This window comes from Streptomyces sp. NPDC048639 (assembly GCF_043199075.1).
In the GTDB taxonomy this organism is placed as follows: domain Bacteria; phylum Actinomycetota; class Actinomycetes; order Streptomycetales; family Streptomycetaceae; genus Streptomyces.
This window is the reverse complement of the sequence record NZ_JBICVP010000002.1, coordinates 566765-797450: the sequence shown is the minus strand read 5'-3', so window position 1 is coordinate 797450 and position 230686 is coordinate 566765. Positions and strand designations below refer to the sequence as shown.

Here is a 230686-nt window from a genome sequence, read left to right as displayed (position 1 = left end):
CGATGGGGCCCGACGTGGAGAGCCCGCTGACGTCGTGCAGGAGCGGGCCCGCGCTGACCCGGCCGCGGCTCGGCTTGATGCCGAAGAGGCCGCACACCGAGGACGGGATGCGGATCGAGCCGCCGCCGTCGCTGCCGTGCGCGAGCGGTGCCAGGCCGCCCGCGACCGCGGCGGCCGCGCCGCCGCTCGACCCTCCGGCCGACCGGTCGAGGTCCCAGGGTGTACGGGCCGGGGGCGCGAGCCGGCCCTCGGTGTAGCAAGGGAGCCCGAATTCGGGGGTGTTGGTCTTGCCGAGCATGATCGTGCCCTCGGCACGCAGCTTGGTGACCACATGGTCGTCGGTGTCCGGGATGTGGTCCGAGTACGCCTCGGAGCCGTAGGTGCAGCGCACGCCCGCCACCGGATTGAGGTCCTTCACCGGCACCGGTACGCCGTGCAGCGGCGGCAGTTCCCGGCCCTGCTCGCGAGCGGTGCGCGCCTGGGCCTCGGCCTCGGCGGCCTGCTTACGGGCGATCTCGGGCGTGACAGTGATGAACGCACCCAGTTTCGCATCCAGTCGGTCGATCCGCCGGAGGTAGTGCTCGGTGAGTTCGACCGGCGAGAGTTCCCCTTGCCGGATCATCTCCGCCTGTTGAAGCGCTGTCAGGTCGTGCAGCTCGGCCATGCCCGTCCGTCCTCTCCGCGACGTGGATGCATCGTCCCACCACCGCCGCGCAGCGGACCGGACCGCGCCTGTCGGGGTGGTGTCGCGGGGGGTGCGGCGCGGCGGCTCGTCCGCTGCCGCAAGCCGGCCGAGGCCCTCGCCTCAGCCTGTGAGTGTCGGCGTCAGCCGGTGAAGGCCCGCGCATGAGCCGGTCAAGGCCCGCGCGTCATGCGGTGAGTGTCGGCCTCAGACGGTGAATGCCCGCGCGTCAGCCGGTGAAGAGTTGCCGCAGCTTGAGCGCCAACTCGTACACGCCGTACGCGAACGGGCCGCCGACCCACAGCCAGGCGAGCACCATCAGCGGCCGGCGCTCTCCGGCCTCCGGCGCGGTCGTGTCCGTCATGGCGACGCCTCCTCGGCCGGGGTGGAGGAGCGGCGCGCCTCCTGCGCGGGCTCCGGTTCGTGATGGCGGGGATCGACCGGCCGGACCAGTTCATTGGCGACGAAGCCGATCACCAGCAGGCTGATCATGACGTAGAAGGACGTGGTGTAGAGGTCCGGTCCGGAGTGGCCGGCGGACTCCTGTGCGTCCGCGATGGCGTTGACGATCAGTGGGCCGAGCACCCCGGCCGTGGACCAGGCGGTGAGCAGCCGGCCGTGGATGGCACCGACCTGGAACGTGCCGAACAGGTCCTTGAGATACGCGGGAACGGTCGCGAACCCGCCGCCGTAGAAGGACAGGATGACCGCCGCGCAGATGATGAAGAGCGGCTTGGAGGAGTCGCCCATCAGCGCGATGGCCAGATACATCAGGGTCCCGGCGCCGAGGTAGAGCCGGTAGATGTTCTTGCGCCCGACCAGGTCGGAGGTGGAGGACCAGACGATCCGCCCCAGCATGTTGGCCAGGGACAGCAGGCCGACGAACCCTGCCGCGGCGGTGACCGTGACGGAGGTACCGGTACCGGAGAAGAAGTCGGTGATCATCGGAGCGGCCTTCTCCAGGATCCCGATCCCCGCCGTGACGTTGGTGCACAGGATCACCCACAGACACCAGAACTGCGGTGTCCGCAGGGCGTTGCGGGCGGACACCTGCCCGGTGGTGACCAGAGGGCGGGCGGCTTCCGCGGCGGGTTCCCAGCCCTCGGGCCGCCAGCCGTCCGCGGGCACCCGCACCAGCAGCACCCCCATCGTCATGAACACCGCGTACACCAGGCCCATGACCAGGAAGGTCTGCGCGATGCCGGAGGTGTCCGTGCCGAAGGCGGAGAGCAGTTCCGTGGACCAGGGCGAGGCGATGAGTGCCCCGCCCCCGAAACCCATGATGGCGATGCCTGTCGCCATGCCGGGGCGGTCGGGGAACCACTTGATGAGCGTGGAGACCGGCGAGATGTAGCCGATGCCGAGCCCGATGCCGCCGACGAAGCCGTAGCCGAGCACAACGAGCCAGTACTGGCCGGTGCCCGCGCCCAGGGCGGAGATGAGGAAGCCGGAGGAGAAGCAGAGGGCGGACACGGACATCGCCCAGCGCGGCCCGTTCCGCTCGACCAGCGTGCCGCCGAAAGCCGCGGAGAGGCCGAGCATCACGATGGCGAGTTGGAACGGCAGCGCCGAGGCCGTTCCGGACAGCTCCATCGAGCTCTCCAGGGGTGGCTTGAAGACGCTCCAGGCGTAGGCCTGTCCGATGGCGAGATGGATGGACAGCGCGGCCGGAGGGACGAGCCAGCGGCTCCAACCGGGCGGGGCGACGGTACGGGAGCGGTCGAGGATGTCCGGAACGAGGCGTGGGGACATGCGGTCACCTCCAACGCGGTCGGGACGAGGGCGGCGTTGGCGAGGAGTTCGAACCGCGTCGCCCGGGGACCGTACAACGTTCACCCATCTCCGGGAAGGCCTGCCGCAAGGGCTTTCCTCCGGGGCCCTTCCACTGCGTGGGGGCTTTCCGCGGTGCTCCGGACATCGGCCGCAGCATGACGGCACCGGCCCTTCGCCGCCGGCGGAGGCGTGCGATGAGCCGGTGTCCGGTGCCTCGTCGGGCCCTCGCGACGTCAGGTCCTCGGGACGTCAGGTCCTCGGGACGTCAGGTCCTCGCGACATCAGGCCTTCGCGACATCAGGCCTTCGCGACATCAGGTCCTCACGGCGCAAGGGACCGGCATTCACGCAGCCGGCGATTGCGCAACCGGCGGTCACGGCGCGGCTCCCACGGTGATACGGGCGGGGGCCAGGGGTTCAGGAGACCAGTGCGGCTCTCCGGGATCTTCTGGCCGCCATCAACGCGTCCGGCGTCAGCACCGCTTCGGGTACGACGATGCCGCACGTGGTGCAGACGGGTGCCGAGCCCGGGTGGTGGCCCAGGCCCCAGAACCAGTCGATGCCGTCCTCCGCGCAGACCGGGCACACGGACCGCGGTTCCGACTCCAGCGCGGACACCAGACGGCGGACGACAACGGGGAGGGGGGAGGTGGGGTGGCGCAGGGGGTCGTCGCACCAGGCGACGCCGTAGCCGCCCCAGGTGCGTCGATGCCAGTCGTCCAGCGCACCGGGCTGGCGCATTCCGGCGTGCTTCTCGCGCCTGCGTCGTTCCGCGAACCTCACGTCGTAGGCGAGCCATTCGGTGCGTGCCTCTTCCAGCTCGGCCAGGGCGGCGACGAGCCGCTCCGGGTCGGGCCGCCGATCACTTGTGCCGACCCCGACCCTGGTGCACAGGTGATGCCAGGTCGCCCGGTGACCGTACGGGGCGAACTTCTCCAGGCACTTGCGCAGGGCGGTGCGCCGCTGCTGGGTCGCAACCCTCGGGTCGCGCACGTGATCGGCGAGGCTTCTGAATCCGGCCATCTTCCTTGCCACCTCCGTGACTCGTCCTTCGGCGTTGAGGCGATAAGGGATGGACGAACGGGAGCCCGATATGGATCCAATCGAACATTCACACGAGCGACAAACCGGCCATGGAGGTCCGCTTTGCCATGATTCATGGCGAGTTGGGCGCGATGGTTGTGGAAGATCTCAGGGGAAGTTGACGGCTGCTCACCTTCTGTCTTCCGGTCTGTTTCTACCGGCGGTAACCTCCGGCCACCGTCTTGGGATCCGTCCTTGGAGGAGCAGGAATGCGATTGCGCACCCCACGCGTCACCGCCCTGCTCGCGCTGGTTGCCGGACTGGTGGCGCCCTTGCCGCCGACCACCGCGACCGCCGCAGAGCCGAGCAGCACATCCGCCGCCGCCACCGACTACTGCGGGAGTCAGTGCGCCGACATCCTCCCGCCGGGTGAGAACGGCAACGCCACGCTCGTCGAAATCCTGGCCCACCGTGTCTTCGGCACCCGGCCTGCCCACAGCTCCGATCAGCTCGGCCCGTACAACGCCCTTGTCGCCGGCCAGGACTCGCTGACCGACGAGAAGCTGACCGAATTCTTCAACGACGCCTCCTTCGGCGTCCCCCAGGACCAGGTCGCCTCGGTCACCAAACCGCGCGCGGATGTGACCATCACGCGCGACAAGAAGACCGGTGTCCCGCACATCCAGGGCACGACGCGCGAAGGCACCGAGTTCGGCGCCGGATACGCGGCCGGCCAGGACCGGCTCTGGATGATCGACCTCTTCCGGCACATCGGCCGCGGGCAGCTCACCCCCTTCGCGGGCGGCGCACCCGCCAACCAGGGCCTGGAGCAGCAGTTCTGGCCGCTCGCCCCGTACACCGAGAAGGACCTCCAGGCGCAGGTCGACCGGATCATCGCGACCGGAGGCGAGCGCGGCAAGCAGGCCATGGCGGACGCGCAGGCGTACATCGACGGCCTCAACGCCTACCGCGAGAAGTCCAAGAGCGGGCGCTACTTCCCCGGTGAATACGTCCTCACCGGCCATGTCGACGCCATCACCAACCAGGGCGAGATCGAGCCGTTCAAGCTCACCGACCTGATCTCCCTCGCCTCCGTGGTCGGCGGGCTCTTCGGCAACGGCGGCGGCGGGGAGGTCGAATCGGCGCTCTCCCTGCTCGCCGCCCAGCAGAAGTACGGCTTCGCCGAGGGCACCGAGGTGTGGGAGTCCTTCCGGATGCGCAACGACCCGGAGGCCGCGCTCACCGTCCACGACGGGCAGCGCTTCCCGTACGCCGGAAAGCCCGAGACGGCGCGCGGCACCGCCATGCCCGACTCCGGCTCGGTCACGCGTGAGCAGCTGGTGTTCGACCGCACCGGGGCGGCCACGAGCAGCGCGGCCAAGAGCGGCGGGGCGAAGAAGGCGAAGGCGCCCAAGGACCCGGTGAAGGCACCGAGGAAACTCCAGCCGCTCCAGGGCATGTTCAACGATGGCGTTCTGCCCGGCGATCTGTTCTCCAGCCCCCGGCGCGGCATGTCCAACGCCCTGCTCGTCTCCGGCAAGCACACCGCGAGCGGCAACCCGGTCGCCGTCTTCGGGCCGCAGACCGGCTACTTCGCGCCTCAGCTGCTGATGCTGCAGGAGCTCCAGGGCCCCGGCATCAGCGCCCGCGGCGCCTCCTTCGCGGGCATCGGGATGTACATCCAGCTCGGCCGCGGCCAGGACTACGCATGGAGCGCGACGTCCGCCTCGCAGGACATGTCCGACACCTACGCCGTCGAGCTGTGCGAACCCGACGGCTCCACCCCGGACAAGGACTCCACGCACTACCGCTACCGCGGGGCCTGCAAACCGATGGAGAAGCTGGAACTGCGCAACGCGTGGAAGCCGTCGCTGGCCGACTCCACCGCGGCCGGCTCGTACCGCATGCAGGTCCACCGCACCGAATACGGCACCGTGACGCACCGCGCCACGATCGACGGCAAGCCCGTCGCGTACTCCCTGCTGCGCTCCACCTACCGTCATGAGGCCGACTCGATCATCGGCTTCCAGATGCTCAACGACCCCGGCTACGTCAAGGACGCGAAGTCCTTCCAGCGCGCGACCGAGCATGTCGGCTATGCCTTCAACTGGTTCTACGCCGACTCCCGCGAAGCCGCGTACTACAACAGCGGCCTGAACCCCGTACGCGCCGCCGGCATCGATGCGTCGCTGCCCGTGCGAGGCGAGAAGGACTACGAGTGGCGGGACTTCGAACCGTCCGTCAACACCGCCGCGTACACCCCGCCCGAACAGCACCCGCAGTCCGTCGGGCAGGACTACTACATCTCCTGGAACAACAAACAGGCGCTGGACTACTCCTCCGCCGGCTTCGGCAACGGCTCGGTCCACCGCGGCGATCTGCTGGACGACCGCGTCGGGGCGCTGGTGCAGCGCGGAGGCGTGACGCGGGCCTCTCTCACACGCGCCATGGCGGACGCGGCCCTCGCCGACCTCCGCGGCGAGGACGTGCTGCCCGAACTGCTGAAGGTGCTGCGCAGCAAACCAGTCACCGACCCGCAACTGGCCGATGCGGTAAAGAAGTTGGAGTCGTGGCGGGATGCGGGCGCGGAACGGCGCGAAACCGCCGCCGGGTCGCACGCCTACACCCACCCGGACGCCGTACGCGTCATGGACGCCTGGTGGCCGCTGCTCGTCGAGGCCGAGTTCAAGCCGGGCCTCGGTGCAGGGCTGTACGACGCGCTGCGCGCCAATCTGCCGGTCGACGAGTCCCCCTCGGCGGGCCACGGGCCCACGGGGGCACATGCGGGCTCCTCGTTCCAGTTCGGCTGGTGGAGCTATGTCGACAAGGACCTCCGCCAGGTCCTCGGTGAGCCGGTGAAGGGACGGCTCACGAAGACGTACTGCGGCAACGGCGACCTGTCCGCCTGCCGCGACACCCTGCTGAGCAGTCTGCGGCAGGCCGTCACCACGCCGGCGAACGAGGTCTATCCCGGCGACGCCGCGTGCAAGGCGGGCGACCAGTGGTGCGCCGACTCGATCGTGCACCGCGCGGTCGGCGGTATCGCCCACGACGCGATCCACTGGCAGAACCGCCCGACCTTCCAGCAGGTCGTGGAGTTCCCGAAGCACCGCTGAGGGATGTGCGCTTCAGGCCGCCCGGGGTGACCGCCCCGGGCGGCCTGTCGCGTTCTCGCCTCCGTGAGGACCGAGGGGCAGGAGGCACGTCCCGGCGCCGCTGAGCCACCCCGTGAACCGGTACGGCCCGTCACCCGTACCTGCTCTCGGCGCACCTCGTCGCGCCTCCTCGCCGCGCCTCCGGCCCTCGTTCGGCCGCCCCGCGCCGACTGCCGCGACGCGCGAGCGGGTGCCGCGCACCAGGCCTTGTCGGGGACGGCAAGGCCGCGGCAAGAACTCACCAAGAGTCACTCCTGATCGTGGGGGGTGTCGTGTCTCTTCACGAGACCCGGCACCCCCCCCACAAGCGATCGATGGACGAGGACTCCTCCGCATGAGGCACCGAGTGGTCGAAGAGGCCAGGCCGAAGGGAAAGGACGCGCCCGCGCCCGCGCCGGACACGGCGGGACGCTCCCCGGCGCCACACGCGGACGAGGCCTTCATCAGAGCGCTCTACGCGAAGCACGGCGCCGTTCTGGTGCGCTTCGCCACGAGCCTGCTCGACGGTGACAGGCACCGCGCCGAGGACGTCGTACAGGAGGCGGTGCTCCGGGCATGGCGCCACTCCGATGTCCTGGATCCGACGGCCGAATCCGTCCGTCCCTGGATGTTCAGGGTCGTACGGAACCTGGTGATCGACGGCCACCGGTCCAAGCAGGCCCGCCCCATGGAAGCGGGCGACGCCGCGCTCGTCGAGGTCGCGATGCCGGACGACATGGAGCAGACGCTCACCGCGATGCTTGTCCTGGAGACGATGGAAAAGCTCGCTCCGCACCACCGCGAGGTCCTCCTCCACATGCACTACCTCGGCCGGAGCGTCGCCCAGACGGCGCAGGAGCTGAACGTACCGCCGGGGACGGTCAAGTCCCGTACGTACTACGCGGTCCGGGCCCTGCGCGAGGCGCTCGACGCCCGGGGGATCACCGCCTGAGCGGTCCTCCCCCTTGAGCCCTTCCGCCCCGGACGCCGGAGAGGGACACCAGCGGCGCGATGCGAGGCGAGCGAGGAACTGAACCGCCCGCCGTGCCCCACCGTTCCCTCCCTGGCTGCCCGAGCACGCGCCCGGCCGTTCGCCGGCATGCCCTGAGGAAGAAAGAAAGACAGAACGATGCGTAGATCCCTGGCCGTCACGATCCCGGCCCTCGCGATACCCGCCGTCGCGTGCGGCATGCTGTTCGCGGGATCGGAGCGGAACCCGCCACCGGGCCCCGGCGGGACCGGCGGACACCGGACCATCGAGGTCGGTCAGACCTGTGCCTCCCTGCGCGACCGCCTCGAACTCTCCTGCGGCACCGCCGCGTTCGGGGACACCCGCTTCAACTGCGCCGGTGTGGACATCGGAAGATGCCCGCCCACCACGTCGGTGTCCGTGCGCAATACGGGCCGGACCCCCGTCACCCTCATCGTGATCAGCGGCTCGCGGCAGGGAGAGCGCCATGAATCGGCCCGGCCGCCCCTCGCATCAGGGCAGGAGGCACGGCTGCGCCCGGGGGCGGGGGACGACCGCCTCTTCGACATCGTCGTACGGCCGGAAGGGCGCGGTCCCGGCACGATCCGGATCCTGCGCGTCGCGTGACAGGGCTGCGCGGTGACCCGGCGAACCCGGAGGGCGGCGCCCCGGCACACGAGCCGTACCGGCCGTGGTGAACCGAGCCCACCGGGCTTACGTCACCCCGGCAGCAGAGACTCGGCGCACGGGAGGGGCATCTGACATGACGACACCGGACGAGCTGAACCCATGATCCCGGCACCGGAGCACGAGCCCGAACACCTCGGATCGCTCGTCGCCCATGTCTGCGGAGCACTGGACGACGAGGACGGCCGGGCCCTGGAGGAGCATCTCTCGATCTGCGCTCCGTGCAGCTTCGAGTTGGTCGAACTCCACGGCCTGCGCGAGTTGCTGGACCTGGTGCCGCCCGACCTGGCTCTGGCCGGCGGGCCGCCGCCCCCGGCGAGCGAGTCGCTGGTGCGACGGACGGTACGCGTGGCGCGGGGCGGACCTCCCCGCCGCCCGTCCCGAGCCGCGGCCTCCCGGCTTGCCGCTGCCGGTGCCGTCACGGTCCTGGCACTGGGCGGCGGAGTCGTCATCGGTCAGAGCATCGCGCCCCACGCCCGACCGGCGGGGACCGTCCGGTCGACGGCGGAGGCAGGCACGTCCACGGACACGTCCCCTGATGCGGACACGGGCACGGGCACGGACAGGGACACGGGCACGGGCACGGACGTGGGCACGGACACGGACACGAGGACGTCATCGGTGCGGGGAGCATCGGGAACCGACGCGAAGACCGGCACCCGCATGGTGGTGCGGGTCACCATGGCCAGGGGATGGGTACGTCTCCGCGCCTCGGTGGCGGGCATCCCCGCGGGCGTGACGTGCCGCCTCGTGGTCGTCGGGCGCGAGGGAACCCGCGAGACCGCCGCGAGCTGGCTCGTCTCCCCGTCGGGCGAGAGGGACGGCAGCGAGATCGACGGAGGGGCCGCCGTGGCTCCGGAGGACGTCAGGGCCGTCGAGGTCCGCAGGCTGGACGGACGCACTCTCGTGAGCGTGCCCGTGACCGCGTAGCGGAGTTCGTGGTGGACGGCGTGCCCGCCATCCACCGAGAGAAGAGAAGGATCCGGGCCGAGGCATGAACGCCGGAAAGAGCCGCACACCGATCCCCGTCCCCGCAGGCGTCGAACCTCGCGGTCCCAGGCGATGAGCACCGCGAAATCACCCGGACCGGCGGCACGGCTCCGCAGTGAGAAGAGCCGGCCGGGTGACCGTCGAACTGATCGGCATCGCCTGGGGATTGCCGTCCTGGGCGATGTGCCGCCCACAGGTGTCGAGGTCCGCCGGCGGCGGGGAGCGGCGGTGGTGGCCGGCTGCGACCACGACCAGGACGCCGACATGGTGCAGGGGCACATCGGAACCGTGCCGCGCCGATGTGCCGCTCGGTCGCGGACTCGCTCACCTTGCTCCGGGGCTCCGGATGCCGTTCGACGGTGGCAGGCGGCCTGACCCCGGTCCCACCGCCGGGGTCAGGCCGCTTGCCACCGCCGGGGGTGCGACAGCCGACGCCGGTCCCGGCAGGCACCGCGCGCTTCCGCGGCCCCCGGCACCGCTCCCGTACGGTGCACGGCCTACGCTGCGAACAGGGAGGGTCCGCGCGGCAAGGAGGCACGATGAAGGTCGTACTGGCGGGCGGCTCGGGCGCTCTGGGGCGGCGCATCGCCGCCGATCTGACCGAGCACGGGCACGAGGCCGTCGTCCTCACCCGGTCCGCGCGCCCGGACCTCCCGTACCGTCAGGCGATCTGGGACGGGCAGTCGGCCGGGCCCTGGGCGGCCGAGCTGGAGGACGCCGCACTCGTCAACCTCGCCGGGGAACTCGTCGACCGCAGGCCCACCGCGGCGAACATCGAGCTGCTGACCCGCTCCCGCGTGGACCCCACCACCGCACTGGCCCGCGCCGCGGCCGGCCTGGCCACCCCGCCGCGCGTCTGGGTGCAGATGAGCACGCTGGCCATCTACGGCGACGGCGGCGAGGCCGTGCTGGACGAGCACGCGCCCCCGGCGGACGGCCCGCCGCAGATGGCCGGTGTGGCACGCGCGTGGGAGGCGGCCGCCGACGGCGCACCTGCCGGACGGCAGGTGGTGCTGCGCACCGCGGTGGTCCTGGACCGGAACACCCCGGCGCTGGACCGCATCGCCGGACTCGCCCGCTGGGGGCTGGGCGGACGCATCGCGGACGGCCGGCAGTGGATGAGCTGGCTGCACATCGACGATCTGCTCGCCATGATCCGGCTGGCCCTGACGGATCCGGCCCTCACCGGAGTCGTCCACGCCACCAGCCCCAACCCCGTCCGCAACGCCGAACTCATGGCCGCGCTGCGGGACGTACTGCACCGGCCGGCGGCCCCGCCCACCCCGGCCTGGCTGGTCCGGGCAGGAGCCGTGCTGATGCGGACCGACCCGGCGCTCGCGCTCACCGGCCGCCGCTGCGTCCCGGCCCGGCTGACCGGCCAGGGCTTCGCCTTCCGCCACCCCGACCTCCGGCCGGCCCTCGAAGACCTCCTCCTGCGAACCGGCTGACGCCCCGGCGCGCGGGGCAGAGATCGGGGGACCGTCCGTCCGCCTCCCGTCCGCCGCCGGACCGTCCGTCCGCCTCCTGTCCGCCGACTGCCGTACGCCGTCTGCCGTACGGTCCAACGCGGCGCGCTGCGCGATCCGGCCCCGTTCCATGCTCCGTACGGCGCAGTGCAGTTGCTCGATCGGACGACGCGGCATGCGACCCCCATGCCCGCCCGGTACGCATGGGTCATGGACTTCCACACCGGCCCTCAGCGGCCCCTCCGAGTTCGGCCGCGCCGTGGGTGCGGCAGAGGTGGAGCGCGGCTGCGGTTCGTCGTGCCCGCCGCGGTTCTGGCAGCGACCCTGGGACTGCCCGCGGGCAGCGCCTGGGCCGACACCGAGCCCCCGCCCGCCGCGGCGGGTGACGACGCGGGACTGCCCGGCGCTCCCGGTCAGCCCGGTCAGCCCGGTCAGCCCGGTCAGCCCGGTCAGCCCGGACACCCCGGATATCCCGGACAGCCGGACGGTTCCGGCGAGGCCGGGACGAACGGTGCCGCGCACGACGGCGCGGGCGACGACCGGCCGCCGGAGGATGGGGCGACCTCGCACGTGTGGACCTGGTCGCCGATGCCGGAGCGCGACCACGCGCACATGCCCTCGATGCCCCCCGAGCCGTCGCAGCAGGCTCAGCCCATGGAGCAGCACGCCCAGCCCACGGAGCAGCAGGCCCCGCCTCAGGCTCAGCCGGCCCAGCCCATGGAGCAGCACGCACCGCCTCAGAGTCAGCCGGCCCAGCAGTCGCAGCCTTTGGAGGCGCAGGCGCAGCCTTCGCAGCCCGCCGCGCCGGAGCCCGTTGCTCAGCAGCCGTCGCAGCCCGACTCCGAGCAGCCGTCCCAGGTCCCGTCCGCACGGCCCGAGGCCGAGGAGCGGCCCGCACAGCCGGAGTCCCGGCCCTCGCAGCCGGACGCCCAGCAGGCGCCGCCTTCCGCACCGGTCTCCCGGACCGATGCGCAGCACCGGATGCCGGATCAGGAGCCCGCCGTGGAGCCGTCCGCCCAGCCCCCGTCCGCCCACATCGAGCCGCCGCGAGAGCCCGAACGGCGCCCCTCCGTACGGCCCGGGACACCTCGGGAACATGAGCGCCGGCCGGCGGCCAAGCCCAAGAACCCGCGCAAGCATGAGCGTCACCCCTCCAGCAGGCCCAAGGCGCCCCGTGCCGCCCAGGACGGTGGGACCGCGTCCGCCGCCACGGGTGCCAAGACGCCGGCGAAGGCCGGGGCCGAGCAGGCGAAGCCGAAGACCGGTGTGCTGCGGGGTGCGGCACGTCAGGTGGTCCGGCTCATCAACGCCAAGCGGACCGCGGCGGGTTGCCGACCGCTGCGCGTCAGCCGCAAGCTCTCGCAGGCCGCGAACGGCCACGCCGACGACATGGCGAAGACCGGCAAGCTGTCCCACACCGCCCCCGACGGTTCGCGCCCGAGCACCCGCGCGATGCGTGCCGGGTACGGGGGCTGGTCCGCGATCGGGGAGAACATCGCGCGCGGCCAGGAGAGCCCTGCCCAGGTCACGCAGGACTGGATGAACAGCCCCGGGCACCGGGCCAACATCCTCAACTGCGGCTACCAGGAGATCGGCGTCGGCGTACGCGAGGGCGACAGCTCCAGCGGCCGCTGGTGGTCCCAGAGCTTCGGTACCCGGCGCCGCTGAACGGCCCGGTCGCCCGGTCGCCTGCGTCGCGTACGCGGCCGAAGAGAACCCCGACGCGCCCGAGGGAGCCCGGTCCCGGACCGAACTCCCTCGGGCGCGGCGCTCGTTGAGCGGGGTCCGCCGTGAGCTGGCCCGGCTCAGCGGTACCGGAGGTACTTCTTCCGTACGGCTCGGAAGGCCGTGAGCCGTTCCCGCCAGGCCCGCGTGACCTCGTCCGTGTCCGCCCCGTCGTCGATCATCGTCCGGACCGTCGCCGATCCCGTCAGCTTGTCGATCCACTTGTCCTCGCGCCACGCGAATCCGCTCCACACCCGCTTCGCGGTGACCAGCAGCCCGATGCCGGTGCGTACCGGGTCGTACGCCTCCCGGTCGTGGATGTGGAGCTGAACGCCGCCGACCGTCTTGCCCTGGAACTTCGAGAACGTGGGCGTGAAGTACGCCTCCCGGAAGCGGATGCCCGGCAGGTCGAGGTCGTTCGCGGCCTCGGCCCACCGGCGGTCGATGCCTTCCGCGCCGAGCAGCTCGAACGGGCGGGTGGTGCCGCGGCCCTCGGACAGGTTGGTGCCCTCGAACAGACAGGTGCCGGAGTAGACGAGGGCGGTCTCCGGCGTCGGCATGTTGGGGCTCGGCGGCACCCACGGCAGGCCCGTGGCGTCGAAGAAGTCCTCGCGCCGCCAGCCGGACATCTCCACGATCTCCAGGTCGGCCGCCCGGCCGGCCACCCCGGGCACGAACTCGGCGTTGAACAGCAGTGCCAGCTCGGCCACCGTCATGCCGTGTGCCTGGGCGATCGGCTCGCGCCCGACGAAGGTGGCGTACTCCTTGTCGAGCACCGGCCCGTACGCGTGGCGCCCGGTGACCGGATTCGGCCGGTCCAGGACGACGACGCGCCTGCCCGCGAGCACCGCGGCGACCATGCAGTCGTAGAGGGTCCAGATGTATGTGTAGAAGCGCGCGCCCGCGTCCTGGATGTCGAAGACGACGGTGTCGACTTCCGACTCGGTGAAGATGTCGGCCAGAGCCTGCCCGCTCTTCTGGTAGGTGTCGAAGACCGGAAGTCCCGTCGCGGGGTCGTCGTAGCGCCCCTCGGATCCGCCGGCCTGGGCCGTGCCGCGGAACCCGTGCTCGGGGCCGAAGACGGCGGTCAGATTCACCCGGTCGTCGGGGTGCATGACGTCCACGATGTGGCGGACGTCCGCGGTGACGCCGGTCGGGTTCGTCACCATGCCCACGCGCTGTCCGTCCAGCAGCCGGTAGCCCGACGCCGCAAGCCGGTCGAAACCCGTACGCACCCTTCCCCCGCCGACGCCCGGGGAGCCGGCGTCACCACCGCGCCCCCGCTCGGCCCCCGATGCCGGACCGACCCCGGCCGCGAGTGCCCCCGCGGCTCCGGTGGCGGCCAGCAGTCTCCGTCTGGACAGATTCGATTCCGCAGAAGTCGACATGTCCGCGCACGCTAGCGCCCCGAGGCGCCCGGCGGAACGACCCCCGCACACAGCGGGGCCCCTCTTTCGCCACAACATACCGACTGGTTAGTCTGCTCGCAGTCGAGCCGCGCTTGAGCCGAGTCGAAGGAGCCGCGACGTGAACGACGGAAAGACGCTGGAAGATGCCGGAGTCGTCGTCACCGGAGCCGGGGGAGGGATCGGGGCCGCACTCGCCCGCAGGTTCGCCGCGGAGGGCGCCCGGGTCGTCGTCAACGATCTGAACGCGGACAAGGCCAGGGCCGTCGCCGAGGAGATCGGCGGCACCGCCGTCCCCGGCGACGCCTCGGCCGTCGTCGCCGACGCGCGCGACGCGCTGGGCGGAACCGTCGACATCTACTGCGCCAACGCCGGGCTCGCGTCGGGCGGTGACGAGGACGCCGGCGAGGACGTGTGGGCCGACGCCTGGGACGTCAACGTGATGGCGCACGTCAGGGCGGCGCGGGAACTGCTGCCCGCATGGCTCGAACGCGGCCGCGGGCGCTTCGTGTCCACCGTCTCCGCGGCCGGGCTGCTCACCATGATCGGCGCTGCCCCGTACAGCGTCACCAAGCACGGCGCCCTCGCCTTCGCCGAATGGCTGTCCCTCACCTATCGCCATCGCGGCATCGAGGTGCACGCGATCTGCCCCCAGGGCGTTCGTACGGACATGCTGACCGCGTCCGGCAGCGCGGGCGAGATCGTGCTGGCACCGACCGCCATCGACCCCGAGGACGTCGCGGACGCCCTCTTCGACGCGATGGCCGAGGGCCGCTTCCTGGTCCTTCCGCACGCCGAGGTCGCCGGCTTCTACGCGGCACGCGCCACCGAGAACGACCGCTGGCTCGCAGGGATGAACCACATCCAGCAGAAGTGGGAGGCCGCCAGGTGACCACTTCCCCCTACGCCGCCCAGCCCTGGCTCTCCCTGCTCACCGACGCCCAGCGCGCCCCCGCCACCCCGCCCGAGACCGTGCTGCACGCCTTCCGCGACCGGGCGCACTCCCGTCCCGGATCGACCGCGCTCGCCTACTTCGACGGGCGGATCGGCTACGCGGAGGCCGACGCGCTCTCGGACGCCCTCGCCGGCCACCTCGCCGAACGCGGCTTCGCACGCGGCGACCGGCTGGCCGTCGTCCTCCAGAACGTGCCGCAGTTCGCGCTGGCGGTGCTCGCCGCGTGGAAGGCGGGCGGGACGGTCGTACCGGTCAACCCGATGTACAAGGAACGGGAGGTCGCGCACGTCCTCGCCGACGCCGAGGTGACCGCGCTGGTCTGCGCGGACCGGGCCTGGGAGTCGTATCTGCGCGCCACCGCGGAGGGCTCGCCGGTCCGCATCGTGCTGACGACCAGTGAGTTCGACCTGCAGACGCGCAACGACGAGCGCGTCCTGCGCGGTGCGCGGATACCGGTGCCCGACGGCGCCGAGGATCTGTTGGAGGCCGCGCGCCGCGGCGCCCCGGCCCCCGCGAACAGGGAGCCGTCCGCCGGCGACCTCGCGCTGATCAGCTACACCTCGGGCACCAGCGGCACCCCCAAGGGCGCCATGAACACCCACGGCAACATCGCGTACAACGCGGAACGCCAGCGCACCGGCCTCGATCTGCCCGAAGGATCCACCTACTTCGGCCTCGCCCCGCTCTTCCACATCACCGGCATGGTCTGCGAGCTGTGCGCCTGCCTCGCGAGCGGCGGCACGCTCGCCCTCGCCTACCGCTTCGAGCCCGGTGTCGTCCTCGACGCCTTCGCCGAGCACCGGCCCGCGTACACCGTCGGCCCGTCCACGGCCTTCATGGCCCTGGCCGCCCACCCCTCCTGCACCCCGGACCACTTCGGCTCCTTCTCGATGATCTCCTCGGGCGGGGCGCCGCTGCCGCCCGCGCTGGTGGAGAAGTTCCGGGCGGGCTTCGGCCCGTACATCCGCAACGGGTACGGGCTCACCGAGTGCACCGCCCCCTGTGCCAGCGTCCCGCCCCAGCGCGAGGCGCCCGTCGACCCGGCGTCGGGCACGCTGTCCGTCGGCGTACCGGGGCCCGACACGGTGGTGCGGATCGTGGACGAGAACGGCCGGGACGTGCCGTTCGGCGAACAGGGCGAGATCGTGGTCCGCGGTCCGATGGTCGTGCCCGGCTACTGGCGTCGGCCGGAGGCCAGCGCGGAAGCCCTCCCGGACGGTGAACTGCGCACCGGCGACATCGGCTTCATGGACGAGAGCGGCTGGCTGTACGTCGTCGACCGCAAGAAGGACATGATCAACGCGTCCGGCTTCAAGGTGTGGCCGCGCGAGGTCGAGGACGTCCTCTACACCCATCCGGCGGTGCGCGAGGCGGCGGTGGTCGGCGTGCCGGACCCCTACCGCGGCGAGACGGTGAAGGCGTACGTCAGCCTGCGTCCGGACGCGGAGGCGGAACCGCAGGAACTGGCCGCGTACTGCAAGGAACGTCTCGCGGCATTCAAGTATCCGCGCGATGTGGAGATCCTGCCGGAGCTGCCGAAGACGACAAGTGGGAAGATCCTCCGGCGGGAACTGCGATCCCGCGGATAACGCGCAAGGACCGGCCGGGAAGCGCCGGCAACGAACGAAAGGCGGGTGGCGGCAATGGCCAGAACGACGGACGGGGACGGCAGCCCCGTCCCGCAGCGACTGCTGGCCGCCGCCACCCGTCTCTTCGCGGAACGCGGCTACGACCGGACCTCCGTGCAGGACATCGTCGAAGCCGCGGGCGTCACCAAGGGCGCGCTGTACCACTACTTCGGCTCGAAGGACGATCTGCTGCACGAGATCTACGGTCGCGTGCTGCGGCTCCAGCAGGAGCGGCTGGACGCCTTCGCGGACGCGGACGCCCCGGTCGAGCAGCGGCTGCGCGACGCGGCGGCGGACGTCGTGGTGACCACGATCGACAACCTCGACGACGCGTCGATCTTCTGGCGCTCCATGCACCACCTGAGCCCGGAGAAGCACAAGCAGGTCCGCGCGGAGCGGCGCCGCTACCACGAGCGCTTCCGGGCCCTGATCGAGGAGGGCCAGGAGAACGGCGTCTTCAGCACGGCGACACCGGCGGACCTGGTGGTGGACTACCACTTCGGGTCGGTCCACCACCTGTCGACGTGGTATCGCCCGGCGGGCCCGATGACACCCCACCAGGTGGCGGACCACCTGGCGGACCTCCTGCTCCGGGCGTTGCGTCCGTAGTCTCTGCGCTCCGGCGGCGCCCCTCCGCCGCTGCCGGAGCGGCGAGCCCTGGCCTTCCCGCGCGGCTGAGGGGGCGGCCTTCCGCCTGCGCGGGGGCCGCTTCGTGCTTCCGCTCAGTGCTTCCGCTCAGTGCTCCCGCTTCGTGCTTCCGCGGGGGCCGAGCCGGCCTCCTTGCCGCGGAGCTGATCGAGCGGTGGGTCGATCCTGATCCCGCCGCGGTGGCGTTTCCGCCACAGCCCTCGTGATCGGCGGTACCGGCTTCGCTGCGGCCGATGGTCGGGCGGGGCGGGTTCACGGTCGTTGACGCCGTTCGGCTCCGGCCGCACGCGGGTCCCGCCGTCGCGATACGGCGGGAGGTCGGCGCTTCACCGCCTTCCTCCCGCCTCCAGAGGCTCCGCGTCCGCGGACGGGAAGAAGTCCCGCCCGCCGGGGCGACTACGCGTACCGCTTCAACTCGCGGCGCGCCAGCGACCGTTGGTGGACCTCGTCCGGGCCGTCGGCCAGGCGGAGCGTGCGGGCGCCCGACCACAGTTCCGCGAGGGGGAAGTCCTGGCTGACTCCGCCCGCGCCGTGGAGCTGGACCGCCTGGTCCAGGATGTCGACGACCGTACGCGGCGTCGCGATCTTGATGGCCTGGATCTCCGTGTGCGCGCCCTTGTTGCCGACGGTGTCCATCAGCCAGGCCGTCTTCAGCACCAGCAGGCGCAGCTGTTCCACCGCCACCCGCGCGTCCGCGATCCACTCCATCACCTGGCCCTGCCGGGCCAGCGGCTTGCCGAACGCCGTACGGGAGACCGCCCGGCGGCACATCAGCTCGATCGCCCGCTCCGCCATGCCGATCAGCCGCATGCAGTGGTGGATGCGGCCCGGCCCCAGGCGGGCCTGGGCGATGGCGAAGCCGCCGCCCTCCTCGCCGATCAGGTTGGTGGCCGGTACGCGGACGCGGTCGAAGACGACCTCGGCGTGCCCGCCGTGGAAGTGGTCCTCGTAGCCGTAGACCCGCATGGCGCGCCGGACTTCGAGCCCCGGGGCGTCGCGCGGGACGAGGATCATCGACTGCTGGCGGCGGATGTCCTCGCCGCCCGGGTCGGTCTTGCCCATGACGATGAAGATCTGGCAGTTGGGGTTCATCGCGCCGGAGATGTACCACTTGCGTCCGGTGATGACGTAGTCGTCGCCGTCCCGCTCGATCCGCGTCTCGATGTTCGTCGCGTCCGAGGAGGCCACCTCGGGCTCGGTCATCGCGAACGCCGACCGGATCTCGCCGGCGAGCAGCGGCTCCAGCCACTGCTTGCGCTGCTGTTCGTTGCCGAACTGGGCGAGCACCTCCATGTTTCCGGTGTCCGGCGCCGCGCAGTTGAGGGCCGTCGGGGCCAGGTGCGGGCTGTGGCCGGTGATCTCGGCCAGCGGGGCGTACTGGAGATTGGTCAGCCCGGCGCCGTACTCCGTGTCCGGGAGGAAGAGGTTCCACAGGCCCTGCGCGCGGGCCTCGGCCTTCAGCTCCTCGAAGACGGGCGGAGTCAGCCAGGGGGAGGAGAGCTGGGCGTGCTGCTCCTTCGCCACCTCCTCGGCGGGGTGCACGTGCTCGTCCATGAAGGCGAGGAGCTTCGCACGGAGCTCCTCCGTGCGGGCGTCGAATGCGAAGTCCATGGCTGCTCAGCTCTCCTGAAGGGTGGTGAGGCCGTTGTCGATGAAGACGGGGACGAGGTCGCCGATGCGGTCGAAACCCGCGCCGACGGTCTGCCCGAGCGTGAAGCGGTAGTGGATGCCTTCGAGGATGACCGCGAGCTTGAACCAGGCGAACGCCTCGTACCAGGAGACGGCCGAGACATCGCGGCCGGAGCCCGTCGCGTACCGCTCGATGAGCTCCGCCGGCTCCGGGTGCCCCGGCGCGCCCGCCGTCGTCGGGACGGGGGAGTCGCGTACGTCGACGCGACGGCTGTACATCACCAGCAGGCCGAGGTCGGTCAGCGGATCGCCGAGCGTGGACATCTCCCAGTCGAGAATCGCCCGGATCCGGTCGTCTCCGTCCACCAGCACGTTGTCGAGGCGGTAGTCGCCGTGGACGACGGTGGGGGAGGGGGAGCCGGGCAGGGCGCGGCCGAGGGCGGCGTGCAGCTCGTCGATGCCCGGCAGTTCACGGTTGCGCGAGGCGTCGAGCTGCTTGCCCCAGCGGCGGAGCTGCCGGTCGAGGAAGCCCTCGGGGCGCCCGAAATCCCCGAGCCCCGCTGCCTCAGGGTCGACCGCGTGCAGGTCCACCAGGGTGTCGACCAGGCCGAGCACCACCCCGCGCGTCCGCTCGGGCCCGAGCGCGGACAGCTGCGGGGTGGTCCGGTACGGCGTTCCCTCCACGAACTCCATGACATAGAACGGCGACCCGATGACGGTCTCGTCCTCGCACAGCAGCAGAGGCTCGGGCACCGGCACGGCGGTGGAGTGCAGGGCGCTGATGACGCGGTGCTCGCGGCGCATGTCGTGCGCGGTGGCGAGGACATGCCCCAGCGGCGGACGGCGGACGACCCAGCGGGACGTGCCGTCGGTGACCCGGTACGTGAGGTTCGACCGGCCGCCCTCGATCAGCTCGGCGTCGAGCGGCCCCCGGACCAGCCCGGGGCGTTCGCGGTCCAGATGGCCGCGCAGCCGCTCCAGGTCGAGTCCGGGCGGGTGATCGTTGCTCATCGGGCACTCTCCTCCGTGGGGAGCCGGTCATCGGTTGTCTCACATCATGCCGACCAGTCGGTATGGAGTCCAGTGAGCATCGGCGCCGGGTGGTGGCCGCTGGCGGCCTTCATCGCGTGTCCGCCGAGCCCTCCCGCGGAGGAATGCCCTGATCGGACGGGGGTGAGCCCTCGGTTCCGCCCGTGCTCGGTCAGATCGGCGGCGATGCGCCGCCCCCGCTCGAAACGGCCCGCCCGGGTGTCAGGACGGGAGGGCGTCCAGCGCCAGGGCCACGGTCTCCCCGACAGTGCCGTCGATCGGAATCGCCGCCCCGCTCTCGTCCTCGCCCAGCGGCTCCAGGTCGGCGAACTGCGACCGCAGCAGCCGTGCGGGCATGAAGTGGTCCCTGCGGTCGGCCAGGCGATGGGCGATGAGTTCGAACGAGCCGTTGAGATGGACGAAGTACGCGGACGGTGCGGCCTCCGCCAGCCGGTCGCGATACGACCGCTTGAGCGCCGAGCAGCTCACCACCCCGCCCGTGGTGGCGTGACCGGCGAGCCAGTCGCCGATGCCGTCGAGCCAGGGGATCCGGTCGGCGTCGTCCAGCGGTGCGCCGTCCGCCATCTTGTCGACGTTCTCCGGCGGGTGGAAGACGTCGGCCTCCGCGTACGGGACGCGCAGCTCCTCGGCGAGCCGCTCGCCGATCGTCGTCTTGCCCGAGCCGGAGACGCCCATGACGACGACCAGGGGCGCGGCGCGTTGCGTACGGCGGCGTTGCGTGGCCATGGGCACCTCTGGCGCTGTCGTCGTCGTCCGGATCCGGCGGCATCGTCGTCCGGAAGCGATCAGTTTGTCGCGACATATTCCGTCCGGCCCAGGCTAGTCCGCGACTCCCGGCTCCGCGCCGCCGCCACCCCGACTCCCCGCGCCTGCCCTCCCGGGCGCCCGCGGGGCCTCCGGACCCCGGCCGCGGGCCCTTGCAGCGGGGCGCCGGGGGGTCCAACTCCGGCCGGACGCAGACCGCCTGGCCGATGCGGATTCACGCGGTGACGGTGTGCGCAGCCGCGCCCAGGACCGCCAGCGCGACGACGCACGAGGCGGCCGCGGCGGCCGTGCGGGGGGACAACGCGGGCGGCCGCTGCGCGTCCAGTGCCCGCATCCGGCGATGCGCCACCGCCAGGAAGGCCGCCAGCAGCGGCAGGCCGACGGCCATCGCCACGGCCGCCCGCAGCGGGCCCGCGTCGTGCAGCAGCCCGCGCGCGGCGAGCAGCGCGGCCGCCACGTACGTCAGGGTCGTACGCCGCCAGGCCAGGCGGGTGCGCTCCGGCTGCAGGCCGGGATCGCGCCCGGCCCGCGCGCTGCGTGCCGACCGCCCGCGGTGCGCGGCACGTCCGCTGCTCCCGGCCTGCTCGTCGCGGGCAGCCCGCCCGCCGCTCCCGTCCCGTCCGCCGGGCGCAGCGGGTGCCATCAGCCGGCCCAGCCCGCGGCCACGGCGACGACCATCACCACCGCCACCGCGCCGATCGCCAGCGCCAGGAGGGAGGGGAAGCGCGAGACCGGCAGGTCCTCGCCGCGTCGCATCGCGCGCTCGCAGCGCACCCAGTGGTTGACGGCGCGTACGGCGCACAGCGCGCCGACAGCGAGCAGCACCAGGGCGAGCGCGACACGGAGGGACCGGTGGAGATCCGGAAGGAACTGGGCGACGGCGAAGCCCCCGGCCAGCAGCGCGAGGGAAGTACGCAGCCAGGCCAGAAACGTGCGTTCGTTCGCCAGCGAGAACCGGTAGTCGGGTGTCTCGCCCTCCTCGGCGATCCGCTCGGGCGCGAACCACAGGCGCGCCGCGGCGGCAGCCGCCCGCGCCCGCGCGGGCAGGGCCTTCACGGACATGATCACGGTCGGCAGACTACCGGCCGGGCGGACGCCACCGGCCGGACCGGCTTGCTGATCCTCGTCATCCCTCGGCCCGCTCGGCTTCGCCGACGCGACCGCCCCGCCCACAGTCCCGGCCACGTCCATCAGCCGGCAGCGCCTGTCGGCCCCGCTCTATCTGCCCGGCCCGCCGCGCCACTCCTGGAGCCTCCGGTACGCCTCCAGCCCGTCCGGCACCCAGGTCCACTCCGTCAGCCGCTCCGCCAGCTCCTCGTCCGTGAGGAAGGTGTGCCAGGCCACCTCTTCGACCTGGGGGGCGACCGGCCGAGAGCAGCGCACCTCGTGGACGTAGGACCACCATGTCTGCCCGGGAGCCTCGTAGAGGAACTTGAACAGCGGTACGGGCCGGGGGAGTCCCGGGACGCCCAGCTCCTCCTCCGCCTCCCGCAGCGCCGCCTCCTCGTACGACTCGCCCGCGCCGACCACACCGCCGACGAACATGTCGTGGAGAGAGGGGAAGACGAGCTTCTCCGCGGTCCTGCGATGCACGAAGATCCGGTCGGCCGCGTCCCGTGCCAGGACGAAGACGCAGCGGTGGCGGAGATTCCTCGCGTACGCCTCGCCGCGGAGTGCCTGCCCGACGACCCGGTCCGTCTCGTCCACGATGTCCAGCAGTTCCCCTGCGGAGCGCGGCTCCTGCTGCTCAGCCATGTCCGCCATCCAAGCAGACGGCGCCGAGGTCCCTCCGCCGCTGCCGCCGGGCCGGTCCGTGGCTGCCGCGGGTCCGCCGCTCCGCCGCTGCCGCGCGGAGAACGCCGTCGCCCGCGTCCGGGAGGTTGACGCGGTGTACGACTGTCCAGAAGATCGTACGCAGCAGTAACTCCAGTGGCCGACCACCCACCTGCCACGCTCCGACGAGGATGGAATCGATGGCGTACGACGCTGATGTGATCGTGATCGGAGCGGGGCTGGCGGGTCTGGCCGCCACCGCCGAACTTGCCGACGCAGGCCGCCGCGTCATCCTGCTCGACCAGGAGCCCGAGACGTCGATCGGAGGGCAGGCGCACTGGTCCTTCGGCGGGTTGTTCTTCGTCGACTCGCCCGAGCAGCGCCGGGTGCGCATCCGCGACAGCCACGACCTGGCCCGTCAGGACTGGATGGGCACGGCCGGGTTCGATCGCGTCGAGGACCACTGGCCCCGCCGCTGGGCCGACGCGTACGTGGACTTCGCGGCGGGGGAGAAGCGGTCGTGGCTGCACGCGCAGGGCGTCCGGTTCTTCCCCGTCGTCGGCTGGGCCGAGCGGGGCGGCTACGACGCGACCGGGCACGGCAACTCCGTGCCCCGCTTCCACATCACCTGGGGCACCGGTCCCGGTCTGGTCGAGCCGTTCGAACGGCGGGTGCGTGCCGGGGCCTCGCGCGGCCTGGTCGATCTGCGCTTCCGCCACCGGGTCACCGGGCTGTCGCGTACGGCCGGAGCGGTGGACACCGTGAGCGGTGAGGTGCTGGCGCCGAGCGATGCGGGCCGAGGCGAGGCGAGCAACCGCGAGGTCACCGGATCCTTCGAACTGCGGGCCCAGGCCGTCATCGTGACCTCGGGCGGCATCGGCGGCAACCACGACCTCGTACGGAAGAACTGGCCCGAGCGCCTCGGGACTCCACCGCGGCACATGCTCTCCGGCGTGCCCGCGCACGTGGACGGGGAGATGCTCGGCCTGGTCGAGGGCGCGGGCGGACGCATGATCAACCGCGACCGGATGTGGCACTACACCGAGGGCATCGCGAACTGGAACCCGATCTGGGACCGGCACGGCATCCGCATCCTGCCCGGCCCGTCCTCGATGTGGTTCGACGCCCGCGGGCGCCGGCTGCCGGTGCCGCTCTTCCCCGGCTTCGACACCCTCGGCACGCTCGAGCACATCATGACGACCGGCTACGACTACACGTGGTTCGTGCTCGATCAGCGCATCATCGGCAAGGAGTTCGCGCTCTCCGGTTCCGAGCAGAACCCCGATCTGACGGGCCGCAGCATCCGCGGGGTGATCGACCGGGCGCGTGCCGACGTCCCGGGACCGGTCAGGGCGTTCATGGATCACGGAGCCGACTTCGTCGTCGAGAAGGACCTCTCGGCACTCGTCCGCGGGATGAACGCGATCACCGAGGAGGCGCTGATCGACGAGGCGGAGCTGCGCCGCGAAATCGTCGCGCGCGACCGGGAGATCACCAATCCGTTCACCAAGGACCTTCAGGTCATGGCCATGCGAGGGACCCGTAACTACCTGGGCGACAAGCTCATCAGGACCGCGGCCCCGCACCGCATTCTGGACCCCAAGGCCGGCCCGCTGATCGCCGTACGGCTGCACATCCTCACGCGCAAGACCCTGGGCGGCCTGGAGACCGATCTCTCCTCCCGTGTCCTGGAAGGCGATTCGGCCCCGGGCTCGGTCGGGGAGTCGGTGCTGCCGGGTGTGTACGCGGCGGGTGAGGCGGCCGGGTTCGGCGGCGGGGGTGTGCACGGCTACCGCGCGCTCGAGGGCACGTTCCTCGGGGGCTGCCTCTTCTCCGGGCGTACGGCGGGCCGGGCCGCGGCGAAGGCGGTCGGCTAGCGGGAGGGGGCGCCCGCGAGGCTCCGCGAGCCCCGGCCGCCGCCAGATGTCCAGACCAGGCAACGGTGAGGTGCCGCCGGGGAGTACGCCCTGGTCGCAGCCTTCGGCGGTGTCAACACTCCGGATATCGGCGCGTGTTGAGGGGATCGGGCAGTTCGGTCCGGCCTTGACGTGGAGCAGTGACTACCGGTTTGCTGTGCGTGATCATTGGGACCATGGGTGGGGCGCGACCAACCCCGCCGGACCGCAATCGTCGTGACTGCGAGGACGCCCCAAAGGGGGCAGAAAGTGGCGTGCGCCGTGGAGGAAGCTGGCGGATGACTCCCCCTCCTCCACCCCTCGGCCGGGCCCGGCAGAGGGACGGGTTGAGCTTCGACCCCGCATACGACGACACCGAACTCGCCAAGGCGCGCGACTCCCTCGCCCACGGCAGATGGGGCGAGGCCCGCTCCCTGCTCACCAGGACCGGTGACGACTGGGAGCGCCGCGGGCACCGGCTCGTCGTCCTCGGCGAGATGCCCACGAGCGGGGCCTGGGCAGAGGACTGGCTCCTCGCGGAGCCCGACAGCGCCTGTGCCTCCGCCCTGTTCGCCTGCGCCACCGTCTCCCGGGCGCTGCGCGGCAAGGCGCACCCGGACCAGGCGCGCGACGCGTGCCGGCGCGCGGCGCGTGTGGCGCCCGCCGACCCGACGCCTTGGCTCGCCCTGCTGATCCTGGTCCGCCGCACCGGCACGGACGAGGAGCGCCTCCAGGTCTTCGACCAGGTGCGCGGCCGCCACCGCGACCACCACCACGCCCACCATCTGATGACCGCCTGCCTGGCGGAGCGTCAACAGGGCGACCGGGACGACCCGTTCCACGAGGTGTACGACTTCGCCTCCTGGGCCGCCGAGCAGGCGCCCGCCGACTCCCCGCTCGCCGTCCTGCCCGTCGTCGCGCACACCGAGCGGTACCGCGTCCTCGCCGAAGCCGGTATCGAGCCCTCCGACCCGGCGCGCTCCGCGCACTGGACCACCCGCAGGGCCCGGCAGGCGATGAAGGCCGCCTTCGACTGGTGGCTGGAATGGGAGGCGGAGGACCACCCCCGAAAGACGGTGGACCTCAACTACCTCGCCCAGGCCAAGGTGTACGAGGGGCGGCTGGCCGAAGCGGCCGCGCTGTTCAACCGGATCGGGCCGTACGCCACGGCCGTTCCCTGGTCGTATCCCGACCGCGACCCGAAAAAAGCATTCCGCGCCGCGCGCCGTGCCGCACTCGGCTCGGCGTAGCGCACTCCGCCCGGCTCCGCAGGAACCCACCACGCCCAGCCACCCCCCACGGAAGGACGCCCCGCATGCTGACGGGCAACAGCTCCGAGATCAGCACGTTCAAAGGCCAGGAGAGAGCGCTGCGCGCCGACCGCATCGGGATGGCGGGGCTGCTGCTGTCGGTCCTGGCGGCCAGCGCACCCCTCATGGTCGTCGCCGGTGTCATGCCCACCACGTACTCGGTGATGGGCATCGTCGGACAGCCGCTCCTGTTCGTCATCCTCGGGGTCGTCCTGGCGCTCTTCGCCTTCGGTTACGCGGAGATGGGCCGCCACGTCCACAACGCCGGTGCGTTCACCGCGTACATCGCCCGTGGGCTCGGCGGCACCGCGGGCGCCGGCGCGTCGGTCGTGGCCCTGGTCGCCTACAGCGCCATGCAGGTCGGCGTCTACGGCATCTTCGGCTTCGAGATCTCCGTGCTGCTCGCCGACCACTTCGATGTCACGGTCGCCTGGTGGATCCCGGCCCTCGTGGGGGTGGCGCTGATCGCCGCCCTCGGCGGACTGAAGATCGACCTCAATGCCCGGGTGCTCGGCGTGCTGCTGCTCATCGAGGTCCTCATGGTCCTCGTCTTCGACATCTCCGCCGTCGCCGACCCGGCCACCGAGGGCCTGTCCCTGCATGCGTTCAACCCCGAGACCCTGACCGGTGCGGGGCTCGGCACGGCGCTGGTCTTCTGCATCGCCGCCTTCGTCGGCTTCGAGCAGTCGCCGGTCTACGCCGAGGAGACCAGCCGTCCCCAAGTCGTCGTCGCCCGGGTCGTCTTCCTCGTCGTCGCCTTCGTCGCCGTCTTCTTCGCCCTCAGTTCCTGGGCCCTCTCCGTCGCCGCCGGCCCGTCGCGGATCGTGGGCTCCGCGCAGGACGCGGGTCCGGGGCTGCTGTTCGCGCTGACCGAGGCGCGGCTCGGTGCCGGCTTCACCGACGCGCTGCACCTCTTCTTCGTCACCGGCATGTTCGCCTGCCTCCTCAGCTTCCACAACGTTGTCGCCCGGTACGCCTTCGCCATGGGCCGTGAGGGGCTGCTGCCCTCGGCGTTCGGCCGGACCAGCCGGGCCACCGGTGCCCCCGCCTACGGCTCCCTGCTGCAGACGGCCGTCTCCCTCGTCGTCGTCACCGCCTTCGCGATCGGCGACGACAAGCCGGCGGGCGATCCCACCGCTCCCGTCCTGCAGTTGTTCACCTGGATGGGCAACGTCGGGGCGCTCGGCATCATCGTCCTTCTGGTGGCCGCCTCCGCCGCCGTCATCGCCTTCTTCGTCCGGCGCGGCGCGGCGCGCGTGCAGGCCTGGCGCATCGCCTGCTCGGCCGTCTCCGGCGCTGCCCTCGTGGTGATCATGGTGTACGCGGTGAAGGACTTCGACGTCCTGCTCGGCGCGGATCCCGACTCCTCGCTGCGCTGGATCCTGCCCGGCATCATCGGGGCGGCGGTGGTCGCCGGCGTCGGCTTCGGCCTCGTCCTGCGCACCGTCAGGCCGCAGGTGCACGCGCGGATCGGGCTGGGCAACGAGGCGTTCCAGCTCCAGAAGGCGGCGGAGTCCGCCTCGTTGCGAAGGGAGCCGGAGACCGCGGGGTGACGGGCGGGGAGACGCGGGGCCGGTGGCGCGCGGTGCGGATACGGCACGGCAGGGCCGTCCGCGGGAGATGACGGAAGTCTGACGGCCGCCGGGAAACGCTGGCCCTCAGCGCCCCGCAGTGCTCGAATCGAGGGGTGACCACCGAAGACACCCCCGCACAGGGCGCGGCGGACGCGAGGAGCGGCAGAAGCGCCGAGCGTGCGGATCCCGCCGGGACCGGTTCCGACGGCCACGGCACGCCCGTCGGACGCCGCGTCGTCCTCGGCATGCTCGGCCTCGGTGCGGCCGGAATCGCCGCAGGACCGTCCCTCCAGTCCGGGTTCGACTCCGCCCTCGGCGCGGCCGCCGACAAGGACCCCACGGGGCTGACCGGTCTGCTCCCCGGCAGCGGCGGCTTCCGCTACTACTCCGTCGCCGCTTCCGTCCCGCACCGCGGCGAACGCGACTACCGCCTGACCGTCGGCGGTCTCGTCGACCGCCCCGCCGACTACGGCCTCGCCGACCTGCGCGCCCTGCCGCAGGACCGGCTGGTGCGCGATGTCCAGTGCGTGACCGGCTGGCGCGTACCCGGTACCCCCTTCACGGGCGTACGGCTCTCCCGGCTCCTCGACGCGGCGGGCGTACGTCCTGAGGCGAATGCCGTCCGCTTCACCTGCTTCGACGGCACGTACAGCGAGAGCCTCACGCTCCAACAGGCCCGCCGCGCCGATGTGCTGGTCGCCCTCACCATGCAGGACAAGCCGCTCTCGCACGGGCACGGCGGCCCGGTGCGCCTCTATGTCGCCCCGATGTACTTCTACAAGTCGGCGAAATGGCTCTCCGGTATCGCCCTCACGCGCGAGGTGCGGCCGGGCTACTGGGAAGAGCGGGGCTACGACGTCGATGCCTGGGTCGGACGCTCGAACGGACGCGACGATGCCCCGACTGCCTGACCGGCCCGACTCGGCAGCCTCTGCCGAGCGCGCCTCCGCCGTGCCCGCGTCCGCCGTCTCCGCCGTACCGGACAGGTCCGGCTCCGCGGACCTCGCCCCGCCCGGCTCGATGATCGCGCGCACCGCCGTACGCGTCCGCCGCTTCACCCGCGCCGAGCGCTGGGTCCACCGGTCCACCGCGGCTCTCATGGGCGTCTGCCTCGTCACCGCGGGCTGCCTCTACCTGCCCCCGCTCGCCGAACTCGTGGGCCGCCGCGCCCTGGTGGTGACCGTTCACGAGTGGTCGGGCCTGCTCCTGCCGGTGCCCTTCCTCCTGGGTCTCGCCTCCCGCGCCTTCCGCGGCGACGTTCGGGTGCTGGGCCGTTTCGGTCCGCACGACCGCCGCTGGCTGCGCGCCGCGCTCCGCCGCGACCACCGCCATTCGTCGCGCCCCGCGGGGAAGTTCAACGCCGGGCAGAAGCTCTACGCGTCGTACGCGGCCGGTGCCGTGCTCGTCATGCTCGGCACCGGCCTCCTCATGTGGTTCACCCGCCTCGCCCCGCTCTCCTGGCGCACGGGCGCCACGTTCGTGCACGACTGGCTCGCGCTCGCCCTCGGCATCGTGGTCGCCGGGCACATCGGAAAGGCCCTCGCGGACCCGGAGGCCCGGCGCGGCCTGCGCACCGGAACCGTGGACGGCCGCTGGGCCCGCCGGGAGCACCCGCTCTGGCGTCCCGACGACGAGCCCGTCGCCTCCCCGCCGGAACCGGTCCCCGCACCACTGCCGGAACCGGCACCCGCACCACCACCGGAACCGGTCCCCGCACCACCACCGGAACCGGTCCCCGAACCGCAGCCGGTACCCGAACCCACGTCCGGGCCGACACCCGAACCGGGTTCCGCCCACCGTCCGCAAGGTGGCAAACCCACATAGTTCCCTCGCGGGTGGTGGACCGCCTCTATGCAGCCGGGTGACCAGCGGGTAGCTTTCCTCCGCCACCAGTTGGTGGAGCACGACGGCACGCCACGTGCCCGGGCAAGGAGGCGCTGTGCGCGAACTCGGCCTTCCTCCCCTGGTGGAGTCACTCAAGGTGGGCGGCCTGGCCGACGCTCTGTTCGAGAATGCGGAACGGACCCCGGACCTGCCGCAGTTCTCCCGCCGTGCGGACCTCGGCTCCACGGAGTGGTCGCCGGTCACGGCCGCCGACTTCCGGCAGGAAGTGATGGCCGTCGCCAAGGGCCTGATGGCCGACGGCATCCGCTTCGGCGACCGGGTCGCGCTGATGTCCCGTACCCGGTACGAGTGGACGCTCTTCAGCTTCGCCGTGTGGTCCATCGGAGCCCAGCTCGTGCCCGTGTACCCCACCGCGTCCTCGGAGCAGGTCCACTGGATCCTCTACGACTCGAAGGCGACCGCCATCGTCGTCGAGCACGAGGACCAGGTCATGACCGTCGGCGCGGTCTGCGACGGCCTCCCGCTGCGCCGTATCTGGCAGTTGGACGCCGGATGCGTGGGCGAGCTGACCGAGCGCGGCCGCGCCGTCGCGGACACGCTGGTGCACCACCGCCGCACGATGGTGCAGCCCGAACTGGCCGCGGCCATCACGTACACCTCGGGCACCACAGGCCGGCCCAAGGGCTGCGTGATCACCCACGCCAACCTCGCGGTGGACTGCGACACCCTGCTCACCGGCTGGGGCTCGCTGCTGGCCGACCCCGGCGTCCAGCCCTCCGTCCTGGCCTTCCTGCCCCTGTCGCACATCTACGGCCTGATGATGCAGGTCGCCTGCGTACGCGGCGGCGTCCGGCTCGGCCACCAGCCGGAGGTCGCCACCCGTACGCTCGTGCCAGCCCTCCGGTCGTTCCGGCCGACCTTCATCTACGGCGTGCCGTATGTCTTCGAGAAGATCTACCACCGGGCGCGCAGGACCTCCGAAGAGCTGGGCCGGGTCGAGCTGTTCGACAAGGCGGTCGAGGTCGCCGTCCGGTACGCGGAGGCCATCGAGCGCCGCGCCCTGGGCACCGGAACCGGGCCGAGCCCCTCGCTCCGCGTCCAGCACGCCCTCTACGACCGCACCATCTACGAGCGGATGCGGGCCGCGCTCGGAGGCCGCGCCCGTTACGCGATGTGCGCCGGGTCCGCGCTCGACCGGAACCTGGCCCTGCTGTTCGCCGGAGTCGGCATCACCATCTACGACGGGTACGGGCTCACCGAGACCTCGGGAGGCGTGACCGCCCAGCCGCTGGGACGCGTACGGTTCGGCACGGTCGGGCGCCCGCTCCCCGGCTGCGCCGTCCGCATCGCCTGGGACGGGGAGATCCTCGTCCGCGGCGACCAGGTCTTCGCCGGCTACCTCGACGACCGGCCGGCCACCGAGGCCGTGCTGCGGGACGGCTGGCTCCACACCGGTGACGTCGGAACACTCGACGACGAGGGCTACTTGACGATCACCGGGCGCAAGAAGGACATCATCATCACCAGCGGCGGCAAGAGCGTGGCGCCCGCGATCCTGGAGGAGCGGATGCGCGCCAGCCCACTCGTCTCCCAGTGCCTCGTGGTCGGCGACAACAGGCCGTACATCAGCGCCCTGATCACCCTGGATCCCGAAGCCGTCGACCACTGGCGGCGGTTGCAGCGCAAGCAGCACCTGGACGCCCGCGCGCTGGCGGCCGACGAGGAACTGCGCGAGGAGATCCAGCGGGCGGTGCTGACGGCCAACTCCGCCGTCTCCAGGGCCGAGTCGATCCGGGCGTTCGACATCCTGCCCGCCGAGTTCAGCGCCGAGGACGGGCTGATGACTCCCTCCCTGAAGCTGCGGCGGGCCGCCATCGTCAAGGCGTACGCGGCCGAGATCAACCGGATGTACGCGGCCCGGCCGTCCGGCTGACGTCCCGTGTGCCTCAGCCCGGCCAGGTCCAGTCCGCGACCTCGGGCAGGTCCGTGCCGTGCTCCCGCACCCAGGCATGGTGGCGCGCCCGGGCGTCCGCCATGGCCTGGCGTACGCCGACGGCGCGTACGCCGAGGCCCGGCACGCGGTCGATGACGTCCATCACGAGCCGGTAGCGGTCCAGGTTGTTGCGGACCACCATGTCGAACGGCGTGGTCGTGGTGCCCGACTCCTGGTAGCCCCGCACATGGAGCTGGGCGTGCCCGCCCCGGCGGTAGGTCAGACGGTGGATCAGCCACGGATAGCCGTGGTAGGCGAAGATCACCGGCCGGTCGCGGGTGAACAGCGCGTCGTACTCCGCGTCCGCCATCCCGTGCGGATGCTGGTCCGGCTGCATCAGGGTCGCCATGTCGACGACGTTGACCACGCGGACGCCGAGATCGGGCAGGTGGTGGCGGAGCAGCCCGGTGGCGGCCATGACCTCCTGGGTCGGCACATCCCCGGCCGCCGCGAGCACCACATCGGGCTCCCGGCCGGTGTGCTCGCTGCCCGCCCACTCCCAGACGCCCGCGCCGCGCGCGCAGTGGGAGCGGGCGTCGTCGAGGGAGAGCCAGTCGAAGCAGGGCTGCTTTCCGGCCACGACCACGTTCACACGGTCGCGGGTGTGCAGGATGTGCTCGGTGACCGCGAGCAGGGTGTTGGCGTCCGGCGGCAGGTAGATCCGTACGACGTCGGGACTCTTGTTGAGCACGTGATCGACGAAGCCGGGGTCCTGGTGCGAGAAGCCGTTGTGGTCCTGGCGCCAGACGTGCGAGGTGAGCAGGTAGTTGAGCGAGGCGATCGGCCGCCGCCAGGGCAGCTTCCCGGAGGTCTCCAGCCACTTGGCGTGCTGGTTGACCATCGAGTCGACGATGTGCACGAACGCCTCGTAACTGGCGAACACGCCGTGACGTCCGGTCAGCAGATAGCCCTCCAGCCAGCCCTGGCAGAGGTGCTCGGAGAGGACCTCCATCACCCGCCCGTCGCGTCTCAGGTGCTCGTCGGTGTCCAGGGTGGCGGCCTGCCAGGCGTTGCCGGTCGTGTCGTACACCGCGCCCAGCCGGTTGGAGGCGGTCTCGTCCGGGCCGAACAGCCGGAAGTCCCGGCGTCCTGCGGTGTCGCCCATGATGCGGGCCAGAAGGGAGCCCAGGACCTTGGTGGGTTCGTGCGAGGCCGTCCCCGGCTTGCCGACGTGGACCGCGAACTCCTCCAGGCCGGGCGTCGGCAGATCCCGCAGCAGCATCCCGCCGTTGGCCCGCGGGTTGGCGCCGAGCCGGGCCGCGCCCTCGGGGATGCAGGCGAGCACCTGGGGCCGGGGCCGGCCCTCGTCGTCGAAGAGCTCCTCGGGGCGGTACGAGCGCAGCCAGCGCTCCAGTTGCCGCAGGTGCTCCGGGTTCTCACGGACGCCTGCCAGCGGCACCTGATGCGAGCGCCATGTCCCTTCGACCGGCTGGCCGTCCACCTCCGCCGGTCCGGTCCAGCCCTTCGGCGTACGGAGCACGATCACCGGCCAGCGCGGCCGCTCCGTGGCACCCTCCTCCCGGGCCGCCCGCTGGGCCCCGGCGATCCGGTCGAGGGCGTCGTCCATGGCGCGGGCCATGGCCCGGTGCACGCGCAGCGGGTCGTCGCCCTCGACATGGAGGGGCTCGTGGCCGTAGCCGCGCAGGAGTTCGTCGAGTTCGCGCTGGGGGAGGCGGGCGAGCACGGCGGGGTTTGCGATCTTGTAGCCGTTGAGGTGCAGGACCGGCAGCACGGCTCCGTCGTGCACCGGGTCGAGGAACTTGTTGGAGTGCCAGGACGCCGCCAGCGGCCCGGTCTCCGCCTCGCCGTCACCGATGACGCAGGCGACCAGCAGGCCGGGGTTGTCCAGTGCCGCCCCGTAGGCGTGCGCGAGCGAGTAGCCCAACTCGCCGCCCTCGTGGATGGAGCCGGGGACCTCGGGCGCCACATGGCTGGGCATACCGCCCGGGAAGGAGAACCGGTGGAACAGACGCGCCATGCCGTCCGCATCCCGCCCGACGTCCGGGTAGGTCTCCGAAAAGCTGCCGTCCAGCCAGGAGTTGGCCATCACCGCGGGGCCGCCGTGCCCGGGGCCCCAGACGCAGATCGCGTCGAGGTCGCGGTTCTTGATCACCCGGTTGAGATGGGTGTGCACCAGGTTCAGCCCCGGCGCCGTTCCCCAATGGCCCAGCAGGCGGGGCTTGATGTGCTGGACGCTCAGAGGCTCCCGCAGCAAGGGGTTGCCCAGCAGATAGATCTGCCCGGCGGAGAGATAGTTCGCGGCCCGCCAGTGCGCGTGCAGGGCGTCGAGTTCTTCCTCGGACGGTTGGGCACGGTCGCCGGCCATCAGTCCTCCACACAAAGGAACCGCGGGACCCGGTACGTGTTCCACGGCCGCTCCACAACATGCGGGCGGGGCCGCCGGATTGCTCCGGCGGCCCCGATGCGCTCGACGGCTCGAAGCGTCAGCCGTTGGCGCAGACGTTGCCGATCGCCGGGTTCAGACCGCCCAGCCCCAGGTTGATCGCGTTGCCGCACGCGTTGATCGGAATGTTGATCGGGAACTGTACGACATTGCCACTCAGAAAGCCGGGGGAACCGATGGCGACGGCCTCGGCGATGGCATTGTTGCCGCCGTCCTCGTCGTCGTCCTTCCACTCTTGGTGCTTGCTGTGGCCCTTGGAGCCGCTGTCCTGAGCCATCGCGGCGCCCGCACCGCCCACGACGAGAGCGCAGCTCGCGACGGTCAGCGTGGCAGCCCTGGCGATTCGCTTCATCACCATATTCCTTTCGGGTTGGGATGGTGTTTTTCCCCGTACGGTCCGATCCGAGCATCGATTCACCACATGGTCACCCGATGAGATCATTCGGGGCGCAGTGCCCATCATGAGCATGAAACTATCCATACGGCGCATGATGTTCTGCCGATCGGGTTGCGAGGGCCTGATTCAGCCAGGGGAGGCTGGTGCCGGAGCCGGTGAACGGGTTGCGCGCGGCGGGCGTGTCGCGGTCGATGAGGAAGGCGGCGTCGCATGGCGCCGGTTCCGGCCTTCCGTGTTTCCGGCGCCCGGCGGCAACCCTTTCGGACCAATTCGGCTTCATCATTCCGGTGGTCGATGCGGCCCCATCGGGCCCGCCGTGCGCCGCAGTTCGGATATTTCGCGGGTGTAGCCGCCGAGTCCGAATGGATGACTACACGCTCGGCCTATTAGCGCGCGTCTGGCGTGATTTGGGGCATATTGATCTGCGATTGTCTGCGCCGGATCTATCGTGCTCAAATCAGAGGAGCAGTCATGCGGGTTAATCTGGTCCGTGGCGGCCGTTACGCATTTTGTGCGTTGTCGGCAGTGGCCGTGGCGGTCGTGCTGCCGCAGTCCGTGGCTGTTCCAGCCGGGAAAGAGGCAACGCAGGTCCCCTTTGTCGAGCGCTACCGCGCGGTCGAGCACGGCGGAATCGTGAGAGCCGCGAACGTGTCGGCCACCTGCGAGTCCGCGGTCACCAAGGCGGCCGTCTCCTGCGCGCAGGTCCAGAAGGGCGGCGCCGGGCGCAACAACAACTACGAGATGACGTACGTCGACGTCGACAAGGACGCCAACACCTACAACTCCAGCCGCGCGGACCTGCGTCTTCCCAAGAACGCGACCGTGACGTACGCCCGCCTCTACTGGGGCGGGAACCTGCTGGCGGGCGAGCACAAGCCGGCGAAGGACAACGGCCGGGTCCTGTTCGCCGAGCCGGGCGGCGAGTACAAGGAAGTCATCGCCGACACCACGATGGGGCACCGCAACGCCGAGGGCGCCGACGCGTACGCCGCCTCTGCCGACGTCACCGACATCGTGCGGTACAGCAACCCCGGAGCCTTCACCGTCGGCCAGATCAACATCGCCAAGGGCCACTCCAAGCCGGGTACCTACGGCGGCTGGACCCTGGTCGTCGCCTACTCCGACCCCGGCGCCCCGCTGCGCACGCTCTCCATCCTCGACGGCTTCCAGACCGTGAACGCCGCCCGCCCCGACCTCTTCCTGGACCTGGAAGACCTGAACATCCCCAAGAACGGCAAGGGCGTCCTCGGTGTCGTCTCCTACGACGGCGACCGGGGGCTGGGCAAGAACGCACTCGCCGTCGCCCGCGACGCGGCCGCCCCCGTGGCCCTGCGCGACGCCGCCAACCCGGCCGACGACGCCATGAACTCGACGATCACCAACAACGGGAAGCCCGCTCCCGGACGGCAGCCCGCCCACGTCAACACGCTGGGCTTCGACTCCGACGTCTTCGACCTCAAGTCCGCCCTCAAGCCCGGTGCCGACGAGCTCACCGTCGGCTTCGGCACCAAGGACGAGGGCTACCACCTCGGCGCCCTCTTCCTCCAGGCGGACACCCGTCGCTGAGCGGCGGGCCCGGCACACACCCCCGGCGGCGGATCGCTGCCGCCGGGGGCACATCTCCCCGGCGGCCGCCCGTCGCCGGGGCTTTCGGTTCCATCCGGTCCGTGTACGGGGAGCGACGCGTGCCGCAACACAAGCGTGAAGGACGCCGGTTGACGGTGCTGCACATCTCCCAGCCCGTCGACGGAGGCGTCGCCAGAGTCGTCACGGACCTGGTGCGCAACCAGATCCGGGCCGGCCTGCACTCCCTCGTCGCCTGTCCGACCGGTGGCGTGCTGGGCGAGGCGGCCGCCGCGGCCGGGGCAGGCGTACTGCACTGGCCCGCCCGCCGCGCACCGGGGCCGCACCTTCCGCTGGAGACCCTGCGCCTGTCCCGCCTCATCCGGCAGACCTCCCCGGACGTCGTGCACGCGCACAGCGCCAAGGCGGGGCTCGCCGCCCGGCTCGCCGTACGCGGCCGCATCCCCACCGTCTTCCAGCCGCACGCCTGGTCCTTCGAGGCCGTCGACGGGACCGCTTCCGAACTCGCCCTGTACTGGGAGCGATTCGCCGCCCGCTGGGCCACCCGTGTTCTCTGCGTCAGCGAGGACGAACGACGGCGCGGCCACGCCGCGGGCGTGACCGGCCGGTGGGCCGTGATCCGCAACGGCGTGGACACCGAGCACTTCCGCCCCGCGGACCGGGCCGCCCGGGAACGGGCCCGGGCCGGACTCGCCGCGCTGAGCGGGCTGCCGCCGCGGACGCCGCTGGTGGTCTGCGTCGGCCGGATCTGCCGCCAGAAGGGCCAGGACGTGCTGCTACGTGCCTGGCCCGGCGTCCTCGACCAGGTCCCCGGGGCCGTACTCGCCCTCGTGGGGGACGGGCCGGCGCGGGAGGAACTCCGCCAAGGGGCGCCTGCGCAGGTCCTGTTCGCCGGCCCGACCACCGACCCCGCCGCCTGGTACGCGGCCGCCGACCTGGTCGTCCTGCCCTCCCGCTGGGAAGGCATGGCGCTCGCCCCGCTGGAGGCCATGGCCTGCGGGCGGCCCGTGGTCATGACCGAGGTGACGGGCGCGCGCGAGAGCCTGCCGTCGCGCCACGCGGCCCGCTGCCTCGTCCCCCCGGAGAATCCCGATGCCCTGGCCCGGGCCGTGGCGGCCCTCCTGCTCCACCCGCGGCTGCGCGACACCCTCGGCATGCAGGCGCAGGAGCACGCGCACGGCGCCCACGACGTACGGGGAACGGCCGCCGCGGTGGACCGCCTGTACCGCGAACTGCTCCGCCCCGCCCCGGCCGTTCACCGTGTGCCGGGCGAATCTCCACCTTCCGGAGGCCGCGGCCCTCTCGATCGATCCGGCCCGTCCCCCGAGAGCAGGGAGCACAGCAGGCGATGACCACGGAGAACGCAGGGGTGTCCCATCCCGGGCGGGTCGTGTCCCTGCTCGGAGAGACAACCCGCCAGGCCCCGCCGGTCTTCGCACCGCTCCGCCCCTTCCGTGGCCCGGCATCGTCCGGGCAGCGGAACGCACCTCTGGTCGGGCGCCTCGCCGCGGTGCTCGCGACCGTCGACTTCCTCGCGGTGGCCGCTGCCGCGCTCCCGCTCGCCGGGCCCGGCCGGATGGCGGCCGCAGGCGGCCTCGCGCTCGCGGTGCAGATGCAGCTGGGCGTACGCGGCGGTCTCTACCGTCCTGGCCTGATGACGACCGCGGTCGACGAACTGCCCCGGCTCATGGGGTACTCCGCGATCGCGTGGTGCATGGCGACGGCCGTTCTGGCGGGCGTACGGCCCGGACAGGCACCGGGCTGGCCCCTGCTGCTGTCGATCGTGGCACTCGACGTCGCGGTGGCGGGCCTGGGCCGGGGCGCGCTGCTCGCGGTGCGGCGCCGGGGACGGCGGACGCGCCCGCACTCCGCGCTGGTCGTGGGCACCGACTCGGCGGGGCGCCGGGTGGCCGGGGCGCTGCACGAGCACCCCGAGTACGGCATGCGCCCGGTCGGCCTGGTCTCCCGCGTCCCGGCTCCCGTCACGGACCGCGTCGTCCCCGCCCGTGACGAGCTACCGAGCCCGGACGGCGGGCCGGTCCGCGAACTCGACCGGGAGCCGGACCGGGAGCTCGTCTCCACTCCGTACCCCGCCCCCGAACTCCCCGTCCCCGTCCTCGCCGCCCACCAGGACATCGTCCGCGCCGTCATCCAGAACACCGTGCAGGACGCGATCTTCACCCGGAACCCCTGGGACGATCCCCACGACGCCGCCCTCGTCCGGTTCTTCGCCGAACTCGGCTGCACCGTATGGCTGGTGCACGGGGAGGCCGCCGCCGATGCCGGCCCCCGGCGCCCCGGCGGGCCCGAACACATCTGGGGCTTCGCCTGTCTGCGCCTGGAGTCGCCGCCCCGTCACCGTCTCGGCATCCTCGGCAAGCGCATGCTCGACCTCGTCATCGCCGCCGTCGCGCTGGTGGTCGCCGCACCCGTGATGCTGGCCTGCGCCCTGGCCGTACGCTGGTCCGACGGCCCCGGGGTGATCTTCCGTCAGGAGCGGATCGGCATGGCGGGCCGGCTGTTCACGGTGCTGAAGTTCCGCACCCTGCGTCCCGCCAGCGAGCAGGAGTCCGCAACCCGGTGGAACGTCGCCGGTGACGCGCGCATGAGCCGCGTCGGCAATCTGCTGCGCCGCACCTCGCTCGATGAGCTGCCGCAGCTCTGGAATGTGCTGCGCGGCGATATGAGCCTCGTCGGACCCCGGCCCGAACGGCCGTACTTCGTCGGGAAGTTCAGCGCGACCCACCCCGGGTACGCGGCGCGTCACCGGATGCCCGCGGGCATCACCGGCCTCGCCCAGATCCACGGACTGCGCGGGGACACCTCGATCGAGGACCGCGCCCGGTTCGACAACCACTACATCGAGACATGGTCGCTCTGGCAGGACATCCGCATCCTGCTGCGCACCGCCGGCTCCCTCTTCCGGCTCGGAGGGAACTGACCATGACGACAGCGCCGATCGCTCTCCAGCCCGCCCGCGAGCGGATCCGGCTCACCTGGCGTGCCCTGCCCGCCGCGGCCACCGTGCTGCTCCTGTGCGTCCCGGTGGGGCCGGACGACGGTACGGTCACGCTCGCCGACGAGGCCTCCGCCGTCCTGGTGGCGGTCTGTGCGATCGCCCTTCTCTGCGACCGGCGGCGCACGCTGACCAGGGCGGGTGTCGCGATCCTGGCCGCACCCATGGTCGGCTTCGCCGTGGCGACCGCCGCCTCCCGCGACCCGATGGCGAGCCTGCCGGGATTCGTGCGCTACGCCCAGGTGTTCGTCCTCGTACCCGCCGCGGTGGTCCTGCTCCTGCGATCCCGCCGCGACTTCCGGTGGGTGGCGGGCGCGGCCGTCGTGACCGCGCTGGGCCAGGGCGCGATCGGTGTCCACCAGTACCTCACCGGCACCGGCGCCTCGTACGCGGGACAGGACATCCGTGCCGTCGGCACCTTCGGTCCGGTGGACGTGATGGGCATGGCCACCGTCGTCGCCTTCGGCACCGTTCTCGCACTGGCCCTCGGCCTCGGCGCCCCCGCGGACACGCCGCGCCGCTTCCGGGTCGCCGCCCTGTCCTGCGCCGGGGCTCTCCTGGTGCCGCTCGTCTTCTCCTTCAGCCGCGGCTCCTGGCTCTCCACGGCCGTCGCCGCGGCCGTGGTGCTGCTGCTCGCCGGGCTGCGGATCGCGATGAGCGCCCTGGCCGTGTTCTTCGCCTCGCTCGTGGTGCTGGTCGGCGGAGTGGGCGTGGGCTCCGCCCTCCTCGACGAACGACTCACCAGCATGACCGAGGTGACCGGCGCGCCCGACCGTTCCGTCACCGACCGGTACGCCCTCTGGGACGCCGCCGTCTCCATCTGGAAGGACGACCCGCTGACCGGCGTGGGCATCAAGGGCTTCCCGGTCCACCGCGACGGCAACGCGTCGCTGGGACTGTCGTCCGGCAGTGACACGGCGGGCGCCGGCCACGCCTTCCGGCGCGAGCCGCTGCTCTCGCCGCACAACATGTATCTGCTCGTCCTCAGCGAGCAGGGCCTCATCGGCCTCACAGCCGTGGCCGGAAGCTGGTCCGCGCTGCTCGTCCTCGGCTACCGCAGGATCCGCCGCGCCCGTCGGGCCGGTCTGCCCTGGGAGTGCGGACTGGCCTCAGTGGCCTTGCTGGTCTATCTGCTCTCCGACTTCGTCTACGGCGACATCGGCGGGCCGACGACCGTCCTGACCGCCGTCATGCTCGGGCTCGCGGCCTGGTGGGCACTCTCGCCCACGGCTGTGGCCCCGCTCCCGGCCGGGCCCGCGCGGGCGACGCCGGTGCTGCTGCCCGCACCGTACGCGCCGGAACCGGCGGCCGCGGCCGCAGTGGCGTCGGCGGCTCCGCCCGAGACGGTTCCTGGGCCTCCCGCCGCGGAGACTTCGGCAAGTCCGGCCGCAGAGGTACCGGCGGCTCCCACCCCAGAGGCACCGGCCGGTCCGGCCGTGGAAGCCGTACGCGCACCGTCCGTTGCTCCCGCTCCGCCGGCCCGCGGCGGTGCCCGCACGCGGGTGTCGCGGGGGACGCGGAAGTCCGGTGCGGCCTCCAGCACCGTGCCCGTGATGAAGGCCGCACCGGCGACGCCGGACGGCCCCCGCCCCGACGCCCCGGCGGGCCGCCGATGACCGACGCCCCCGCCCTGCCGCAGTCGACATCCGGCCGGCCGCCGCGGACGGTGGCCGGTCCGGTGACGCCCGCGCGTCCGTCGAGCGGTGCCTCATCCGGCGGTGCCCCGTCCAATGGCGCCCCGCCGGGCGGCGCGCTTCCCCCGAGCGGCGGCCCCGAGCAGTTCATCGTCAAGGCCGCTGCTGTCACGGCCGCCCTCACTGCCGCCGGGGCTCTTCTCGGCCTGGGGCGCGACCAGTTGGTGGCGGGCCTGTTCGGTGCGGACCGGGAGACGGACGCGTTCCTGGTGGCGTGGACCGTGCCCGAGATCGCGGCGACCCTGCTGATCGAGGACGCGATGGCGCTGGTGATGATCCCGGCGTTCAGCCTGGCGCTCTCGCGGCGGGCCGCTCGCGTGGCCGCTGCCCGGTCCCTGGAAGCCGAAGGAGTCCCGGCAGGAACAGGAGTCCCGGCAGGAACAGGAGCCCCGGCAGCAAGTGGGGCCGGTACGGGAGACGGTGCCGCGGGCGGCCCCGCACGCGACCGCGACGCGGGCCCGGACCCCGTCGGCCGGCTCGTGGCGTCCACCGCGCCCCGGCTGTGCCTCGTGCTGGCCTGTGTCGCCGGTCTTCTCGCCCTCGCCGCGCCCCAGTTCGTACGGTTCTTCGCGCCCGGGCTGCCCGATCCGGCGCTCGCGGTGGACTGCACCCGGCTCACCGCCGTCACTGTCCTGACCTTCGGCATCGCCGGGTACTTCAGCGCCGCCCTCCGCGCACACCGATGCTTCCTGCCCCCCGCCGCGATCTACGTCGCCTACAACGTCGGCATCATCGCGACCGTGCTCCTGATGCACGCCCTGTGGGGCGTGCGGGCCGCCGCGGTCGGGGTCGCCGTCGGCAGTGTTCTCATGGTGCTCATCCAGGTGCCCGCGTTCCTCCGCCAGGTGCCCCTGCGCGTGCGGCGCCGGCGCGCCGCACGGGCCGCCCTCGCCGAGGGGAGCCGGTCATCCGGCAGCACCCCGGACACCAACTCCCGTACGCGGCACGGTGACCGGGCGGGCGATGGCCCCCGGGCAACTGGGCGGCGGGTGGTGCCCCCCGTCCTCGCCGTACTGGCGCCCGTCGCCCTCTTCGCCCTCGGCCGCCAGTCCCAGGTGCTGGTCGAGCGCTACCTCGGCTCCTCGCTGCCCTCCGGCGCCATCTCGCATCTGAACTATGCGCAGAAGGTCGCCCAAGTCCCCATGACCCTCTCGCTGATGGTCGTCACCGTCACCTTCCCCCTGGTCGCGCGCGCCATGGCCGACGGGCAGAAGGAACGGGCCCGGCGGCGTGTAGAACGCGACATCACCCTCGCCGCACTACTGGTGCTCCTCGGCGCCGCGTACGTCATCGCGTACGCCCCCCAGCTCATCGAACTCCTCTTCCAGCGCGGTGCCTTCGACGCCCAGGACACCGACGCCACCGCCTCGGTCATGCGGGTCTACGCGCTCGGGCTGCTCGGTCACAGCCTCACCGGTGCCCTCATCCGGCCGTTCTTCTCCGTGGCCAGGCCCACCTGGGACCCGGCGGCGGCCATGGCCGTCGGCCTGCTCGTGACCATCGCCTGCGCCCGTGCGGCCATCGTCCCCTGGGGCGTCCACGGCATCGCCGCGGCCAACGCCGCCGGCATCACGGTCACCATGCTGCTCCTGCTCTTCGGCCTCGGCCGCCAGGGCATCGCCATCGACATCCGGCGGGTGACCGGCGGCCTGGCCCGGCTCGCCCTCGCCGCCGCGGCGGCCGTGGCCGCGGGCTGGGGCGCCGCACCCCTCTTCCCCACCGCCCTCGGCACGGCAGCGGCCGGCGCTCTGGTCGTACCGGCCGCCTTCGCCGCCGCGGCGCTCGCCGTACGGGCGCCCGAAGTCCCCCTGCTGATCTCGTCCGCGAAACGGAAGCTGCGCCGACATGCCCGCTGAACCCTGGCTGCTGATGTACCACTCCGTGACCGGCTGCACGGAGGACCCCTACCGGATCACCGTCACCCCGGACCGGCTGCGCCGCCAGCTCCGCTGGCTCGCGGGGCGCGGCCTGCGCGGAGTCGGTGTAGCCGAGCTGCTGCGCGAGCGCGCCGCGGGGCGCGGATCCCGTCTGGTCGGCCTCACCTTCGACGACGGCTACACCGACTTCACCGAGAACGCCGTCCCGCTGCTGCGGGAACACGGCTTCCGCGCAACGGTGTTCGTCCTCCCGGGGCGGCTCGGCGGCGACAACGCGTGGGACCCGCTCGGCCCCCGCAAGCCCCTGCTGACCGAGGCGGGCATCCGCGCCGCGGCCGGCGCCGGCATGGAGGTCGGCTCCCACGGCATGCTGCACGTCTCCCTCCCCGAAGCCGACGACAGCACCCTCCTGGAGGAGATCGCCCGCAGCCGTGAGCTGCTCGGCGGGATCACCGGCCGTCCGGTGGAGGGCTACTGCTATGCGTACGGGCACGTCGACGCCCGCGCTGCGGCCGCCGTGCGCTCAGCCGGTTACGACTATGCCTGCGCCATCGACCCCGGCCCGCTCACCGGCCCGTACGCCCTGCCCCGCATCCACGTCGGTGACCGCGACACTTCGCTGCGGCTGACCGTCAAGCGGCTGCTGCACCCCGTACGGCGGCGGGCGATGCCCGTGGCGACCGCCGACGCGCAGGTCGCCGGGGCCGGCCGATGAGAGTGCCGGGCAGAGCGCCGCTGCGGGTGCTGCACATCATCACCGGTCTGGGGGCCGGCGGAGCGGAACAACAGCTCCGTCTGATGCTGCGTCATCTCCCTGTGGCCTGCGACGTCATCACACTCACCAACCCCGGCGCCGTGGCCCGGGGCATCATCAGCGACGGCACCCGCGTCCTGCACCTCGGCATGGAAGGCAACCGCGACCTGTCCGCGCTGCCCCGGCTCGTCACCGCCATCCGCGCCGGGCGCTACGACCTGGTGCACACGCACCTCTACCGCGCCTGCGTCTTCGGCCGGGTCGCCGCCCGGACAGCCGGGATCGAGGCCGTGCTCGCCACCGAGCACTCCCTGGGCGCGAGCTGCATCGAGGGCCGCCCGCTCACCCCCGGCACCCGCGCCCTCTATCTCGCCACCGAGCGTCTCGGCTCCTCCACGGTCGCGGTCTCGGCCACTGTGGCGGACCGGCTGCGCGCCTGGGGTGTGCCCCGCCACCGCATCGACCTGATCCCCAACGGCATCGACGCCCGGCACTTCCGGTACGACCCGGCGGCCCGCGCCATCGCCCGCGCCCGCCTCGACTTCCCCGAACACGCCTTCGTGGCCGGGGGAGTCGGCCGGCTCGTACCCGGCAAGCGTTTCGACATCCTGCTGCGGTCCGTCGCCGAACTGCCCGGAGCCCGGCTGCTGCTCGTCGGCGACGGACCCGAGCGGGCCTCCCTGGAACGGCTTGCCGTACAACTCGGCGTCGAGCGGCGCGTACGGATGCTGGGCGAGCGCGATGGTGCCGTCGAGTGGAGCGCGGACCGGTCCGCCGACATTCCCGGACTCCTCGCCGCCATGGACGTGTTCGTCTCCCCGTCCTCCGAGGAGTCCTTCGGGCTCGCCGTCATCGAGGCGCTCGCCGCGGGGCTGCGCGTCCTGCACGTCATCTGCCCGGCCATCGACGAACTCCAGGCGGACGAGGCACCGGGGGCCCGGCGCATCGCGCTCGGCGTACCGCCCCTGGTCGCCGCGCTCGCCGAGGCCATGCACGAGCACGAACGCGCGGGCGCCGGCGCTCGCCGCCTGCCCGCCCCGCCGGCCGTCGCGCGCTACGACATCGCCCGCAGCGCCGAGTTGCTCGCCGATCTCTACGAACGCACCGCCGCCACCCGTCACCAGGGCGGCCGGGGCGCGTTCCCCAGCCCGTACCACCACGCCCTCGCCGTCTCCCGACCGAAAAGGTGACCGCCGCCATGACCACCGACACCGCAGTGGCCGCAGCCCCGGCAGCAGCAGAGCGCCCGCAAACGAGCCCGTTCGACCGGCTCCTCGCCCTGAGCAGGCGCCTTCCTCCCTGGTGGCCGCTGGCAGTGTGCGTGCTGCTCGGCACGCTGGCGGGCCTGGGCTACGGGGCAATCAGGACACCGAACTACGCGGCCACCAGCTACGTGGTCGTCAACCCCGAACGCGGCGCCGACACCGCGACCGCCCTGGGATTCGCCCACGCCTACGGCCGGGTCGTCACCAACGCCGCCGTTCTCGCCGACGCCCAGGCGGCCACCGGCATCCCCGCCAACGACCTCCGCAACCGCGTCCAGGCCGTGACCTCCCCCGACGCGCCCATGATCGAGATCGTCGGCAGCGACGCACGGGCCGACAAGGCGGCGTCCAACGCCAACGAGGTGGCCCGCGCCCTCACCGCGTACGCCAACGCCTCCGCCACCAGCACCGGCGTACGGCTCTCCGTGCTCTCCAAGGCGCCCACCCCCACCGCCCCCGCCTCGCCCTCGATCTGGATCGCCGGTGCGGTCGGCGCCTGCGCCGGCGGGCTCCTCGGCTGTCTGCTCCTGCTCGTCAAGCCCTCCGGACGCCGCGGTTCCGCCGCGGTGGCTCCCGCGCCGGCACCCCTCACGGCCGCGCAGCCGGCGCGGGAGGCCACACGGTGACGGCGGATACGGAAGCGGCGTATAAGGAAGCGGCTCCGGCCCGGACCGCCCCGGCCGTCACCGGACTGACGGTGCGGCTCTGCCGTGACCCGGACCGCTTCGCCTCCCTGGAGCCGGAGTGGGACCGGTTGTACCGGCGGTGCCGCACCGCGACCCCGTTCCAGACGCACGCCTGGCTCCACTCCTGGTGGCTGTCCTACGGCGCCTCGGCGCGGCTGCGCCTGCTGCTGGCGTACCGGGGGAACCGGCTCGTGGGCGCGGCGCCGCTGATGATGACGTACCGTCCGCTGCCCGCTCTGGTCTTCCTCGGCGGCGGTATCTCGGACTACCAGGACGTGCTGATCGACGACAGTTGCGCGGGCGCCGCGGCGGCCGGGCTGGCCGGCGGGCTGCGCCGGGCCGCGCGCAGGGCTGTGGTCGATCTGCGCGAGGTACGGCCGGGAGCCGCCGCCGAGCGCGTCGTACAGCTCTGGCGCGGACCGGAGCAGCGGCTCGGGGACTCGGTCTGCCTCGAGCTTCCCGCTCTGCCCTTCGACGCCTTGTTGCGCCGGCTGCCCGGCCCCGCGGCCCGCAGGTCGCGGGCCAAGGTGCGCAAGCTCGACGCGCTCGGGGTCGAGTATCGCGGCGTGCCCGACCCGGAGGTGCCCGAGGCGGTCCTCGCCATGCTCCGGTTGCACTGTCTCCAGTGGCAGGGCCGCGGAGTCACCCCGGAGCACCGCAGGCCGCGCTTCGCCGAGCATCTGGTGCGAGCCGTCGGGCGGATGGCCATGACCGGCGACGCCGTGGTCACCGAGTACCGGCGGGGGAGCCGGGTGCTCGCCCTCGATGTGACACTGACGTCCCCGGAACTCGCGGGCGGCTATCTCTACGGCGCACATCCCGAACTGCGTGCGGCCAAGGCCGACATCACCACCATGCTGCTGCGCCACGACTCCGATCTGGCCGTCGAGTCCGGCCGCGGCACGTTGAGCCTGCTGCGCGGCAACGAGGATTACAAGCACCACTGGCGGCCGGTCACCGTCGTCAACCAGCGTTTCCTGCTGGCCCGGGAGGAGTTGGCCCCCGCCCTGCGGCTGTACGCCGGGCAGATCGCGGGCCGCGCCCGGCTCGCCGAGGCGGCCCGCAGCCGCTTCCCGGCCCTGCTGCTGTGGCGGAGCAGACTGAACAACGTGCGTGCCGTCGCCGGGCGTACGGCCGGCGCGGGCCGCGCCGCACGCTGAGATCGCGTGGATTCGCGGGGGATTCGCAGGGATTCGCACAGACGGTGGTCGGTGCCCGACGCAGGGCTCTCCCGGTACCGGCGGTCGGCGCCGACGCAGGCGTTCCCCGTACCCGGTGGGCGGGCCCCTGGCACCCGCCCGCGCTCCCGGCCCGCCCCCATGGCCGGCACAAAGCCAACCGCCAGGATCCCTGAGTCCTTGGCCCTTAGCCCTTAGCCCTTCGGCCAGTTGAAGCGAATGCACATGTCGTCTCTGCCCAGGAGCGACTCGCCCCACGAACCCAGATGCAGATTCATGCAGTCGGCCTCCTGCTCCCGTGCGTCCCGCCCGGTGAACTGCTGGCGCCTAAAGACCTGGGACGCCCTCGGGTTCGTCCCGCACCTCCAGATGCCGTGCGGGCAGTAGTCCGTAATGGTGTGGTAGGCGGGCGGATGCTCGGCGATCCAGTCCAGCATCCGCCGCATGTACTCGGGGTTGTCCCCGTTGCGGAAGAGACCCCATTCCGGGTACGAGATGGGCTTGTTGTGCTCCCGCGCGAATTCCACCTGGTCCCGCAGGCCCATGCGCTGGTTGATGTGGTCGTCGAAACCCCGCCCGGGCGGCTGGTCGTAGGAATCCATTCCGATGATGTCGACCACATCGTCGCCCGGATAGCACTCGGTCCAGGGAATGGCGTCCTCGCCGCGGCTGGGCGCGTAATCGAAACGGAAACGCTGGCCCGGAACGGAACGCATCGTGGTGACGATGCGCCGCCAGTACGCCTGCCATCCTCGAGGATTCGGCGCACACCGGCTGGTGTACGTGGTCCCGTTCATCTCCCAGCCCAGCACGATCACCGTGTCCGGCACACCGTGCCCCACGAGCCGGTCCGCCAGCGTACGGAAGACCCGGTCGAACTCGCCCCCCGCGCCACGCTCCAAAAGCTCGGCGACCTCCTCGTCCGGAACACCCTCCTCGTTGCGCTCGAGCATCGGGACGTTCAGCACGAACAGACGGTCCGGCTCCGAGCGGCGCCACCGCGACCAGGGCTCCAGCAGGGACGGGCTTCCCTCGATGTCCGCCCAGCGTTGGCCGGGAAGATAGGTGTGCCCCACTCGCATCTCGGAACCGCCCAGCCATTGCTGCATCGCCGTCATATGGGCGACGCCCTCGGGCCCGGACCCCAGAAAGGCCCCCCACGGCACACCCGGCACCGGGTTCGTCATCGGCACGTTCTCGTCGAAGGGGACACTGCCGGCGGTCTCCGGGATCACCGGTTCGGCGGCCGGATCCCCCATGGCAGAACCGGCGAGAAGGACCCCCACGGCGACTGCACCGAGGCACGATACGGCCAGCCTCCGAGGATGGCGCAACATTTACTACTCCTTCCGGCGTGCAACCCGCGCGGCATGCATACCCGACGAATGCAATTGGGACGTATTTCGAAGATTCCATCGCCCGCACGGCCTATTGATCCCGAAGGGGAGCAGTGCACCACCGAACCCTCACGCGTCCAGCCCCGCGTCCCGATCTCGACACCGACGTGCCGGCACTGCTGATCCGCCTTGATCAGAACCCCTTTCACCACGGAACGCTGGGGGCCGTCCGATCTCTCGGCCGCGCGGGAATCGAGGTGCACACGCTCGTCGAATCGGCAGCGAGCCCGGTGAACCGCTCCCGTTACGTCCACCGTGCGCACCGCTGGCCCTCCGGTGGCCCCTCCACCGCACGGCTCTATATGACTCTGTGTCAGATCGCCGAACGGATCGGCCGGCGGGCCGTGCTGATCCCTATGGACGACGTCAGCGCCATCGTCGTAGCCGCGCTCGAAGAGCGGCTGACCGACTCGTATCTGATGGCAGGTCAGCCTGTCGGCCTGCCCGAGCGCGTCGCCGACAAGGCCGAGCTCGCCCGGGTGTGCCGGGCCACGGGCGTACCTCATCCGACCACCGTCATCCCGGAGAGCGCCGCCGAGGCCGCCGCTGCCGCCGCCGAACTCGGAGCACCCGTCGTGGCCAAGTGGAGCCGGCCCTGGCTGCTGCCCCGTGCCGCCGGACTGCGCAGCACCACGCTGATCCACACCCCCGACGAGGCCCGCGCGCTCTACGAGCAGAGCGGCCGGGCCGGCAGCCGGCTGCTGCTGCAGCGACACCTGGCGGGCGGCCGGGACACGGACTGGTTCTTCCACGGCTGCTTCGGCGAGGGGTCCGCCTGCCTCATCGGCGGGGCGGGCCGCAAGGAGCTGTCCTGGCCGGTGGGGACGGGCCTCACCGCCGTCGGTACCTGGCTCCCCAACGAGGAAGTGGAAGCCACATCCCGGAAGTTGGCCGAGCAACTCGGCTACCGGGGGATCCTCGATCTCGACTTCCGCCGTGACCACACCACCGGCACCTACCACCTCCTCGACTTCAACCCGCGCCCCGGCGCCCAGTTCCGGCTGTTCACCGACGGTGCCGGCCTGGACGTCGTACGGGCCCTGCACCTCGATCTGACGGGGCGACAGGTCGAGGTCCCCCTGCCACGGCCGGGGCGGGTCTTCGTCGCGGAGAACTACGCCCTGCTGTCCGGCATGGCCACGGCCGCCGCGGCCGGTAGGCGGAACCGAACCCGCCAGGGACGGGCCAAGCGCCTCTACCGGAACCCGGAGACGGCCTGGTTCGCCTCCGACGACCCCGCCCCGTTCGCCGCCATGGCCGCCGCCTGGCTGGGGCGGGGCGGCATGAAGGGCCTGCGCCGGCTGCGGCCGAGGCCCACCGCTGTCGCGGCCCTGTGAGACGGGCGTACGTCCGCCTCGCGTACCGACCCCGGGGCCGCAAGCCCTCACGACGATCGCTTCATGACAAGAGAGCGGGAACCATCCATGTACGACCTGGTAGTCGTCGGCGCAGGCCCCTACGGACTGTCGGTCGCTGCCCACGCGGCCGCGACCGGACTGCGGCTTCGCGTGCTCGGCCGTCCGATGGCCTCATGGCGGGACCACATGCCGCCGGGCATGTTCCTCAAGTCGGAACCCTGGTCCTCGAATCTGTCCGACCCGACCGGTGACCGCACGTTGTCCGCGTACTGCGCCTCCCGCAACCTGCCCGCCCAACACGGCACACCGGTCCCCATCACCACCTACAGCGACTACGGGATGTGGTTCGCCCGGACCGCCGTCGAGCGCATCGACGAACAGACCGTCACCTCCGTACGCCCCAGCGGCAGCGGCTTCGTGATCACCACCGACGACGGCGAGGCCATCCCCACCAGGACGGTCGCACTCGCCGCCGGAGTCATGCCCTTCGTCAACCACCCGCGGCCGCTCACCGTGCTCCCCGAGGGGCTCGCCTCGCACAGCAGCCACCACAGCGACCTCTCCCGCTTCAAGGGCAAGGACGTCACGGTCATCGGCGCCGGACAGGCGGCCCTGGAGACCGCGGCCCTGCTGGCGGAGGAGGGCGCCATCGCCCGGGTCGTCGCCCGAGCCGGCCGGCTCAACTGGAACACCCCGCCGCAGCCGCTGAACCGCAGCCTGCTGCGCTCGCTCCGCGACCCGCACTGCGGCCTCGGCACCGGCTGGCCGAGCTGGGTCTGGTCCGAGATCCCGTGGGCCGTCCGCCACCTCCCCGGCCCCACGCGCGTACGCATCGCGGACACGGCCCTCGGCCCCGCCGGCGCGTGGTGGCTGCGCGACCGCTTCGAGAGCGCCGTCCCCGTCCTGCTGGGGCACCGGCTTCGCGCGGCCTCCCCGTCGTCGGGCGGGGTGCGGCTGGACCTGACCACCCCTGCGGGTGCGCGGACCGCGCTCGAGACCGAGCACGTCATCGCCGCCACCGGCTTCACCCCGGACCTCGCCCGTCTGGAGCTGCTCGACCAGGAGGTGCGGGACGGTCTGCGCCGCGTGAGCGGTGGACTCGCTCCGGATCTGAACGGCCGGTTCGAGTCCTCGCACCCGGGCCTCTTCTTCGCGGGCCTGCTCACCGCGCCGTCGTTCGGACCGGCCATGCGCTTCGTCCACGGCGCGACGTTCACCGCCCAGCGGCTGGTGAACGGGGTGCGGCGCAGGCTCGGTAACTGATAGGCAGTCAGGGCCGCGGGCCGAGGGTCGCACCCTCGCCCCGCGGCCCCCGTGCGTCAGCGGTGAACCGCGTCCCCCGCGTCACGCCGCCCGCCCGGCCGAATTCGCCGTCCCCGAGGAGGAGTTCATGATCACGCCCGACGCCAAGCTGGAGGAGATCGCCGACGGTGTGTTCGCGTATCTCCAGCTCCCCGGGAGCTGGTGCCTCAACAACGCCGGATTCCTGGTGGGTTCGCCGGACGCGGAGACCGTCCTCATCGACACCGCGGCCACCGAGATGCGTGCGCGGGCCCTGCGCGAAACCGTCGTCGCGGCCGCCGGCCGCATGCCGGGCGTGCTCGTCAACACCCACCACCACGGCGATCACACCTTCGGCAACCACCTCTTCACGCCGCCCGCCCGCGTGATCTCCCACCCGCGCTGCCGCGACGAGATCCTGAGCAACGGCGTGGATCTCCCCGCGATCTGGCCCGATGTCGAGTGGGGCGACATCGTCGTCACCCCACCCACGACGACGTTCAGCGACCGCATGACCCTCCACACACCGGCGTATGACATCGAGCTGATCCACCCCGGTGTCGCGCACACCGCGGGTGACACGGCCGTATGGCTGCCCGCGCAGAAGGTGCTCTTCGCGGGAGACCTGATCTTCTCCGAGGGCACCCCTTTCGTCTTCATGGGCTCGGTGAAGGGCTCGATCGCCGCCCTCGCCCTTCTGCGCGAACTCGGCGCGGAGACCGTCGTCCCGGGGCACGGCCCGATCTGCGGCCCCGAGGTCTACGACACCGTGGAGCGCTATCTGGGGTGGGTCCTGCGCCTGGCGGAGGACGGCAGGGCGGCGGGGATCGGTCCGCGTGAGGTGGCGCTGGAGGCGGATCTCGGGGAGTTCGCCACGCTGGGCGAGTCCGAGCGGCTGGTGATGAACCTGCACCGCGCGTACGCGGAACTCGACGGCGTACCGGGTGGCGACCCCCTCCCGCTCCCCGACGCTCTGGTCGATGCGATCGCGTGCAACGGGGGCCTTCCGCCGGTGTGCAACGCTTGACCGGACGGACGGACCACGGCCGCGCCGGTGCCCGTCCGATCGCCGTTCACCGGCCCCCCGAAGGAGCGCGTCATCGAGCCGTACCGGGGCACGCTGCCCGAAGAACTGCTGCTGCTCGCCCACGATCCGGTCACCGGGCGGACGCTGGCCCGGTCCCCGTACATCGGATACGGGGTGGCCGGCGCGGTCCTCGCCGAACTGGACCGGGCCGGACGGATCGGTGAGGACGGCGGACGCTTCCGCGTGCTGGAACCCGCCCCCGTCGGCGTTCCGAAACTCGACTGGGTGCTGGACGTACTCGGCCGCACCGGCGCCGGGTCCGGGCGGGGCATCGGTGCACGCGGCTGGATACGCGACTCCGGGCGCCATCTCGTGGAGTTGTACGTGCGCGGGCTGGTGGACTGCGAGGCGCTGCGCGCCGAGAAGCGGCGGATGCTCGGCGTCTTCCCTTACCTCCGCTACCCGGTGGGGACGGTCGACCGGACGACCCCGGTGCGCGAGCGCGTGGACGCGGCCGCCCGCTCCGGGCAGGCCGACGCCGGAACCCGCCTGCTCGGCGCGCTCGCCGCGGCGACCGGCATCGACGAGGAGCTGTACCCCGGGTTCTCGGCCCGTCATCTCCGGCGCGCGCTGGACGGGTTCGCTCACGCGGAATGGACCGCGGGCACCGTGCAACGGCTGGTGGAGAAGGACGAGTCGGCGCACCGCTCGAAGCCGGCGGGGATCGGCGGCAGCCGTGGCGGCAGGAGCATGGGCGGGGACGACTGAGAAGCGGGCCGAGCGGCGGCGCCCGTCCCGGCCGCGGGGGCGGGACGGGTCAACCGCGCAACCGCGTCAACGAAGAAGGACCCCAGCGACTGCTGGGGTCCCATCTGTGGTGTCCGAGGGGGGACTTGAACCCCCACGCCCGATAAAGGGCACTAGCACCTCAAGCTAGCGCGTCTGCCATTCCGCCACCCGGACAAGGTGCTCGGCGTCCGGCCCGTGGCCGTTCCGACGGGGAAAACCATAGCAAACATCGGGGGGTGCCCGATCACCCGGTCAGGCGGCCGATGCCCGGACCGCGCCTCCGCAGGACGCGCCGGCGCGGAGCATGCGTTCGCGGGCAGTGACGGGCGCGTGACGACGGTATTGCGGCCTTGGGCTGCGGCGTCGGGCGGGGGAGTATGGCTGTGGACCCCGTCGTGGGTGCCGGTCCTTCGGGCCCGGGCCGCCCGCGGCAGCGAACCACGAGGAGGCAGCGTGAGCGAGTCGAGGCCGGCCCCCGCCGGTGAGGACGAGGTCGTCGACCTGTGCCGGGACCTGATCCGGATCGACACCAGCAACTACGGCGACCACTCGGGCCCCGGCGAGCGCGCCGCCGCTGAATACGTCGCCGAGAAGCTCGCCGAGGTGGGCCTCGAGCCGAAGATCTACGAGTCGCACCAGGGCCGCGCTTCGACGGTCGCGCGGATCGCGGGTGAGGACCCGTCCCGGCCGGCACTGCTCATCCACGGTCACACCGATGTCGTCCCGGCCAACGCCGACGACTGGACCCACCACCCGTTCTCGGGCGAGATCGCGGACGGCTGCATCTGGGGCCGCGGCGCGGTCGACATGAAGGACATGGACGCGATGACCCTCGCGGTCGTGCGCGACCGGCTGCGCAGCGGCCGCCGCCCCCCGCGCGACATCGTCCTTGCCTTCCTCGCCGACGAGGAGGCGGGCGGTGTCTACGGGGCACGGCATCTGGTCAACGAGCACGCGGATCTCTTCGAGGGCGTGACCGAAGCCATCGGCGAGGTCGGCGGCTTCTCCTTCACGGTCAACGAGAACCTGCGGCTCTATCTGATCGAGACCGCCCAGAAGGGCATGCACTGGATGCGGCTGACGGTGGACGGCACCGCAGGCCACGGCTCCATGACCAACAGCGACAACGCCATCACCGAACTGTGCGAGGCCGTGGGCCGCCTCGGCCGCCACACGTTCCCGGTCCGGGTGACCAAGACCGTACGGTCCTTCCTCGACGAGCTGTCCGACGCGCTCGGCACGCCGCTCGACCCGGAGGACATGGACGCGACGCTCGCCAAGCTCGGCGGCATCGCCAAGATCATCGGGGCGACGCTGCGGAACACCGCGGCCCCGACCATGCTCGGCGCCGGCTACAAGGTCAATGTGATTCCCGGGCAGGCGACCGCCCACGTCGACGGCCGCTTCCTTCCCGGGCACGAGGAGGAGTTCCTCGCCGATCTCGACCGGATCCTGGGCCCGCGGGTCAAGCGTGAGGACGTGCACGCCGACAAGGCGCTGGAGACGAGCTTCGACGGCGGGCTCGTCGACGCCATGCAGTCGGCGCTGCGCGCCGAGGACCCGGTCGCCCGGGCCGTGCCGTACATGCTCTCCGGTGGTACGGACGCCAAGTCGTTCGACGACCTCGGCATCCGCTGCTTCGGCTTCGCTCCGCTGAAGCTGCCGCCCGAGCTGGACTTCGCGGGCATGTTCCACGGCGTGGACGAGCGGGTGCCGGTGGACGGTCTGAAGTTCGGCGTCCGCGTTCTGGACCGCTTCCTCGACGCCTGCTGAGCGGGGATCGGATCGGAATCGGATCGTACGCAGATCGGACCGGGAAGGACCGAACTGCGGGCAAGTGTGCGAATTCTTGTCCGCTGAAACGATAATCCGTCGATCTCAGGTTCGTACGGTTCTCGCTGGAAAGAGTGAACGCCCACACGGCCCCGTGGCCGAGTTCCCCCGTCCTCGTTACAGGCAGTGCGGTCCCGGCTGGGACTGCGTTTGCCAACAAGGAGGAAGAATGATCAAGAAGGTCGTCGCTGTCGCGGCTGCCACCGGCGGTCTCGTGCTGGCCGGCGCTGGAATGGCGATTGCCGACTCGGGTGCTCAGGGTGCTGCGCTGCAGTCCCCGGGCTTCGTGTCCGGCAACACCGTCCAGGTGCCCGTGCACGTGCCGGTGAACGCCTGCGGCAACACGGTCTCCGCGATCGGGCTGCTGAACCCCACCTTCGGCAACGCGTGTGTCAATGCGTGAAGTTGTGCCGCACCCGTGAGGGTGTGATCCCAGGCCCCGGAGTGCACTCCATGTACTCCGGGGCCTGGGAATTGGCGAGCGGGCATTCGCCCGTGAGCATTTCCGAATGGCGATAGGCAGCAGGGGAGCGAACCTATGCGAAAGGTCGCGAGAAAGAGTCTGATCACCGTTGCGGCAGCGAGCAGTGTGCTGGCCGTGACCGGTGGATACGCGTACGCGGATGCGGACGCGAATGGAGTTGCGAAGAACTCTCCGGGTGTCGGGTCCGGTAACTCGGTCCAGGTTCCGGTGCACGTTCCGCTCAACGTCTGCGGCAACACGGTCAACGTCGTGGGGCTGCTGAACCCGGCCGCAGGCAACAGCTGCGCCAACGTCTCCCGCGGCAACGGCGGGGGCGGCAGCGGTTCGTCGGCCCAGGGCGGAGCGAGCAACTCGCCGGGCGTCATCGCCGGCAACTCGGTGCAGGTGCCGGTCGAGGTTCCCGTCAACGCCTGTGGCAACAGCATCGGCGCCGGGGCCGGCAACGCCGTGACCGGCAACAAGTGCGCCAATGCCTCCGACGACAATCCGGACGAGCCCGGGAACCCGGAGGAGCCGAGCAACCCGTCCGAGCCGGACGACGAGGACAAGCCCAACCCCGGCAAGCCGGGTGACGAGGGCGGATCCGAGGTGAAGCCCTCGACGGAGCACAAGCCGCAGGGCAGCGCCGTCAAGGGCACGGAGGAGCTGGCCGAGACCGGTGCCGGCACGCTCGCCGCCACCGGTGCCGCGAGCGCCGCGATGCTGCTCGGTGGCGTCGTGCTCTACCGCCGTGCGCGGGCCGCGTCCCGGTCGTAAGGCTCAGGGCCGGTAGAGATCGGTACGTGACGGAGCGGGTCCCGCTGGTGCGGGACCCGTTTCGTTTTCACTGTGCGTCACGGGGCGGGTTCACCAGGTGGCGCGCGGCTGCCGGATGATACGGCGGCGCAGACGCGCGCGACGGCTGCCGTCCGGATTCAGCCGTAGCCGGTCCAACTCCCAGTGCCCGTACTCGGCGTGGTCCGTCAACAGGCGCGTGGCAGCCTTGCGAGAGACCCCGCGCGGCACGTACACATCGCGAAATTCATATTCCGGCATCGAATCTATTGTGCGGGTAGTGCCCGAGTACGGATAGCGTCTGCACTATGTCTGATGCTGCGCAGCCGACCGCTGCCGAGGTACGCGCCGCCGCCGAGGCGGTCAAATCCGCGCTGGACCGTCACCTCGACGCGGTCGAGAGGCGATCGGGTGACGACGATCCCGCCGTGTACACGGCCTTCAACGAGCTGGCCGCGGCGGCCGAGACGTACGACGAGCTGCTGTACGAGGCGTACGACGAGGTCACACCCTTCGAGATCCCGGGTGACGGTTCGATGCCCGCCTACACCGGGCCGGAAGAGCCGAACGCCATCAGCGTGCTGATCCGCCGGGACTATACGGTCACCGAGCCGCAGCGGCTGCTGTCCCAGGCGCAGCGGGTGGCCGACCTCGACCCGGATATCGAGCTGGACGGCTCCGGCAAGAGCGGCTCCGAGGGCGGCGCGGGAGCGGGCGTTCACGCGGCGCTCGGCGTGCTCTTCGGGGAGTTCGAAGCGGACGAGATCGCTTCCCGGCACAAGGAGTTCGGTCTCGAGGAGGGCGACTCCACCCTGTGGGTGGCCGCGGCCGACGAAGCGGCGGAACCGGGGGAGTGGCTGAACGCGCCCTTCGACCAGGCGGATCCGGAGCGGGTCGTCTGCCGCTTCGACGTCAGCGCGGTCTTCGACGACGAACTCGACGACGACGAGGAGGATGAGGAGGACGAGGACGAGCTGGAGCCACTCGACTCCGAGCGGTAGGCACCCGTCCTCTTCTCACCCTCTCCGGCACGTCGGCGGGCCGACCCGTGGTCAACACCGTCCTGATGCGGGCCGCTTCTCGCGCCGCCGCTCGCACCGGTGATCACTCGTCTCGCACCGGTGATCACTCGTCGGGGCGGTAGCGCCCGTCGCACGGACGGCGACTCCACGGCGACGAGTGATCACCGCGCAGGGGTGACGACGCGCCTTCACCGCCGTCGGCCGGGGCTCACCCGGCCGACGGCGCGCTGCTGCGCAGCAGGGCCCGCAGCCGGGTCGTGCGCTCCTTCACCGGCACCTCCGCGACGGCCCTGGGCAGCGCCCCTTCTGCACCCTGCACCACCGACAGATGCCGCTCGCCCCGGCTGAACGCTGTGTAGACCCAGGACCGGGTCAGGGACGGGACCGCGTCGCCAGGCAGGACGACCACGGCGGCCGGCCAGCGCATGCCCGCCGCCTGGTGCGCGGTGAGCGCCCAGCCGTGCCGTACGGTCTCGCTCACCCGCTCGCGCTCCACGAGGACGGGCGACCCGTCGCAGTCCAGCCGGAGCCCTTGGGCGTCGGCCGAGACCACGGTGCAGGGCAGTGTCCGGCCGGGCGTCGGCGAGTAGGCCACGCGGTCGCCGGGGTCGAAGCCACCGAACCGGCCGGGGCCGGGGTTGAGCCGCTCCTTCAGGGCGGCGTTCAGAGCCCGTGTGCCTGCGGCGCCACCGTGCCCCGGCGTGATCACCTGGGTGCGGTCGGGGGGCACGCCGATGGCACGCGGCACCGAGTCGGCAACCAGTTGCACCGTGCGGTGCACCGCCTCGGCGGCGTCCCGGACCGGGACGATCACCACTTCCTTCCCGGGAGCCTCCACCTGGGTGAGCTCACCGATCCCGATGCCGGACACCAATTCGCCGATAGGGCCCGGGTCGGGCGTACGGGAGGCGATCTGGGGGCAGGCGCGGGCCGCGAGGACGTCGGCGAACACCCTTCCGGGACCGGCCGACCAGAGCACTCCGGGGTCCCCGCCGAGGATCAGCCGCGCACCGTCCGGGAGGGACTCGACGAGCATGGCGGCGGACTCCACATCGAGCTGCGGCGCGTCCAGCACGGCCAATACGTCGAGGGCGAGGGCGCCGTCGGCGTCCCGGCCCGGCCCTTCCGTACCGGTGAGCAGCCCGGCCACGGTGACGGCCGCGAGGCCGGGTGCCTTCCCCGGCGTTCCTTCCAACTCCCCCTCGTCAGCGGAGTCCTGGCCGGCGGTGGAGGCGGCAGCGGGTGCGGCGTCCAGGAGTTCCTGTACGCGCCTGCGGCCGTTCTCGCTGTGAGCCGCGGCATAGGCCCGGAGCCCCAGCGCACGGGCTGCCGCCACCACCGCGGCAGGCTCGGCGCGGGCCTCTTCCCCGCCGGTGTGGGCGACGAGGCCGTGGCCCGCGACCGCACGCAGCAACTCCGCGGCGGAGGCGGACGGTGCGGTCCCAGCGGCGGCCTGCCAGGCGTCGGCGGAGAGCGCGCCCGACGCCGACGGGTCGCTCGCCTCCTCCGCGCCGGACGCCGAACCGGCTTCCGGGGCAAAGGTGTTGACGAGCCTCGCGAGGCCGTCGGCGAGGCTCTCCTCGGCCAGGGCGAAGCGGTCGAGCCCGACCAGGACCCGTACGGGCTGTCCTTCGCCCTCCTCGTCCGATGCTGCCTGTGCCGGTGCGGAGCCGGCGGTGTCCAGGGCGTCCTGGAACACCAGCACGCCGCCGTCCGCGATGGCCGTCCGCAGCACGTCCTCCGGGTCCGGTACGGACCGCTGGGCAAGAGCCGTGGTCAGAGCCGAGGGCTCCAGCGCCGTATGGCCTTCGAGGGCGGCACGCTCCAGCAGCCACTGGACGAGCGCCTGGCCCCGTCGTTCGTCGGCTGGGCCGCAGTCCGCGCCGAGCAGGGCCCGGGCGAATCCGTCGGCCTGCTCGGGCCGCACCCCGGGGACCGCGAGAAGCTGCCACGGGTCCTCGCGCAGCACCTGGGCCGCGCGCTCGCCGAGTACATCGAGGACCTTGTCGGCCAGCGCGTCGGGAGCGCCGCCCGCGTTGAGCACCTCGCGGACCGTCGCGCTCCGGGCCAGCCGCTCCGCGGGTGGCAGTCCGGCAGCCGAGAGCGGTGCCGCGGCGGCCGGGCTCCCGCTCGTGTCCCCGGAGAGACCGCCGCTTACCTGGGCAGGTGCGGGTCCCCCCGGTCCGCCCGGCCCCGACGCGGTGGCGCCCGGTCCGGAAGCAGCCGGGCCGCTCGCTGCGCTCGTGGGTGCACGCCCGGGCCTCGCGCCTCCTCCGGCCGGGCGGCTCTGCTCGGTGAAGAACGACGCGGCGGCCCGTTCGCCGCTCTCCACCGCCCGCACGGCAGCGGCCAGTGCGTCCACGGCGGCGGGCCGCTCGGCAGCGCTCCCGTCGGCCGTGCCCTTCCCCTCAGGCGCACCGCCCGCCTCGGAGGCGCCACTTGCCTCGGAGACGTCGCTCGCCTCGTTGCCGCTCACAGGATCTGCGCCCGTGTCCGGGCGGGGCTCCGTCCGCTCGCCGGTGGGGACGGCCGCGTCCGCGGTCGCGTCCTGCTGATCATCGGCCGGGCGGTCGGGCGTCCGCGCGGATTCGTCCTCGCGGCGGTCCGTGGTCACAGCGTGCTCCAGTCCTGGTCGGGATAGCGGTGCAGGGGCGCCGATACGTCGTCGAGCGCCTCGCAGATCTCGTCCGGAAGCGTAAGCGCCTCCACTGACAACGCCGCTATGAGCTGCTGTGCGTTCCGCGCGCCGACGATCGGGGCCGTCACCCCGGGCCGGTCGCGGACCCACGCGAGTGCCACCTCCAGCGGGCTGGTGGCCAGACCGTCCGCCGCCGTGGCGACCGCGTCGACGATGCGGCTCGCCGTGTCGTCCAGATACGGGGCGACGAACGCGCCGAGCTCCGGCGAGGCACCCCGCGAGTCGGTCGGCGTCCCGTGCCGGTACTTGCCCGTCAGCACACCCCGTCCCAGAGGGGAGGACGGCAGCAGACCCACGCCCAGGTCCAGCGCCGCGGGCAGCACCTCCCGCTCCACGCCCCGCTGCAGCAGGCTGTATTCCATCTGCGTGCTCGCGAGCCGGGTGTGCGCTCCGGGCGCGGCCAACTGCCAGGTGGCGGCCTTGGCGAGCTGCCAGCCGCAGAAGTTGGACACCCCGACGTAGCGCGCACGGCCGCTGCTGACCGCGATGTCGAGCGCCTGCAGCGTCTCGTCAAGCGGCGTCCGGCGGTCGAAGGCGTGGACCTGCCAGAGGTCCACATGGTCCGTGCCGAGGCGATCGAGGGACGCGTCGAGCGCGGAGAGCAGATGGCCGCGCGAGCCGTCGAAGCGGCGGTCGGGGTCCGGGACGCTGCCGGCCTTCGTCGCGATCACGAGATCGCGGCGCGGCACCAGGCCCTCGAGGAGCTGTCCCAGCAGATACTCGGCGCCCCCGTCCGCGTACACATCCGCCGTGTCCACGAGCGTCCCGCCGGCCTCCCAGAAGGCCTTGAGCTGGTCCGCGGCGTCGTGCTCTCCGGTGTCCCGTCCCCAGGTCAGGGTGCCGAGCCCGATCCGCGATACGCGCAGACCCGTACGGCCTAGGTGCCTCTGCTCCATGGGCCCTGACACTACTGGCCCGGCCATGGCCCTAGGCGGCCTGTGGACAACCCCGGACCGAACCCGGCACTGACGGATCCGGGGGTCGCGCGCTAGAGTCCGCGGAGCAGGTACGTTACTGATCGGTAAGGGGAGCGGCATGCGGCTCGGGATCAACCTCGGCTACTGGGGCGCCGGAATGGACGCCGACAACCTCGCGGTCGCCCGCGAGGCGGACAAGCTCGGCTATTCCGTCTGCTGGGCGGCGGAGGCGTACGGCTCCGACGCGCCCACCGTGCTCGCCTGGGTCGCCGCCCAGACCGAGCGCATCGACGTCGGCTCCGCCATCTTCCAGATCCCCGCCCGCGCCCCCGCCATGACGGCCATGACGGCCGCCACCCTGGACTCCCTCTCCGGCGGGCGGTTCCGGCTCGGCCTCGGTGTGTCCGGGCCGCAGGTCTCCGAGGGCTGGTACGGCGTCAAGTTCGACAAGCCGCTCGCCCGCACCCGCGAGTACGTGGAGATCGTCCGCAAGGCCATGACCCGTGAGCGCCTGACGCACGAGGGCGAGCACTGGACCCTGCCGCTGCCCGGCGGCCCCGGCAAGCCGATCAAGCTCACCGTCCACCCGGAGCGCGAGCACATCCCGCTCTACATCGCCGCCATCGGCCCCAAGAACCTCGAGCTGACCGGTGAGATCGCGGACGGCGCTCTCATCCTCTTCTGCGCGCCCGAGCACGCCGAGGAGACCGCGATCACCCACATCCGCGCGGGCCGTGAGAAGGCGGGCAAGACGCTCGAGGGCTTCGATGTCGTCCCGACGGTGCCCATGGCGGTGGGCGACGACGTGGACGCCCTGGCCGACCTCTTCCGCCCGTACACCGCCCTCTACGTCGGCGGCATGGGCAGCGCCAAGCAGAACTTCTACAACAAGCTGGCGCAGCGCATGGGTTATGAGAAGGAGGCCGCCGAGATCCAGGAGAAGTACCTCGGTGGCGACAAGGAGGGCGCTGCCGCGGCGGTGCCGAAACAGCTCATCGACTCCACCACGCTGCTCGGCCCGGTCGAGCGCATCGCCGACCGGATGCAGGCCTACGCCGAGGCGGGCGTCACCACCCTGTCCCTCGCCCCGGCGGGCTTCACGCGCGACGAGCGTCTGACGTCGCTGCGCGCCGGTGTGGAGGCGCTGGAGCGCGCGGGGCTGGCGGAGTAGCGGCCCGCGCCGAGCTGTGGATACGGCCCGGTGGCCGGGGCTGACCCCCGGCCACCGGGCCGTATGCGTACGGCAGTCGGATCCGTATCGCGACCGCAAGTCCCGCGCACCACAGGGGACTTGGACCTCCAGGGACTTGCACCTCAAGGGACTTGAACTTCCAGGCACCCGGTGCCGATGGGTCGTCAGCCCGGGACCAGACGCCCCATCAGCCGTCCGAACGCGATCAGCCTGGCTATCTGCCCCGCCCCTCCGTCGTCGAGCGACTTGCTGAAGCGGAAGGCTTCCGGCCTGAACCGGGCGGTCGACAGCGGGGTTTCGGGATCGGGGCCGGGCACGGTGTTCATCTCGTGGGGCGTGCCGGTCGCCAGCACCACGTGGACGCCGCGGTCGATCCGCCGGCCCGACGCGTCGCGCCCGACCAGGGTCCGCATCCCCACATGACGGATCGAGGCCAGCGGCAGCACCTGCACCGAGGAGTCGAGGATCGTGCCGTTCGGGGCGTCCTCGTCCGCCAGTTCCTCGCTGTGCCACAGGATCAGCCGCCGCCCGTCGCAGACCGCGGCCTCCTGCCACACCGAGGTGCCCGCCTCGGACAGGTCCACCACCCGCTCGAGGGTGAATCCGCGGACGCGGTGCCTCCCCAGGACTCCGGCAATCGCATCGAGCGCGATGTCCGCGTGCAGGAAGTAGGCACGCGCCGCCTCGTCCAGACGGTCGTACGGCGACCAGTCCGAGCTCGCGGGTCCCAGGCGACGTGGTGCGGGGCGGCTCTTCGCTGCTCTGCTGAACTTGCCCACCGCTGTCACAACCCCCTCCAGGCTCGGGAATCACCCTACCCAGAGGTGGCGGGGGAGAGGCTGAGAGGTTTCCGCGGCCGTGGTGGGGGCTCGGGGGTCTTCCCCGCCACGGCCGTCACAGAACACAACGCGGGGCCACCCCGGGGGTTACGCGCCGCGGGCGGACTTCTCACTCCTCTTCGGCTCACTCCTCTATTCGGCCGAGCACGCCGGCTCTGCTGTTGCCGGACGGCCCGCATCCCATTTGACTTTTTCACTGCGGACGCCCGTACGGAGGTGGCAGTGATGCTCTCGGCCCGAAGCCTGTTCCAGGAGATCCTCGACGACGACGACTCCTTCCGGCTGTTCTGCTCCATCGCCGCCAGTGGCGAGTCCCAGGGCGGCTGGGAGAACGCGCGGATCGCCGCACTCGTCCCGGAGTCCCAGCGGGGCCTGAGGCCCAAGATCGTCCGGCACGGCGCGGACGAGGACAAGCACGGGCGCATCTTCAACGCCCTGCTGCGCAAGCGCGGTCTGGAGCCGGTCGACGTCCCGGTCGAGGCCGACTACACCATGCTCCTGGAGAAGCAGGGCATCGGGCTGGCCCACGACAAGCTCCGCGCCGACGAGCCGCTGACCGAGTACGACATCGTCGCCTACCTGGCACACAGCAGGGTCACAGAACAGCGCGCCTCCGAGCAGATGCGGCTGCTGCGCAAGCACTTCGCCGACGACCCCGACCTCGGCCGGGCGGTCAAGATGATCTCGAACGACGAGGACAACCACCTCGCGTACTGCCACGAGGAACTGCTGCGCCTCGCCGCAGCGGGCCACGGCCGGAGGATCCATCGGATCCTGCGGCAGAGCGCGATGGCCGAGATCCGGGTCTACCGCGATGTGAGCCTCGCCTTCATGACGGACATGGGCCGCATCCTGGGCTGGCCAGGACCGAAGGTCGCGCTGCTCACGGCAGGGATCCGCCTCGTGTACCTCTACGAGCGGTTCCACGGCTGGCGGCGGATGGTGACGCTGTCCATGCCGGAGCGGCGGGACGCGCTGGGCGGCCCGGCCACGCCGGCCCCCGAGTACGCCTGAAAGGGCCTCCGTTCGCGGGGCGGTGCCGGGTCGGTCCGCTCTCCGTACGGTCCCGAGCCACGCGCACGGCGCCGCTCCCCGTACGGCCCCACGGTCCCCGCTACGCCCGCCCCACGGTCCCCGCTAGAGCCAGCCGCGCCGCTTGAACAGCCGGTACAGGCCGATCACCACCACCGCCATGAGCCCCACCGCGGCCGGATAGCCCCACACCGTGCGCAGCTCCGGCATGTGCTCGAAGTTCATGCCGTAGATCCCGGCGATCGCCGTCGGGACCGCGATCATCGCCGCCCAGGCCGAGATCTTCCGCATGTCGTTGTTCTGCCGTACGCCCATCTGCGCCAGATGCGCCGAGAGGATGTCGGAGAGCAGCCGGTCGAAACCCTCGATGTACTCGGCCGCGCGCATCAAGTGGTCGGAGACGTCCCGGAAGAACGGCCGGGCGTCATCATGGACGAACGGCACACCGGTCCCGGAGAGCCGTGCCATCGGCTCCGCGAGCGGTCCCACGGCCCGGCGGAACTCGACCACCTGCCGCTTGAAGTGGTAGATCCGCGCCGCCGTCGTGCCCGTGTCCCCGCCGCCCGTCGGCGCGAACACATCGGCCTCCAGCGCCTCCAGGTCGAGCTGCAGCTCCGACGCCACGTCGATGTAGTCGTCCACGACGGCGTCGCTCACGGCGTACATCACCGCGGTCGGGCCGTGCTTGAGGACCTCCCGGTCCGCCTCCAGACGCTGCCGCACATCCGCGAGCGGGGAGCCTTCACCGTGCCGGACGGTGACCACGAAGGAGTCACCGACGAACACCATGAGCTCGCCGGTGGTGACGTCGTCGGTGTCGTCGTCGTACATGACCGGTTTGAGCACCAGGAAGAGGGAGTCGTCGTAGACCTCCAGCTTCGGCCGCTGATGTGCCTTGAGCGCGTCCTCCACGGCCAGCGGATGCAGCCCGAACTCGCTCATCACAAGGTCGAACTCCTTCTCCGTAGGCTCATGCAGGCCGATCCAGAGGAAGGCGTCGCCCTCGGCACGGGCCTGCGCGAGGGCATCGGAGAAGTCGGCCGGCCCCTCGGTGCGGCGCCCGTTGCGGTAGATGGCACAGTCCACGATCACGCAGCGCATTCTCCCCCGGAGTCAGGCGAAGTGCACGGGGCCCCGCGATGAACCGCGGACCGGGTTGCGCGAGCCCGTAGGGTGGCAGACATGCCCACGCTGATCCTCGTACGGCACGGCCGTTCCACCGCCAACACCGCGGGGGTGCTCGCGGGCTGGACTCCCGGCGTCGCCCTCGACGAGCGCGGTGCCGCACAGGCCGCGGCGCTGCCCGGGCGGCTGGCAGGTCTGCCGCTGGCGGCCGCCGTCACCAGCCCGTTGCAGCGCTGCGAGGAGACGCTGCGGCCGCTGCTGGACGCCCGCCCGGAGCTTCCGCTGCACACCGAGGAGCGGATCGGCGAGTGCCACTACGGCTCCTGGACGGGCCGCAAGCTGGGTGAACTGGCGGAGGAGCCGCTGTGGACGACGGTCCAGCGGTACCCGTCGGCCGCCCAGTTCCCGGGGCCGGAAGGCGAATCCGTACGGGCGATGCAGGCACGCGCGGTGGACGCCGTACGGGAGTGGAACGCGCGGATCGAAGCGGAGCACGGCGCCGACGCCGTCTACCTGATGTGCTCGCACGGCGACATCATCAAGTCCCTCGTCGCCGACGCCCTCGGCCTCCACCTCGACCTCTTCCAGCGGATCTCCGTCGAGCCCTGCTCGGTCACCGCCATCCGCTTCACCCCGGTCCGGTCCTTCCTGCTCCGGCTGGGCGACACCGGGGACTTCCGCGCGCTGGCGCCGGACGGCGGCGCCGCCCCGGGTGCCGAGGGCGATGCGGCGGTGGGCGGTGCCACGGGCGCACCGTGATCGTCACGAGCAGTAGGGTGGACGGGCTGCGGGACGGGTACGCGGGACCTGCGGGCATGCCGTTTCCCGGGTCCCGTCGACCGATTCAGACCGTTCAGACAGTGCATACCGCAGACGCCGGACAGACTCCGCAGCGATGACAAAGAGGAGAGCAGGACGTGGCCCGTCAGGTGTACCTGTACGACCCGCCGGACCGCTTCGTCGCCGGTACGGTCGGGCTGCCTGGCCGCCGGACCTTCTTCCTCCAGGCCAGCGCAGCGGGCCGGACCACCACCGTCGCCCTTGAGAAGACCCAGGTCGCCGCACTCGCCGAGCGGATCGACGAGCTGCTGGACGAAGTGGTGCGCCGCACCGGGGGGAACGCGCCCGTGCCCGCAGTCGCCCCCGCGGAACTCGCCGACAGCGAGCCGCTCGAGGTGCCCGTGGAGGAGGAGTTCCGGGTCGGCACCATGGCGCTCGCGTGGGACGGCGAGGAACAGCGCATGATCGTCGAGGCCCAGGCGCTCGTCGAGCTCGAGGCCGAGACCGAGGAGGACCTCGCCGAGGCCGAGGAGCGGCTGCTGCAGGACGAGGAGAACGGCCCGCCGATGCTGCGCGTCCGGCTCAGCGGGCCCCAGGCCAGAGCGTTCGCCAAGCGGGCGCTGGAAGTGGTCAACGCCGGCCGCCCGCCGTGCCCGCTGTGCAGCCTGCCGCTCGACCCGGAAGGACACGTATGTCCGCGCCAGAACGGATACCGCCGCGGGGAAGCCTGACCGACGACTCCGCGGTGTGCGAACTGCTCGCCGAGGGCGAACTGACCGTGCGCGGACGGATCCGGGAGGCGTCGAACGCGGTGCTCTACTGCGCCGTCGAGCTGGATGGTCGCAGCGCCGCCTGTGTCTACAAGCCCGTCGCGGGGGAGCGGCCGTTGTGGGACTTCCCCGACGGGAACCTGGCGCGGCGCGAGGTGGCGGCGTACGAGATCTCCCGCGCCACGGGCTGGGACCTGGTGCCGCCGACGGTGCTGCGCGACGGCCCGTACGGCGAGGGCATGTGCCAGCTCTGGATCGAGGCGGATCCTGCCCAGGAGCTGCTCGCGCTCGTCGAGGGCGAGGAGCCGGGGGAGGGGTGGAAGGCCATCGGCTTCGCCGAGGTGGCCGGGGGCGGGGCGGCGCTGCTGGTGCACGCGGACGACCAGCGGCTGCGGCGGCTCGCGGTCCTCGACGCCATGATCAACAACGCGGACCGCAAGGGCGGGCATCTGCTGCCGACGGTGGACGGGCGGCTGTACGCGATCGACCACGGTGTGACGTTCAACGCCGAGGACAAGCTGCGCACGCTGCTGTGGGGATGGGCCGCCGAACCGCTCACCGAGGAGGCCCTCGCGGTGCTCAGCCGGCTCGTGGAGGACCTCGGCGGGGGCGGCGCTCTCGCCGCCCGCCTTGCCGACCTGATCACCGCTGAGGAGCTCGACGCCCTCCGGGAGCGCGTCGGCGCCCTCGTCCGTACGGGCCGTCATCCGGAGCCCAGCGGCGCGTGGCCCGCCATTCCCTGGCCGCCGGTCTGACCTCGGCGCTGCCCTCCCCGCCACACCGGCCCCACGATCCGTCCCCGGACCAGCACATCGCAGCCGGTGGGTGCAAGAGCGCCCATCCGGCCAACCCTGCTGGTCCGGTTCGTGTGAGGATCGGGCATCCGGTTACGCTCAAGGCATGCATGCCTGGCCCGCTTCTGAGGTTCCCGCCCTGCCCGGCAGAGGCCGCGACCTCCGGATCCACGACTCCGCGACCGGGGGCCCGATCACCCTCGACCCCGGTCCCGTCGCCCGCATCTACGTCTGCGGCATCACTCCGTACGACGCCACCCATCTGGGGCACGCGGCGACCTACACCGCGTTCGACCTCGTACAGCGCGTGTGGCTCGACAACAAGCGGCAGGTTCACTACGTCCAGAACGTGACGGACGTCGACGACCCCCTCCTGGAGCGCGCCCAGCGGGACGGGGAGGACTGGACCGAGCTCGCCGAACGCGAGACGACCCTCTTCCGCGAGGACATGACCGCGCTGCGGATGCTGCCGCCCCGTCACTACATCGGCGCGGTCGAGGCCATACCGGGCATCGTTCCGCTCGTCGAACGGCTCCGTGACTCCGGAGCCGCCTACGAACTCGACGGTGACATCTACTTCTCCGTCGAGTCCGACCCCGCCTTCGGCGCGGTCTCCGGGCTCGATGCGGAAACGATGCGGCAGCTCTCCGCCGAGCGCGGCGGCGACCCGGAGCGCCCCGGCAAGAAGAGCCCGCTCGACCCGATGCTGTGGATGGCCGCCCGCGACGGCGAGCCGAGCTGGGACGGCGGCTCCCTCGGCCGCGGCCGCCCCGGCTGGCACATCGAGTGCGTCGCCATCGCGCTGGACCACCTCGGCATGGGCTTCGACGTCCAGGGCGGCGGCACCGATCTGGCCTTCCCGCACCACGAGATGGGCGCCTCGCACGCCCAGGTCGTCACCGGCGAGCACCCGTTCGCCAAGGCGTACGTCCACGCCGGGATGGTCGCCCTCGACGGCGAGAAGATGTCCAAGTCCAAGGGCAATCTGGTCTTCGTCTCCACGCTGCGCCGCGACGGCGTCGACCCGGCGGCGATCCGTCTGGCGCTGCTGGCCCACCACTACCGCGACAACTGGGAGTGGACGGACGCCGGGCTCGACACGGCGGTCGAGCGGCTGGCCCGCTGGCGCTCCGCCGTCTCACGGCCCGACGGGCCGCCGGCAGAGACCCTCCTGGAGGAGATCCGCGAGGCCCTCGCGAACGACCTCGACGCGCCCGCCGCGCTCGCGGCCGTCGACCGCTGGGCCGCCCTCCAGGAGTCCGAGGGCGGTACGGACGAGGGCGCGCCGGGACTCGTGTCGCGCGCCGTCGACGCACTGCTGGGCGTGGCTCTCTGACGCACTGACACCCTCCTCACCGGAATACGACTCGGGGCGCTTCTTCGCCGAAGAAGCGCCCCGAGTCGCTTGCCAGGAGCGGGAGTTCGCCTCCCCCGCGCCTATTCGTCCTCGGTGGCCGGGCCCGAACCCGAGCCGGACCCGGGGTCGGGGGAGTCAGAGGGGTCGGCGGAGTCCGGGGAGTTCGGGGAATCGGTGCCGTCCTGCTCGTCGCCCCTTGACGGCGGCTTGGACGGCCGCGTACGCCCTCCGGAGGTGTCCCGGGAGGTGTCCCGCAGATACGAGCCGTCACGGCCCCCTTCGCGCCCCTCGGATGTCGTGCCGCTCTCCGTCGCATGACCGCCCGGCTGCCCCGGGCTCCCGGGCCCTGCCCCCGGCTGGCCGTCGCGCCGCCGCAGATAGCGCTCGAACTCGCGGGCGATGGCCTCGCCCGAGGCCTCCGGAAGCTCCGCGGTGTCGCGCGCCTCCTCCAGCGACTGCACGTACTCGGCAACCTCGGTGTCCTCGGCGGCCAGTTGGTCCACGCCCACCTGCCAGGCCCGTGCGTCCTCGGGCAGTTCGCCCAGCGGGATGCGGATCCCGATCAGGTCCTCGAGGCGGTTGAGGAGGGCGAGCGTCGCCTTGGGGTTGGGCGGCTGCGACACGTAGTGCGGTACGGCGGCCCACAGGCTGACCGCGGGTACGCCCGCGTGCGTGCAGGCCTCCTGGAGGATGCCGACGATGCCGGTCGGGCCCTCGTACCGCGTCTCCTCCAGGTCCATCGTCCTGGCCAGGTCCGGGTCGGAGGTGACGCCGCTGACCGGGACGGGGCGGGTGTGCGGGGTGTCGCCGAGCAGCGCGCCCAGGATCACCACCATCTCCACGCCCAGTTCGTGCGCGAAGCCGAGGATCTCGTTGCAGAAGGAGCGCCACCGCATGCTCGGCTCGATGCCTCTGACGAGCACGAGATCGCGGGGCTTGGAGCCTCCGATCCGGGCCACAGAGAGCCGTGTGGTGGGCCAGGTGATCTTCCGGACTCCGCCTTCCAGGAAGACGGTGGGCCGGTTGACCTGGAAGTCGTAGTAGTCCTCCGCGTCCAGCGCGGCGAAGACTTCGCCCTTCCATTCCCGGTCCAAGTGCCCGACCGCGGTGGAGGCAGCGTCACCGGCGTCGTTCCAGCCTTCGAACGCGGCCACCATGACCGGGTCGATCAGCTCGGGAACCCCCTCGAGCTCGATCACCCAGCGCCTCCTTCCGACCGGCGGACGTCCGTGCGGATCGCCCCCGGCTGCCGATCCATTGCGTGCGTCCCCAGCCTACGGCCAGACCGGGGGCCCTCCGCAGCCCCCGCGCAGACGCGCGCATTGATTCATCCGAGCTGTAGCCTGCCCATTTCCCCTCACCTCTGCACTACGGGGCCCTTACGTCGCCATACATCGGATGACTGTCGAAGGTCCGATGTCTTTCCGATACGGCCCGGGGCCAAGGGCGTACGAACTCCGGACGCTCACGCTCACACCGCCGAGCGGAGCCACTGCTCCGCGCCGGCGACATGCACCGTGGCCCACGCGCGTGCCGCCTCGGCGTCGCGCTCGCGCAGGGCGTCCAGGATCGCCCGGTGTTCGTGCAGCGCCCGGCCCACCGCACCCTCCCGGTCCGCCGCCCGCCAGATACGTGCCCGGGTGGCCGGGCCCGACAGGCCCTCCAGCAGCGAGCAGAGCGCGGAGTTGGCGCCGGCCCGCACGATGCGCCGGTGGAACTCCAGGTCGCGGTCGGCCAGTTCCTCCACCGTGGACGACGGGCCCAGCGCGTCCAACTGCGCGCTGAGCTCGTCGAGTTCGGCGCGGCTGATCCGCGGTACGGCCAGTGCGGTGGCCGCGGGTTCGAGGATCCGGCGTACGGCGAGGAACTCCAGAGCGGTGTCGTCGCGGTGGACGTCGACGACGAAGCTCAGTGCCTCCAGCAGGAGTTGGGGCGCCAGGCTGGTCACGTACGTGCCGTCGCCCTGGCGTACGTCCAGGACGCGGATGAGGGCGAGGGCTCGCACCGCCTCGCGCAGGGAGTTGCGCGACAGGCCCAGCTCCGCGGCCAGTTCGCTCTCCTTCGGCAGCCGGTCGCCGGGCCGCAGCACACCGGAGACGATCATGTTCTTGATCTTTTCGATCGCCTCGTCGGTGACGGCCATGCAGTCCTCCCGCGTCAGACATCCGATGTCTGCTCCCCAGTATGGCCCGGTGGTCACCGCCCTGTGTCCCGTATGGGGCATCGATTCGTGACCTGGAGGTTTCTGCGTGCGCCGACGGCCTGCCGTGCCAGAACCCCGTACGGCCTGCCGTGCCCGAACCCCCGGGTGGCCATAGGGCGGCCGCATGCGACGCCATGAGCGGACACGACGCCGTAAGGGGCGACCCTCGGGAGAGCCGCCCCTTACCCCTTCCTGCGTCCCGGCCCGTGCGGGCCGGAAGATCAGCTCTCCTTGCGGTCGAGCATGTCCTTCACCCGGGCCTGCACGTCCTTGCTGTCCAGGCCGCGGATCGTCAGCGTCGTACGGCGCCGCAGCACGTCGTCGACCGTCTCCGCCCACTCGTGGTCGCGGGCGTAGACCACCTGCGCCCAGATCTCCGGGCCGTCGGCGTGGATCCGCTCGCCGAGCGCGGGGTCCTCGTTCACCAGCCGGGCGATGTCGAAGGACAACGAGCCGTAGTGCGTGGCCAAGTGACGGGCCGTCAGCGGATCCATCCGCACGCCGGGGTCACGGTCCACCAGCAGCCGGTGCGCCACGGCGTTGGGGTTGGCGATACCGGGCAGCGGCTGCCGGCGGACGAGGCTGGAGACCGGCTCCATGTCCTCGGTCAGGGGCGCGCCCGGCAGCTTGGCCAGCTTGTTCATCACCGTACGGCCGATGTGCCGGTACGTGGTCCACTTGCCGCCGGCGACCGACAGCATCCCGCCGCGCCCCTCGGTCACGACCGTCTCGCGCTTGGCCTGCTCCACACCGCCAGGGCCGCCGGGCAGCACCCGCAGGCCCGCGAAGGCGTACGTCATCAGGCCGGGGTCCAGATGCTCGCCCCGTACCGAGAACGCGGCCTCGTCCAGGATCTGCTGGATGTCGGACTCGGTGGCGCGCACGTCCGCGGGGTCGCCCTCGTACACCTCGTCGGTGGTGCCCAGCAGGAGCTGGTCCTCCCACGGCAGGGCGAAGGTGATGCGGTACTTGTCGATCGGCGTGGCCATGGCGGCCTTCCAGGGCGCCTTGCGCTTCAGGACGATGTGGGCGCCCTTGGAGAGCCGGATGCTGGGGGCGGCGTTCTTGTCCTCCAGCTTCCGCAGGTGGTCCACCCACGGTCCGGTCGCGTTGAGCACCACCCGGGCGTCGACGCCGAACTCGGTTCCGTCCAGGCGGTCCTTGAGCTCCGCACCGGTGACCCGGCCGTGCGTGAATCGCAGCCCGGTGACCTCGGCGTGGTTGAGGACGACGGCGCCCGATTCGGCGGCCGCGCGGACCGTCATGACGGCGACGCGCGAATCGTTCATCTGGTGGTCGTAGTAGACCGCGACGGCCTTGAGATTGTCCGTCCGCAGACCGGGGTTGTTCGCCTGGGCCTTGGCCGGGGATATCACCTTGCCGACGCCGTCGCCGAACGCGGACAGTGCCGAGTATGCGAACACGCCCGCGCCGAGCTTGGCGGCGCCGACCGGGCCGCCCTTGTAGACGGGCAGGTAGAAGGTGAGCGGGTTGACCAGGTGCGGGGCCACGTCCTTGGCCAGCACCCGCCGCTCGTGGTGGTTCTCCGCCACCAGCTTGACCGCGCCGGTCTGCAGGTAGCGCAGACCGCCGTGCACGAGCTTGGAGGAGGCGGAGGAGGTGGCGCCGGCGAAGTCGCCGGCGTCCACCATCGCCACCCGCAGCCCGGACTGCGCGGCGTGCCAGGCCACCGAGGTGCCCAGGATGCCGCCGCCGATCACCAGGAGGTCGTAGGTGGCCTTCGAGAGCCGGTCCCGGGTCTCGGCGCGGCCGGGGTTGAAGCCGGCAGCCGGGTGCGTCCCGAGGCTCGGGACGCTCTGCAGGGTGCTCATGTCTTACTCCTCGTGATCGATCCAGCCCATGGTCCGCTCGACGGCCTTGAGCCAGCTCTGGTACTCGCGGTCGCGGACGTCCGCGTCCATCCGGGGGGTCCACTCCGCCGCCCGGCGCCAGTTGGCGCGCAGCGCGTCGGTGTCGGGCCAGAAGCCGACGGCCAGGCCGGCGGCGTAGGCGGCGCCGAGGCAGGTGGTCTCGGCGACCATCGGGCGCACCACGGGTGCGTCGAGGAAGTCGGCCATGGTCTGCATCAGCAGGTTGTTGGAGGTCATGCCGCCGTCGACCTTGAGCGCGGTCAGCTCGACACCGGAGTCCTTGCGCATCGCGTCGACGATTTCCCGGGTCTGCCAGGCGGTGGCCTCCAGCACGGCACGGGCGAGGTGCGCCTTGGTGACGTAGCGGGTGAGGCCGGCGATGACGCCGCGGGCGTCGGAGCGCCAGTAGGGGGCGAACAGGCCTGAGAAGGCCGGGACGAAGTACGCGCCGCCGTTGTCCTCGACCGAGCTCGCCAGGGTCTCGATCTCGGCGGCGGTGCTGATCAGGCCCATCTGGTCGCGCATCCACTGCACCAGCGACCCGGTGACCGCGATGGAGCCCTCCAGCGCGTAGACCGGCTTCGCGTCGCCGATCTGGTAGCCGACGGTGGTCAGCAGCCCGCTGTAGGAGTTGATGATCTTGTCGGCGGTGTTCATCAGCAGGAAGGTGCCGGTGCCGTACGTCGACTTGGCCTCGCCCGGGGCGAAGCAGGTCTGGCCGAACAGCGCCGCCTGCTGGTCGCCGAGCGCGGAGGCGACGGGCACGCCCTCCAGGACGCCCTTCGCCGTGCCGTACACCTCGGCGGAGGAGCGGATCTCCGGCAGCACGGCGGCCGGGACGCCCATGGAGTCAAGGATCTTGTCGTCCCACTGCATGGAGTGCAGGTTCATCAGCATGGTGCGGGAGGCGTTGGTGACGTCGGTGACGTGCACACCGCCCTCGGTGCCGCCCGTCAGATTCCAGATCACCCAGGAATCCATGGTTCCGAAGAGGATCTCGCCGCGCTCCGCGCGCTCGCGCAGCCCCTCGACGTTGTCGAGCAGCCAGCGGATCTTCGGTCCGGCGAAGTACGAGGCGAGGGGGAGGCCGGTCTCGCGGCGGAACCGGTCCTGGCCCACATTGCGGCCGAGTTCCTTGCAGAGACCGTCGGTACGGGTGTCCTGCCAGACGAGCGCGTTGTGCACCGGCTCACCGGTGGCCTTGTCCCACAGGACGGTCGTCTCGCGCTGGTTGGTGATGCCGATCGCCTGGATGTCGCTCTTGGTCAGACCGGCCTTGCTGAGGGCGCCGGCGACGACCTCCTGCACATTGGTCCAGATCTCGGCCGCGTCGTGCTCCACCCAGCCCGGCTTGGGGAAGATCTGCTCATGCTCCTTCTGGTCGACCGAGACGATGCGGCCGTCCTTGTCGAACACGATGCAGCGGCTGGAGGTCGTGCCCTGGTCGATGGCGGCGATGAAGGGGCCCGCGGTATGGGCGTCGGTCACGGTTTCTCCTGGAGTGGTCTCGAAGGGGCGGAAGGCTTACGGGCTCAGGCGAAGGCGAGCTCGTAGACGAGGCCCGCGAGGGCGCCGCCGAGCAGCGGACCGACGATCGGGATCCAGGCGTAGCTCCAGTCGGAGCCGCCCTTGTTCGGCAGCGGCAGCAGCGCGTGCACGATACGCGGGCCGAGGTCGCGCGCCGGGTTGATCGCGTAGCCCGTGGGGCCGCCGAGCGAGAGGCCGATGCCGACGACGGTCAGCGCGACGATGAGGATGCCGGTGCCGGAGACGGCAAGGCCCTTGGTGAGACCGGTGGTGAGGATCAGGAGGACGAGGGTGGCGGTGCCGATGATCTCGGTGAGCAGGTTCTGCACCGGGTTGCGGATCTCCGGGCCGGTGGAGAAGACGCCGAGGACGGGACCGGCGGACGGGGCCACGGACTTGTCGACGAGGCCCTCCTCGTCCTTCCTGGCGACGATCTCGGGGTCGGTGAGGTGGGCCTGGAACTGGCCGGCGTACGCGAGCCAGGCGAGGAGGGCACCGAGCATCGCGCCGACCATCTGGCCGGCGAAGTAGACCGGGACGTCGCCCCACTCACCGCTGGTGATGGCGATGCCGAGGGTGACTGCGGGGTTGAGGTGCGCACCGGAGAGCGGGGCGGATATGTATGCGCCGGCGAGGACGGCGAAGCCCCACCCGAAGGTGATGGCGACCCAGCCGGCGTTCAGCGCCTTCGAGCGCTTCAGGACAACGCCGGCGACCACGCCGGCACCGAGCAGGATGAGCACGGCGGTACCTATGGTCTCGCCGAAGAAGATGTCGGAGGTGGACACCAGCGACTCCTTGTCCTTCGTCCAGGGGAAGGCGGGCCGGCGGAGTCCCACCCGCGGCCCGCGCCCTCGGGTGAGGGCGGTGACCGGTCCGCCGCCGCGGACACCATAGCGAAGTTATCGGCTGGTGTTCGACAATGCCGACCGGCGAACGGCAGTTTTCTTCACCGCCACTACCGCGTCAATAGCGGTGTCGCCGTGACTTCGATCCGTTGTCCAAGCGTGACCGCGAGAAGTGAAAACGCCTGGTGGCGGAGCGTGGACGCGGGTGGGCGGAGCGTGGACGCAGACGCGGTCGAGCGGGGGAGCGGACGGCCGGAGCGTCAGAAACGGCCGGCGCCCAGGTCGCGCGAGACCGCGCGGGCGCAGTCCCGTACCGCCGCGACCAGCGCCGGCCGCAGTGCGCCGTCCTCACAGACCCGCTCCACCGCCCCGGTGACGGCGACCGCGCCCACCGGCATGCGCCGACGGTCGTGGATGGGGGCCGCGAGCGAGGCCACGCCCTCCCAGGTCTCCTCGACATCGGAAGCCCAGCCCCGGGCGCGGGTGAGGTCGAGAATGCCCTCGAAGTCCTCGAGTCCGGTGACCGTACGGGCGGTGAACGACTTGCGGGCGCCCTCGGCCACCTCGCTGTGCGCCACCGGGTCGTAGGCGGAGAGGACCTTGCCTAGCGCCGTGCTGTGCAGCGGCTGCATGGCGCCGACCTCCAGCACCTGGCGGCTGTCGTCGGGGCGGAAGACGTGATGCACGATCAGAACGCCCTGCTGGTGCAGAACGCCCAGGTAGACACTCTCCCCGCTGGACCGGGCCAGGTCATCCGTCCAGACCAGGGCGCGGGCGCGCAGCTCGTGGACGTCCAGATAGCTGTTGCCCAGGCGCAGCAGCTCGGCGCCGAGCTGATAGCGACCGGAAACGGGGTCCTGCTCGACGAACCCCTCCTGCTGCAGAGTGCGCAGAATGCCGTGCGCCGTCCCCTTGGCCAGCCCCAATGAGGCCGCCACATCGGACAGTCCGAGCCTGCGCTCGCCACCGGCGAGCAGCCTCAGCATCGCAGCCGCTCGCTCGAGCGACTGGATCGACCGGGCCATCGGGCAACCTCCTCCAACCACAGGGTTCGACAATGCTGAACACTATCGGCCTTTGCCGACCTGGTGGTACCACCCTGTGTGTCGGTCTGTCACGGCGTGATCTCACCCGTCCGGCCCGTACCGCACCTGTCCGCCTCGTGGAATACCCCGAGCCCGGCACGTCGCCGACAGTTACCCTGGCGGCGTGCGCCCTCCCACCGGGGGGCGCAAAGCCGACAGCCGTCGCACTCCAGGGAGCGTCTCCATGGCCTCGTACGAGCCATCGTCCGCCGTCACCGACCGGGCCCGAGCACTGCGGGAGGCGCTCGCCTCCCGCGTCGTCGTGGCCGATGGGGCCATGGGCACCATGCTCCAGGCACAGGACCCGAGCATGGAGGACTTCCAGCAGCTCGAAGGCTGCAATGAGATCCTCAACGTCACCCGCCCCGACATCGTGGCCTCCGTGCACGAGGAGTACTTCGCGGCCGGCGTGGACTGCGTAGGGACCAATACCTTCGGCACCAATTTCGCCGCGTTGGCCGAGTACGACATCGCCGACAGGATCTTCGAACTCGCCGAGGCGGGCGCCCGGATCGCCCGTGAGACCGCCGACACCTTCACAGCCCGCGACAGCCGCGACCGCTGGGTGCTGGGATCCATGGGCCCCGGCACGAAGCTGCCGACGCTGGGCCACGCCCCGTACACGGTGCTGCGCGACGCCTACCAGGAGAACGCCGAAGGGCTGATCGCCGGAGGCGCGGACGCGCTGCTGGTGGAGACCACCCAGGACCTCCTGCAGACCAAGGCATCGGTCATCGGCGCCCGCCGTGCGCTGGAGGCGCTCGGCGCCGACCTGCCGCTGATCTGCTCGGTGACCGTCGAGACCACCGGCACGATGCTCCTGGGCTCGGAGATCGGTGCCGCGCTCACCGCGCTGGAGCCGCTGGGCATCGACATGATCGGGATGAACTGCGCCACGGGTCCCGCGGAGATGAGCGAGCACCTGCGCTACCTCGCCCGCCACTCGCGCGTCCCGCTGTCGTGCATGCCGAACGCGGGTCTTCCCGTGCTCGGCAAGAACGGCGCGCACTACCCCCTCACCGCCGGCGAACTCGCCGACGCCCAGGAGACGTTCGTCCGCGAGTACGGGCTCTCCCTCGTCGGCGGCTGCTGCGGTACGACCCCCGAGCATCTGCGGCAGGTCGTCGAGCGCGTCCGCGACATGGCGCCCACGGAGCGCAGCCCGCGCCCCGAGCCCGGCGCCGCCTCGCTCTACCAGACCGTCCCGTTCCGCCAGGACACCTCGTACCTGGCCATCGGCGAGCGGACGAACGCCAACGGCAGCAAGAAGTTCCGCGAGGCCATGCTCGACGGCCGCTGGGACGACTGCGTCGAGATGGCCCGCGACCAGATCCGCGAGGGCGCCCACCTGCTCGACCTCTGCGTGGACTACGTGGGCCGCGACGGCGTCGCCGACATGCAGGAGCTGGCCGGCCGCTTCGCCACCGCCTCCACTCTGCCGATCGTGCTCGACTCCACCGAGGTCGACGTGATCCAGGCCGGCCTGGAGAAGCTCGGCGGCCGCGCGGTGATCAACTCGGTCAACTACGAGGACGGGGACGGCCCGGAGTCGCGTTTCGCCCGCGTCACCCGGCTCGCCGTGGAGCACGGCGCCGCGCTGATCGCGCTGACCATCGACGAGGAGGGCCAGGCCCGCACCGTCGAGAACAAGGTCGCCATCGCCGAGCGCCTGATCACCGACCTCACCACCAACTGGGGCGTGCACGAGTCGGACATCCTCATCGACTGTCTGACCTTCACCATCTGCACCGGCCAGGAGGAATCCCGCGGGGACGGGATCGCCACCATCGAGGCGATCCGCGAACTCAAGCGCCTCCACCCGGACGTGCAGACCACGCTCGGCCTGTCCAACATCTCCTTCGGCCTCAATCCGGCCGCCCGGATCGTGCTGAACTCCGTCTTCCTCGACGAGTGCGTCAAGGCCGGCCTGGACTCGGCGATCGTGCACGCGAGCAAGATCCTTCCGATCGCCCGGCTCGACGAGGAGCAGGTCAAGGTCGCCCTCGACCTCGTATACGACCGGCGCAGCGAGGGCTACGACCCGCTGCAGAAGCTCATGGCGCTCTTCGAGGGCGTGAACACCAAGTCCATGAAGGAGGGCAGGGCCGAGGAACTGGCCGCCCTCCCGCTGGACGAGCGCCTGCAGCGCCGGATCATCGACGGCGAGCGCAACGGCCTGGAGGCCGACCTCGACGAGGCCCTGGAGAGCCGCCCCGCCCTGGAGATCGTCAACGACACGCTGCTGGCGGGCATGAAGGTCGTCGGCGAGCTCTTCGGCTCCGGCCAGATGCAGCTGCCGTTCGTCCTCCAGTCCGCCGAGGTCATGAAGACCGCGGTCGCCCACCTCGAACCGCACATGGAGAAGTCCGACGACGAGGGCAAGGGCACGATCGTGCTCGCCACGGTCCGCGGCGACGTCCACGACATCGGCAAGAACCTGGTCGACATCATCCTGTCCAACAACGGCTACAACGTCGTCAACCTGGGCATCAAGCAGCCGGTCTCGGCGATCCTGGAGGCCGCGGAGGAGCACCGCGCGGACGTCATCGGCATGTCCGGCCTGCTGGTGAAGTCCACCGTGATCATGAAGGAGAACCTGGAGGAGCTGAACCAGCGCAAGATGGCGGCCGACTTCCCGGTGATCCTCGGCGGCGCCGCCCTCACCCGCGCGTACGTCGAGCAGGACCTCCACGAGATCTACGAGGGCGAGGTCCGCTACGCCCGCGACGCCTTCGAGGGCCTGCGCCTGATGGACGCCCTCATCGCGGTCAAGCGCGGCGTACCCGGCGCCACCCTGCCCGAGCTCAAGCAGCGCCGGGTGCCCAAGCGCGACCTCCAGGTCAGCGAGCCCGACCCGGACGAGGGTGCCGTACGGTCCGACGTGTCCACCGACAATCCCGTCCCGGAGCCGCCGTTCTGGGGCACCAAGGTCGTCAAGGGCATCCAGGTCGCCGACTACGCCTCGTGGCTGGACGAGGGCGCCCTGTTCAAGGGCCAGTGGGGCCTGAAGCAGTCCCGTACGGGCGACGGGCCCACGTACGAGGAGCTGGTGGAGAGCGAGGGCCGCCCGCGGCTGCGCGGCTGGCTGGACAAGCTGCACACCGAGAACCTGCTGGAGGCGGCCGTCGTCCACGGCTACTTCCCCTGCCACTCCAAGGGCGACGACCTCATCCTGCTGAACGAGGACGGCTCGGAGCGCACCCGTTTCACCTTCCCGCGCCAGCGCCGCGGCCGGCGGCTGTGCCTGGCCGACTTCTTCCGGCCGGAGGAGTCCGGGGAGACCGATGTGGTCGGGCTCCAGGTCGTCACCGTCGGGTCGAAGATCGGCGAGGCCACGGCCGAGCTGTTCGCCGCCGACTCCTACCGCGACTACCTGGAGCTGCACGGCCTCTCCGTCCAGCTGGCCGAGGCCCTCGCCGAGTACTGGCACGCGCGGGTCCGCACCGAGCTGGGCTTCGCGGGGGAGGACCCGGAGGCGATGGAGGACATGTTCGCGCTGAAGTACCGCGGCGCGCGGTTCTCCCTGGGCTACGGCGCCTGCCCCGACCTGGAGGACCGGGCGAAGATCGCGGAGCTTCTCCAGCCGGAGCGGATCGGGGTGGAGCTCTCCGAGGAGTTCCAGCTCCACCCGGAGCAGTCCACCGATGCGATCGTGATCCACCACCCGGAGGCGAAGTACTTCAACGCCCGCTGAGGCGGTCGGCCCCGGTGAATTCCGGTGGCTTCGAATGATCGCGGTGCCGGGACGCCTCCTCGCGGTAGGGCATTCCCTCGTGTCGTGACCCGCCGCGGAGAAAAAACGCTCAGTAGTCAGGATCGTCGTACAATGGTCGGTCCGGTACAGGCCGGTCGGCGCCCTTCCGGGGGCGGCGGCCGGCCACTTTGTCCCTCCGGGGGCATTCACGAGGAGAGGAGCACGGATGACCAGCATCATCCCCGCACTCGACGACACACGGCCGGCGGAGGGCTCCGCCCTGCAAGCCGTGCTCCTCGACATGGACGGCACTCTCGTGGACACGGAGGGTTTCTGGTGGGAGACGGAGTGCGAGATCTTCGCCGAGCTCGGCCATGAGCTCGGCGAGGAGCACCGGGAGGTGGTGGTCGGCGGGCCCATGACGCGCAGTGCGTCCTACCTGATCCAGGCCACCGGCGCGGACATCACGCTTCCGGCCCTGTCCTCCCTGCTCAATGCACGGTTCGAGGAACTGGTGGACCGCGGTGTGCCGCTGATGCCGGGTGCCGGCCGGCTCCTGGCCGAGCTCGCCGAGCACCGGATTCCTGCCGCCCTGGTCTCCGCCTCGCATCGGCGGATCATCGACCGGGTGCTCAAGTCGATCGGCCCGGACCACTTCGCCCTCACCATCGCCGGGGACGAGGTGGTCCGTACGAAGCCGCACCCCGACCCGTATCTGCTGGCTGCGGCCGGGCTCGGCGCCGACCCCACCCGCTGTGCCGTCGTGGAGGACACGGCGACCGGTGTGGCCGCGGCCGAGGCGGCGGGCTGCCGGGTGGTGGCCGTGCCGTCAGTGGTCCCGATCGAGCCCGCCGAGGGGCGGGTCGTCGTCCCCTCGCTCGAGGACGTGACCCTGCCCTTCCTCCAGAGGCTCGTGGCCGAAGCGAACTGAGCCGGGCACGCCGTACGCCCGGGAGGCATGTCCGCTCGGGAATTCCATCCGCCCGGAAACAGCGACCGCTCAGGAACAGCGACCGCTCAGGAACAGCGACCGCTCAGGAACAGCGGCCGTTCAGGAACGGCGCCCGCTCGGGGGTGCGGGTGCGCATACTGCCTCGTCGCGTACGGCCATGATCATCGCGACGGCGAATGCGCTCCACAGGTTCGAATTCAGTACGTGACGTTTATCACATGCCCCCGCGTCGACAGTATTTCGGTGATCTGCTCCCGGCGGGCCCCAAGGGTCTGAACGCGCACCCATCTGTCCCTATTGATGCATTGCTGGGTGATTCGATCCGTAGTCGGATCGGGGGCTGCCGATGCCCGTTATCGATGCGTGATACTGCCTCAACTTCGTTGTGTTCCGGCCTGTCTGGCACCGCGCACTAATCTCGTCGCGAGAACCTTTGACGCATCCCTGTGACCAGTAACCATTCGTCGGTATGGTCCGGGAATCGACGCTTCAGCAGGAGACCGCCGACGATGAATCGCAAGACCTTGGTGATGCCGGCCGTACTGGGTCTGCTGGCTCCCGTTCTCGCAGCGTGCGGCGGTTCGGACGAGGCGAGCGGCGACGGTAGGCCCATCGTCATAGGCACCACGGACGCGTTCGTCAGCACGTCCGACTACCCGGCGCCCTTCGACCCGGCCCTCGCCTATGAGGCGGGCGCCTGGAACATCCTGCGCAACACCTTCCAGACGCTGATGGCCCTGCCCCGCTCGGGCGGCGACCCGGCGCCGGAGGCGGCCGAGAAGTGCGGCTTCTCCGATCAGAAGAACGAGTCGTACCGCTGCACGCTGCACGGCGGCATGAAGTTCGCCAACGGCAACGACCTCACCTCCGAGGACGTGAAGTTCTCCGTCGAGCGCACCCTGTCGATCAAGAACCCCAACGGTCCGGTCTCCCTGCTCGCCAACATCGACACGGTCGAGACCCCGAGCGAGACCGAGATCGTCTTCCATCTGAAGTCCCCGGACGCGACCTTTCCGCACAAGCTGGCCACTCCGGCCGCGGCGATCGTCGACAAGGACTCGTACGAGGGGACGAAGCTGCGGGAAGGCTTCGCGATCGACGGCTCCGGGCCGTACACCATCAAGACCCAGGAGAAGAAGGGCGAGGTCGTCTCCGCGGTCTTCGAGAAGAACCCCAATTACCAGGGGAATCTGAAGCTGAAGAACGACAAGGTCGAGATGCGGTTCTATTCCGACTCGGGCCCCATGGAGAAGGCCCTGCAGAAGGGCACGATCGACCTGATGACGCGCACCATGTCGCCGGAGCAGGTCGACCGGCTGGAGCGCGGCACCTCCGAGAAGATCGAGCTCAAGGAGATGCCGGGCCAGGAGATCCGCTACCTGGCCTTCGACACCGACGACTCGACCACGGGCAAGAAGGCCGTGCGCCAGGCCATCGCTCAGGTGGTGGACCGTCAGGCCCTGGTCCGCGATGTGTACGAGCGCACCGCCGAGCCGCTCTACTCGATCGTCCCCTCCAGCGTCGGCTCGCACGTCAACTCGTTCTTCAACAAGTACGGCGAGCCGGACGTGACCGAGGCGCGCAAGACGCTGCGCGAAAGCGGCGTCGACACCCCGGTGGACCTCAAACTCACCTACACCACCGACCACTACGGGTCTGCCACCGCCAAGGAGTTCAAGGCGCTCCAGGCGCAGCTCAACCGCAGCGGCCTGTTCGATGTGTCGATCAAGGGCGTGCCGTGGAAGACGTTCCGCCCGGCCCAGTCCAACCGTGAGTACGCCGCCTACGGCATGGGCTGGTTCCCCGATTTCCCGGACCCGGACAACTTCATCGACCCGTTCTTCGCCAAGGACAACTTCCTCAACAGCCCGTACCGCAACGACACGATCCGCACCCAGCTGATTCCGCAGACGCGGCAGCAGGCGCAGCGGACCGCGGCGGCCGAGGACTTCGAGAAGGCGCAGGACATCGTGGCCGATGACGTGCCCGTCCTGCCCCTGTGGCAGGGCAAGCAGTACGTGGCCGCGCGCGACGACATCAGGGGCGTCGAGTGGGCGCTCAACTCCTCGTCGGTGCTTCAGCTCTGGGAGCTGGGCCGGGGGATCTCCGCCTGACGCCGGGCGGCACGGTTTCGACGCGGAACGCGCCCCCGACGGAGTCCCGTCGGGGGCGCGTTCCGCGTCTGCGCGCGGCATGAGGGACAGGGCTTGGACCGCGTGAAGGGCGGCGGGCCCGGTACCGCGTGAGGGGCGCGCCATGCCCAACGCGGGCCTGAGAGTGCGTGAGAGGGGCGCTCCGGTGCCTCACTGCGCGCCGGGGCGCACCAGTCCGCTCTCGTACGCGTAGACCGCCGCCTGCACCCGGTCCCGCAGGCCCAGCTTCGTCAGGACGTGCCCGACGTGTGTCTTGACCGTCGTCTCGCTCACGAACAGTTCCGCGGCGATCTCCGCGTTCGACAGACCCCGCGCGACCAGCTTGAGCACCTCGAGCTCGCGCTCGGTGAGCGTGTTCAGCGCGTCCGGCACCGGCTCGTCGCCCGACGGGAGTTGCCCGGCGTACTTGTCGAGCAGCCGCCGCGTGATGCTCGGCGCCAGCATCGCCTCGCCCGAAGCCACCACCCGGATCGCCTGCACCAGCTCATTCGCCGGGGCGTCCTTGAGCAGAAAGCCGCTGGCTCCCGCCCGCAGCGCCTCGACCACGTACTCGTCGAGGTCGAAGGTGGTCAGTACCAGCACCTTCGCAGGGCCGTCCCGCCCGGGGCCGGTGATCTGACGGGTGGCCTCGACGCCGTCCATCCGCGGCATCCGGATGTCCATCAGCACCACGTCGGGCTGCAGGGCCCGCACCTGGTCCAGCGCCTGCAGGCCGTCGCCGGCCTCACCGACGACGGCGAGGTCCTGCTCGGCCTCCAGGATCATCCGGAAGCCGGTGCGCAGCAGCGGCTGGTCGTCGACCAGGAGAACGCGGATCGCCACAAGGCACCTCGAATTCGTCGGCGGTTCGGCTAAGCCTGCTCCATTCTGCCCTGCACCGGAATCACAGGAAGCGGGTAGGTCGGGGGAGTGCCACCGAACTCCGGGCAGAAGGCCTGGTGGTCGCACCAGTCGCACAGCTTGCTCGGGCGGGGCCGCCAGTCGCCGGTCTCGGTCGCACGCTTGATCGCCTCCCAGAGGGCGTGCAGCTTGCGCTCGACGGCCCGGAGGTCGTCCTCCACCGGGTCATAGGTCAGCACGTCGCCGCTGCCGAGGTAGACGAGCTGGAGGCGGCGGGGGACCGCGCCGCGCAGCCGCCACAGCACCAGCGCGTAGAACTTCATCTGGAACAGCGCACCGGAGGCGTACTCGGGACGCGGCGCCTTGCCGGTCTTGTAGTCGACGATCCGTACGTCGCCGGTCGGTGCCACGTCGACCCGGTCGATGATGCCGCGCAGGGTCAGACCCGACTCGAGCTCCGTCTCGACGAACAACTCGCGCTCCGCGGGCTCCAGACGCGTCGGATCCTCCAGCGTGAACCACCGCTCCACGAGCCGCTCGGCCTCGCGCAGCCACTGCGTGAGGCGCTCCGCCGGGCCCGGGGCGGTACGAACCTCCCGGGCGGCTGGGCCGCCCGCAGGCGGGTTCCCGGCGCCTTGGCTCGCGGCGTCACCGGCTTCGCCGCCCCCGGCCTCCGGTGTTCCGCCACCCTCTGTTGTCGGGGCCCCGTCGCCGTCCCCGGCCGCACCGCCGCTCCCGTCCCCCGGATCCGTCCCGCCGAAGAGCTCCGCCAGCTCCGGACGGGCCTCCAGCAGCCGCTCCCACTCGCCCGCGACCATCGCGCGGGCCCGCTGCGCCGTGCGGTCCACCGCCGGATCGTCGAAGAGCCTCTCCAGTACCGCGTGGACCAGCGTCCCGCGCGTCGCCGCCTCGCTCGGCTTCTCCGGGAGCCGGTCGATCACCCGAAAGCGGTAAAGGAGCGGGCAGGTCATGAAGTCCGAGGCGCGCGACGGCGACAGCGACGCGGGCCGCCCCGCGGCGGGGCCCTCGCCCCCGGACTCTTCGCCCCCGGCCTCCTCGCCGGGCTTGACGACTCCGGGCTCCACGGCGGCGGGGTCCTCGCCGGGTGTCGCCGTGCCGGGCGCATCGGTGCTGGTTCCCATGGCTCACGACCCTATGGCCCGTCACTGACACCAAGCCGCATACCATCGACGTCAGGAGCCCTCGCCCTGCATGATCGTGGGATCGCACGAAGCCGACGCGCAGCGGAGCCAGGGCCGTGAACGGGCGGTTTTCACACGAGGGGACACCTGACACCGTGGACGAGAGCGGCGAGAGCGGGAAGCCGCAGCGCCCCCGCGAGAGCGGCGGCGGTCTCCTGATGGGCCGTCCCTTCGGCGTGCCGGTCTACGTCGCCCCGAGCTGGTTCCTGGTCGCCGCCCTCATCACTTGGGTCTTCGGCGAGCAGCTCGGGCGTGTCCTGCCCGAACTCGGCGGCCTGCGCTACCTCGTCTCGCTGTTCTTCGCGGTCGCCTTCTACGGCTCCGTGCTCGTCCACGAACTGGCCCATGTCGTCGCCGCACTCCGCTTCAAGCTGCCGGTGCGCCGCATCCAGCTCCAGTTCTTCGGCGGTGTGTCGGAGATCGAGAAGGAGTCCGAGACCCCCGGCCGGGAGTTCGTCCTCGCCTTCGTCGGACCGCTGCTCTCCCTGGTCCTCTCCGGCGTCTTCTACCTCGCGATGCAGTCCGTCGAGCCCGGCACCGTCCCCGGTGTACTGCTCGCGGGGCTGATGATCTCCAACCTGATCGTGGCTGCGTTCAACCTGCTGCCCGGACTGCCGCTCGACGGCGGCAGGATGCTGCGCGCCGTGGTCTGGAAGATCAGCGGCAGGCCCATGACGGGGACCATCGCCGCCGCCTGGACGGGCCGTGCCCTCGCCGTCACCGTCCTGATCGGCCTGCCGCTGGTCACCCAGACGGGCCTGCTGGGCCGGAACACCGAGGAGATCAGCGGCGTCGACACCATCATGGACGCGCTGCTGGCCGCCATCCTCGCGGCGATCATCTGGACCGGTGCGGGCAACAGCCTGCGCATGGCCCGGCTCCGTGAGCACCTGCCGGACCTGCGGGCCCGGGCGCTCACCCGGCGTGCCGTGCCCGTCCAGTCCGACACCCCGCTCTCGGAGGCGCTGCGCCGGGCGAACGAGGCGGGCGCCCGCGCCCTCGTCGTCGTCGACGGACAGGGTCAGCCGATGGCGGTCGTCCGGGAGGCGGCCATCGCGGGGGTCCCCGAGCACCGGCGTCCCTGGGTGGCCGTCAGCGGCTTGTCCCAGGAGCTCAAGCCGGGCATGCGGGTCTCCGCGGAACTGTCGGGCGAGGAACTGCTGGACACCCTCCGCACCACCCCCGCGACCGAGTACCTGGTGGTGGAGGAGACGGGCGAGATCTACGGGGTGCTGTCCACCGCCGATGTCGAGCGGGCGTTCGTCGCGGCGATGGCGCGGCCCTCCTCGTAACGTCCGCCCCCTCGGCGGCCGGACCCGCGTGCGCGGCCGGACACCGTGGGTACGGGGGCGGTCAACCAGCCCGGTACCCTGTTCGCATGTCCGAACCGACCGGTGCCGCCCGCCGTCGCGGGCCCTTCCAGGTCGGGGACCAGGTCCAGCTCACCGACCCCAAGGGACGCCACTACACCTTCACGCTCGAGGCAGGGAAGAGCTTCCACACCCATAAGGGAGCCTTCCCCCACGACGAGCTGATCGGTGCTCCCGAGGGAAGTGTTGTCCGTACCACGGGGAACGTCGCCTACCTCGCGCTGCGTCCCCTGCTCCCCGACTACGTCCTGTCCATGCCGCGCGGCGCTGCCGTGGTCTACCCCAAGGACGCGGGGCAGATCCTGGCGATGGCCGACATCTTCCCCGGCGCGCGCGTCGTCGAGGCGGGGGTGGGATCGGGCTCGCTCAGCATGTTCCTGCTGCGTGCCGTCGGCGACCAGGGCATGCTGCACTCCTACGAGCGCCGGGCCGACTTCGCCGAGATCGCCGCCCAGAACGTCCGCCGCTACTTCGGCGGTGAGCATCCCGCGTGGCAGCTCACCGTCGGCGACCTCCAGGACAACCTCTCCGACGCCGATGTCGACCGTGTCATCCTCGACATGCTCGCACCGTGGGAGTGCCTGGAGGCCGTCTCCAAGGCGCTCGTCCCCGGCGGCATCCTCTGCGCGTACGTGGCCACCACGACCCAGCTCGCTCGCACGGTCGAGGAGATCCGCGAGCACGGCACGTTCAACGAGCCGACCGCGTGGGAGACCATGGTGCGCACCTGGCACGTCGAGGGCCTCGCCGTACGCCCCGACCACCGGATGATCGGCCACACCGGGTTCCTGCTGACCGCCCGCCGCCTCGCCGACGGCGTCGAGCCGCCGCTGCGCCGCCGCCGGCCCGCAAAGGGCGCGTACGGCGACGACTACACGGGTCCGGGCAGCGGCAGCGGCTCCCGAGCCGAGTGAATCCAGCGGCGGAGCCCGGCCGGCCGGTTCGCCCGATCCGCTGAGCAGCCCCGGTCACACCCACAACACCCAAGCGCCGCCGCCGACTTCCCGCCCGGGAGGCCCGGCGGCGGTGCTGTGTGCGGGGGCACCGTACGCGCGGGCACCCGGTCGTTCCGGCCGGGTGTGAGATGTGGCACGATGCTGGCCACCCCCCGTCGCCTCAGCTTTCACAGGAGACAACCCGCGTGCAGCCCTCTGCAGGCCAGGACCTCCCGCACACCCGCGCCCGCCTCGTGCACTGGGTCACCACCGCCGCGGCGCTCGCCGCCGTCGTGGGCGGCTCGGCGCTGCTGCAGCCGGCCGACGCCGTGGCCAAGCCTCCGGCGGGCGCCTCGGCCCCGTCCCGGCCGGCCGAACCGCTGCCGCGGGGCGGCCCCGATCCGGAGAAGGCGGAGTACCCGGTCGATTGCGGGCCGGAGAGGGTGGAGGTCGTACGCCAGGGCTCGGGCGACCTCGACGGCGACGGCCGCGAGGAGACGGTCGCCGTGGTGCGCTGCAAGGCCGGCTTCGGCACCCCGCCCAACGGCATCTACGTGCTGGCCCACCCGGCCTCGGGCAAGGGCTCCCCGCGGATCGTGGAGACCTTCCTCGACCCGAAGGAAGGCATGAACGTGTCGGACTTCGCCGTCCGCGGCCGTACGGTCTCGGCGACCCTGCTCGGCTACTCGTCAAAGGACGTGCCGAGGTGCTGCCCGGATCAGCAGCGGAAGGTCGAATGGCGGTGGCGCGAGGGGAAGTTCAGGCTCAGCGCCCTCCCCGTCGCGGGGAGTGTCTGAGGCGTCACTCAAGGTCGCTTCGTCATTCGGCGTCGGGGCCGTAGACTTCAATTTTGTCCGAAATCCGACGTACATGAATACAGTCGCCGGGACACTCCTTTGCGGAGTCGACGACGTCCTGGAGCAGCGGGAGCGGGACGGGCGTTGTGGCACCGGGCTCCGCGAGGAGCTCGCCCTCTTCGTCCTCCGCAGCCGGTCCCTTCACATAGGCCAGGCCGTCGATGTCGAGCTCGAAGACCTCGGGCGCGTACTGCGCGCAGATGCCGTCACCGGTGCACAGGTCCTGGTCGATCCACACTTCCAGTGCCTCGTTCTGTGCGGACATCTCCCCTGCCGTTCCTGTGCCTATGCGGACCAAATGAAGCCAACCCTGACGGGTGTTGACCGACTCGACGATACAACCGCTCGCTTTCGGATGTTGTTGGGTGGGTAAGCCACTGGCGTGGGGACGTACGCAAGGGTGAAGATCAGACACACCCCGACCGTCTTTGTGATCTAGGGGTTTCAACCCGCACCTGCACAGGTAGGGTCAGGAAGCGTCCAGCTCCCCTTGGAGGAGGTGAGGACCGTGGCAGCCCACGACGACGACATCAACCGCGGCATCCGGCCCGGACGTGGTCCAGAGGACCCGGCGGGACAGGTTGCCTATCTCGAGCAGGAGATCGCCGTCCTGCGGCGCAAGCTCGCCGACTCTCCGCGTCATACGAGGATTCTCGAAGAGCGGATCGTCGAGCTGCAGACCAATCTGGCCGGAGTCTCAGCGCAGAACGAACGACTTGCCAACACGCTGCGTGAGGCGCGGGACCAGATCGTGGCCCTCAAGGAGGAGGTCGACCGGCTCGCCCAGCCGCCGGCAGGCTTCGGGGTATTCCTGCAGGCGAACGAGGACGGAACGGCCGACATTTTCACGGGAGGCCGGAAGCTCCGCGTGAATGTCAGCCCGAGCGTCGAGCTCGATGAGCTCCAGCGTGGCCAGGAGGTCATGCTCAACGAGGCGCTCAACGTGGTCGAGGCCATGGAATTCGAGCGTGCCGGGGAGATCGTCACCCTCAAGGAGATCCTCGAGGACGGCGAGCGCGCCCTGGTGGTCGGGCACACCGACGAGGAGAAGGTGGTGCGGCTCGCCGAGCCGCTCCTGGACGCCACCATCCGGTCCGGCGACGCCCTCCTGCTCGAGCCCCGCTCCGGCTACGTCTACGAGGTCGTGCCCAAGAGCGAGGTCGAGGAGCTGGTCCTCGAAGAGGTCCCGGACATCGACTACGAGCGGATCGGCGGTCTGGGGAACCAGATCGAGCTGATCAGGGACGCGGTCGAGCTGCCGTACCTCTACCCGGACCTGTTCAAGGAGCACGAACTGCGGCCGCCCAAGGGCGTGCTGCTCTACGGTCCGCCCGGCTGCGGCAAGACGCTGATCGCCAAGGCCGTTGCCAACTCCCTTGCCAAGAAGGTCGCCGAGGTGACCGGGCAGCCCGCCGGCAAGAGCTACTTCCTGAACATCAAGGGCCCCGAGCTCCTCAACAAGTACGTGGGCGAGACCGAGCGGCACATCCGCCTGGTCTTCCAGCGCGCTCGTGAGAAGGCGAGCGAGGGCACCCCCGTGATCGTCTTCTTCGACGAGATGGAGTCCCTCTTCCGTACCCGAGGCTCCGGTGTCAGCTCGGACGTGGAGAACACCATCGTTCCGCAGCTCCTCGCGGAGATCGACGGTGTCGAGGGTCTCGAGAACGTGATCGTCATCGGTGCCTCGAACCGTGAGGACATGATCGACCCGGCGATCCTGCGGCCCGGCCGTCTCGATGTGAAGATCAAGATCGAGCGTCCGGACGCGGAGGCTGCCAAGGACATCTTCGCGAAGTACCTGGTCCCGAAGCTGCCACTGCATGCCGACGACCTGTCGGAGCACAACGGCTCGAAGGAAGCCGCGGTCGACGGCATGATCCAGTCGGTCGTCGAGCAGATGTACGCGGAAACCGAAGAGAACCGCTTCCTCGAGGTCACATACGCGAATGGCGACAAGGAAGTCCTGTATTTCAAGGACTTCAATTCCGGCGCCATGATCCAGAACATTGTGGACCGGGCGAAGAAGATGGCCATCAAGGCATTCCTGGACCATAACCAGAAGGGTCTGCGGGTCTCCCATCTGCTCGCCGCTTGTGTGGACGAGTTCAAGGAGAACGAGGACCTGCCGAACACCACCAACCCGGACGACTGGGCCCGGATCTCCGGAAAGAAGGGCGAGCGGATCGTCTTCATCCGCACCCTTGTCACCGGAAAGCAGGGCGCGGACACCGGTCGGTCCATCGACACGGTGGCAAACACCGGCCAGTACCTGTAAATGGCAGTCCGGCTGCGGATGCCCCTGGCCGGGGGCGTCCGCAGCCGGGTGCGTTTTCGGTGAGAATGATCTCCCAGTGACCGCATCGGCGTTCTAGGCTCTTCGGTACCGCCGAGTCTCGGCGCAGTGCGAGGTCGGGCGCACCGCATACGCATCGAGAAGAAGCGGTACTTGAGCGCTCACCCCATCCGGGGGGCAGCGCCGGGCAAGGAGGGCCGCATGACCGTACGGCGAGTAATGGGTATCGAGACGGAGTACGGGATCTCCGTCCCCGGTCACCCGAACGCCAATGCCATGCTCACCTCGTCCCAGGTCGTCAACGCTTATGCGGCGGCGATGCACCGGGCGCGCCGCGCCCGCTGGGATTTCGAGGAGGAGAATCCGCTGCGGGACGCCCGCGGCTTCGACCTCGCCCGTGAGTCCGCGGACACCAGCCAGCTCACCGACGAGGACATCGGTCTGGCGAATGTGATTCTCACGAATGGCGCCCGGCTGTACGTCGACCATGCCCATCCGGAGTACAGCGCCCCCGAGGTGACAAATCCGCGTGACGCCGTGCTCTGGGACAAGGCCGGCGAACGCATCATGGCCGAGGCCGCCGAGCGGGCCGGCCAGGTCCCCGGCGCCCAGCCGATTCACCTCTACAAGAACAACACCGACAACAAGGGCGCCTCCTACGGCACGCACGAGAATTACCTGATGAAGCGGGAGACGCCGTTCTCCGACATCGTGCGGCACCTGACCCCGTTCTTCGTCTCGCGCCAGGTCATCACGGGCGCCGGCCGGGTCGGCATCGGCCAGGACGGCCACGACCACGGCTTCCAGCTCAGCCAGCGCGCCGACTACTTCGAGGTGGAGGTGGGGCTGGAGACGACGCTCAAGCGGCCCATCATCAACACCCGGGACGAGCCGCACGCGGACGCCGAGAAATACCGCAGGCTGCACGTGATCATCGGGGACGCCAACCTCTCCGAGATCTCCACGTACCTCAAGCTCGGTACCACCTCGTTGGTGCTCTCCATGATCGAGGACGGCTTCATCGCCGTCGACCTGGCCGTCGATCAGCCCGTCCGCACGTTGCACCAGGTCTCGCACGACCCGTCCCTCACCTCTCTGATCACGCTCCGCAGCGGCCGGACACTCACCGCCGTACAGCTCCAGATGGAGTACTTCGAGCTGGCCCGCAAGTACGTCGAGGACCGGTACGGGGCCGACGCCGACGAGCAGACCGTGGACGTCCTCACCCGGTGGGAGGACGTACTCAACCGCCTGGAGCGCGATCCCATGAGTCTGGCGAACGAGCTGGACTGGGTGGCCAAGCGGGAACTGCTGGAGGGCTACCGGCGGCGTGACGGGCTGGACTGGGACGCGGCCCGGCTGCATCTCGTCGACCTGCAGTACGCGGACGTGCGCGCCGACAAGGGCCTGTACAACCGTCTGGCGGCCCGGGGCCGGATCAAGCGGCTGCTGGACGAGGACGCGGTCGAGAAGGCCCGTACGAACCCGCCTGAGGACACCCGGGCCTACTTCCGCGGCCGGTGCCTGGAGCAGTACGCGGACGACGTCGCTGCCGCCTCGTGGGACTCGGTCATCTTCGATCTGCCGGGCCGTGACTCCCTGCAGCGGGTTCCCACGCTGGAGCCCCTGCGCGGCACCCGCAACCACGTCAAGGAGCTCCTCGACCGCTGCCGCACCGCAGAAGACCTGGTACGCGTGCTGTCCGGTGGCTGATTCGCGGCTGAAACGGTGCCGATGCGGGAATCATCGGAGTGGCCCACAGACGTTGCAGCAACTACAGGGCCGATGTCGGACCCCGGTTGTAGGGTCTGATCTTGACCGATCGATCTGTGTCGGGCGAACCGAGCGGGGTGAGGGATATGGCGACCAAGGACACCGGCGGAGGCCAGCAGAAGGCGACGCGCTCCACGGAGGAGGTCGAGGAGACCGCGCAGGACGCACAGGCCTCCGAAGACCTCAAGGAGCGACAGGAGCAGCTGTCGGACGACGTGGACTCCGTCCTCGACGAGATCGACGACGTCCTCGAGGAGAACGCAGAGGACTTCGTTCGGTCTTTTGTACAGAAGGGCGGTCAGTAAGACCGTTGGCATCCGTCCCGCGTCCTCTCGGAGGGGGCGCGGGACGGATGACATTCACGGCCCTGGGTAAGGTCCCGTGCAGACCAAGATCTTGTGGAAGGAACCGCGTGGAAGCCAATACTCGCAGCACAGGGCGCCTGCCGAATGCCTTCCTGACGCCAGGCTCCGCTTCGTTCATGGACTTCCTGGGCGACCATTCGCCGGAACTCCTGCCGGGCAACCGGCCCCTGCCGCCGGTTCACGGCGCGATCGAGGCGCCGCACGGCACGACGATCGTCGCCACGACGTTCCCCGGAGGCGTGGTCCTGGCCGGTGACCGCCGCGCCACGATGGGCAACATCATCGCGCAGCGCGACATCGAGAAGGTCTTCCCTGCCGACGAGTACTCGGCGGTGGGCATCGCCGGGACGGCCGGTCTCGCGGTCGAGATGGTCAAGCTCTTCCAACTCGAACTGGAGCACTTCGAGAAGGTCGAGGGTGCCCAGCTCTCCCTGGAGGGCAAGGCGAACCGGCTGTCGACCATGATCCGCGGGAACCTGGGGATGGCCCTCCAGGGCCTGGCCATCGTTCCGCTCTTCGCAGGCTGGGACGTCGACCGCGAGAAGGGCCGGATCTTCTCGTACGACGTGACCGGTGGGCGCTCCGAGGAGCACGGGTTCGCGGCGACCGGCTCCGGCTCGGTCTTCGCCCGCGGCTCCCTCAAGAAGCTCTACCGCGAGGACCTGACGGAGGAGCAGGCCACCACCCTGGTCGTCCAGGCGCTGTACGACGCGGCAGACGACGACTCGGCGACGGGCGGCCCCGACATGGCTCGCCGTATCTACCCGCTCGTCACGGTCATCACCGACAAGGGCTTCCGGAGGCTCACGGAACCCGAGTCCTCCGAGATCGTCCGCGCCATCCACGAGCGTCGGCTCGAGGAGCCGGACGGCCCCCGGGCCGCGCTGCTCTGAGGCGACGGCGACCCGCGGAATGACCTTGTCACTGACAGAAAGGGACGGATAGCCGGTGTCGACGCCGTTCTATGTCTCACCCCAGCAGGCCATGGCCGACCGCGCCGAGTACGCCCGCAAAGGCATCGCGCGCGGCCGAAGCCTCGTCGTACTGCAATTCACCGACGGCATCGTGTTCGTCGGCGAGAACCCGTCCCGTGCGCTGCACAAGTTCAGCGAGATCTACGACCGCATCGCGTTCGCGGCGGCGGGCAAGTACAACGAGTACGAGAACCTGCGGATCGGCGGTGTCCGCTACGCCGACCTGCGCGGCTACACCTACGACCGGGAGGACGTCACCGCTCGCGGACTGGCGAACGTCTACGCGCAGACGCTGGGCACCATCTTCTCCAGCGCCGGCGAGAAGCCGTACGAGGTGGAGCTGGTCGTCGCCGAAGTGGGCGAGTCCCCCGAGGGCGACCAGATCTACCGCCTCCCGCACGACGGGTCGATCGTCGACGAGCACGGCTCCGTCGCGGTCGGCGGCAACGCGGAACAGATCAGCAGCTTCCTCGGTCAGCGCCACCGCGAGGGGATGACCCTCTCCGAGGCGATCGAGCTCGCCGTCCAGGCGCTCTCCCGCGACAGCAACGGCGGGGAGCGGCAGTTGACGGCGGATCAGCTCGAGGTCGCGGTCCTGGACCGTACGCGGCCGCAGAAGCGCAAGTTCCAGCGCGTGGTCAGGAGCCGGCTGGCCCGGCTCCTGGGGTCGGAGAGCAGCGCGGAGGAGTCCTCACCGACGGATGCTGTCGAGGATGTCGAGCTCGAGGGGGACGCGGGTTCGGAGACGGAGCAGTAGCCCGGCCCGCAACTCCCTTGGTGCATGGTCCCGCGCCCCGTTCGGAAACTGCCGGACGGGGCGCGGGACGCTTCGCGAAGACCCGGTGAGCTGTCCGCGGACCCGCGTGCGGGGTGCGAAGCCTGCCCCGCATTGCACGGGAGAACGGGAGACCCTGCGCGCGTCTCCCGAAGCGCCGCGTGCGTCCCGCGATGCCCGACTGCCTCTCCCGAAGGCCCCGCGTGCGTCCCGCGACGCCAGACTGCGTCTCCCGAGGCCCTGCCCGCCGGCCTGCTGAGGCTCAGGACGCGGCCCGAGCCGCCGAGCGGCGGCGCATCAACTCCACCGGCACAGCGGCACTCTCGGCCTCGCGCCCGTCGAGCACCGCCAGCAGCGCGGCCATCCCGCGCGCACCCACCTCCTCGGCAGGCAGCCGGACGGTCGTCAGCTCCGGCTCCACGGCCGTCGCCAGCGCGAGGTCGTCGAAGCCGGTGACGGAGACGTCCTCCGGCACCCGCAGTCCGAGCCGCCGTACCGCCTTGCAGGCGCCGGCCGCGAGGATGTCGTCGTCGCAGATCAGCGCCGTGGGGCGCGGTCCGGGGCGCGAGAGGGCGTGTTCGGCCGCCTGCCGCCCCGCGTCCACCTGCAGTTCCGCGGACTCGCGGCGCACGACCGCGTCGGGGACGGCCCGCATGACCTCGTCCAGGGCGGCATGCCGTACCCGGAAGGTCCAGGAGTCCACGGCCGAGGCGATGTGCACGAAGCGCCGGTGGCCGAGGGCGAGCAGGTGCTCCGCCATCAGCCGCATACCGCCCGCGATGTCGAGGTTCACGGTGGCCGCCGCAGCGGTGTCGGCGGGATCGCTGTCCAGCATCACCAGCGGCAGCCCGCCGCCCCCGCGCATGACCGCGAGCGCTTCCGCGGCCATCGAGGAGGCGATCACGCCGTCCAGCGCGGCCCGGGCCGAGTCGAAGGGGTCCCGCGCCGGGCCCACGCCCTCGGGGGAGGGGTAGAGGACCACGCCAAAACCGTTCTCGGCGGCCACGCGGGCGGCGCCCGTGTAGACACGGGCGAAGAACTCGTTCGTCAGGGCCGGCACCACCAGCAGCGCCGTCCGGGTGCGGCCGAGCCGCAGATTGCGGGCGGCCAGATTGGGGCGGTAGCCGAGCCGGTCGGCGGCGGCGCGGACCGCGTCGGCCGTGGGCTCGGAGACCCGGCCGCGCCATTTCTCCCCGAGCACGAGGGAGACCGTGGCCTGCGAGACCCCGGCGGCCCGGGCCACGTCGCGGCTCGTCGTGCGTACGCCCGTGGGGGCGTCCGCGGCCTGCTCCGCGCTCCCGGGCTGTGGCCCTTCGGCGCCCTGGTCGCGTCGGCCGGTCCGGAGCCGCGTCGCCCGTCCGGGTGACGGTTCGTCGTGCTTCACGTGGCGCCTCCGCCGCATCTCGTGGCCCGCCGGTATCCGGCAGTCCCCTCGGCTTTCCGGTGGACCTGCGGACAGCATCATGGTACGTATGACGGGTCGACGTTATACGTAAAACCCGGTGCCGTACGAAGGGCGCCGGAGGAAGGGGGCGGGTCCATGGCTTCCGGCTACGCGGAGCTGCTACGGGCGCGGCATGCGGCGCGCCTGCTCACCGGGACTCTGGTCGGGAGGCTGCCGAACGCCACCGGGCACATCGCCATCGTGCTCTTCACCCGCGCCGAAGGCGGCAGTTACAGCCTCGCCGGTGTGCTCGCCGCCGTGTACGGCCTCGCCACCGCCGTCGGCCAGCCGCTGCTCGGGCGAGCCGTGGACCTCCGAGGGCAGCCCCGGGTCATGCTTCCCGCAGCTGTGCTCTCCGCCCTCGGCATGGCGCTCTTCGCGACCGTCGGCCTGGAGCCGCTCCCCGTGGCGTACGCCGCGATGCTGATGGCCGGCTTCTTCACCCCGCCCCTGGAGGGCGGCCTGCGGGCCCTGTGGCCGAGCGTGCTGAAGCGGGAGGACCGCGTCCACACCGCATACGCGCTCGACGCCGTGGCGCAGGAGGTGATGTTCACCGTCGGACCGCTGCTCGTCACGCTCCTGGTCGCCGTCTGGTCCGAAGCCGCCGCGCTGCTGGTGATCAACGTGCTCGGTGTGCTCGGCGCGCTCTCCGTGGTCGTCTCGCCGCCGTCGCGTACCTGGCGCTCGGCGCCGCGCGAGGCGCACTGGCTCGGCGCGCTCCGTTCGCCCGGCCTGCTCGCCCTCCTCGGCGCGTTCTTGTTCGTCGGGATGGCGCTCGGCTCGATCACCGTGGCCGCCCTCGCATACGCGGACGACCACGGTGGGGACACCGTCTACGGCGTACTGCTCGCCGGTCTCGGCCTCGGCGCGCTGATCGGCGGGGTGGCGTACGGGGCCCGGCAGTGGACCGGCGCCCCGGAGAGACGGCTGCGCATCCTCATCGGCCTGCTGGCGCTCGGCTATCTGCCGCTCGTGCTGACCCCGGGCACCGTCCCGATGGCCGCACTGAGCGTGCTGTCCGGTCTGTTCCTGGCGCCCGCCCTCGCCTGCGCGTTCGTCGTCGTCGACCGGCACGCGCCGAGAGGCACGGTCACCGAGGCGTTCTCGTGGCTGGTCACGACGTTCACCGTGGGCGCCTCCCTCGGAACGGCCGTTGCCGGGCCCGCCGTCGAGCTCAGCGGGACGGGCGCGGGTTTCGCCGTCGCGGGTGCCGGTGGGCTCACCGCGATGCTGGTCCTTCTCGCCACCCGGCGGGTTCTCGCAGTTCCCGCTCCGGAGAGCGGTGCGGGGGCGCCGGTGGAAAATGATCGAAACGCTGCTCGGGAACCCGGTTTGGGAGCAGGCCATCAGGCGTAATGTTCAGTCATGGACCGCCGCATCTTCGGGCTGGAGAACGAGTACGGCGTCACGTGCACGTTCAGGGGACAGCGCCGACTGTCACCTGACGAAGTGGCGCGCTACCTCTTCCGCCGAGTCGTCTCCTGGGGCCGCAGCAGCAACGTCTTCCTGCGCAACGGCGCCCGCCTCTACCTCGACGTGGGATCGCACCCGGAATACGCAACACCCGAGTGCGACAACGTGATCGAGCTGGTCACCCACGACAAGGCGGGCGAGCGCATTCTCGAGGGCCTGCTCGTCGACGCCGAACGCCGCCTGCACGAGGAGGGAATCGCAGGCGACGTCTACCTCTTCAAGAACAACACCGACTCGGCCGGAAACTCCTACGGCTGCCACGAGAACTACCTTGTGGCGCGGCACGGCGAGTTCTCCCGGCTCGCGGACATTCTCATTCCGTTCCTGGTCACCCGCCAGCTGCTGTGCGGCGCGGGCAAGGTGCTGCAGACGCCGCGCGGCGCCGTCTACTGCGTCAGCCAGCGCGCGGAGCACATCTGGGAGGGCGTCAGCTCTGCCACGACCCGCTCCCGCCCCATCATCAACACCCGCGACGAGCCGCACGCCGACGCCGAGCGCTACCGCAGGCTCCACGTCATCGTCGGCGACTCCAACATGTCCGAGACGACCATGCTGCTCAAGGTCGGCGCCACCGACCTCGTCCTGCGCATGATCGAGGCGGGTACCGTGATGCGCGACCTCACCCTGGAGAACCCGATCCGGGCCATCCGTGAGGTCAGTCACGACATCACCGGCCAGCGGAAGGTGCGGCTGGCCAGCGGACGCGAGGCTTCCGCCCTCGAGGTCCAGCAGGAGTACTACGAGAAGGCAGTCGACTTCTGCGAGCGGCGCGGCATCGTCAGCGGCACGGTCGAGCGGGTCCTGGAGCTCTGGGGCCGGACGCTGGAGGCCATCCGCACCCAGGATCTGGACCGGATCGACACCGAGATCGACTGGGTGATGAAGTACAAGCTGCTGGAGCGCTACCGCGCCAAGAACAACATCACCATGTCCCACCCACGTGTGGCGCAGATAGACCTCGCGTACCACGACATCCACCGCCGCCGCGGCCTGTACTACCTGCTGGAGCGGCGCGGCCAAGCGGCAAGAGTCTGCAACGACTTGAAGATTTTCGAGGGCAAGTCGGTGCCGCCGCAGACCACGCGTGCACGGCTGCGCGGTGACTTCATCCGTCGCGCGCAGGAGCAGCGCCGTGACTTCACGGTCGACTGGGTCCACCTGAAGCTGAACGATCAGGCGCAGCGCACGGTGCTGTGCAAGGACCCGTTCCGGTCCGTCGACGACCGTGTGGAGAAGCTGATTGCCGGAATGTGATCCACTGCCTGTGATTGGGTGTGATGCAGCACACACCCGCGGCTGTGCGCCGGAGTCCGAAGGGTTCCGGCGCACAGCCGTGTCAGACGCCCGTGCACTCCCGGCCACAGGTCGTACAGTGGCGGGAATGCCCGCTGACCCCCCTAGCCGAGTTGGACTGATGAAGCACACCAGGAACATCCGCCGCCTCGTCGCGGCGCTGGCCGTACCCGCCCTTCTGTTCACCGCCGCCGCGTGCGGGTCCGACGACGGTTCGTCGGACGCCGGAGTGGTCTCGGTGGAGGGCAAGGCGGGGGAGAAGCCCAAGATCTCCGTGCCCAAGGACGCCAAGGCCTCCGAGAAGCTCGTGAGCAAGACGGTCTCCGAGGGCTCCGGCGCCGAGGTGAAGAAGGGCGACCTGGTTCGCCTGGACTTCGCCGGCGAGACCATGAAGGGCGGCAAGACCCTCGGCAGCACCTGGGTCAAGCAGCCCGGTGCCGACCCGAAGGCCCCCCGCACCCAGGTCGTCCAGGAGCTCGGACAGCAGAGCCAGTCGCTGCCCGCCCCGGTGCTCGACGCCCTGGTCGGCAAGAAGGTCGGCAGCCGGGTCGTCGTCGAGGGCACCGCGAAGGCCCTCATCGGCAAGCAGCTCAACCCGCAGTCGGGGATCAAGCCCACCGACGGTCTCGTCTGGGCCGTCGACATCGCCTCCGCCGAGAAGCCCGACAAGAAGGCCGAGGCCAAGGGCGAGCAGGCCGCGCCGAAGGCGGGGCTGCCCACGGTGAAGGCGCAGTCGCAGAAGGCGGCCACCATCACCATCCCCAAGGCCGACAAGCCCAAGGACCTTCAGGAGCAGGTTCTGATCAAGGGCAAGGGTCCGAAGGTGAAGGCCGGTGACGGCCTGATCGTCCAGTACACCGGCGTGAAGTGGGAGGACGGCAAGAAGTTCGACTCCTCCTGGGACCACGGCGGCGCCACCGCGTTCCAGATCGGCACCGGCTCGGTCGTCCAGGGCTGGGACAAGGCGCTGGTCGGCAAGAACGTCGGTGACCGGGTGCTCATGGTGATCCCGCCGAAGCTCGCCTACGGCGCCACGCCGCAGAGCCCGCTGGCCAAGAACACCCTGGTCTTCTCGGTCGACATCGTCGGCACCGTGTGAGCCGAGTGATCGTCGTCTGCAAGACTGGCACCGTTTCCGACCAGATCCGTGTCTAGGAGCATCGCAGTGAGCATCGAGAAGCCCGAGATCGACTTCCCGGGCGGAGAGCCCCCGGCCGACCTGGACATCCAGGACCTCTGGGAGGGCGAGGGCCCGGTGGCCAAGGCCGGGGACAGCGTCTCCGTCCACTACGTCGGCGTTGCCTTCAGCACCGGTGAGGAGTTCGACGCGAGCTGGAACCGTGGCACCCCGCTCCGCTTCCAGCTCGGTGTCGGCCAGGTCATCCCCGGCTGGGACCAGGGTGTCCAGGGAATGAAGGTCGGCGGTCGCCGCCAGCTCGTCATCCCGCCCCACCTCGCCTACGGGGACCGCGGTGCCGGCGGCCGTATCAAGCCGGGCGAGACGCTGATCTTCGTCTGCGACCTCGTCTCGGTCTGACCCACCCGTCCCGGGTGGCCGCGGTGCCGTCCGGGAGCGACGCGACAGGCGTCAGCAGCGGACGCGAAAAGTGTCAACTGCGCGAGTGCCCACGCCCCTGCGGCGTGGGCACTTCGCTTTTGATGACCGTCCCGGGACCGGTACGGTCATCGGTGCGGGATCACAACGAGAAAGGGCGTCGATGGCCATTGCCAAGGCCGAGCGGCTGATGAATCTGGCCCTGTGCCTGCTCGGGACCAGACGCCCGCTCAGCAAGCGCGAGCTGCGCGGCTCGATCGAGGCCTACGTCGAGGCGTTCGGACCGGGGAACGGCGGCGCGGCCGCGGGCGTCGACGCCTTCAACCGCATGTTCGAGCGCGACAAGGACGACCTGCGCGAGCTCGGGCTCGTCATCGAGACCGTCGAAGGTGTCGACGGCGACACCGGCTACCTCGCCCGCCGCGACAGCAACCGCCTCCCGCCCGTCGCCCTCGACGCCGAAGAGGCCGCCGCACTCGGCCTCGCCGCCAAGGTCTGGCAGCAGGCCAGGCTCGCCGGGGCGGCCAGCGGGGCCCTCCAGAAGCTGCGCGCCGCCGGGATGCCGCTCGCCGAGGACCCGTACGAGATCCACAGCGCCCTCGAGCCCCGCATCCCCGTGCACGAGAGCGCCTTCGAGCCGCTCATGGTCGCCTGCCGCGACCGCCGCGCCGTCACCTTCGACTACCGGAAGGCCAGCGCCGCCCGCCCCGAGGCCCGGCACGTGGAGCCATGGACGCTGGAGTGCTGGCGCGGGCACTGGTATCTCGCGGGCTGGGACCGCGACCGGCAGGCCGAGCGCGTCTTCCGGCTCTCCCGGATCACCGGCCGCGTCCGTTCCCGGGCCGGCGCGTTCACCGCCCCGGTGCCCGACCACGTCACCGTCCGCGAGACCGTGGAGACCTGGGCGGGCGAGACCGCCACCCGCAGCGCCCGCATCCGGCTGCGTGCCGGATCCGGCTATCCGCTGCGGGCGCGAGCCCTGAACACCCGGTCCGCCGGGCACGGTTGGGACGAGCTGGAGATCCCGTACGGACACGGACTCGACGCCTGGCTCGTGGAGTTCGGCGCCGATGTGGTCGTACTCGACCCCGCGGAACTGCGGGCCGATGTCCTGGACCGGCTGCGCGCCGTGGCCAAGGGCTGAGAGGATCGGGCCGCCATGGCGACGAACGCGATCGACCAGACACGCCGGATGCTGTCCCTGGTGACGTACCTGCGCGAGCGCCCCGGCGCGCGCGTGAGCGACGTCGCCCGTGCCTTCGGCATCACCGAGGAGGAGCTGATCTCCGACCTCGACGTCCTGCCCATGTGCGGTACGAGCTTCCGCGGCGGCGATCTGCTCGACATCGACACCGACGGCGACCGCATCTGGTGGCACAACCCCGACGACGTGGCCGAGCCGCTCCGGCTCGCCGCCGACGAGGCGACCGCCCTGCTCGTGGCCGCCCGCGCCGTCGCGACCCTCCCCGGCCTGCGCGAGGGCGACCGGCAGGCGCTGCTGCGCGCCACGGCCAAGCTGGAGGCGGCGGCGGGCGAGGCCGCGGGCGCCAGCTCCCGGCTCTCGGTCACCTTCGAATCCGAGGGCGGGGTCTTCGCGGACGTCGACCGGGCCATCTCCGAGCGGCGGCGGCTGTGGCTGCGCTACTACTCGCCCGCCCGTGACGAACTCACCGAGCGGGAGGTGGACCCCATCCGGCTCTTCGCGGTGGGCCACACCTACATGGAGGCGTGGTGCCGTCTCTCCGAGGCGCGCCGCACCTTCCGGCTCGACCGCGTCGCCGAGATCGAACTGCTCGACGCGCCCGCCGACCCGCCGCCTGTCGAACTGCGCGATCTCTCCGAGGGGCTGGTCCAGCCCTCCGAGGAGGACCCCGAGGTCGTCGTCGAGACCGGTCCCGCCGGCCGCTGGGTCGCCGAGTACTACCCCCACGACAGCGCCGAGGAACTGCCCGACGGCGGACTGCGGATCACCCTGCGCACCCCCGACCCGGCCTCGCTGCGCCGGCTGGCACTGCGGCTCGGCCAGGACGGGCACATCACCTCTCCGCGGGATCTCGCGGAGAGTGCCAGGCAGGTGGCCTGCGACGCTCTCGCGGCATACGGCGAGTGAAGGGACTCGAGGCGAGGCATGGTGCCCACGGCAGTGATCTTCAAGGCCGCCTGCCCGGACTGCCGCGGCAGCTTCGAGCTGGCCTCCGATGCTCTTCGGCTGGTCCTCGGCGCCAGTAGCCGTACGACGTTCTACTCCTTCACCTGCCCGGACTGCGGCGCCGCGGTGCGCAAGCCGGCGGGCGAGCGGATCGTGGAGCTGCTCACGGGCGGCGGCGTCCGTACGCTGCGCCTGCACCACGCCTGAGGGCTGCGCTCCCGTATTCCCTGGCGGGTGCACGACGTCGGCCACGGCTCCGCCAGAGCTGCGCCTGGGAGTAGGATCCTCCGCCTCGCCCCCCGGCTACCGCTGGGAGGTGTCCTTCCACCGCATCCGGCGCCGCGCGCTGATTCACCCGAGATACGGGACAGCCCTGGCTGTCCCGTATCCCGCAGACGCACCACGGGTCCCGCGGATCTCCTGTGCATCACCGCGCTCCGCACACCGTCCGCGTAGGTGACCGGACCGTCCGCGCACGTGTCCGGGCAGCACGGCCACTAGGCTCGCCCTCATGCTCTGGCCCATGCTCGCCATCGCCCTCGGCTTCTGCGGAATCGCCGTGCTCGGAGTCCTCGCGATTCGCGTGTTCGTCGAAGTGCGGAGGCTGGCCCGCCAGGTCGCGGAGAGTTCCGACCGCATCACCCGCGCGGCGGAGGATCTCGAGCGGTCGGCGGTCCCGCTGGCCTCCACGGCGCGGGATTCGGCGACCGGGCGGATCGCACACGAGACCTGATGCGGTCTCCAGACGAGCCGACCTGGACGGTACGCTGCGGAGGAGCGGCCCGAAGAGCGAGGCGAGGGGCCGCAATCGGCCGTATGCACGGGCATTGCGGATCGTTTACCCCTGGGGGTTACGATCGCTGCCAGCACGGGCAGTCGGACACAAATCCGGCCGGTCGGGCAGGCCCACCCCAAGTCGCCTCGGTGAGAAGGTAAACGCTTATGTTCGGAAGGCTCGGACCTACCGAGATCATTCTCATCCTCGTGGTCATCATCCTGCTCTTCGGCGCGAAGAAGCTTCCCGACATGGCTCGCTCCCTCGGCAAGTCCGCCCGCATCCTCAAGAGCGAGGCCAAGGCGATGAAGTCGGAGGGCGGCCAGTCGTCCTCCGCGCCCGCCGACCCGCCGGCCGACCAGGCCCAGGCCCCGCACCGTACGATCCAAGCCGCTCCGGGCGACGTGACCAGTTCGCGTCCGGTGAGCGAGCCGACCGACCGTACGACCAAGCGCTGACCGGAGCCGATCGGGGCGGGCCGGCGCCGGTCCGCTGCACGAGATGAGGACGTGGGTTGCTCAAGTCCGCCCGCAATCAGGAGAGGGACCCCGAGGGCCGGATGCCCCTTGTGGAGCATCTGCGTGAGCTGCGCAACCGGCTGGTGAAGTCCCTGCTGGCCATCACGGTGGCCGCTGTCGTCGCCGCCTTCTTCTACGAGAGCATCATCGACTTCATCACCAAGCCGGTGCTGGAGGCGGTCGGTTGTGATCTGAAGTTCAGCAAACTCGCCCAAGCGGACAAGGGCACGACCTGCGCGAAGATCGTGATCATGGACCTGCTCGGTCCGTTCACGCTGGCGCTGAAGGTCTCGCTCATGGCCGGCGTGATCGCAGCCTCCCCGGTCTGGCTGTACCAGCTCTGGGCCTTCCTCGCGCCCGGTCTGCACCGCAGCGAGAAGAAGTACGCGCTGAGCTTCGTCGGCGCCGGTTTCCCGCTCTTCCTCATCGGCGGTTACTTCGCCTACCGCGTGCTGCCGACCACCGCGACGGTGCTCATCGAATTCACCCCGGTCGGCGTCGAGAATCTGATGCAGCTCGACAAGCTGCTCGACCTGGTGACCCGCATGGTCGTGGTCTTCGGCCTCTCCTTCGAGCTGCCGCTGCTGCTGGTGCTGCTCAACTTCGGCGGGGTCGTCACCGGCAGGCGCATGCTCGGCTGGTGGCGCGGCATGGTCATGGGCATCACGGTCTTCTCCGCCGTCATCACCCCCAGCACCGACCCGCTGACGATGATCGCGCTCGCCGCCCCCATCGTCGTCCTCTACTTCGCCGCGGTCGGGGTCTCGCTGGTCCACGATCTGCGCGCGGCCCGCGTCGCCGCGGCCGGACCGTCCGACGACGAGGCCTCGGAGCTGGACCTCACCCCCGAGGCCGTCGGGGAGATCGAGTCCGTGACGTCGCCGCCCGCCGCGCTGCCCGAGCAGGCGTCGGGCCGCGAGGTCAGCCATGGCAGCCTGGACGACGTGACCTGAGGGACGTCCCCGGCGCCGCCGTGTGAGGACGTGAGGTGAAGGGTGTGCGATGGAGACCGTCCAGGGTCTTCATCGCAAGCTGACTCACCAGTAGGGTCCCCTCCGTGACCAGTGAGATCACTCTTTTCGTCAACCCCGCCGCCGGGCGTGGCCGCGCGGGACAGGCGGCCATGCCGACCGCGGAGGCCCTGCAAGCGGCCGGATTCACTGTACGGACCGTGGTGGGGACCGATGCGCAGGACGGGCTTGAGCAGGCGCGCAAAGCGGTCGCCGAGGGGACCCGGGCGCTGATAGCCGTCGGCGGCGACGGCATGGTGTCCCTGGCGCTCCAGGCCGTCGGCGGGACGGACGTCCCGCTCGGCGTCGTGGCCGTCGGCACCGGCAACGACTTCGCCCGCGTGACCGGTCTGCCCGTACGCGATCCCGTGGCGGGTGCCCGGCTCGCCGCCGAGGCTCTCACGGAGGGCAGGACCAGGCCGATCGACCTCGGGCAGGCAGGGGAACGGTGGTTCGGCACCGTCCTCGCCTCCGGCTTCGACTCCCGCGTCAACGACCGCGGCAACCGCATGAAATGGCCCGCGGGACGGTTCAAGTACGACGTGGCGATGGTCGCCGAACTGGCCGCCTTCCGCCCCATCCCGTACCGCATACGCCTGGACGGCGGTCCCGTGCAGGAGGTCGATGCGACGCTCGTCGCGGTCGGCAACGGCTCCTCGTACGGCGGTGGTATGCGCATCTGTGCCGATGCCGCGATGGACGACGGGCTCTTCGACGTCACGGTGGTCGGCCCGTGCAGCCGGACCGAGCTGCTGAAGGTCTTCCCCAAGGTCTACAAGGGCACCCACCTCGGCCATCCGGCCGTCACCGTGCACCGTGTCTCCGAGATCACCCTGGAGGCCCCGGGGATCACCGCGTACGCGGACGGCGAGCCGCTCGGCCCGCTTCCCCTGACCGCGCGTGTCGTCCCGGGAGCCGTACGCATCCTCTCGCCGTCGCCGTAATGATCGAGACCACTGTCCGAGGTGGCCGGTAGTCTCGTAGGCACGATGACCGAGGACCTCTCACCTGCCGAGCGCTACGCAAGCGCCCGGGTTCGCGCCGCCGAGCAGGCCACGGCGCTCGCCCCCTTCCGCGAGATGTACGACTTCGACCTCGACCCGTTCCAGATCGAGGCCTGTCAGGCCCTGGAGGCCGGGAAGGGCGTGCTGGTCGCCGCACCCACCGGCTCCGGCAAGACGATCGTCGGCGAGTTCGCCGTCCATCTGGCGCTGACCCAGAACCGCAAGTGCTTTTACACCACGCCCATCAAGGCCCTGTCGAACCAGAAATACAACGACCTCGTCAAGCGGTACGGGTCGGAGAAGGTCGGCCTGCTGACGGGTGACAACAGCGTCAACTCCGATGCCCCGGTGATCGTCATGACCACCGAGGTCCTGCGGAACATGCTGTACGCGGGCTCCCAGGCCCTCGTAGGCCTCGGCCATGTCGTCATGGACGAGGTCCATTACCTCTCCGACCGCTTCCGCGGCGCCGTCTGGGAAGAGGTCATCATCCACCTCCCGGAGTCGGTGACCCTGGTCTCCCTGTCCGCCACGGTCTCCAACGCGGAGGAGTTCGGCGACTGGCTGGACACCGTCCGCGGCGACACCGAGGTGATCGTCTCCGAGCACCGGCCCGTACCCCTGTGGCAGCACGTGCTCGCCGGCCGCCGGATGTACGACCTCTTCGAGGAGAAGGACGGGGCCGCGCCGGCTCGTGGAGAGGGTGGCAAGGCCGCCCCTGGAGGTGGCGGGAGGCGCGAGGTCAACCCGGACCTCGTACGGCTCGCGCGGATGGAGAACAGCCGGCCGACGGGCGGCCGGGACCGCCGCCGCGGGCGGAACATGCGGGAGGCGGATCGCGAGCGCGAGCGCCGCCAGCGCAGCAGGATCTGGACGCCCAGCCGGGTCGAGGTCATCGACCGGCTCGACGCCGAGGGCCTGTTGCCCGCGATCACCTTCATCTTCAGCCGGGCCGGGTGCGAGGCTGCCGTCCAGCAGTGCCTGCATGCGGGGCTGCGGCTGAACGGTCCGGAGGAGCGATCCAAGGTCCGGGCGCTCGTCGAGGCGCGCACCGCCGCCATTCCGGACGAAGACCTCCATGTGCTGGGCTACTTCGAGTGGCTGGAGGGTCTGGAGCGGGGCATCGCCGCCCACCACGCCGGGATGCTGCCGACGTTCAAGGAGATCGTCGAGGAGCTGTTCGTCCGCGGGCTGGTGAAGGCCGTCTTCGCCACCGAGACACTCGCCCTGGGCATCAACATGCCTGCCCGGTCGGTGGTGTTGGAGAAGCTCGTCAAGTGGAACGGCGAGCAGCACGCCGACATCACGCCGGGGGAGTTCACCCAGCTCACCGGCCGCGCCGGGCGCCGCGGCATCGACGTAGAGGGGCACGCGGTCGTGCTGTGGCAGCGCGCCATGGACCCGATCGCGCTGGGCGGCCTCGCCGGTACGCGGACCTATCCGCTGCGCTCCTCCTTCAAGCCCTCGTACAACATGGCGGTCAACCTGGTCTCTCAGTTCGGCAGGCACCGCTCGCGCGAGCTGCTGGAGACCTCCTTCGCACAGTTCCAGGCGGACCGCTCGGTGGTCGGCATCTCCCGGCAGGTGCAGAAGAACGAGGAGGGGCTGGAGGGCTACCGCGAGTCCATCACCTGCCACCTGGGCGACTTCGAGGAGTACGCCCAGCTGCGCCGCAGCCTCAAGGACCGCGAGACCGATCTGGCCAAACAGGGCGCGGCCCAGCGCCGCGCCGCCGCCGCCGTCGCCCTGGAGAAGCTCAAACCCGGCGACGTCATTCATGTCCCCACGGGCAAGTACGCGGGCCTGGCCCTGGTCCTCGACCCCGGACTGCCCGCGGGCCGGGCCAACGGCCACCGCGGCTTCGAGTACCACGACGGCCCGCGGCCGCTCGTCCTCACCGCCGAGCGACAGGTCAAGCGACTCGCCGCGATGGACTTCCCGGTGCCCGTCGAGGCGCTGGAGCGGATGCGGGTCCCGAAGTCCTTCAATCCGCGCAGCCCGCAGTCCCGACGCGACCTGGCCTCCGCGCTGCGCACCAAGGCCGGGCACATCGTCCCCGACCGGCACCGCAAAGAGCGCTCCGTGGCGGCCGACGACCAGGAAATCGCCCGGCTGCGCGCCGAGATACGAGCGCATCCCTGCCACGGGTGCGCCGACCGCGAGGACCACGCCCGCTGGGCCGAGCGCTTTCTGCGGCTGCAGCGCGATACCCGGCAGCTCGAGCGGCGCATCGAAGGCCGTACGAACACCATCGCCCGTACCTTCGACCGGGTCTACGCCCTGCTCTCCGACCTCGGATATCTCCACGGCGACGAGGTCACCGATGACGGGCGCCGGCTCGCGCGGCTCTACGGCGAGCTGGACCTGCTCGCCTCGGAGTGCCTGCGCGACGGCGTCTGGGACGACCTGAAGCCGGCCGAGCTGGCGGCCTGTGCCTCGGCACTGGTCTACGAGGCCAGGGCCGCCGACGACGCGCTGCCGCCGAAGCTGCCGACCGGCAATGCCAAGCAGGCCCTCGGCGAAATGGTCCGTATCTGGGGGCGGTTGGACGCCAAGGAGGAGGAACACCGCATCAGCGAGTCCGAGGGCGTGGGCCAGCGCGAGCCCGACCTCGGCTTCGCCTGGGCGGCCTACCGCTGGGCGTCCGGGCACAGCCTGGACGCGGTGCTCACCGAGACCGACATGCCGGCGGGCGACTTCGTGCGCTGGTGCAAGCAGGTCATCGACGTCCTCGGGCAGATCGCCGAGGCCGCCCCGGACGGCAGCCCGGTGCGCAGGAACGCGCGACGGGCGGTCGACGGATTGCTGCGCGGCGTGGTCGCGTACTCGTCGGTGGGCTGAGACGCGAGATGCCGTACGGCCCCTTGACGCCTGCTGGGATCGCGGGCGTCAAGGGGCCGGTGGACTGCGGGAGTTGTGCGCCGATCAGTTCGAACGGGGCGGTCGCGCACGAAGGGCGCGTTGCGGCCTGAGGGGCGTCAACGGTCGTTCACGGCCGTCGGGTTGGGGCGGGTGTCGGCCGTCCGAGTCGTTCCACTGATGCGCTGTTGAAGGCTCGTACCGATGCGGCGTCAGGAAGCCGTCGCCGCGGCGGGGTTCAGGACGCCGACGCCGATGCGGGCTCCTGCTCCGCCTCCACCTGGGCGTTCCACTCCTTCTTGGACGCCTGCCAGCCGTCCTCGTTGTGCCCGAGCCGCCAGTAGCCCGAGATCGAGAGTCGCTCGCGCGGGATCTCGCGCTCGACCCGCAGCAGTCGGCGGAGTTCCTTCACGAACGCTGCCTCGCCGTGGACGAACGCCTGCACGGCGCCCCCGGGGAAGTCCAGTGCGCGTACGGCCGATACGAGTGCCTCGCCGACCGGGGCCGCACCACGGTGCAGCCAGACGATCTCGACGCCCTCCGGAACGCGCAGTTCCTGCTGCTCCTCCGGGCCGGCCACCTCCAGGAACGCGTGCACCGGGACGCCGTGCGGGATGCGCTCCAGCGCGGCGGCGATGGCGGGCAGCGCGCTCTCGTCGCCGGCCAGGAGGTGCCAGTCGGCGTCGGGGTCCGGGGCGTAGGCGCCTCCGGGGCCGAGGAAGAGGATCTCCTCGCCCGCCTTCACGTTCGCGGCCCAGGGCCCGGCCAGCCCCTCGTCCCCGTGAATCACGAAGTCCACCGTCAGCTCGCACGCCTGCGGGTCCCAGCTGCGCACGGTGTACGTACGGGTCACCGGCCACTGGTGGCGAGGCATGTCGCGGCGCACGGCCTCGATGTCGAACGGCTCGGGGTAGGTCACGCCGTCCACCGGGAACAGCAGCTTGATGTAGTGGTCGGAGTACTCGCCCGCGCCGAATTCGGGCAGGTTCCCGCCGCCCAGAACCACCCGCATCATGTGGGGGGTGAGCTGCTGCTTGCGCAGCACCTGGGCCCGGTTGAGCATGGGCTTCTTGCGGGCCGGTCGGTCTGCCACGGTGGTTCCCCCTGATGCACGACGTCGTACGAGTTAGGTAGACCTAACCTAACAGGCCCGGACCGGTGGTGCGCGGCCGGAACGCGCGTACGCCCGGCCTGCCGGGGCGCCCGGAGTGCTCATGGCTGGTGTGTTCACTCCCGGGCTCTGCCGTGAAGTATTCGTCCCGGGAGTGCCCGCCCGGGAGGTGCCCGCCCCGGGAGCGCACAGCTCCGGGGCGCTCAGCTCCGGCAGCGCTCAGCTCCGGCAGCGCTCAGCTCCCGCAGTGCTCGGCCTCGGAGCCGCTCAGCTCTCGAGCGTGGTGAGCAGCCGCTGCAGGGATCCACCCAGCCCCCACCGCGCCGCCAGTTCCCCGACCGCCGACGGGTCGCGCGGCGCGCGCGGCAGCGCGGGGTCGTGCTCCGGCAGGGGGACGTCCGAGGCGACATGGACGACCTTGGGCGCGACGGCGATGTAGCCACGCGCCTCCTCCAGGCGCTTGCGCTGCGCGGGGCTGATCTTCGCCATCGGGTTGCCGAGGGCGTTCATGATCCCCGCGAGGTCTCCGAACTCCGCCAGGAGCTTGGCCGCGGTCTTCTCGCCGATGCCCGGTACCCCGGGCAGACCGTCGCTCGGGTCGCCGCGCAGCAGGGCCAGATCCGCATACCCCGGCCCGTCCACGCCGTACTTGGTGCGCAGCCACGCCTCGTCGACGGTCTCGAGGGTGCCGACGCCCTTGACCGGGTAGAGCACGCGCACGCCGCGCGCGTCGTCCACGAGCTGGAAGAGGTCCCGGTCGCCGGTGACGATGTCGACGGGCCCGGCGGAGAGTCCGGTCAGGGTGCCGATCACGTCGTCCGCCTCGTAGCCGGGCACGCCGATGCGGGCGATGCCCACCGCGTCCAGCACATCCTCGATCACCGGAACCTGGGGGGAGAGGGTGTCGGGGATCTCCTCGACATCGGAGCCCGCCGGGACTTCCTCCGCGACGCGGTGCGCCTTGTAGCTGGGGATCAGCTCGACGCGCCAGTGCGGCCGCCAGTCGGCGTCCATGCAGGCGACCAGGTCGTCGGGGCGGTGGTCCTGGACGAGCCGGGCGATGAAGTCCAGCAGCCCGCGCACCGCGTTCACCGGGGTGCCGTCGGGGGCCCTGACCGAGTCGGGGACGCCGAAGTAGGCGCGGAAGTACAGGGAGGCGCTGTCGAGGAGCATCAGGCGTCGGGTCACATCCCGCATGATGCCGTACCGCACCGACACAACACCGGGGGAAGCGCCGCACCACCGGCGGAGGGGCCGACGGACGCAAGATGGCCCGGCCATGCGCGAGGAGTGCCGCACGGTCCGAGTGAGCCCCGAAGGCCCTGAGGGAAATGTTCCAGCTTGTGAAGTGCATCACTTCCGTTTGTCGCTCAACCGCTGGGGCAGACGCCACCGTCAAGGGTCGAGCCGATGGCCGGCAGCACCGGAGCCGCTGCTCCTCTTCCCAACGGCCCGGAAGCTGCCGACGCGGTCCCTCCCGCTCGCCCCCGCGGGGGCGAGCGGGAGGGACGCGTTCTTCCGCGGCACGGCGCGGCTTCGGGTGCGTACCGTGCGTAGGGTGAGCGCATGCGCGTCGTTTCGCTGGTGCCCTCGCTGACGGAGGCCGTGGCCGCCACGGCGCCCGGGCTGCTCGTCGGTGCCACGGCATGGTGCAGCCACCCGGCCGACCTGGATGTCGTACGGGTCAAGGGCACCAAGAATCCGGACGTTCCCGCGATCATCGACCTCGCGCCCGACCTCGTGATCGCCAACGAGGAGGAGAACCGCGAGCCGGACCTGGAGGCCCTGCGCGCGGCGGGCATCGAGGTTCTCGTGACCGAAATCCGCACGCTGGAGCAGGCGTTCGGTGAGCTGGAACGTGTCCTGGTGCACGCCTGCGGCCTGGACCGGCCGCGGTGGCTGGACCGGGCCGAGGCCGCGTGGCGCGATCTGCCCGCTCCCTCGCCGTCGCAGGTGCGGCGTGCGGTGGTACCGATCTGGCGGCGGCCGTGGATGGTGCTGGGCCGGGACACCTTCGCGGGCGATGTGCTCGCCCGCCTCGGCGTCACCAACCTCTACGCCGGTCACGCCGACCGCTATCCGAAGATCCCGGTCGACGAATTGCGGGCGGCGGCCCCGGATCTGGTCGTGCTGCCGGACGAGCCCTACGTCTTCACGGCCGACGACGGACCCGAGGCGTTCCCGGGGCTGCCGAGTGCCCTCGTCAGCGGCCGCCATCTCACCTGGTACGGGCCGTCGTTGGCGGAGGCGCCGGCCGTGCTGGGCGCGGCGCTGCGAGCAGCTCACCCCTGAGGACACCCCGCAGCGTACGGAATCCGGCCACGCCCCAGGCCGTGACCAGCAGCGCGAACAGCGCCGCCGCGAGCCATCCGTACGCAACGAGTCCGGTGTGCCGGGCCAGAACGGTCGAGCCGGTGACACAGGTCCCGACGGGGAAGGTGAACGCCCACCAGGTCATGCTGAACGGCATCCCGAGTCGCGCCGCCCGTATGGTCAGCGCGGTGGCGATTCCTAGCCAGAGGAGCGCGAACCCCAGCACCGGAACCCCGTAGAGCACTCCGAACGCGCCGAGGGCCGTGGCATAAGGGGCCGTGATCGCGCCGGGCGCCGCGTCCGCGACCTGCCCCGTGGCGGTCACCGACTGGCCCAGCGGCCCGAGGACGAGGAACAGCGCCGGGGTCAGGGCGAGCGGCAGCGGACCGTCGTGGACGAGCCGGGCGAACACCAGCGGCAGGATCAGCAGGGTGGCCAGCAGGCTCACGCCGAAGAGCGAGAAGCAGCCGAGGAGCAGCGCCTCCCGCGCCTGTCCCGGCGGCAGATGAGGTACGAGCAGCGGGCCGAGCGCCGCGGGCACCATGGGCGCGACGACGGGCAGCAGCCATAGGGGGGTGGCCGAACCCGGCCCGGTCCTGTGCCGCGTGACCATCAGGTAGGGGATCGCGGCGGCGACCAGCAGCCCGCTCACGGCCCCGATGGCGAACAGTACGGCGGCTGCCGCGACGGCCGCGGTACCGCCGATGACGTCCCCTCCGACGGCGAGCGTCGCGGCGCCCAGCGCGGGGAACGCCATGGCGGGGCAGCCGTAGAAGGGTGCGACCGCGGGGTCGAGGAGGCGGTCGCGGACATGGCCGGGGCGGCGTATCCACTGGGCGGCACTCGCGGACAGCAGCCCGAGGAGCATCAGCGCGGCCGCCGCCCACACGGCGATGGCGGCGGCGCGCAGCCCCGGCAGCCCGGACAGGCCGAGCGGCAGTCCGGCCGCGGCGGTGGCGACGATGGAGGTGCCCATGACCGTGGCGTACCAGTTGGGGCCCAGCCCGTGCAGCGAGAAGGTCTTACGGGACCCGAGGGCGGACACGGGCAGAGGGCAGGTGCGCGAGGGTGCGAGGGGCATGCATCCACCCTCGGGCCCGGGCGGTACTCCCGCCAGGGCCTGCGGAGCTATGGGCACATAAACTTGCCTTATGTCCAGGCGGCGTACGGAGTCCGAAGCGGAGGGCAGCGGCACCCCGCGGAAGAGGCGGGCACCGGGGAACGGACCCCGGTCCGCCCGGACGGACGCCGGCGTGGGCGCGGGCAGAGGCAAGGGCAGGGACGGCACGGGCACCGATGCGGTCCGGGTGTCCCTGGCGCATCGCGTGCCCGAGCTGGGCGCGCTGGAACTGCTGCTGGCCGTCGCCCGCTTGGGCAGCCTCGGCCGGGCGGCGCAGAAACTCGGCATCACTCAGCCGGCCGCGAGCAGCAGGATGCGTTCCATGGAACGGCAGTTGGGCGTGGCGCTCGTGGACCGTTCGCCGCGCGGTTCGCGCCTGACCGACGCCGGTGTGCTCGTCACCGACTGGGCGCGCCGGATCGTCGACGCGGCCGAGGCCTTCGACGCCGGGGCGCAGGCGCTCCGCGCCCGCCGCGACTCGCGCCTGAGGGTGGCCGCGAGCATGACCATCGCCGAATACCTGCTGCCCGGCTGGCTGATCGCGCTGCGCGCACAGCGACCCGGCACCGCCGTCTCGCTGCTCGCGGGGAACTCCGCAGCGGTCGCGGAGCGCCTGCTCGCCGACGAGGCCGACCTCGGATTCGTCGAGGGCGTGGAGGTTCCCGGCGGACTGGACGGCACCGTCATCGGGCACGACCGGCTCGTTGTCGTCACGGCCCCCGGGCACCCCTGGGCGCGGCGCCGGAAGCCGGTCGCGGCCGATGAACTGGCCGCGACCCCGCTGATCCTGCGCGAACGCGGGTCCGGCACGCGCCAGGTGCTCGACACGGGACTCGCCGCACACGGGGGACTCGCCCAGCCCCTGATGGAGCTGTCCTCGACGACGGCGGTGAAGTCCGCGGTGCTCAGCGGCGCCGGCCCGTCGGTGGTCAGCGAACTCGTCGTCGGCGAGGAGCTGGCGGCGCACCGGATGGTCCATGTCCCGGTCGAGGGCGTCCAGTTGGGCCGGGATCTGCGCGCGGTCTGGCCCGCGGGCCGCCGCCCGGCGGGCCCGGCCCGTGACCTGCTGTCGCTGTCGCTGACGCGCCGCGCGGGCTGAACCGGAAGGGGCGGCCGCGACCGCCCTCGCGGCCACCGGCGCCGACGCTCCTTGAGTCCGCCGAGTCGGCCCCGCCGGAGTCCACCCCACCGCAGTCCGCGGCTCCAGAAGTCCGCACTACCGAAGCCCGCCCCACTGCAGTCCGCCCCACTGCAGTCCGCGCCGCCGCAGGGCCGTTCACCGCCGTGGCGTCAGCGCAGTTTCCTGCACAGCCGCGCGTTCGGAAGTCCCCGCGAGCCGACCCGACCGGCGTACGCGATCCCGGCCGCGTACGCGTCGTCCGCGCACTGCCCCTTCGGCTGCGCCATGTTGGGGGGTTGCGGTCGTCAATGGACCGCGATTCGGCGGGACTTGGGGCGTGGTGCGGGTCCGACGCGCCCGCCGCGGGCGGGCCCCGGCACGGACGACGAACGACCGTGGCCGGGCCGTGGCAGGACGACGGACGGCCGTGGCGGCGCCCGGCGTCGAGTGCCGCGGGCGCCCGGCCGCAGGGGCTCTCAGGCGGGCCGGGCCGCCTCCACCAGCGCCTCCATCAGCCGCAGGTCCTCGCCCGCCTCCGGGTGCCACTGCACCGCCAGCACGAAGCCGCTCCCGTCGGACGGTTCGACCGCCTCCGTCGTGCCGTCCTCCGCGTACGCGGAGGCGACCAGGCCGCGCCCGAGCCGTTCGACGGACTGGTGGTGGAAGGTCGGCACGGACATCGACTCGGGCAGGATCGTGCCGAGCAGCGTCCCGGGCACCGGCTTGATCTCGTGCTGCCCGAAGGCCCCCGGCTGCTCGGCGTGCCCGTCGTGACCGACCGCGTCCGGCAGATGCTGGGTGAGCGTCCCGCCCAGCGCGACATTGAGGAGCTGCATGCCGCGGCAGATGCCCAGCAGGGGTGTCCCCGATGCCAGGGCTGCCTCGATCAGGGCGAGCTCCCAGGCGTCCCGCTCCGGATAGGCAGGGCCCGTCCGCGGGTGGCGGTCGGCGCCGTACCGTACGGGCTCGACGTCCGGGCCGCCCGAGATCACCAGCCCGTCCGTCACCGCCACGGCTGCCGCCGCCTCGGCCGGGTCGTCAGGCGGCAGCAGCACCGCCAGGCCGCCCGCGCGCTGGACCAGCCGGTGGTACCCGCTGGGCAGCACCGCGGCCGGCAGGTCCCACGCCCCCCAGCGCACCGAGGGCTCCAGGTACGTGCTGATGCCGATGACGGGCTTGCCCACGGTTCCTCCGGATTCACCTGTGGTGTGCGTGCGTCATGTGCGTACGCGCGCTACTTGCGTTCGAGTTCGGCCTCGGCGGCGGCCAGTGCCGCGAACTCCTCCTCCGGTGCGGCGGCGACCAGATGGCGCCGACTGTAGAAGGCGAAGTAGGCGCCCGCGACCACATAGACGACCAGTGCGATGACTGCCGCCCGCTTGTCCACCAGGAAGGTCGCCACCAGCGCGGAGAGCGCCAGCGCCAGCGCCACCGAGGAGGTGGCGACACCGCCCGGCGTGCGGTACGGGCGATGCAGCTGGGGCTCGCGGCGGCGCAGCACGATGTGCGACAGGCTCATCAGCGCGTACGAGATGGTCGCGCCGAAGACCGCGACGTTCAGCATCCGCGCGCCGTCACCGGTCGCGGCCGCCAGCGAGAAGCCGATCGCGCCCGGCACGAGCAGGCCCAGGTAGGGGGCCTTGCGGCGGCTGGTGAGGGAGAGGAAGCGGGGGAGGTAGCCGGCGCGGGAGAGGGCGAAGAGCTGGCGCGAACCGGCGTAGATCAGGGAGAAGAACGAGGCGACGAGACCGGCCAGACCCGCGTAGTTGACGAAGCGGCTGAGCGGAGTGGGCTCGCCGCCGCCCTGCAGGGCCTCCACCAGCGGGTTGCCCGCCTCTTGGATGGCGGCGGAGCCGCGGGCGCCGGTCGCGGCCAGGAAGGTGATCAGGGCGAGCAGCAGCAGGATGCCCATGGAGATCGCCATGGCCTTCGGCAGTGAGCGGGCCGGGTCGCGGGTCTCCTCGGCCGCCAGCGGCACGCCCTCGACGCCCAGGAAGAACCACATCCCGAAGGGGAACGCGGCCCAGATGCCGAGGACTCCGAAGGGCAGCCAGGAGTTGGACCCGAAGGCGTTGTGGTCGACCGGGATGTCGTTGAGGCCGCTCGCGTCGAATTCGGTGAGGGCGCCCAGCGCGAAGATCAGAAGCGCGGCGACCGCGATGCCCGTGACGATGAAGCTGAACCGCAGGGCCTCGCCGACGCCCCACAGGTGGATGCCGATGAAGATCACGAAACAGGCGAGATAGACCGGCCAGCCCGACTCCAGCCCGAAGAGCTTCAGCGACTCGACGTAGTCCCCGATGAAGATCGCGATCGCGGCGGGCGCGAGGACGTACTCGATGAGGATCGCGGTCCCGGTGAGGAAGCCGCCCCAGGTGCCCAGGGCGCGCCGGGCGAAGCCGTAGCCGCCGCCCGCGGTGGGCAGGATCGCGGCCAGCTCGGCGAGCGAGAAGACCATGCAGGTGTACATCAGGCCCATGAGGACCGCCGCTATGGCCAGCCCGCCGAACCCGGCTTCCGCAAGGCCGAAGTTCCAGCCGGAGAAGTCACCGGAGACGACGTAGGCGACGCCGAGTCCGGTCAGCAGCAGCCACCCGGCGCTGCCGCGGCGCAGGGAGCGCTTCTCCAGGTACGCATCCTCGGGGGAGGCGTCCGCGCCGCCGGGAGGTGATACCGGCGATGCGGTCGGGGACTCGGTTTCATCGGCCATGGGGTCGCTCCTGCCTGGAAGTGCCGGGGGTGCGCGGAGGCGCGCCTTAATGGACTGGCGCCATACCTTTGCGGAGGGATCGGCCCAGCGCAAGACCCGTGCGTAAATCCGCGGTAAACGCCGCCCGCCGCCCCGCACCGCTGTGCGTGCGGCCGGGGCCGGTCCGGAGCGGGTGCCCGCCGGCGGACCGTACGGAAGCCGGCGGACCGTACGGAAACCGTACGGAAGGGGCCCGCCCACCCCGCCGGCGTGCGAGGCGGCCGACCGTCCCGCTCCGGACGGCCGGGGCCCGCCTGCCCCGCGGCGAGCGGGTCACGCCAGGAAGCCGCGCAGCAGAGCCGCCGTGCCCGCGCAGTGCTCCCGCATCGTCTCGCGCGCCGCGTGGGCGTCGCCGCCCAGTACCGCCCCGACCAGTGCGGCGTGCTGCGCCTGGGAGTGCTCCAGGTTGCGGACCAGCAGCGGTATGCAGTTCAGCAGGTCGTTGAGGGTCGCGCGGACCGCGGCGTACTGGGCGCCGAGCGTGGGGGAGCCGGACAGCTCGGCCAGCGTCAGATGCAGCATCGTGTCCACGCGCCGGTAGTCCTCCAACGGCGCCTCCTGCGTGGCGTGCAGCGCTTCCCGCAGCCGGTCGGCCTGCCCGTCCGTCAGGCCGTGGGCCGCGCACAGCCCGGCCGCTCCCACCTCCAGGACCTCCCGGAACCGCAGCGTGTCCTCGACGTCGACCTTCTCGATGCGCCGCCGCAGTTCGTCGCCCGGTTCGCGGATCTCGCCGCCGGGCCGCTGGAGGACGAACGTGCCCCCGTACCGGCCGCGTCGGCTCTCCACCAGGCCCTCGTCCTGGAGCACCTTCAGCACCTCGCGCAGCGTCATCCGGCTCACGCCCATACGGTCGGCCAGCACCCGCTCCGCCGGGAGCCGCTCGCCGTACGGGACCAGGCCCAGGCGCAGCACCTGGAGTATCTGCTCCAGGGCTTCTTCGAAGCCATTGCCCGCCCGGACCGGCCGCAGGACCGGCGCCAGCCGGTCGCCGGAACCCGCCCCCAGCATGTCGCTCATCGAAGCCCTTCCCAATCAATGGTCTGCCGGACTACCTTAAGGGCCCTCCGGCTGCACCGACAGGAGGCAATCCCGTGGCAGACCGCACACCCCCGCTCTCCGTCGACGAACTCCGCAGACTCGTCGACGCCGGGGAGATCGACACCGTCGTCCTCGGCTTCACCGACATGCAGGGCAGACTCCAGGGCAAGCGGTTCGCCGCGCGCTTCTTCCTGGACGACGTCCTCGACCACGGCTCCGAAGGCTGCAACTACCTTCTCGCCGTGGACGCCGACATGAACACCGTCGACGGCTACGCGATGTCCTCGTGGGAGCGCGGCTACGGCGACTTCGCCATGCACGGCGACACCGCCACCCTGCGCCGCACTCCCTGGAACGCCGGCACCGCGCTGCTGACCGCCGACCTGGCCTGGCACGACGGTTCCCCCGTCGCCGCCTCCCCGCGCCAGGTGCTGCGCCGCCAGCTCGACCGGCTCGCCGAGCACGGCTGGACCGCGTACGTCGGCACCGAGCTGGAGTTCATGGTCTTCAAGGACACCTACGAGGACGCCTGGTCCCGGGGCTACCGCGACATGAACCCGGCCAACCTGTACAACGTCGACTACTCCCTCGTCGGCACCGGCCGCGTCGAGCCCCTGCTGCGCCGCATCCGCAACGAGATGGGCACCGCGGGCATGATCGTGGAGTCCGCCAAGGGCGAGTGCAACCTCGGCCAGCACGAGATCGCCTTCCGCTACGACGACGCGCTCACCACCTGCGACCAGCACTCCGTCTACAAGACCGGGGCCAAGGAGATCGCGGCCCAGGAAGGCACGTCGCTCACCTTCATGGCGAAGTACGACGAGCGCGAGGGCAACTCCTGCCATATCCACCTCTCCCTGCGCGACGAGTTCGGCAAGCCCGTCTTCGCCGACGAACAGGGCGAGTACGGCATGTCGAAGGTGATGCGGCACTTCCTCGCCGGACAGATCGCCGCCATGCGCGACTTCACCCTCTTCTACGCGCCCAACATCAACTCGTACAAGCGGTTCCGGCCCGGTTCCTTCGCGCCGACCGCGGTCGCCTGGGGCCCGGACAACCGCACCTGCGCGCTCCGCGTCATCGGTCACGGCCAGTCGCACCGCTTCGAGAACCGCCTGCCCGGCGGCGATGTGAACCCGTACCTCGCGGTGGCCGCCATGGTCGCGGCGGGTCTCCACGGCATCGAGCAGGAGCTGGAGCTGCCCGAGGTGTGTACGGGCAACGCCTATACCGGCGACGCCGAGCACGTCCCCCTGACGCTGCGCGAGGCCTCGGAGCTGTGGGCCGCGAGCCCCGTCGCCCGCGCCGCCTTCGGCGACGAGGTGGTGGAGCACTACCTGAACATGGCCCGTATCGAGCAGGAGGCGTACGACAGCGCCGTCACGGACTGGGAGCGCTACCGCTCCTTCGAGCGCATGTGACCTGCCGTGCGCGTCCGTTCCCCGGACACGGAACGGAGCGGACGGGCACGGCACGACCACCGGCGTGCGGCGGACGGCCGGACCCGGCGGCGTGGCGAGGACGACAGCCCCCGTCGGCGAGCGGTCGGCGACAGCCCGCGGCACACCGCGAGGGCGAACCACAGGAGAGACCTTGCACGAGCTTCACGTACTGAACCCGGCGACCGAGGAGGTCGTCGCCACCGTTCCGGCGGCGACCCCGCAGGACGTCGACGCCGCGGTGGCCCGCGCCGCCGCGGCCCAGCGCGGATGGGCCGCGCTGGCCCCCGCCGACCGTGCCCGGCTGCTGCGGCGCTTCGCGGCCGTCGTCGACGACCACATCGAGGAACTGGCCGGGCTGGAGGTCCGCGAGGCGGGCCACCCCGTCGGCAACGCCCGCTGGGAGGCGGGCAACGCCCGTGACCTGCTGGAGTACGCGGCCGGCGGCATCGAGCGGCTGAACGGCAGCCAGATCCCGGTGGCCGGCGGCCTGAACGTGACCTTCCACGAGCCGCTCGGCGTCGTCGCGGTCATCGCACCGTGGAACTTCCCGATGCCGATCGCCGCCTGGGGCACCGCACCGGCGCTGGCGGCGGGCAACGCCGTGGTTCTCAAGCCCGCCGAGACCACCCCGCTCACCGCTCTCCGGCTGGCCGAACTCGCCCTGGAGGCAGGGCTTCCCGAGGACCTCTTCCAGGTCCTGCCCGGCGAGGGCCCGGTCGCCGGCAATGCCCTCGTCGAGCACCCCGGTGTGGCCAAGGTCGTCTTCACCGGCTCCACCGCCGTCGGCAAGCAGATCATGGCCAAGTGCGCGGCGAGCGTGAAGCGCGTGACCCTCGAACTCGGCGGCAAGAGCCCCAACATCGTCTTCGCCGACGCCGACATCGAGCAGGCCGCGGCGGCCGCCCCCGGCTCCTTCCTCGACAACACCGGTCAGGACTGCTGCGCCCGCACCCGCATCCTGGTGCAGCGCAGCGCCTACGACCGCTTCATGGAACTGCTCGAACCCGCCGTCAAGGCGTTCACCGTGGGCGACCCGGCCGACCCGGCCACACAGATGGGCCCGCTCATCTCCGCCGCCCAGCGGGAGCGCGTACGGTCCTTCGTCCCGCAGGACGCGCCCGCCGCCATCCGCGGCGACGCCCCCGAGGGCAAGGGCTTCTGGTACCCGGCGACCGTCCTGGCGCCCGCCGGGGACGGCGGCCCGGCCGCCGTCGAGGAGATCTTCGGCCCCGTCGCGGTCGTCCTGCCCTTCGAGGACGAGGCCGACGCCGTACGGCTCGCCAATGCCACCCCGTACGGCCTGTCCGGATCGCTGTGGACCCGCGACGTGGGGCGGGCCATCCGCGTCTCCCGCGCCGTCGCCGCCGGGAACCTGTCCGTCAACTCCCACAGCAGCGTGCGCTATTCGACCCCCTTCGGCGGCTTCGGCCAGTCCGGGCTCGGCCGCGAGCTGGGTCCGGGGGCGCTCACCGCCTTCACCGAGACCAAGAACGTGTTCATCAGCACCGAGGAGAGCAAGTGACGACCGAGCAGACACCGTCCACGTGCCGGCGCCTCACCGGCCGCACCGCCGTCATCACCGGGGCGGGCAGCGGCATCGGCCTGGCCACCGCCCGCCGCTTCGCCTCCGAGGGCGCCAACGTCGTGTGCGCCGACATCGACGAGAGCGCGGGCAAGGCCGCGGCCGCCGAGGTCGGCGGGCTCTTCTTCCAGGTGGATGTCACCGACTCCGACCAGGTCGAGGCGCTGTACCGGACCGCGTACGAGACCTACGGCTCGATCGACATCGCGTTCAACAACGCCGGCATCTCCCCGCCCGACGACGACTCGATCCTCGACACGGGCATCGAGGCGTGGAAGCGCGTGCAGGAGGTCAACCTGACGTCCGTCTACCTGTGCTGCAAGCACGTCATCCCGTACATGCAGCGCCAGGGCAAAGGCTCCATCGTCAACACCGCGTCGTTCGTGGCGAAGATGGGCGCCGCGACGTCCCAGATCAGCTACACCGCGTCCAAGGGCGGCGTGCTGGCGATGTCGCGGGAGCTGGGTGTGCAGTTCGCCCGCGAGGGGATCCGGGTGAACGCGCTCTGCCCGGGGCCGGTCAACACCCCGCTGCTCAAGGAGCTGTTCGCCAAGGACCCCGAGCGCGCCGCGCGCCGCCTGGTGCACGTGCCCGCCGGACGCTTCGCCGAGCCCGACGAGATCGCCGCCGCGGTGGCGTTCCTCGCCAGCGACGACTCGTCGTTCATCAACGCCTCCGAATTCCTCGTCGACGGCGGTATCGCAGGCGCTTACGTGACTCCCCTCTAGGAGCCGTCCGGAATCCGTAGACTCCCGTCCGTAATCCGCTGGTTCACGCCCGGAATGTCCTCCGCTCCAGGCCGCTCGACCAGGGCAACCGGGCCGCGCGCGCGGCCCGGTTGCCTTACCGGCGGGAACCGGTGTACGGAAGCGGAGGCTCCCCCTAAGGTGACGGCGTGAGCATCACGACCCCGCCCGGCTGGTATCCAGACCCCGGGCAAGTAAGCCAGGGCCCCGCCCTGGAGCGATTCTGGGACGGTTCCACGTGGACCGATTACACCCGCGAGCCGCAGGGAGCGGTGGCATCGCAAATACCGCCGTCCCACCACGGCTTCGGCCCGCCGCAGCCGTCCGGGCAGCTGTTCGCGCCCGGCACCGGCATGCCGGCCTACACGCCGTTCCCCGCCGAGGGCGGCTCGCGCGGCAAGACGTACATGATCGTGGGTGCCGCGGCGGTCCTGGTGGCCGCCATCATCACCGGCATCGTGACCTTGAACGGCGACGGGGACGGCGGGGGCCAAGCAGGTCCGCAGCCCACCCCGACCGCCGGACAGCCCGACGACCAGGGCGGCAACGGGGGCAATGACGGGGGCAACGGCGGCGGGGGAGGTGACAGCGTTCCGGACACCCCGGATCCCGGCCCGGACACGGATGCCGCGCCCGATGTGGTCAACGGCATCACCGTGCCCGTGCTCGCCGGCTGGCAATCGGCCCGCAGCGGCTCGGGCGGCGCGGCCGTGACGGTCGGCCCGTACCCGTGCCCGGCCGACCCCAAGACGGAGTGCGTCCGCGGCGGCGCGTTCAGCAGACCGGCCACGGGGTACGACGCCAAGACCGCCAAGGGCGTGGCGAAGGAGGACATTCCCAAGAACGCCGAGGACTCCTACGGCAAGGACCCGAAGAGCGGCAAGCAGATGTACGGCGGTGTCACCTCGCACCGGGAGATGAAGGCCGGAGAGGTCACCGTCGCCGGGCAGAAGGGCTACATGATCCGCTGGAGGGTCGGGACCAAGAAGGGTGACGACGGGTACGTCCAGTCCCTCGCCTTCCCCTCGCCCAAGGACAAGGACCGGTTCGTGGTGGTCCGCTTCGGTTTCGATGTGAATGAGAAGGCCCCTCCGCTGACCGAAATGGACCGGATCATGGAGGGCATCGAAGTGCTGGAGAACGACGGCCGCGACACGAGCGGCGCCGCGGCCTGACGCAGTCCGCCCGCGGGCACGCGACGCGGGCACGCGACGGGGGTGCGTAACGGCCGGGAACGGCGGCCGGGCACGGCACACATATGCACGCAGGGACGACGACCACGGACCAAGGCCGGACCCGGCTCGGGGGAATCGGGTCCGGTACGGGGCCGGGCGGCGGACACAGGACATCAAGTCCAGGGATCCACGACGCGTCTACGGGTCCACGACGCGTCTGCGAGTCCATGGGCTCCGGTCGGTCAGAGGAACGTACGGCCCTCGCCCCGGTACGTCGGCGCCGTGCCCACGACCCGGTCGCCCTCCACGAGCTGCAGTTCATCGAAGCGCTCGCACAACTCCCCGGCCTTCGCGTGCCGGAACCACACCTTGTCACCGATGAGTAGATCGTCCGCGGCATGTCCCAGCAGCGGCGTCTGCACCTCGCCCGCACCCTCCTGGGGGTCGTACCGCAGCCCCTCCGGAAGGTACGGCTGCGGCAACCGGTCCGCACCGGCGGCTCCCGACGCCGGGTAGCCGCCGCCCAGCACCGTGACCACGCCGACGCCCGGACGCCGGACGACCGGCTGGGCGAACAGCGCCGCCGGACGGCCGTTGAACGACGTGTAGTTGTCGAAGAGGCGCGGCACGAACAGCCCCGAACCCGCGGCGATCTCGGTCACCGCGTCCTCCGCCGCGGTGTGCTGAACGCTGCCCGTGCCACCGCCGTTGACGAACTCCAGGTCCGGCGCCACGGCCCGTACGGCACGCACGGTCTCCGCGCGCCGCGCCGCCAGCTCACGCCGGGCCGCCGACTGCATCAGCCGGACCGCCCGCGAGCGCAGCGGCCGTCCGGCGACGGCGTCACCGACGCCCGCCACATGCCCCTCGTACGCCATCAGGCCGACCACGCGGAAACCCGGCCGACGGGCGATCGAGCCCGCTATCTCGGCGAGTTGACCCGGCGTACGGAGCGGTGAGCGGCGCGCGCCGACACGGATCCGTCCGCCCAGCAGACGCAGGGCCGTGTCCAGTTCCAGACAGACCCGCACCTCCTCGTCGCCTCCGCCGTCGCGCCGCGCGGCATCGATGAGGTCGAGCTGCGCCCGGTCGTCCACGACGACGGTGACCGCCGCCGCGAGCTTCGGGTCCCCGGTCAGCTCCGCGAAGTGCGCGCGGTCCGCGGACGGGTACGCGAGCAGGACATCGTCGAACCCCGAACGCGCCAGCCACAGCGACTCGGCGAGCGTGAAGGACATGATTCCGGAGAAGCCGTCGCGCTCCAGCACTCTCTCCATCAGCGCCCGGCAGCGCACCGACTTGCTCGCGACGCGGATCGGCTTGCCCTGCGCACGCCGTACGAGGTCGTCGGCGTTGGCGTCGAAGGCCGTCAGGTCGGCGATCGCGAGTGGCGCGTCGAGGTGCGCGGTCGCACGGTCGTAGCGGGCACGGTCGGCCGAGGGCCGGGCGGCGTGGGCTGACATGAATCCACCTTGCCAGAACGCCGTTACCGCTGGGTAGAGGCCGTGTCGGGGCAAACCGGCCATGTCTCCGGTCGGGTTGCCGACCCGCCCTCACCAGCCCGTAGAGTGACGCGCACGCTTGCGGTTCGATCGGGCCTGCGGCGAGATTGTCCACATATCAATCGGCCTGCCCCGAAAGGCGATCGGCGGCACGGCGAACAAAGGCGAGGGGGGCGGATGAGCGCCGAAGCGCCGCGTACGGCTTCGCCCCGCCCGTCCGATCCGCCCTCGCACTCCGCGAGCGCCTCGACGTCCCCCGACCGCTCCGGGACGGCGTCCACTCCGGGGGACCCCGGGGCTGCGGATGCGGGTCCACGGGGTTCGGGTGTGCCCGGAGCGGGCCCATGGGCCGCGGATGCAGGGGATCTCCGTATGCCGGGTGGTGTGGCAGGTGCCACGACGGGTACCGCCGAAACGTTCCCGGGTGCGGGGCCGGGGGGCGCGCAGGATGCGTCGCCGCGGGGCGCATCCGCGACGACCGGTGCGACGGCCTCGGCATCATGTACTGCGCCCTCGGCATCGGGTGCGGCGCCCGCGACGTCGAGTACGGCGTCCACGAACGCGAGTGCGGCGCCCGCGGCATCAGCGCCGGCGCCGATGCGTACGGGGCCGGTTTCCGTGCCGCTGCCGCCCGAGCAACCTCGGACGACCCCGCCGGCGCGACCGTCGTCACCGTCGCTGCCGTCGGCACCGGCGCCCACGCCTTCCGCCACCGGCGGGCGCGTGTCCGCGTCCGTGCCGGGTGCCGGTCACGCCGCCCCGTCGCCGTTCGACAGGGCCCCCGGGGCGGACGCGGCGCCGAGGCCATCCGAACCGCGGGGTCTCTCCGCGCCCCCCGCGCTCAACGTGCCGCCGCAACACCGCCCGAGCTGGGATCCGCCCCAACCCCCGGCGCCCCACGGCAGTTCGCGCCCCGCCGCGCCCAGCGCGCCCGCTGCGCCCACTCCGCCCAGCGCGCCCAGTACGTCCGGTATGCCCGGAGGTCCGGGCAGTGCGCCCGCCGTACGCACACCGGTGAACGCCGGTCCGCTGCCCCCGCCTCGGCCGGACTGGGGTCCTCCGCAGGCCCAGGCCCAGGCCGCGGCCCAGCCCCAGGCCCAAGCCCCTGCCGCGCCGCAGCCGTCCGCAGCCGCCGGGCCGAGCCGGGCCGCCGCGGCCGAACGGCCGGGGGAGTCCCGGAAGCCGGGGAGCCCGGCGGCGGGCGGGCACCCGCAGTCTCCGTCGCGGGCCGCCGGGGAACGGCGTTTCCCGGACCCTCCGGCGGCACCGCCGTCGGTACCTCCCGTCCCCAACGAGCCGCCCCGCCCCGCCCGTTCCGGCTCCACCGGGACCTGGGGCCCGGGGCAGCCGCCCTCCGGACCGGGCGCGGCCTCCGGCACCTCCGGCCACCACGCCGGCCCGCGCAACGGTGACACCGCCTGGTACGGGACGGGTTCGGACTTCATGACCCAGGCCGTCCCCGCGTGGGGCGCGCCTCAGGGCGGACCAGGCGGCCCCGGCACCCCCATGGGAACCGGTGGCTTCCCCTGGGCTGCACCCGTTCCCGCGAATCCCCTCGCGCGCATGCGGCCGCCCGTCCGCGCCGCGGCGATAGCCGCGTGCCTCGTGCTCGGGTTCGGGCTTCTCGGTGGTGCGGCCGCCGGTAGCTGGCTCACCGGGGACGGCGAGGAGGCGCCGGCCGCGGGCGAGGCGTTTCACGCGGCGCGGGACCTGTGGCACAGCGTCCCCGTCGACGAACTCTTCCCGCGCACCGTCCGTGGGGACGGCGCGGGCCCGGGCGGCGCGGACCGTACGTGGACGCGCATCGCGGTCGCCCCGGACGCCACCTGCAAGCGGGCTTTCGACCCGCTGCTGACCAAGGCGCTTTCGCCCGTCGGCTGCAAGCGCCTGGTGCGCGCCACATATGTCGACGCGACGACCAGCAGCGTGACCACCGTCGGACTCGTGATCACCAAGGCGGACGCGTCCGGGATGCGCGCGCTGCGCCAGCGGTTCACGAGCGAGAAGCTCGGCGAGCGCAGCGATCTGATGCCCCGTTCGTACGCGGCGAAGGGCACCGCGGCCGCCGGGTTCGGCGAGGGGCAGCGGGCGAGTTGGGTGGTGCGGGTACTGACGGACGTCCCGGCCGTCACCTTCGCCGTCACCGGCTTCGCCGACGGACGCAAGGTCACCGATCCGCAGCCCGCTTCGGACGCCGTGGCCAGGGGCGCGACATCGGCTCCGGGACAGGCGGGCCTGGGACACGACGCGGACGGTCTCGCGGACCGTGTCGAACGCGGCTTCCGCAAGGCCGCGACCGCCGCGGCAACGGAGGAACCCTCATGACGTCCCGCACGCCCCGAACGCCGGGCCGGGCCACCACCCGTACCGCCACCACCCGTACCGCCACCACCCGTACCGCCTCCGCCCTCCGCGCCACCGGCCTCCGGGCCGCCGCCCTCGTCACGTCCGCCGCTCTACTCGCGCTCGCCCCGGCCACGACCGCTCACGCGGACGTCATACGGGCCAAGGAGTGGGCCCTCGACGCTCTCCACGTCGACGACGCCTGGCGTACGACGAAGGGCGATGGCATCACCGTCGCCGTCCTGGACACCGGTGTCGACGACCGGCACCCGGACCTGGAGGGCCAAGTCCTCGCCACCAAGGACCTCGTGGGATTCGGAGCGGGACGCGGCGACCGCGCCTGGGCCCGCCACGGGACCGCCATGGCCGGGATCATCGCGGGCAACGGGCACGGCCCCGGCCGCGAGGACGGGGTGATCGGCGTCGCGCCCGAAGCCAAGATCCTCCCGGTCCGGGTGATCCTCGAGGACGGGGACCCCGCACGGAAGAAGGCCCGCGGCGCGCGTGCCGGAGCCCTCGCGGAGGGGATCCGCTGGGCCGCCGACCACGGCGCCGACGTGATCAACCTTTCCCTCGGCGACGACAGCAAGTCGGCACACGCGGAGCCCCAGGAGGACGCGGCCGTCCAGTACGCCCTGAGCAAGGGGTCCGTGGTGGTCGCCTCGGCGGGCAACGGCGGCGAGGACGGCGACCGCACCTCGTACCCGGCCGCGTACCCCGGCGTCATCGCCGTGACCGCCGTCGACCGCCTCGGCTCGCGCGCGCCGTTCTCCACCCGCCGCTGGTACGCCACCGTCTGCGCCCCCGGCGTCGACGTCGTGATCGCCGACCCCGACCGCCGCTACTACGAGGGGTGGGGCACCAGCGCCGCCGCGGCCTTCGTCTCCGGTGCGGTCGCACTCGTCCGCTCGGCCCACCCGGACCTGAGCCCCGTGCAGATCAAGAAGCTGCTCGCCGACACGGCGCGCGACGCCCCCGAGGGCGGCCGCAACGACGACCTCGGCGCCGGCCTCGTGGACCCGGCGGCGGCGATCAAGGCCGGGGGCAAGCTGGAGCCGCGGCCGCAGAAGCCGGTTCCGGCGGCGTACGAGGAGCGCTACTTCGGTTCGGGACCCGACCACGCCCGCCCGGAGGAGGACGGCCTCGACTGGCCCGCGGTGCTGGCCGCCACGGCGGGGGCGGTGCTCCTGGTGGCTGCGTTCGCCCTCTGGCACGCGGCGCGGCGCCCGCGTTACCCGCTCGCCTGACCGCCCGACCGCCTCCGCCCGACCCGCCCGACCCCCTCCGCCTGACCGGACCTCCCGGGCGATGGCGCCAACGGCCCGTCCCGCCGGGCCCGTTGGACGATGCGTCCGACGTCCCGCACACGGCGGACGCCCGCGACCGCACCCCCGCACACCACGCATGCGCCGCTTCCTGACCGGGTGCGACCGCCCGCGGCCCGCCGGATACCCTCGGTCCGTGGCGCTCAAGAACATCCCCGACTCCGGCTTCTCCGACGACGACGGCTCCGCCGACCCCCGCCTTGCCGAGGCCCTCACCGCGTACGGCGAGGACCGCGCCGCGGAACCGCGCGTGCTCTCCGCGCTGCCGGGTGCCCGGCTGCTCGTGCCTGTGGTCGCCGTCCTCGGCGAGACGGAGACGGTCGAATCCCCCTCCGGGACCGGGAAGCCGCTGCGTCGCGAGAAGAGCAGCGACATGGCGGTACCCACTCTCAAGGGGCCCGGTGGCCGCAGGGCACTGCCCGCCTTCACCTCCACCGAATCCCTCGCGCGCTGGGATCCCGCGGCCCGGCCCGTGGCCGTACCTCTCCATCAGGCGTTGCAGGCCGCGGCCCACGAGAAGGCCGACACCGTCGTCCTCGACCTCGCCGGGCCCGTCCCGTACGAGCTGACCGGTCCCGCCCTCCTCGCCCTCGCCGAAGGGCGCGCGACCGCCGACCCGCTGGCCGATCCGGCCGTCGCCGAGGCCGTACGAGCCGTGGTGGCGGAGGAGCCCGCCGTGGTCCGCGCCCATCTCACCCCGGGCGGCGACGCCGACGGCACCCTCGCCCTCGCCCTCGCCGCCGACGCCTCCGCACCGGAGGTCGCCCAACGCCTCGCCTCGGCCCTCGCCGCCGACACCGTTCTGAGGGCCCGTCTCATCCGCGGCCTCGACATGGCGCTGCTGCCGCCGGACACCGCGATCCCGGGGGAGCCCCTCTTCGTCCGGCAGGCGTGATGTCCGGTATCGCCCCACAATGCAAAGAACCTGAGTGATCTTTGCGAGGAGGGCGAGATGGACACGACGACACGCACGGTGGGCCTCCCCGGCGGAATCGATGCGCGCACGGTCGTATCCGAATTCCTCGGGACCCTGCTGCTCGTGTTCTTCGGGGTCGGTTCCGCCGTACTCGGCGCCGAGTACATCGGCACCGTCGGCATCGCGCTGGCCTTCGGCTTCGTGCTGCTCGGACTCGCCTACGCGCTCGGGCCGATCTCGGGCTGCCACCTCAACCCGGCCGTCACGCTGGGCATGCTGATGGCCAAGCGCCTGAGCGTCCGCAAGGCGGTGGAGTACTGGATCGCGCAGCTGCTCGGCGCCATCGTCGGCGCCGCGCTGCTCCTCCTCGTGGCCAAGCAGGTGCCGGGACTCGAGGTCAGCGGTGCGTTCGGCACCAACGGCTACGGCTACCGCTCGGCCCTGGGGATCAACATCTTCGGCGCCTTCGTCGCCGAGATCCTGATGACCTTCCTGCTGGTCTACATCTATCTCGCGGTGACCCGTGACCTGGTGCTCATCGGGTTCGCGGCACTGCCGATCGGCCTGACGCTCGCCCTCGTACAGCTCATCGGCGTCCCGCTCACGGGCGCGTCCGTGAACCCCGTACGCAGCCTCGGGCCGGCGCTCTTCGCGGGCTCCGCGCCCCTGTCGCAGGTGTGGCTCTTCCTCATCGCGCCTCTGGTGGGCGGTGTGATCGCCGCGCTCGTCCACGCGGTCACCCACGGCGGCGAGACCTTCGGGCTCACCCGACCGGCCGAAGGGGCGCCGTCGGGTGAGGCGGCGGCGGCCGAACCCCCGGCCGCGGGCGCTTCTCCGGAAGCGGGAGCCGGCGGGACGGCACCGGGCACGCCCGGTACGCCGAAGCCGAAGGCATAGGGGACGTCAGGGCGTACGGGACGGAGCGGAAGGGCGTACGGGGCCGGGCCCGGGGGCGTCAGCCGTAGACCGGGCCGGTGAACTGCTCGCCCGGTCCCTTGCCCGGCTCGTCCGGCACCACGGACGCCTCGCGGAAGGCCAGTTGGAGCGACTTCAGTCCATCCCGCAGCGGCGAGGCGTGGTACGAGCCGACCTCCGTCGCGCTCGCCGTGACCAGACCGGCCAGCGCGGTGATCAGCTTCCGGGCCTCGTCGAGGTCCTTGTGCTGACCGCCCTCCTCGGCCAGCCCGAGGTTGACCGCGGCGGCACTCATCAGGTGCACGGCAACGGTGGTGATCACCTCGACGGCGGGGACATCCGCGATGTCGCGTGTCATGGTGTCGAAATCGGGGCCCTGCCCCTCGGGCCGGGGGGTCCCGCCCTCCGGCTGGGATGACGGCTGCTGCGGGGTGGCGTCGCTCATGCTCAGGACTTCTTTCGGCTGGACGGCAGCCCCCAGCCTATGGCCAGGGAACAGGTGGATGGTGGGGTACCCGGACGCTGGTATGCTTGGTGAACGACCGGCCGGACACGCCTGTGCCCGGCCCGCAAGTGGAGGCTCCGATCTCCCACCTGGCCGGCCCTCGGGGCGGCGGGTCACCCGGTCAAGCGGCGTCCTTCGTCCCGCCAAGGGCGATGTCTCGTCGCTCGATGCGCCCCGCGGAATAGCGTGGCGGTGCTCCCGGTTGATCAAGGAGCCCCCGCCTGTGTCCGTTCGGGGCGTTTGTGCGTTCTGCGGGCGGGGTCCACAGAAACAGACGTTACGCGGCTGTCCGCCAGGCAATCGCGTGGTGCAACCGAGGAGGCCCCATCAGCGCCGAGCCCCGCATCAACGACCGGATCCGAGTCCCCGAGGTGCGACTCGTCGGTCCCAGTGGTGAGCAGGTCGGCATCGTGCCGCTTGCCAAGGCACTGGAGCTTGCCCAGGAGTACGACCTCGACCTCGTCGAGGTGGCGGCGACCGCTCGCCCGCCTGTCTGCAAGCTCATGGACTACGGGAAGTTCAAGTACGAGTCGGCCATGAAGGCCCGTGAGGCGCGCAAGAACCAGGCGCACACGGTCATCAAGGAGATGAAGCTCCGGCCGAAGATCGACCCGCACGACTACGACACCAAAAAGGGTCACGTCGTCCGGTTCCTCAAGCAGGGCGACAAGGTCAAGATCACGATCATGTTCCGCGGCCGCGAGCAGAGCCGCCCGGAGCTGGGCTACCGGCTCCTGCAGAGGCTCGCGGAGGACGTCCAGGAGCTCGGCTTCGTGGAGTCCAACCCGAAGCAGGACGGCCGAAACATGATCATGGTCCTCGGTCCGCACAAGAAGAAGACCGAGGCGATGGCAGAAGCCCGCGAGGCCGCCGCCGCCCGCAAGGCAGAACGCGTCGAGGGCAGGACCGCTCCCGAGGACACTCAGGAGACCGCCTAGGCGTGACCTCGGAGCATCCGCTCCGAGCCCCGGAGCCCCGCTCCGGACACCGAACGAACACCTGACGCTTCCGCGTGCCGGTCTCACCGGATCCGGGGGAGCGCCATCGACGAGGAGAGTAAGGCGCTATGCCGAAGAACAAGACGCACAGCGGTGCCAGGAAGCGCTTCAAGGTCACCGGCTCCGGCAAGGTCCTGCGCGAGCGCGCGGGCAAGCGCCACCTGCTCGAGCACAAGTCGTCCCGCCTGACGCGTCGCCTCTCCGGCAACGCCGAGATGGCCCCGGGTGACGCCAAGAAGATCAAGAAGCTTCTCGGCAAGTGACGTGACGCCCCGGCTTCCGGGGCGGCCGTCGGAGACCGGGACCCATTCGACCCGGGCCGCGTGAGTTCTCACCGCGGCCCCGTACAAGGAGTTAACAAGTGGCACGCGTCAAGCGGGCAGTCAACGCCCACAAGAAGCGCCGGGCGATCCTCGAGCAGGCCAGCGGCTACCGCGGCCAGCGGTCCCGCCTGTACCGCAAGGCGAAGGAGCAGGTCACCCACTCCCTCGTCTACAACTACAACGACCGCAAGAAGCGCAAGGGCGACTTCCGTCAGCTCTGGATCCAGCGGATCAACGCCGCTGCCCGCGCCAACGGCATCACCTACAACCGCTTCATCCAGGGTCTGAAGGCCGCCAACATCGAGGTGGACCGCAAGATCCTGGCCGAGCTCGCGGTCAACGACGCCACCGCCTTCGCGGCGCTCGTCGAGGTCGCGCAGAAGGCGCTGCCGAGCGACGTCAACGCCCCGAAGGCCGCCTGACCCGGCAGCCCGAGAGCTGATACGGACCCGCAGGCCCGCGGTGGCCTGCGGGTCCGCGCATGTCCGGAGGCTGCAGTTCCGGGCCGTGCCGCACTGCGTGAGTTCCCGGCCCGGGCGTCGCATGCCCGCGCCCGTACGCCGTTTCCGCCCCCGAACCCACCGAAGGTGATGCATGGCCGCCCCCGAGCCGATCTCCCCGCGATCCCCGAGGGTGGCCGCCGCCAAGCGGCTGGCCCGGCGGAACTTCCGCGGCAAGGAGCGCCGGTTCCTCGCCGAAGGGCCGCAGGCGGTACGGGAGGCCATCGGGCACCGCAGTGGTGACGAGCCCACGCTGACCGAGCTCTTTGCCACGGCCGAATCCGCCGAGCGGTACGCGGACCTCGTCGCCGACGCCCGCGACCGGGGCGCGCGTGTCCATCTCGCCGACGACGCGGTGATCGCCGACATCTCGCAGACCGTCACGCCCCAGGGACTCGTCGGCGTCTGCCGCTTCCTGGACCGGCCCTTCGCGGAGATCCTCGCCGCGCGGCCCCGGCTCGTCGCCGTTCTCGCCCACGTCCGCGACCCCGGGAACGCCGGGACCGTGCTGCGTTGCGCCGACGCCGCCGGTGCCGACGCCGTGGTGCTCACCGACGCCTCCGTCGACCTCTACAACCCCAAGGCCGTACGGGCCTCCGTCGGCAGCCTCTTCCACCTCCCCGTCGCCGTCGGCGTACCCGTCGAGCAGGTGGTGGACGGCCTGCTGGGCGCGGATGTACGGATCGTGGCCGCGGACGGTGCGGGGACCCGCGACCTCGACACGGAGCTCGACGAGGGCGTCCTCGGCAGCCCCACCGCCTGGGTGTTCGGCAACGAGGCGTGGGGGCTGCCGGAGGAGACCCGCGCGCTGGCGGACGCCGTCGTGCGCGTTCCCATCCATGGAAAGGCCGAGAGCCTGAACCTCGCGACCGCCGCGGCCGTATGCCTCTACGCCTCCGCTCGTGCGCAGCGTGCTTCCGGAGGGTGCCGCTCCGTAACCCAGAGCTAGTAGGGTTGCCGCCCCGGGGGGCCGAGAGGGGGGTGGGGGGACATGGACACCGGAACGTCCGGGCAGTGCACACGGGGCGCCGCCGCCCCTGGCAGCCCAGCCTTCCGGGACCACGGATTCGCCGGCCCCGGCCTGCACCCGGACGACCTGCCCGACGGCCTGGTCGTGGCCGACGAGACCGGCCGCGTCGTCTGTTTCAACGCCGCCGCCGCCCGGATCACCGCCCGCCGCGCGCAGGACATGATCGGCCTGCCCGTGGAGCGCGCACTGCCGCTGGAGGACCTGAAGGGCCGCCGCTGGTGGACGGTCACCGACCCGTACGGGGGCCTGGCCATCCGCGTCGGTCAGCCGGAGCGCAATCTGCTCCTCCCCGGAGGCCGTGAGGTCCTGGTCTCCGCACGCTACGTCCGCAGCCGCCCCACAGGACCCGTGCACCGGCTGGTGGTCTCCCTGCGGGGCACCGAGGCCCGGCGCCGTACGGAGCGCAGCCACGCCGAGCTGATCGCCACCGTCGCGCACGAGCTGCGCTCCCCGCTCACCTCGGTCAAGGGCTTCACGGCGACGCTGCTCGCCAAGTGGGAGCGCTTCACCGACGACCAGAAGCGGCTGATGCTGGAGACCGTCGACGCCGACGCGGGCCGCATCACCCGGCTCATCGCCGAGCTGCTCGACATCTCCCGCATCGACTCGGGCCGCCTGGAGGTCCGCCGCCAGCCCGTCGACATGGTCGCCGCGGTCCGGCGGCACGTGGCCGGGTTGACCGGTGCCGGGCACAGCCCGGAGCGCTTCCTCGTGGATGTGCCGCACCAGCTGCCCGACCTGTGGGCCGACCCCGACAAGATCGACCAGGTGCTGGGCAACCTCCTGGAAAACGCCGTGCGCCACGGCGAGGGAAAGGTCACCATCGAGGTGGCACCCCTGCCCACCCGTGCGGACACGGAAGGAACGGCCGTCACCGTGAGAGACGAAGGCCCCGGCATCCCCGAGGAGTCGATGGACCGCGTCTTCACCCGCTTCTGGCGGGGCAGCAAGCGCGGCGGCACGGGCCTGGGCCTCTACATCGTCAAGGGCATCGTCGAGGCCCACGGCGGCACGATCGAGGTCGGAAGGGCTCCCGGCGGCGGCGCCCAGTTCCGATTTACGTTGCCCGTGGGCACCCCCGCCTTTATGAAGTAAAGGGTGTCGCGAAGCGTCGTTGTCAGGGCGACGGTGGGCGACGGGTGGGGCTGAGCCGCCCGCGGGCGCCCCGGGCCCCTCGCGCCCCGTAGACTCGACCTTTGGCACCTTCGGCCATCTCGGCCGCCCTGCCACCGAGCGCGGGCCGCGCCAGCAGCTATCGGAAACACGGGAAGAGATGTCGGCACCCAATAAGTCGTACGACCCTGTCGAGGTCGAGGCACTGAAACCGGAAAAGATCGCGCGCATGCGGGACGAGGCGCTCGCCGCCATCGCCGCCGCAGACGGTCTGGAGGCCCTGCGCGAGGTCAAGGTCGCCCACGCCGGCGACCGCTCGCCGCTCGCCCTCGCCAACCGCGAGATCGGGGCGCTGCCGCCGCACGCCAAGGCGGACGCGGGCAAGCGCGTCGGCGGTGCGCGTGCCGAGGTGGGCAAGGCCCTCAAGAAGCGCCAGGAGGAGCTGGAGGCCGAGCGCGACGAGCGCGTGCTGGTCGAGGAGGCGGTGGACGTCACGCTGCCGTACGACCGCACCCCCGCCGGCGCCCGCCATCCGCTGACCACGCTGATGGAGCGCATCGAGGACGTCTTCGTGGCCATGGGCTACGAGGTCGCCGAGGGCCCCGAGGCCGAGGCCGAGTGGTTCAACTTCGACGCCCTGAACTTCCCGCCGGACCACCCGGCGCGCGCCATGCAGGACACCTTCTTCGTCCGGGGCCCCGACCCCGACGCGGACTCCGGTGTCGTGCTGCGCACCCACACCTCCCCGGTCCAGGTCCGCTCCATGCTCGACCGCGAGCCGCCCGTCTACGTGGTGTGCCCCGGCCGGGTGTTCCGTACGGATGAGCTGGACGCCACCCACACCCCGGTCTTCCACCAGGTCGAGCTGCTCGCCATCGACGAGGGCCTGACCATGGCCGACCTCAAGGGCACCCTCGACCACATGGTCCAGGCGCTCTTCGGCGAGGGCACGAAGACCCGGCTGCGGCCGAACTTCTTCCCCTTCACCGAGCCGTCCGCCGAGATGGACATGCAGTGCTACGTCTGCCGCGGCGCGTCGGTGGGCAACCCCGACCGCCCCTGCCGTACCTGCAACAGTGAGGGCTGGATCGAGCTGGGCGGCTGCGGCATGGTCAACCCGCGGGTGCTGACCGCCTGTGGCGTGGACCCGGAGAAGTACAGCGGATTCGCCTTCGGGTTCGGCATCGAACGGATGCTGATGTTCCGCCACAACGTCGAAGACATGCGAGACATGGTCGAGGGTGACGTGCGCTTCACCAGGCCGTTCGGGATGGAGATCTGATGCGGGTCCCGCTTTCCTGGCTGCGGGAGTACGTCGACCTGCCGGCCGGTGAGACCGGCCGTGACGTACAGGCCAAGCTCGTGGACGCAGGGCTCGAGGTGGAGACCGTCGAGCAGCTCGGCACCGGCCTCAAGGGCCCCCTGGCCGTCGGACAGGTGCTCACCATCGAGGAGTTGGAGGGCTTCAAGAAGCCCATCCGCTTCTGCACCGTCGACGTCGGGGCGGCCAATGGGACCGGCGAGCCGCAGAACATCGTGTGCGGCGCCCGGAACTTCGCCGTCGGCGACAAGGTCGTCGTGGTCCTGCCCGGCGCCGTCCTGGCCGGTGACTTCAAGATCTCCGCGCGCAAGACCTACGGCAGGACCTCCGAAGGCATGATCTGCTCGGCCTCCGAGCTGGGCATGTCGGACGACCACGACGGCATCATCGTCCTCCCGCCGGAGCACGAAGTCGGCACGGACGCGATCGAGCTGCTCGAACTCGTCGACGAGGTCCTCGACATCGCCGTCACGCCGGACCGTGGCTACTGCCTGTCAATGCGCGGCGTGGCCCGTGAGGTCGCAACCGCCTACCGGCTGCCGCTGCGCGACCCGGCGCTGCTCGACGTCCCGGCGCCCAACGAGTACGGGTACCGGGTCAAGATCGAGGACCCGCAGGGCTGCGACCGCTTCACCGCCCGTACGGTCACCGGCCTCGACCCGGAGGCGCGCTCCCCGATCTGGCTGCAGCGCCGGCTGCAGAAGGCCGGGATGCGGCCGATCTCACTGGCCGTCGACATCACCAACTACGTGATGCTGGAGCTCGGTCAGCCCCTGCACGCCTACGACCGGTCGCGGATCGACGGGCCGATCGGCGTGCGCCGCGCGATCCAGGGCGAGAAGTTCACCACCCTCGACGGTGCCCACCGGGCCCTGGACCGCGAGGACTTGGTGATCACCGACAACTCCGGGCCCATCGGACTCGCGGGCGTCATGGGCGGTGCGAACACCGAGATCGCCGACACGGACACCGACCCGGAGACGGGGGAGGCCCGGGGCACGACCGATGTCGTCATCGAGGCCGCGCACTTCGACCCGCTCGCCATCGCCCGTACCTCCCGCCGCCACAAGCTGTCCTCCGAGGCGTCCCGGCGCTTCGAGCGCGGTGTCGACCCGGAGGCGGCGGCCGCGGCCGCGCAGCGGACGGCCGATCTGCTGGTGCTGCTCGCGGGCGGTACCGCCGAGGCGGGCGTCACCGAGGTCGTCACCCCGTCGGGGCCGCGGACGATCACGATCCCCGCCGACCACCCGGACCGCGTCGCCGGTGTCGCCTACGGCCGCGAGACCGTCGTCCGCCGCCTCCAGCAGGTGGGCTGCTCCGTCTCCGGGCAGGACGAACTCGAGGTCACGCCCCCGAGCTGGCGGCCCGACCTCCGCGACCCCAACGATCTCGCGGAGGAGGTCATCCGGCTCGAGGGCTACGAGAACCTGCCCTCCACGCTGCCGCGGCCGCCCGCCGGCCGTGGTCTGACCGAGCGTCAGCGGCTGCACCGCCGTGTCGGGCGCGTGCTGGCCGGGTCGGGCTATGTCGAGGCCCCCAACTACCCGTTCATCAGCGTGGCGGTCCTCGACCAGCTCGGCCTCGGCGCGGACGACCCCTCCCGGCGCGTCGTCACGCTCGTCAACCCGCTCTCGGACGAGGAGCCCGCGCTGCGCACCACGCTGCTGCCCGGGCTGCTCGGTGCGCTGCGGCGCAACCACGGGCGCGGCGCGCACGACCTGGCGCTCTTCGAGACCGGGCTCGTCTTCCACGCCGGTGAGGAGCCCGTACGGGCGGCGATCCCGGCCGTCGACCGGCGCCCCGCCGACGAGGAGATCGCCGAACTGAACGCGGCGCTGCCCGGCCAGCCGCGGCATGTCGCCGTCGCCCTCGCCGGCGCCCGCGAGCAGGCAGGATGGTGGAGCAAGGGCCGCCCGGCCGAGTGGGCGGACGCCGTCGAGGCGGCCCGTGCGGTCGCCCGCGAAGCCGGAGTGGACCTCGTCGTGCGCGCGGCGCAGTACGGGCCATGGCACCCGGGCCGCTGTGCGGGGCTCCATGTGCGGACCGCCGAGGGCGGGACTCGACTCGTGGGCTACGCGGGCGAGTTGCACCCGCGCGTGGTCAAGGCGCTGGGTCTTCCGGAGCGCACCTGCGCGATGGAGCTGGACCTCGACCGCCTGGAGGGCGCAGTCGCGGGCCCGGTCCAGGCGCCGTACGTGTCCACCTTCCCGGTGGCTACACAGGACGTGGCGCTCGTGGTGGACACCGACGTCCCCGCGTCCGAGGTGGAGGCCGCACTGCACGCGGGCGCGGGTGAACTCCTGGAGTCGCTGCGGCTGTTCGACGTGTTCACCGGTGAACAGATCGGCGAGGGCAAGAAGTCGCTGGCGTACGCGCTGCGCTTCCGGGCCCCCGACCGTACGCTCACGGTGGACGAAGCCAGTGCGGCACGCGATGCCGCCGTGGCCGCCGCGGCCGAACGGGCGGGCGCCGCACTCCGCGGAGCGTAGTCGGCCCGCGGACCCGCGGACGACACAGGCACAGACGACGCAGGGGCGCCCCCGGCCATCCGGGGGCGCCCCTGCGTCATGCCGTGCGCCCCGCGTCGTACGGGCATCGCGTGGCCGCGGATCGGCGCACGGGCGCGGGCAGTTGGGGGTCCGTCGTCCACCCGGGCGCCTCGCGCCGTGGGCACACGGGTGAGCGAGGGGTGGTCACCGGAGCGCCGCCCCCTCCCGGCGTGCCGTGATTGGTAGATGTAGGGCCGTACCGCCCAGCTGGAGGAGAGGGCAGCCATGGCCGCAGCGACATCACGACGCCCGACGTACCGCGCCGGCGACGGCGCCCGACCCCAGGGTTCCGCGTCCACCGCCGTCGACGAGACCGCCCGGCGCGCCCCACGCTGCGAACTCCTCGCCGTCATCGGCCCGTCGGGCCCCACACGTGCGGCGCTGCTGGCAGCGCTCGCGGAGCGGCCCTGGCCGCAGGACGGCGCGGCGGCGGCCGGGGACGGCCACCGGATTGCCGTCGTACGCTGCCAGGGTGCGGAGGCACCCGACCCGCGGGCCCGTGTCGCGGAGCTGCTCGCCGAGGCTGGTGACGACACCCTCGCCGTCACGGGCCTCACGATGGCCGAGGCGTGTGCGCACGGTGGTGCGGACGGCGCCCTGTCGCCGCACATGCGGTACGAACACCTGTCCGCCGCCGACCAGTTGGTGGTCGCGCTGGCTCTCGCCGTCGCCGGCGGGCCCGGCGCCGTCGTCGTGGATGGCGCCGACAACGGGCTCGACGCCACCGGATGTCATCGGGTCTGGTCCCGGCTCCGCAGGGTGGCCGAGTCGGGGACCACGGTCGTCGCCGCCTCCGAGTCGGCAGCGGCGGCCGGACTCCACGCGCACCGCACGGTGCTGCTGCCCGCGGTGCGCGGGATCGGAGCAGCGGGCGGGGTACGCGTACCCCTCCACGGCTGAACGGCTTGCCGACCCGACCCTGGCGCCCCCTGGCCGACCCTCTGCCCCATCACCGCCCTTGCGGTCCGGGGCAGTTGGGCTCTCCGAGGCTTCTCACCCCGGTCGGGCCGCCGGCGTCTCGCGGTGGGCGCGGTGAACCCCCGTGGGACTCCGGCCGCACGGCCACCTCCTCAGGGTGCAGTGCTGAGCCGAGGCTCCAGCCAGGCACCAGGGGCCCGGCTTTCCCGGTCACATGACGCCGGGGGAGCGGGGGCCGGCCGCTGTTCCCGGCGCGCGCCGCTGTTCCCGGCGCACCGGCGCACCGGCGCACCGGCGACCGGCGGACCGGCGCACCGGCGGACCGGCGACCAGCGGACCGGCGCACTGGCGGACCGGCGCACCGGCGACCGGGCAGACCCGGCACCGACCCCGACGGCCCGCCGCGTCTCATGCACGGCGACGTGCCGCCATGTCGCCCATGGCCCGCGCGAGTTCGGAGCGCCCCGGGATGCGCAACTTGCGGTATGCGCCGGTCAGATGGGTCTCCACCGTCCGCAGGGACACGTACAGGTGCGCCGCGATCTCCCTGTTGCTCAGCCCCTGTACGGCCATCGACACCACCCGCTCCTCACCGGCCGTGAGCGGCGAGGCGTCCTTCGCCGGGCGGTAGGAGCCACGCCCCCCGGCGTCGTGCAGCCGCTTCTGCAGGCGTTCGGCCAGCAGCGCGGCGCCCGAGCGGACCGCGACGTCCAGTCCGCGCCGCAGGGCGGTCCGCGCGCCCTTCCTGTCCTCCCGTGCGAGCAGCGCGCCCCCGTACGCGTAAAGGGCGCGGGCGAGTTCGAGGTCCGCCGGTGTGTCGTCGAGCACCCCGACCGCCTCGGCCAGTTGCTCCAGGCCCCGCCCTCCTCCGGAGGCCATGCCCGCGGCACGCAGGGCCACACCGAGGCCGCGGGGGATCCCCGCGCGCCGGGCGAGATCCAGCTCGCGTTCGATCAGGGCGTGTGCGTCGGCAGGCGCCCCCATGGTGAGCAGCGCGCGGGCCGCCCGCGAACGCCAGGGGCCGAACGCCGGGTTGACCGTGCCCGCCGCCTCCCAGTGGCGCCCGGACTGCATCATCAGCGACAACCCCGCGCGGCTGTCGCCCTGCGCCGTGCGCAGGGAGGCCAGGCTCATCAGAAAGCGGGGCCATTCCCACGAGACGTCGGCGGGGTCCCCGGCGGCATGTGCACTCGCGACCCGATCGGCGGCCGTGAGGTCCCCGCGTTCGATGTGAACGTCGATCATGATGGCGTCCAGGGCCGTCCTGAAGGGCAGTTCACCGTCCGACCGGGCCCGTTCGTGCGCGGCGCGGGCGGCCGCCGCGGCGTGGTCGATGTCGCCCCGGCACAGGGCGATTCCGGCGCGGTAGACGAGCAGTGACGAGGCCATCAGTGTCATGCCCTGCCCCGCGGTCTCCCGCATGAGGCGGTCGCACAGGGCGTCGGCGTCGTCCAGCCGGTCCAGATACAGCAGGGACTGGGCGACGGTGTAGTGCAGGGGGAAGAGGCCGTGCGAGAACGTGGGCAGGTTCACCGAGGCGCGGTCCGTCAACTCCGCGACGTGCGCGGCGGGTTCGGCCGCACGGAGCGTGTCGAAGGCCCGTATCGCCAGCAGTTGCCGTTCCGCGGGAGTCACCCCCGCGGGCTCGGCCATCCGGCCGCGGACTCCCGCCGCCGGGACAACTGCGCGCCCGCCGTGTGCACCGGGGCCGCCCGCCGCGACGGCCTGACGCTCCGCGGCACCCTCCGCCGTGTCCGTGTCCGTGTCCGTGTCCGCATCCGCGTCCGTGTCCGTGTCCGTATCCATGCCCGAGTCCGAGTCCGCGGAGGGCAGGGCAGCGGCCGGCGGGGCCGTGGAGCCCACCGAGGGGCGCTCGAACTCCAGCCACCAGCTCAACGCCCGCATACGGAGCCGGGATTCGCGCTTCAGGGACGACGACTCCGCGAGCGTCCGCAGTTCCCGCGCCAGCCGCCCCAGCGCCGTCGCCCGACCCCGTCCGGCGCGCGCGAGCAGATGCGAGAACGTCAGGACGCCGACGGCCTCGCTACGGGCCGCGGCGTCGGTCAGGCACTCCAGCGCCGTCGTGCCGTACGACACCGCCAGCGCGGGGTCGTAGTAGCCGGCAGCCGCCGCGAGATCGAGCAGCACCCGGGCGGTCTCCGCGCCCTCGTCGGGCTGGTGCACGGCGTGGCGCAGATACGTCACCGCCGTCTCGGCCGCGCCCCGGCGCAGCGCGTCGTCGGCGGCGCGGCGCAGCACCGGCAGGGCCCACCGGCCCGGCACGGGCCCCGCGGCCAGCAGATGCGCCGCCACCTCCTCCTCGGGTCCTCCGCTGAGGTGCAGGACACGGGCCGCCCGCGCGTGCGCCTCGCCGACCTGCTGCGGTGTCCACTCCGACAGCACCACATCGCGTACGACCGGGTGGACGAAGCGCATCTCCTCGCCGTCGCGCAGCAGCCCCGAAGCCTGGAGCCGCGCCGCCGCCGAACCGATCACCGCCTCGCCCGTACCGCAGTACGCGGCGAGCAGCGCAGCCGTCTTGCGGTCGCCCAGAATCGCCAGTCCGCGCGCCAGTTGGGCCGTGTCGTCCGACCCCTGGCCGAGGCGGTGCCTGATCTCCCGCGCGAGAGTGGGGAGTCCGAAGGTACGGATCCGTTCCCGCTCCTCGCGGGTCGGACGTACGCCACCGCGCTGCGCGTCGCACAACAGCGCCCGCAGGAACAGCGGATGGCCGTCGGTCGCGGCGTGGCAGGCCGCGCAGAAGGACGGGTCGGGATCCGGTACGCCGAACACCGCCGCGACGAGCCGCTCCACGCTGCGCGGGCCGAGCGGCTCCAGGACCAGGGTGTGACACACCGAGGGGTGGATGAGCTCGTTGTAGAGGGGGCCGGTGGCGGCCCGGTCGCCGCCGCGCGTGGTCACGGCGATCAGGATCGGCCGGTCGTCCGCCCGGTGGACCAGACCCACCAGCCAGCGCAGCGACGGAGGGTCGATCCACTGCAGGTCGTCGACGGCCAGGAGCAGCGGCCGGGACCGGGACAGCCGGGAGACGAGCGTGTCGAGACCGTAGCGGGCCTGCGTCGCCTCGGACCCGGCTCCGGTCCGGTCGTGCCCCGCGGCCCCGGCCCCGGGGTCCAGCAGCTCCAGCGCCGCCTCTTCCGCATCCTCCAGCAGCGACCTGCTCTCGCCGCCCGCCGGCTGGTCGAAGAGCGGGCGGAACAGCCTCCGGACCGTGCCGAAGGCGAAGTCGCGCTCCAGCTCCCGGCACCGCACCCGCAGTACCCGGAACCCCTGGACGCGGTCGAGCCAGGTGTGCAGGAGCGCCGACTTGCCGCTGCCCGCACGCCCGTCGAGCTGGACCACCCGCGTGCCGGTGGCCGGTACCTCCGCGGCCACGGCGTCGAGGTGTGCCAGCTCGTCCTCACGCCCGACGAGCGGCCAGTCCGGGCCGGAGGGAGAGAGCCCGCCCGGTGCGGCGTGGCCAGGGTGGCCACGGCCCGAGCGTTCCGTGGGATGCCTGCTGCTCATCCGGCGTTACCTCCGTCTTCGGAGAGCCAGACGTCAGCTCGGAGGCCGGGGTTGCCCCGTTTGCGAGACTGTTCACCAGGTGTTGCGGAATCGACGGGTCCGCGGTGCGCCGGCCCCTCCTTACGCCCGGTCACCGGACCGCCCGAACCCGCCCTCACACACCGTGCGCAACGCCCTCCCGGACGCCCGTGCGCGCCTGTGACGGCGCGCACACGAGAGGCCGTCGCGTCCTCCAGGACCTCCCGCGAGAGGCGTGCTCACGACGAAGGGACCGCGGCCGCCCGCGGCTCACGCCCTCCGATGCACGGCGACCCGGCCGACCGCGCTCCGCGATCGGCCGCTACGCGGACGCCGCTACGCGATCGGCCGCTACGCGGACGCCGCTACGCGATCGGCCGCTACGCGGACGCCGCTACGCGGACGCCGCTACGCGGACGCCGCTACGCGATCGGCCGCTACGCGGACGCCGCTACGCGGACGCCGCTACGCGGACGCCGCTACGCGGACGCCGCTACGCGCAGGCCGCTACTCGTAGAGGTAGAAACCCGAGCCCGACTTGCGGCCCAGGCGCCCCGCGTCGACCATCCGCTGGAGCAGCGGGGGAGCGGCGTACAGCGGCTCCTTGTACTCCTCGTACATCGAGTCGGCCACCGACGCCACGGTGTCCAGGCCGATGAGGTCGGAGAGCTTCAGCGGGCCCATGGGGTGGGCGCAGCCCATCTCCATGCCGTTGTCGATGTCCTCACGGCTCGCGATGCCCGACTCGAACATCCGGATCGCGGAGAGCAGATACGGGATCAGGAGCGCGTTGACCACGAAGCCGGAGCGGTCCTGCGCCCGGATCGCGTGCTTGCCGAGCAGATCCGAGACGAGCTTCTCCGCCCGCACGATCGTCTCGTCGGAGGTGGTCAGCGCCGGAATGAGCTCGACGAGCCGCTGCACCGGAGCCGGGTTGAAGAAGTGGACGCCGATGACCTGGTCGGGCCGGGAGGTGGCCACGGCGAGCTTGACCAGCGGGATCGAGGAGGTGTTGGAGGCGAGTATCGCGTCCTGCCGAGTGACGACCTGGTCGAGGATCTGGAAGATCTCGGTCTTGACCTGCTCGTTCTCGACGACCGCCTCGACGACCACGTCCCGGTCGGCGAACTCCCCGAGGTCCGTGGTGAAGCTCAGCCGGTCCAGCGTCGCGTCGCGCTCCTCCGCGGTGATCTTGCCGCGCTCCGCCGCCTTGGCGAGGGAGTTCGTCAGCCGCGTACGGCCGATCTCCAAGGCCTCGCCGGTGGTCTCGGCGACCATGACCTCCAGACCGGAACGGGCGCACACCTCCGCGATACCCGCGCCCATCTGGCCGCAGCCCACCACTCCGACGCGTTCGATGTCGGTCACATCGTGCCTTTCGCTGATCTTCTTCGGCTTCAGCCCCAGACGTTACTCCGCACGGGCGAGTACCGAGGGCCCCGGGGCGGGCATGCTGGGTGCGTAGGGCGGGACTTCCTGGCACGGAGGGGGCGCGTCATGAGGCATATCTCACGCAGAGGATTCGCGGCCGGGGCGGCCGGAACGCTGTCCGGACTGCTGACGGCCGGGGACGCGATCGCCTACGCGCCCGAGGGGGATCCCGGGGTGATCCGCCGTCCGCAGCGGCAGTTCCGCGGCATGTGGCTGGCCACTGTCGCCAACCGCGACTGGCCCTCGAAGCCCGGACTCCCCGCGGAGCGGCAGCAGGCCGAGCTCCTCGCCTTCCTCGACACGGCGGTGCAGCGCCGGCTCAACGCCGTGATCTTCCAGGTGCGGCCGACCGCCGATGCGCTGTGGCCCTCCCCGTACGAGCCCTGGAGTCAGTACCTCACGGGCCGGCAGGGCGAGGACCCGGGCTGGGACCCGCTCGGCTTCGCGGTGCGCGAGGCTCACCGGCGCGGACTGGAGCTGCACGCCTGGTTCAACCCGTACCGGATCGCCAACCACACCGACCCGTCCCTGCTGGTCCCCACCCACCCCGCGCGGCTCCACCCTGAGTGGGTGGTGCCCTACGGCGGCAAGCTCTACTACAACCCGGGCCTGCCCGAGGTCCGGCGCTTCGTCCAGGACGCCATGCTCGACGCCGTACGGCGCTACCCGATCGACGCCGTGCACTGGGACGACTACTTCTACCCGTATCCGTCTCCGGGGCAGGTCTTCGACGACGACGCGGCCTGGGAGGCGTACGGCGCGGGCTTCCCGGACCGGGCCGCCTGGCGGCGCGACAACACCGACCGCCTCGTCCGCGAGACCGCGCTGCGCATAGGGAAGCTCAAGCCGCGTGTGCGGTTCGGGATAAGCCCTTTCGGCGTCTGGCGCAACCGGGCCACCGACCCCGAGGGCTCCGACACCCAGGCGGGGGTGCAGACCTACGACGATCTCTACGCCGACACCCGCGGCTGGGTCCGCAAGCGCTGGATCGACTACATCGTGCCCCAGGTCTACTGGAACATCGGGTTCACCGTCGCCGACTACGCCAGGCTCGTGCCCTGGTGGGCGGACGTCGTCGACGGGACCGGCGTGGACCTCTTCATCGGTGAGGCGCTCTACAAGGCGGGCGACCCGGCGCAGCCCGCACCCTGGCAGGATCCCGCCGAGCTGTCCCGCCATCTGACGTTCGACCGGGACTTCCCGCAGGTCCGCGGCAATGTCTTCTTCTCGGCAAAGGAAGTGGCCGCCGACCGCATCGGGGCAATGGCCCGAGTGGTCGCCGACCACTATCCGACGCCGGTGCGCCCGCCGCGCTGAGCCTGCGGAGCGCCTTCGGCCCGTCCTGATCTCTGCCGGTCTCTGCCGTCTCTGCCGGCCGGCGCCTGCCTAGCGTCCGGGGATGGCTTCTCCCGGGTGCCGCACGATCGCGTCGGGGCCCGGGGATACCACGCACTCCTTGCCGTCGTCCTCGAAGCGGATCCGGTAGGGCGGTTCGCCGTGGTCCCCCATCACTTCGACGATCTTGGCCGTGCGGTCGTGGTGCCCGACCGTCCTGCCGTGGACGAGCAGCGTGTCGCCTTTCTTCGCTTCCATCTGCGGTGACCTTCCGCTCAGGGGTGCTGCGCCTGATGTCCCAGAGTGTGGTGCTCCGTTCCGTAAGTGTATTGCGGCAACCGGTTCCCGCACCCCCCTGGGCGGCCTGTCAGGACCGGGCCCGCTGGGTGACCGCGATGCAGACGAGCACGGCTGCGGCCGTCAGTGGGGCGGCGGGAGTGAGGTGCTCTCCCAGCAGCAGGACGGACCACACGAGCGTCAGCAGGGGCTGGGCGAGCTGCAACTGGCTGGCTCGCGTGACGCCGATTGCGGCCATGCCGCGGTACCACACGAGCAGCCCCAGGAACTGGGAGCCCGCGGCGAGCCAGAGAACCCCGGCCACCGCGTGACCGGTGAGGTGCACGGGCTCGGCGAGCAGCGCGAACACGGCACCGGCGAGCGCGGCCGGGAGGCAGGCGACCAGGGCCCAGCCGATGACCTGCCAGCCCGGCAGGTCGCGCGCGAGGCGCCCGCCCTCGGCGTAGCCGGCGGCGCAGACCAGCAGGGCGGCGAAGAGATACAGGTCCCCGGTCGTCGGGGTGCCGCCGCTCTGCACCAGGGCGAAGGCGATGACGACCGCGGCCCCGGCGAGGGCGGCGACCCAGAACATCAGGGACGGCCGGGCCCCGGTGCGGACGGCGGAGTACGCGGCGGTGGTCAGCGGCAGCAGTCCGACGACCACGGCGGCGTGGGAGGTGGTGGACGTCTGCAGCGCCAGCGTCGTCAGCAGCGGGAAGCCGACGACGGCACCGGCGGCGACGACGAGCAGCCCGGCCCAGTGGCGGCGGTGGGGGACCGGGACGCGACGGGCGAGCAGGCAGCTACCGGCGATGAGAGCGGCCAGGACGATACGGGCCGTGGTCACGCTCCAGGGGCCCAGGCCCTCCAGTGCCCATGCGGTCGCGGGAAAGGTGAGGGAGAAGGCGGCCACGGCCAGGGCGGCGAGGAGGGTGCCGCCTGCGTTGGCCGTGCCGTGAGACGTCTGCCCGGGGAGGGAGGTCTCTCCGGCCGCGGATGTCTGTCCGGTCCCGGGTGCCTGTCCGGTCCGGGGTGCCCGTCCGGTCGCGGTCGTGTGCCCGGCCTCGGGTGCCTGCCCGGCCGTGGCGGCCTGTCCGGTTCGCGGGGCGTACTCGGCCATGACGGTCTGCGTGCCCGCGCCCGCGCTGGTCCGGGGGTTCACCGCGCCGGGGATTCCGCTTCCCGCCGCTATCGCCACGGTCTCGATAGCGCTATCCTCGCTTCTCATGCAAGAGCGTAGCAGTGTGGGTGAGCTGGCGGAAACCCTGCGTACAGAGCTGAACCGCTACTCGTACGGTGAGAAGCTGCCATCCAGTCGGGCTCTGGTGGAGCGCTACCGCGTCAGCCCGGTGACGGTCACGCGGGCGCTGGCCGTCCTCGCGGGAGAGGGGCTCGTCGTCACCCGTCCCGGCGCCGGCGCCTTCCGTGCCGAACCCCGCCGCCGTACGCCCGAGCCGGGCGACACCTCGTGGCAGGAGCTGTTCCTCAGCGCCGAATCGGCCTCCGCATCCGGCGAGCCCATTCCCCGTACGGTCGACGCCTCCGGGGTGCTGGCCACGCTCGCCGCACCGCCGCCCGGCGTGATCGAGTTCAACGGCGGCTATCTGCACCCTGCCCTCCAGCCGGAACGGGCCATGGCCGCGGCCCTGGCCCGGGCCGGACGGCGCCCGGGAGCCTGGGGCCGCCCGCCGATGGAGGGCCTGGCGGAGCTGCGTGCATGGTTCGCGCGCGAGATCGGCGGACCCGCGGGCCCCGTGGGCGCCTCCGAGGTGCTGATCACCGCGGGCGGCCAGAGCGCCCTCACCACGGCGCTGCGCGCGCTCGCGCCGCCCGGCGCCGCCGTGCTCGTCGAGTCGCCCACCTACCCGGGCATGCTCGCGGTCGCCCGGGCCTCGGGGCTCCGCCCGGTACCGGTCCCGGCGGATGCCGACGGCGTACGGACCGAGCTGCTGGCGGCCGCCTTCCGCGCGACGGGGGCGCGGGTCTTCGTCTGCCAGCCGCTGTTCCAGAACCCGACCGGGGCCGTGCTCGCCCCGCATCGCAGGAGCGAGGTCCTGCGCGCCGCGCGCGAGGCGGGCGCGTTCGTGGTGGAGGACGACTTCGCGCGCGTCCTCGTCCACGACGACGCGGGGACGCTGCCACCGCCGCTCGCGGCGGAGGACCCCGACGGGGTCGTCGTCCACCTGCGCTCACTGACCAAGATCACCTCACCCAGCCTGCGGGTCGGAGCCCTGGCCGCCCGCGGGCCCGTGCTGAGCAGGCTGCGCGCGATCCAGGTCGTCGACAGCTTCTTCGTCCCTCGTCCGCTCCAGGAGGCTGCGCTCGAACTGGTCGGCGCGCCCGCCTGGCCGCGCCATCTGCGCACGGTCCGCGCGGAGTTGAGGGCCCGCCGCGACGCGATGGCGGCCGCGGTACGCCGTGAGCTGCCCGAACTGGCGCTCACCCACGTGCCGTCGGGCGGCTACCACCTCTGGCTGCGGCTGCCGGAAGGCACCGACGAGGACGTGCTGGCCACCGCCGGACTGCGCGCGGGCGTCGCGGTCGCCACCGGAGCCCCGTACTTCGCCGCTGAACCACCCGCCCCGCACTTGCGGCTGAGCTTCGCGGGCGTGGCGGGCGCGACCGAAATCGCCGAGGGCGTACGGCGGTTGAGGACCGCGTGCGACGAGGCGATCGGCCGCTGAGGGCGGTCCCGAGGGGCGGGTGACGGCGCTGGAGAGACGGGTGGACGTCGGTTGCGCGGTTACGGGCGGCCGCGCCCCCGGCCGGTCAGGCACACGCTGATGACGTACCCGCCGGGAGCGGAGCTCGGCCCGGCGCGTTGCGCCGTCGTGCCCGCACGCATCGTGTCGTGCCCGTACGCGTCGTACGGCCGGCCGTGCACCTCTTCCATGATGCAGAATCGCGATCCCCGGTCCTTCTTCACGATCTGGCCCGAGTCGGTGCCGGGATCTCGCCCGAGTCGGTGCCGGGCCCCTGCCGCACGATGAGGGTCTCCATGGCGGTCACGGCTCCACGGGGCATGGCCGGGCTTCCCGGGCGCCGTTGTCCCGCGCTGCTGCCCGTGCCTGAACGCGCCGCGCGGCGGCGGGATTCGGCCGGCCGGCCGACGCGGGCGCAGCGGCGAGGCCGCCCGCCGCGGGCAGGACGGAGGCGTCGCAGACCGGAATCTTCTCTGCTGGAGTCAGTGCCGAGAAGACCGGCCGGTCCGGCGGGCCGTGCCGTGGGTCCCGGGTCCACCGTGCCTGGCGGTGTGCGCGATGGCGTGCACAGCGGCGCATCCCGCGAGCCTCAGGCTCGTGGCAGGTCGCGCAGTTCCTCCGCCAGACGGGTGATGCGGCGCTTCCACGCCGTGAGTGCCGTGTGCCGTTCCGCCGTCAGCTCGCCGGGGCCGGTCTGGGTGAGAACGAGCCGGGCGCCATGACCCGTACCGTTCGTCAGTTCCCAGCGGACGCGGCCCGCCGTATTGCCGCCCGACTCCCATGCGTACTCCAGCAGTTCGGGCTCCTTGGCCGAAGTGACGGCTCCCGCGGGCACGCGGTCGTTCGTGAACGCGGGCGGCACCGCGCCGCCCGCCCCGGCCGCCGTGCCGCCCTCGCCGGCCAGCAGGGCCCAGACCCGCTCGGCGGGCTGGGTGAGCTGGCGCTCGAAACGCACCACCCAGCCGTCCGCGGTGTCCGAGTACACCCCGCCGTTCAGCCCGAACTTCTCGACGTAGCGGTCGTGCATCGCGGCCACAGGGAAGCCGGGCTCGACCGGCCGGTCGTCCACCACGGCCTCCAGGGCGTCGAGGCAGACCTGCCAGCCGCTGGCGTAACTCGCCGCGGCGTAGCGGTCGTCGAAGATGTGGGTGAAGACCAGCAGGCAGCCCGTGCCCTCCGGGGTGAGTTCGAAGCGGATCAGGTCGTCGCTCTCGCGGGTCATCTCCGCCGGGGCCCGGGTGCTGAAGGCGAAGAGCCGCGGCGGGTCCAGCTCGGTGACGACGGCGTCCAGCGTCGTGCCCGCGCCGTCGTCGAAGCGGATCTTCCCGCCCAGGCGCAGGTCCAGTTCGGCGGCCCGGAACGGGTACCACCGGCTGAGGTGTTCCGGCTCGGTGACGGCCCGCCAGACCTTCTCGGGCGAGTGGGCCAGTCGCCGCTCGATGCGCAGGACGGGCCGGCCGTCCGCGGTGGTCAGCGTCTCGTTCATGACTGATCCTTCCGGTCGGCGCCGGGGACGTCCGGCGCGGCGTCGGTGTCCGGCAGGGCGTGGGGCTCTGCCACGGCACAGGGCTCTGCCACGGCACCGGGCTCCGGCGCGGCACCGGGGCCTTCCGGCATCGTGTCGAGGTGCCGTTCGAGGGCGTCGAGCCGCTCCTCCCACAGCCGCCGGTACGGCACGAGCCAGGCGTCGATCTCGGCGAGAGGCTCCGGGCGCAGCTCGTACCACCGTCGCTGTGCATCCCGGCGGACATGGACGAGACCGGCCTCGCGCAGCACTCGCAGATGCTTGGAGGTACCGGGCTGGCTCAGCCCGAGGTGGTCGGTCAGCTCGCCGACCAGGCGGGGGCGCTCCAGCAGCAGATCGAGGATCCGCCGGCGGGCCGGCTCCGCGAGCACGTCGAAGGGTATGGACACGCCCTCGAACATACTCCCAGAGCTATATAACTGCAAGGGAATGTAAGCGAGGGGAAGCCGGACGGCTGCCGCGCCCGCGATCAGCGGCGGCGCAGCTCACCCGCCGTCGTCCCGGTGCGCTCCCGGAGCAGGATCCGGAGCGTGTTGGCGTGCTCGTAGCCGACCTTGCGGGCGATGACGTCCAGCGGCATACCGGTGGTCCGCAGTAGATGCGAGGCCCGCTCGACCCGCAGGTCCTGCACGAAGCGGACCGGGGAGGTGCCGAGCGTGCGGCGTACGGCCCGCTGGAGCGTGCGCTCGCTGACCCCGATGGCGTGCGCGCCGTCCGCGATGGAGATCGGCTCGTCCAGGTGCACGCGCGCCCAGCGCTCGAAGGCGGCCAGGGTGGGATCGCTCTGCGCGAGGGCGGCCGAGATGGTGTACGCCGCCTGGGAGGGTCGTTCGTCGACGACCAGATAGCGCGCGACGAGGTCGGCGAGCACCGGGCTGCTCATCCGGACGATGGCGAGCGCGAGGTCGACATGGCCGAAGGCCGCGCCCGCCGTCGTCACTCCGCCCGACGACGTCACCATGCGGGTCTCGTCGATCGTCACCGCCGGGTAGCGCTTGCGGAAGTACGGTGCGAGCCACCAACTCGTCGTCGCCTGGCGCCCGTCGAGCACGCCCGACTCGGCGAGCAGGAAGGTGCCCGTACAGGCCGAGGCCACGGGGGTGCGGCGCTCCCGCGCCGCCACCACCAGTCGCCGCGCCGCCGCGGACGCCGGTCCCGAGACGTGCGCGATCAGCGCGTCGGGGCGCCGCTCCGCCAGCGCGGGCACCAGCAGCAGGTCGGTCTTCTCCGCCTCGGCGACGGGCGCGGTCGTGACCACATGGCCCGCGCCCGTACGGACCCGGCGGCGGAAGCCGACCGTCGTGACGTTCCAGGCGGGCGGCGGCTCCGGGAGCTCCGTCCGCATGCCGTTCGCCCCGTCCAGGACGTCGAGGATCGCGGCGAGCCCCGAATCGAAGACGCCGTCGTACGCCAGCACTGCTATATCCATGACGGAAACCGTATCGGAAGCGTCGCTTGCGACACTGGGAGGCGAGGGCTCGGCCTCCTAGGTTTGCTGATGTCCGGACAGCGGCCGGTGCGACGGCACCGCCACCGAATCCGAATTCGACCACCACCCCACGGGAGTGCACCATGACCAAGCTCGGCCTGCTGGCCAGGATCGAAGCCAAGCCCGAGTACGCCGACAAGGTCGACGCCATGCTGCGGGACGCAGTGCAGGCCGCCCGCGAGGAGGAGCACACCGTCACCTGGTTCGCGTTCCGCCAGAGCGCCACCACGTTCGGCGTGTTCGACACCTTCCAGGACGAGGACGGCCGCAAGGGCCACCTGGAGGGCAGGATCGCCGCCGCGCTGATGGAAGCGGCGCAGACGATGCTCGCCGAGGCGCCGGACATCCGGCCCGTCGACGTCCTGGCGGTCAAGCTTCCCTGATCCGGCCCCGTGTGCGGCCCGGGAGCGTCAGCTCTGTCGGGAACGCTATGGAAGCTGTCGTGAGCGACGCTCCCGGGGGACCGCCGTACGCGCCTAGATTCGCGGTACGGGGGCGAGCACCTCTCGCCCCCGTACCGCACGCACATCGACAACACGCCCCACCCGACGGGTCATTAGAGGCCCCGCCCGACGGGGCGTTCGAGGGACGGAACGCACCATGGCGCAGCCCGCCGCCCAGAATCCCGCCACGCCCGCGACCGCGCCGGAGACCACCGCGACCGGAACCGACACTCACGTCGACCACGGCGGCGGTACCGGACACGGCACGGATGCCGCGGGTGTCCGCTCACGTATCCACACCTGGGACCCGCCGACGTCGTACGCGGACGTCGGTGGCCGCTCGGGGCTCGAGCTGGCGCGCATGAGCCTGGACGGGAGCCTCCCTGCGGCGCCGATCTGCGGCACCCTCGGCTTCCGGCTCGTGGAGGTCGAGGAAGGCCGCGCCGTCTTCGAGGGCGAGCCGGGGGAGCACCTCTTCAACCCCATGGGCACCGTCCACGGCGGTTTCATGGCGACCCTCCTCGACTCCGCCCTCGGTACGGCGGTGCTCAGCGCCCTGCCGTCCGGCCGCGCGTACACCACCGTTCAGCTCGGGGTGCATCTGGTCCGCCCTGTCCTCGGCACCACCCCGACGCTGCGCTGCGAGGGCGCAGCCGTGCATGTCGGCCGTACGACGGCGACCGCGGAGGCGCGGATCACCGGGGTGGCCGACGGAAAGCTGTACGCGCACGGGACGACCACATGCGCCGTCTTCGCCGTGCCCGGCACGGCCTGAAGAGCGAGGATGGATCACATGACCAGGACGACGGTCGTCAATCTCAAGGGCCACCGCGACGATCCCGACTATGCGGACGTCGTCTACGTCGGCAGGGCGATGCACCGCGGCGGATGGGACCTGAAGGGATCGCCGCTCGCCAGCCCCTTCCGCCCGGGTCCTGACGGCACGCGGGAGGAGGTCGTGGCGAAGTACCGCGCGTATCTGCTCGGCCGCCCGGACCTGCTGGAGCTGCTGCCGGATCTGCGCGGCCGCCGGCTGGGCTGCTGGTGCGTCCCCGAGGCGTGCCACGCCCAGGTCATCGCGGAGCTGGCGGACTCCCTCGACGCGTAGGGCCTTCCTCCGTCGGTGCGGCGGGTCGAAGTCCCTTTCCCTGGGCCGGAGTTGCCGTTCGCCGGGCCGAAGTCCCGCTCTCCGGAACGATATTCCGTCGGCGCGCAGGCAGCCGTTCGCCCCATGGAAGCGTCCTACGGGATGCGGTCGGGCCGCGACCCCAGGTGGATACGTGGATACGGCGCCATGACGCAGGCCGCGACGCGGCACCCCGCGACGGAACGAGGGAGACCATGACGGAGCGCAGGATCGTCAGCAGGCGCGGCCTTCTCACCGTGACCGGTGCGGTCTCGTCCGCGGCAGCAGCGGCGTGGGCGGCAGCGGGCTGCGGTCCGTCCCGTTCCACCAGGCGCGGCATTCCCGAACCGGTCTCCTTCCTGCGCACCTCGTGGTCGACCGACCCCTTCGCCCTGTGCGCGTACTCCTTTCTCGCCCCCGGCCCCCTGGGCACATCGGTGCGGACGAAGCTGGCCGCCCCGGTCGGTGAACGGCTGCACTTCGCCGGTGAGGCCACCTCGGGCGAGGCGCCGGCGACGACCACCGGTGCGCTGCTCAGCGGCCGCAGGGCCGCGCGCGACATCCTGGAGACCGCCCGCGACGGTGCGCGGGTCACGGTCATCGGCGCCGGGTTCGCCGGACTCGGCTGCGCCCGCGCCCTCGCCGACGCGGGCATGCGCGTACGCGTCCTGGAGGGGCGCGACCGCACCGGCGGCCGGACATGGACCCGGCGGCTCGCCGGGGTGCCCGCGGAGATGGGGGCCTCCTGGATCCACTCCTGGCGCGGCAACCCGGTCACGGAACTGCTGAAGCGCACCGGGGGCCGCTCCTCGCCCTTCGACTACGACAACACGGCCGGCACGGACGAGGCGGCCATGGCCGAACTCGCCCGCCACACCGGCAAGCTCGACGCCGTCGAGGACCCCGACACCACCCCCGTCTCCGCGGTCTTCCCCGAGAACCCATCGGCGGGACTGCGCTGGGCGGCCAACCTGACGTACACCCAGGAGTACGCCGCGGAGCCCGGCCAAATCTCCGTCAGCGCCCTGGAGGAGGGCACCGGCGGCCGCGGTGGAGACGTTCTGCTGCCCGACGGCTACGACCGGCTCATCGACTGGCTCCGCGGCGACATCCCGGTCCGTACGGGTGCCACGGTCACCGCCGTCCGTCACGGCGCGGGTGGGACGACCGCCGTCCTCGACGGCGGGGAAGAGGTCGAGTCGGACCACTGTGTGGTGACCGTGCCCATCGGCGTCCTCAAGGCGGGCCGCATCACCTTCGATCCGCCGCTGCCCGCCGCCAAGCGGAACGCCGTCGACGCGCTCGGGGCGGGGCTGATGGACAAGCTCTGGCTCCGCTTCGACGACGTGTTCTGGGACCGCGACGCCGACGTCCTCGAATGGTTCGACCCCGATGAGCCGGGCCTGTGGCCCTACTGGGTCAACGGCCACAAGGTCTTCGGCGAACCCCTCCTGCTCGGCTTCAACGCGGGCCACTACGCGCACCGCCTCGCCCGCTGGTCCGACCGCCGGGTCGTGTCGAGCGCGATGGACGCCCTGCGCCGTATGCACAGGTGACGCTGGGGGCGGCGGACGGTCTCCGGGATCGTGGAACCGGGGCCGACACATGTCAGCATGACCCGGTGACCGAGCTGATGCGGCAACCAACGGGCGTGGAATTCCTGGACGTTCACCGGCTCCGCCTGGCCGAGACCGCTGCTCCGCGGGTGCCACCCGAACATCGGTCCGCGATGGACCGCGCCTGGGACGACGCCGTACGCGCAAACCCCTGCCTCTTCGACGGGCCGGTGGCGGCCTGCACCGGGCTGGACGCGGACGGCGCTGGCGGGCTGGTCATCTCCTGGGCGAGGACGACCTACCGGCACCGTGCGCTGCGGCGCGTCCCCGGCGCCACGTCATGGCTGCCGTCCCTGTTCGTCGGTGTCCTGCAGCCGGACGACGACGGGCGCCTGGTGGCGGGGCGGGGCTCGCCGTCGACGGCCGCTCCCGGGCGCTGGCAGCTGCCCGGTGGCACCGCCGAACCACCGGAGAGCCACGCGCCTCTCGACACGGCCGCGCTTCGCCGTCATGCCGCGCGCGAGCTGGCCGAGGAGACCGGTGCCGACGTCCCGCCGGACGACCTGACCCTGTGGTGCGTCACGCGGGGCACGAACGGCAACGTCGGCGTCCTCTTCCTCGCGCCACCCCGCCCGGCGGCCTGGCTGCACGACCGCCATGCGGCCCTGGTGTCCGCGGAGACGGCCCTGGGCAGGGAGGCCGAACTGGACCGGATCGCGCTCGTCCGCTCCCCGGCCGACGCGGCGGATGATCTCCGCGGCCCGCACGTGGACTATCTGGACGCGGTCCTCCGCCGGTACGCCGATCAGGCGCACCGCCGCGGCGCCTGATGCTTCCGGCTCGCGCGGCGGCGGGACCCTCCACCGTCGGCCGCGGGAGGGCCGCTGTTCGGATCAAGGGCCGCTGTTCGGATCACCGGTGCGAGCCCTTCCGGTGATTGCCGGGCGTCCGCGCCCGCCACGCGTGCCGACGCGGGTACGCCGTCACCGCAGAGACGGAAGCGCGATGCGGTGAGGAGACCGGATATGTACGCAGTGGTGCGGCGGTACGAGGGCGTGATCGACCCGGCCGAGGCGGGACGCCGGGTGAGCGAGGGGTTCGTGCCGCTCATCCGCCAGGTCCGAGGTTTCGTGGCCTACTACTGGGCCGATGCCGGGGGCGGGGTGATGGTCTCGACCACCGTCTTCCAGGACCGGGCCGGCGCCGAGGAGTCGAACGACAGGGCAGCGGACTTCGTACGGGAACGCCTCGCCTCCCTGCTCCCCAGCCCTCCCGAGGTCACGGGTGGCGAGGTCGTGGCGCATTCCTAGCGGCCCGGGCCCCTCCGCCGGAAGCGTCGCGGCTTGCGCGGTGGCGGGGGCTGTCCCATAGTCCGGAGGTATGGACGCGCGCGAGGCGGCGCTTCGACAGGCGTACGACCATGCCCTGCGCTGGCTGGCGAGCCTCTCCGACCGCCCGGTTCCCGCCCGCGCCTCGGCCGAGGAGATCGTGCGCGCGCTCGGTGCCGAACTGCCCGACGACCCGAGCCCGCCCGCCGACGTCGTCGATCTGCTGGCCACGGCCTGCGAGCCGGGACTCACCGCGTTTCCCAGCGGCCGCTTCTACGGCTTCGTGATCGGTGGCACGGAACCGGCCGCGCTGGCCGCGGACTGGCTGGTCAGTGCCTGGGACCAGAACTGCGTGATGCGCGCCGTCTCACCCGCGTACACGGCGGCGGAGGACATCGCCGGAGCGTGGCTGCTGGACCTCCTCGGCCTGCCGGGCGGCAGCGCCGTCGGGTACACCACGGGTGCCACGATGGCGAACTTCACCTGCCTCGCCGCCGGGCGGGACGCGGTGCTCCGGCGCGCCGGCTGGAACGTCGCCCGCGACGGACTCGCGGGCGCACCGGCCGTGCACGTCGTCGTCGGCGAGGAACGCCACATGGCCATCGATGTGGCGCTGCGCTACCTGGGACTCGGGCACCCCGACGCCGTCGGGGCGGACGACCAGGGGCGCATCGATCCCGACGCCCTGCGGCGCAGCCTCGCGGCCGCGGGCGAGTGCCCCACGATCGTGGTCCTCCAGGCCGGGGAGATCCACTCCGGCGCCTTCGATCCCTTCGCCGAGACGATCCGTGCCGCACGCGAGGCGGGCGCCTGGGTGCACATCGACGGCGCCTTCGGGCTCTGGGCCGCCGTTTCGCCGCCGTACGCACACCTGACGGCGGGCTGCGCGGACGCCGACTCCTGGGCGACGGATGCCCACAAGACCCTCAATGTCCCCTACGACTGCGGCATCGCGATCGTGCGCGACCCGGCCACGGTCCGGGCGGCCATGGGCGTGCACGGCGACTACCTCATCCAGCACGAACAGGGTGACCCCAGCGACAAGGTGCCTGAACTCTCCCGGCGCGGCAGGGGTTTTACCGTGTGGGCGGCCCTCAGGTCGCTCGGCCGGTCGGGTGTGGCCGACCTCGTCGAGCGGCTGTGCCGGCACGCCTCCGCGTTCGCCGCCGGGATCGCGGCGATCGACGGCGCGACTGTTCTCAACGACGTGGTCTTCACCCAGGTCTGCGCCGAGTTCGGCAGCGACGAACGCACGGAACGGGTGCTCAGCCGGCTGCTCGACGACGGCACGACCTGGATCAGCGGCTCCACCTGGCGTGGCCGGCGCGTCATGCGGATCTCGGTGAGCAACTGGTCGACGACGGACGAGGACGTGACGCGGGCGCTCGACGCGATCCGCCGCGCCGCCGCCACGGCCTGACACGCAACGAAGGATCCACCGGCCAGCGGGCTCGTCCGCCGACCGAAACCCTCGGTCGCAAAACACAGGCGGACCGGACCGGAACGGAACTCGATTGCATAAAGCTGCCGTATTCCGTATAGTCATGCCATCGAGAGGGAGGTTCGATGGCGGTACGAGTGGCAGTCGCAGGAGCGAGCGGATACGCGGGCGGGGAAGTGCTCCGCCTGCTCGCCGGGCACCCGGACGCCGACGTCGGGGCCGTCACCGCGAACAGCAACGCCGGGCAGCGGCTCGGCGCCCTCCAGCCGCATCTCCTCCCGCTCGCCGACCGCGTCCTCGAGCCGACCACCACCGAGGTCCTCGCCGGGCACGACGTGGTCTTCCTCGCGCTCCCGCACGGCCAGTCCGCGGCCGTCGCCGAGGAGCTGGGGGAGGGCGTTTTGGTCGTCGACTGCGGCGCGGACTTCCGTCTACGGGACGCCGAGGCGTGGGAGTCGTTCTACGGCTCCCCGCACGCCGGCACCTGGCCGTACGGTCTGCCTGAGCTGCCCGGGGCGCGCGCCGCGCTGCGGGGCACCCGGCGCATCGCCGTCCCCGGCTGCTATCCGACCGCCGTCTCCCTCGCGCTGTTCCCCGCCTACACCGCGGGGCTCGCCGAGCCGGAGGCCGTGATCGTCGCCGCGTCCGGCACCTCCGGCGCGGGCAAGTCCCCCAAGCCCCATCTGCTGGGCAGCGAGGTCATGGGCTCCATGAGCCCGTACGGCGTGGGTGGCGTGCACCGCCACACCCCCGAGATCGTCCAGAACCTCAGCGCCGCGGCCGGTGAGCCGGTGACCGTCTCGTTCACCCCCACCCTCGCCCCGATGCCCCGCGGCATCCTCGCGACCTGCAACGTCAAGGCGAAGCCCGGGACGACGGCCGCCGCTGTGCGCGAGGCGTACGGCAAGGCGCTCGCCGCCGAGCCGTTCATCCATCTGCTCCCCGACGGCCAGTGGCCGTCCACCGCGGCCGTGTACGGATCGAACGCCGCACTGATCCAGGTCGCGTACGACGAGACCGCCGGCCGCATCGTCGTGATCAGCGCGATCGACAACCTCACGAAGGGCACCGCCGGCGGCGCGGTGCAGAGCGTGAACATCGCCCTCGGGCTCCCCGAGGAAACCGGTCTTCCCGTGACCGGGGTCGCCCCGTGAACCGGGGCGGCACCGTGGGCGGGGCAACGACGAAGGAGGCGCAGTGAGCGTCACGGCAGCCAAGGGATTCACGGCGGCGGGCATCGCCGCCGGGATCAAGGAGAGCGGCAACCCCGACCTGGCGCTCGTCGTCAACACCGGGCCGCGCCGCGCCGCCGCGGGCGTCTTCACCTCCAACCGCGTCAAGGCCGCGCCGGTCCTGTGGTCCGAGCAGGTCCTGAGGGGCGGTCAGGTCTCCGCCGTCGTCCTCAACTCCGGTGGCGCCAACGCCTGTACGGGGGCCCTCGGCTTCCAGGACACCCACGCCACCGCCGAGAAGGTCGCCGACGCCCTGGGCGAGAGCGCGGCCGAGGTCGCCGTCGCCTCCACCGGGCTGATCGGCATCCGGCTCCCGATGGACAAGCTGCTGCCCGGCGTCGACACCGCGGTCGCCGAACTCTCCGCGCACGGCGGCGAGAAGGCCGCCATCGCCATCAAGACGACCGACTCGGTGCACAAGACAGCCGTCGTCGAAGGCGACGGCTGGAGCGTAGGCGGCATGGCCAAGGGCGCGGGGATGCTCGCCCCCGGACTGGCCACCATGCTCGTCGTCCTCACCACCGACGCCGATCTCGACGCCGCCGAGCTGGACATGGCGTTGCGGGCCGCGACCCGCGTCACGTTCGACCGGGCGGACTCCGACGGCTGCATGTCCACCAACGACGCCGTCTACCTCCTCGCCTCCGGCGCCTCCGGCACCACCCCCGGCCGTGAGGAGTTCGGCGCCGCGCTCACCCAGGTCTGCGACAGCCTTGCCCGCCAACTCATCGGTGACGCCGAGGGCGCCTCCAAGGACATCCGCATCGAGGTGATCAACGCCGCGAGCGAGGACGACGCCGTCGAGGTGGGCCGCTCCATCGCCCGCAGCAACCTCCTCAAGTGCGCCATCCACGGCGAGGACCCCAACTGGGGCCGGGTGCTCTCCGCGATCGGCACCACCTCCGCCGCCTTTGAGCCGGACCGCCTCAACGTCGCCATCAACGACGTCTGGGTCTGCAAGAACGGCTCGCTGGGCGAGGACCGCTCCAAGGTCGACATGCGGTTCCGCGAGGTCCGCATCACCGCCGATCTGGCCGCGGGCACCGACTCCGCGGTCATCTGGACCAACGACCTCACCGCCGACTACGTCCACGAGAACAGTGCGTACGCCTCATGAGTACTCGTAAGCACACCGCCCTGCCCAAGGCGCAGACCCTCATCGAGGCGCTGCCCTGGCTCACCCGCCACCACGGCAGGACCGTCGTCATCAAGTTCGGCGGCAACGCCATGGTCGACGACGAGCTGAAGTCCGCGTTCGCGCAGGACGTGGTCTTCCTGCGGCACGCCGGACTCAAGCCGGTCGTCGTGCACGGCGGCGGCCCGCAGATCAGCGCCCACCTCGACAAGCTGGGCCTGGTCTCGGAGTTCAAGGCCGGGCTGCGCGTTACCACGCCCGAGGCGATGGACGTCGTACGGATGGTGCTCGCGGGACAGGTGCAGCGCGAACTCGTCGGGCTGCTCAACCAGCACGGCCCCCTCGCCGTCGGCATGACCGGCGAGGACGCGCACACCATGACCGCGACCAAGCGCTTCGCCGAGATCGACGGCGAGTCCGTGGACATCGGCCGGGTCGGCGAAATCACCGAGATCGACGTGGGCGCCATCCAGGCGCTGCTGGACGACGGCCGCATCCCGGTCGTCTCCTCCATCGCCCGCAGCGCCGACGACGGCCACGTCTACAACGTCAACGCCGACACCGCCGCGGCCGCGCTCGCCGCCGCGCTGGGCGCCGAGACGCTGATGGTCCTCACGGACGTCGAGGGCCTCTACGAGGACTGGCCCAACAGCGACGAGGTCATCAGCAAGCTGACCGCGAGCGACCTGGAGAAGCTGCTGCCGGATCTGGCCAGCGGCATGGTCCCCAAGATGGAGGGCTGCCTGCACGCCGTACGCCATGGGGTGCGCACCGCACGGGTCATCGACGGCCGGGTGCAGCACTCGATCCTGCTGGAGATCTTCACCGACGAGGGCGTCGGCACGATGGTCGTCGCCGACGACCGGGAAACGGGAGAGACATGACGCACGGTCAGGAATCCGGAGGCGGCACACAGGAGCCGGGGAGCGGCAATCAGCAGCTGACCCGGCGCTGGCAGGGTGCCCTGATGGACAACTACGGCACTCCGCGGCTGCCGCTGGTCAGCGGGCAGGGCGCGACCGTCCGGGACGCCGAGGGCAGGGCGTACACCGACTTCGTCGGCGGCATCGCCGTCAACGCCCTCGGCCACGCCCACCCCGCCGTCGTACGGGCCGTGTCCGAGCAGGTCGCCACCCTCGGCCACGTCTCCAACCTCTTCGTGGCCGAACCTCCCGTCGCCCTCGCCGAACGGCTCCTCCAGCTCCTCGGCCGCCCCGGACGCGTCTACTTCTCCAACTCCGGCGCCGAGGCGATCGAAGCGGCCGTCAAGATCGGGCGGCGCACGGGGCGTTCGCACATGGTCGCCACCGACGGCGGCTTCCACGGCCGCACGATGGGCGCCCTCGCGCTCACCGGCCAGCCGGCCAAGCAGGAGCCCTTCCGGCCGCTCCCCGGCGATGTCACGCATGTGCCCTACGGCGACGCCGACGCGCTGCGCGCCGCCGTCACAGGCGACACCGCGCTCGTGGTCATCGAGCCGGTCCAGGGCGAGAACGGCGTCGTCGTACCGCCCATGGGCTATCTGGCCGCCGCCCGGGAGATCACCCGGGCCACCGGCACCCTGCTCGTGCTCGACGAGATCCAGACCGGCATCGGGCGTACGGGCCACTGGTTCGAGCACCAGGCCCAGGGCGTCGAGCCCGATGTCGTCACCCTCGCCAAGGGGCTCGGCGGCGGACTGCCGATCGGCGCGACCGTCGCCTTCGGCGAGGCCGCCGACCTTCTGACACCGGGTCAGCACGGCTCGACCTTCGGCGGGAACCCGGTCGCCTGCGCGGCCGCCCTCGCCGTCCTCGACACCATCCGGTCCGACGGGATCCTCGACCACGTCAAGCGCACCGGCGAACGGCTGCGCTCCGGAATCGAGGCGCTCGACCACCCGTTGGTCGACCAGGTCCGCGGCGCGGGCCTGCTGCTCGGTATGGTGCTCACCGAGCCCGTTGCGCCTGATGTGCAGCGGGCGGCGCAGGAAGCCGGTCTCCTGGTGAACGCGGTCGCGCCCGACGTGGTGCGGCTCGCCCCGCCGCTGATCATCGGCGACGGCGAGGTGGACGCGTTCCTCGGGGCGCTCCCGGCGATCCTGGACGCCGCACACGGGGAGCGACGATCCGGAGAATGACGACGATGAGCCAGGCGCAGGACAGCGGGCGCGGCGGAACCGACCAGGGCGGGCCCGCCGTGCCCCAGACCCGTACGGCACGCCACCGCCGGATCGTCGACATCCTCGGCAGGCAGCCGGTGCGGTCGCAGAGCCAGCTCGCCAAACTGCTCGCCGACGACGGCCTGTCCGTCACTCAGGCGACGCTCTCCCGCGACCTGGACGAGCTGGGCGCCGTGAAGATCCGCAACACGGGCGGCGAGCTGATCTACGCGGTGCCGAGCGAGGGCGGCGACCGCACGCCGCGGGCACCGCTGGGGGAGTCGGCGAGCGAGGCACGTATGGCACGCCTGGCGGGCGAACTGCTGATCTCGGCCGAGGCGTCGGCGAACCTGGTGGTACTGCGCACCCCGCCGGGTGCAGCCCAGTTCCTCGCCTCGGCCATCGACCAGGCGGAGGTGCACGAGATCATCGGCACGATCGCCGGTGACGACACCCTGCTCCTGATCAGCCGCGCCCCCACGGGCGGCCAGGCGCTTGCGGACCACCTGCTGAGACTGGCGCAGAAAGTCCGCTGAGCGTCAGGGGCGCTCGACGGGGCAGGAACTCGGCGGGGATGAGCCGGCGCGCGCGAGGTATCAGGGACAGGCACGCCGCGAAGACACCCGACCTCCTTCGCGCGGGCGGCGCTCGACAGTCTCAGCTCACCTGCGCGAACTCGCGGAACCCTGCTGTGCACCACGTCCTGCCCGTCGTCTCGACCGCGAACGCCTCCACGTCCGGCAGAGCCTCCAGCCAGTCGCGCGACGAGTCGCCGCGGGCGAAGGCCGCCGTCGCCCACGCGTCCGCCGCCGTCAGTCCGCGGGTGAGGACGGTGACCGAGGCCAGCGAGTCCGCGGGCGGCGCTCCGGTGCGCGGGTCCAGGACGTGGCAGCCGCGCTCGGCCGTACCCGACGTCGCGACCCCCAGGTCCCCGTCCGCCTCGACGATCGCCACGAGTTCGCCCGGTTGCAGCGGATTGCTGATGCCGATCCGCCAGGGCCTGCCCGGCTCCTTCTCGCCGCTGAGCTGGATGTCACCGCCGCCGTTGATGCAGGTGTCGCCCATTCCGCGGGCCGCGAGCAGGCGCGAGGCGCGCTCGACGGCCCAGCCCTTCACCAGCCCCGTGGGGTCGAGCTCGCCCGCGTACCGGGTGCTGAACCAGCCTTCGCTGCGCGCCTCGGCGGCCTCGCACAGCGCCAGGACCTCGGCGATCAGCGGATCGCAGTCGGCCGCGGTCAGTTCGCCGCGGGACAGCCGGCTCATCTCGCTCTCCGGTTTGTAGAGCGAGAACAGCGCGTCCACCCGGTGCAGCCAGCGCGCGGCCGCGGCCACCGCCGCCTCCGCATCGACCGCCGCAGCGGCCTCGCCCCGGAGGTCGAACGAGAACACGGTGCCCATGGCGTGCTCGACCCGGCGCAGCCGCGGCTGTTCCGCCACCGGGTCAGACACCGGCCTTGTCCAGTGCGCTCTGCAGCGAGCGCGTGTAGCCCTCGCTGGTGTACGTGGCCCCGGACACCGCGTCGATGTCCTGGCCCTGCGCCGTCACGGCCTTCTGGTTGAGCTGGGGGACCGCGTCGGAGGTGATCTGCTTCGACATCGGCGTCGAGGAGGGGGCCTGTGCCGCGGCGGCCTCGGTGATACGTCCCCCGGCCACGGTGAGCCGGACCTGCACCGGGCCGTAGTCGGTCTGCACGGCCTCGCCGACGACCGTACGGGCCCCACCGCCCCCGGGCTTCTGTCCTCCCCCCGATCCCCCGTCCCCCGACTCGCTGTCGTCCTGCTGCTGTCCGCCCGGCTCTGCCGACTGCTGCCCGTCCTGCTGCTGTCCGTCCTGCTGGGGCGGATTGCCCTGCTGCTGCCCCGGCTCCTCCTGGCCGGAGCCGCCCTGCTGCTCCGGCTGGCCACCGCCCGCCGGGGGAGCGGAGGCGGGGGGCGCCGCGGGCAGGCCGCTCGCCTGCGTCGAACTGCTCGGCAGGCCGGGGGCCTTGAGCGCCAGCAGCATCACGACGCCGGAGACGGTCGCGGCCGTGCTGAGCAGGATGTGGCGCATCGGATGCTTCTTCATGAACTCACCATTCGAAGGACTCGTGGTGGATACGGTTCGCCGGGACCCCTGCCTCGCGCAGGGCCTCGTAGGACTCCTCGGCGAGTCCGGGCGGTCCGCACAGATACGCGTCGTGGCGGTCGATGTCGGGGAGGACCTTGCGCAGGTTCTCCGCCGAGATCTCGGGGCGGGCGCCGTCCGGGCCGTTCACCGCGTACAGCAGCCTGGCTCCGCGCGCGTCGGCGATCTCCCTCAACTCGCCCCACAGCGCGAGGTCTTCGTGCCGCCGTGCCCGGTAGAGCAGGGTCAGATCCCCGGGGCGCGCCGGGATCGTCTCGAAGAGCGCGCGCAGCGGGGTGATGCCCGCGCCGCCCGCGATGAGCAGCACCTTGGTGCCGCGGCCGCGCTGCCGGCGTGCCGCGGTGAGCGCGCCGTACGGGCCTTCCGCCCAGACGCGCGTGCCGGGCTCCAGTCCGGCGAGCGCGCCGCTGTGGTCGCCCGCGGCCTTGACGGTGATCCGGATCCGGTTGTTGTGGGGCGGGGCCGAGAGGGAGTAGGGGTTGGCCGTCCAGCGCAGCCCCTTGGCGAGGAAGCGCCAGCGGAAGAACTGCCCGGCCTCGGCGCCCAGTCGGTCCAGCCGCCGTCCGCTCATGACCACCGACACCACGCCGGGCGCCTCCTCGATGGTGGCGTCGACCCGCAGGCGGTGGCGGAGGTTGAGGCGTACGGGGGTGAGGACCCGGTACCAGAGGACCAGCACGGTCGCGCCGCCGTAGATCGCGTACCAGGCGGCGCGGGCGCCGGGGTCGGCCACGAACTCGGCGCCGCTGCTGAGCTGGTGCCAGAACGCGAGGAAGACCGCCGCGTAGGTCATCAGGTGCAGGTAGTACCAGGTCTCGTAGCGCATCCGGCGGCGTACGAGACCGGCCGAGACGAAGCCCACGATCAGCAGCAGGCCGGTGCCGATGGCCGCCTCGATCATGTCCGGGTACTCGAGGACCACGGAGACGGTCTGGTCGACGAAGGTCGTACCGGACTGCAGCGCGTAACCGCCGACGATCGACCCGATGTGGGCGAGGATGAGGAAGATCGTGTAGCGGCCCGCCATGGCGTGCCAGCGGGTCACCACGTCCGAGCCCACGCGCCGTTCGAGTGCCGGAACCCGGGCCATCAGCGCGACGACGATGGCCGTGGAGTAGCCCGCGAGGAGGCCGGTGATACGCCCGGCGCCGGTGACCCAGTCGGCCGTGGTGTTGACCGCGGTGGTGTTGATCCACCACGGGTAGAGGACCGCGATCGCCCCGGCGAAGATGACGGCGAGCGCGGGGCGCGCGGGGGAGCGGCGCGGCCTCATCCGTCGTTCGGCCTGGCGTTTGGCCGCCCGGCCTTGGTACGGAACGGTCGTCGTCAACGCTCTCGCCTCCCAATGGCGCCATCCCTGGCCATCCCTGGCCATCCCTGACCTGTGCTGACCAGTGATACGGAGCGGGAGGGGCGGTCGCTCAATGGTCGGGAGGATTCGCGCGAGAGATTTCCGGCCGCCTTCCGTCGATTTCTCGCCTCGGCGGGTGCCCGTTCGCGCGTCGCCTGTGCGGCTTCCTGCCTCGGCCTGTGCGGGCTTCCTGCCTCGGCCCGTGCGGCTTCCGGCCTCGGCCGAGGTGCCTCCGCGGTCGGCCGGTGCCCGCACCCGCTGCGCGGGTGCGGGCCTCGCCCTCAGCCGGTGCGCGGCGGGAGCGGCAGCGGCAGGGCCGGGAGTCCGTCGAGGCTGACCCCCACGTGCTCCTTCCTCTCGCAGTACGCGGCGAACTCCTCGTCCGTCTTCCGTCCGAAGTGCTCGGCGTGCTGCGTGCGTTCCTCGCGGTAGTCCATGAAGGGGACGGCGAAGCCGCAGCTGTCGCCGATGCGCTCGGCCCGGACCACGATGATCGCCCGCGCGGACGGGCCGTCGGCTTCGCCGAAGCGGGGTATCAGCTCGCCCCAGCGCGGGTCGTCACGGAAGACGGGCTCGCCGCGGCCGTGCACGCGCAGCACCTTCGGGGGACCGGTGAAGGCGCACCACATCAGGGTGGTGCGGCCGTTCTCGCGGAGGTGGGCAATGGTCTCGGCGCCGCTGCCGCCGAAGTGCAGATAGGCCAGGGTCAGCGGGTCGAGTACGGCGAGCGTGCCCGCGCGGCCCTTCGGCGAGAGGTTGACATGCCCGTCTCCGGCGAGTGGCGCGGTGGCGGTGAAGAACACCGGCTGCTCGTCGATGAAGTTACGGATCCTGCCCTCGATGCATGCGTAGACCTTTCCCATGGACGGGATTATTCCGGCCCGGGCGCGCGGTGTGGACGGACGGGGTGCCTGTCACCTGCGGTTCTTCCTGCGGTTGCGCGTCGCCGTCCGGGCGCGTTGACGAAACATGCAGAGGAGTGCATACTTATTCCATCAGCGCATGCATCGTAAGGAGAGACCCGTGACCGAGCGCGTCGTACTCGCCTACTCAGGCGGCCTGGACACCTCCGTCGCCATCGGCTGGATCGCCGAGGAGACGAACGCCGAGGTCATCGCCGTTGCCGTGGACGTCGGCCAGGGCGGCGAGGACCTGGACGTGATCCGCAAGCGCGCGCTCGCCTGCGGTGCGGTCGAGGCGGAGGTCGCGGACGCCAAGGACGAGTTCGCCGACGAGTACTGCCTGCCGGCACTCAAGGCGAACGCCCTGTACATGGACCGCTACCCGCTGGTCTCGGCGCTCTCCCGGCCGACCATCGTCAAGCACCTCGTCGCCGCCGCGCACAAGCACAACGCCTCGATCGTGGCCCACGGCTGCACCGGCAAGGGCAACGACCAGGTCCGGTTCGAGGCCGGTATCTCCTCGCTGGCCCCGGACCTGAAGTGCATCGCCCCCGTCCGGGACTACGCGATGACCCGGGACAAGGCCATCGCCTTCTGCGAGGCCAAGGGCCTGCCGATCGCGACGAGCAAGAAGTCCCCGTACTCCATCGACCAGAACGTCTTCGGGCGGGCCGTGGAGACCGGCTTCCTCGAGGACATTTGGAACGCCCCGATCGAGGACGTCTACGAGTACACGGAGAACCCGGCCACCCCGCGGGAGGCCGACGAGGTGGTCATCACCTTCAAGCAGGGCGTCCCGGTCGCCATCGACGGCAAGCCCGTCACCGTCCTCCAGGCCATCCAGCAGCTCAACGACCGGGCCGGCGCCCAGGGCATCGGCCGGCTCGACATGGTCGAGGACCGGCTGGTCGGCATCAAGTCCCGTGAGGTGTACGAGGCGCCCGGCGCGATCGCGCTGATCACCGCCCACCAGGAGCTGGAGAACGTCACCGTCGAGCGTGAACTCGCCCGGTACAAGCGGCAGGTCGAGCAGCGCTGGGGCGAGCTCGTCTACGACGGCCTGTGGTTCTCCCCGCTCAAGCGCGCCCTCGACGGCTTCATCGACGAGGCCAGCGAGCATGTCTCCGGCGACATCCGGATGACGCTCCACGGCGGCCGGGCCGTCGTCACCGGCCGGCGGTCGGAGCAGTCGCTCTACGACTTCAACCTGGCCACCTACGACAGCGGTGACACCTTCGACCAGTCGCTGTCGAAGGGGTTCATCGAGATCTTCGGCATGTCGTCGAAGATCGCGGCCAAGCGCGACCTCGCCTGAGAGTAACGTCCTTCATCCTGCCGCCTCCTCGCCTCCCGGCGGGGAGGCGGCAGCACATTCCCCGCCCTATTCAGGACCCTTGAGGAGCAGAGCAGTGAGCAACGGCAACGGTGGCGACGTCCGTCTCTGGGGCGGCCGGTTCGCCGACGGGCCATCGGAGGCACTGGCGGTGCTCTCTGCGTCCGTCCACTTCGACTGGAGGCTCGCGCCGTACGACATCGCCGGCTCCCGCGCCCACGCGCGCGTGCTCCACAAGGCCGGGCTGCTCACCGCCGACGAACTGGAGCGGATGCTCGGCGGTCTCGACCGGCTCGAGGCCGATGTCGCCGACGGCAGCTTCACCGGCACCATCGCCGACGAGGACGTGCACACCGCCCTGGAGCGCGGGCTGCTGGAGCGGCTCGGGCCCGACCTCGGCGGCAAGCTGCGGGCCGGCCGCTCCCGCAACGACCAGATCGCCACCCTCTTCCGGATGTATCTGCGGGACCACGCCCGCATCATCGGCAGCCTGCTCGCCGATCTCCAGGACGCGCTGACCGGCCTGGCGGAGGCGCACCCGAACGTCGCCATGCCCGGCCGCACACACCTCCAGCACGCCCAGCCCGTGCTGTTCGCGCACCACATCCTCGCCCACGCCCAGGCGCTCACGCGGGACGCGGAGCGGCTGCGGCAGTGGGACGAGCGCACCGCGGTCTCCCCGTACGGTTCGGGCGCCCTCGCCGGTTCCTCCCTCGGTCTCGACCCCGAGGCCGTCGCCGCCGACCTCGGCTTCGAGCACGGCTCCTCGGGCAACTCCATCGACGGCACGGCCTCCCGCGACTTCGTCGCCGAGTTCGCCTTCATCACCGCGATGATCGGTATCGACCTGTCCCGGATCGCCGAGGAGGTCATCATCTGGAACACGAAGGAGTTCTCCTTCGTCACCCTCCACGACGCCTTCTCCACCGGCTCGTCGATCATGCCGCAGAAGAAGAACCCGGACATCGCCGAGCTGGCGCGCGGCAAGTCCGGCCGTCTGATCGGCAATCTGACGGGCCTGCTGGCGACGCTGAAGGCGCTGCCCCTCGCGTACAACCGGGATCTCCAGGAGGACAAGGAGCCGGTCTTCGACTCCTGCGACACCCTGGAGGTCCTGCTGCCCGCCTTCACCGGCATGATGGCGACGCTCACCGTCAACCGCGAGCGGATGGAGGAGCTGGCCCCGGCCGGGTTCTCGCTCGCCACCGACATCGCCGAGTGGCTGGTCAAGCAGGGCGTGCCGTTCCGCGTCGCGCACGAGGTCGCGGGGGCGTGCGTCAAGGAGTGCGAGGCGCACGGCATCGAGCTGCACGAGCTGACGGACGATCAGTTCGCCAAGATCTCCTCGCACCTCACGCCTGAGGTCCGTACGGTCCTGGACGTGCCGGGGGCCCTCGCCTCGCGCAGCGGCCGCGGAGGTACGGCTCCCTCGGCCGTCGCCGTCCAGCTCGCCGAGGTCAAGGCCGACGTGGCGAAGCAGAAGGCCTGGGCCGCGGAGAAGGGCTGAGACACTGGGGCGCCCGGGCCCGGATCTCCGCCGGGCCCGGAACCCGACGCCCACGGGAGGCACCCCGCCATGGCCTTCGCCCGCCTCGCGGAAGCGGCCACGCCGGCCGCCCGTATCGGACTCGGTCTGGCCGCGGTCGGCCGCCCCGGCTACATCACGCTCGGCCGTGACAGGGACCTCGACCTCCCGGACGCCCGCACCGTCGACGCGATGCGCGAGCGGGCGCACGCCCTGCTGGACGAGGCGTACGCGGGCGGGGTGCGGTATGTGGACGCGGCGCGCTCCTACGGGCGGTCCGAGGAGTTCCTCGCCGACTGGCTGCGGAGCCGCCCGGACACCGGTGACGTCGTGGTGGGCAGCAAGTGGGGCTACACCTATACGGCCGGCTGGCGCGTCGACGCCGACGTGCACGAGGTGAAGGACCACAGCCTCGCGACGTACGACAGGCAGCGCGCCGAGACGGCCGAAATCCTGGGCACGCGGCTGGACTTGTACCAGATCCATTCCGTGACGACGGACACCCCGGCCCTCAGCGACCGCGCGCTCCACGAGCGTCTGGCGCGCCTGGCCGACGAAGGCGTCACCGTCGGCCTGACGACCAGCGGGCCGGCGCAGGCGGATGCGATCCGCGCGGCGCTCGGGGTCACGGTCGACGGCGAACCGCTGTTCCGTACGGTCCAGGCGACGTACAACCTGCTGGAGACGTCGGCGGGGCCGGCGCTGGCCGAGGCGCACGAGGCGGGGCTGACCGTGATCGTGAAGGAGGCTGTGGCGAACGGCCGCCTCGCGGCGGCGGAGGCGGCGCCTGCCGAAGTGGCCGCAATCGCACGGGAGTCGGGCGTCGGCTGCGACGCGCTCGCGCTGGCGGCCGTGCTCGCCAGGCCGTGGGCCGGGGTCGTCCTCTCCGGCGCGGCCACCACCGGTCAGCTCTCCTCCAACCTGGCCGCCGCGTCGATCGCTCTCGACGAGGGGCACTTGGTGCGCCTGGAAGCGCTGGCCGAGGAGCCCGGCGCGTACTGGCGGCATCGCTCGGCGCTGCCCTGGCAGTGAGCGGTTGCGGTTGCGGCTGTCGCTGAACGTGTCGCGGGAGCGCGGGAGTTCGCCCTGGCGGCCCGGTCGGGCGGCGCGGCGGCCCGGCGGGGCGGCCCGGTGGCGGGACGGGTGCGCGGCGGGGCGGGTGTCCGGTGCGCCTGCCCCGGCATAGAGTGCCGGGACGGTGCGGACCGAGGAGGAGCGGCGTGACCTCACACGACTGGCGGCTCGCCAAGACCTTTCGCAGCACTTCCGGCGGGGTCCGCTGGGACCGGTTCGGCGAGGCGGGCCTGCCGCCGGTCGTGCTGCTGCACGGCACGCCGTTCTCCTCGTACGTCTGGCGGGCCGTCGCCCGCTCCCTCGCCTCCCGCCATCAGGTCTACGTCTGGGACATGCCCGGCTACGGCGCGTCGGAGATGAGCGACGGTCAGGATGTCTCCCTCGCCGCCCAGGGCCGGGTCTTCGCCGAACTCCTCGACCACTGGGGCCTGGCCGAACCGCTCGTCGTCGCCCATGACTTCGGCGGCGCCGTCTCCCTGCGGGCCCACCTGCTGCACGGCGCCCGCTACCGCCGCCTCGCGCTCGTCGACCCGGTGGCGCTCGCGCCGTGGGGGTCGCCGTTCTTCCGGCTGGTCGGCGAACACGCCGAGGTGTTCGAGCAGTTGCCGCCCGCACTGCACCGGGCCCTGGTGCGCGAGTACGTGGCGTCCGCGAGCGGCCCCGGCCTGCACCCGGCGACCCTGGACCGGCTGGTGAAGCCCTGGCTCGGGGACGCGGGACAGCCGGCCTTCTACCGCCAGATCGCGCAGGCGGACCAGCGGTACACCGACGAGATCGAGGACAGGTACGGGGAGCTCGACCTGCCGGTGCTGATCTGCTGGGGGACCGACGACGCATGGATCCCGCAGGAGCGCGGCAGTGAGCTCACGGCCCGTATCCCCGGTGCGCGGCTGCATCCGATCCGGGGAGCCGGTCATCTGGTCCAGGAGGACGCCCCGGCCGAGCTGACCGCAGCGCTGCTCGACTTCCTCGCCTGAAAGCACTGAAACCGCTGCACGGGGCCTGAAGCCCTGAACGCACCGCATGGGCCTGAACGCATCGCACGAGTCCCAACACATCGCATGAGTCCCAACGCATCGCACGAGCCTGAAGGCACCTGAGCCGTCCGCGCGTAGGACCGGGTGACCGGGTGCGGGTTCGTCTCGCGCCTTCGGCGCAAAGATCGAGCAGGGGGCCGCGAGGGGGATGGGCGAGCTGCGCGTCCTCGCGGGGGTCGGTGGTCGGCCGAGGACCAGGCGGGCACCGCGCGGTGCCCGGCTGTCCTACCGCACGCGTTACAGATTGCTTGCCTCAATGGTTGCTCCGGGTCAAGCATTTTGAGAGTGGCGACCGAGGACGACGGCTTCAGCTCCGAGACCATGCCCCGCCCCCGCGGCATGTCGGTGGCCGCGCAACGGCCGCCGTTCTGCCACCGAGCCCGACCGCGCCCCCGCCTGGCCCGATGCTCGGCCTTTGCGTCGGAGGCTGCGTGACCGCTCCACTCCGTCGCCGTGCCGATCACGTGTGGCGATACGCACATGTATCCCATGAGACATTGATGTCTCAGATGGCCTATCCTTGTCTCATGACCGTCGATCGTGAACACGTACTGCGTGCCGCCGCCGCCCTGCTGACCCGCAAGGCCACGGCGTCCATGGACGAGATCGCCAAGGCCGCCGGAATCAGCCGTGCCACCCTGCACCGGCACTTCTCCGGACGGCCCGCCCTCGTCCGGGCGCTCGGCCTGCTCGGTGTCGAGCTGGTGGAGGAGCGGCTCGCGGCGGCGCGGATCGACGAGGGGGATCCCGTCGAAGCGGTACGGCGCCTGGTCGCCGAGGCCATCCCCGTGTCCGGCTTCCTGGCCTTCCTCTACGGCGAGAACCAGCTCTACGAGTCCGGGGCCATGGACGACGACTGGGAGCGGATCGACGAACAGGTCGCGGCACTGTTCCGGCGCGGCCAGGAACAGGGGCTGTTCCGGTTCGACCTGACCCCCGCCTGGCTGACCGAGGCACTGTTCGCCCTCATCGCCGCCTCGGCCTGGACCGTCCAGGAGGGCAGAGTCGCGGCCAAGGACGCCGGCTACATGGTCTCCGAGCTCGTGCTCGGCGGAACGATTCGGAGTGTGGAGAAGTGAGCAGCAAGACCGCAGAGCGCCTGACCGGCGCGAACGGTGCACCGGGGGCCACAGAGGCCAAGGGTGCGCCGGGGCGGTGGCTCGCCCTGTCCGTGCTCGTCCTCGCCGTGCTGCTGGTGGCCGTCGACGCGACCGTCCTCGGCCTCGCCACGCCGTTCCTGAGCGAGGACCTGAAGCCGACCGGCAACCAGCTTCTGTGGATAGGCGACGTCTACTCGTTCGTCATCGCGGGGCTGCTGGTCTCCATGGGCAGCCTGGGTGACCGTATCGGCCGCAAGAAGCTCCTGCTCAGCGGAGCCGTCGCCTTCGGCGCACTGTCGGTGCTCGCCGCGTACGCCACCACGCCCGAGATGATGATCGCGGCCCGGGCGCTGCTCGGTGTCGCGGGCGCGACGCTCATGCCGTCCACCCTCGCCCTGATCCGCAACCTCTTCCCCGACCCGCGGGAGCGCAGCGTCGCGGTCGGCATCTGGGGTGCGATGGCCTCCGCGGGCGCGGCCGTCGGGCCGGTCGTCGGCGGCTTCCTGCTGGAGCACTTCTGGTGGGGCTCGGTGTTCCTCATCAACCTGCCCGTGATGGCGGTACTCGTCCTCGTCGGCATCAAGCTGCTGCCGGAGTCGAAGAACCCCGCCCCCGGCCCCTGGGACCTGCCGAGCGTCGGTCTCTCCCTCGTCGGCATGATCGGGGTCGTCTACTTCGTCAAGGAGCTTGCCTCGCACGGTCTGCGCTGGGACGCGATCGCGGCCGGCGTTCTCGGAGTCCTCGCCCTGCTGGTGTTCGCCCGGCGCCAACTCCGGCTCCCCGCACCGCTGCTGGACATGCGGCTGTTCCGGAACCGCGGCTTCACGGGCGCTGTTCTGGCGGACCTGCTGACCATCCTCGGGCTGTCGGGCCTGGTCTTCTTCCTCTCGCAGTTCCTGCAGCTCGTGCAGGGACGCGCGCCGCTGGAGGCCGGTCTCGCCGAACTGCCCGCGGCGGTCGGCGCGGTAGCGGCCGGTCTGGTGGCCGGCACCGCGGCCCGGCGCTGGTCCGTACGGGCGGTGGTCGCCGGTGGTCTCGCCGCCGTCGGAATCGCCCTCGCGGCGCTGACCCTGCTGCATGTGGGGACCGGCTACTGGCTGATGGGCGCGGTGCTGCTCATCGTCGGCGTCGGTGCGGGCTTCTCCTTCACCGTCACGGCCGACGTGATCCTCTCCAGCGTGCCCAAGGAGCAGGCGGGCTCCGCCTCGGCGGTGTCCGAGACCGCGTACGAGCTGGGCGCGGCCCTCGGTATCGCGCTCCTCGGCTCCATGGTCACCGGCGTCTACCGGGGCTTCACCGCGCCCGCCGGCGTCCCGGCCGACTCGGCGTCAGCGGCGCACGAGTCGCTGGGCGGCGCGGTCGAGGCGGCGGCTCACCTGCCGGACCGGCTTGCGGGCGGGCTGCTCTCCGCGGCGCAGGAGGCGTTCGTGGACGGGCTGCGGATCGCCTGCGGTGTGGGCGCGGCGGTGCTGCTGGCGACGGCGGTGGGGGCCTGGTTCCTGCTGCGCGGCGAGAGGCTCGAGGACCACGCGGACGAGCCCGCGGCGGTTGTCGAGGGCGACGCTTCCGGGACCGCCGACGAGGCGGCCGGTGAGCAGAACGGTGGGAGTGCCGGAGACCGGAACGGTGAGGCCGGCGGCGACCGGGACGGCGATCGTTCCGGTGCGGCGCGCGCCGACCGGTCCGATGGACCGGCCGGCGGTGGACCGGCCGACGCCGTCCCTGCGGGCGACGCGGTGCCCCACAGCAGTCCCGCCGAGGACGGGCGAGCCGCGCACATCCGCTGAGACGAACGGGGCGGGCCCGGGGCCGGAATGGCCTTGGGTCCGCCCCTGCTCAGGTCCCTCCCGGACCCCGGCACCGGGCTCGCGTCCCGGACTCGCGTCCTGGACTGTGTCCCGGACTTCCGTTCCGCTAGGCGGCCTTGGCCTTCGTGGCGTACATGTCCACGTACTCCTGGCCCGACAGCTCCATGACCTCGGCCATCACCGAGTCGGTCACGGCGCGCAGCACATAGCGGTCCCGGTCCATGCCCTCGTACCGCGAGAACTCCATCGGCTCGCCGAAGCGGACCGTCACCCGGCCCGGGCGGGGCAGGCCGGCGCCGCCCGGCTGGATCTTGTCCGTGCCGATCATCGCGAACGGCACCACCGGGGCGCCCGTCATCAGCGTCAGCCGCGCGATACCCGTACGGCCCCGGTACAGGCGGCCGTCGGGGGAGCGGGTGCCCTCCGGGTAGATGCCGAAGATCCGGCCCTCCTCCAGGATGCGGCGGCCGGTCATCAACGCCGCGACACCGCCGTTGGCGCCGTCGCGGTCCACCGGGACCATGCCGACGCCGGTGAAGAACCACGCCATGAGACGGCCCTTGAATCCCCTGCCCGTGACGTACTCGTCCTTGCCGATGAAGAACACCTGACGGTCGCAGACGAGCGGCAGGATCATCGAGTCGATGAACGTGAGGTGGTTGCCGGCGAGAATGACCGGACCCGTGCCCGGGATATTGCCTGCTCCTTCCACGCGTGTGCGGAACAGCAGGCGCATGATCGGTCCCAGCACTGCCTTGATGAGCGCGAAACGGGACAACGGGTCCTCCGGTGTCGTGGATGTCCGACGAAGTACGTACAGAAGTATGTGCAGGTGAGGACGATACTCGTGGGTTCCGCACCATCGCACGTCGGGTTGACCGTCCGATACATGGTGTTGACGCGTATTACCCCAGCGTTCCGTCCGTGGTCTCCCTTGCGAAAGGCGTGGCCGCTTACGATCAGCGCGTTGTGCGTCAGGTGCGGGACACCGCAACATCACACATTCGCAGTGCACCGTTACGGCGCAATGCGCCGTCAGAGCACGGACGAATAGCGAGGAGTGGTTATGCAGCAGGAGCAGCGACCGGGCCGGAGAGCCCTACTGGGCGCGGCGGCCGTCCTCGGCGCGGGAGCGGCGATGTTCGGCGCGGCGGGTACGGCGGCGGCCGAGGGGACCGCGAGCGGCGGCGGGCGCGGCCGCCTGCCGGTACCGACCGTCATCGGCCACCGCGGTGCCAGCGGCTACCGCCCCGAGCACACGCTCGGTTCGTACCAGCTCGCCCTCGACATGGGCGCGGACGTGATCGAGCAGGACCTCGTACCGACGAAGGACGGGCACCTGGTCTGCCGCCACGAGAACGACATCACCGCCACCACCGATGTCGCCCGGCACCCCGAGTTCGCGGACCGCAGGACCACCAAGAAGGTCGACGGCACCGACCTCACCGGCTGGTTCACCGAGGACTTCACACTCGCCGAGCTCAAGACGCTGCGGGCCAAGGAGCGCATTCCGGCCGCCCGCCAGGAGAACACCCTCTACGACGGCCGCTGGGAGGTGCCCACCTTCGAGGAGGTGTTGCAGTGGGCCGAGGAGCAGGGGCGGCGGCGCGGCCGTCCGGTGTGGCTGCACATCGAGACGAAGCACCCCACGTACTTCCGCAAGCTGGGGCTGGGCCTGGAGGAACGTCTCGCCAAGCTGCTGCGCAGGTACGGGCGGCACCGCGCGGACTCGCCCGTCTTCCTCCAGTCGTTCGAGCCGAGCAGCATCCAGCGGCTGTCGAAGCTGGTGTCCTCGCCGCGCGTCGTCCTGCTGGACGCGGCGGACACCCGGCCCTGGGACTTCGTCGAGGCCGGTGACCCCCGGACCGTCGCGGACCTCGTCGAGCCGGAGGGGCTGAAGTGGATCGCGAGCTTCGCACAGGGCATCGGCCCGTGGCTCGCCCTGATCATCCCGTTGGACGAGAACGGCAAGCTGGGCACGCCGACCACCCTCGTACGGGACGCGCACCGGGCCGGGCTGATCCTGCACCCGTATACGATGCGCAACGAGAACCAGTTCCTGCCCGCCGACTTCCGGCGCGGCACGGACCCGGTCGCTTACGGCGACGCGTTCGGTGCCTTCAAGACCTACTTCGCAACGGGCATCGACGGCATCTTCTCCGACAACCCCGATACCGCGCTGCTGGCGCGGGACGACTTCCTGGGGAATTAGCGCGGAGGCACCGAGGCCCCCGCGGACGCACCGAGCAATCTGCGCGGAGGCACCGAGGGCCCCCGCGCACGCGCGAAGAAACCCTCGTCGGCGCGCCACCACCCGGCCGCCGGCGGGGGTTCCGCTGTCCCGCCGATTTCCCACGGACGGGTGAGTGGACGGTCCGCGGGAAACCGCAACCGCCTTCGTCGGAGTCCCGCTCGGTATGGGACCGGCCGAGCTGCTCACCGCGTACCGCCCACTGCTGACCGCCGAGGCCGAAGCCGAGGCCTACGGCACGGGCGTCGACCCCGCCGACCTCGAACAGGGCGTCTGGCTGCGCCTGTTGGAGCGCACCCGAGCCGTCGGGCCGCCGCCCTCACCCGCGGAGTGGCTGCTCGACGCGGTGCGCACCGAGGCGCGCGGGGCCCGCCACCGGGCCCGCCGCGAGGTGCCGTACGACGGCTGCGGCTCCGCGGCGGGCTCCCCGGACGTGGGCAGGGACGCCTGGCTGCCCGGAGGTGCCGCCCTTCCCGACGGCGGCGACGCGCACGGGGAGGAGGGGGAGGGCGAGGATGCCGGCGAGGGCGCGATCGGCGACCCGGGAGCCGCCGTGGAGGAACGCGTACTGGCCGCGGAGACCCGGCGGGCGGTGCATGCGGCGGTCGCGCGGCTGCCCGGCCGCTGCCCGCGTCTGCTGACTGCGATGTTGTCGTCGAAGGACCCGACCTACCGCGAAGTCGCAGGCGAGTTGGGAATCTCACAAGGCAGTTTGGGGCCCGTGCGTTCCCGATGCCTTGGATGTTTGCGCAGAATGCTCCTGGCGGAGGTTGCGGCAGCGGACTTCAGGGGTAGGGAGCGTTAGCCGACCGGCGCCACGGAGGCCGGGCCCACCACCCTCAGCGCCCGGGCGGACCGAACCTAGGGGAGGCATGCGCACATGGGCACGAGTGTGACCATCTCTGACGCGACCGAGCACGATGCCGAGCAGATCCTGAAGCTGCAGTATCTCTGCTACCAGGACGAGGCGGCACTCTACGGCGACTACACACTCGCGCCGCTCACGCAGACGCTGGACGACCTCCGTACGGAACTGGGCCGGGGCCGGGTGCTCGTGGCCCGCCTCAACGAAGAGGTCGTCGGATCGGTGCGCGGCACGGTCGACGAGGACGGCACCGCCAGCCTCGTCAACCTCATCGTCCATCCCCGGATGCAGCGCCACGGCCTGGGCGGCCGGCTGCTCGCCGCCATCGAGGGGCGGCTGGCGGAGGACCTGGAGGCCAGGCGGTACCGGCTGTTCACGGGCCACCGCAGCCAGGGCAACCTGAGGCTCTACCGCAAGTACGGGTACGCGCAGGTCCGCACGGAAGAGGTCTCCCGCCGGCTGAGCCTGGTGTGGCTGGAGAAGGAGGCGACGCCGCGCGCGTACGTCACGAGCGCCTGACGGCCGAGATGCCGGCAGCCGACTCCTGGCAACTCCGATGTCCGTTCGAGGCACCGGCTGTCCGTCCCTTCCGGGGCGGGCGGACCGGTGCCTCGACGCATGTGCCGCAAGACTCGGTGACGCGCCGCCGCAGCGACCGGTGACGCGCCGCCGCAGCGACCGGTGACGCGCCGCCGCAGTGCCCGGTGGTGCGCCGGGAGTTACGCGGGACGGGCCCGGCGCAGCCAGAACAGTCCGGTGACGGGCAGGACCAGCGGGAGGAACAAATAGCCCATCCCGTAGTCGGACCAGACGGTCGCGTCGGGGAAGGCCGACGGCTCGATGAGTGTCCATGTGCCCACGCTCAGCACGCCGATGAGCTCCGCGGCGCAGCACACCATCGCCAGGCGGCGGGCGGTCTCACCGCCGCGAACGAGGGAGACGAGGATGAAGGCGTAGACGACCGCGGCGACCGCGGAGAGGACGTACGCCAGCGGCGCCTCCTCGAACTTCATGATCATCTGCGCGATCGAACGGGACGCCGCACCGACGGTGAACACCCCGTACAGCAGGACCAGTAGACGTCCCGGGCCCTGTCCCAGCCCGCCCGGCCGGGCGGTCGTGGGGGAGCGGTCGTCGGCTTCCGGCCCCGTGGCCGGGTCGCCGGGCGTCGCACCGGAAGAGCCGGAAGCGCCGGAAGCGCCGGGAGCGGTGGAATCAGGCACCGGAGCCTCCCCAGATGTCGAACAGCCGTACCTCGAGAACGGCCAGCACCACCGCTCCCGCCGCCACGGTCACCGAACCCCAGCGCGTCCGCTCGGCCAGCGACATGAAGCCCGCGGCGGGCACGGCCGCGGTCGCCCCGAGCAGATACGCGATGAAGATGCCGGTGCCGTCGTCGGGCTTCTCGCCGCGCGTCAGCAGCACCACGCCTATGACGAGTTGTACGGCGACGAGCACCGTCACCGCGGCCATGCCGATGAAGTGCCAGTCCTTGGTCGGCTGGTCCCGGTAGGCGGCGAAGCCGCACCAGGCGGCCAGCGCCAGTGCGGCCGCACCGACCGCGACTGTCAGTGCGTCGATCACCGTGACCTCGCCGCCGAGAACGACACCACCGGGAGCGGAGCGACCGGGGTCGAAGCCGCCGGGGTCGAAGCCGTGGAGGACGCAGCCGCCGAAGACCTCGCGTGCGAGGCGGAAGAGCGGTTGAACAGCATGGGAAGACTGTAATGCGCCCGATTGATCCCGCTGTCGGCGGCCCCGAGAGACCCCGTAGGCTCCCGCCCCATGAAGCTCTCCGCCGGCGCGCTGCTGTTCGACATGGACGGAACCCTGATCTCCTCGATGGAGTCGGTGGTCCGCTGCTGGGCGCGGTGGGCGACGGAGTACGGGATCACGGCGTCGGAGTTCGCCCGCGTCCCCCTGCACGGCCGCCCCGCCGCGGAGATCATCGCCGATCTGCTGCCCGCCGAGCGGGCCGGGGAGGCGCTCGCCCGCATCGAGCAGCTCGAGGTCGAGGACGTCGCCGGGGGAGTGGTCGTCCTGCCCGGGGCCAGGGAGCTGCTCGCCTCCCTGCCGGACGGCGGCTGGGCCGTGGTGACCTCCGCGACGCGCCGCCTGGCCGAGGCGCGCCTGCACGAGGTGGGCATCCACCCTCCCCTGCTGATCGCCGCGGACGACATCACGCGCGGCAAGCCCGACCCGGAGCCGTTCCTGCTGGCGGCCGGAAAGCTCGGCGTCGTTCCGGACCGCTGTGTGGTCTTCGAGGACGCCCCGGCGGGTCTGACGGCCGGTCGTGCCGCGGGTATGCGCACAGTGGCTCTGGTCACCACACATGTGCGTGAGGAGCTGGACGCGGATGTGGTCGTCGCCGATCTGGCGTCCGTATCCGTGCAGGTCAGCGCGGAGGGCATGGAGTTGACCGTCTCCGGCTGAGCCCGAGCCATGTTCGCATAATGATCAAACCTGTCCGAACTGCGGACAGGTTTGATCGACTCCGGCCGCGTTCTGTTTACTTGCGACCATGACGGCACCGAGCGACCGCACCCCTGCGACCGAGGCGATGATGACGCCCGGTGCTCGCTGTCTGCGCGATATGCGCCGAATGTGTGACTGCTGAGGGCCCCGACACACCTCTCGCGCCCCGAAGCGAGACTCTGCCCGAGCCGCGTCCGGCCGCCCCGCCGCATCGGACCGCCCCGGTCCGGCGTCACATGCGACTCCCCGCCTCGATCCCACCGGGCCCCGTCGTGCCGTGCGCGCCCCCCGGTGACATCCGCCTCCGGTGACGTCCGGCGTCCTCAGCCGAAGTGCCCGTAGCACCCCGTAGCCGAAGTACCCCGTGCGCGGCGGCGATCCCGCCTCGCACACGACCCCGATGGAAACCCCAGTGATCACGACAACAGGCCTGACCAAGGTCTATCGCTCCCAGGGCCGCCAAGTCGCCGCCCTCGACGGTGTCGACCTGCACGTCCGCGAGGGCGAAGTGTTCGGCGTCGTCGGCCGCAGCGGCGCCGGCAAGTCCACGCTCATCCGCTGCGTCAACCTTCTGGAGCGCCCCACCTCCGGCAGCGTCGTCGTCGACGGCCAGGACCTCACTGCCCTCGCGGGCCACGGCCCGGAGCCGTCCCGGGCCGGAGGTCGCGCCGGGAGCGCCGGCGCCGACCTGCGCCGCGCGCGCACCCGTATCGGCATGGTCTTCCAGCACTTCAACCTGCTGTCCTCGCGCACCGTGCAGGACAACGTCGAACTCCCCCTGGAAATCCTGGGCACCACCCGCCGGGAGCGCTCGCGCAAGGCCCTCGAACTGCTGGACCTCGTAGGCCTCGCCGACAAGGCCAGGGCCTACCCCGCCCAGCTCTCCGGCGGCCAGAAGCAGCGCGTCGGCATCGCCCGCGCGCTCGCCGGCGACCCCAAGGTGCTGCTCTCCGACGAGGCCACCTCCGCCCTCGACCCCGAGACCACCCGCTCCATCCTCCATCTGCTGCGCGACCTCAACCGCCAACTCGGGCTGACCGTCCTGCTCATCACGCACGAGATGGACGTCATCAAGACGGTCTGCGACTCCACCGCGCTGTTGCGGGGCGGCCGGATCGTGGAGACCGGCACCGTCGCCGAGGTGCTGGCAACCCCTGGCTCCGAGCTGGCCCAGGAGCTGTTCCCCGTGGGCGGCGAGGCCTCGGGCCCGGACCGTACGGTCGTGGACGTCACCTTCCACGGCGAGGCCGCGACCCAGCCGGTGATCTCGCAGCTCTCCCGTACGTACAACATCGACATCTCCATTCTCGGCGCCGCCATGGACACCGTCCGCGGGGGTCAGATCGGCCGGATGCGCATCGAACTGCCCGGCCGCTTCGAGGACAACGTCGTGCCCATCGGCTTCCTGCGCGAGCGGGGCCTGCGGGTGGACGTGGCCGGGGCCCCGGTCACGGCCGAGCCGGTGAAGGAGGCCGTCAAGTGACCTGGTCCGAGATGCAGCCGCTGCTGACCGACGCGTGTGCGGAGACGCTCTACATGGTCGGCTGGTCGGGCCTGATCGCCGTCCTGGGCGGCCTTCCCCTCGGCCTGCTGCTCGTCCTCACGGACCGCGGCGGCCCGTTGGAGAACGTCGTGGTGAACAAGGCCGTCGGCCAGATCGTCAACATCGGCCGCTCCATGCCGTTCATCATCCTCATGGTCGCGCTGATGGCCTTCACCCGCTGGGTCACGGGCAGCACGATCGGACCCGACGCGGCCATCGTCCCGCTGGCGATCGGCGCCATCCCGTTCTTCGCCCGCCTGGTCGAGACCTCCGTACGGGAGGTGGACCGCGGACTGGTCGAAGCCGTGCAGGCGATGGGCGGCGGCACCTGGACCGTCGTACGGAAGGTGCTGCTGCCCGAGGCGCTGCCCTCCCTGATCGCGAGCGCCACCACGACCGTCGTCGCCCTCATCGGCTACTCGGCGATGGCCGGGACCGTCGGTGCGGGCGGACTGGGCGACCTCGCGGTCCGCTACGGGCACCAGCGCTTCGAGACCGGGCTGATGTGGATGACCGTGGCCGTCCTGGCGGTCGTGATCTCCGCTATCCAGTACGCCGGTGATGTCGCGGCGCGGCGCCTGTCCCGCACGGCCTGATCCGTTCACCCGCGCTCGTACCGCTTGAGCCACGCGCTCGTACCGCTTGAGCCCGCGCTCGTACCGCTTGAGCCACGCGCTCGTACCGCTTGATCCGTACGCCCATCCGTACGGCCCGCACCGTTCAGCCGCCGGCCGTCCCCCTGGCTTTCCGTCCCCACCCGCCCCCGCCACCCCGAGGGGCCGCACCACCCATGAGAAAGGCACTCTTCGTGCGTAACACCACCAAGATCACCACCGCTGTCCTGGCCGCAGGGGCCCTCACCCTCGGGCTCTCCGCCTGCGGCGCGGGCTCCGCCTCCACCGACGAGGCCGACCCCGACGCGCCGCTCCTCGTCGCCGCCAGCCCCGTCCCGCACGCCGAGATCCTCAACTACGTCAAGGACCACCTGGCGGAGAAGGCGGGCCTGAAGCTCGAGGTCCAGGAGTTCACCGACTACGTCACGCCCAACACGGCGACCGAGGACGGCTCGGTCGGTGCCAACTACTTCCAGAACCAGCCGTACCTGGACGACTTCAACCGGAAGAACGGCACCGACATCGTGCCCGCCGGCACGGTGCACCTCGAACCGCTCGGCCTCTACTCGAAGAAGACCGGCTCGGAGAAGTCCCTGCGCAGCGGCGCCACCCTCGGCATCCCCAACGACACCGTCAACGAGGCCCGCGCGCTCCGCCTTCTCGACGCGGGCGGTGTCATCGAGCTGAAGCCCGGGGCCGGGGCCGACGCCACCCCCGCCGACATCGCCGAGAACCCCAAGAAGATCGCCTTCAAGGAGCTCGAGGCCGCCCAGCTCCCGCGCTCCCTCGGCGACCTGGACGCCGCTGTGGTCAACGGCAACTACGCCATCGAGGCCGGGCTGAAGCCCGCCGAGGACGCCCTGATCGTGGAGTCCGCGAAGAACAACCCGTACGCCAACTTCCTGGCCGTCAAGAAGGGCAACGAGAAGGACCCGCGGGTCAAGAAGCTGGCGAAGCTGCTCACCTCGCCGCAGGTGAAGAAGTTCATCGAGAAGAAGTACCAGGGCTCGGTCCTGCCCGCGGCCGACGCGAAGTAGTCCCGGACGCAGCGATGCCCGCGCACCGCGGGCGGCGACGGGCTCCGCACCCCGTTAAGGAGGAGTGGAGCCCGTCGCCGTCGCTGCGGAACGCGACCGGTGCGTGACCCGGTGCTCCCCCGTACGCCCCCATGCTGCATGCTGGGTTCCCGATTCCCCCCCCATGACGGAGAGGCGCATGACATCCACCTTCCCGGACATTTCCATCAGTACGGAGCGGCTGGTGCTGCGGCCGTTCGAGGAAGGGGACGTACCCGCGCTCGCGGACATGATGAACGACGAACTGGTGACGGCGTGGACCTCCGTGCCCCACCCGTACACCCGTGACGACGCCCACGCCTGGGCCACCCGGATCGCGCCCGCCGAGCGGGCCGAGGGACGCGGCATCGTCTTCGCCGTCACCGAACTCCTCACGCAGCGCCTGGTCGGAGCCGTGCACCTGCAGCGCACCGACTGGCGTGTCCGCTCCACCGAAGTCGGATATGTCACCGCACGCTGGGCGCGCGGCGAGGGATACGCCTCCGAATCGGTGCACGCCCTGGCCCAATGGCTGTTCCGGGACCAGAAGTTCGAGCGCATGGAGCTGCGCACCGCAGCCGACAACACCGCGTCCCAGCAGGTCGCGCAGAAGATCGGCAGCATCAACGAGGGCGTGCTGCGCAACGCGTGGATAGCCCGCTCCCGTACCGAGGACGGCGGCTGGACCGACATCCGCACCGACCTCATCGTCTGGAGCCTGCTGCCGGAGGACCTCGAGGACCTCGCGGAGGCCTCGGTCGACGGCGACGGATACTCCGCGTACCCCGACTGGGGCTGACCGACCCGGCCTGGGATGCTCCGGTCCGGACCACCCGGGGTACTGTGCTCGTCCGGGGCACCGCCCCGCGTCCCCGCACGTGCCACCGGCCCGCTCACCTCGCGGGCTCCCGACCTGCGACTTGCCCAGGAGACTGACAACGATGGCCGACCGGGTCACGGTGATCGGCTACGACGGCTCGGCGCTGACCGCCGCGGCCCGCTCCGCGCTGGGCGCGGCCACGCTCGTGGCCGGTGCCGCCCATCATCTGGCGCTTCCCGAAGTGCCGCAGGCCGCCGAGCGCGTCAGGCTCGGCAGCGTCGACCTCGCCGCCGGCCGTATCGCCTCCCACCGCGGCACCGCGGTCGTCCTCGCCGACGGAGACCCCGGCTTCTTCGGGGTCGTCCGCACCCTGCGCGCGCCCGAGCACGGCCTCGAGGTCGAGGTGGTCCCCGCGGTCTCCTCCGTCGCCTCCGCCTTCGCGCGCGCCGGCATGCCCTGGGACGACGCCCAGATCGTCGTCGCGCACAGCCGCGACCTGCGCCGTGCCGTCAACGTCTGCCGGGCCCACCCCAAGGTCGCCGTCCTCACCTCGCCCGGAGCCGGCCCCGCCGAACTCGCCCTGCTGCTCGGCGAGGTGCACCGCACCTTCGTCATCTGCGAGGAACTGGGCACGGACCGCGAGCAGGTCACGGTCCTGACCTCCGACAAGGTCGCCGACCACACCTGGCGCGACCCCAACGTCGTCATCTCCATCGGCGGCTTCCAGACCACCGCGGCACCCGGCGTCCCCGTCCAGGGCGGAAGCTGGATCGCGGGACGCGACCCCGGCCAGCCGTCCTCGGTCCGAGGCTGGGCACTCCCGCCCGCGGACTACGGCTTCGGGCCCGGCACGCAGGACGGGCCGGGCGAGGGCGAGTCGCCCCAGCTCCGAGCCGCCCAACTCGCCCGTCTCGGGCCCCGCGTAGGCGATCTGCTCTGGGACATCGGCTCGGGCTCCGGCGCGGCCGCCGCCGAGGCAGCGCGGTTCGGCGCGGCCGTCATCGCCGTCGACCGCGACCCGGACGCCTGCGGACGCACCGCCGCCGTCGCCCGCCGGTACGGCGTCCAGCTCCAGCTCGTGCACGGCACCGCACCGGAGATCCTCGAAGACCTGCCCGAACCCGACGTCGTACGGGTGGGTGGCGGCGGCGCCCCCGTGGTCGCCGCATGTGCATCCCGCCGCCCCGAACGGATCGTCGCCCACGCCCCCACCCGTGATGCCGCGGAAGCCATGGGAGCGGTTCTCACCGACGCCGGATACGGCGTGGAATGCGCCCTGATCCAGTCTGTGGAGTTGGACACGTCGGTCGCGTCCTCGTGGACGGAACGCGAGCGCGCAGTGGCGTTTCTCCTGTGCGGACACCGCCTTTCGCGGCGCTGACCGCGGCTCGGTTCCACCCCTCGCGCACTGCCCCGGACGGGCGTTCCGGAAGTCGACCGGTGAACTGCCGCCGACACGTGGGCGGTAGGCTGGCGGACCGTTGTACCACCGCACGGCGTTCGCAGTTTCGTTCGCCAATGTCCGAGACGCACCCCCGTTTTGGGAGTGAGTGGTACGACGGTCGGGGGACGCGCGACGTGCCGCGGGGCGTACACGCTCGTTGTTCTCACCGGGCGGACGCTGCGTCGCCGTCCGGGCGGCCGGACGAGCGGTTGGAAGGAGCACTACCTATGGCGAGGGGTACGCATGACTGACACCGGCCACGTCCCGGGCGAGGGACTGCCGGAGAACGCAGGCGGACAGCAGGAGACTCCGCGGTACGCGGCTCCCGCCACCCCTGCAGGCTCCGGCCCGCCGGAGCAGCCGGGCGGCATTCCGGCCCCGGGTGCGTACGCCTTCCACGACCCGGCCGAGGGCGGGGCAGGAGGGGGCGAGGAAGAGGAAGCGCTGCTCATGCCCGGCGCCCAGGGTGCCTGGGGTGACCTCCCGGTGGGAGCGGTGCCGACTCAGGCGCACGCGCAACAGCATCCGCACGCCCAGCCGTACGCCGCCGACGCCTCCGCCGGATATCAGCAGCACACCCCTCCGCAGGCGTCGCCCTACACCACCGCGCACCCGCACGCGTATGTGCCGCCGCAGGCCCAGCAGCCCGCGGACTCCGGGGTCTACGAGCCGGGGGTACTCGGCAACCACCCGGGGACGCACGAGACCGGCGGTCGCGACACCGGGTCCGTCGACTACGGCGCCGTGCGGATGCCGCAGCAGTCCTCCGCATCCCAGTCCGTCTCCCAGCAGATGGCGGCACCTTCGCACCCGTCGCCCGTCTCCGCGACGCCTCCGGCGGGGACACCGACGCCCGGCCGGCGGCCGCTCCACCGCGGTCCCCAGGCGCCGGAGACATCGGGCGGCGGGGTCGTGCGCTCGCTCGCCGATCGCGGCCCCGCGGGCGCTCGGGCACAGGGCGCCGCCCCGGCGGCACCCGCGGCCGGCCCCGGTCCCGTACCGGGTCCCGAGTACCTCGACGTGCCGCCCGAGGAGTCCGCCGTCGCGCTGTCCGTGGCGGCGTACGCCGATCAGTACGCCGCGTCGCTCCCCGGGCCGCAGCTCGGCGAGATCCCGCCGCAGGGCGCGCACTGGGACATGCAGGCGATGCACGACGGGGCGTACGACGGGGCTGCCGGCGCGACCGGCCATGCGGCTCAGGCCGCGGCCCGCTCTGCGGAGGCCTTTGCCTCCTCCGGTCATGCCTCCTCCGGTCGTGGCTCCTCCGGTCACGCCGCGGACATCGCCGTGGCCGGAACCGCCGAGTCCGTTGTCACCGGCGGTGGTTCGGGCTCCGACGGCACCACAGAGATCCCGCGTCAGGCACCCGAGCCGGAGCCCGCGGAGGCCGCCCCGGTGCAGGAAGGACCCGTGCCGGCCGGACCGGAGCCCATGGCCGTCCCCGAGGCTTCCGCGCCCCTGGGCCAGGAGCCGGTCCCGGCACAGGCCCAGGACCCGTCGGCGTACCCGGAGTCGGGGCAGGCCCACGATGCCGCGCCCGCGCCCGCGCCCGAGCAGGCGCCGGGCGACGGGTCGGACGAACAGCCGCCCATCGCGGGCGAGGGCGTGCACGACGGTGGTCCGCACGGCTCGGCGGCAGGCGTCGCCGACGGTGCCGCGGTTGCCGAGACCCCCGGGGGACCCGCCGTGCCCGATGCGGTGGCCCAGGACGTCCAGCCGGACGCCGCGCTCCCGGCCGATGGACAACCCGCCTCTGCAGAACCGCTGTTGAGCGCCACGGAACCCCAGCCTCCGACCGCTCCCGCAGCCACCGGCCCCCAGGCGGAGCAGCGCGCCGACGACAGTGAAGCGCCGGAATCCCGAGTCGATGCCGAAGCGACCGGCCAGGTTCCGGCGCAGCCCCAGGAACCGGTCGCGGCGCAGACGGCGGAGGCCCCCGAGGCGCCCGCCGCGGAGCCGGTGTCCGAGCCGTCGCCCGAGGTCACTGTGCAGGAATGGCCCGAGGCCCCGGTCGAGCCGGAGGCACAGCCCGAGCCCCAGCAGGGCGAGGAGGCCGAGCCCGTGGCCGCCGCCGAGCCCGTCGCCACGGCGACGGCCCCGGCAGGCGACGCCGGAGAAGCCGCCGAGCAGGACCAGGCCGACGCCGAGCGCCGAACGGTCCTGGCCGACGAGCTGGTCGCGCCCAAGTCCCGCCCGGAGCAGCCCGGTACGGAACCGGACGCCGAGACCGTGGCCCCCGCCGCGGCCGCCGAGCAGGAGGCGGCCGACGTCACGGCGACGCCCGCAGACGCCCAGGCCCCCGCAGACGGTCAGGCTCCCGGTGACGCCGAAGCACCTGCGGATGCCGAAGCGTTCGACGACCTCGCCGGTGACGACCCCGGCACGCCCGATGAGCAGGCAGCCGAACGCGCCCGCGCCGAGGGCTACGGCGACGCCGAGCGCGAAGCCGTGCTCCGCGTCATCCGTGAACGCCGCGACATCCGCAACGGCTTCCGCTCCGACCCGATCCCGCACGACGTACTGCTACGGGTCCTCGAAGCCGCCCACACCGCGCCCAGCGTCGGCCACTCCCAGCCCTGGGACTTCGTCGTCATCCGCTCCGCCGAGACCCGGCAGACGATGCACGAACTGGCCATGCGGCAGCGGGAGGCGTACGCCAAGTCCCTCCCGAAGGGCCGCGCGAAGCAGTTCAAGCAGCTCAAGATCGAGGCCATCCTCGACACCCCGGTCAACATCGTCGTCACCGCCGACCCCACCCGGGGCGGCCGCCACACGCTCGGCCGTCACACCCAGCCGCAGATGGCGCCGTACTCCTCCGCGCTCGCCGTGGAGAACCTCTGGCTCGCCGCGCGCGCCGAGGGCCTCGGCGTCGGCTGGGTCAGCTTCTTCGACGAGCGCGAGATGGTCCGCGCCCTCGGCCTCCCCGACCACCTCGAAGTGGTCGCGTACCTCTGTGTGGGATACGTCGACGAGTTCCCCGACGAGCCCGAGCTGATGCAGTCGGGCTGGTCCAAGCGCCGTCCGCTGTCCTGGGTCGTGCACGAGGAGACATACGGCCGCCGCGCCCTCCCCGGCGCGGAGCCGCACGATCTGCTGGCCGAAACCCTCCAGGGCATCCGCCCGTTGGACGCCAAGGCGCTGGGCGAGGCATGGGAGCGGCAGAAGCGGATGACGAAGCCGGCGGGTGCGCTCGGCATGTTGGAGATCATCTCCGCGCAGCTCAGCGGACTGTCCCGGCAGTGCCCGCCGCCCATCCCGGAGCCCGCGGCGGTGGCGGTCTTCGCGGGCGACCACGGAGTCCACGCCCAGGGCGTGACCCCGTGGCCGCAGGAGGTGACCGCGCAGATGGTCGCCAACTTCCTGGGCGGCGGGGCCGTGTGCAACGCCTTCGCCAACCAGGTCGGCGCCGAAGTGTGCGTCGTCGACGTGGGCGTCGCGAGCGAACTGCCCAGCACTCCTGGGTTGTTGCCGCGCAAGATCCGGCCGGGCACCGGCGACTTCACGATCGGTCCCGCGCTCACCCAGGAAGAAGTGCTGCGCGCGATCGAGGTCGGCATCGAGACGGCCAGGGACCTGGTCGCAGCGGGCAACAAGGCGCTTCTCAGCGGCGAGATGGGCATCGCCAACACCACGGTCTCGGCGGCCCTCATCTCCGTCTACACGGGCCTGGACCCGGCCGAGGTCACCGGCCGCGGCACCGGCATCAACGACGAGACGCACGCCCGCAAGGTCGACGTCGTACGGCGCGCGCTGGAACTGCACCAGCCCGATCCGGCCGACCCGATCGGGGTGCTGGCCGCGGTGGGCGGCCTGGAGCACGCGGCGATCGTCGGCCTGCTGCTCGGAGCGGCATCGCTCCGTACGCCGGTCATCCTCGACGGCATCAGCGCGGGCGCTGCGGCCCTGGTCGCGCGGGCCATCGCCCCGGAGGTCCTCGCGGCGTGCATCGCGGGTCACCGCAGCGCGGAACCGGGCCACGTGGCGGCACTGACGAAGCTGGGACTGCGACCTCTGGTCGACCTGGACCTGCGCCTCGGCGAGGGCACGGGCGCGCTGTTGGCGCTCCCGCTCGTGCAGAGCGCGGCACGGGCGATGCACGAGGTGGCGACGTTCGATTCGGCGGGCGTCACGGAAAAGGCGTAGCCCTTGCCGGGCGGGCCGCTCCGCGCTCGGGGGTTTGTTCCTCCGGGCGTGGGGCGGTTTCTTGCTGTTGTGGCTGTGTGGCTGTGTGGCTGTGTGGCTGTGTGGCTGTGTGGCTGTGTGGCTGTGTGGCTGTGTGGCTGTGTGGCTGTGTCCGTGTGGCTGTGTGGCTGTGTGGCTGTGTGGCTGTGTGGCCGTGTGGCCGTGTGGCCGTGTGGCCGTGTGGGTGTGGGTGGCGGTGGCGGGGTGGGACGGTCCCTTCGGGGCTGCATGATTTACGGTCCGGCCTGCTATCGGAGTTGTCTGCGGTTCGGCGTTGAGCCGGCCCGCAAATCACGCTCTACGCCCCTTGCCGGGACCGTCCCACCCCGCCCCCTTCTCTCGGTGGCCCCCTGTTCCTCTCGCGCCTGAACGACGTGTGGCGGACCGTGAGTTGGTTGTCTGCCGCTGTGTGGTTGTCGGCCTCGGCCCGGTCAGGCGTGTGAGTTGATCGGGCCGCGCTGGAGGTTCCTCGGTGCCGCGATGGTGTCCTTGGAGCGGTCGGCTCGCCCTGTTCTTGGGCTGCGTGACGATGAGTCCGGCTTGGGTAGGACTGCGCCGGATCCTGGACTGGGACGGGACCCCTGTGACTGCGTCGTTCGTCTGGTGGCCGTTGGCTGTGGTGGAGAAGGCTTGGGATCTGTGTGCGGCGCCGGATCGGGTTGGTCGCGGGGCGGCCGGAGGGGGTGGGGCGGGATGGTCCCGGCAAGGGGCGTAGAGCGTGATTTGTGGGCCGGCGGGCCACCGGGCCGCGGTCAAAGGACTCGGCGGGCCGGCCCGTAAATCATGCAGCCCCGGAGGGACCGTCCCACCCCGCCCCTGACCCACCCACCGGACAGAGCGCCCCACCCCGCCCCTGACCCACCCACCGGACAGAGCGCCCCACCCCGCCCCACCCACCCGCACCGCACGGGACAGCCCGCCCCGACCCCCACCCTGTCCGGTCGGCCGGAGCGGCGGATCATGGACCGATAAGGGGCCGATCAGGGGCCGATAAGGGATCGGACGGGGGCGCGTCCCCACGAGGCCGCCCGGACGTCCGAGGCGGCCTCACCGTAGGGTGGGCGGCGAGGGCCGACGCCGGTCGGCCTGCCGCTCCGGTGCCGCAGCGGCCACGTTCCCGCCTCTCCGCACGGAGGACTCGCACCAGCCATGACCGAGAACGCCGCCGGCGCCCCGACGCCGTACCCCGCCTACCCCGTCGGCCTGCGGCTCGCAGGACGACAGGTCGTCGTGCTCGGTGCCGGGCAGGTGGCCCAGCGGCGGCTCCCCGGGCTGCTCGCCGCGGGCGCGGACGTTCTGCTGATCTCGCCTTCGGCGACCCCCTCCGTCGAAGCCATGGCCGACGCCGGTGAACTGCGGTGGGAGCGGCGCCGCTACCGCGACGGTGACCTTGCCGAGGCCTGGTACGCGCTGATCACCACCGACGACGACGAGGCGAACGCCGCGGCCTCCGCCGAGGCCGAGGCCCGCCGTGTCTGGTGTGTGCGCAGCGACGACGCCGAGGCCGCGACCGCCTGGACCCCGGCCACCGGCCGCAGCGAAGGTGTCACGGTGGCCGTCCTCACCGGCCAGGACCCGAAACGTTCGGCGGCCGTGCGGGACGCGGTCGTCGAGGGCCTGCGCGACGGTACGCTCGCGGCTCCCCACCATCGCTCCCGCACCCCCGGTGTGGCTCTTGTCGGCGGTGGTCCGGGCGACCCGGACCTGATCACGGTGCGCGGCCGCAGGCTTCTCGCGGAGGCGGACGTCGTGATCGCCGACCGCCTCGGCCCGCGTGATCTGCTCGACGAACTCCCGCCGCACGTCGAGGTGATCGACGCGGCGAAGATTCCGTACGGCCGTTTCATGGCGCAGGAGGCCATCAACAACGCCCTGATCGAGCACGCGAAGGCGGGCAAGGCGGTGGTCCGGCTCAAGGGCGGTGACCCGTTCGTCTTCGGCCGGGGCATGGAGGAGGCCGAGGCGCTCGCGGAAGCCGGCGTTCCGTGCACGGTCGTCCCCGGGATCTCCAGCTCGATCAGCGTGCCCGCCGCGGCGGGCATCCCCGTCACGCACAGGGGCGTCGCGCATGAGTTCACGGTCGTCAGCGGCCATGTCGCGCCGGACGACGAGAGGTCGCTCGTCGACTGGGAGGCGCTGGCCCGGCTGCGCGGCACGCTGGTGCTGCTGATGGCCGTGGAGCGGATCGGTGAGATCGCCGAGGCGCTCATCTCGTACGGCCGGGGGGCGGACACGCCGGTGGCGGTGGTTCAGGAGGGCACGACGGCCGCGCAGCGCCGGGTCGACGCGACGCTCGCGACCGTGGCGGAGCGCGTGCGGGCCGAGGGAGTACGGCCGCCCGCGGTCGTGGTCATCGGCGAGGTCGTCGCCGTCGGCTCCCGTAACCCCCGGTAACTTCAGTGCGTAGGGCGCCGTTGGCACCGCAACCAGGACAAGGCAGTATCACCCTGTGGCAGAACTCATCACGGTCGACGACCCCGACGACCCCCGACTCGGCGACTACACGGGCCTGACGGACGTCGAGCTGCGCCGCAAGCGAGAGCCTGCGGAAGGGCTGTTCATCGCCGAGGGCGAGAAGGTGATCCGGCGCGCCCGGCACGCCGGGTACGAGATGCGGTCGATGCTGCTGTCGTCCAAGTGGGTCGATGTGATGCGCGATGTCATCGACGAAGTGCCCGCCCCCGTCTACGCGGTGAGCCCCGAGCTCGCGGAGCGGGTGACCGGCTACCACGTGCACCGCGGCGCCCTCGCCTCCATGCAGCGAAAGCCGCTGGCCACCGCGGCGGAACTCCTCACCTCCGCGCGCCGCGTGGTCATCATGGAGGCGGTCAACGACCACACCAACATCGGCGCGATCTTCCGCAGCGCCGCGGCGCTCGGCATGGACGCCGTGCTGCTCTCCCCGGACTGCGCCGATCCGCTCTACCGGCGGTCGGTGAAGGTGTCGATGGGGGCCGTCTTCTCCGTCCCGTACGCGCGGCTGGAGACCTGGCCGCGCGGCCTGGAGTCGGTGCGCGAAGCCGGGTTCAGGCTGCTGGCCCTGACGCCCGACGACAAGGCCACCGCCATCGACGCGGCCGCGCCGCACCGGCTGGAGCGGGTCGCGCTGATGCTGGGCGCCGAAGGGGAGGGGCTCTCCACCCAGGCGCTGGTGGCGGCGGACGAATGGGTCCGTATCCCGATGTCGCACGGCGTGGACTCGCTCAACGTCGGCGCTGCGGCGGCGGTCGCCTTCTACGCCCTCGCGAGGGGCCGCCCGGACGCCTGAGCCGTAACGTCTCGGCCCTCAAGCCGCGGACGCCGGACGCCTCAGCCTTCAGCCGACGGGGTCGACGGGGCGGCCGGGCCGGAACCGGCCGGCGGGGCGGGCAGTTGCGGCTGCGATCCGTACCGGGCCTTGAGATCCGGGGTCAGGCCGAGGCCCCGCGCCGGTCCCCGGCAGCCCTGAGCCGCCGCGATGCCCAGCGCCACCAGCAGTGTGACCGTGACGAACACGATCAGCCGCTGACGCAGCAGCCTTCGGTTGACGCCGGGGCGGCGGCCGGGCGGCGGTCCGGGGCGCGTGTGCGTACGGGTACTGGGACGCGTGCCGCCCCGTGCCCCGCCCCGAGCGACCGGAGTACGGGTCCCCGGGCGGGGCGCCGTACGGGGGGTGGAGGCCCGCGGCGACTGGGCACGGGAGACCGGCGTGGGCGTCGCCTGCCGCCGCTCCGTACGCTGCCGCGCGTACTCCTCCGCCGGCCGGCCCACCGGGCGCGGCGACTCCTGTCGCGGCGCCGGAGGACGGCTCTCCGGCAGGCCGTGCGCCTCGCGCGCCGCGATCTCCTTCAGCCGCATCGAGAGCTGCAGGGTGGTCGGCCGGTCCGCCGGGTCCTTGGCCAGACAGGCCTGGATGAGCGGGGCGAGGGAGTCCGGCACGCCGGAGAGCTGGGGCTCCTCATGCACCACGCGGTAGAGCATGACCTCCGAACTGCCCTGTCCGAAGGGGGAGTCCGAGGTCGCGCAGTACGCGAGGGTGGCGCCCAGCGCGAAGACATCGGTCGACGGCGTCACGGCGGCGCCGCGCACCTGCTCGGGGGCGAGGAAGCCGGGGGAGCCGACGGCCGTACCCACATGGGTCAGCGTGCTCGCGCCGGTCGCCCAGGCGATGCCGAAGTCGATGATCCGGGGGCCCTTGGGGGAGAGGAGGATGTTCGACGGCTTGAGGTCGCGGTGCACAACACCCGCGTCGTGCACGGCGACCAGGCCCTCGGACAGGGCTGCGCCGATCGACGCGGTACGGGCCGCGGAGATCGGGCCCTCCTCGGTCACCTTGTCGTGCAGGGAGGGCCCGGGTACGTACTGGGTGGCGAACCACGGCCGGTCCGCATCCAGGTCCGCGGCCACCAGCCGGGCCGTGCACCCGCCGCGGATCCGCCGTGCGGCCGACACCTCGCGGGCGAAACGCGACCGGAACTCCTGATCCTCCGCCAGATCGGGCCGGATCACCTTCAGCGCCACCCGCTGGCCACGCCGGTCCGAGCCCAGGTAGACGACGCCCATACCGCCGGCACCCAGCCGCCTGTGAAGCCTGAACGAGCCGACGACACGCGGGTCCTCGCGCCGGAGCCGCATCATCGCCATGTCCATCCCTGATAGCCGGTCCGCCTGACGTGCCACAGCTTACGGATTGCCGGCCCGGTGTGCTCATAGGCGCCGCATGCGTCGGCCGACGGATTGTCAGTGTCCGGTGGGATCCTGGGAGTACGGGGTGAGAGGGCCGCTGATCGGCGGCTCTCATCCCGGCGCGAGATCTCAACGCTCCCTCACGTAAGGGGGATTGATCCAGTGAAGGGTGACCGCGGAGAGATCGTGGTTGACGCCGGGGACACGACAAGGACGTACGAGATGGTGACCTCGCGGGCGGGCCCCAGGGTGGAGTCGGGGGTGCGCAGGGGCGTGGTGGGAGTGAGCGAAGTCACCCTCCCTCCACGCGTCGCAAGGCGAGATGCCCCCAGCCCCTTGGTGCGCACGGCACGGTTCATGGCGAGCCGGGTGCCGGCCCTGGTGGAGCCCCCCGTGCCCAGGACGGCTGACGGGACCGCCCCATGGGGGATGACCCGCAGGTTTAGAAGGGGATCTCCACCCAGAGGAGTATCCGGTTCCGCCCGGCGTCATCCTCCTGGAGAACCGCTAATCGATACGGAGGCATGACGCCCGGGGGTTCCGGCGTCCGTAATGTTGAAGTCAAGCGGCGGGCGGTTCACTCGTCCCCCGAGGCCAAACGCCCGCCGCTCCGGATCGGCACGTGAACAGGGAAGGGAGCGGGGGCCATGGCGGACACGGCAGGACGAACGGCTTTCGTGTCGGAGGGGCGCAAGGCAGTGGCCTCGTTCGGCATCCGTCCCTCCGGCACGCGCCACCCACTGGTCGCCGCCGCGATGGTGCTGCCGCTGGCAGCCGTGTTCGCGGTGGTCTTCGGCGGCTGGGAAGCCGTCGTCACACAAGCGTCGTCCGTGGTCGGCATGCTAGGGCGCTGAGCGGCGCCCAAGGCCCGGGAGAGCGGCCCGGGCCGGGGACAACCGGCCATCAACCCCGTGGGGACGGGGGTGCGGCGGACGGCACGAATGCCCGGACAGCTGGGGAGCTGTCCGGGCATCGCGCTTTGCCCTTGCCGGCGGGCCGCTCCGCGATCGGGGGTTTGTTGCTCCGGGCGTGGGGCGGTTTCTTGCTGTTGTGGCTGTGTGGCCGTGTGGCCGTGTGGCCGTGTGGCCGTGTGGGTGTGGGTGGCGGTGGCGGGGTGGGACGGTCCCTTCGGGGCTGCATGATTTACGGGCCGGCCTGCTATCGGAGTTGTCTGCGGTTCGGCGTTGAGCCGGCCCGCAAATCACGCTCTACGCCCCTTGCCGGGACCGTCCCACCCCGCCCCCTTCTCTCGGTGGCCCCCTGTCCCTGTCGTGGTTGAACGACGTGTGCCGGACTGTGAGTTGGTCGCCTGCCGCTGTGTGGTTGTCGGCCTCGGCCCGGTCAGGCGTGGCGTGTGAGTAGGTCAGGCCTTGTTGGTCTCCGGTCGGATTGATGACCGGCTCGATCTGTTTGGGGCTGCGCGGTGGTGTGCCGGGCCGTGTAGGAGGCCGCCACGTGCGTGCCCTGGACGGGGACAGGGGCCGCTGCGATTGCATCGATCGTCTGGTGGCTGTGGGCTGTGGGCTGCGGTGGAGAGGGCGGGGGTCTGCCTGTCGCGTCGACGCAATCGCTGGTGGGGGACTGGGGTGTGGCCAGGGCCGTGTGGGGTCGGGTTGGTCGCGGGGCGGCCGGAGGGGGTGGGGTGGGATGGTCCCGGCAAGGGGCGTAGAGCGTGATTTGTGGGCCGGCGGGCCACCGGGCCGCGGTCAAGGGACTCGGCGGGCCGGCCCGTAAATCATGCAGCCCCGGAGGGACCGTCCCACTCCGCCCCTGACCCACCCACCGGACAAGAGCGCCCCCCCCCCCCCCCCACCCACCGCACCGGTCGTAGGATCCGTTCGGGGTCGGCACATGTGCCGACCCCGAACGGGGGAGAGCGAGAAGGGGGACGGCCATGGGGACGGCACCGGTCGCCGATGAGTTGTGGCAGGTGGCGACGCGCGCACCCGGCAATACGGACGCACCCGCGACCCCGACCCCGACCACGACCCCGGCCCCGACCACGACCACGACCCCCACCCAGACCCCGGTCCCACCCCGGACTCCGACCGCGGCCACACCCTCACCCCGGGACCGGACCGGCGTCCCCTCCCCGCCCGTGGCCCCCATCCCGCACCCTCGCTCCACCGCTGAGGCGATCGTCCTCGCCGACCGCCCCGACGGGACCGTCGTACGGATCGGCGGCGTCGTGTCCAAGGCGCACGCCCCCGACAGCGACGTCGCCGCGCTGACCGCACGACTCCACGTCGCCGCGCACCCGCGGCTCCACGGCGCGCTGCTCCCGCCGTTGCCCGTATCGAGCGACGGCGGACTGCTCTGCCGGCTCCACGACGGGCGCGCGGCCAGCCTCTGGCCCGCGGGCGTGCCCGTCTCCCCGGATGACCCTGCGGCGGCCCCGTGGGAGGAGGCTGCGGTCCTCCTCTCGAAGGTGCACTCCACGCCGCCCGCCGAACTCGCCCTGCCCGGCCCCGTACCGCCGATGCGCGGTCCGGCCAAGGTCGCGCGTGCCATGGCCCGGCTGCGGGCGGCGGCCTCGGTGAGCCCCGCCGCGCGGGACGCCGTCCAGGGCGCCTGGCACGGCCTGCCGCCGTGGGCGCGCGGCGAGGGATCCCCGCACCACGAGGCGCCGAAGCCCCACCACAACCCCGCCGCGGACAATTGCCCCACCGGCAACCACCCCGCAGGCGACGGCGCCACGGACGGCAACCCCCTCGGCCGCTACCCCGCGGACGCCGGCGCGGACGACGGCCGCACGGACGGCAGCAGGGCGGACGACGGCCCCGCTGCCGACGGTCCCGCCTTCCCTTACCGCCGTGGCACCTTGTGCCACGGCGACTGGCATCTGGGGCAGCTCGTTCGGCATCCCGCCCCCGACGGCGCCTGGTTGCTGATCGATGTCGACGATCTCGGTCTCGGCGACCCCGCGTGGGATCTTGCCCGCCCCGCCGCCTGGTTCGCCCTCGGGCTTCTCGCGCCCGAGATATGGCAGCGCTTCCTGGGCGCGTACCGCTCCGCCGGAGGACCGGCCGTACGCCCCGAGGGCGACCCCTGGCCGGAACTGGACGTCCCCGCACGGGCGTTGACGGTTCAGATGGCCGCGCTCGCCCTCGCCAGGGCTGCCGCGGAGGGGCGGGACCCGGACGAGGACGAGGAGGCGCTGGTCGACGGCTGTGTCCGTATCGCGGATATGGGATCCGGGGGCATGTCGCATTGCGTCAGGACGTAGCGTGAAGCATGTGCTGCCGGGCAGAATTTCCCGGCAGTTCGACGTCCTACGGCGAGGAGCTGAGCCGAGCATGCAGTGTCCCAAGTGTCATGCGCCGATGCATACGTACAACCGCAACGGCGTCCAGATCGAGCAGTGCAGCGGGTGCCGGGGGATCTTCCTCGACTACGGGGAGCTGGAGTCGCTGACCCGGCTCGAGTCGCAGTGGTCGCAGCAGGCTCCGCCGGCTCCGCCCGCCCCGCAGGCCTACCCGGCAGCCCCCGCGTGGGGCGCGCCCCACCACGGCCATCACGGTCATGGCCATCACGGCCACGGCCAGCGTGGCTTCGGCCGGATGCTCTTCTCCTCCTGAGAAGTGCGTATCGAGGCGATCGCGACAGCGTGACGCAGACGCAGGCGAAAGCGCAGACAGCGTGAACGCAAAAGCCGGGGCCGGAGCTTCCAAGCTCCGGCCCCGGCCCTCTGTGTGGACGATACTGGGATTGAACCAGTGACCTCTTCCGTGTCAGGGAAGCGCTCTCCCGCTGAGCTAATCGTCCTCGGTACGGCTTGTGCGCCGCACTGCCGTACTACGCAGCGCAGTACGGCAGTTGGTGCGTGCGCGATACTGGGATTGAACCAGTGACCTCTTCCGTGTCAGGGAAGCGCTCTCCCGCTGAGCTAATCGCGCCGGGGTCCCCTGCATGCCGCCGGGGTGTGGTCCGTGTGAAGCCCGCCCCTGAAGGGGAGGTCCTGCGGACCAGTGGACGATACTGGGATTGAACCAGTGACCTCTTCCGTGTCAGGGAAGCGCTCTCCCGCTGAGCTAATCGTCCGTGGAGGTGGAGACGGGATTTGAACCCGTGTAGACGGCTTTGCAGGCCGTTGCCTCGCCTCTCGGCCACTCCACCACAGTGGGGGTTCGGGTTGATCCCCCACGTCGAGCGGACGACGAGATTCGAACTCGCGACCCTCACCTTGGCAAGGTGATGCTCTACCAACTGAGCCACGTCCGCAGGTGCCTCCCCCGGAGTTCGTCCGGGAGGTGCTCCGAGTCCCCGGGGCGCATCCGCGTCCCGGCGACGTGTTGAACTTTAGCGGATTCCTGGGCCAGCTCAAATTCCGTTTGCCCAGCGTGCTGCGCTCGGCTCCGCCGTGCCTGCGGCTGTCAGTCCTCGGACGCCGATGCCCGACACCTCCCCGAGGGGCAGGAGCACCGGCTCGCGAGGTCCGGGCGGGACACCTCCGGAGGTCCTGCCGTGCCACCGCGCGGCGTCCGCGCTGGTCGCCCTCACGTACGCCCCCGCGTCCGTCGAGCGTGCGGTGCCCCGTCCTTGCGGCGGCCGCCCCACCTTAGACTCACAGCCGTGCACGACCTCGCTCCTCTCGCCCGCTTCGGAGATCTTGTCGCCGCTGACCTGCGCGATGTCACCAGCGACCCCGCAGCCCTGGACTCGGCCGGCTTGTGGGCGGTGGTCGCGGACTTCGAGGGCGGTCTGGTCTGCGCGCGCTTCGGGGACGTACGGCACGAGCCGGTGCCCGCCCTCGTACCGGGGGCCTGGACCGCCCCGGCACGCGGCGACTGGACGTCCTCGCTCGACCGCGCCGCGTACATGGCCGGCGTTCGGCGGATACGCGAGCTCATCGCCGCGGGCGAGGTCTATCAGGCGAACCTCTGCCGTGTGCTGTCCGCGCCGCTGACCGATCCCGGCGCGGCGGACGTCGATGCGCTCACCGCGCTGCTCGCGCGCGGCAACCCGGCCCCGTACGCCGGGACCGTCCGGCTCCCCGCGCACGGCGTGGAGGTGGCCACCGCCTCGCCCGAGCTGTTCCTGCGGCGGACGGGCAGGGTGGTGGAGTCCGGCCCGATCAAGGGCACCGGGCGCAGCGCCGCGGATCTTCTGGAGAAGGACCGCGCGGAGAACGTGATGATCGTCGACCTGGTCCGCAACGACCTCGGCCGCGTCTGCGCCACCGGCTCGGTGACGGTGCCCGCGCTCTGCGCCGTCGAGCAGCATCCGGGTCTGGTGCATCTGGTCTCCACCGTGCGCGGCGAGCTGGCGGAGGACGCCGGCTGGCCCGAGCTCCTTGCCGGAACGTTTCCTCCCGGCTCGGTCACGGGCGCGCCCAAGTCCAGTGCCCTGCGCATCATCGACGCGCTCGAACCCGTCCCGCGCGGCCCGTACTGCGGCGGCGTCGGCTGGGTCGACGCGGACCGCGGTACGGGCGAGCTGGCCGTCGGGATCCGTACGTTCTGGATCGACCGTACGGATCCGCGATGCCCCGTCCTGCGCTTCGGCACCGGCGCCGGCATCACCTGGGGCTCGGATCCGGAGCGCGAGTGGGAGGAGACCGAACTGAAGGCTTCCCGGCTGCTCGCGGTAGCGTCGGGAGTGTACGAGGAGTCCGGGAGGACACGACGATGAAGATCTGGCTCGACGGGAGCATCCGGGACGTCGGCACGGCGCGGGTGTCCGTGCTCGATCACGGGCTGACCGTCGGCGACGGCGTCTTCGAAACGGTCAAGGCGGTCGAGGGGCGGGCCTTCGCCCTGACCCGGCATCTCCAGCGGCTCGCGCGCTCCGCCCGCGGCCTCGGGCTGCCGGAACCGGACCTCGACGAGGTGCGGCGGGGCTGCGAGGAGGTGCTCGCCGCCGAACCGGTGCCGCTCGCCCGGCTGCGCATCACGTACACCGGCGGGGTCTCTCCCCTGGGTTCGGACCGGGGCACGTCCCCGGCCACGCTGGTTGTCGCCTTGGACGCCACGACCCGCCGGCCCGACAGCACGGCGGTCGTGACGGTGCCCTGGACGCGTAACGAGCACGGCGCGCTGGCCGGGCTGAAGACCACGTCGTACGGGGAGAACGTCGTCGCGCTCGCGCGGGCGCGGGCCCACGGTGCCTCCGAGGCGCTCATGGCCAACAACGCCGGTCTGCTCTGCGAGGGGACCGGCGCCAATGTGTTCGTGGTCGTCGACGGCGAGCTGCTCACCCCGACGCTCTCCTCCGGCTGCCTCGCCGGCATCACCCGCGCCCTGGTCGTGGAGTGGGCGGGGGCGAAGGAGACCGACCTGCCGTTCGACGTCCTGCGGCGGGCGGACGAGGTGTTCGTGACGTCCAGCCTCCGCGACGTCCAGGCCGCCCACCGCGTCGACGACCGGGAGCTTCCCGGCGCCCCCGGCCCGGTCACCGCCAAGGCGATGCGCATCTTCTCCGAGCGGTCGGCCGCGGACTTCGACCCGCGCTGAGAGGCATTCGACCCGCGCTGAGAGGCAGGGGTACGGCGGTGGTGCCGCGGACCCGCGGGCTGTCGAAACGGGTGACGCCGGGGCGTGACGCGGGGTAGAACACCTCTGATGACCACCACCCTGCGGCCCATGGGGCCGGACCGGCACGGCGTGGACGGGATGCGGTCCCGCGACTACGAGGTGTGTGTCAACGGCCGTCGCGTCGGCACGACCGGGCTCGCCACGGACGGCAGATTCGGCCCGGCGGTCGGCCGGATCGTGGATCTGCGCATCGAGGAGCCCGACCGGCGGCGCGGGCGCGCCACTGTCGCCGCGCTCGCCGCGGAGGAGGTCCTGCGCGGCTGGGGCTGCCGCCGCGTCGAGGCCACGATCCCGGAGTCCGCGGAGGTGGCGCTGCGTCTGGCGACCGCTCTCGGATACATCGAGCGCAACCGGAACATGGTCAAGCGCGTGCCCGACCAACCGCTCCCGCTCCCCGAGGGCAGCGCCGTACGCCCCATGAGCGAAGGGGAGTTCGCGCTCTGGAGCGCCCACGCCAAGCGCACCTACGTGCAGAGCTGGGTCGAGCGGGGCGTGGCGGAGGAGGAGGCGCGGGCGAAGGCGGAGGCGGACCACGCGGCGATGCTGCCGGACGGGGTCGGCACCCCCGCCGCTCTGCTGCGCGTTCTGTCCCACGACGGGGAGGACGTCGGCACCCTCTGGGTCTCGCTCGCGGACACCCTGCCCGGCGACATCGACGGCTTCGTCTTCGAGGTCGAGGTCGCCGAGCGGCACCGGGGGAACGGCCACGGGCGGTCGCTGATGCTGGCCGCCGAGCAGGAGTGCCGGGCGGCCGGAGCCGACCGGCTGGGCCTGAACGTCTTCGCGGGCAACACCCCCGCGCTCCGGCTGTACGAGTCGCTGGGCTATGCGACGAACCGCCGCCACCTCTGGAAGTCCCTGATCTGAGCCTCCGTCGGCCGGCCGGGCGCCGGCGCCCCGCCGGGCGGCCCCGGGGTAGGCCGTGGGGGGCGCCCCCCGGAAACGGCGCCCGAGGGTGTCCCCGGAGAACAACCTCGGCCCCCGCCGCCGCAGACCGAGGGGCGGGCCATGCCCCCCACCCGCCCCCCCATCGGCACGACCAACAACGCCCCCCCCGCCGCCCGCCCGGGCGCCGCCCCCCGCCCGCCCGGCCCGTGATGCGCCTGTGCCGGCAGCCCTCGCTCAGCGGCCCAGGAGGCTGTCCGCGATCTCCTCGATCCGCGCCCGCAGCCCCTCCTGGCTCTTCCCGCCGTCGATCCGCTGTCCGTCGATCACGTACGTGGGGGTGCCCGTCACCCCGATCGCCTTCCCCTCCGCCTGGTCGGCGTCCACGATCAGCATGTGGCGTCCGTCGATCAGCGCGGTGTCCACCTCCTCGGCGTCCAGGCCGAGTTGGCCCGCAACCTCCACCAGCACCGGCTCACCGCGTGCCGCGAGGTCCTCCGTACGCGCCAGCACCGCCTCGACGTACGCCCATCCCCGGCCCTGTGCCGTCGCTTCCTCGGCGGCCTGTGCCGCCGCGTAGGCGTGCTTGTGCTTCTCCAGCGGGAAGTGGCGCAGCCGCAGCTCGATCGCGTCGCCGTAGCGCTCGCGCAGGGCGTGCAGGTCGTCCAGGGCGGCGCGGCAGTCCGGGCACTGCAGTTCGCACCAGATGTCGAGGACGACGGGACCGTTCGGGGTGGCGTTGCTCATGGCGGACAGTCTCGCAGTACGCCGTGACGGGCCGGACCGGGACCTGGGAAGGATCACGGCCCGGAGATGTCCCTGAAGGAGGCCGGGGGGCATGGCCGCGCTCGCTGCGGCGGTGCAGGATGGAGGGCGGAACATCACGACGGGGATGGGAGTGCTTGCGCCATGCTGACCACGACCGTATGCGTGGCGCTGTCCGCCGCGGGCCTCGCGATCGCGATCCTCACGGCGTACCGGCGCCGCTATGTGCGCGCGACGCGGATCGCCGCCTTCGCGCTGATCCCGGTCGGACTGGCCATGGCCGGCCTGGCCGAGCTGGGCGGGAAGGTGGGGCGGGCCGTCGGGGACTGGGCCGCCGACCTGGTGTTCAAGCCGTCGTTGTGGGCGGGCTTCGCGGTCCTCGCCGCCTCCGTGGTGCTCTTCGCGATCGCCAGGATCGCGGGGCGGCGCAAGGGGCGCGGCGCAGTGGAGGGGAAGACCGCTCGGCCTGGCGTGGAGCCGGGGGCCTCGGCTCCGGCGGTGGGTCCGGGCCGCAAGCCGGCGCAGCCCGCGCCGAAGGCGAAGCAGGGCCGGTCCGACGGCCTCGACGACTTCGATGACATCGAGGCGATCCTGAAGAAGCACGGGATCTGACAGGAACCGTCAAGTCACGACGAAGTCCCCTGAAAATTGCGCGTGTTGATCGTGGGCGGCGACGGCGCTGCGCCATCATCGGCGGGAGATGAACGACGAACTCGCCACCCCGGGCGCCGACCCGTCCCTGTCCCACGGAACAGCTCAACTGTCCCACGGCACAGGGGAATCCGGCGCCGAGCCGCGCGGCTGCCTGTTCGCGCTGTCCCAGCCCCCGTTGATGCTCTTCCTGACGGTGATCGGGGCGCTGCTGCTCTTCACCGCGCTCTACGACCTGTATCCGTGGTGACACCGGCCGTGTCCGCCGCGGAGGCCGTGCCCCGGGTCAGTTCGCGGCTTCGCGGCGCCGCGCACGGTACGCGGCCACATGCAGACGGTTGCCGCAGGTTCTGCTGTCGCAGTAGCGCCGCGAGCGGTTCCTCGAGAGGTCCACGAAGGCCCGCCGGCAGTCCGGGGCCTCGCAGCGCCGCAGCCGCTCCTGCTCGCCCGCGACCACCAGGAAGGCCAGTGCCATGCCCCCGTCGGCCGCCAGGTGGTCGGCGAGGGACGCGCCGGGCGCGAAGTAGTGCACATGCCAGTCGTAGCCGTCGTGGTCCGTCAGGCGGGGCGTGGTGCCGGCCCCGGCGACCATCTTGTTGAGCAGTTCCGCCGCGGCCGGGGTGTCCTCGGCCCCGAAGACGTCGGCGAAGAGGCCGCGCACGGCTCGTACGGCGCCCAGATCGTGATCGTCGAGCCGTCCGACATCGCTGATGCTGTGGCGCTCGACGAAGCCCCGCAGCGCAGCGAGGTCGGAAAGCGCGTCGGGCTGATCCCCCTCGGGGGAGGTGTTCACAAGATCGACGACCGATTCGAGCGCGCACCGGGTGTCGTGGTTGATCAGCACGGTTCGCTCCCTGACCGGTGGTCGGCTGCCGCTGGCTGCGCGCGTGCCCGCGCATCCCAGATGCTGGCCGACTCTAGCGCCCGCAACGCAGCGGCGCCTTCGTCGCGGGTGCGATCCGCGGCGAAGGCGCCGGTGGCTGCTGTGGGCGATGTTCCGGGCTCGCGCCGTCTCCCCGAGTCGGACGGCTACGGGCGGTGAGCGGTTGGGGGCGGTTGGTCCCTGCGGTGCCTCTCGGATGTCCCCCGGCTCAGCTTTCGGCCAGGATGTGGGAGAGCTCGGTGTCGAGGTCGAAGTGACGATGCTCGGTGCCGGGCGGGACGGCGGCGTCCGTCCGCTTGAGGAACGATTCCAGCGCCCGCGCCGGGGCCTCGAGCAGAGCCTCTCCCTCAGGGGAACTCAGGGCGATGCAGACCACGCCCTGGCCATGACTGCGGGACGGCCAGACCCGGACGTCGCCGGTGCCGGTCGGACGGTGCAGCCCCTCGGCGAGGAGGTCGCGGGCGAACACCCACTCGACAGTCTCCTCGGCTCCGGTGTGAAAGGTGGCGTGCACGGCGTAAGGATCGGCCGTGTCATACCGCAGACCCGCTGGGACGGGCAGGGAGGATTCGCTCGACACAACGAGGCGCAGGTGCAGCTCGCAGCTGACCGTGGTGTTCATAAGCGCCAAGGCCTTTCGCTCAGTGTGCGCTCGGGGATTCGCACGTCGGCGAAATCGACATGCCACCTACGGTGTCGTTGTAAACCCCTCTGCCCGTTTTGAGGTTGTTCAGGTACCCCGAACGGCGGAGTTCTCGATCATCCTCTGCGCCCATTCCGGTGACGCTTCCTCGTCGGGTACTTTGGGTCGTATGAATGCGGAGAGTGACGAGCGGCAGGAGGTCGCCAAAGTGGCGGCCACCGGCCCGACGGGGGACGCTGTGACAGGGGATGCCATGACAGGGACGGGTGCGACAGCCGTCGGGGGACAGCTCGGATCGAAGGCTCCGCAGTTCATCAAGGCGTCGAAGCCGCTGCATCTCAGCTGGCAGGTGGGCGTTTTCCTGGTCGGTCTCGCGGTCGTGGCGGGTGGCGTGATCCTGCTGCCGCTGCCGGGTCCCGGCTGGTTGGTGATCTTCGGGGGCATGGCGATCTGGGCGACCGAGTTCGTCTGGGCACAGCTCGTGCTCCGCTGGACCAAACGGAAAGTGACGGAAGCCGCTCACAGAGCGCTCGATCCGCGCGTGCGGCGGCGCAACATCATCCTGACCACGATCGGCCTGGTGATCATCGCCGTCGGCGTCACGGTGTACATCGCCAACTACGGCCTGTTGATGCCGTGGCAGGTCGGCCGCTGACGCGGAAATGGTCAAGGGCACCCGCTGACATGCGGTAATCTGTGGCCTGCGCCCGGGCGATTAGCTCAGCGGGAGAGCGCTTCGTTCACACCGAAGAGGTCACTGGTTCGATCCCAGTATCGCCCACACCCGGCCGAGGGCCGGAGGCTTCTCAGCCTCCGGCCCTCGGTGCTTTCCGGAATCCCCGAAGCCGGTCGCGGCCCCGGAATTACCGCATTCGGCCCAGCGCATCACGGAGTTTCCGCGCATCCCGCAGCCGGTGCTCGTAGGTCGCCCCGGTGGCCAGCAGGAGCAGTCCCGCGAGGGCCGGCGGGAGCCAGCGGGGGAGGGTGTCCACGACCTGCACGAGGTACGGGGCCAGCTCGTGGAGGGCGATCAGCGCCAGGACCGTACCGCCGAGCAGCAGGGGTGCCCGGAGCCGCTGACGGGCGCCGAACAGCGTCACGGCCAGGGCGCCGAGACCGAGCAGCAGCGGCCGGGTCCAGTGCGTGTCGTCCCAGGCCGCCATGAGGCTCGGCAGGAACGTCGCGCCCAGCCCCGGGCCGTACGCCGCCCAGGAGGACACGGTCGGATCCTGACGGTGCCTTCGGACGCCGACGAACAGCGCGGCGGCGGTCACCGGCAGGGTGTAGGCCTCCGGGGCGGACACGCCCGATGCCGCGAGCCGGGCCCATGCCGCCATGACGAACAGTGCCGCGGCGGCGTGGCCGGCGGCACGGCGGTCCCCGCGCAGCGCCGTGCCCGAGGCGACGACGCCCGCGAGTGCGAGGACCGAGGCAAGGACGGGGAGGTCGCGTGCGGCCAGGCAGATCGCGAGGAGCAGCGCCGCGTACCCCGCGCACTCGACGGCGAGACCGGCCGGCAGCGCCCGCAGCCGGGCCGCGACGAACGATGCGGCCGCGGCGACCGCGAGAACGGCGAAGGCGGTCCGGTGGGGCGGGAGGCCCGCGGCGGCGCAGACCGCGACCGTGAGAGCCAGGGCGCAGAGCGAGGCGACGGCCGCCGTGGCCCGCTGCCGTACGTGCCCTGCGGCTGCCGAGGCCGCCGCGTGGACGACGAGGAGACCGCTGAGGGCGCCCAGGGTCACCGACTGCTCCGCCAGGCTCCAGAAGGCCGCTGTCAGCGTCGTGGCGACGGCACACAGCAAGGCGGTGAGCGAGGCCGCCTCCGTCCGCGCGCGGACGGCCGGGGCGGCGGGCGGGGAGCCCGGGGCCTGCGGTGCGCCGGTGGCGGACGAGGGCACGCTGTCCGCGGAGGGAGCAGGTACGGCGTGGGCGGAAGCCAGCGTCACCGAGGCCACGAGCAGCACCGCCACCTGAGCCACGAGCAGCGCGACGGCGACCGGATGCGGGAGATCGAGGGTGACCGGCAGGACCACGCCGACGGAACACCAGGCTACGACCGCGGCGACGGCGGGTGCGGCCGGCCGGGGCGCGCTCGCCCACCACCGGTGGAGCGCCATGGCCGTGACGGCGATCACCCCAAGGACAGCCGGTACGGCGCCCGTGCCCGGCCAGTCGACGTCCGTGCCGGCCGTGACGGCGGGGCCGAGTGCGTCCCGGGCTCCCGCGGGTGCGCCGGACCAGACCGCACCGGTCCACGTCACCGGCCCCAGGAGGGCCGTCGCCACGGACGGCAGGGCCCAGAGGGCCGCGCCGGCGTACACGGCACCCGAGGCCACCGTCAGCCCGGCTGACACCGCCGCTCGTGCGGTGACGGATCGGGCGGCGGCCAGCACGCCCGCCGCGCAGAGCAGGTAGCCGAGGACCGCCCACGACCCGGGCACGGCGGTCCTGAGGAACCCTCCGATCGCGGCGATGAGAGCCAGGCCGCCCGCGGCCGCCGGCCAGGCCGGAGCGGCGGCGCCGGCCGCGGGCCGCAATGCCGAACGGGGCACGGGGCCGGTCGCGGATCCTGCGGCGGCGCCCGCCGCAGGCCCGGCAGGTGCGGGTGCGTCTGCCACCACCGGTGCGGCGGGTGCGTCTGCCTCCGCTCGTGCGGCGGGTGCCGGTGCGTCTGCCTCCGGCGGTGCGGCCTGTGCGTCATCGCCGTCCGCGCGGTTCACGCCCGCCGAACGCCACGAGGCACTCACGCCGAGAGCGGCCGCCAGGAGCAGCAGCCCTGCGGCGCGCGCCGTCCCGGACGGTGCGTCCGCCCCCACCGACACCTGTGCCGCGAGCAGCGCTCCCGCGATGCCCGTGACGGACGCGCATACAGCCGCGGGCAGGCGTACGGAACGCTCGCGGGTCCTGAGGGCGAATGCCAGGTCTGCCGTCGCCGTGACGAGGAGCGCCGAGGCGAAGCCCAGGGGACCGGCTCCGGCGGCCACCGCCCAGAGGAGAAGCGGCAGTTGGGCCAGGCATACGGCAACGGGCAGCGGCAGCCGCAGTCCCCGCGCGCCGGCGCCCGGAGGATCGACGGTCTCCTCGGCGTCCCGCGTGGACGGCGGGCGCCGCAGCCACAGCCCGTACGCCGCCCAGGTCGCGGCCACCGCGGCGCTCGCGAGGGCCGAGTAGTCGGCGGGGTCCGTGCCCGGCAGTGCCACCTGGTGCAGTGCGTACGCGTCGAGCAGCAGCAGGACCAGCCCGAGGCACGCCACGGCTTCCGCGGTGGCGGCGAGCTGACGGCGCAGCAGGAGCGCGGGTGTGCCCATGGCGGTCAGGGTGAGAGCGCTGAGGACGGCCGACCGGCCGCCGATGCCCATGTGCCCCCAGCTCAGTACGGTGAAGGCGGTCACGGCGACGGCCAGGAGCACGCCGCCGAGGGCGAGGAGCACGTTCTGCACGGTCGGCGGTCGGGCGTCCTGTCGCCACGGGTGCGGGGTCCGCTGTCCGGGCGGCGGGTCCCATGCGGCCGTTGCGGGAGCGGATCCGGGGCCGGACTGCCGCAGTAGTTCGAGCAGTTGGGACCTGCGCGTGAGCAACCAGGCGCGATGCGACTCCACCTGGGCCAGCGTGTGCTCGAGCTGCTGCAGCTCGGCGGCGGGCGGCAGAACCGGTGGCACGTTGTCCATGCCCCGGAGTGTGCTGGCCGCCACACCGCAGGGGCATGCGTACGGATACTCAGATCCGGTGAGTACGCGACGCCGCCCGGCCAAGGCCCCGGAGAACCGCCCGACGCCGGACGCCGTCATGGCGATGCTCCGGGCGGCGGCGGAGCAAGGGGGACGCGCAGGACGGCGCCCGTGGCCGAGTGCCCGCACAACGGCGGGTGCCCCCAGCAGAGCGTGCGGTGGAGTTCGTGGTGGCCGGCGACCTCCGTGAAGCCGCGACGGCCGAGAGCCTGCCGCCCGGGGGACGCCGGCCCATGGGCCCGGCATCCCGGGAACGATGCCCCGGGGTACGAGGGAGCGTCCGTCCCCGGCCTGCGCGGACCCCAGTCGCCCCGGGCGGATGTCGTTTGATGGAACTCTCGTGGGCACGGTATGGTTCTGGCCGTGCCGACGGGGGCGACCCCGGCACAGGGGGCGATTAGCTCAGCGGGAGAGCGCTTCGTTCACACCGAAGAGGTCACTGGTTCGATCCCAGTATCGCCCACACCCCTACAAGGCCGGGACGCCAGCAGGCAGCCCGGCCTTTGTCGTCGGCGCACGTCCGTGCCACCTCGTCGAGCCCGAGGTACTCGTCCCGCGGCACCTCGTAACGAACGAACCGGACGTCTCCCCGGAACGGCCGGGGAGCCACGGCCCCTACGCGGCGGCCGGCAGGTCCGGTCGCAGCGGCCAGGCGGGATCGACGGCCTCCTCACAGCCGTTGCGTGCGAACCACGACTGCAGCCCCCGCGCCTGCGCCGCGTGCCAGACCGCTTGGCGGGCGTGCAGTTCGGCCGGGCTCAGCTCTTCGAGCCGCGGCCCGAAGCGCAGGCACAGGGCGCGTACGACCTCCAGCGCGCCCACCGCGTCGGCCGCCGCGTCGTGGGCGGCGGTGAGTGTCACGCCGTAGTGCTCGCACAGGTCGGTGAGGGTGCGGCGGCCCTTGCGGTACCGGTCCAGGTACTTGTCGAGGACCCGGGGATCGAGCACGCACATCGAGGAGCATCCCAGGTAGTCCGATAGCGACTTGGCGCGATGCCGCCTCAACTCCCGGTCCAGCATCGTGAGATCGAACGGTGCATTCATGATCACCAGGGGGGTGCCCGCCGCTGCCTGGGCAGCGAGCGCCCGCGCCACCTCCTCCATCACCGGCGCAGGCCAGCGGCCCTCGCGGTTCAGGTGATTTTGTGTCAGGCCGTGTATGGCGACGGCTTCTTCGGGTATCGGTACTCCCGGATTCACCAGCCACCGGTAGATGCGCGGCGCCGCTCCCGAGGAGCTCTGCACCACCAGGGCGGCGGAGACGATGCGGTCCTGCTCGACGTCGATTCCCGTTGTCTCGGTGTCGAATGCGGCGAGCGGCCCCTCGAACCAGCACGACATGTCAAACTCCTCGCGCGATACCGAAGGATCGGAATGGAGACCCTCTGTCCGAGCTGGTGATACCCGGGCTGTTTGCGGCGTACGCAGGGCGGAGACAACACAATTGACGGACCGTTCGAAAGTCATCCGGTCCGCAACGGGGATTCCAACCACAAGGCCCGGAAGGCTATTCGGACATGACGCTCGCGCAGCCCGAACAAGGGGGGCTGCTGCCCGAGCGGACAGCACCGCTGCGCGGCGGACTGGCCACCACTGCCTGCATGGAGACGCTTCAAGTGGGCTATCTCCACGCGGTCGCGGCCGCGGCGGGCTGCTCGCTCGCGCAGCCTTTTCCCGACAACGGAATCGACTGGCACGTCAGCCACAGTGCGCCGGGCCATGCGGTGGACGACGAAGTGACCATCAAGGTGCAGCTCAAATGCACCTATCAAATAGCGCCGCACCCGCCCGGGCCGTCGTTCTCCTTCACCCTCGACAACGAGCACTTGGTGAAGCTCGCCAGAACTCCGGTATCGGTGCACAAGATCCTTGTCGTGATGCTGGTGCCGCGCAGTCCCGAGGAATGGCTGCGCGCGTCCCACGACCGCCTCGAACTCCGGCACTGCTGCTACTGGATCAATCTGGCCGGGCACAGGGTGACCGGCCGGCGCAGGACCACGGTGCGGATCCCGACGACGCGGATCTTCGACGACCGAGCCCTCTGCGAGATCATGACCCGGGTCGGGACGGGAGGGAGACCGTGATGCACCGGCCGTTCGACGAATCCCTACGCCCCCACCTCAGCGAATCCGGCGAAACCTCCTCCGGGGGCGGCGGCCTGGCCCCCGAGCGGGTCGATCCCGCAGTGCTCGGCGCCCTGCTGAGCCGTCACGGCTGGCGCCGGCGCGGAGGCGAGGCAGGCCGTTACGCACGCTGGACGCCGCCCGGGCCCGCCGCGGCAGGCACCAGCCTGCTGGTGCCGGAGAGCCGCGCCTTCCCCGACAGCGGGGACCTGATCGCCGAGGCCCTCATGGCGCTGGCCCGGAGCGCCGACCCGTCCGCCCGCGACGTCCTCATGGGGCTGGCCGTGCCGAGCGACGAGATCCGGTGGTGGCGGGACGTGCCGCTGTCCGGCAGCGCAGGCGGGGCTTGGCCCGCACAGGAGCAGCTCCGGTCGGGGGCCCGGGCGATGCTGATCGCCGGAGCACTCGCCGCGCGCGGACGGGCCGGCTATCACGGCGCCCGGCACCGGCGGCATGCGGAGGCGGCCCTGGAGCACGTGCGCGTGGGACCGGAGCCGGGCGACGGCCGGCAGCTCACCGTGTTCGTACCGGTCGGGACCGGCCGCGCCGCGGTCACGAGCCTGCTGCGCGGCCTGCACGCCGCCCGTGACGCGGCCGACTACCAGCGCGCCACCGGTGGCATGGAGGCCTTCGACGCCGCCGTCGAACTCGGTGTGAGCCAGGAGCTGACCGAGGCGGTGGTGGCGCTGGTCCGCGGCTCGGAAGGGATCCGGCTGGCTCTGGAGTGGGCACCCGCGGCCGGTGCGCCGGAGGGGTTCGCGGACACCCCGGAGCCGGTGGAGTTCTCGCCCGGCGATCTGCCGGCCCTGCGCGAGGCGGGCGCGCGGTACGTACGGGAGGAGCCGTCCGTGCCGGTACGGATCACGGGCGCGGTGGTGCGCATGCGGCGCTCGGCGCCCACGGGGCCCGGGAGCGTACGGCTGCGGGTGCTCGCCGGGGCGGATGTGCCGCAGGTGCGGGTGGCGCTCGACGAGGACGCGTACCGCATCGCCGGGCACGCGCATCTGGTCGGCCTGCCGGTGCGGGTGAGCGGCCGGCTGGAGAGCCGGGGCGGGTTCCGCCGGCTCACGGGCGCCGAGGGGGTGATGCCGGTGCAGGTGGACGAGGCGGAGCGGGACCGGTTGCTCAAGTCGCTCCACGAGAACCTGGATTACTTCGAGGACGCCTGTGGCGGGGACGAGTAGAACGATGCGGAGAAGGGGCCGTGCTTTAGAAGATCCCGGACTTCCGGTGCCGGTAGAGGTCGCGCAGCAGCGCCAGTTCAGATCCGTGGTGGATCATCTCCCGGTTGATGTGCAGCACGAGCGCTGTCATGGTCCGCTCCGCGTACGGTCCTTCGGCCGGTCCGCAGGCCCGCTCGAGGCCCTCCTCGCCGAGGCCGCGCACGCCGGCCGTCCACGCGGCGTATCCCTCGTCGAGCCGGATCAGGGCCTCCTCCGCCGTACCCGGGTAGGGGTAGGACTCGTACGAGACGGGTGGGCCGCCGAAGTGCGAGGCGACGCGTGCCCCGAGGACCCCGACGAGGATGTGGCCGAGGCGCCAGGAGATCGTGGTCACCGGCGACGGGTCGGGCTCGGGGACGGCGAAGTCGATCGTGTACGCGCCGGAGCCGGCGGCGATGGGGGCGGTGGATTCACCCCTGGGGCGAACGTTCCAGCAGCCGGGCACCGGCTCCCAGAAGTACTCGTCGTCGGACAGCCCTTCCAGGCGCGGGCGCAGCTGGTTCCGCCAGTGCCATTCGAGCTGATCGACCAGTTCGTTGTTCCAGTCGTTGGCCATACCGGTCACGGTAGGCGGAGGGCAGCGCTTTCGCGTCGCCCCCGCACGGCTCGGTACGATTCAGGCGCGCAGTGTCCGCTGCGGCAAGCACCCACAGTCAGGAGAGTCCGGTGTCAGACGTCCGTGTGATCATCCAACGCGATTCCGAGCGGGAAGAGCGCGTGGTGACCACGGGCACGACGGCGGCGGAGATCCTCGGTGGCGACCGCAGCATCGTCGCGGCCCGCGTCGCGCCCGCCGGTGGGGTCGCGGCCCTGAAGGACCTCGCCCACGAGGTGGCCGACGGCGATGTCGTCGAGCCGGTCCTGATCTCCTCCGACGACGGTCTGAACATCCTGCGCCACTCCGCGGCGCATGTGATGGCGCAGGCGGTGCAGGAGCTGTTCCCGGAGGCCAAGCTCGGCATCGGCCCGCCCGTCAAGGACGGCTTCTACTACGACTTCGACGTCGAGACCCCGTTCCAGCCGGACGACCTCAAGCGCATCGAGAAGAAGATGCAGGAGATCGTCAAGCGCGGCCAGCGCTTCTCGCGCCGCGCGGTCTCCGACGAGGACGCCCGCGAGGAGCTGTCCGGGGAGCCGTACAAGCTGGAGTTGATCGGCCTCAAGGGCTCGGCCGCGGACGCCGCCGAGGGCGCGTCCGCCGAGGTCGGCGCCGGCGAGCTGACGATCTACGACAACCTCGACGCCAAGTCCGGCGAGCTGTGCTGGAAGGACCTGTGCCGCGGTCCGCACCTGCCGACCACCCGCGTCATCCCCGCCTTCAAGCTGATGCGCTCGGCCGCCGCGTACTGGCGCGGAAGCGAGAAGAACAAGCAGCTCCAGCGCATCTACGGCACCGCCTGGCCGTCGAAGGACGAACTCAAGGCGTATCTGGACTTCCTCGCCGAGGCCGAGAAGCGCGACCACCGCAAACTCGGCTCCGAGCTGGACCTGTTCTCCATCCCGGAGGACATCGGTTCGGGCCTGGCCGTCTTCCACCCCAAGGGCGGCATCATCCGCCGGGTCATGGAGGACTACTCGCGCAAGCGGCACGAGGAGGCGGACTACGAGTTCGTCTACACCCCGCACGCGACCAAGGGGAAGCTGTTCGAGAAGTCGGGCCACCTGGACTGGTACGCCGAGGGCATGTACCCCCCCATGCAGCTCGACGAGGGCGTGGACTACTACCTCAAGCCCATGAACTGCCCCATGCACAACCTGATCTTCGACGCGCGGGGCCGCTCGTACCGTGAACTGCCGCTGCGGCTCTTCGAGTTCGGGACCGTCTACCGCTACGAGAAGTCGGGCGTCGTGCACGGCCTCACCCGCGCCCGCGGCTTCACCCAGGACGACGCGCACATCTACTGCACGCGCGAGCAGATGGCCGACGAACTGGACTCGCTGCTCACGTTCGTGCTGAACCTGCTGCGCGACTACGGCCTGGAGGACTTCTACCTGGAGCTGTCCACCAAGGACCCGGAGAAGTTCATCGGCTCGGACGAGAACTGGGAGCAGGCCACCGAGGCGCTGCGCGAGGCCGCCGAGAAGCAGGGCCTGGACCTGGTCATGGACCCGGGGGGCGCGGCGTTCTACGGCCCGAAGATCTCGGTGCAGACCAAGGACGCCATCGGCAGGACCTGGCAGATGTCGACGATCCAGGTCGACTTCAACCTGCCCGACCGCTTCGACCTCACCTACACCGCGGCCGACGGATCCCGGCAGCGCCCGGTCATGATCCACCGCGCGTTGTTCGGCTCGATCGAGCGGTTCTTCGCGGTGCTGCTGGAGCACTACGCGGGCGCGTTCCCGGCGTGGCTCGCCCCGGTTCAGGCGGTCGGCATCCCGATCGGCGACGACCATGTGCCGTATCTGCGCGAGGTCGCCACCAAGCTCAAGGCGCACGGCATCCGGGTCGAGGTGGACGCCTCGGCGGACCGGATGCAGAAGAAGATCCGTAACGCGCAGAAGTCCAAGGTGCCGTTCATGCTCATCGCGGGTGACGACGACGTGTCCAAGGGCGCGGTCTCCTTCCGCTACCGCAACGGTGAGCAGAAGAACGGCGTTCCGGTGGACGACGCCGTCGCCGAGATCCTCGGGGCGATCCAGGACCGCGTACAGGTCTGACGCACCCCGCAGCGGGTCCGGGCCGTACCTCGGTCAGGTCCGTCGCACATCACGGTCAGGTCCGTTGAACACCGGGGACAGGTGTGGCGCACGCCGCACGAGGCCCCTGGAGCATCAGCGCTCCGGGGGCCTCCTCTCGTTCGGGCGGGCGAAGGACTGCAGCAGCCAGGAGGAGAACGACCCGGTCACCGCGCCCAGCAGGGCAAGCCCGCAGGCCATCAGCAGCACAGCGATCGTCCTGCCTTGCGGTGTCACCGGCACCGCATCGCCGTAGCCCGTCGTGGTCAGCGTCGAGCAGGCCCACCAGACCGCGTCGCCGAAGGTACGGATCGAGGCACCGGGCGCACCGCGCTCGGCCTGGTAGACGGCCAGGGACGAGGCGAAGCCCAGCAGCAGCGCGGTCATGCTCGCGTAGGTGATCACCCGCGCGTAGAGGCTGAGCACGGGCTCCTCGTGGCGCTCCTTCATCACGTTGTACACCTGCACCATGCGCAACGGCCGCAGCAGCGGCAGCACCACGATCACGGCGTCCAGCGGGTGCGTGGGCACGAACCGGAGACCTCGGCCGCTCAGCAGCAGCCGCACCCCGTAGTCGATGACGAAGGTGGCCCACGCCGCCCCGGTCACCACCAGCCAGAACTTGTCCCAGAACGGGGAGAGGCCCGAGTCGAGCACCCGCACCGCGTACGAGGTCAGGAACAGGAGTGAGATGACGAAGAGCGGAAGAGTGGTGCGCCGCTCCCAGCTCCGCAGCCGGCTGTCGTCGTTCATCGGCTCAGCATCGCGGGCGGCATGTGGGCGGCCGCCCCGGCGACACGCTGCGAACGGGCGAAGTCATATGCTGCACAGCATGACGAGTGAGCCGGAACAGCAGATCGGAGTCGGGACGCCGGATGCGTTCCAACGGATGTGGACGCCGCACCGCATGGCCTACATCCAGGGGGAGAACAAGCCGAGCGGCCCCGGTGCCGGGGACGGCTGCCCTTTCTGCACCATCCCGGAGAAGTCGGACGAGGATGGGCTCGTCATCGCCCGCGGCGAACACGTCTACGCGGTGCTCAACCTGTACCCGTACAACGGCGGCCACCTGATGGTGGTCCCCTTCCGGCACATCGCCGACTACACGGATCTGGACCTGCCCGAGACCGCGGAGCTGGCCGAGTTCACCAAGCGGGCGATGACCGCACTGCGCAGCGCCTCCGGGGCACACGGCTTCAACATCGGCATGAACCAGGGCACGGTCGCGGGTGCGGGCATCGCCGCTCACCTCCACCAGCACGTGGTGCCGCGGTGGGGCGGCGACACCAACTTCATGCCGGTCGTCGGCCACACGAAGGTGCTTCCGCAGCTCCTTGCCGACACCCGCCGGATCATCGCCGAGGCCTGGCCGGTCCCGGACTGAAGGCGTCGTACGCGAGTGGGGGGGGGGGGGGCCCCCCCCGGCCCCCCCCCCCCCCCCACTCGCGTAGCGCTTTCGGTGCCCCTACGCGTCGTCACGCGTCGTAGAGGTCGGCCTTCATCGGTGTCGCGCCCTGGACGTTGCCGCTGAGCATGGTCGAGCGGTTGCCGAACTGCTCGGTGTCCACGCCGTTCTCCTCCAGCACGCGGATCGCCGCGGTGTGCACCACGCGCAGAACCGGGGTGGCCGCGCGCAGGGCGTCGTCCGCCATGAAGCGGTGCCGCCACGGCTTGTCGGCCCAGGCGTGGCGCAGCCCGAACGGCTCCGGCAGCACGACCTTGCCCCCGAGGTAGTCGAGCACCGGCGGGAACCAGGTCAGAGGAGCGCGGGCGGCCAGCCGCACCACTTCCTTGGCGTCGACCAGGGGCAGGCCCACCTCCTTGGTCTCCCAGAACTTCACGGCCTTGGCGACCTCTTTGGTCTTCGCCGCCGGCTTGCTGGTGAACAGCGGATGCACCGGACCGAGTGCGTGCCCGGTCACCTCGATGCGCAGCGTCTGGTGCAGCACGGTCACGGTGACCAGCATCGTCATCACCAGCTGGCCGTCCCAGAGGACGAACTGCACGCCCAGGTAGTGGCGGTTACCGCTGCCGAACTGCTGCTCGTTGCAGATCCGTTGGACTTCGTGGCCCCGGATCTGGAAGGCGTCGGTGTCGGTGTTCTGCGGCCGGGCCACCTCGTCGGCGCCCTCGCCGATGGGAGAGACGATCCAGTGCGTGACCGTCGGCTTCGGGAAGCCGCCGGTGTGCAGAGGCCCCCGCTCCAGCATCCGCAACTGGTCGTGGACGGCCTTGATCACGTCCCAGCTCCGGAACGGGTTGATCTCCTTGTCCGGGTCCTTGGAGACCAGGTCCTCGGCCAGGTGCCAGCTTCCCCAGCGCGTGCCCATGCCGAGGATGCCCTTGGGGCCCGCGTAGAAGACGAGGTTGCTGCGCTCCTCGGCGGACAGCTTGGCCAGTCCCAGGCGCAGCCGCTCGGCGCTGGTCTCGTTGGGGTTCTGCGGTACGGCCTCGGGGATCTTCGCCCCTATCCCGCCCCCGGCGAGCATGCCGGCCCAGCAGTCGCGCAGCACCTTCGCCGTGCGCTCGGAGATCTGCTTCGCCCACATCCAGCCGATCACCGGGGCGACCACCATCGCGCGCAGATAGATGCCCCAGAAGCCGGTGAACGGCATCCGGACGAGGAACAGCACAGCCAGCACACCCATGGCGATGAGCACGACCGTACCCAGAGCGCCTGCTCCGCGGTTCTGCGATCCGGCGAGCGTGCGGCGGATCTGGAACGCTGCGAGCCACAGCAGCATGCCCGGCAGGAACAGCAGTCCGAAGACCACCATCACCACGGTCAGCCTGGCGTCGCGCTCCTTGCGGATGCGGTTGGCGGCCAGGCAGTGCTCGACCACGGCCTGCGGCTCGGTGCCGAAGGACTGGATGATCGGCTTGCGGGCACCGCCGAGCAGCCGCACCTGCACGGCGCGCGAGAACGCCTCACCGAGGTTCGGCTCGAACAGCGACAGCCGCGGTGCCTTCACCTGCGACTTGTGCCAGTCGTTGTTCGCGTTCAGCAGGGCGGCGACCGGACTGTCCCGGTACGCCGCCGAGGCCAGGGCGTTCGTCGCCGCCGTCTGTCCCGCGGCGCCCGTGAGCGGAACCTGCGCTCCGGGACTGAAGTCGAAACCGCCGTCTGCCACTACCGCCCCCAAGCCGCTGCGCTTCCGCTCAACGATCTTCCCGACTACAACGCCCGGCAACCATGCCTGTGTTCAGGACTCACCGTCGGACGTGCATCTCAGCGTATCGGCGGTATGCCGCCCGCCGCACGGGAGTTGGGCGGGCGGCATTTCGGCCGGGTGCTGGATCCGGCCTCTTCTACGTGCCGGATCCGGCCTCCTCGCGGATCTTCGTGGCGAGCTGCGGCGGCATCGGCTCGTGCCGGCTGTACGACCGGCTGAACCGGCCCGTGCCGTGCGAGAGGGACCGCAGGTCGACGGCGTACCGGCCGATCTCGATCTCCGGCACCTCGGCTCGCACGAGTGTGCGCCCGCCCGGGGTCTGTTCGGTGCCCACGACCCGGCCCCGGCGCCCGGACAGATCGCTCATGATCGACCCCACGTACTCGTCCGAAACCAGCACCTGGACTTCCGAATACGGCTCCAGGAGGTGCATCCGGCACTGGGACGCGGCCTCGCGCAACGCGAGCGCGCCCGCCGTCTGGAAAGCGGCGTCGGAGGAGTCCACCGAGTGCGCCTTGCCGTCGAGCAGGGTCACGCGTACGTCGACGAGCTGGTATCCGGCGGCGACACCGCGCGCGGCCTGCGCCCGTACGCCCTTCTCGACCGACGGGATGAACTGGCGCGGCACGGCACCGCCGACGACCTTGTCGACGAACTCGATGCCGGACCCCTCGGGCAGCGGTTCGACCTCGATCTCGCAGATCGCGAACTGCCCGTGCCCGCCGGACTGTTTGACGTGCCGCCCGCGTGCGGCGGCCTTGTCGCCGAACGTCTCGCGCAGCGACACCTTGTGCGGCACGGCGTCGACCTGGACGCCGTACCGGCTCCGCAGCCGTTCGAGCACCACATCCATATGGGCCTCGCCCAGGCACCACAGCACCACCTGATGCGTATCCGGATTCTGCTCCAGGCGCATCGTCGGATCCTCGGCGACCAGACGGGACAGACCGACGGAGAGCTTGTCCTCGTCCGCCTTGCTGTGCGCCTCGATAGCCACCGGGAGGAGCGGGTCGGGCATCACCCACGGCTCCATCAGGAGCGGGTCGTTCTTGGCGGACAGGGTGTCGCCGGTCTCGGCCCTGGTCAGCTTCGCCACGCACGCCAGATCGCCGGCGATGGCCTCGGACATGACCCGCTGCTGCTTGCCGAACGGTGCCGAGAGCGCGCCGATCTTCTCGTCCACGTCGTGGTCCTCATGGCCGCGGTCCTCCAGGCCGTGACCGGAGACGTGCACGGTGTCGTCGGGGCGCAGGGTGCCGGAGAAGACGCGTACCAGACTGATCCGGCCGACGTACGGGTCGGAGGCGGTCTTGACCACCTCCGCGGCGAGCGGCCCCGCGGGGTCGCAGGCCAGCGCGGGGCGCGGGACGCCCTGCGGGGTGGTGACCGCGGGGGCCTCGCGCTCCAGCGGGGTCGGGAAGCCTCCGGTGATCAGTTCGAGCAGCTCGACGGTGCCGATGCCCTGCTTGCTGCCCTCGGAGGCGGGGGCGGCGGCCAGGACCGGGTGGAAGGTGCCGCGGGCCACAGCGCGCTCCAGGTCCTCGACCAGCGTCTTGACGTCCACCTCCTCGCCGCCGAGGTAGCGGTCCATGAGGGTCTCGTCCTCGCTCTCGGCGATGATCCCCTCGATGAGACGGTTACGGGCCTCCTCGATCAGCGGCAGATGCTCGTCGTCGGGTGCCCGGTCGACCCGCTCGCCCGCGGAGTAGTCGAGGACGCGCTGGGAGAGCAGTCCGATGAGGCCGGCGACCGGAGCGTGCCCGTCCGCGCCCTCCTCGCCGTGCAGCGGCAGATACAGCGGCAGGACGGCGTCCGGGTCGTCGCCCCCGAAGACCCTCTGGCACACCGCCGTCATCTCCTCGAAGTCGGCGCGGGCCGACTCCAGGTGCGTCACGACGATCGCCCGCGGCATGCCGACCGCGGCGCACTCCTCCCACACCATGCGTGTCGACCCGTCCACGCCGTCCGCCGCCGAGACGACGAAGAGGGCCGCGTCCGCTGCTCGCAGACCGGCCCTCAACTCTCCGACGAAGTCGGCGTATCCGGGTGTGTCCAGAAGATTGATTTTGAGCCCGCCCCATTCCACCGGAACGAGGGAGAGCTGTACGGATCGCTGCTGGCGGTGCTCGATCTCGTCGTAGTCCGAAAGACTGTTCCCGTCCTCGACCCGGCCCGCCCGGTTCACCGCGCCCGCTGCGAGGGCGAGGGCTTCGACCAGTGTGGTCTTTCCCGATCCGCTGTGGCCGACCAGCACCACATTCCGCAGTGAAGAGGGCTGGCCGGCCGATACTGCCCTGCCGGCGGCCCCGGGGTGTGTGTTCGTCCTGTCGCCCATGTGCCTCGCCTCCCGGTCTGCACCTGTTGCGTTCTTTCGAGCTTTCCACCGCTGTCAGGCCGCGTCCATACGGCAGGCCGCGGGCGCGCGCCGGGTGCGCTCGCCCCGGGCAACCGCCCGCTGGCTACGATGGGGCGGCGCCGGCGGCCGCACGGGCCGCGCGGCCACCACCGACCCTCGGGAAGGCCATGCTGAACAAGTACGCGCGTGCGTTCTTCACGCGTGTTCTCACACCGTTCGCCTCACTCCTGCTGCGCCTCGGCGTCAGCCCCGACGCGGTCACCCTCACCGGCACCGCGGGCGTGGTGGCGGGGGCGCTGGTCTTCTATCCGCAGGGTGAGCTGTTCTGGGGCACCGTGGTAATCACCCTGTTCGTCTTCTCGGACCTGGTGGACGGGAACATGGCCCGGCAACTGGGCAGGTCGAGCCGGTGGGGAGCCTTTCTGGACTCCACCCTCGACCGCGTCGCGGACGCGGCGATCTTCGCCGGCTTCGCGCTCTGGTACGCGGGCGGCGGCGACAGCATCACGCTGTGCGCGGTCGCGATCTTCTGTCTGGCCAGCGGGCAGGTCGTCTCGTACACCAAGGCGCGCGGCGAGAGCATCGGGCTGCCCGTGAATGTGAACGGGCTGGTGGAGCGGGCCGAGCGGCTGGTGATCTCGCTGGTCGCCGCCGGCCTCGCCGGGTTCGAGACGTTCGGCGTGCCGCACATCCGGATCCTGCTGCCGATCGCGCTCTGGGTCGTGGCCGTGGGCAGCCTGGTGACACTGGGGCAGCGAATGGTCACCGTACGGCGTGAGGCCGCGGAGGCGGACGCGAGTGCGGCTCCGGCGCAGGGGAGCGAGGCATGATGTCCGGGATCGCGCACCGGCTGACCGACGGGCTGTACGGCCTGGGCTGGGGCACGGTCAGGCTTCTGCCCGAGCCCGTCGCCGTACGGCTGGGGCAGCAGATCGCCGACGCGGCCTGGAGGCGGCGCGGGAAGAGCGTGCTGCGCCTGGAGGCCAACCTCGCCCGTGTCGTGCCCGAGGCGGGCCCGGAGCGGCTCGCGGAGCTGTCCCGCGCGGGTATGCGCTCGTACCTGCGGTACTGGATGGAGTCCTTCCGCCTTCCGGCCTGGAGCAACGCCCGCATCGCGAGCAGCTTCGAGGTCAAGGACGTGCACCTGCTGGAGGAGGGCCTGGCCGCGGGCAAGGGCGTGATACTAGCCCTGCCCCACCTGGCGAACTGGGACCTGGCCGGCGCCTGGGTCACCACCCGGCTCGGCGTGCCCTTCACCACCGTCGCCGAGCGGCTGAAGCCGGAGACGCTCTACGACCGGTTCGTCGCCTACCGCGAGGGGCTGGGCATGGAGGTCCTCCCGCACACCGGTGGCAGCGCCTTCGGCACCCTGGCCCGGCGGCTGCGCGCGGGCGGCCTGGTCTGCCTGGTCGCCGACCGCGACCTGTCGGCGTCCGGCGTGGAGGTGTCGTTCTTCGGGGACACGGCGCGGATGCCCGCGGGGCCCGCGATACTCGCTCAGCAGACCGGTGCGCTGCTGCTCCCGGTCACCCTCCGGTACGACGACCCGCCGCTCATGCGGGGCCGGATCCACCCGGCGATCGAGGTCCCGGCGACGGGCACCCGGACCGAGAAGACCTCCGTGATGACCCAGGCGCTGGCCGATGCCTTCGCCACGGGGATCGCCGAGTATCCGCAGGACTGGCACATGCTGCAGCGGCTGTGGCTGAAGGACCTCGACCCCCGGGAACCGGGCGGCGAGGCCACGGGCGCGGACACCTCCGCCCGCCCGGACTCGTCCAGCGGGCAGGGCGCCGCAACGGGCCCGGAGACCGCCACAGCCCCGGACAGCCCCATCGGCCCGGAGACCGCCACAGGCCCGGACACCCACATCGGCCCGGACACCCGCATCGGCCCGGACACCGGCTCACGGGACGACAGCTCCGGAACGGAGAAGCCTTGAGGATCGGCATCGTCTGCCCGTACTCCTGGGATGTGCCGGGCGGCGTCCAGTTCCACATCAGGGACCTGGCCGAGCACTTGATCCGCCGCGGCCACGAGGTCTCCGTCCTCGCCCCGGCGGACGACGAGACACCGCTGCCGCCGTACGTCGTCTCGGCCGGCCGCGCGGTCCCGGTGCCGTACAACGGCTCGGTGGCCCGCCTCAACTTCGGCTTCCTGTCGGCCGCGCGGGTCCGCCGCTGGCTGCACGAGGGCGACTTCGACGTCCTGCACATCCACGAGCCCACCTCGCCGTCGCTCGGACTGCTGTCGTGCTGGGCCGCGCAAGGCCCGATCGTGGCCACGTTCCACACGTCCAACCCGCGCTCGCGGGCGATGGTGGCCGCGTACGCGATCTTGCAGGCGGCCCTGGAGAAGATCAGCGCCCGGATCGCGGTGAGCGAGTACGCGCGCCGCACCCTCGTCGAACATCTCGGCGGCGACGCGGTCGTCATCCCGAACGGCGTGGATGTCGGCTTCTTCGCCGACGCCGAACCCAAACCGGAGTGGCAGGGCGGCACCATCGGCTTCATCGGCCGGATCGACGAGCCGCGCAAGGGCCTGCCGGTGCTGATGAAGGCGCTGCCGCGGATCATCGAGGAGCGGCCGGAGACCAGGCTTCTCGTCGCCGGGCGCGGCGACGAGAAGGAAGCGGTAGCCGGGCTGCCCGCCGCGGTGCGGGAGCGGGTGGAGTTCCTCGGCATGGTCAGCGACGAGGACAAGGCGCGCCTGCTGCGCAGCGTGGACGTGTACGTGGCCCCCAACACCGGCGGCGAGTCCTTCGGCATCATCCTCGTCGAGGCGATGTCGGCGGGAGCTCCCGTTCTCGCCAGCGACCTGGACGCGTTCGCACAGGTCCTGGACAGGGGAGAGGCGGGCGAACTGTTCGCCGTCGCGGACTCCGACGCGCTGGCGACGGCGGCGGTACGGCTGCTGGGCGACACGAAGCGCCGGGAGGAGCTGCGCGACCGCGGCAGCCGTCACGTACGGCGCTTCGACTGGGCGACGGTGGGCGCGGACATCCTCGCGGTCTACGAGACGGTCGCGGACGGCGCGGCGTCGGTCGCCGCGGACGACCGCACGAGCGGCCTGCGCGCCCGCTTCGGCCTGGCCCGGGACTGACGTTCGCCCGGCCCGGCCCGCGGCAGGCCACGTTGCTCGACCGAAGCAGGCGTCAAGGCGGGCGAGCTCACCGCGGGTGCCGGTGGACGGCCCGAACCGTTCGGTATCCGCGGGGACTTCGGCCGGTCACCGGCCGTTGCTGCGGGCACGCCCCTGGGGGAACCGGCTACGGCTCCGATGCCCATGTGGGTGCCGTATGCCCGCGCGGCCATCCTGGGAAGGCCCGAGCCGATCCGGATCCCCGGGGAACTCGGCCGGTCACCGGCCGTGGCTGCGGGGCCGCTCCGGGGCCCGCCCCCGATGCCCGGCTTCACGCCGTACGCCGACGCAGTCTTCCCGTGTGACGCTGCACGACGGTTCGGGTTCGGGGCACATCGGCCGTTCGCCGGGCGCTGTGAACTGTGGCGGCCGCGGGGCCACTTGGGGTGTCGGTCGTGTCGGGCCGGTCGGTGCGCGGTGCGTCCCGCCCCGTGGCCCGCGCGTCCACGGCGGTGAAGTCCGGGGGCCCCGAACCGGCCCTGCCCTGGGGGCGGTTCGGGACGCCGTGGAGCCAACTCGGCGTGCCGCGACGTCACTGCGGTCGCCATGGCGCCCACGCTCCGCGCCATGACGCGTCCATCCGTCACGGCGGACAACGGCGCGCCGGCCCACCCTCAAGAGGTTCCGCCGCCGCGGTGGGTACGGGCCTGCCGCCCACGCGGGAGCCCGTACCCGCTCCTACAGACGCCCCGTGGAGATTCGCCGTGCCGGGAAAGGATTTCCGGCCGGTAGCCTTGCCGCCCGTGACCTCGACTTGGATCTGGATCGCGGTGGCGCTCGTCGCGATCGCGCTGTACCTGAGCTGGACCGCAGGACGGCTCGATCGGCTGCACGCACGCATCGACGCAACCCGCGCCGCGCTCGACGCGCAGCTGCTGCGCCGCGCTTCCGTCGCCCAGGAGGTGGCCACGTCGGGCGTGCTCGATCCGGCCGCCTCCATCGTGCTGTACCAGGCCGCTCACGCCGCCCGCCAGGCCGAGGAGGAACAGCGCGAGGTGACCGAGAGCGAGCTCAGCCAGGCTCTGCGCGCCGTGTTCTCCGAGGCCGCGCAGGTCGATGCCGTACGCGATGCCCCGGGCGGCGAGGAGGCGGTCGGCGAACTGGCCGCCGCGGTGCGCCGGGTCCCGATGGCGCGGCGCTTCCACAACGACGCCGTACGCGCCGCGCGCGCTCTGCGGCGGCACCGCAAGGTGCGCTGGTTCCGGCTCGCGGGGCACGCGCCGTTCCCGCTGGCCTTCGAGATGGACGACGAGCCGCCCGCCGTCCTCGCCGCCCTCGCCCGGCCCTGAATCGCGCGAGCCGGAGCGGGGATGGCTGCGCCGCGCAGGCCAGGGCCTCGGTGAGGCCTGAACGCCCGCGTTCGCGGAATCTCCGGCTCCGGGACACCCGGCCCCGACCGGGCCACCGGCGAATGATTGGCCCTTGTCCGGAGACGGCCGCGCGCGGTTTGGTCTTCTCCGTAGCAGTCAGGCAGTCCTCCCGAACCGGATGCGGGTCCGGGACGGACATCGAACGGGCCTACGATGGGCTCATCGCACATTCGTCATCGAGTGAGGTCAAACCGTGTCCAGCACGCTCCCCAGCACGTCTGCCAACGCTTCCTCCGGGAACCCCGAGATCGGCACCGCGCGCGTCAAGCGCGGTATGGCCGAGCAGCTCAAGGGCGGCGTGATCATGGACGTCGTCACGCCGGAGCAGGCGAAGATCGCCGAGGACGCCGGCGCGGTCGCGGTCATGGCCCTGGAGCGCGTGCCCGCCGACATCCGCAAGGACGGCGGCGTGGCCCGTATGTCCGACCCGGACATGATCGACGGCATCATCAGCGCCGTGTCCATCCCGGTGATGGCCAAGTCCCGTATCGGCCACTTCGTCGAGGCGCAGATCCTCCAGGCCCTCGGCGTGGACTACATCGACGAGTCGGAGGTCCTCACCCCGGCCGACGAGGTCAACCACAGCGACAAGTTCGCCTTCACGACCCCCTTCGTCTGCGGTGCGACCAACCTGGGCGAGGCCCTGCGCCGGATCGCCGAGGGCGCGGCCATGATCCGCTCCAAGGGCGAGGCCGGTACGGGCAACGTGGTCGAGGCCGTGCGCCACCTCCGCCAGATCAAGAACGAGATCGGCAGGCTGCGCGCCTTCGACAACAACGAGCTGTACGCCGCCGCCAAGGAGTTGCGCGCCCCGTACGAGCTGGTCAAGGAGGTCGCGGAGCTCGGCAAGCTGCCCGTCGTGCTGTTCTCCGCCGGTGGTGTCGCAACCCCGGCCGACGCCGCGCTGATGCGCCAGCTCGGGGCCGAGGGCGTCTTCGTCGGCTCCGGCATCTTCAAGTCCGGCGACCCGGCCAAGCGCGCCGCCGCCATCGTCAAGGCGACCACCTTCTACGACGACCCCAAGATCATCGCGGACGCGTCCCGCGGCCTGGGCGAGGCCATGGTCGGCATCAACTGCGACACCCTCCCCGAGACCGAGCGGTACGCCAACCGCGGCTGGTGACAGGGAACTTCGACGGGTGGGCGGTCGGCGGGGGACCGCGGGCCGCCCACCGGCCGTAGCGCTCCGGAATCGGGCCACAGCGCCGGGGAAACCCGGCCACAGGGCCCCGGAGTCCGGCTCGGGGTCCGGGATCCCGGCCCGTGCCGAAGCCCGAGTGAGTCACCCAAGAACCGCTGAACGCCCCACACATCGCTGAGAGGTCCCTCCCGTGTCCACCCCAGTCATCGGCGTCCTCGCCCTCCAGGGCGACGTCCGCGAGCATCTCGCCGCGCTCGCCGAGGCCGGCGCCGCTGCCCGCCCGGTCCGCCGGGCCGAGGAGCTCGCGGAGGTCGACGGCCTGGTGATCCCCGGGGGCGAGTCGACCACCATGTCCAAGCTGGCGGTCATCTTCGGCCTCCTGGAGCCGCTGCGCGAGCGCGTCCGCGGCGGCATGCCCACGTACGGCACCTGCGCCGGCATGATCATGCTGGCGGACAAGCTGCTGGACGCCCGGGACGACCAGGAGACCCTCGGCGGCATCGACATGATCGTGCGCCGCAACGCCTTCGGGCGCCAGAACGAGTCCTTCGAGGCCGCCGTGGACTTCACCGGCATCGAGGGCGGCCCGGTCGAGGGCGTGTTCATCCGCGCACCGTGGGTGGAGTCCGTCGGCGGCGATGTGGAGGTTTTGGCCACGCACGAGGACCACATCGTCGCCGTGCGTCAAGGGCATGTGATCGCCACGTCCTTCCATCCGGAGCTCACCGGCGACCACCGCGTTCACCGGTTGTTCGTGGATACGGTGCGCAACGGCGATTGAACGGATCCCGGTAGGATCACTGGGGTTGGTCCAGGAATCGGTGATGTGAAGGAGACAGGCGGATGTCCGGCCACTCTAAATGGGCTACGACGAAGCACAAGAAGGCCGTGATCGACGCCAAGCGCGGCAAGCTCTTCGCGAAGCTGATCAAGAACATCGAAGTGGCTGCCCGCATGGGCGGTGCCGACCCGGACGGCAACCCGACGCTCTACGACGCCATCCAGAAGGCGAAGAAGCAGTCGGTGCCCAACAAGAACATCGACTCCGCGCTCAAGCGCGGTGCCGGCCTGGAGGCCGGCGGCGCCGAGTACGAGACGATCATGTACGAGGGTTACGGCCCCAACGGTGTCGCGGTGCTCATCGAGTGCCTCACCGACAACCGCAACCGCGCCGCCTCCGACGTGCGCGTGGCCATGACCCGCAACGGCGGCTCGATGGCGGACCCGGGCTCGGTCTCGTACCTCTTCAACCGCAAGGGCGTCGTGATCGTCCCGAAGAACACGCTGGGCGAGGACGACGTCCTGGCCGCCGTTCTCGACGCCGGTGCCGAAGAGGTCAACGACCTCGGCGAGAGCTTCGAGGTCCTCAGCGAGGCCACCGACCTGGTCTCGGTGCGCTCGGCGCTCCAGGACGCGGGCATCGACTACGACTCGGCCGACGCCAACTTCGTTCCCACCATGCAGGTGGAGCTCGACGAGGACGGCGCCCGCAAGATCTTCAAGCTGATCGACGCGCTCGAGGACAGCGACGACGTGCAGAACGTGTTCGCCAACTTCGATGTCGCCGACGACATCATGGAGAAGGTCGAGGCCTGACACCGGGTCACCTACGGGGTCAACCGTCGTACGGCAGTGGGCCGGCGGGGCAACATGCCCGGCCGGCCCGCCGCCGTATTGCGGGAGTTGTCAGCGCGGGCCGATAGCCTGCGGAACGCAGGAACAGGTGCGCGACAGGCGAGGGGAGGGGCCGCGGTGCGGGTGCTCGGCGTGGACCCGGGGCTGACCCGGTGCGGCATCGGCGTGGTCGAGGGCGTGGCGGGCCGGCCGCTGACCATGCTCGGCGTCGGCGTCGTACGGACCCCGGCGGATGCGGACATCGGGCAGCGCCTGGTGGCGATCGAGCGCGGTGTGGAGCAGTGGCTGGAGGAGCACCGGCCCGAATACGTCGCCGTGGAGCGGGTGTTCAGCCAGCACAACGTCCGCACCGTTATGGGCACCGCCCAGGCCAGCGCCGTGGCGATGCTCTGCGCGTCGCGGCGCGGGCTCCCGGTCGCGCTGCACACCCCCAGCGAGGTGAAGGCCGCCGTCACCGGCACCGGCCGCGCCGACAAGGCGCAGGTGGGCGCGATGGTGACCAGACTGCTGCGGCTCGAAGCACCACCCCGGCCCGCCGACGCGGCGGACGCCCTCGCGCTCGCCATCTGCCACGTCTGGCGCAGCCCTGCACTGAACCGGCTCCAGCAGGCGCACGCCGCGGCGCGGCGCTCCGCGCCCTCCCGTATCCCGCCGACCCCGAAGGGCACCGTCCGATGATCGCCTTCGTCAGCGGCTCCGTCGCCGCGCTCGCCCCCGACACCGCGGTCGTCGAGGTCGGGGGTGTCGGCCTCGCGGTCCAGTGCACCCCGGACACGCTCTCCGGGCTCCGCCTGGGACAGCCCGCACGGCTCGCCACCTCTCTCGTCGTACGCGAGGACTCGCTCACGCTCTACGGCTTCGCGGACGACGACGAGAAGCAAACGTTCGAACTGCTCCAGACCGCCAGCGGAGTCGGCCCGCGGCTCGCGCAGGCCATGCTCGCCGTGCACTCCCCGGACGCCCTGCGGCGCGCGGTCGCCACGGGGGACGAGAAGGCGCTCACCGCGGTCCCCGGCATCGGCAAGAAGGGCGCCCAGAAGCTGCTTCTCGAATTGAAGGACCGGCTCGGTGCGCCGACCGGCGCCGTTCAGGCCGCCGCGCCTGCGGCGGGGGCGACGGGCTGGCGCGACCAGCTCCACACCGCCCTCGTCGGTCTGGGGTACGCCCCTCGCGAGGCGGACGACGCGGTCACCGCCGTGGCCCCGCAGGCGGAAGCCGCGGGCGGTCCGCCCCCGCCCGTCTCCCAGCTCCTCCGCGCGGCCCTGCAGACGCTGAACCGGGCGCGATGACGCGTGCTTGAGCCGGGCGCGGTGTTCCGCGTGCCGAACCACGGGCACACAGCCGACAACGACAGCCAAGGAGCGACGAGTTGAACTGGGAAGACGGCGAGGACCGCCTGGTGGGCCCCGCCGCCGAGGGCGAGGACCGCCTGGTGGCCCCCTCCGCCGACGGCGAGGACCAAGCGGTCGAGGCAGCCCTCCGCCCGAAGGACCTCGACGAGTTCATCGGCCAGGAGCGGGTGCGTGAGCAGCTGGATCTGGTGCTGCGCGCGGCGCGCGCACGCGGCGCGACCGCCGACCACGTCCTGCTCTCCGGTGCCCCCGGCCTCGGCAAGACCACGTTGTCCATGATCATCGCTGCCGAGATGGGCGCCCCGATCCGTATCACCTCGGGCCCGGCCATCCAGCACGCGGGAGATCTCGCCGCGATCCTCTCGTCCCTCACCGAGGGTGAGGTGCTCTTCCTCGACGAGATCCACCGGATGTCCCGGCCCGCCGAAGAGATGCTCTACATGGCGATGGAGGACTTCCGTGTCGACGTGATCGTCGGCAAAGGGCCCGGCGCCACCGCCATTCCGCTCGAACTCCCGCCCTTCACGCTGGTCGGCGCCACCACCCGGGCCGGTCTGCTGCCGCCTCCGCTGCGCGACCGGTTCGGCTTCACCGGGCACATGGAGTTCTACGAACCGGCAGAGCTGGAGCGGGTTCTCCACCGCTCCGCCCGGCTGCTGGAGGTCACCATCGGGCCCGAGGGTGCCGCCGAGATCGCCGGCCGATCCCGCGGCACCCCGCGCATCGCCAACCGCCTGCTCCGCCGGGTGCGCGACTACGCCCAGGTCAAGGCGGACGGTGTGGTGACCCGTGAGGTGGCGGCCGCGGCCCTGGGGGTGTACGAGGTCGACGCCCGCGGTCTGGACCGCCTGGACCGCGCCGTGCTCGGCGCCCTGCTCAAGCTGTTCAACGGCGGCCCGGTCGGCCTGTCCACGCTCTCGGTCGCGGTGGGTGAGGAGCGGGAGACCGTCGAGGAGGTCGCCGAGCCCTTCCTCGTACGGGAGGGGCTGCTGGCCCGCACTCCGCGCGGGCGGGTCGCGACCCCCGCGGCCTGGCAGCACCTGGGCCTCGTACCTCCGCAGCAGGGCGGTGGGGCGCCGGGGCAGCAGGGATTGTTCGGGGCGTGACCGCCCGGCTACGGCGCGGAGACTCGCCGCACGCGGAACCCGGGTGCCATGCTGAACGTTGTTCCTCTGGTGCGGACTCGCTTAGACTCCGCCGATGCCGTCTTTGTCGGATGGCGTGCCCACCCCCGAATACCAGGCCGCCCCAGCGCGGTCGTGCGAAGGAAACCTCGTCCCGTGAATAACGTCGGTCTCTTCCTCCCGTTTCTCGTGCTCATCGGGGCCATGTTCTTGATGACCCGGTCCGCGAAGAACAAGCAGCGTCAGGCCGCGAGCATGCGTGACCAGATGCAGCCCGGTACCGGCATCCGCACGATCGGTGGCATGTACGCCACGGTCAAGGAGGTCGGCGACGACACGGTTCTTCTCGAGGTCGCCCCCGGCGTCCACGCGATCTACGCGAAGAACTCCGTCGGCGCCGTTCTCGAGGACGCCGAGTACAACCGCATCATCCACGGCATCGATCCCGACGACGACCTCAAGGTCGACGGTCCTGTGAAGACCGACGGCCCGGTCGTCCCGGACGACGCCTCCTCGCTGATCTCCGACGAGGCCCCCGCCGCCTCGGCCGACGGCGACAAGCCGCGCATCGACCTCGACAAGTCCGACGAGGACGCCGAGGCCGGCACCGACGCGGCGGCAGGCACCAAGGGTGCCGCCGAGGCCAAGGACGGCAAGAAGGACGGCGACGCCGACGCGAAGTAGCCCGCCACCGGGACCGCGCCGCACAGCATGGGGTGCCGGGCGCGGTCCCAGGACGGTCAGGCAGCGGCGGGGCGCCGTCCCCCACACGACTTCGTGGCCGCCTCCGTACACCTGATGCGGGGGTGGTTGGACAGGGAGATACGAGAAGGTGGCAGCACCGAAGAAGGGCCGTAAGCCCTCCGGGGCCCAGGGCAGGCCGGGGCGTGCCCTGGCGCTGATTCTGATCGCCTTGGTGGCGCTCACCGGGGGGATGTTCATCTCCGGGCACACCAAGCCGCGACTGGGCATCGACCTCGCGGGCGGTACGAGCATCACGCTCACCGCCAAGAGCCAGCCCGGCGAGAAGAACGCGATCAACCCGACCAACATGAACACCGCGGTCGGGATCATCGAGCGCCGCGTCAATGGTCTGGGCGTCTCCGAGGCCGAGGTCCAGACGCAGGGCGATGAGAACATCGTCGTCAACATTCCGCGCGGGTCGAACGAGAAGCAGGCGCGAAAGCAGGTCGGTACCACTGCCCAGCTCTTCTTCCGCCCGGTTCTGACCGTCGCCCAGGGCACCAAGACCCCCGAGCCCAGCGCCAGCCCCAAGGCTCCGGACAAGGCCAAGGGCGGGGACCAGAAGAAGAGCGGCGAGCAGGCCAAGCCCCCGAACGAGCCCTCCTCCGGTCCCACCACCCAGGGCCGTGCCGTCACCGACGCACTGAAGGCCGATGACGCCCCGAAGGGCGACGCGGCCAAGGCGGCCCCCTCTCCCTCCGGAGAGCCCTCGCAGCCCCCGGCCCCGCAGCCGCAGCCCGGCGCCGCCATCCCGGCCGACCTGCAGAAGAAGCTGAACGCGCTGGACTGCTCCACGCCCCAGAAGCGCGCGCAGGCAGGCCTGGGCTCCAAGCCCGGCGTTCCCACCGTCGCGTGCGAGCAGGACGGCTCGGTGAAGTACGCGCTCGGCCCGGCGGACGTCGAGGGTGTCGACGTGGACGGCGCGAAGGCCCAGTTCGACCAGACCCGAGGCTCCGGCTGGGTCGTGACGCTGGACTTCAACGACAAGGGCGCCAAGAAGTTCGCCGACTCCACCGGCAAGCTCGCGGGCAAGCAGCAGCCGCAGAACCAGTTCGCGATCGTTCTGGACGGCGAGGTCGTCTCGGCGCCGGGTGTCGACAACGCGATCACGGGCGGCAACGCCGAGATCTCCGGCAGCTTCACCCAGCAGAGCGCCGAGGACCTGGCGAACGTCCTGTCCTACGGTGCGCTGCCGCTGACGTTCGAGACGTCCGCCGTCGACACGGTCTCCCCCGCGCTCGGCGACGAGCAACTCGAGGCCGGTCTGATCGCCGGTGCGATCGGTCTCGCCCTGGTCGTCCTCTACCTGGTGATCTACTACCGAGGCCTGTCGTTCGTCGCCATCCTCAGTCTGATGGTCTCCGCGGCCCTCACCTACACGATCATGACGCTGCTCGGTCCCGGTATCGGCTTCGCGCTGAACCTGCCGGCGGTGTGCGGTGCGATCGTGGCGATCGGTATCACCGCGGACTCGTTCATCGTGTACTTCGAGCGCATCCGTGACGAGATCCGCGAGGGCCGTACGCTCCGGCCCGCGGTCGAGCGCGGCTGGCCGCGCGCCCGGCGGACCATCCTGGTCTCCGACTTCGTGTCGTTCCTCGCCGCCGCCGTGCTCTTCATCGTCACGGTCGGCAAGGTGCAGGGCTTCGCGTTCACGCTCGGCCTCACCACCCTGCTCGACGTGGTCGTGGTCTTCCTCTTCACCAAGCCGCTGATGACGCTGCTGGCCCGCCGGAAGTTCTTCGCGAGCGGCAATCCCTGGTCCGGTCTGGACCCGAAGCGGCTCGGCGCCAAGCCCCCCTTGCGCCGCAGCCGTCGTACGCCCGGTGCTCCGACCGACCCCAAGGAGGCGTGAGATGTCGCGACTCGGCAATATCGGCGCCAGGCTCTACCGCGGTGAGGTCGGCTACGACTTCGTCGGCAAGCGGATGATCTGGTACGGCCTGTCCATCCTGATCACCATCACGG

General features: G+C 71.8%; 194 protein-coding genes, 8 tRNA genes and 6 pseudogenes (2 of these 208 cut by a window edge). 140 read left to right on the top strand and 68 right to left on the bottom strand.

Going from position 1 to position 230686, the window contains the following annotated elements; all coding sequences use genetic code 11:
* The 4 genes from ACGFNH_RS07850 to ACGFNH_RS07835 all read right to left on the bottom strand — a co-directional run.
* A protein-coding gene (locus ACGFNH_RS07850; protein ID WP_393652131.1) for an amidase crosses the window boundary here: on the bottom strand, positions 1-664 show its 5' portion. 782 nt of this gene lie to the left of the window's left edge; the window shows 664 of its 1446 coding nt (coding positions 1-664); the start codon lies at positions 662-664; its stop codon lies off the left edge, out of view.
* Positions 665-911: 247 nt separating this feature from the next.
* On the bottom strand, positions 912-1046 hold the full coding sequence (locus tag ACGFNH_RS07845) for a hypothetical protein (protein ID WP_393652130.1): 135 nt from the start codon (positions 1044-1046) through the stop codon (positions 912-914).
* On the bottom strand, positions 1043-2434 hold the full coding sequence (locus tag ACGFNH_RS07840) for an OFA family MFS transporter (protein WP_393652129.1): 1392 nt from the start codon (positions 2432-2434) through the stop codon (positions 1043-1045). The genes ACGFNH_RS07845 and ACGFNH_RS07840 overlap by 4 nt, the downstream gene beginning before the upstream one ends.
* A gap of 437 nt (positions 2435-2871) precedes the next feature.
* Positions 2872-3477, bottom strand: coding sequence for a hypothetical protein (locus ACGFNH_RS07835; protein WP_393652128.1), 606 nt, complete (start codon positions 3475-3477; stop codon positions 2872-2874).
* 269 nt (positions 3478-3746) lie between these two features.
* Here ACGFNH_RS07835 and ACGFNH_RS07830 point away from each other — a divergent pair, with 269 nt between their 5' ends.
* The 4 genes from ACGFNH_RS07830 (at position 3747) to ACGFNH_RS07815 (ending at position 9198) form a co-directional block, all read left to right on the top strand.
* Positions 3747-6593, top strand: a complete 2847-nt coding sequence (locus ACGFNH_RS07830) for a penicillin acylase family protein (protein ID WP_393652127.1) — start codon at positions 3747-3749, stop codon at positions 6591-6593.
* Between the two features lie 373 nt (positions 6594-6966).
* Positions 6967-7563, top strand: coding sequence for a sigma-70 family RNA polymerase sigma factor (locus ACGFNH_RS07825; protein ID WP_393652126.1), 597 nt, complete (start codon positions 6967-6969; stop codon positions 7561-7563).
* Positions 7564-7740: 177 nt separating this feature from the next.
* Positions 7741-8208 (top strand): hypothetical protein, encoded by a 468-nt coding sequence (locus ACGFNH_RS07820; protein ID WP_393652125.1) that lies wholly within the window; start codon positions 7741-7743, stop codon positions 8206-8208.
* A 162-nt stretch (positions 8209-8370) separates the two neighbouring features.
* Entirely contained in the window at positions 8371-9198 is an 828-nt protein-coding gene (locus tag ACGFNH_RS07815) for a hypothetical protein (RefSeq protein ID WP_393652124.1), read from the top strand.
* Between the two features lie 147 nt (positions 9199-9345).
* On the opposite strand, the gene ACGFNH_RS07810 is transcribed toward ACGFNH_RS07815, so the two are convergent.
* Positions 9346-9537 (bottom strand): hypothetical protein, encoded by a 192-nt coding sequence (locus tag ACGFNH_RS07810; RefSeq protein ID WP_393652123.1) that lies wholly within the window; start codon positions 9535-9537, stop codon positions 9346-9348.
* A 260-nt stretch (positions 9538-9797) separates the two neighbouring features.
* Between ACGFNH_RS07810 and ACGFNH_RS07805 the strand changes: the two genes are divergently transcribed.
* Together ACGFNH_RS07805 and ACGFNH_RS07800 are read left to right on the top strand one after the other, a co-directional pair.
* On the top strand, positions 9798-10706 hold the full coding sequence (locus ACGFNH_RS07805; protein ID WP_393652122.1) for a TIGR01777 family oxidoreductase: 909 nt from the start codon (positions 9798-9800) through the stop codon (positions 10704-10706).
* A gap of 315 nt (positions 10707-11021) precedes the next feature.
* Positions 11022-12392 carry a CAP domain-containing protein gene (locus tag ACGFNH_RS07800; protein ID WP_393652121.1) on the top strand — a complete coding sequence of 457 codons (1371 nt, stop codon included), beginning with the start codon at positions 11022-11024 and terminating at the stop codon, positions 12390-12392.
* Between the two features lie 137 nt (positions 12393-12529).
* Here the strand turns inward: ACGFNH_RS07800 and ACGFNH_RS07795 are convergent, their stop codons facing one another.
* On the bottom strand, positions 12530-13837 hold the full coding sequence (locus ACGFNH_RS07795; RefSeq protein WP_393652120.1) for an exo-beta-N-acetylmuramidase NamZ domain-containing protein: 1308 nt from the start codon (positions 13835-13837) through the stop codon (positions 12530-12532).
* A gap of 157 nt (positions 13838-13994) precedes the next feature.
* On the opposite strand from ACGFNH_RS07795, the gene ACGFNH_RS07790 reads away from it, so the two are divergent.
* The 3 genes from ACGFNH_RS07790 to ACGFNH_RS07780 are packed head-to-tail and all read left to right on the top strand — an operon-like array spanning position 13995 to position 17047.
* A complete protein-coding gene (locus ACGFNH_RS07790; RefSeq protein ID WP_393652250.1) occupies positions 13995-14747 on the top strand; it encodes an SDR family oxidoreductase in 753 nt (250 codons plus the stop codon).
* On the top strand, positions 14744-16399 hold the full coding sequence (locus tag ACGFNH_RS07785; RefSeq protein ID WP_393652119.1) for a class I adenylate-forming enzyme family protein: 1656 nt from the start codon (positions 14744-14746) through the stop codon (positions 16397-16399). The genes ACGFNH_RS07790 and ACGFNH_RS07785 overlap by 4 nt, the downstream gene beginning before the upstream one ends.
* Before the next feature lie 54 nt (positions 16400-16453).
* Positions 16454-17047 carry a TetR/AcrR family transcriptional regulator gene (locus ACGFNH_RS07780; protein WP_393652118.1) on the top strand — a complete coding sequence of 198 codons (594 nt, stop codon included), beginning with the start codon at positions 16454-16456 and terminating at the stop codon, positions 17045-17047.
* A 435-nt stretch (positions 17048-17482) separates the two neighbouring features.
* Here the strand turns inward: ACGFNH_RS07780 and ACGFNH_RS07775 are convergent, their stop codons facing one another.
* From ACGFNH_RS07775 to ACGFNH_RS07750, 6 genes are all read right to left on the bottom strand, one after another.
* Positions 17483-18697 (bottom strand): acyl-CoA dehydrogenase family protein, encoded by a 1215-nt coding sequence (locus ACGFNH_RS07775; RefSeq protein WP_393652117.1) that lies wholly within the window; start codon positions 18695-18697, stop codon positions 17483-17485.
* A gap of 6 nt (positions 18698-18703) precedes the next feature.
* Positions 18704-19726: a phosphotransferase family protein gene (locus tag ACGFNH_RS07770; protein WP_393652116.1), complete on the bottom strand. Its 1023-nt coding sequence runs from the start codon at positions 19724-19726 to the stop codon at positions 18704-18706.
* A 240-nt stretch (positions 19727-19966) separates the two neighbouring features.
* Positions 19967-20491: a gluconokinase gene (locus ACGFNH_RS07765; RefSeq protein WP_393652115.1), complete on the bottom strand. Its 525-nt coding sequence runs from the start codon at positions 20489-20491 to the stop codon at positions 19967-19969.
* A gap of 253 nt (positions 20492-20744) precedes the next feature.
* Complete coding sequence (locus ACGFNH_RS07760) at positions 20745-21173, bottom strand: DUF202 domain-containing protein (RefSeq protein ID WP_393652114.1); 429 nt, start codon at positions 21171-21173, stop codon at positions 20745-20747.
* Complete coding sequence (locus ACGFNH_RS07755; RefSeq protein ID WP_393652249.1) at positions 21173-21592, bottom strand: YidH family protein; 420 nt, start codon at positions 21590-21592, stop codon at positions 21173-21175. The genes ACGFNH_RS07760 and ACGFNH_RS07755 overlap by 1 nt, the downstream gene beginning before the upstream one ends.
* A 156-nt stretch (positions 21593-21748) precedes the next feature.
* The gene (locus ACGFNH_RS07750) at positions 21749-22285 is read right to left on the bottom strand and encodes an NUDIX domain-containing protein (RefSeq protein WP_393652113.1); all 537 of its coding nucleotides are present in this window, start codon (positions 22283-22285) and stop codon (positions 21749-21751) included.
* 218 nt (positions 22286-22503) lie between these two features.
* Here ACGFNH_RS07750 and ACGFNH_RS07745 point away from each other — a divergent pair, with 218 nt between their 5' ends.
* The 6 genes and pseudogenes from ACGFNH_RS07745 (at position 22504) to ACGFNH_RS07720 (ending at position 30860) form a co-directional block, all read left to right on the top strand.
* A complete protein-coding gene (locus ACGFNH_RS07745) occupies positions 22504-24180 on the top strand; it encodes an FAD-binding dehydrogenase (RefSeq protein ID WP_393652112.1) in 1677 nt (558 codons plus the stop codon).
* Positions 24181-24497: 317 nt separating this feature from the next.
* Complete coding sequence (locus tag ACGFNH_RS07740) at positions 24498-25448, top strand: hypothetical protein (RefSeq protein WP_393652111.1); 951 nt, start codon at positions 24498-24500, stop codon at positions 25446-25448.
* Between the two features lie 65 nt (positions 25449-25513).
* Positions 25514-27061: an APC family permease gene (locus ACGFNH_RS07735; RefSeq protein WP_393652110.1), complete on the top strand. Its 1548-nt coding sequence runs from the start codon at positions 25514-25516 to the stop codon at positions 27059-27061.
* A 266-nt stretch (positions 27062-27327) separates the two neighbouring features.
* Complete coding sequence (locus ACGFNH_RS07730; RefSeq protein ID WP_393652248.1) at positions 27328-27993, top strand: molybdopterin-dependent oxidoreductase; 666 nt, start codon at positions 27328-27330, stop codon at positions 27991-27993.
* Between the two features lie 109 nt (positions 27994-28102).
* Positions 28103-28708 (top strand): annotated as a pseudogene (locus ACGFNH_RS07725) (cytochrome b/b6 domain-containing protein); the annotation flags it as partial.
* A gap of 313 nt (positions 28709-29021) precedes the next feature.
* Positions 29022-30860: an AMP-dependent synthetase/ligase gene (locus ACGFNH_RS07720; RefSeq protein ID WP_393652109.1), complete on the top strand. Its 1839-nt coding sequence runs from the start codon at positions 29022-29024 to the stop codon at positions 30858-30860.
* 13 nt (positions 30861-30873) lie between these two features.
* Here ACGFNH_RS07720 and ACGFNH_RS07715 read toward each other — a convergent pair whose 3' ends face one another.
* Together ACGFNH_RS07715 and ACGFNH_RS07710 are read right to left on the bottom strand one after the other, a co-directional pair.
* Complete coding sequence (locus ACGFNH_RS07715; RefSeq protein ID WP_393652108.1) at positions 30874-33246, bottom strand: phosphoketolase; 2373 nt, start codon at positions 33244-33246, stop codon at positions 30874-30876.
* Between the two features lie 118 nt (positions 33247-33364).
* Positions 33365-33676 (bottom strand): chaplin, encoded by a 312-nt coding sequence (locus ACGFNH_RS07710; RefSeq protein ID WP_393652107.1) that lies wholly within the window; start codon positions 33674-33676, stop codon positions 33365-33367.
* Between the two features lie 516 nt (positions 33677-34192).
* On the opposite strand from ACGFNH_RS07710, the gene ACGFNH_RS07705 reads away from it, so the two are divergent.
* From ACGFNH_RS07705 to ACGFNH_RS07665, 9 genes and pseudogenes are all read left to right on the top strand, one after another.
* Positions 34193-35287, top strand: coding sequence for a DUF3344 domain-containing protein (locus ACGFNH_RS07705; protein ID WP_393652106.1), 1095 nt, complete (start codon positions 34193-34195; stop codon positions 35285-35287).
* A gap of 119 nt (positions 35288-35406) precedes the next feature.
* Positions 35407-36657 (top strand): glycosyltransferase family 4 protein, encoded by a 1251-nt coding sequence (locus ACGFNH_RS07700; protein ID WP_393652105.1) that lies wholly within the window; start codon positions 35407-35409, stop codon positions 36655-36657.
* A complete protein-coding gene (locus tag ACGFNH_RS07695) occupies positions 36654-38246 on the top strand; it encodes a sugar transferase (protein WP_393652104.1) in 1593 nt (530 codons plus the stop codon). Before ACGFNH_RS07700 ends, ACGFNH_RS07695 begins: the two co-directional genes overlap by 4 nt.
* A 2-nt stretch (positions 38247-38248) precedes the next feature.
* Positions 38249-39559, top strand: a pseudogene (locus ACGFNH_RS07690) (O-antigen ligase family protein); the annotation flags it as partial.
* A gap of 374 nt (positions 39560-39933) precedes the next feature.
* Positions 39934-41871 carry a lipid II flippase MurJ gene (locus ACGFNH_RS07685; RefSeq protein ID WP_393652103.1) on the top strand — a complete coding sequence of 646 codons (1938 nt, stop codon included), beginning with the start codon at positions 39934-39936 and terminating at the stop codon, positions 41869-41871.
* Positions 41861-42607 carry a polysaccharide deacetylase family protein gene (locus ACGFNH_RS07680; RefSeq protein WP_393652102.1) on the top strand — a complete coding sequence of 249 codons (747 nt, stop codon included), beginning with the start codon at positions 41861-41863 and terminating at the stop codon, positions 42605-42607. The genes ACGFNH_RS07685 and ACGFNH_RS07680 overlap by 11 nt, the downstream gene beginning before the upstream one ends.
* A gap of 2 nt (positions 42608-42609) precedes the next feature.
* Positions 42610-43836, top strand: coding sequence for a glycosyltransferase (locus ACGFNH_RS07675; RefSeq protein WP_393652101.1), 1227 nt, complete (start codon positions 42610-42612; stop codon positions 43834-43836).
* 8 nt (positions 43837-43844) lie between these two features.
* Positions 43845-44537, top strand: a complete 693-nt coding sequence (locus ACGFNH_RS07670; protein ID WP_393652100.1) for a lipopolysaccharide biosynthesis protein — start codon at positions 43845-43847, stop codon at positions 44535-44537.
* The gene (locus ACGFNH_RS07665; protein WP_393652099.1) at positions 44534-45757 is read left to right on the top strand and encodes a GNAT family N-acetyltransferase; all 1224 of its coding nucleotides are present in this window, start codon (positions 44534-44536) and stop codon (positions 45755-45757) included. Before ACGFNH_RS07670 ends, ACGFNH_RS07665 begins: the two co-directional genes overlap by 4 nt.
* Positions 45758-45969: 212 nt before the next feature.
* Here the strand turns inward: ACGFNH_RS07665 and ACGFNH_RS07660 are convergent, their stop codons facing one another.
* Complete coding sequence (locus tag ACGFNH_RS07660; RefSeq protein WP_393652098.1) at positions 45970-47112, bottom strand: glycoside hydrolase family 26 protein; 1143 nt, start codon at positions 47110-47112, stop codon at positions 45970-45972.
* Between the two features lie 257 nt (positions 47113-47369).
* Here ACGFNH_RS07660 and ACGFNH_RS07655 point away from each other — a divergent pair, with 257 nt between their 5' ends.
* The 4 genes from ACGFNH_RS07655 to ACGFNH_RS07640 all read left to right on the top strand — a co-directional run bounded on the left by ACGFNH_RS07655 (position 47370) and on the right by ACGFNH_RS07640 (position 51606).
* On the top strand, positions 47370-48509 hold the full coding sequence (locus ACGFNH_RS07655; RefSeq protein ID WP_393652097.1) for an ATP-grasp domain-containing protein: 1140 nt from the start codon (positions 47370-47372) through the stop codon (positions 48507-48509).
* An 87-nt stretch (positions 48510-48596) separates the two neighbouring features.
* Entirely contained in the window at positions 48597-49793 is a 1197-nt protein-coding gene (locus ACGFNH_RS07650) for an NAD(P)-binding domain-containing protein (protein WP_393652096.1), read from the top strand.
* A gap of 127 nt (positions 49794-49920) precedes the next feature.
* Positions 49921-50838 (top strand): MBL fold metallo-hydrolase, encoded by a 918-nt coding sequence (locus ACGFNH_RS07645; protein WP_393652095.1) that lies wholly within the window; start codon positions 49921-49923, stop codon positions 50836-50838.
* A 27-nt stretch (positions 50839-50865) separates the two neighbouring features.
* Positions 50866-51606, top strand: coding sequence for a GPP34 family phosphoprotein (locus tag ACGFNH_RS07640; RefSeq protein WP_393652094.1), 741 nt, complete (start codon positions 50866-50868; stop codon positions 51604-51606).
* A gap of 107 nt (positions 51607-51713) precedes the next feature.
* On the opposite strand, the gene ACGFNH_RS07635 is transcribed toward ACGFNH_RS07640, so the two are convergent.
* Positions 51714-51801, bottom strand: a tRNA-Leu gene (locus ACGFNH_RS07635).
* 279 nt (positions 51802-52080) lie between these two features.
* Here ACGFNH_RS07635 and ACGFNH_RS07630 point away from each other — a divergent pair.
* The 3 genes from ACGFNH_RS07630 (at position 52081) to ACGFNH_RS07620 (ending at position 54700) form a co-directional block, all read left to right on the top strand.
* Positions 52081-53400, top strand: a complete 1320-nt coding sequence (locus ACGFNH_RS07630) for a M20/M25/M40 family metallo-hydrolase (RefSeq protein ID WP_393652093.1) — start codon at positions 52081-52083, stop codon at positions 53398-53400.
* 229 nt (positions 53401-53629) lie between these two features.
* On the top strand, positions 53630-53863 hold the full coding sequence (locus ACGFNH_RS07625; RefSeq protein ID WP_393652092.1) for a chaplin: 234 nt from the start codon (positions 53630-53632) through the stop codon (positions 53861-53863).
* A gap of 135 nt (positions 53864-53998) precedes the next feature.
* On the top strand, positions 53999-54700 hold the full coding sequence (locus ACGFNH_RS07620; RefSeq protein ID WP_393652091.1) for a chaplin: 702 nt from the start codon (positions 53999-54001) through the stop codon (positions 54698-54700).
* 90 nt (positions 54701-54790) lie between these two features.
* On the opposite strand, the gene ACGFNH_RS07615 is transcribed toward ACGFNH_RS07620, so the two are convergent.
* Positions 54791-54979: a DUF5703 family protein gene (locus tag ACGFNH_RS07615; protein ID WP_393652090.1), complete on the bottom strand. Its 189-nt coding sequence runs from the start codon at positions 54977-54979 to the stop codon at positions 54791-54793.
* Positions 54980-55026: 47 nt separating this feature from the next.
* Between ACGFNH_RS07615 and ACGFNH_RS07610 the strand changes: the two genes are divergently transcribed.
* On the top strand, positions 55027-55719 hold the full coding sequence (locus tag ACGFNH_RS07610) for a hypothetical protein (RefSeq protein WP_393652089.1): 693 nt from the start codon (positions 55027-55029) through the stop codon (positions 55717-55719).
* A gap of 229 nt (positions 55720-55948) precedes the next feature.
* On the opposite strand, the gene ACGFNH_RS07605 is transcribed toward ACGFNH_RS07610, so the two are convergent.
* Together ACGFNH_RS07605 and ACGFNH_RS07600 are read right to left on the bottom strand one after the other, a co-directional pair.
* On the bottom strand, positions 55949-58354 hold the full coding sequence (locus ACGFNH_RS07605) for a helix-hairpin-helix domain-containing protein (RefSeq protein WP_393652088.1): 2406 nt from the start codon (positions 58352-58354) through the stop codon (positions 55949-55951).
* Complete coding sequence (locus tag ACGFNH_RS07600; protein WP_393652087.1) at positions 58351-59334, bottom strand: aldo/keto reductase; 984 nt, start codon at positions 59332-59334, stop codon at positions 58351-58353. Before ACGFNH_RS07600 ends, ACGFNH_RS07605 begins: the two co-directional genes overlap by 4 nt.
* A 139-nt stretch (positions 59335-59473) precedes the next feature.
* On the opposite strand from ACGFNH_RS07600, the gene ACGFNH_RS07595 reads away from it, so the two are divergent.
* Complete coding sequence (locus ACGFNH_RS07595) at positions 59474-60526, top strand: LLM class F420-dependent oxidoreductase (RefSeq protein WP_393652086.1); 1053 nt, start codon at positions 59474-59476, stop codon at positions 60524-60526.
* Between the two features lie 185 nt (positions 60527-60711).
* On the opposite strand, the gene ACGFNH_RS07590 is transcribed toward ACGFNH_RS07595, so the two are convergent.
* The gene (locus tag ACGFNH_RS07590) at positions 60712-61335 is read right to left on the bottom strand and encodes a hypothetical protein (protein WP_393652085.1); all 624 of its coding nucleotides are present in this window, start codon (positions 61333-61335) and stop codon (positions 60712-60714) included.
* 276 nt (positions 61336-61611) lie between these two features.
* Between ACGFNH_RS07590 and ACGFNH_RS07585 the strand changes: the two genes are divergently transcribed.
* Positions 61612-62400 carry a ferritin-like domain-containing protein gene (locus ACGFNH_RS07585; protein ID WP_393652084.1) on the top strand — a complete coding sequence of 263 codons (789 nt, stop codon included), beginning with the start codon at positions 61612-61614 and terminating at the stop codon, positions 62398-62400.
* A gap of 123 nt (positions 62401-62523) precedes the next feature.
* On the opposite strand, the gene corA is transcribed toward ACGFNH_RS07585, so the two are convergent.
* Positions 62524-63519: a magnesium/cobalt transporter CorA gene (corA, locus tag ACGFNH_RS07580; protein ID WP_393652083.1), complete on the bottom strand. Its 996-nt coding sequence runs from the start codon at positions 63517-63519 to the stop codon at positions 62524-62526.
* A gap of 81 nt (positions 63520-63600) precedes the next feature.
* On the opposite strand from corA, the gene ACGFNH_RS07575 reads away from it, so the two are divergent.
* From ACGFNH_RS07575 to mshC, 4 genes are all read left to right on the top strand, one after another.
* Complete coding sequence (locus ACGFNH_RS07575; protein ID WP_393652082.1) at positions 63601-64302, top strand: histidine phosphatase family protein; 702 nt, start codon at positions 63601-63603, stop codon at positions 64300-64302.
* Positions 64303-64460: 158 nt separating this feature from the next.
* Positions 64461-65054, top strand: a complete 594-nt coding sequence (locus ACGFNH_RS07570) for a DUF3090 domain-containing protein (RefSeq protein WP_393652081.1) — start codon at positions 64461-64463, stop codon at positions 65052-65054.
* A complete protein-coding gene (locus ACGFNH_RS07565) occupies positions 65015-65848 on the top strand; it encodes an SCO1664 family protein (RefSeq protein ID WP_393652080.1) in 834 nt (277 codons plus the stop codon). Before ACGFNH_RS07570 ends, ACGFNH_RS07565 begins: the two co-directional genes overlap by 40 nt.
* Positions 65849-65993: 145 nt before the next feature.
* On the top strand, positions 65994-67223 hold the full coding sequence (gene mshC, locus ACGFNH_RS07560) for a cysteine--1-D-myo-inosityl 2-amino-2-deoxy-alpha-D-glucopyranoside ligase (protein ID WP_393652079.1): 1230 nt from the start codon (positions 65994-65996) through the stop codon (positions 67221-67223).
* Between the two features lie 101 nt (positions 67224-67324).
* Here mshC and ACGFNH_RS07555 read toward each other — a convergent pair whose 3' ends face one another.
* From ACGFNH_RS07555 to ACGFNH_RS07530, 6 genes are all read right to left on the bottom strand, one after another.
* Positions 67325-68443 (bottom strand): PAC2 family protein, encoded by a 1119-nt coding sequence (locus ACGFNH_RS07555; RefSeq protein WP_393652078.1) that lies wholly within the window; start codon positions 68441-68443, stop codon positions 67325-67327.
* 272 nt (positions 68444-68715) lie between these two features.
* The gene (locus ACGFNH_RS07550) at positions 68716-69387 is read right to left on the bottom strand and encodes a FadR/GntR family transcriptional regulator (protein WP_393652077.1); all 672 of its coding nucleotides are present in this window, start codon (positions 69385-69387) and stop codon (positions 68716-68718) included.
* A 281-nt stretch (positions 69388-69668) separates the two neighbouring features.
* The gene (locus ACGFNH_RS07545) at positions 69669-71279 is read right to left on the bottom strand and encodes an FAD-dependent oxidoreductase (RefSeq protein WP_393652076.1); all 1611 of its coding nucleotides are present in this window, start codon (positions 71277-71279) and stop codon (positions 69669-69671) included.
* A 3-nt stretch (positions 71280-71282) separates the two neighbouring features.
* The gene (gene glpK, locus ACGFNH_RS07540) at positions 71283-72806 is read right to left on the bottom strand and encodes a glycerol kinase GlpK (protein ID WP_393652075.1); all 1524 of its coding nucleotides are present in this window, start codon (positions 72804-72806) and stop codon (positions 71283-71285) included.
* Between the two features lie 44 nt (positions 72807-72850).
* On the bottom strand, positions 72851-73633 hold the full coding sequence (locus ACGFNH_RS07535) for an MIP/aquaporin family protein (protein WP_393652074.1): 783 nt from the start codon (positions 73631-73633) through the stop codon (positions 72851-72853).
* Positions 73634-73953: 320 nt separating this feature from the next.
* Positions 73954-74718 carry an IclR family transcriptional regulator gene (locus ACGFNH_RS07530; protein ID WP_393652073.1) on the bottom strand — a complete coding sequence of 255 codons (765 nt, stop codon included), beginning with the start codon at positions 74716-74718 and terminating at the stop codon, positions 73954-73956.
* A 244-nt stretch (positions 74719-74962) separates the two neighbouring features.
* Between ACGFNH_RS07530 and metH the strand changes: the two genes are divergently transcribed.
* The 3 genes from metH (at position 74963) to ACGFNH_RS07515 (ending at position 81538) form a co-directional block, all read left to right on the top strand.
* On the top strand, positions 74963-78472 hold the full coding sequence (metH, locus tag ACGFNH_RS07525; RefSeq protein ID WP_393652072.1) for a methionine synthase: 3510 nt from the start codon (positions 74963-74965) through the stop codon (positions 78470-78472).
* Between the two features lie 226 nt (positions 78473-78698).
* Entirely contained in the window at positions 78699-79403 is a 705-nt protein-coding gene (locus ACGFNH_RS07520; RefSeq protein WP_393652071.1) for an HAD family hydrolase, read from the top strand.
* 530 nt (positions 79404-79933) lie between these two features.
* Complete coding sequence (locus ACGFNH_RS07515; RefSeq protein ID WP_393652070.1) at positions 79934-81538, top strand: ABC transporter substrate-binding protein; 1605 nt, start codon at positions 79934-79936, stop codon at positions 81536-81538.
* A 189-nt stretch (positions 81539-81727) separates the two neighbouring features.
* Here the strand turns inward: ACGFNH_RS07515 and ACGFNH_RS07510 are convergent, their stop codons facing one another.
* Together ACGFNH_RS07510 and ACGFNH_RS07505 are read right to left on the bottom strand one after the other, a co-directional pair.
* Complete coding sequence (locus ACGFNH_RS07510; RefSeq protein ID WP_393652069.1) at positions 81728-82399, bottom strand: response regulator; 672 nt, start codon at positions 82397-82399, stop codon at positions 81728-81730.
* Between the two features lie 29 nt (positions 82400-82428).
* The gene (locus ACGFNH_RS07505; RefSeq protein WP_393652068.1) at positions 82429-83559 is read right to left on the bottom strand and encodes a RecB family exonuclease; all 1131 of its coding nucleotides are present in this window, start codon (positions 83557-83559) and stop codon (positions 82429-82431) included.
* Positions 83560-83714: 155 nt separating this feature from the next.
* Between ACGFNH_RS07505 and ACGFNH_RS07500 the strand changes: the two genes are divergently transcribed.
* From ACGFNH_RS07500 to ACGFNH_RS07490, 3 genes are all read left to right on the top strand, one after another.
* On the top strand, positions 83715-84911 hold the full coding sequence (locus ACGFNH_RS07500) for a site-2 protease family protein (protein ID WP_393652067.1): 1197 nt from the start codon (positions 83715-83717) through the stop codon (positions 84909-84911).
* Positions 84912-84997: 86 nt separating this feature from the next.
* Complete coding sequence (locus tag ACGFNH_RS07495; RefSeq protein WP_393652066.1) at positions 84998-85903, top strand: tRNA (adenine-N1)-methyltransferase; 906 nt, start codon at positions 84998-85000, stop codon at positions 85901-85903.
* A 227-nt stretch (positions 85904-86130) separates the two neighbouring features.
* Entirely contained in the window at positions 86131-86721 is a 591-nt protein-coding gene (locus tag ACGFNH_RS07490) for a hypothetical protein (protein WP_393652065.1), read from the top strand.
* A gap of 22 nt (positions 86722-86743) precedes the next feature.
* Here ACGFNH_RS07490 and ACGFNH_RS07485 read toward each other — a convergent pair whose 3' ends face one another.
* The gene (locus tag ACGFNH_RS07485; RefSeq protein WP_393652064.1) at positions 86744-87046 is read right to left on the bottom strand and encodes a ferredoxin; all 303 of its coding nucleotides are present in this window, start codon (positions 87044-87046) and stop codon (positions 86744-86746) included.
* Positions 87047-87289: 243 nt separating this feature from the next.
* On the opposite strand from ACGFNH_RS07485, the gene arc reads away from it, so the two are divergent.
* The 5 genes from arc (at position 87290) to prcA (ending at position 92943) form a co-directional block, all read left to right on the top strand.
* A complete protein-coding gene (gene arc, locus ACGFNH_RS07480) occupies positions 87290-89056 on the top strand; it encodes a proteasome ATPase (protein WP_393652063.1) in 1767 nt (588 codons plus the stop codon).
* A 219-nt stretch (positions 89057-89275) separates the two neighbouring features.
* Positions 89276-90787 (top strand): depupylase/deamidase Dop, encoded by a 1512-nt coding sequence (dop, locus tag ACGFNH_RS07475; RefSeq protein ID WP_393652062.1) that lies wholly within the window; start codon positions 89276-89278, stop codon positions 90785-90787.
* A gap of 146 nt (positions 90788-90933) precedes the next feature.
* Positions 90934-91152, top strand: a complete 219-nt coding sequence (locus ACGFNH_RS07470; protein ID WP_393652247.1) for a ubiquitin-like protein Pup — start codon at positions 90934-90936, stop codon at positions 91150-91152.
* A gap of 107 nt (positions 91153-91259) precedes the next feature.
* On the top strand, positions 91260-92105 hold the full coding sequence (prcB, locus tag ACGFNH_RS07465; RefSeq protein WP_393652061.1) for a proteasome subunit beta: 846 nt from the start codon (positions 91260-91262) through the stop codon (positions 92103-92105).
* Between the two features lie 55 nt (positions 92106-92160).
* The gene (gene prcA, locus ACGFNH_RS07460; protein WP_393652060.1) at positions 92161-92943 is read left to right on the top strand and encodes a proteasome subunit alpha; all 783 of its coding nucleotides are present in this window, start codon (positions 92161-92163) and stop codon (positions 92941-92943) included.
* A 280-nt stretch (positions 92944-93223) separates the two neighbouring features.
* On the opposite strand, the gene ACGFNH_RS07455 is transcribed toward prcA, so the two are convergent.
* Positions 93224-94363, bottom strand: coding sequence for a LacI family DNA-binding transcriptional regulator (locus ACGFNH_RS07455; RefSeq protein ID WP_393652059.1), 1140 nt, complete (start codon positions 94361-94363; stop codon positions 93224-93226).
* A gap of 138 nt (positions 94364-94501) precedes the next feature.
* Here ACGFNH_RS07455 and ACGFNH_RS07450 point away from each other — a divergent pair, with 138 nt between their 5' ends.
* The 12 genes from ACGFNH_RS07450 (at position 94502) to ACGFNH_RS07395 (ending at position 107023) form a co-directional block, all read left to right on the top strand.
* Positions 94502-95761 carry an MFS transporter gene (locus ACGFNH_RS07450; RefSeq protein ID WP_393652058.1) on the top strand — a complete coding sequence of 420 codons (1260 nt, stop codon included), beginning with the start codon at positions 94502-94504 and terminating at the stop codon, positions 95759-95761.
* 9 nt (positions 95762-95770) lie between these two features.
* On the top strand, positions 95771-97132 hold the full coding sequence (gene pafA, locus ACGFNH_RS07445; RefSeq protein ID WP_393652057.1) for a Pup--protein ligase: 1362 nt from the start codon (positions 95771-95773) through the stop codon (positions 97130-97132).
* Between the two features lie 160 nt (positions 97133-97292).
* Positions 97293-98270, top strand: a complete 978-nt coding sequence (locus ACGFNH_RS07440; protein WP_393652056.1) for an FKBP-type peptidyl-prolyl cis-trans isomerase — start codon at positions 97293-97295, stop codon at positions 98268-98270.
* A gap of 66 nt (positions 98271-98336) precedes the next feature.
* Positions 98337-98708 carry an FKBP-type peptidyl-prolyl cis-trans isomerase gene (locus ACGFNH_RS07435; protein ID WP_393652055.1) on the top strand — a complete coding sequence of 124 codons (372 nt, stop codon included), beginning with the start codon at positions 98337-98339 and terminating at the stop codon, positions 98706-98708.
* Between the two features lie 181 nt (positions 98709-98889).
* Positions 98890-99870 (top strand): helix-turn-helix transcriptional regulator, encoded by a 981-nt coding sequence (locus ACGFNH_RS07430; protein WP_393652054.1) that lies wholly within the window; start codon positions 98890-98892, stop codon positions 99868-99870.
* Between the two features lie 15 nt (positions 99871-99885).
* A complete protein-coding gene (locus ACGFNH_RS07425; RefSeq protein WP_393652053.1) occupies positions 99886-100836 on the top strand; it encodes a helix-turn-helix transcriptional regulator in 951 nt (316 codons plus the stop codon).
* A gap of 18 nt (positions 100837-100854) precedes the next feature.
* Positions 100855-101082: a hypothetical protein gene (locus tag ACGFNH_RS07420; protein WP_393652052.1), complete on the top strand. Its 228-nt coding sequence runs from the start codon at positions 100855-100857 to the stop codon at positions 101080-101082.
* 304 nt (positions 101083-101386) lie between these two features.
* A complete protein-coding gene (locus tag ACGFNH_RS07415) occupies positions 101387-101608 on the top strand; it encodes a hypothetical protein (protein WP_393652051.1) in 222 nt (73 codons plus the stop codon).
* Positions 101609-101817: 209 nt separating this feature from the next.
* A complete protein-coding gene (tatA, locus tag ACGFNH_RS07410; RefSeq protein WP_393652050.1) occupies positions 101818-102108 on the top strand; it encodes a Sec-independent protein translocase subunit TatA in 291 nt (96 codons plus the stop codon).
* A gap of 56 nt (positions 102109-102164) precedes the next feature.
* Positions 102165-103121 (top strand): twin-arginine translocase subunit TatC, encoded by a 957-nt coding sequence (tatC, locus tag ACGFNH_RS07405; RefSeq protein ID WP_393652049.1) that lies wholly within the window; start codon positions 102165-102167, stop codon positions 103119-103121.
* A gap of 104 nt (positions 103122-103225) precedes the next feature.
* Positions 103226-104122 (top strand): diacylglycerol kinase, encoded by an 897-nt coding sequence (locus ACGFNH_RS07400; protein WP_393652048.1) that lies wholly within the window; start codon positions 103226-103228, stop codon positions 104120-104122.
* A 45-nt stretch (positions 104123-104167) separates the two neighbouring features.
* Complete coding sequence (locus tag ACGFNH_RS07395) at positions 104168-107023, top strand: DEAD/DEAH box helicase (RefSeq protein WP_393652047.1); 2856 nt, start codon at positions 104168-104170, stop codon at positions 107021-107023.
* 256 nt (positions 107024-107279) lie between these two features.
* Here the strand turns inward: ACGFNH_RS07395 and ACGFNH_RS07390 are convergent, their stop codons facing one another.
* Positions 107280-108134 (bottom strand): siderophore-interacting protein, encoded by an 855-nt coding sequence (locus tag ACGFNH_RS07390; protein WP_393652046.1) that lies wholly within the window; start codon positions 108132-108134, stop codon positions 107280-107282.
* Positions 108135-108419: 285 nt separating this feature from the next.
* Complete coding sequence (locus ACGFNH_RS07385) at positions 108420-109349, bottom strand: 5'-3' exonuclease H3TH domain-containing protein (protein WP_393652045.1); 930 nt, start codon at positions 109347-109349, stop codon at positions 108420-108422.
* 369 nt (positions 109350-109718) lie between these two features.
* On the opposite strand from ACGFNH_RS07385, the gene ACGFNH_RS07380 reads away from it, so the two are divergent.
* Entirely contained in the window at positions 109719-110444 is a 726-nt protein-coding gene (locus ACGFNH_RS07380) for a helical backbone metal receptor (RefSeq protein WP_393652044.1), read from the top strand.
* Here ACGFNH_RS07380 and ACGFNH_RS07375 read toward each other — a convergent pair.
* Positions 110371-111546 (bottom strand): TDT family transporter, encoded by a 1176-nt coding sequence (locus ACGFNH_RS07375; RefSeq protein WP_393652043.1) that lies wholly within the window; start codon positions 111544-111546, stop codon positions 110371-110373. The genes ACGFNH_RS07380 and ACGFNH_RS07375 overlap by 74 nt on opposite strands.
* A gap of 232 nt (positions 111547-111778) precedes the next feature.
* Between ACGFNH_RS07375 and ACGFNH_RS07370 the strand changes: the two genes are divergently transcribed.
* Positions 111779-112684, top strand: coding sequence for a LysR family transcriptional regulator (locus ACGFNH_RS07370; RefSeq protein WP_393652246.1), 906 nt, complete (start codon positions 111779-111781; stop codon positions 112682-112684).
* Between the two features lie 497 nt (positions 112685-113181).
* Here ACGFNH_RS07370 and ACGFNH_RS07365 read toward each other — a convergent pair whose 3' ends face one another.
* The 3 genes from ACGFNH_RS07365 to ACGFNH_RS07355 all read right to left on the bottom strand — a co-directional run bounded on the left by ACGFNH_RS07365 (position 113182) and on the right by ACGFNH_RS07355 (position 116471).
* Positions 113182-113889: a gamma-glutamyl-gamma-aminobutyrate hydrolase family protein gene (locus ACGFNH_RS07365; RefSeq protein ID WP_393652042.1), complete on the bottom strand. Its 708-nt coding sequence runs from the start codon at positions 113887-113889 to the stop codon at positions 113182-113184.
* Between the two features lie 50 nt (positions 113890-113939).
* Positions 113940-115415 (bottom strand): ethanolamine permease, encoded by a 1476-nt coding sequence (gene eat, locus ACGFNH_RS07360; protein ID WP_393652041.1) that lies wholly within the window; start codon positions 115413-115415, stop codon positions 113940-113942.
* 312 nt (positions 115416-115727) lie between these two features.
* Positions 115728-116471, bottom strand: a complete 744-nt coding sequence (locus ACGFNH_RS07355; RefSeq protein ID WP_393652040.1) for a FadR/GntR family transcriptional regulator — start codon at positions 116469-116471, stop codon at positions 115728-115730.
* A 74-nt stretch (positions 116472-116545) separates the two neighbouring features.
* Here ACGFNH_RS07355 and ACGFNH_RS07350 point away from each other — a divergent pair, with 74 nt between their 5' ends.
* From ACGFNH_RS07350 to ACGFNH_RS07335, 4 genes are all read left to right on the top strand, one after another.
* Positions 116546-117913: a glutamine synthetase family protein gene (locus ACGFNH_RS07350; RefSeq protein ID WP_393652039.1), complete on the top strand. Its 1368-nt coding sequence runs from the start codon at positions 116546-116548 to the stop codon at positions 117911-117913.
* Between the two features lie 172 nt (positions 117914-118085).
* Positions 118086-119456 (top strand): aldehyde dehydrogenase family protein, encoded by a 1371-nt coding sequence (locus tag ACGFNH_RS07345; RefSeq protein ID WP_393652038.1) that lies wholly within the window; start codon positions 118086-118088, stop codon positions 119454-119456.
* Positions 119453-120244 (top strand): 3-oxoacyl-ACP reductase, encoded by a 792-nt coding sequence (locus ACGFNH_RS07340; RefSeq protein WP_393652037.1) that lies wholly within the window; start codon positions 119453-119455, stop codon positions 120242-120244. Before ACGFNH_RS07345 ends, ACGFNH_RS07340 begins: the two co-directional genes overlap by 4 nt.
* A gap of 167 nt (positions 120245-120411) precedes the next feature.
* Complete coding sequence (locus ACGFNH_RS07335; RefSeq protein ID WP_393652036.1) at positions 120412-121437, top strand: DUF2510 domain-containing protein; 1026 nt, start codon at positions 120412-120414, stop codon at positions 121435-121437.
* A 242-nt stretch (positions 121438-121679) separates the two neighbouring features.
* On the opposite strand, the gene ACGFNH_RS07330 is transcribed toward ACGFNH_RS07335, so the two are convergent.
* Positions 121680-122900 carry an amino acid deaminase/aldolase gene (locus ACGFNH_RS07330; protein ID WP_393652035.1) on the bottom strand — a complete coding sequence of 407 codons (1221 nt, stop codon included), beginning with the start codon at positions 122898-122900 and terminating at the stop codon, positions 121680-121682.
* A 1602-nt stretch (positions 122901-124502) separates the two neighbouring features.
* Between ACGFNH_RS07330 and ACGFNH_RS07325 the strand changes: the two genes are divergently transcribed.
* The 4 genes from ACGFNH_RS07325 to ACGFNH_RS07310 all read left to right on the top strand — a co-directional run bounded on the left by ACGFNH_RS07325 (position 124503) and on the right by ACGFNH_RS07310 (position 128420).
* Entirely contained in the window at positions 124503-125264 is a 762-nt protein-coding gene (locus ACGFNH_RS07325) for a hypothetical protein (protein ID WP_393652034.1), read from the top strand.
* Positions 125261-126529 (top strand): type VII secretion-associated serine protease mycosin, encoded by a 1269-nt coding sequence (mycP, locus tag ACGFNH_RS07320; protein WP_393652033.1) that lies wholly within the window; start codon positions 125261-125263, stop codon positions 126527-126529. Before ACGFNH_RS07325 ends, mycP begins: the two co-directional genes overlap by 4 nt.
* Before the next feature lie 214 nt (positions 126530-126743).
* Complete coding sequence (locus tag ACGFNH_RS07315) at positions 126744-127502, top strand: SseB family protein (RefSeq protein ID WP_393652032.1); 759 nt, start codon at positions 126744-126746, stop codon at positions 127500-127502.
* Between the two features lie 57 nt (positions 127503-127559).
* A complete protein-coding gene (locus ACGFNH_RS07310) occupies positions 127560-128420 on the top strand; it encodes an MIP family channel protein (protein ID WP_393652031.1) in 861 nt (286 codons plus the stop codon).
* A gap of 58 nt (positions 128421-128478) precedes the next feature.
* On the opposite strand, the gene ACGFNH_RS07305 is transcribed toward ACGFNH_RS07310, so the two are convergent.
* Positions 128479-128883, bottom strand: coding sequence for a DUF1844 domain-containing protein (locus ACGFNH_RS07305; RefSeq protein ID WP_393652030.1), 405 nt, complete (start codon positions 128881-128883; stop codon positions 128479-128481).
* A gap of 359 nt (positions 128884-129242) precedes the next feature.
* Between ACGFNH_RS07305 and infC the strand changes: the two genes are divergently transcribed.
* From infC to ACGFNH_RS07265, 8 genes are all read left to right on the top strand, one after another.
* Complete coding sequence (gene infC, locus ACGFNH_RS07300; RefSeq protein ID WP_393652245.1) at positions 129243-129881, top strand: translation initiation factor IF-3; 639 nt, start codon at positions 129243-129245, stop codon at positions 129879-129881.
* A gap of 128 nt (positions 129882-130009) precedes the next feature.
* Positions 130010-130204 carry a 50S ribosomal protein L35 gene (rpmI, locus tag ACGFNH_RS07295; RefSeq protein WP_393652029.1) on the top strand — a complete coding sequence of 65 codons (195 nt, stop codon included), beginning with the start codon at positions 130010-130012 and terminating at the stop codon, positions 130202-130204.
* A gap of 98 nt (positions 130205-130302) precedes the next feature.
* Positions 130303-130686 carry a 50S ribosomal protein L20 gene (gene rplT / locus ACGFNH_RS07290; RefSeq protein ID WP_055470307.1) on the top strand — a complete coding sequence of 128 codons (384 nt, stop codon included), beginning with the start codon at positions 130303-130305 and terminating at the stop codon, positions 130684-130686.
* Between the two features lie 172 nt (positions 130687-130858).
* Positions 130859-131713, top strand: a complete 855-nt coding sequence (locus tag ACGFNH_RS07285; RefSeq protein ID WP_393652028.1) for a TrmH family RNA methyltransferase — start codon at positions 130859-130861, stop codon at positions 131711-131713.
* Between the two features lie 42 nt (positions 131714-131755).
* Entirely contained in the window at positions 131756-132889 is a 1134-nt protein-coding gene (locus tag ACGFNH_RS07280) for a sensor histidine kinase (protein ID WP_393652027.1), read from the top strand.
* Between the two features lie 178 nt (positions 132890-133067).
* Positions 133068-134189 carry a phenylalanine--tRNA ligase subunit alpha gene (pheS, locus tag ACGFNH_RS07275; RefSeq protein ID WP_393652026.1) on the top strand — a complete coding sequence of 374 codons (1122 nt, stop codon included), beginning with the start codon at positions 133068-133070 and terminating at the stop codon, positions 134187-134189.
* The gene (gene pheT / locus ACGFNH_RS07270; protein ID WP_393652025.1) at positions 134189-136717 is read left to right on the top strand and encodes a phenylalanine--tRNA ligase subunit beta; all 2529 of its coding nucleotides are present in this window, start codon (positions 134189-134191) and stop codon (positions 136715-136717) included. The genes pheS and pheT overlap by 1 nt, the downstream gene beginning before the upstream one ends.
* A gap of 285 nt (positions 136718-137002) precedes the next feature.
* On the top strand, positions 137003-137677 hold the full coding sequence (locus tag ACGFNH_RS07265; RefSeq protein ID WP_393652024.1) for a hypothetical protein: 675 nt from the start codon (positions 137003-137005) through the stop codon (positions 137675-137677).
* A 426-nt stretch (positions 137678-138103) separates the two neighbouring features.
* On the opposite strand, the gene ACGFNH_RS07260 is transcribed toward ACGFNH_RS07265, so the two are convergent.
* Positions 138104-141223, bottom strand: a complete 3120-nt coding sequence (locus tag ACGFNH_RS07260; protein WP_393652023.1) for an AAA family ATPase — start codon at positions 141221-141223, stop codon at positions 138104-138106.
* 525 nt (positions 141224-141748) lie between these two features.
* Positions 141749-142609: a 3-hydroxybutyryl-CoA dehydrogenase gene (locus ACGFNH_RS07255; RefSeq protein WP_393652022.1), complete on the bottom strand. Its 861-nt coding sequence runs from the start codon at positions 142607-142609 to the stop codon at positions 141749-141751.
* A gap of 129 nt (positions 142610-142738) precedes the next feature.
* On the opposite strand from ACGFNH_RS07255, the gene ACGFNH_RS07250 reads away from it, so the two are divergent.
* Positions 142739-143989, top strand: a complete 1251-nt coding sequence (locus ACGFNH_RS07250) for a glycoside hydrolase family 10 protein (RefSeq protein WP_393652021.1) — start codon at positions 142739-142741, stop codon at positions 143987-143989.
* A gap of 69 nt (positions 143990-144058) precedes the next feature.
* Here the strand turns inward: ACGFNH_RS07250 and ACGFNH_RS07245 are convergent, their stop codons facing one another.
* Positions 144059-144265, bottom strand: coding sequence for a DUF1918 domain-containing protein (locus ACGFNH_RS07245; protein WP_393652020.1), 207 nt, complete (start codon positions 144263-144265; stop codon positions 144059-144061).
* Between the two features lie 109 nt (positions 144266-144374).
* Positions 144375-145511 carry a DMT family transporter gene (locus tag ACGFNH_RS07240; protein WP_393652019.1) on the bottom strand — a complete coding sequence of 379 codons (1137 nt, stop codon included), beginning with the start codon at positions 145509-145511 and terminating at the stop codon, positions 144375-144377.
* Here ACGFNH_RS07240 and ACGFNH_RS07235 point away from each other — a divergent pair.
* Entirely contained in the window at positions 145510-146967 is a 1458-nt protein-coding gene (locus ACGFNH_RS07235) for a PLP-dependent aminotransferase family protein (protein ID WP_393652018.1), read from the top strand. The two genes, ACGFNH_RS07240 and ACGFNH_RS07235, sit on opposite strands and share 2 nt — an antisense overlap.
* Before the next feature lie 607 nt (positions 146968-147574).
* Here ACGFNH_RS07235 and ACGFNH_RS07230 read toward each other — a convergent pair.
* The 3 genes and pseudogenes from ACGFNH_RS07230 to ACGFNH_RS07220 all read right to left on the bottom strand — a co-directional run bounded on the left by ACGFNH_RS07230 (position 147575) and on the right by ACGFNH_RS07220 (position 149939).
* Complete coding sequence (locus tag ACGFNH_RS07230; RefSeq protein ID WP_393652017.1) at positions 147575-148471, bottom strand: SRPBCC family protein; 897 nt, start codon at positions 148469-148471, stop codon at positions 147575-147577.
* A gap of 116 nt (positions 148472-148587) precedes the next feature.
* A pseudogene (locus ACGFNH_RS07225) lies at positions 148588-148899 on the bottom strand (ArsR/SmtB family transcription factor); the annotation flags it as partial.
* Positions 148900-148979: 80 nt separating this feature from the next.
* Complete coding sequence (locus tag ACGFNH_RS07220) at positions 148980-149939, bottom strand: GlxA family transcriptional regulator (protein ID WP_393652016.1); 960 nt, start codon at positions 149937-149939, stop codon at positions 148980-148982.
* Between the two features lie 143 nt (positions 149940-150082).
* Here ACGFNH_RS07220 and ACGFNH_RS07215 point away from each other — a divergent pair, with 143 nt between their 5' ends.
* The 12 genes from ACGFNH_RS07215 (at position 150083) to ACGFNH_RS07160 (ending at position 160936) form a co-directional block, all read left to right on the top strand.
* Positions 150083-150382, top strand: coding sequence for a putative quinol monooxygenase (locus tag ACGFNH_RS07215; RefSeq protein WP_393652015.1), 300 nt, complete (start codon positions 150083-150085; stop codon positions 150380-150382).
* A gap of 217 nt (positions 150383-150599) precedes the next feature.
* Complete coding sequence (locus ACGFNH_RS07210) at positions 150600-151217, top strand: PaaI family thioesterase (RefSeq protein ID WP_393652014.1); 618 nt, start codon at positions 150600-150602, stop codon at positions 151215-151217.
* 18 nt (positions 151218-151235) lie between these two features.
* Positions 151236-151550: a DUF4326 domain-containing protein gene (locus tag ACGFNH_RS07205; RefSeq protein WP_393652013.1), complete on the top strand. Its 315-nt coding sequence runs from the start codon at positions 151236-151238 to the stop codon at positions 151548-151550.
* 233 nt (positions 151551-151783) lie between these two features.
* A complete protein-coding gene (locus tag ACGFNH_RS07200; RefSeq protein WP_393652012.1) occupies positions 151784-153124 on the top strand; it encodes an FAD-dependent oxidoreductase in 1341 nt (446 codons plus the stop codon).
* 77 nt (positions 153125-153201) lie between these two features.
* Entirely contained in the window at positions 153202-153954 is a 753-nt protein-coding gene (locus tag ACGFNH_RS07195) for an NUDIX hydrolase (protein WP_393652244.1), read from the top strand.
* A 195-nt stretch (positions 153955-154149) separates the two neighbouring features.
* On the top strand, positions 154150-154434 hold the full coding sequence (locus ACGFNH_RS07190; RefSeq protein ID WP_393652011.1) for a hypothetical protein: 285 nt from the start codon (positions 154150-154152) through the stop codon (positions 154432-154434).
* 70 nt (positions 154435-154504) lie between these two features.
* Positions 154505-155872, top strand: coding sequence for a pyridoxal phosphate-dependent decarboxylase family protein (locus ACGFNH_RS07185; RefSeq protein WP_393652010.1), 1368 nt, complete (start codon positions 154505-154507; stop codon positions 155870-155872).
* Between the two features lie 146 nt (positions 155873-156018).
* Positions 156019-157047 (top strand): N-acetyl-gamma-glutamyl-phosphate reductase, encoded by a 1029-nt coding sequence (argC, locus tag ACGFNH_RS07180; RefSeq protein WP_393652009.1) that lies wholly within the window; start codon positions 156019-156021, stop codon positions 157045-157047.
* A gap of 43 nt (positions 157048-157090) precedes the next feature.
* A complete protein-coding gene (gene argJ, locus ACGFNH_RS07175; RefSeq protein WP_393652008.1) occupies positions 157091-158242 on the top strand; it encodes a bifunctional glutamate N-acetyltransferase/amino-acid acetyltransferase ArgJ in 1152 nt (383 codons plus the stop codon).
* Positions 158239-159144, top strand: a complete 906-nt coding sequence (gene argB / locus ACGFNH_RS07170; RefSeq protein ID WP_393652007.1) for an acetylglutamate kinase — start codon at positions 158239-158241, stop codon at positions 159142-159144. Before argJ ends, argB begins: the two co-directional genes overlap by 4 nt.
* Complete coding sequence (locus ACGFNH_RS07165; protein WP_393652006.1) at positions 159141-160379, top strand: acetylornithine transaminase; 1239 nt, start codon at positions 159141-159143, stop codon at positions 160377-160379. The genes argB and ACGFNH_RS07165 overlap by 4 nt, the downstream gene beginning before the upstream one ends.
* Before the next feature lie 5 nt (positions 160380-160384).
* Positions 160385-160936 (top strand): arginine repressor, encoded by a 552-nt coding sequence (locus ACGFNH_RS07160; protein ID WP_393652243.1) that lies wholly within the window; start codon positions 160385-160387, stop codon positions 160934-160936.
* Between the two features lie 121 nt (positions 160937-161057).
* Here ACGFNH_RS07160 and ACGFNH_RS07155 read toward each other — a convergent pair whose 3' ends face one another.
* The 4 genes from ACGFNH_RS07155 to ACGFNH_RS07140 form a co-directional block, all read right to left on the bottom strand.
* Positions 161058-161798 (bottom strand): FAD:protein FMN transferase, encoded by a 741-nt coding sequence (locus ACGFNH_RS07155; protein ID WP_393652242.1) that lies wholly within the window; start codon positions 161796-161798, stop codon positions 161058-161060.
* A gap of 43 nt (positions 161799-161841) precedes the next feature.
* On the bottom strand, positions 161842-162465 hold the full coding sequence (locus ACGFNH_RS07150) for an FMN-binding protein (protein ID WP_393652005.1): 624 nt from the start codon (positions 162463-162465) through the stop codon (positions 161842-161844).
* A gap of 4 nt (positions 162466-162469) precedes the next feature.
* Entirely contained in the window at positions 162470-163798 is a 1329-nt protein-coding gene (locus tag ACGFNH_RS07145) for a ferric reductase-like transmembrane domain-containing protein (protein ID WP_393652241.1), read from the bottom strand.
* Positions 163799-164157: 359 nt separating this feature from the next.
* Positions 164158-164739, bottom strand: coding sequence for a pyridoxamine 5'-phosphate oxidase family protein (locus tag ACGFNH_RS07140; RefSeq protein WP_393652004.1), 582 nt, complete (start codon positions 164737-164739; stop codon positions 164158-164160).
* A gap of 160 nt (positions 164740-164899) precedes the next feature.
* Here ACGFNH_RS07140 and ACGFNH_RS07135 point away from each other — a divergent pair, with 160 nt between their 5' ends.
* The 6 genes and pseudogenes from ACGFNH_RS07135 to ACGFNH_RS07110 form a co-directional block, all read left to right on the top strand.
* Entirely contained in the window at positions 164900-166093 is a 1194-nt protein-coding gene (locus ACGFNH_RS07135; RefSeq protein ID WP_393652003.1) for an argininosuccinate synthase, read from the top strand.
* Between the two features lie 94 nt (positions 166094-166187).
* The gene (gene argH / locus ACGFNH_RS07130; protein WP_393652002.1) at positions 166188-167618 is read left to right on the top strand and encodes an argininosuccinate lyase; all 1431 of its coding nucleotides are present in this window, start codon (positions 166188-166190) and stop codon (positions 167616-167618) included.
* Positions 167619-167687: 69 nt separating this feature from the next.
* Entirely contained in the window at positions 167688-168668 is a 981-nt protein-coding gene (locus ACGFNH_RS07125; RefSeq protein WP_393652001.1) for an aldo/keto reductase, read from the top strand.
* A 188-nt stretch (positions 168669-168856) separates the two neighbouring features.
* The gene (locus ACGFNH_RS07120; RefSeq protein ID WP_393652000.1) at positions 168857-169687 is read left to right on the top strand and encodes an alpha/beta fold hydrolase; all 831 of its coding nucleotides are present in this window, start codon (positions 168857-168859) and stop codon (positions 169685-169687) included.
* 587 nt (positions 169688-170274) lie between these two features.
* On the top strand, positions 170275-170826 hold the full coding sequence (locus tag ACGFNH_RS07115) for a TetR/AcrR family transcriptional regulator (RefSeq protein ID WP_393651999.1): 552 nt from the start codon (positions 170275-170277) through the stop codon (positions 170824-170826).
* A gap of 20 nt (positions 170827-170846) precedes the next feature.
* Positions 170847-172388 (top strand): annotated as a pseudogene (locus tag ACGFNH_RS07110) (MFS transporter); the annotation flags it as partial.
* A gap of 373 nt (positions 172389-172761) precedes the next feature.
* Here the strand turns inward: ACGFNH_RS07110 and ACGFNH_RS07105 are convergent.
* Positions 172762-173391 (bottom strand): lysophospholipid acyltransferase family protein, encoded by a 630-nt coding sequence (locus tag ACGFNH_RS07105; protein ID WP_393652240.1) that lies wholly within the window; start codon positions 173389-173391, stop codon positions 172762-172764.
* A 330-nt stretch (positions 173392-173721) separates the two neighbouring features.
* On the opposite strand from ACGFNH_RS07105, the gene ACGFNH_RS07100 reads away from it, so the two are divergent.
* The 3 genes from ACGFNH_RS07100 (at position 173722) to ACGFNH_RS07090 (ending at position 176290) form a co-directional block, all read left to right on the top strand.
* Complete coding sequence (locus ACGFNH_RS07100; protein ID WP_393651998.1) at positions 173722-174867, top strand: glycerophosphodiester phosphodiesterase; 1146 nt, start codon at positions 173722-173724, stop codon at positions 174865-174867.
* A 205-nt stretch (positions 174868-175072) separates the two neighbouring features.
* On the top strand, positions 175073-175711 hold the full coding sequence (locus ACGFNH_RS07095; protein WP_393651997.1) for a sigma-70 family RNA polymerase sigma factor: 639 nt from the start codon (positions 175073-175075) through the stop codon (positions 175709-175711).
* Between the two features lie 75 nt (positions 175712-175786).
* Positions 175787-176290 carry a GNAT family N-acetyltransferase gene (locus ACGFNH_RS07090; RefSeq protein WP_393651996.1) on the top strand — a complete coding sequence of 168 codons (504 nt, stop codon included), beginning with the start codon at positions 175787-175789 and terminating at the stop codon, positions 176288-176290.
* A 200-nt stretch (positions 176291-176490) separates the two neighbouring features.
* Here the strand turns inward: ACGFNH_RS07090 and ACGFNH_RS07085 are convergent, their stop codons facing one another.
* A complete protein-coding gene (locus tag ACGFNH_RS07085) occupies positions 176491-176871 on the bottom strand; it encodes a hypothetical protein (RefSeq protein ID WP_393652239.1) in 381 nt (126 codons plus the stop codon).
* A gap of 115 nt (positions 176872-176986) precedes the next feature.
* Positions 176987-177355 carry a hypothetical protein gene (locus ACGFNH_RS07080; protein WP_393651995.1) on the bottom strand — a complete coding sequence of 123 codons (369 nt, stop codon included), beginning with the start codon at positions 177353-177355 and terminating at the stop codon, positions 176987-176989.
* A 201-nt stretch (positions 177356-177556) separates the two neighbouring features.
* Here ACGFNH_RS07080 and ACGFNH_RS07075 point away from each other — a divergent pair, with 201 nt between their 5' ends.
* The 9 genes and pseudogenes from ACGFNH_RS07075 (at position 177557) to ACGFNH_RS07035 (ending at position 191172) form a co-directional block, all read left to right on the top strand.
* Entirely contained in the window at positions 177557-178204 is a 648-nt protein-coding gene (locus ACGFNH_RS07075) for an HAD family hydrolase (RefSeq protein WP_393651994.1), read from the top strand.
* Positions 178205-178646: 442 nt separating this feature from the next.
* A complete protein-coding gene (locus ACGFNH_RS07070) occupies positions 178647-179729 on the top strand; it encodes a methionine ABC transporter ATP-binding protein (protein ID WP_393651993.1) in 1083 nt (360 codons plus the stop codon).
* Positions 179726-180376 (top strand): annotated as a pseudogene (locus tag ACGFNH_RS07065) (methionine ABC transporter permease); the annotation flags it as partial. The gene ACGFNH_RS07070 and the pseudogene ACGFNH_RS07065, both read left to right, overlap by 4 nt.
* A gap of 221 nt (positions 180377-180597) precedes the next feature.
* Positions 180598-181440 carry a MetQ/NlpA family ABC transporter substrate-binding protein gene (locus ACGFNH_RS07060; RefSeq protein ID WP_393652238.1) on the top strand — a complete coding sequence of 281 codons (843 nt, stop codon included), beginning with the start codon at positions 180598-180600 and terminating at the stop codon, positions 181438-181440.
* Between the two features lie 178 nt (positions 181441-181618).
* Positions 181619-182257, top strand: a complete 639-nt coding sequence (locus tag ACGFNH_RS07055) for a GNAT family N-acetyltransferase (RefSeq protein ID WP_393651992.1) — start codon at positions 181619-181621, stop codon at positions 182255-182257.
* Positions 182258-182399: 142 nt separating this feature from the next.
* Positions 182400-183659 (top strand): precorrin-6y C5,15-methyltransferase (decarboxylating) subunit CbiE, encoded by a 1260-nt coding sequence (gene cbiE / locus ACGFNH_RS07050; RefSeq protein WP_393651991.1) that lies wholly within the window; start codon positions 182400-182402, stop codon positions 183657-183659.
* 306 nt (positions 183660-183965) lie between these two features.
* Positions 183966-187865 (top strand): nicotinate-nucleotide--dimethylbenzimidazole phosphoribosyltransferase, encoded by a 3900-nt coding sequence (gene cobT, locus ACGFNH_RS07045; protein ID WP_393651990.1) that lies wholly within the window; start codon positions 183966-183968, stop codon positions 187863-187865.
* A gap of 1188 nt (positions 187866-189053) precedes the next feature.
* Positions 189054-190298, top strand: coding sequence for a uroporphyrinogen-III C-methyltransferase (gene cobA / locus ACGFNH_RS07040; RefSeq protein ID WP_393651989.1), 1245 nt, complete (start codon positions 189054-189056; stop codon positions 190296-190298).
* Between the two features lie 55 nt (positions 190299-190353).
* On the top strand, positions 190354-191172 hold the full coding sequence (locus tag ACGFNH_RS07035) for a TrmH family RNA methyltransferase (protein ID WP_393651988.1): 819 nt from the start codon (positions 190354-190356) through the stop codon (positions 191170-191172).
* 41 nt (positions 191173-191213) lie between these two features.
* Here the strand turns inward: ACGFNH_RS07035 and ACGFNH_RS07030 are convergent, their stop codons facing one another.
* On the bottom strand, positions 191214-192527 hold the full coding sequence (locus tag ACGFNH_RS07030) for a protein kinase (RefSeq protein WP_393651987.1): 1314 nt from the start codon (positions 192525-192527) through the stop codon (positions 191214-191216).
* 204 nt (positions 192528-192731) lie between these two features.
* Between ACGFNH_RS07030 and ACGFNH_RS07025 the strand changes: the two are divergent.
* The 4 genes and pseudogenes from ACGFNH_RS07025 to ACGFNH_RS07010 form a co-directional block, all read left to right on the top strand.
* A pseudogene (locus tag ACGFNH_RS07025) lies at positions 192732-192998 on the top strand (hypothetical protein); the annotation flags it as partial.
* Between the two features lie 218 nt (positions 192999-193216).
* Positions 193217-193423, top strand: coding sequence for a hypothetical protein (locus tag ACGFNH_RS07020; RefSeq protein WP_393651986.1), 207 nt, complete (start codon positions 193217-193219; stop codon positions 193421-193423).
* Between the two features lie 1421 nt (positions 193424-194844).
* On the top strand, positions 194845-195795 hold the full coding sequence (locus tag ACGFNH_RS07015; protein WP_393652237.1) for a phosphotransferase family protein: 951 nt from the start codon (positions 194845-194847) through the stop codon (positions 195793-195795).
* A gap of 70 nt (positions 195796-195865) precedes the next feature.
* On the top strand, positions 195866-196147 hold the full coding sequence (locus ACGFNH_RS07010) for a zf-TFIIB domain-containing protein (RefSeq protein ID WP_393651985.1): 282 nt from the start codon (positions 195866-195868) through the stop codon (positions 196145-196147).
* 115 nt (positions 196148-196262) lie between these two features.
* On the opposite strand, the gene ACGFNH_RS07005 is transcribed toward ACGFNH_RS07010, so the two are convergent.
* The 5 genes from ACGFNH_RS07005 to ACGFNH_RS06985 form a co-directional block, all read right to left on the bottom strand.
* Positions 196263-196334: transfer RNA gene (locus ACGFNH_RS07005), tRNA-Val, on the bottom strand.
* A 59-nt stretch (positions 196335-196393) separates the two neighbouring features.
* Positions 196394-196465: transfer RNA gene (locus ACGFNH_RS07000), tRNA-Val, on the bottom strand.
* Between the two features lie 73 nt (positions 196466-196538).
* Positions 196539-196610, bottom strand: a tRNA-Val gene (locus tag ACGFNH_RS06995).
* 1 nt (position 196611) lies between these two features.
* Positions 196612-196685: transfer RNA gene (locus ACGFNH_RS06990), tRNA-Cys, on the bottom strand.
* Between the two features lie 32 nt (positions 196686-196717).
* A tRNA-Gly gene (locus tag ACGFNH_RS06985) sits at positions 196718-196790 on the bottom strand.
* A gap of 351 nt (positions 196791-197141) precedes the next feature.
* Here ACGFNH_RS06985 and ACGFNH_RS06980 point away from each other — a divergent pair.
* From ACGFNH_RS06980 to ACGFNH_RS06970, 3 genes are all read left to right on the top strand, one after another.
* Positions 197142-198200: a chorismate-binding protein gene (locus ACGFNH_RS06980; protein WP_393651984.1), complete on the top strand. Its 1059-nt coding sequence runs from the start codon at positions 197142-197144 to the stop codon at positions 198198-198200.
* Positions 198197-199021 (top strand): aminotransferase class IV, encoded by an 825-nt coding sequence (locus ACGFNH_RS06975; RefSeq protein WP_393651983.1) that lies wholly within the window; start codon positions 198197-198199, stop codon positions 199019-199021. Before ACGFNH_RS06980 ends, ACGFNH_RS06975 begins: the two co-directional genes overlap by 4 nt.
* 108 nt (positions 199022-199129) lie before the next feature.
* Entirely contained in the window at positions 199130-199969 is an 840-nt protein-coding gene (locus ACGFNH_RS06970) for a GNAT family N-acetyltransferase (RefSeq protein WP_393651982.1), read from the top strand.
* Between the two features lie 255 nt (positions 199970-200224).
* Here the strand turns inward: ACGFNH_RS06970 and ACGFNH_RS06965 are convergent, their stop codons facing one another.
* Positions 200225-200734, bottom strand: a complete 510-nt coding sequence (locus tag ACGFNH_RS06965) for a DsbA family protein (RefSeq protein ID WP_393651981.1) — start codon at positions 200732-200734, stop codon at positions 200225-200227.
* A gap of 162 nt (positions 200735-200896) precedes the next feature.
* On the opposite strand from ACGFNH_RS06965, the gene ACGFNH_RS06960 reads away from it, so the two are divergent.
* Both ACGFNH_RS06960 and ACGFNH_RS06955 read left to right on the top strand, forming a co-directional pair.
* Positions 200897-201364, top strand: a complete 468-nt coding sequence (locus ACGFNH_RS06960) for a hypothetical protein (RefSeq protein ID WP_393651980.1) — start codon at positions 200897-200899, stop codon at positions 201362-201364.
* A gap of 88 nt (positions 201365-201452) precedes the next feature.
* Positions 201453-201653, top strand: a complete 201-nt coding sequence (locus ACGFNH_RS06955; RefSeq protein ID WP_393652270.1) for a hypothetical protein — start codon at positions 201453-201455, stop codon at positions 201651-201653.
* 36 nt (positions 201654-201689) lie between these two features.
* On the opposite strand, the gene ACGFNH_RS06950 is transcribed toward ACGFNH_RS06955, so the two are convergent.
* A complete protein-coding gene (locus ACGFNH_RS06950; protein WP_393651979.1) occupies positions 201690-202247 on the bottom strand; it encodes a CGNR zinc finger domain-containing protein in 558 nt (185 codons plus the stop codon).
* A 247-nt stretch (positions 202248-202494) separates the two neighbouring features.
* The gene (locus ACGFNH_RS06945; protein ID WP_003959770.1) at positions 202495-202908 is read right to left on the bottom strand and encodes an SsgA family sporulation/cell division regulator; all 414 of its coding nucleotides are present in this window, start codon (positions 202906-202908) and stop codon (positions 202495-202497) included.
* Between the two features lie 190 nt (positions 202909-203098).
* Here ACGFNH_RS06945 and ACGFNH_RS06940 point away from each other — a divergent pair, with 190 nt between their 5' ends.
* Positions 203099-203584: a TIGR02611 family protein gene (locus ACGFNH_RS06940; protein ID WP_393651978.1), complete on the top strand. Its 486-nt coding sequence runs from the start codon at positions 203099-203101 to the stop codon at positions 203582-203584.
* Between the two features lie 54 nt (positions 203585-203638).
* Positions 203639-203710: transfer RNA gene (locus ACGFNH_RS06935), tRNA-Val, on the top strand.
* A gap of 82 nt (positions 203711-203792) precedes the next feature.
* On the opposite strand, the gene ACGFNH_RS06930 is transcribed toward ACGFNH_RS06935, so the two are convergent.
* Positions 203793-206597 (bottom strand): SCO7613 C-terminal domain-containing membrane protein, encoded by a 2805-nt coding sequence (locus ACGFNH_RS06930; RefSeq protein WP_393651977.1) that lies wholly within the window; start codon positions 206595-206597, stop codon positions 203793-203795.
* A gap of 451 nt (positions 206598-207048) precedes the next feature.
* Between ACGFNH_RS06930 and ACGFNH_RS06925 the strand changes: the two genes are divergently transcribed.
* A tRNA-Val gene (locus ACGFNH_RS06925) sits at positions 207049-207120 on the top strand.
* 152 nt (positions 207121-207272) lie between these two features.
* Here the strand turns inward: ACGFNH_RS06925 and ACGFNH_RS06920 are convergent.
* Complete coding sequence (locus ACGFNH_RS06920) at positions 207273-207998, bottom strand: 3'-5' exonuclease (protein WP_393651976.1); 726 nt, start codon at positions 207996-207998, stop codon at positions 207273-207275.
* 176 nt (positions 207999-208174) lie between these two features.
* Between ACGFNH_RS06920 and ACGFNH_RS06915 the strand changes: the two genes are divergently transcribed.
* Both ACGFNH_RS06915 and ACGFNH_RS06910 read left to right on the top strand, forming a co-directional pair.
* Entirely contained in the window at positions 208175-208741 is a 567-nt protein-coding gene (locus ACGFNH_RS06915; RefSeq protein ID WP_393651975.1) for a DUF4365 domain-containing protein, read from the top strand.
* On the top strand, positions 208738-209964 hold the full coding sequence (locus ACGFNH_RS06910) for a hypothetical protein (RefSeq protein ID WP_393651974.1): 1227 nt from the start codon (positions 208738-208740) through the stop codon (positions 209962-209964). Before ACGFNH_RS06915 ends, ACGFNH_RS06910 begins: the two co-directional genes overlap by 4 nt.
* Before the next feature lie 25 nt (positions 209965-209989).
* Here the strand turns inward: ACGFNH_RS06910 and ACGFNH_RS06905 are convergent, their stop codons facing one another.
* A complete protein-coding gene (locus tag ACGFNH_RS06905; protein ID WP_393651973.1) occupies positions 209990-210559 on the bottom strand; it encodes a DinB family protein in 570 nt (189 codons plus the stop codon).
* Positions 210560-210669: 110 nt separating this feature from the next.
* On the opposite strand from ACGFNH_RS06905, the gene thrS reads away from it, so the two are divergent.
* Complete coding sequence (thrS, locus tag ACGFNH_RS06900; protein ID WP_393651972.1) at positions 210670-212664, top strand: threonine--tRNA ligase; 1995 nt, start codon at positions 210670-210672, stop codon at positions 212662-212664.
* 114 nt (positions 212665-212778) lie between these two features.
* Here thrS and ACGFNH_RS06895 read toward each other — a convergent pair whose 3' ends face one another.
* On the bottom strand, positions 212779-213435 hold the full coding sequence (locus tag ACGFNH_RS06895) for a potassium channel family protein (RefSeq protein WP_393651971.1): 657 nt from the start codon (positions 213433-213435) through the stop codon (positions 212779-212781).
* A 67-nt stretch (positions 213436-213502) separates the two neighbouring features.
* On the opposite strand from ACGFNH_RS06895, the gene ACGFNH_RS06890 reads away from it, so the two are divergent.
* Entirely contained in the window at positions 213503-214066 is a 564-nt protein-coding gene (locus tag ACGFNH_RS06890; protein WP_393651970.1) for an HIT family protein, read from the top strand.
* Positions 214067-214157: 91 nt separating this feature from the next.
* On the opposite strand, the gene ACGFNH_RS06885 is transcribed toward ACGFNH_RS06890, so the two are convergent.
* Positions 214158-215813: a hypothetical protein gene (locus tag ACGFNH_RS06885; RefSeq protein ID WP_393651969.1), complete on the bottom strand. Its 1656-nt coding sequence runs from the start codon at positions 215811-215813 to the stop codon at positions 214158-214160.
* Positions 215814-215991: 178 nt separating this feature from the next.
* Positions 215992-218190: an elongation factor G-like protein EF-G2 gene (locus ACGFNH_RS06880; RefSeq protein ID WP_393651968.1), complete on the bottom strand. Its 2199-nt coding sequence runs from the start codon at positions 218188-218190 to the stop codon at positions 215992-215994.
* A gap of 188 nt (positions 218191-218378) precedes the next feature.
* Between ACGFNH_RS06880 and pgsA the strand changes: the two genes are divergently transcribed.
* The 13 genes from pgsA to secF all read left to right on the top strand — a co-directional run.
* Positions 218379-219041, top strand: a complete 663-nt coding sequence (pgsA, locus tag ACGFNH_RS06875) for a phosphatidylinositol phosphate synthase (RefSeq protein WP_393651967.1) — start codon at positions 218379-218381, stop codon at positions 219039-219041.
* The gene (locus ACGFNH_RS06870) at positions 219041-220153 is read left to right on the top strand and encodes a phosphatidylinositol mannoside acyltransferase (protein WP_393652236.1); all 1113 of its coding nucleotides are present in this window, start codon (positions 219041-219043) and stop codon (positions 220151-220153) included. Before pgsA ends, ACGFNH_RS06870 begins: the two co-directional genes overlap by 1 nt.
* Positions 220150-221313 carry a glycosyltransferase family 4 protein gene (locus ACGFNH_RS06865; RefSeq protein ID WP_393651966.1) on the top strand — a complete coding sequence of 388 codons (1164 nt, stop codon included), beginning with the start codon at positions 220150-220152 and terminating at the stop codon, positions 221311-221313. The genes ACGFNH_RS06870 and ACGFNH_RS06865 overlap by 4 nt, the downstream gene beginning before the upstream one ends.
* A gap of 782 nt (positions 221314-222095) precedes the next feature.
* Positions 222096-222641 (top strand): hypothetical protein, encoded by a 546-nt coding sequence (locus ACGFNH_RS06860; protein ID WP_393651965.1) that lies wholly within the window; start codon positions 222096-222098, stop codon positions 222639-222641.
* Between the two features lie 274 nt (positions 222642-222915).
* Positions 222916-223845, top strand: a complete 930-nt coding sequence (gene pdxS / locus ACGFNH_RS06855) for a pyridoxal 5'-phosphate synthase lyase subunit PdxS (RefSeq protein WP_393651964.1) — start codon at positions 222916-222918, stop codon at positions 223843-223845.
* A gap of 208 nt (positions 223846-224053) precedes the next feature.
* Positions 224054-224644: a pyridoxal 5'-phosphate synthase glutaminase subunit PdxT gene (pdxT, locus tag ACGFNH_RS06850; RefSeq protein ID WP_393651963.1), complete on the top strand. Its 591-nt coding sequence runs from the start codon at positions 224054-224056 to the stop codon at positions 224642-224644.
* Between the two features lie 62 nt (positions 224645-224706).
* Positions 224707-225459 (top strand): YebC/PmpR family DNA-binding transcriptional regulator, encoded by a 753-nt coding sequence (locus ACGFNH_RS06845; protein WP_393651962.1) that lies wholly within the window; start codon positions 224707-224709, stop codon positions 225457-225459.
* Positions 225460-225615: 156 nt separating this feature from the next.
* Positions 225616-226176 (top strand): crossover junction endodeoxyribonuclease RuvC, encoded by a 561-nt coding sequence (gene ruvC, locus ACGFNH_RS06840; protein ID WP_393651961.1) that lies wholly within the window; start codon positions 225616-225618, stop codon positions 226174-226176.
* Positions 226173-226787, top strand: a complete 615-nt coding sequence (ruvA, locus tag ACGFNH_RS06835) for a Holliday junction branch migration protein RuvA (protein WP_393651960.1) — start codon at positions 226173-226175, stop codon at positions 226785-226787. Before ruvC ends, ruvA begins: the two co-directional genes overlap by 4 nt.
* A gap of 80 nt (positions 226788-226867) precedes the next feature.
* A complete protein-coding gene (ruvB, locus tag ACGFNH_RS06830; protein WP_393651959.1) occupies positions 226868-227956 on the top strand; it encodes a Holliday junction branch migration DNA helicase RuvB in 1089 nt (362 codons plus the stop codon).
* A 222-nt stretch (positions 227957-228178) separates the two neighbouring features.
* Positions 228179-228658 carry a preprotein translocase subunit YajC gene (gene yajC, locus ACGFNH_RS06825; protein WP_393652235.1) on the top strand — a complete coding sequence of 160 codons (480 nt, stop codon included), beginning with the start codon at positions 228179-228181 and terminating at the stop codon, positions 228656-228658.
* 148 nt (positions 228659-228806) lie between these two features.
* The gene (gene secD, locus ACGFNH_RS06820; protein ID WP_393651958.1) at positions 228807-230573 is read left to right on the top strand and encodes a protein translocase subunit SecD; all 1767 of its coding nucleotides are present in this window, start codon (positions 228807-228809) and stop codon (positions 230571-230573) included.
* 1 nt (position 230574) lies between these two features.
* A protein-coding gene (gene secF, locus ACGFNH_RS06815) for a protein translocase subunit SecF (RefSeq protein WP_393651957.1) crosses the window boundary here: on the top strand, positions 230575-230686 show its 5' end (the start). The gene runs 1016 nt beyond the window's last position; only the first 112 of its 1128 coding nucleotides appear in the window; the start codon lies at positions 230575-230577; its stop codon lies off the right edge, out of view.

Coding starts and splice junctions, on each gene's coding strand:
- ACGFNH_RS07115 (WP_393651999.1), top strand. CDS start 170,275: ATGACCGTCGATCGTGAACACGTACTGCGTGCCGCCGCCGCCCTGCTG.
- ACGFNH_RS06905 (WP_393651973.1), bottom strand. CDS start 210,559: ATGGCCAACGACTGGAACAACGAACTGGTCGATCAGCTCGAATGGCAC.
- ACGFNH_RS07575 (WP_393652082.1), top strand. CDS start 63,601: ATGCCCACGCTGATCCTCGTACGGCACGGCCGTTCCACCGCCAACACC.
- yajC (WP_393652235.1), top strand. CDS start 228,179: ATGTTCTTGATGACCCGGTCCGCGAAGAACAAGCAGCGTCAGGCCGCG.
- ACGFNH_RS06845 (WP_393651962.1), top strand. CDS start 224,707: ATGTCCGGCCACTCTAAATGGGCTACGACGAAGCACAAGAAGGCCGTG.
- ACGFNH_RS07195 (WP_393652244.1), top strand. CDS start 153,202: ATGCGGCAACCAACGGGCGTGGAATTCCTGGACGTTCACCGGCTCCGC.
- ACGFNH_RS07550 (WP_393652077.1), bottom strand. CDS start 69,387: ATGGCCGTCACCGACGAGGCGATCGAAAAGATCAAGAACATGATCGTC.
- ACGFNH_RS07710 (WP_393652107.1), bottom strand. CDS start 33,676: ATGAAGCGAATCGCCAGGGCTGCCACGCTGACCGTCGCGAGCTGCGCT.
- ACGFNH_RS07305 (WP_393652030.1), bottom strand. CDS start 128,883: ATGAGCGACGCCACCCCGCAGCAGCCGTCATCCCAGCCGGAGGGCGGG.
- cobT (WP_393651990.1), top strand. CDS start 183,966: ATGACTGACACCGGCCACGTCCCGGGCGAGGGACTGCCGGAGAACGCA.
- ACGFNH_RS07230 (WP_393652017.1), bottom strand. CDS start 148,471: ATGAACGAGACGCTGACCACCGCGGACGGCCGGCCCGTCCTGCGCATC.
- ACGFNH_RS07520 (WP_393652071.1), top strand. CDS start 78,699: ATGACCAGCATCATCCCCGCACTCGACGACACACGGCCGGCGGAGGGC.
- ACGFNH_RS07835 (WP_393652128.1), bottom strand. CDS start 3,477: ATGGCCGGATTCAGAAGCCTCGCCGATCACGTGCGCGACCCGAGGGTT.
- tatA (WP_393652050.1), top strand. CDS start 101,818: ATGTTCGGAAGGCTCGGACCTACCGAGATCATTCTCATCCTCGTGGTC.
- ACGFNH_RS06930 (WP_393651977.1), bottom strand. CDS start 206,597: ATGGACAACGTGCCACCGGTTCTGCCGCCCGCCGCCGAGCTGCAGCAG.
- ACGFNH_RS07715 (WP_393652108.1), bottom strand. CDS start 33,246: ATGGCCGGCGACCGTGCCCAACCGTCCGAGGAAGAACTCGACGCCCTG.
- metH (WP_393652072.1), top strand. CDS start 74,963: ATGGCCTCGTACGAGCCATCGTCCGCCGTCACCGACCGGGCCCGAGCA.
- ACGFNH_RS06915 (WP_393651975.1), top strand. CDS start 208,175: ATGACGCTCGCGCAGCCCGAACAAGGGGGGCTGCTGCCCGAGCGGACA.
- eat (WP_393652041.1), bottom strand. CDS start 115,415: ATGGCCGATGAAACCGAGTCCCCGACCGCATCGCCGGTATCACCTCCC.
- ACGFNH_RS07610 (WP_393652089.1), top strand. CDS start 55,027: ATGTCTGATGCTGCGCAGCCGACCGCTGCCGAGGTACGCGCCGCCGCC.
- ACGFNH_RS07160 (WP_393652243.1), top strand. CDS start 160,385: ATGAGCCAGGCGCAGGACAGCGGGCGCGGCGGAACCGACCAGGGCGGG.
- ACGFNH_RS07215 (WP_393652015.1), top strand. CDS start 150,083: ATGACCAAGCTCGGCCTGCTGGCCAGGATCGAAGCCAAGCCCGAGTAC.
- argB (WP_393652007.1), top strand. CDS start 158,239: ATGAGTACTCGTAAGCACACCGCCCTGCCCAAGGCGCAGACCCTCATC.
- ACGFNH_RS06890 (WP_393651970.1), top strand. CDS start 213,503: ATGCTGCACAGCATGACGAGTGAGCCGGAACAGCAGATCGGAGTCGGG.
- mycP (WP_393652033.1), top strand. CDS start 125,261: ATGACGTCCCGCACGCCCCGAACGCCGGGCCGGGCCACCACCCGTACC.
- ACGFNH_RS07805 (WP_393652122.1), top strand. CDS start 9,798: ATGAAGGTCGTACTGGCGGGCGGCTCGGGCGCTCTGGGGCGGCGCATC.
- ACGFNH_RS06960 (WP_393651980.1), top strand. CDS start 200,897: ATGCTGACCACGACCGTATGCGTGGCGCTGTCCGCCGCGGGCCTCGCG.
- ACGFNH_RS07070 (WP_393651993.1), top strand. CDS start 178,647: ATGGAAACCCCAGTGATCACGACAACAGGCCTGACCAAGGTCTATCGC.
- ACGFNH_RS07100 (WP_393651998.1), top strand. CDS start 173,722: ATGCAGCAGGAGCAGCGACCGGGCCGGAGAGCCCTACTGGGCGCGGCG.
- ACGFNH_RS07395 (WP_393652047.1), top strand. CDS start 104,168: ATGACCGAGGACCTCTCACCTGCCGAGCGCTACGCAAGCGCCCGGGTT.
- ACGFNH_RS06880 (WP_393651968.1), bottom strand. CDS start 218,190: ATGGGCGACAGGACGAACACACACCCCGGGGCCGCCGGCAGGGCAGTA.
- ACGFNH_RS07750 (WP_393652113.1), bottom strand. CDS start 22,285: ATGGCTGAGCAGCAGGAGCCGCGCTCCGCAGGGGAACTGCTGGACATC.
- ACGFNH_RS07095 (WP_393651997.1), top strand. CDS start 175,073: ATGGGACCGGCCGAGCTGCTCACCGCGTACCGCCCACTGCTGACCGCC.
- ACGFNH_RS07125 (WP_393652001.1), top strand. CDS start 167,688: ATGGCCTTCGCCCGCCTCGCGGAAGCGGCCACGCCGGCCGCCCGTATC.
- ACGFNH_RS07240 (WP_393652019.1), bottom strand. CDS start 145,511: ATGAGAAGCGAGGATAGCGCTATCGAGACCGTGGCGATAGCGGCGGGA.
- ACGFNH_RS07325 (WP_393652034.1), top strand. CDS start 124,503: ATGCGGCCGCCCGTCCGCGCCGCGGCGATAGCCGCGTGCCTCGTGCTC.
- pgsA (WP_393651967.1), top strand. CDS start 218,379: ATGCTGAACAAGTACGCGCGTGCGTTCTTCACGCGTGTTCTCACACCG.
- ACGFNH_RS07200 (WP_393652012.1), top strand. CDS start 151,784: ATGACGGAGCGCAGGATCGTCAGCAGGCGCGGCCTTCTCACCGTGACC.
- ACGFNH_RS07455 (WP_393652059.1), bottom strand. CDS start 94,363: ATGCGGCGGAGGCGCCACGTGAAGCACGACGAACCGTCACCCGGACGG.
- ACGFNH_RS07705 (WP_393652106.1), top strand. CDS start 34,193: ATGCGGGTTAATCTGGTCCGTGGCGGCCGTTACGCATTTTGTGCGTTG.
- ACGFNH_RS07210 (WP_393652014.1), top strand. CDS start 150,600: ATGGCGCAGCCCGCCGCCCAGAATCCCGCCACGCCCGCGACCGCGCCG.
- ACGFNH_RS07670 (WP_393652100.1), top strand. CDS start 43,845: ATGACCACCGACACCGCAGTGGCCGCAGCCCCGGCAGCAGCAGAGCGC.
- ACGFNH_RS07205 (WP_393652013.1), top strand. CDS start 151,236: ATGACCAGGACGACGGTCGTCAATCTCAAGGGCCACCGCGACGATCCC.
- ACGFNH_RS07310 (WP_393652031.1), top strand. CDS start 127,560: ATGGACACGACGACACGCACGGTGGGCCTCCCCGGCGGAATCGATGCG.
- ACGFNH_RS07385 (WP_393652045.1), bottom strand. CDS start 109,349: ATGCGGGATGTGACCCGACGCCTGATGCTCCTCGACAGCGCCTCCCTG.
- ACGFNH_RS06920 (WP_393651976.1), bottom strand. CDS start 207,998: ATGTCGTGCTGGTTCGAGGGGCCGCTCGCCGCATTCGACACCGAGACA.
- ACGFNH_RS07565 (WP_393652080.1), top strand. CDS start 65,015: ATGTCCGCGCCAGAACGGATACCGCCGCGGGGAAGCCTGACCGACGAC.
- ACGFNH_RS07740 (WP_393652111.1), top strand. CDS start 24,498: ATGACTCCCCCTCCTCCACCCCTCGGCCGGGCCCGGCAGAGGGACGGG.
- ACGFNH_RS07355 (WP_393652040.1), bottom strand. CDS start 116,471: ATGAGCGACATGCTGGGGGCGGGTTCCGGCGACCGGCTGGCGCCGGTC.
- ACGFNH_RS07815 (WP_393652124.1), top strand. CDS start 8,371: ATGATCCCGGCACCGGAGCACGAGCCCGAACACCTCGGATCGCTCGTC.
- ACGFNH_RS06895 (WP_393651971.1), bottom strand. CDS start 213,435: ATGAACGACGACAGCCGGCTGCGGAGCTGGGAGCGGCGCACCACTCTT.
- ACGFNH_RS07495 (WP_393652066.1), top strand. CDS start 84,998: ATGTCCGAACCGACCGGTGCCGCCCGCCGTCGCGGGCCCTTCCAGGTC.
- ACGFNH_RS07730 (WP_393652248.1), top strand. CDS start 27,328: ATGCTCGGCCTCGGTGCGGCCGGAATCGCCGCAGGACCGTCCCTCCAG.
- ACGFNH_RS07415 (WP_393652051.1), top strand. CDS start 101,387: ATGCTCTGGCCCATGCTCGCCATCGCCCTCGGCTTCTGCGGAATCGCC.
- ACGFNH_RS07470 (WP_393652247.1), top strand. CDS start 90,934: ATGGCGACCAAGGACACCGGCGGAGGCCAGCAGAAGGCGACGCGCTCC.
- ACGFNH_RS07330 (WP_393652035.1), bottom strand. CDS start 122,900: ATGTCAGCCCACGCCGCCCGGCCCTCGGCCGACCGTGCCCGCTACGAC.
- ACGFNH_RS07685 (WP_393652103.1), top strand. CDS start 39,934: ATGACCGACGCCCCCGCCCTGCCGCAGTCGACATCCGGCCGGCCGCCG.
- ACGFNH_RS07585 (WP_393652084.1), top strand. CDS start 61,612: ATGCTCTCGGCCCGAAGCCTGTTCCAGGAGATCCTCGACGACGACGAC.
- ACGFNH_RS06970 (WP_393651982.1), top strand. CDS start 199,130: ATGACCACCACCCTGCGGCCCATGGGGCCGGACCGGCACGGCGTGGAC.
- ACGFNH_RS06870 (WP_393652236.1), top strand. CDS start 219,041: ATGTCCGGGATCGCGCACCGGCTGACCGACGGGCTGTACGGCCTGGGC.
- ACGFNH_RS07775 (WP_393652117.1), bottom strand. CDS start 18,697: ATGGACTTCGCATTCGACGCCCGCACGGAGGAGCTCCGTGCGAAGCTC.
- ACGFNH_RS07260 (WP_393652023.1), bottom strand. CDS start 141,223: ATGAGCAGCAGGCATCCCACGGAACGCTCGGGCCGTGGCCACCCTGGC.
- mshC (WP_393652079.1), top strand. CDS start 65,994: ATGCATGCCTGGCCCGCTTCTGAGGTTCCCGCCCTGCCCGGCAGAGGC.
- ACGFNH_RS07190 (WP_393652011.1), top strand. CDS start 154,150: ATGTACGCAGTGGTGCGGCGGTACGAGGGCGTGATCGACCCGGCCGAG.
- ACGFNH_RS07185 (WP_393652010.1), top strand. CDS start 154,505: ATGGACGCGCGCGAGGCGGCGCTTCGACAGGCGTACGACCATGCCCTG.
- ACGFNH_RS07105 (WP_393652240.1), bottom strand. CDS start 173,391: ATGCGCCTGCTGTTCCGCACACGCGTGGAAGGAGCAGGCAATATCCCG.
- pafA (WP_393652057.1), top strand. CDS start 95,771: ATGGACCGCCGCATCTTCGGGCTGGAGAACGAGTACGGCGTCACGTGC.
- ACGFNH_RS07515 (WP_393652070.1), top strand. CDS start 79,934: ATGAATCGCAAGACCTTGGTGATGCCGGCCGTACTGGGTCTGCTGGCT.
- ACGFNH_RS07165 (WP_393652006.1), top strand. CDS start 159,141: ATGACGCACGGTCAGGAATCCGGAGGCGGCACACAGGAGCCGGGGAGC.
- ACGFNH_RS07830 (WP_393652127.1), top strand. CDS start 3,747: ATGCGATTGCGCACCCCACGCGTCACCGCCCTGCTCGCGCTGGTTGCC.
- ACGFNH_RS07505 (WP_393652068.1), bottom strand. CDS start 83,559: ATGGGAACCAGCACCGATGCGCCCGGCACGGCGACACCCGGCGAGGAC.
- ACGFNH_RS07375 (WP_393652043.1), bottom strand. CDS start 111,546: ATGCCCCTCGCACCCTCGCGCACCTGCCCTCTGCCCGTGTCCGCCCTC.
- ruvA (WP_393651960.1), top strand. CDS start 226,173: ATGATCGCCTTCGTCAGCGGCTCCGTCGCCGCGCTCGCCCCCGACACC.
- ACGFNH_RS07795 (WP_393652120.1), bottom strand. CDS start 13,837: ATGTCGACTTCTGCGGAATCGAATCTGTCCAGACGGAGACTGCTGGCC.
- ACGFNH_RS07485 (WP_393652064.1), bottom strand. CDS start 87,046: ATGTCCGCACAGAACGAGGCACTGGAAGTGTGGATCGACCAGGACCTG.
- argC (WP_393652009.1), top strand. CDS start 156,019: ATGGCGGTACGAGTGGCAGTCGCAGGAGCGAGCGGATACGCGGGCGGG.
- ACGFNH_RS07220 (WP_393652016.1), bottom strand. CDS start 149,939: ATGGATATAGCAGTGCTGGCGTACGACGGCGTCTTCGATTCGGGGCTC.
- ACGFNH_RS07420 (WP_393652052.1), top strand. CDS start 100,855: ATGGTGCCCACGGCAGTGATCTTCAAGGCCGCCTGCCCGGACTGCCGC.
- ACGFNH_RS07020 (WP_393651986.1), top strand. CDS start 193,217: ATGGCGGACACGGCAGGACGAACGGCTTTCGTGTCGGAGGGGCGCAAG.
- ACGFNH_RS07450 (WP_393652058.1), top strand. CDS start 94,502: ATGGCTTCCGGCTACGCGGAGCTGCTACGGGCGCGGCATGCGGCGCGC.
- ACGFNH_RS07745 (WP_393652112.1), top strand. CDS start 22,504: ATGGCGTACGACGCTGATGTGATCGTGATCGGAGCGGGGCTGGCGGGT.
- ACGFNH_RS07075 (WP_393651994.1), top strand. CDS start 177,557: ATGAAGCTCTCCGCCGGCGCGCTGCTGTTCGACATGGACGGAACCCTG.
- ACGFNH_RS07845 (WP_393652130.1), bottom strand. CDS start 1,046: ATGACGGACACGACCGCGCCGGAGGCCGGAGAGCGCCGGCCGCTGATG.
- pheS (WP_393652026.1), top strand. CDS start 133,068: ATGTCGGCACCCAATAAGTCGTACGACCCTGTCGAGGTCGAGGCACTG.
- ACGFNH_RS07265 (WP_393652024.1), top strand. CDS start 137,003: ATGGCCGCAGCGACATCACGACGCCCGACGTACCGCGCCGGCGACGGC.
- ACGFNH_RS07010 (WP_393651985.1), top strand. CDS start 195,866: ATGCAGTGTCCCAAGTGTCATGCGCCGATGCATACGTACAACCGCAAC.
- ACGFNH_RS07285 (WP_393652028.1), top strand. CDS start 130,859: ATGGCCGCCCCCGAGCCGATCTCCCCGCGATCCCCGAGGGTGGCCGCC.
- pheT (WP_393652025.1), top strand. CDS start 134,189: ATGCGGGTCCCGCTTTCCTGGCTGCGGGAGTACGTCGACCTGCCGGCC.
- ACGFNH_RS07530 (WP_393652073.1), bottom strand. CDS start 74,718: ATGGCCCGGTCGATCCAGTCGCTCGAGCGAGCGGCTGCGATGCTGAGG.
- ACGFNH_RS07150 (WP_393652005.1), bottom strand. CDS start 162,465: ATGAAGAAGCATCCGATGCGCCACATCCTGCTCAGCACGGCCGCGACC.
- ACGFNH_RS07765 (WP_393652115.1), bottom strand. CDS start 20,491: ATGGCCACGCAACGCCGCCGTACGCAACGCGCCGCGCCCCTGGTCGTC.
- ACGFNH_RS06975 (WP_393651983.1), top strand. CDS start 198,197: ATGAAGATCTGGCTCGACGGGAGCATCCGGGACGTCGGCACGGCGCGG.
- ACGFNH_RS07620 (WP_393652091.1), top strand. CDS start 53,999: ATGCGAAAGGTCGCGAGAAAGAGTCTGATCACCGTTGCGGCAGCGAGC.
- ACGFNH_RS07735 (WP_393652110.1), top strand. CDS start 25,514: ATGCTGACGGGCAACAGCTCCGAGATCAGCACGTTCAAAGGCCAGGAG.
- cbiE (WP_393651991.1), top strand. CDS start 182,400: ATGGCCGACCGGGTCACGGTGATCGGCTACGACGGCTCGGCGCTGACC.
- ACGFNH_RS07245 (WP_393652020.1), bottom strand. CDS start 144,265: ATGGAAGCGAAGAAAGGCGACACGCTGCTCGTCCACGGCAGGACGGTC.
- ACGFNH_RS07820 (WP_393652125.1), top strand. CDS start 7,741: ATGCGTAGATCCCTGGCCGTCACGATCCCGGCCCTCGCGATACCCGCC.
- ACGFNH_RS07650 (WP_393652096.1), top strand. CDS start 48,597: ATGTACGACCTGGTAGTCGTCGGCGCAGGCCCCTACGGACTGTCGGTC.
- ACGFNH_RS07825 (WP_393652126.1), top strand. CDS start 6,967: ATGAGGCACCGAGTGGTCGAAGAGGCCAGGCCGAAGGGAAAGGACGCG.
- ACGFNH_RS07615 (WP_393652090.1), bottom strand. CDS start 54,979: ATGCCGGAATATGAATTTCGCGATGTGTACGTGCCGCGCGGGGTCTCT.
- ACGFNH_RS07600 (WP_393652087.1), bottom strand. CDS start 59,334: ATGGAGCAGAGGCACCTAGGCCGTACGGGTCTGCGCGTATCGCGGATC.
- ACGFNH_RS07755 (WP_393652249.1), bottom strand. CDS start 21,592: ATGTCCGTGAAGGCCCTGCCCGCGCGGGCGCGGGCGGCTGCCGCCGCG.
- ACGFNH_RS07780 (WP_393652118.1), top strand. CDS start 16,454: ATGGCCAGAACGACGGACGGGGACGGCAGCCCCGTCCCGCAGCGACTG.
- ACGFNH_RS07145 (WP_393652241.1), bottom strand. CDS start 163,798: ATGAGGCCGCGCCGCTCCCCCGCGCGCCCCGCGCTCGCCGTCATCTTC.
- ACGFNH_RS07660 (WP_393652098.1), bottom strand. CDS start 47,112: ATGTTGCGCCATCCTCGGAGGCTGGCCGTATCGTGCCTCGGTGCAGTC.
- ACGFNH_RS07680 (WP_393652102.1), top strand. CDS start 41,861: ATGCCCGCTGAACCCTGGCTGCTGATGTACCACTCCGTGACCGGCTGC.
- ACGFNH_RS07235 (WP_393652018.1), top strand. CDS start 145,510: ATGCAAGAGCGTAGCAGTGTGGGTGAGCTGGCGGAAACCCTGCGTACA.
- cobA (WP_393651989.1), top strand. CDS start 189,054: ATGACCGAGAACGCCGCCGGCGCCCCGACGCCGTACCCCGCCTACCCC.
- ACGFNH_RS07140 (WP_393652004.1), bottom strand. CDS start 164,739: ATGGGAAAGGTCTACGCATGCATCGAGGGCAGGATCCGTAACTTCATC.
- ACGFNH_RS07645 (WP_393652095.1), top strand. CDS start 49,921: ATGATCACGCCCGACGCCAAGCTGGAGGAGATCGCCGACGGTGTGTTC.
- ACGFNH_RS06945 (WP_003959770.1), bottom strand. CDS start 202,908: ATGAACACCACGGTCAGCTGCGAGCTGCACCTGCGCCTCGTTGTGTCG.
- ACGFNH_RS07440 (WP_393652056.1), top strand. CDS start 97,293: ATGAAGCACACCAGGAACATCCGCCGCCTCGTCGCGGCGCTGGCCGTA.
- ACGFNH_RS07155 (WP_393652242.1), bottom strand. CDS start 161,798: ATGGGCACCGTGTTCTCGTTCGACCTCCGGGGCGAGGCCGCTGCGGCG.
- ACGFNH_RS07770 (WP_393652116.1), bottom strand. CDS start 19,726: ATGAGCAACGATCACCCGCCCGGACTCGACCTGGAGCGGCTGCGCGGC.
- ACGFNH_RS07280 (WP_393652027.1), top strand. CDS start 131,756: ATGGACACCGGAACGTCCGGGCAGTGCACACGGGGCGCCGCCGCCCCT.
- ACGFNH_RS07425 (WP_393652053.1), top strand. CDS start 99,886: ATGGCGACGAACGCGATCGACCAGACACGCCGGATGCTGTCCCTGGTG.
- ACGFNH_RS07055 (WP_393651992.1), top strand. CDS start 181,619: ATGACATCCACCTTCCCGGACATTTCCATCAGTACGGAGCGGCTGGTG.
- ACGFNH_RS07545 (WP_393652076.1), bottom strand. CDS start 71,279: ATGAGCACCCTGCAGAGCGTCCCGAGCCTCGGGACGCACCCGGCTGCC.
- corA (WP_393652083.1), bottom strand. CDS start 63,519: ATGCGCTGCGTGATCGTGGACTGTGCCATCTACCGCAACGGGCGCCGC.
- ACGFNH_RS07090 (WP_393651996.1), top strand. CDS start 175,787: ATGGGCACGAGTGTGACCATCTCTGACGCGACCGAGCACGATGCCGAG.
- ACGFNH_RS07760 (WP_393652114.1), bottom strand. CDS start 21,173: ATGGCACCCGCTGCGCCCGGCGGACGGGACGGGAGCGGCGGGCGGGCT.
- ACGFNH_RS07595 (WP_393652086.1), top strand. CDS start 59,474: ATGCGGCTCGGGATCAACCTCGGCTACTGGGGCGCCGGAATGGACGCC.
- ACGFNH_RS06955 (WP_393652270.1), top strand. CDS start 201,453: ATGAACGACGAACTCGCCACCCCGGGCGCCGACCCGTCCCTGTCCCAC.
- ACGFNH_RS06965 (WP_393651981.1), bottom strand. CDS start 200,734: ATGAGCAACGCCACCCCGAACGGTCCCGTCGTCCTCGACATCTGGTGC.
- rpmI (WP_393652029.1), top strand. CDS start 130,010: ATGCCGAAGAACAAGACGCACAGCGGTGCCAGGAAGCGCTTCAAGGTC.
- ACGFNH_RS07695 (WP_393652104.1), top strand. CDS start 36,654: ATGACCACGGAGAACGCAGGGGTGTCCCATCCCGGGCGGGTCGTGTCC.
- ACGFNH_RS07250 (WP_393652021.1), top strand. CDS start 142,739: ATGAGGCATATCTCACGCAGAGGATTCGCGGCCGGGGCGGCCGGAACG.
- dop (WP_393652062.1), top strand. CDS start 89,276: ATGACCGTACGGCGAGTAATGGGTATCGAGACGGAGTACGGGATCTCC.
- ACGFNH_RS06940 (WP_393651978.1), top strand. CDS start 203,099: ATGAATGCGGAGAGTGACGAGCGGCAGGAGGTCGCCAAAGTGGCGGCC.
- ACGFNH_RS07625 (WP_393652092.1), top strand. CDS start 53,630: ATGATCAAGAAGGTCGTCGCTGTCGCGGCTGCCACCGGCGGTCTCGTG.
- ACGFNH_RS07840 (WP_393652129.1), bottom strand. CDS start 2,434: ATGTCCCCACGCCTCGTTCCGGACATCCTCGACCGCTCCCGTACCGTC.
- ACGFNH_RS07380 (WP_393652044.1), top strand. CDS start 109,719: ATGCGCGTCGTTTCGCTGGTGCCCTCGCTGACGGAGGCCGTGGCCGCC.
- ACGFNH_RS07030 (WP_393651987.1), bottom strand. CDS start 192,527: ATGGCGATGATGCGGCTCCGGCGCGAGGACCCGCGTGTCGTCGGCTCG.
- ACGFNH_RS07430 (WP_393652054.1), top strand. CDS start 98,890: ATGGCCATTGCCAAGGCCGAGCGGCTGATGAATCTGGCCCTGTGCCTG.